The organism is Clostridium sp., from assembly GCF_036660475.1.
GTDB lineage: Bacteria > Bacillota > Clostridia > Clostridiales > Clostridiaceae > Clostridium_J.
On the sequence record NZ_JAVXAO010000003.1, the window covers coordinates 57,672 to 288,357 of the forward strand.

At 30.3% G+C, this 230,686-nt stretch carries 204 protein-coding genes and 3 riboswitches (2 of these 207 only partly in view); of the genes, 67 read left to right on the top strand and 137 right to left on the bottom strand.

Annotated elements, in window-relative coordinates; translation table 11 throughout:
* Positions 1-266, bottom strand: partial view of a [Fe-Fe] hydrogenase large subunit C-terminal domain-containing protein gene (locus RSA29_RS05825; protein WP_332660194.1) — the start only. 1,441 nt of this gene lie to the left of the window's left edge; 266 of the gene's 1,707 nt are visible here — the first part of the coding sequence; it begins with the start codon at positions 264-266; the stop codon falls past the left edge of the window.
* A complete protein-coding gene (locus RSA29_RS05830; protein WP_332660192.1) occupies positions 266-508 on the bottom strand; it encodes a (2Fe-2S) ferredoxin domain-containing protein in 243 nt (80 codons plus the stop codon). Before RSA29_RS05830 ends, RSA29_RS05825 begins: the two co-directional genes overlap by 1 nt.
* Before the next feature lie 126 nt (positions 509-634).
* Between RSA29_RS05830 and yfcE the strand changes: the two genes are divergently transcribed.
* Positions 635-1,180: a phosphodiesterase gene (gene yfcE, locus RSA29_RS05835; protein WP_332660190.1), complete on the top strand. Its 546-nt coding sequence runs from the start codon at positions 635-637 to the stop codon at positions 1,178-1,180.
* 66 nt (positions 1,181-1,246) lie between these two features.
* Here yfcE and RSA29_RS05840 read toward each other — a convergent pair whose 3' ends face one another.
* On the bottom strand, positions 1,247-1,432 hold the full coding sequence (locus RSA29_RS05840; RefSeq protein WP_332660188.1) for a hypothetical protein: 186 nt from the start codon (positions 1,430-1,432) through the stop codon (positions 1,247-1,249).
* Positions 1,433-1,638: 206 nt separating this feature from the next.
* Positions 1,639-1,812: riboswitch (cobalamin riboswitch) on the top strand.
* A gap of 200 nt (positions 1,813-2,012) precedes the next feature.
* Between RSA29_RS05840 and RSA29_RS05845 the strand changes: the two genes are divergently transcribed.
* The 11 genes from RSA29_RS05845 (at position 2,013) to RSA29_RS05895 (ending at position 14,331) form a co-directional block, all read left to right on the top strand.
* The gene (locus RSA29_RS05845; RefSeq protein ID WP_332660186.1) at positions 2,013-3,509 is read left to right on the top strand and encodes a cobyric acid synthase; all 1,497 of its coding nucleotides are present in this window, start codon (positions 2,013-2,015) and stop codon (positions 3,507-3,509) included.
* 16 nt (positions 3,510-3,525) lie between these two features.
* The gene (gene cbiB / locus RSA29_RS05850) at positions 3,526-4,485 is read left to right on the top strand and encodes an adenosylcobinamide-phosphate synthase CbiB (RefSeq protein WP_332660293.1); all 960 of its coding nucleotides are present in this window, start codon (positions 3,526-3,528) and stop codon (positions 4,483-4,485) included.
* A gap of 54 nt (positions 4,486-4,539) precedes the next feature.
* Entirely contained in the window at positions 4,540-5,718 is a 1,179-nt protein-coding gene (locus RSA29_RS05855) for a histidinol-phosphate transaminase (protein ID WP_346944383.1), read from the top strand.
* Between the two features lie 21 nt (positions 5,719-5,739).
* Complete coding sequence (locus RSA29_RS05860; protein ID WP_332660182.1) at positions 5,740-6,375, top strand: NAD(P)-dependent oxidoreductase; 636 nt, start codon at positions 5,740-5,742, stop codon at positions 6,373-6,375.
* Positions 6,376-6,413: 38 nt separating this feature from the next.
* The gene (gene hemC, locus RSA29_RS05865) at positions 6,414-7,286 is read left to right on the top strand and encodes a hydroxymethylbilane synthase (protein ID WP_332660180.1); all 873 of its coding nucleotides are present in this window, start codon (positions 6,414-6,416) and stop codon (positions 7,284-7,286) included.
* Between the two features lie 21 nt (positions 7,287-7,307).
* A complete protein-coding gene (cobA, locus tag RSA29_RS05870; protein WP_332660178.1) occupies positions 7,308-8,762 on the top strand; it encodes a uroporphyrinogen-III C-methyltransferase in 1,455 nt (484 codons plus the stop codon).
* A gap of 114 nt (positions 8,763-8,876) precedes the next feature.
* A complete protein-coding gene (gene hemB, locus RSA29_RS05875; protein ID WP_332660176.1) occupies positions 8,877-9,842 on the top strand; it encodes a porphobilinogen synthase in 966 nt (321 codons plus the stop codon).
* Between the two features lie 278 nt (positions 9,843-10,120).
* Positions 10,121-11,899 carry an aminopeptidase P family protein gene (locus RSA29_RS05880; RefSeq protein ID WP_332660174.1) on the top strand — a complete coding sequence of 593 codons (1,779 nt, stop codon included), beginning with the start codon at positions 10,121-10,123 and terminating at the stop codon, positions 11,897-11,899.
* A 371-nt stretch (positions 11,900-12,270) separates the two neighbouring features.
* Entirely contained in the window at positions 12,271-12,702 is a 432-nt protein-coding gene (locus tag RSA29_RS05885; RefSeq protein ID WP_332660172.1) for an NfeD family protein, read from the top strand.
* Positions 12,703-13,644, top strand: a complete 942-nt coding sequence (locus RSA29_RS05890; RefSeq protein ID WP_332660170.1) for an SPFH domain-containing protein — start codon at positions 12,703-12,705, stop codon at positions 13,642-13,644. It begins immediately after the preceding gene.
* A 216-nt stretch (positions 13,645-13,860) separates the two neighbouring features.
* Positions 13,861-14,331, top strand: coding sequence for a hypothetical protein (locus tag RSA29_RS05895; RefSeq protein ID WP_332660168.1), 471 nt, complete (start codon positions 13,861-13,863; stop codon positions 14,329-14,331).
* A gap of 71 nt (positions 14,332-14,402) precedes the next feature.
* On the opposite strand, the gene asnB is transcribed toward RSA29_RS05895, so the two are convergent.
* Positions 14,403-16,268, bottom strand: a complete 1,866-nt coding sequence (gene asnB, locus RSA29_RS05900) for an asparagine synthase (glutamine-hydrolyzing) (protein WP_332660166.1) — start codon at positions 16,266-16,268, stop codon at positions 14,403-14,405.
* A gap of 315 nt (positions 16,269-16,583) precedes the next feature.
* On the opposite strand from asnB, the gene RSA29_RS05905 reads away from it, so the two are divergent.
* From RSA29_RS05905 to RSA29_RS05935, 7 genes are all read left to right on the top strand, one after another.
* Positions 16,584-17,150: a hypothetical protein gene (locus RSA29_RS05905; RefSeq protein WP_332660164.1), complete on the top strand. Its 567-nt coding sequence runs from the start codon at positions 16,584-16,586 to the stop codon at positions 17,148-17,150.
* Positions 17,151-17,809: 659 nt separating this feature from the next.
* Positions 17,810-17,980, top strand: a complete 171-nt coding sequence (locus RSA29_RS05910) for a hypothetical protein (protein WP_332660162.1) — start codon at positions 17,810-17,812, stop codon at positions 17,978-17,980.
* Between the two features lie 261 nt (positions 17,981-18,241).
* Entirely contained in the window at positions 18,242-19,567 is a 1,326-nt protein-coding gene (gene miaB, locus RSA29_RS05915; RefSeq protein WP_332660160.1) for a tRNA (N6-isopentenyl adenosine(37)-C2)-methylthiotransferase MiaB, read from the top strand.
* A 66-nt stretch (positions 19,568-19,633) separates the two neighbouring features.
* On the top strand, positions 19,634-22,240 hold the full coding sequence (gene mutS / locus RSA29_RS05920) for a DNA mismatch repair protein MutS (RefSeq protein ID WP_332660158.1): 2,607 nt from the start codon (positions 19,634-19,636) through the stop codon (positions 22,238-22,240).
* A gap of 19 nt (positions 22,241-22,259) precedes the next feature.
* Positions 22,260-24,104 (top strand): DNA mismatch repair endonuclease MutL, encoded by a 1,845-nt coding sequence (gene mutL, locus RSA29_RS05925; RefSeq protein ID WP_332660156.1) that lies wholly within the window; start codon positions 22,260-22,262, stop codon positions 24,102-24,104.
* Between the two features lie 23 nt (positions 24,105-24,127).
* Complete coding sequence (miaA, locus tag RSA29_RS05930; RefSeq protein WP_332660154.1) at positions 24,128-25,069, top strand: tRNA (adenosine(37)-N6)-dimethylallyltransferase MiaA; 942 nt, start codon at positions 24,128-24,130, stop codon at positions 25,067-25,069.
* A 123-nt stretch (positions 25,070-25,192) separates the two neighbouring features.
* Complete coding sequence (locus tag RSA29_RS05935; protein WP_332660152.1) at positions 25,193-26,473, top strand: methionine gamma-lyase family protein; 1,281 nt, start codon at positions 25,193-25,195, stop codon at positions 26,471-26,473.
* 29 nt (positions 26,474-26,502) lie between these two features.
* Here the strand turns inward: RSA29_RS05935 and lexA are convergent, their stop codons facing one another.
* Positions 26,503-27,111, bottom strand: a complete 609-nt coding sequence (lexA, locus tag RSA29_RS05940; protein ID WP_332660150.1) for a transcriptional repressor LexA — start codon at positions 27,109-27,111, stop codon at positions 26,503-26,505.
* A gap of 117 nt (positions 27,112-27,228) precedes the next feature.
* Here lexA and RSA29_RS05945 point away from each other — a divergent pair, with 117 nt between their 5' ends.
* From RSA29_RS05945 to RSA29_RS05960, 4 genes are all read left to right on the top strand, one after another.
* On the top strand, positions 27,229-28,473 hold the full coding sequence (locus RSA29_RS05945) for a DEAD/DEAH box helicase (RefSeq protein WP_332660291.1): 1,245 nt from the start codon (positions 27,229-27,231) through the stop codon (positions 28,471-28,473).
* Positions 28,474-28,542: 69 nt separating this feature from the next.
* Positions 28,543-29,133, top strand: a complete 591-nt coding sequence (locus RSA29_RS05950) for a protein kinase (protein WP_332660148.1) — start codon at positions 28,543-28,545, stop codon at positions 29,131-29,133.
* Positions 29,134-29,283: 150 nt separating this feature from the next.
* Entirely contained in the window at positions 29,284-29,955 is a 672-nt protein-coding gene (locus tag RSA29_RS05955) for a peptidylprolyl isomerase (protein WP_332660146.1), read from the top strand.
* A 309-nt stretch (positions 29,956-30,264) separates the two neighbouring features.
* Positions 30,265-31,128, top strand: coding sequence for a hypothetical protein (locus tag RSA29_RS05960; RefSeq protein WP_332660144.1), 864 nt, complete (start codon positions 30,265-30,267; stop codon positions 31,126-31,128).
* 78 nt (positions 31,129-31,206) lie between these two features.
* On the opposite strand, the gene RSA29_RS05965 is transcribed toward RSA29_RS05960, so the two are convergent.
* The 3 genes from RSA29_RS05965 to RSA29_RS05975 all read right to left on the bottom strand — a co-directional run bounded on the left by RSA29_RS05965 (position 31,207) and on the right by RSA29_RS05975 (position 32,798).
* Complete coding sequence (locus RSA29_RS05965) at positions 31,207-31,650, bottom strand: MarR family transcriptional regulator (RefSeq protein WP_332660142.1); 444 nt, start codon at positions 31,648-31,650, stop codon at positions 31,207-31,209.
* 174 nt (positions 31,651-31,824) lie between these two features.
* Positions 31,825-32,073, bottom strand: coding sequence for an AbrB/MazE/SpoVT family DNA-binding domain-containing protein (locus RSA29_RS05970; protein ID WP_332660140.1), 249 nt, complete (start codon positions 32,071-32,073; stop codon positions 31,825-31,827).
* A 233-nt stretch (positions 32,074-32,306) separates the two neighbouring features.
* Entirely contained in the window at positions 32,307-32,798 is a 492-nt protein-coding gene (locus RSA29_RS05975; RefSeq protein WP_332660138.1) for a YajQ family cyclic di-GMP-binding protein, read from the bottom strand.
* Between the two features lie 182 nt (positions 32,799-32,980).
* Between RSA29_RS05975 and RSA29_RS05980 the strand changes: the two genes are divergently transcribed.
* On the top strand, positions 32,981-33,415 hold the full coding sequence (locus RSA29_RS05980; protein ID WP_332660136.1) for a hypothetical protein: 435 nt from the start codon (positions 32,981-32,983) through the stop codon (positions 33,413-33,415).
* Positions 33,416-33,552: 137 nt separating this feature from the next.
* Here the strand turns inward: RSA29_RS05980 and RSA29_RS05985 are convergent, their stop codons facing one another.
* Both RSA29_RS05985 and purB read right to left on the bottom strand, forming a co-directional pair.
* Positions 33,553-34,551 (bottom strand): tyrosine recombinase XerC, encoded by a 999-nt coding sequence (locus tag RSA29_RS05985; RefSeq protein WP_332660134.1) that lies wholly within the window; start codon positions 34,549-34,551, stop codon positions 33,553-33,555.
* Positions 34,552-34,707: 156 nt separating this feature from the next.
* Complete coding sequence (gene purB, locus RSA29_RS05990) at positions 34,708-36,138, bottom strand: adenylosuccinate lyase (protein ID WP_332660132.1); 1,431 nt, start codon at positions 36,136-36,138, stop codon at positions 34,708-34,710.
* Between the two features lie 209 nt (positions 36,139-36,347).
* Between purB and RSA29_RS05995 the strand changes: the two genes are divergently transcribed.
* On the top strand, positions 36,348-36,554 hold the full coding sequence (locus RSA29_RS05995; protein WP_332660131.1) for a DUF378 domain-containing protein: 207 nt from the start codon (positions 36,348-36,350) through the stop codon (positions 36,552-36,554).
* Positions 36,555-36,698: 144 nt separating this feature from the next.
* On the opposite strand, the gene RSA29_RS06000 is transcribed toward RSA29_RS05995, so the two are convergent.
* The 13 genes from RSA29_RS06000 to RSA29_RS06060 form a co-directional block, all read right to left on the bottom strand.
* Positions 36,699-37,358, bottom strand: coding sequence for a V-type ATP synthase subunit D (locus RSA29_RS06000; RefSeq protein WP_332660129.1), 660 nt, complete (start codon positions 37,356-37,358; stop codon positions 36,699-36,701).
* 3 nt (positions 37,359-37,361) lie between these two features.
* Positions 37,362-38,744 (bottom strand): V-type ATP synthase subunit B, encoded by a 1,383-nt coding sequence (locus RSA29_RS06005; protein ID WP_332660127.1) that lies wholly within the window; start codon positions 38,742-38,744, stop codon positions 37,362-37,364.
* Positions 38,737-40,512 carry a V-type ATP synthase subunit A gene (locus tag RSA29_RS06010; protein WP_332660125.1) on the bottom strand — a complete coding sequence of 592 codons (1,776 nt, stop codon included), beginning with the start codon at positions 40,510-40,512 and terminating at the stop codon, positions 38,737-38,739. Before RSA29_RS06010 ends, RSA29_RS06005 begins: the two co-directional genes overlap by 8 nt.
* A 17-nt stretch (positions 40,513-40,529) precedes the next feature.
* Entirely contained in the window at positions 40,530-40,847 is a 318-nt protein-coding gene (locus RSA29_RS06015) for a V-type ATP synthase subunit F (protein ID WP_332660123.1), read from the bottom strand.
* Complete coding sequence (locus RSA29_RS06020; RefSeq protein ID WP_332660121.1) at positions 40,831-41,832, bottom strand: V-type ATP synthase subunit C; 1,002 nt, start codon at positions 41,830-41,832, stop codon at positions 40,831-40,833. The genes RSA29_RS06015 and RSA29_RS06020 overlap by 17 nt, the downstream gene beginning before the upstream one ends.
* 12 nt (positions 41,833-41,844) lie before the next feature.
* Positions 41,845-42,450 carry a V-type ATP synthase subunit E family protein gene (locus tag RSA29_RS06025; protein WP_332660119.1) on the bottom strand — a complete coding sequence of 202 codons (606 nt, stop codon included), beginning with the start codon at positions 42,448-42,450 and terminating at the stop codon, positions 41,845-41,847.
* A 17-nt stretch (positions 42,451-42,467) separates the two neighbouring features.
* Complete coding sequence (locus tag RSA29_RS06030) at positions 42,468-42,941, bottom strand: V-type ATP synthase subunit K (protein ID WP_332660117.1); 474 nt, start codon at positions 42,939-42,941, stop codon at positions 42,468-42,470.
* Between the two features lie 23 nt (positions 42,942-42,964).
* A complete protein-coding gene (locus RSA29_RS06035; protein WP_332660115.1) occupies positions 42,965-44,926 on the bottom strand; it encodes a V-type ATP synthase subunit I in 1,962 nt (653 codons plus the stop codon).
* Entirely contained in the window at positions 44,913-45,239 is a 327-nt protein-coding gene (locus RSA29_RS06040) for an ATPase (RefSeq protein WP_332660113.1), read from the bottom strand. Before RSA29_RS06040 ends, RSA29_RS06035 begins: the two co-directional genes overlap by 14 nt.
* Before the next feature lie 251 nt (positions 45,240-45,490).
* The gene (locus tag RSA29_RS06045; RefSeq protein ID WP_332660111.1) at positions 45,491-47,209 is read right to left on the bottom strand and encodes a DUF4080 domain-containing protein; all 1,719 of its coding nucleotides are present in this window, start codon (positions 47,207-47,209) and stop codon (positions 45,491-45,493) included.
* Between the two features lie 5 nt (positions 47,210-47,214).
* The gene (locus RSA29_RS06050) at positions 47,215-47,718 is read right to left on the bottom strand and encodes a hypothetical protein (RefSeq protein ID WP_332660109.1); all 504 of its coding nucleotides are present in this window, start codon (positions 47,716-47,718) and stop codon (positions 47,215-47,217) included.
* A gap of 118 nt (positions 47,719-47,836) precedes the next feature.
* Positions 47,837-48,556, bottom strand: coding sequence for a zinc dependent phospholipase C family protein (locus RSA29_RS06055; protein ID WP_332660107.1), 720 nt, complete (start codon positions 48,554-48,556; stop codon positions 47,837-47,839).
* Positions 48,557-48,789: 233 nt separating this feature from the next.
* Entirely contained in the window at positions 48,790-49,059 is a 270-nt protein-coding gene (locus RSA29_RS06060) for a hypothetical protein (protein ID WP_346944384.1), read from the bottom strand.
* Between the two features lie 571 nt (positions 49,060-49,630).
* On the opposite strand from RSA29_RS06060, the gene spoVB reads away from it, so the two are divergent.
* The gene (spoVB, locus tag RSA29_RS06065) at positions 49,631-51,133 is read left to right on the top strand and encodes a stage V sporulation protein B (protein ID WP_346942665.1); all 1,503 of its coding nucleotides are present in this window, start codon (positions 49,631-49,633) and stop codon (positions 51,131-51,133) included.
* Between the two features lie 32 nt (positions 51,134-51,165).
* On the opposite strand, the gene RSA29_RS06070 is transcribed toward spoVB, so the two are convergent.
* The 4 genes from RSA29_RS06070 to RSA29_RS06085 form a co-directional block, all read right to left on the bottom strand.
* On the bottom strand, positions 51,166-52,791 hold the full coding sequence (locus RSA29_RS06070; protein WP_346942664.1) for a polysaccharide biosynthesis protein: 1,626 nt from the start codon (positions 52,789-52,791) through the stop codon (positions 51,166-51,168).
* Positions 52,792-52,820: 29 nt separating this feature from the next.
* Positions 52,821-53,777 carry an RluA family pseudouridine synthase gene (locus tag RSA29_RS06075; protein ID WP_346942663.1) on the bottom strand — a complete coding sequence of 319 codons (957 nt, stop codon included), beginning with the start codon at positions 53,775-53,777 and terminating at the stop codon, positions 52,821-52,823.
* Positions 53,778-53,797: 20 nt separating this feature from the next.
* Positions 53,798-54,985 (bottom strand): M20 family metallopeptidase, encoded by a 1,188-nt coding sequence (locus RSA29_RS06080; protein ID WP_346942662.1) that lies wholly within the window; start codon positions 54,983-54,985, stop codon positions 53,798-53,800.
* A 171-nt stretch (positions 54,986-55,156) separates the two neighbouring features.
* Positions 55,157-57,175, bottom strand: a complete 2,019-nt coding sequence (locus RSA29_RS06085) for an ATP-dependent helicase (RefSeq protein WP_346942661.1) — start codon at positions 57,173-57,175, stop codon at positions 55,157-55,159.
* A gap of 169 nt (positions 57,176-57,344) precedes the next feature.
* On the opposite strand from RSA29_RS06085, the gene RSA29_RS06090 reads away from it, so the two are divergent.
* A complete protein-coding gene (locus RSA29_RS06090; RefSeq protein ID WP_346942660.1) occupies positions 57,345-58,823 on the top strand; it encodes a nicotinate phosphoribosyltransferase in 1,479 nt (492 codons plus the stop codon).
* A gap of 98 nt (positions 58,824-58,921) precedes the next feature.
* Complete coding sequence (locus RSA29_RS06095) at positions 58,922-59,239, top strand: hypothetical protein (RefSeq protein WP_346942659.1); 318 nt, start codon at positions 58,922-58,924, stop codon at positions 59,237-59,239.
* 79 nt (positions 59,240-59,318) lie between these two features.
* Here the strand turns inward: RSA29_RS06095 and RSA29_RS06100 are convergent, their stop codons facing one another.
* From RSA29_RS06100 to RSA29_RS06110, 3 genes are all read right to left on the bottom strand, one after another.
* Positions 59,319-59,531: a hypothetical protein gene (locus tag RSA29_RS06100; RefSeq protein WP_346931464.1), complete on the bottom strand. Its 213-nt coding sequence runs from the start codon at positions 59,529-59,531 to the stop codon at positions 59,319-59,321.
* A gap of 194 nt (positions 59,532-59,725) precedes the next feature.
* On the bottom strand, positions 59,726-60,316 hold the full coding sequence (locus RSA29_RS06105) for a hypothetical protein (protein ID WP_346942658.1): 591 nt from the start codon (positions 60,314-60,316) through the stop codon (positions 59,726-59,728).
* A gap of 58 nt (positions 60,317-60,374) precedes the next feature.
* Positions 60,375-60,995, bottom strand: coding sequence for a CoA pyrophosphatase (locus tag RSA29_RS06110; RefSeq protein ID WP_346942657.1), 621 nt, complete (start codon positions 60,993-60,995; stop codon positions 60,375-60,377).
* A 147-nt stretch (positions 60,996-61,142) separates the two neighbouring features.
* Here RSA29_RS06110 and RSA29_RS06115 point away from each other — a divergent pair, with 147 nt between their 5' ends.
* The gene (locus RSA29_RS06115) at positions 61,143-62,402 is read left to right on the top strand and encodes a D-alanyl-D-alanine carboxypeptidase family protein (RefSeq protein ID WP_346942656.1); all 1,260 of its coding nucleotides are present in this window, start codon (positions 61,143-61,145) and stop codon (positions 62,400-62,402) included.
* A 155-nt stretch (positions 62,403-62,557) separates the two neighbouring features.
* On the opposite strand, the gene RSA29_RS06120 is transcribed toward RSA29_RS06115, so the two are convergent.
* The 4 genes from RSA29_RS06120 to RSA29_RS06135 all read right to left on the bottom strand — a co-directional run bounded on the left by RSA29_RS06120 (position 62,558) and on the right by RSA29_RS06135 (position 67,793).
* Positions 62,558-63,274 carry a hypothetical protein gene (locus tag RSA29_RS06120; protein ID WP_346942655.1) on the bottom strand — a complete coding sequence of 239 codons (717 nt, stop codon included), beginning with the start codon at positions 63,272-63,274 and terminating at the stop codon, positions 62,558-62,560.
* Positions 63,275-63,415: 141 nt separating this feature from the next.
* Positions 63,416-65,662, bottom strand: a complete 2,247-nt coding sequence (locus RSA29_RS06125) for a VIT and VWA domain-containing protein (protein ID WP_346942654.1) — start codon at positions 65,660-65,662, stop codon at positions 63,416-63,418.
* A gap of 109 nt (positions 65,663-65,771) precedes the next feature.
* Positions 65,772-66,713, bottom strand: coding sequence for a dipeptidase (locus tag RSA29_RS06130; RefSeq protein ID WP_346942653.1), 942 nt, complete (start codon positions 66,711-66,713; stop codon positions 65,772-65,774).
* Between the two features lie 87 nt (positions 66,714-66,800).
* Positions 66,801-67,793, bottom strand: a complete 993-nt coding sequence (locus RSA29_RS06135; protein ID WP_346942652.1) for a WG repeat-containing protein — start codon at positions 67,791-67,793, stop codon at positions 66,801-66,803.
* Between the two features lie 257 nt (positions 67,794-68,050).
* Between RSA29_RS06135 and RSA29_RS06140 the strand changes: the two genes are divergently transcribed.
* Entirely contained in the window at positions 68,051-69,268 is a 1,218-nt protein-coding gene (locus RSA29_RS06140) for a 6-phosphofructokinase (RefSeq protein ID WP_346942651.1), read from the top strand.
* A 130-nt stretch (positions 69,269-69,398) separates the two neighbouring features.
* Here the strand turns inward: RSA29_RS06140 and RSA29_RS06145 are convergent, their stop codons facing one another.
* From RSA29_RS06145 to RSA29_RS06210, 14 genes are all read right to left on the bottom strand, one after another.
* Complete coding sequence (locus RSA29_RS06145) at positions 69,399-69,779, bottom strand: type II secretion system protein (protein ID WP_346942650.1); 381 nt, start codon at positions 69,777-69,779, stop codon at positions 69,399-69,401.
* A gap of 193 nt (positions 69,780-69,972) precedes the next feature.
* Positions 69,973-72,054, bottom strand: coding sequence for a tetratricopeptide repeat protein (locus tag RSA29_RS06150; RefSeq protein WP_346942649.1), 2,082 nt, complete (start codon positions 72,052-72,054; stop codon positions 69,973-69,975).
* Positions 72,055-72,235: 181 nt separating this feature from the next.
* Positions 72,236-73,480: a phosphoribosylamine--glycine ligase gene (purD, locus tag RSA29_RS06155; RefSeq protein ID WP_346942648.1), complete on the bottom strand. Its 1,245-nt coding sequence runs from the start codon at positions 73,478-73,480 to the stop codon at positions 72,236-72,238.
* A 22-nt stretch (positions 73,481-73,502) separates the two neighbouring features.
* A complete protein-coding gene (gene purH / locus RSA29_RS06160; protein WP_346942647.1) occupies positions 73,503-75,020 on the bottom strand; it encodes a bifunctional phosphoribosylaminoimidazolecarboxamide formyltransferase/IMP cyclohydrolase in 1,518 nt (505 codons plus the stop codon).
* Between the two features lie 6 nt (positions 75,021-75,026).
* Positions 75,027-75,641, bottom strand: a complete 615-nt coding sequence (gene purN / locus RSA29_RS06165) for a phosphoribosylglycinamide formyltransferase (RefSeq protein WP_346942646.1) — start codon at positions 75,639-75,641, stop codon at positions 75,027-75,029.
* The gene (purM, locus tag RSA29_RS06170) at positions 75,629-76,627 is read right to left on the bottom strand and encodes a phosphoribosylformylglycinamidine cyclo-ligase (RefSeq protein ID WP_346942645.1); all 999 of its coding nucleotides are present in this window, start codon (positions 76,625-76,627) and stop codon (positions 75,629-75,631) included. Before purM ends, purN begins: the two co-directional genes overlap by 13 nt.
* Before the next feature lie 16 nt (positions 76,628-76,643).
* Entirely contained in the window at positions 76,644-78,068 is a 1,425-nt protein-coding gene (purF, locus tag RSA29_RS06175; protein WP_346942644.1) for an amidophosphoribosyltransferase, read from the bottom strand.
* 42 nt (positions 78,069-78,110) lie between these two features.
* On the bottom strand, positions 78,111-78,812 hold the full coding sequence (purC, locus tag RSA29_RS06180) for a phosphoribosylaminoimidazolesuccinocarboxamide synthase (protein ID WP_346942643.1): 702 nt from the start codon (positions 78,810-78,812) through the stop codon (positions 78,111-78,113).
* Entirely contained in the window at positions 78,812-79,291 is a 480-nt protein-coding gene (gene purE, locus RSA29_RS06185; RefSeq protein WP_346942642.1) for a 5-(carboxyamino)imidazole ribonucleotide mutase, read from the bottom strand. The genes purC and purE overlap by 1 nt, the downstream gene beginning before the upstream one ends.
* Positions 79,292-79,401: 110 nt before the next feature.
* Positions 79,402-83,175: a phosphoribosylformylglycinamidine synthase gene (locus tag RSA29_RS06190; protein WP_346942641.1), complete on the bottom strand. Its 3,774-nt coding sequence runs from the start codon at positions 83,173-83,175 to the stop codon at positions 79,402-79,404.
* Positions 83,176-83,630: 455 nt separating this feature from the next.
* On the bottom strand, positions 83,631-84,581 hold the full coding sequence (locus RSA29_RS06195; RefSeq protein ID WP_346931445.1) for an ROK family protein: 951 nt from the start codon (positions 84,579-84,581) through the stop codon (positions 83,631-83,633).
* Between the two features lie 23 nt (positions 84,582-84,604).
* Positions 84,605-85,363, bottom strand: a complete 759-nt coding sequence (locus tag RSA29_RS06200) for a YdcF family protein (RefSeq protein ID WP_346942640.1) — start codon at positions 85,361-85,363, stop codon at positions 84,605-84,607.
* A gap of 17 nt (positions 85,364-85,380) precedes the next feature.
* A complete protein-coding gene (locus RSA29_RS06205) occupies positions 85,381-85,854 on the bottom strand; it encodes a VanZ family protein (RefSeq protein WP_346942639.1) in 474 nt (157 codons plus the stop codon).
* A gap of 57 nt (positions 85,855-85,911) precedes the next feature.
* Positions 85,912-87,309: a Sapep family Mn(2+)-dependent dipeptidase gene (locus RSA29_RS06210; protein WP_346942638.1), complete on the bottom strand. Its 1,398-nt coding sequence runs from the start codon at positions 87,307-87,309 to the stop codon at positions 85,912-85,914.
* 323 nt (positions 87,310-87,632) lie between these two features.
* Between RSA29_RS06210 and RSA29_RS06215 the strand changes: the two genes are divergently transcribed.
* From RSA29_RS06215 to RSA29_RS06230, 4 genes are all read left to right on the top strand, one after another.
* Positions 87,633-88,868, top strand: coding sequence for an aminopeptidase (locus RSA29_RS06215; protein ID WP_346942637.1), 1,236 nt, complete (start codon positions 87,633-87,635; stop codon positions 88,866-88,868).
* Between the two features lie 444 nt (positions 88,869-89,312).
* Positions 89,313-90,020 (top strand): response regulator transcription factor, encoded by a 708-nt coding sequence (locus RSA29_RS06220; RefSeq protein WP_346931440.1) that lies wholly within the window; start codon positions 89,313-89,315, stop codon positions 90,018-90,020.
* Positions 90,021-90,045: 25 nt separating this feature from the next.
* Complete coding sequence (locus tag RSA29_RS06225) at positions 90,046-91,863, top strand: HAMP domain-containing sensor histidine kinase (RefSeq protein WP_346942636.1); 1,818 nt, start codon at positions 90,046-90,048, stop codon at positions 91,861-91,863.
* Between the two features lie 304 nt (positions 91,864-92,167).
* The gene (locus RSA29_RS06230; RefSeq protein ID WP_346942635.1) at positions 92,168-93,565 is read left to right on the top strand and encodes an amino acid permease; all 1,398 of its coding nucleotides are present in this window, start codon (positions 92,168-92,170) and stop codon (positions 93,563-93,565) included.
* A gap of 209 nt (positions 93,566-93,774) precedes the next feature.
* Here the strand turns inward: RSA29_RS06230 and RSA29_RS06235 are convergent, their stop codons facing one another.
* From RSA29_RS06235 to RSA29_RS06265, 7 genes are all read right to left on the bottom strand, one after another.
* Positions 93,775-95,022, bottom strand: coding sequence for an amidohydrolase family protein (locus RSA29_RS06235; RefSeq protein WP_346942634.1), 1,248 nt, complete (start codon positions 95,020-95,022; stop codon positions 93,775-93,777).
* 256 nt (positions 95,023-95,278) lie between these two features.
* Positions 95,279-97,090 carry an ABC transporter ATP-binding protein gene (locus RSA29_RS06240; protein WP_346942633.1) on the bottom strand — a complete coding sequence of 604 codons (1,812 nt, stop codon included), beginning with the start codon at positions 97,088-97,090 and terminating at the stop codon, positions 95,279-95,281.
* A complete protein-coding gene (locus RSA29_RS06245) occupies positions 97,044-98,789 on the bottom strand; it encodes an ABC transporter ATP-binding protein (protein ID WP_346942632.1) in 1,746 nt (581 codons plus the stop codon). Before RSA29_RS06245 ends, RSA29_RS06240 begins: the two co-directional genes overlap by 47 nt.
* 213 nt (positions 98,790-99,002) lie before the next feature.
* Positions 99,003-99,206, bottom strand: a complete 204-nt coding sequence (locus RSA29_RS06250) for a heavy metal-associated domain-containing protein (protein ID WP_346931433.1) — start codon at positions 99,204-99,206, stop codon at positions 99,003-99,005.
* 141 nt (positions 99,207-99,347) lie between these two features.
* Positions 99,348-100,214 (bottom strand): SDR family oxidoreductase, encoded by an 867-nt coding sequence (locus tag RSA29_RS06255; RefSeq protein ID WP_346942631.1) that lies wholly within the window; start codon positions 100,212-100,214, stop codon positions 99,348-99,350.
* Between the two features lie 260 nt (positions 100,215-100,474).
* A complete protein-coding gene (locus RSA29_RS06260) occupies positions 100,475-101,377 on the bottom strand; it encodes a cation diffusion facilitator family transporter (protein ID WP_346942630.1) in 903 nt (300 codons plus the stop codon).
* Positions 101,378-101,721: 344 nt separating this feature from the next.
* On the bottom strand, positions 101,722-102,735 hold the full coding sequence (locus RSA29_RS06265; RefSeq protein ID WP_346942629.1) for a low specificity L-threonine aldolase: 1,014 nt from the start codon (positions 102,733-102,735) through the stop codon (positions 101,722-101,724).
* Positions 102,736-103,090: 355 nt separating this feature from the next.
* Between RSA29_RS06265 and RSA29_RS06270 the strand changes: the two genes are divergently transcribed.
* The 3 genes from RSA29_RS06270 (at position 103,091) to RSA29_RS06280 (ending at position 106,633) form a co-directional block, all read left to right on the top strand.
* The gene (locus RSA29_RS06270; protein ID WP_346942628.1) at positions 103,091-103,717 is read left to right on the top strand and encodes a TrkA C-terminal domain-containing protein; all 627 of its coding nucleotides are present in this window, start codon (positions 103,091-103,093) and stop codon (positions 103,715-103,717) included.
* A gap of 212 nt (positions 103,718-103,929) precedes the next feature.
* Positions 103,930-105,060: an ABC transporter ATP-binding protein gene (locus tag RSA29_RS06275; protein WP_346942627.1), complete on the top strand. Its 1,131-nt coding sequence runs from the start codon at positions 103,930-103,932 to the stop codon at positions 105,058-105,060.
* A 1-nt stretch (position 105,061) separates the two neighbouring features.
* Positions 105,062-106,633: a glycine betaine ABC transporter substrate-binding protein gene (locus RSA29_RS06280; protein WP_346942626.1), complete on the top strand. Its 1,572-nt coding sequence runs from the start codon at positions 105,062-105,064 to the stop codon at positions 106,631-106,633.
* Between the two features lie 92 nt (positions 106,634-106,725).
* Here RSA29_RS06280 and RSA29_RS06285 read toward each other — a convergent pair whose 3' ends face one another.
* Positions 106,726-108,054 (bottom strand): alpha-glucosidase/alpha-galactosidase, encoded by a 1,329-nt coding sequence (locus RSA29_RS06285; RefSeq protein ID WP_346942625.1) that lies wholly within the window; start codon positions 108,052-108,054, stop codon positions 106,726-106,728.
* A 165-nt stretch (positions 108,055-108,219) separates the two neighbouring features.
* Between RSA29_RS06285 and RSA29_RS06290 the strand changes: the two genes are divergently transcribed.
* Complete coding sequence (locus RSA29_RS06290) at positions 108,220-109,083, top strand: AraC family transcriptional regulator (RefSeq protein ID WP_346942624.1); 864 nt, start codon at positions 108,220-108,222, stop codon at positions 109,081-109,083.
* A 516-nt stretch (positions 109,084-109,599) separates the two neighbouring features.
* Here the strand turns inward: RSA29_RS06290 and RSA29_RS06295 are convergent.
* Positions 109,600-110,148, bottom strand: a complete 549-nt coding sequence (locus RSA29_RS06295; RefSeq protein WP_346942623.1) for a flavodoxin family protein — start codon at positions 110,146-110,148, stop codon at positions 109,600-109,602.
* Positions 110,149-110,423: 275 nt separating this feature from the next.
* On the opposite strand from RSA29_RS06295, the gene RSA29_RS06300 reads away from it, so the two are divergent.
* A complete protein-coding gene (locus RSA29_RS06300; protein ID WP_346942622.1) occupies positions 110,424-110,957 on the top strand; it encodes a 2'-5' RNA ligase family protein in 534 nt (177 codons plus the stop codon).
* A gap of 21 nt (positions 110,958-110,978) precedes the next feature.
* On the opposite strand, the gene RSA29_RS06305 is transcribed toward RSA29_RS06300, so the two are convergent.
* The gene (locus tag RSA29_RS06305) at positions 110,979-111,887 is read right to left on the bottom strand and encodes an AraC family transcriptional regulator (protein ID WP_346944385.1); all 909 of its coding nucleotides are present in this window, start codon (positions 111,885-111,887) and stop codon (positions 110,979-110,981) included.
* 277 nt (positions 111,888-112,164) lie between these two features.
* On the opposite strand from RSA29_RS06305, the gene RSA29_RS06310 reads away from it, so the two are divergent.
* The 5 genes from RSA29_RS06310 to alr all read left to right on the top strand — a co-directional run bounded on the left by RSA29_RS06310 (position 112,165) and on the right by alr (position 118,866).
* Positions 112,165-113,616 carry a UDP-N-acetylmuramoyl-L-alanyl-D-glutamate--2,6-diaminopimelate ligase gene (locus RSA29_RS06310; protein WP_346942621.1) on the top strand — a complete coding sequence of 484 codons (1,452 nt, stop codon included), beginning with the start codon at positions 112,165-112,167 and terminating at the stop codon, positions 113,614-113,616.
* Positions 113,617-113,661: 45 nt separating this feature from the next.
* A complete protein-coding gene (locus tag RSA29_RS06315; protein ID WP_346942620.1) occupies positions 113,662-114,885 on the top strand; it encodes a dicarboxylate/amino acid:cation symporter in 1,224 nt (407 codons plus the stop codon).
* Between the two features lie 367 nt (positions 114,886-115,252).
* Positions 115,253-116,146: a D-alanine--D-alanine ligase gene (locus RSA29_RS06320; protein WP_346942619.1), complete on the top strand. Its 894-nt coding sequence runs from the start codon at positions 115,253-115,255 to the stop codon at positions 116,144-116,146.
* A 68-nt stretch (positions 116,147-116,214) separates the two neighbouring features.
* Positions 116,215-117,666 (top strand): PLP-dependent aminotransferase family protein, encoded by a 1,452-nt coding sequence (locus tag RSA29_RS06325; protein WP_346942618.1) that lies wholly within the window; start codon positions 116,215-116,217, stop codon positions 117,664-117,666.
* A gap of 39 nt (positions 117,667-117,705) precedes the next feature.
* Positions 117,706-118,866, top strand: coding sequence for an alanine racemase (gene alr, locus RSA29_RS06330; RefSeq protein ID WP_346942617.1), 1,161 nt, complete (start codon positions 117,706-117,708; stop codon positions 118,864-118,866).
* Positions 118,867-118,938: 72 nt separating this feature from the next.
* Here alr and RSA29_RS06335 read toward each other — a convergent pair whose 3' ends face one another.
* The 8 genes from RSA29_RS06335 to RSA29_RS06370 form a co-directional block, all read right to left on the bottom strand.
* Positions 118,939-119,106 (bottom strand): hypothetical protein, encoded by a 168-nt coding sequence (locus tag RSA29_RS06335; RefSeq protein WP_346942616.1) that lies wholly within the window; start codon positions 119,104-119,106, stop codon positions 118,939-118,941.
* Positions 119,107-119,246: 140 nt separating this feature from the next.
* Complete coding sequence (locus tag RSA29_RS06340; RefSeq protein ID WP_346942615.1) at positions 119,247-119,903, bottom strand: CpXC domain-containing protein; 657 nt, start codon at positions 119,901-119,903, stop codon at positions 119,247-119,249.
* A 210-nt stretch (positions 119,904-120,113) separates the two neighbouring features.
* The gene (locus RSA29_RS06345; RefSeq protein WP_346942614.1) at positions 120,114-121,034 is read right to left on the bottom strand and encodes an alpha/beta hydrolase; all 921 of its coding nucleotides are present in this window, start codon (positions 121,032-121,034) and stop codon (positions 120,114-120,116) included.
* Positions 121,035-121,044: 10 nt separating this feature from the next.
* Positions 121,045-121,716 carry a DUF6320 domain-containing protein gene (locus tag RSA29_RS06350; protein ID WP_346942613.1) on the bottom strand — a complete coding sequence of 224 codons (672 nt, stop codon included), beginning with the start codon at positions 121,714-121,716 and terminating at the stop codon, positions 121,045-121,047.
* Positions 121,703-122,989 (bottom strand): hypothetical protein, encoded by a 1,287-nt coding sequence (locus RSA29_RS06355; protein WP_346942612.1) that lies wholly within the window; start codon positions 122,987-122,989, stop codon positions 121,703-121,705. The genes RSA29_RS06350 and RSA29_RS06355 overlap by 14 nt, the downstream gene beginning before the upstream one ends.
* A 497-nt stretch (positions 122,990-123,486) precedes the next feature.
* Positions 123,487-125,157 (bottom strand): ribonuclease J, encoded by a 1,671-nt coding sequence (locus RSA29_RS06360; protein WP_346942611.1) that lies wholly within the window; start codon positions 125,155-125,157, stop codon positions 123,487-123,489.
* Between the two features lie 249 nt (positions 125,158-125,406).
* Positions 125,407-126,777 (bottom strand): DEAD/DEAH box helicase, encoded by a 1,371-nt coding sequence (locus tag RSA29_RS06365; protein WP_346942610.1) that lies wholly within the window; start codon positions 126,775-126,777, stop codon positions 125,407-125,409.
* Positions 126,778-127,071: 294 nt separating this feature from the next.
* A complete protein-coding gene (locus RSA29_RS06370; RefSeq protein WP_346931411.1) occupies positions 127,072-127,227 on the bottom strand; it encodes a zinc-ribbon domain-containing protein in 156 nt (51 codons plus the stop codon).
* Between the two features lie 362 nt (positions 127,228-127,589).
* Between RSA29_RS06370 and RSA29_RS06375 the strand changes: the two genes are divergently transcribed.
* The gene (locus tag RSA29_RS06375; RefSeq protein ID WP_346942609.1) at positions 127,590-129,674 is read left to right on the top strand and encodes an SPFH domain-containing protein; all 2,085 of its coding nucleotides are present in this window, start codon (positions 127,590-127,592) and stop codon (positions 129,672-129,674) included.
* A 74-nt stretch (positions 129,675-129,748) separates the two neighbouring features.
* Here RSA29_RS06375 and RSA29_RS06380 read toward each other — a convergent pair whose 3' ends face one another.
* The 8 genes from RSA29_RS06380 to RSA29_RS06415 form a co-directional block, all read right to left on the bottom strand.
* Positions 129,749-130,891, bottom strand: coding sequence for a toxic anion resistance protein (locus RSA29_RS06380; RefSeq protein WP_346942608.1), 1,143 nt, complete (start codon positions 130,889-130,891; stop codon positions 129,749-129,751).
* 26 nt (positions 130,892-130,917) lie between these two features.
* A complete protein-coding gene (locus RSA29_RS06385) occupies positions 130,918-132,138 on the bottom strand; it encodes a 5-bromo-4-chloroindolyl phosphate hydrolysis family protein (protein WP_346942607.1) in 1,221 nt (406 codons plus the stop codon).
* Positions 132,139-132,547: 409 nt separating this feature from the next.
* Positions 132,548-133,342, bottom strand: coding sequence for a hypothetical protein (locus tag RSA29_RS06390; protein ID WP_346942606.1), 795 nt, complete (start codon positions 133,340-133,342; stop codon positions 132,548-132,550).
* Positions 133,339-133,896, bottom strand: a complete 558-nt coding sequence (locus RSA29_RS06395) for a zf-HC2 domain-containing protein (protein ID WP_346942605.1) — start codon at positions 133,894-133,896, stop codon at positions 133,339-133,341. Before RSA29_RS06395 ends, RSA29_RS06390 begins: the two co-directional genes overlap by 4 nt.
* Positions 133,896-134,384 carry a sigma-70 family RNA polymerase sigma factor gene (locus tag RSA29_RS06400; protein WP_346942604.1) on the bottom strand — a complete coding sequence of 163 codons (489 nt, stop codon included), beginning with the start codon at positions 134,382-134,384 and terminating at the stop codon, positions 133,896-133,898. Before RSA29_RS06400 ends, RSA29_RS06395 begins: the two co-directional genes overlap by 1 nt.
* Before the next feature lie 221 nt (positions 134,385-134,605).
* On the bottom strand, positions 134,606-136,054 hold the full coding sequence (locus RSA29_RS06405; protein WP_346942603.1) for a DEAD/DEAH box helicase: 1,449 nt from the start codon (positions 136,052-136,054) through the stop codon (positions 134,606-134,608).
* A gap of 57 nt (positions 136,055-136,111) precedes the next feature.
* Positions 136,112-136,981, bottom strand: coding sequence for a HAMP domain-containing sensor histidine kinase (locus RSA29_RS06410; RefSeq protein WP_346942602.1), 870 nt, complete (start codon positions 136,979-136,981; stop codon positions 136,112-136,114).
* A 166-nt stretch (positions 136,982-137,147) separates the two neighbouring features.
* On the bottom strand, positions 137,148-137,855 hold the full coding sequence (locus RSA29_RS06415) for a response regulator transcription factor (RefSeq protein WP_346942601.1): 708 nt from the start codon (positions 137,853-137,855) through the stop codon (positions 137,148-137,150).
* Positions 137,856-138,070: 215 nt separating this feature from the next.
* Between RSA29_RS06415 and RSA29_RS06420 the strand changes: the two genes are divergently transcribed.
* The 4 genes from RSA29_RS06420 to RSA29_RS06435 all read left to right on the top strand — a co-directional run bounded on the left by RSA29_RS06420 (position 138,071) and on the right by RSA29_RS06435 (position 141,628).
* Positions 138,071-139,333: an MFS transporter gene (locus RSA29_RS06420; protein WP_346942600.1), complete on the top strand. Its 1,263-nt coding sequence runs from the start codon at positions 138,071-138,073 to the stop codon at positions 139,331-139,333.
* A 127-nt stretch (positions 139,334-139,460) separates the two neighbouring features.
* Positions 139,461-140,249: an SDR family NAD(P)-dependent oxidoreductase gene (locus tag RSA29_RS06425; RefSeq protein ID WP_346942599.1), complete on the top strand. Its 789-nt coding sequence runs from the start codon at positions 139,461-139,463 to the stop codon at positions 140,247-140,249.
* A gap of 49 nt (positions 140,250-140,298) precedes the next feature.
* Positions 140,299-141,084, top strand: a complete 786-nt coding sequence (locus tag RSA29_RS06430) for an SDR family NAD(P)-dependent oxidoreductase (protein ID WP_346931396.1) — start codon at positions 140,299-140,301, stop codon at positions 141,082-141,084.
* A 148-nt stretch (positions 141,085-141,232) separates the two neighbouring features.
* Positions 141,233-141,628 carry a (deoxy)nucleoside triphosphate pyrophosphohydrolase gene (locus tag RSA29_RS06435; protein WP_346942598.1) on the top strand — a complete coding sequence of 132 codons (396 nt, stop codon included), beginning with the start codon at positions 141,233-141,235 and terminating at the stop codon, positions 141,626-141,628.
* A 143-nt stretch (positions 141,629-141,771) separates the two neighbouring features.
* Here the strand turns inward: RSA29_RS06435 and RSA29_RS06440 are convergent, their stop codons facing one another.
* The 4 genes from RSA29_RS06440 to RSA29_RS06455 all read right to left on the bottom strand — a co-directional run bounded on the left by RSA29_RS06440 (position 141,772) and on the right by RSA29_RS06455 (position 146,839).
* The gene (locus tag RSA29_RS06440; RefSeq protein WP_346942597.1) at positions 141,772-142,602 is read right to left on the bottom strand and encodes an SDR family oxidoreductase; all 831 of its coding nucleotides are present in this window, start codon (positions 142,600-142,602) and stop codon (positions 141,772-141,774) included.
* 113 nt (positions 142,603-142,715) lie between these two features.
* The gene (locus RSA29_RS06445) at positions 142,716-145,685 is read right to left on the bottom strand and encodes a DEAD/DEAH box helicase (RefSeq protein ID WP_346942596.1); all 2,970 of its coding nucleotides are present in this window, start codon (positions 145,683-145,685) and stop codon (positions 142,716-142,718) included.
* Between the two features lie 158 nt (positions 145,686-145,843).
* A complete protein-coding gene (locus tag RSA29_RS06450; protein ID WP_346942595.1) occupies positions 145,844-146,281 on the bottom strand; it encodes a globin domain-containing protein in 438 nt (145 codons plus the stop codon).
* Positions 146,282-146,479: 198 nt separating this feature from the next.
* Positions 146,480-146,839 (bottom strand): YbaN family protein, encoded by a 360-nt coding sequence (locus RSA29_RS06455; RefSeq protein WP_346942594.1) that lies wholly within the window; start codon positions 146,837-146,839, stop codon positions 146,480-146,482.
* A gap of 126 nt (positions 146,840-146,965) precedes the next feature.
* Here RSA29_RS06455 and RSA29_RS06460 point away from each other — a divergent pair, with 126 nt between their 5' ends.
* Positions 146,966-147,361, top strand: coding sequence for an Rrf2 family transcriptional regulator (locus RSA29_RS06460; protein WP_346942593.1), 396 nt, complete (start codon positions 146,966-146,968; stop codon positions 147,359-147,361).
* A gap of 233 nt (positions 147,362-147,594) precedes the next feature.
* Positions 147,595-149,388, top strand: coding sequence for a peptidoglycan-binding protein (locus RSA29_RS06465; RefSeq protein ID WP_346942592.1), 1,794 nt, complete (start codon positions 147,595-147,597; stop codon positions 149,386-149,388).
* A 649-nt stretch (positions 149,389-150,037) separates the two neighbouring features.
* On the opposite strand, the gene RSA29_RS06470 is transcribed toward RSA29_RS06465, so the two are convergent.
* From RSA29_RS06470 to RSA29_RS06520, 11 genes are all read right to left on the bottom strand, one after another.
* Complete coding sequence (locus RSA29_RS06470; RefSeq protein WP_346942590.1) at positions 150,038-152,383, bottom strand: restriction endonuclease; 2,346 nt, start codon at positions 152,381-152,383, stop codon at positions 150,038-150,040.
* 236 nt (positions 152,384-152,619) lie between these two features.
* The gene (locus RSA29_RS06475; RefSeq protein ID WP_346942589.1) at positions 152,620-152,943 is read right to left on the bottom strand and encodes a hypothetical protein; all 324 of its coding nucleotides are present in this window, start codon (positions 152,941-152,943) and stop codon (positions 152,620-152,622) included.
* Between the two features lie 163 nt (positions 152,944-153,106).
* Positions 153,107-154,843 (bottom strand): anti-phage-associated helicase HerA, encoded by a 1,737-nt coding sequence (herA, locus tag RSA29_RS06480; RefSeq protein WP_346942588.1) that lies wholly within the window; start codon positions 154,841-154,843, stop codon positions 153,107-153,109.
* 1 nt (position 154,844) lies between these two features.
* The gene (locus RSA29_RS06485) at positions 154,845-156,056 is read right to left on the bottom strand and encodes a DUF4297 family anti-phage-associated protein (protein WP_346942587.1); all 1,212 of its coding nucleotides are present in this window, start codon (positions 156,054-156,056) and stop codon (positions 154,845-154,847) included.
* 893 nt (positions 156,057-156,949) lie between these two features.
* Positions 156,950-157,459 (bottom strand): DnaB-like helicase C-terminal domain-containing protein, encoded by a 510-nt coding sequence (locus tag RSA29_RS06490; protein WP_346942586.1) that lies wholly within the window; start codon positions 157,457-157,459, stop codon positions 156,950-156,952.
* A 2-nt stretch (positions 157,460-157,461) separates the two neighbouring features.
* The gene (locus tag RSA29_RS06495) at positions 157,462-157,893 is read right to left on the bottom strand and encodes a GNAT family N-acetyltransferase (RefSeq protein WP_346942585.1); all 432 of its coding nucleotides are present in this window, start codon (positions 157,891-157,893) and stop codon (positions 157,462-157,464) included.
* Between the two features lie 310 nt (positions 157,894-158,203).
* Positions 158,204-158,629 carry a GNAT family N-acetyltransferase gene (locus tag RSA29_RS06500; RefSeq protein WP_346942584.1) on the bottom strand — a complete coding sequence of 142 codons (426 nt, stop codon included), beginning with the start codon at positions 158,627-158,629 and terminating at the stop codon, positions 158,204-158,206.
* Positions 158,630-159,201: 572 nt separating this feature from the next.
* Positions 159,202-160,518 carry a replicative DNA helicase gene (gene dnaB, locus RSA29_RS06505; RefSeq protein ID WP_346942583.1) on the bottom strand — a complete coding sequence of 439 codons (1,317 nt, stop codon included), beginning with the start codon at positions 160,516-160,518 and terminating at the stop codon, positions 159,202-159,204.
* Between the two features lies 1 nt (position 160,519).
* Positions 160,520-161,470 carry a conserved phage C-terminal domain-containing protein gene (locus RSA29_RS06510; protein WP_346942582.1) on the bottom strand — a complete coding sequence of 317 codons (951 nt, stop codon included), beginning with the start codon at positions 161,468-161,470 and terminating at the stop codon, positions 160,520-160,522.
* Between the two features lie 898 nt (positions 161,471-162,368).
* Positions 162,369-162,584, bottom strand: a complete 216-nt coding sequence (locus tag RSA29_RS06515) for a hypothetical protein (RefSeq protein WP_346942581.1) — start codon at positions 162,582-162,584, stop codon at positions 162,369-162,371.
* A 78-nt stretch (positions 162,585-162,662) separates the two neighbouring features.
* Positions 162,663-163,247 (bottom strand): PD-(D/E)XK nuclease family transposase, encoded by a 585-nt coding sequence (locus tag RSA29_RS06520; protein ID WP_346942580.1) that lies wholly within the window; start codon positions 163,245-163,247, stop codon positions 162,663-162,665.
* Between the two features lie 242 nt (positions 163,248-163,489).
* Between RSA29_RS06520 and RSA29_RS06525 the strand changes: the two genes are divergently transcribed.
* Positions 163,490-164,623 carry an aldo/keto reductase gene (locus RSA29_RS06525; RefSeq protein ID WP_346942579.1) on the top strand — a complete coding sequence of 378 codons (1,134 nt, stop codon included), beginning with the start codon at positions 163,490-163,492 and terminating at the stop codon, positions 164,621-164,623.
* Between the two features lie 97 nt (positions 164,624-164,720).
* Here RSA29_RS06525 and iadA read toward each other — a convergent pair whose 3' ends face one another.
* Both iadA and RSA29_RS06535 read right to left on the bottom strand, forming a co-directional pair.
* On the bottom strand, positions 164,721-165,890 hold the full coding sequence (gene iadA / locus RSA29_RS06530) for a beta-aspartyl-peptidase (protein WP_346942578.1): 1,170 nt from the start codon (positions 165,888-165,890) through the stop codon (positions 164,721-164,723).
* Between the two features lie 94 nt (positions 165,891-165,984).
* On the bottom strand, positions 165,985-167,214 hold the full coding sequence (locus tag RSA29_RS06535) for a helix-turn-helix domain-containing protein (RefSeq protein WP_346942577.1): 1,230 nt from the start codon (positions 167,212-167,214) through the stop codon (positions 165,985-165,987).
* Between the two features lie 253 nt (positions 167,215-167,467).
* Here RSA29_RS06535 and RSA29_RS06540 point away from each other — a divergent pair, with 253 nt between their 5' ends.
* Together RSA29_RS06540 and RSA29_RS06545 are read left to right on the top strand one after the other, a co-directional pair.
* Positions 167,468-168,214 (top strand): SDR family NAD(P)-dependent oxidoreductase, encoded by a 747-nt coding sequence (locus tag RSA29_RS06540; protein ID WP_346942576.1) that lies wholly within the window; start codon positions 167,468-167,470, stop codon positions 168,212-168,214.
* Positions 168,215-168,233: 19 nt separating this feature from the next.
* Positions 168,234-169,181 carry a 2-keto-3-deoxygluconate permease gene (locus tag RSA29_RS06545; RefSeq protein WP_346942575.1) on the top strand — a complete coding sequence of 316 codons (948 nt, stop codon included), beginning with the start codon at positions 168,234-168,236 and terminating at the stop codon, positions 169,179-169,181.
* A gap of 180 nt (positions 169,182-169,361) precedes the next feature.
* Here the strand turns inward: RSA29_RS06545 and RSA29_RS06550 are convergent, their stop codons facing one another.
* The 18 genes from RSA29_RS06550 to RSA29_RS06635 form a co-directional block, all read right to left on the bottom strand.
* Positions 169,362-169,745 carry a hypothetical protein gene (locus tag RSA29_RS06550; protein WP_346942574.1) on the bottom strand — a complete coding sequence of 128 codons (384 nt, stop codon included), beginning with the start codon at positions 169,743-169,745 and terminating at the stop codon, positions 169,362-169,364.
* Between the two features lie 251 nt (positions 169,746-169,996).
* Positions 169,997-170,212, bottom strand: a complete 216-nt coding sequence (locus tag RSA29_RS06555; protein WP_346942573.1) for a DUF2785 domain-containing protein — start codon at positions 170,210-170,212, stop codon at positions 169,997-169,999.
* 3 nt (positions 170,213-170,215) lie between these two features.
* Positions 170,216-171,394, bottom strand: a complete 1,179-nt coding sequence (locus tag RSA29_RS06560; RefSeq protein WP_346942572.1) for an aspartate aminotransferase family protein — start codon at positions 171,392-171,394, stop codon at positions 170,216-170,218.
* 74 nt (positions 171,395-171,468) lie between these two features.
* The gene (gene dnaN, locus RSA29_RS06565) at positions 171,469-172,563 is read right to left on the bottom strand and encodes a DNA polymerase III subunit beta (protein ID WP_346942571.1); all 1,095 of its coding nucleotides are present in this window, start codon (positions 172,561-172,563) and stop codon (positions 171,469-171,471) included.
* A 325-nt stretch (positions 172,564-172,888) separates the two neighbouring features.
* On the bottom strand, positions 172,889-173,305 hold the full coding sequence (gene mscL, locus RSA29_RS06570) for a large-conductance mechanosensitive channel protein MscL (protein WP_346942570.1): 417 nt from the start codon (positions 173,303-173,305) through the stop codon (positions 172,889-172,891).
* Between the two features lie 382 nt (positions 173,306-173,687).
* Entirely contained in the window at positions 173,688-174,515 is an 828-nt protein-coding gene (locus RSA29_RS06575; protein ID WP_346944386.1) for a metallophosphoesterase, read from the bottom strand.
* A 214-nt stretch (positions 174,516-174,729) separates the two neighbouring features.
* Positions 174,730-175,374 carry a pyroglutamyl-peptidase I gene (gene pcp / locus RSA29_RS06580; protein ID WP_346942568.1) on the bottom strand — a complete coding sequence of 215 codons (645 nt, stop codon included), beginning with the start codon at positions 175,372-175,374 and terminating at the stop codon, positions 174,730-174,732.
* A gap of 111 nt (positions 175,375-175,485) precedes the next feature.
* Positions 175,486-176,430, bottom strand: coding sequence for a DUF979 domain-containing protein (locus tag RSA29_RS06585; protein WP_346942567.1), 945 nt, complete (start codon positions 176,428-176,430; stop codon positions 175,486-175,488).
* A gap of 19 nt (positions 176,431-176,449) precedes the next feature.
* Positions 176,450-177,139 (bottom strand): DUF969 domain-containing protein, encoded by a 690-nt coding sequence (locus tag RSA29_RS06590; RefSeq protein ID WP_346942566.1) that lies wholly within the window; start codon positions 177,137-177,139, stop codon positions 176,450-176,452.
* A 291-nt stretch (positions 177,140-177,430) separates the two neighbouring features.
* On the bottom strand, positions 177,431-178,486 hold the full coding sequence (locus RSA29_RS06595) for a spermidine/putrescine ABC transporter substrate-binding protein (protein WP_346942565.1): 1,056 nt from the start codon (positions 178,484-178,486) through the stop codon (positions 177,431-177,433).
* A gap of 164 nt (positions 178,487-178,650) precedes the next feature.
* Positions 178,651-180,108 (bottom strand): protein adenylyltransferase SelO, encoded by a 1,458-nt coding sequence (locus tag RSA29_RS06600; protein WP_346942564.1) that lies wholly within the window; start codon positions 180,106-180,108, stop codon positions 178,651-178,653.
* Between the two features lie 304 nt (positions 180,109-180,412).
* Complete coding sequence (locus RSA29_RS06605) at positions 180,413-182,350, bottom strand: Xaa-Pro dipeptidyl-peptidase (RefSeq protein ID WP_346942563.1); 1,938 nt, start codon at positions 182,348-182,350, stop codon at positions 180,413-180,415.
* Between the two features lie 32 nt (positions 182,351-182,382).
* A complete protein-coding gene (locus RSA29_RS06610; RefSeq protein WP_346942562.1) occupies positions 182,383-183,642 on the bottom strand; it encodes an MFS transporter in 1,260 nt (419 codons plus the stop codon).
* 25 nt (positions 183,643-183,667) lie between these two features.
* The gene (locus RSA29_RS06615) at positions 183,668-185,197 is read right to left on the bottom strand and encodes a carboxypeptidase M32 (RefSeq protein WP_346942561.1); all 1,530 of its coding nucleotides are present in this window, start codon (positions 185,195-185,197) and stop codon (positions 183,668-183,670) included.
* The gene (locus tag RSA29_RS06620; RefSeq protein WP_346942560.1) at positions 185,190-186,539 is read right to left on the bottom strand and encodes an MFS transporter; all 1,350 of its coding nucleotides are present in this window, start codon (positions 186,537-186,539) and stop codon (positions 185,190-185,192) included. The genes RSA29_RS06615 and RSA29_RS06620 overlap by 8 nt, the downstream gene beginning before the upstream one ends.
* Before the next feature lie 31 nt (positions 186,540-186,570).
* Positions 186,571-187,152 carry a LuxR C-terminal-related transcriptional regulator gene (locus RSA29_RS06625; RefSeq protein WP_346942559.1) on the bottom strand — a complete coding sequence of 194 codons (582 nt, stop codon included), beginning with the start codon at positions 187,150-187,152 and terminating at the stop codon, positions 186,571-186,573.
* A gap of 548 nt (positions 187,153-187,700) precedes the next feature.
* Entirely contained in the window at positions 187,701-188,849 is a 1,149-nt protein-coding gene (gene fliB / locus RSA29_RS06630; RefSeq protein ID WP_346942558.1) for a flagellin lysine-N-methylase, read from the bottom strand.
* A 179-nt stretch (positions 188,850-189,028) separates the two neighbouring features.
* A complete protein-coding gene (locus RSA29_RS06635) occupies positions 189,029-189,700 on the bottom strand; it encodes a hypothetical protein (protein ID WP_346942557.1) in 672 nt (223 codons plus the stop codon).
* A gap of 389 nt (positions 189,701-190,089) precedes the next feature.
* On the opposite strand from RSA29_RS06635, the gene RSA29_RS06640 reads away from it, so the two are divergent.
* Entirely contained in the window at positions 190,090-190,737 is a 648-nt protein-coding gene (locus tag RSA29_RS06640) for an HAD family hydrolase (protein ID WP_346942556.1), read from the top strand.
* Positions 190,738-190,904: 167 nt separating this feature from the next.
* Here RSA29_RS06640 and RSA29_RS06645 read toward each other — a convergent pair whose 3' ends face one another.
* The 3 genes from RSA29_RS06645 to RSA29_RS06655 are packed head-to-tail and all read right to left on the bottom strand — an operon-like array spanning position 190,905 to position 193,375.
* A complete protein-coding gene (locus RSA29_RS06645; protein ID WP_346942555.1) occupies positions 190,905-191,939 on the bottom strand; it encodes a P1 family peptidase in 1,035 nt (344 codons plus the stop codon).
* 24 nt (positions 191,940-191,963) lie between these two features.
* Complete coding sequence (locus RSA29_RS06650; protein ID WP_346942554.1) at positions 191,964-192,797, bottom strand: tyrosine-protein phosphatase; 834 nt, start codon at positions 192,795-192,797, stop codon at positions 191,964-191,966.
* 14 nt (positions 192,798-192,811) lie between these two features.
* Entirely contained in the window at positions 192,812-193,375 is a 564-nt protein-coding gene (locus RSA29_RS06655; RefSeq protein ID WP_346944387.1) for a peptidylprolyl isomerase, read from the bottom strand.
* 320 nt (positions 193,376-193,695) lie between these two features.
* Here RSA29_RS06655 and RSA29_RS06660 point away from each other — a divergent pair, with 320 nt between their 5' ends.
* Positions 193,696-194,154, top strand: coding sequence for a MarR family transcriptional regulator (locus RSA29_RS06660; RefSeq protein ID WP_346934379.1), 459 nt, complete (start codon positions 193,696-193,698; stop codon positions 194,152-194,154).
* Positions 194,155-194,171: 17 nt separating this feature from the next.
* Positions 194,172-195,020, top strand: a complete 849-nt coding sequence (locus RSA29_RS06665; protein WP_346942552.1) for a DegV family protein — start codon at positions 194,172-194,174, stop codon at positions 195,018-195,020.
* Between the two features lie 150 nt (positions 195,021-195,170).
* On the opposite strand, the gene RSA29_RS06670 is transcribed toward RSA29_RS06665, so the two are convergent.
* Entirely contained in the window at positions 195,171-196,496 is a 1,326-nt protein-coding gene (locus RSA29_RS06670; protein WP_346942551.1) for an MATE family efflux transporter, read from the bottom strand.
* A gap of 115 nt (positions 196,497-196,611) precedes the next feature.
* On the opposite strand from RSA29_RS06670, the gene RSA29_RS06675 reads away from it, so the two are divergent.
* On the top strand, positions 196,612-197,439 hold the full coding sequence (locus RSA29_RS06675; protein ID WP_346942550.1) for a MerR family transcriptional regulator: 828 nt from the start codon (positions 196,612-196,614) through the stop codon (positions 197,437-197,439).
* A gap of 52 nt (positions 197,440-197,491) precedes the next feature.
* Here RSA29_RS06675 and RSA29_RS06680 read toward each other — a convergent pair whose 3' ends face one another.
* The 4 genes from RSA29_RS06680 to RSA29_RS06695 form a co-directional block, all read right to left on the bottom strand.
* Positions 197,492-198,424, bottom strand: coding sequence for a hypothetical protein (locus tag RSA29_RS06680; RefSeq protein WP_346942549.1), 933 nt, complete (start codon positions 198,422-198,424; stop codon positions 197,492-197,494).
* 417 nt (positions 198,425-198,841) lie between these two features.
* Entirely contained in the window at positions 198,842-199,624 is a 783-nt protein-coding gene (locus tag RSA29_RS06685; protein ID WP_346933485.1) for an ABC-2 family transporter protein, read from the bottom strand.
* A gap of 3 nt (positions 199,625-199,627) precedes the next feature.
* A complete protein-coding gene (locus RSA29_RS06690; protein ID WP_346942548.1) occupies positions 199,628-200,431 on the bottom strand; it encodes an ABC-2 family transporter protein in 804 nt (267 codons plus the stop codon).
* Positions 200,428-201,402, bottom strand: a complete 975-nt coding sequence (locus RSA29_RS06695; RefSeq protein ID WP_346942547.1) for an ABC transporter ATP-binding protein — start codon at positions 201,400-201,402, stop codon at positions 200,428-200,430. The genes RSA29_RS06690 and RSA29_RS06695 overlap by 4 nt, the downstream gene beginning before the upstream one ends.
* A 271-nt stretch (positions 201,403-201,673) precedes the next feature.
* On the opposite strand from RSA29_RS06695, the gene crtI reads away from it, so the two are divergent.
* The gene (gene crtI / locus RSA29_RS06700) at positions 201,674-203,161 is read left to right on the top strand and encodes a phytoene desaturase family protein (RefSeq protein ID WP_346942546.1); all 1,488 of its coding nucleotides are present in this window, start codon (positions 201,674-201,676) and stop codon (positions 203,159-203,161) included.
* Between the two features lie 185 nt (positions 203,162-203,346).
* Here the strand turns inward: crtI and RSA29_RS06705 are convergent, their stop codons facing one another.
* From RSA29_RS06705 to RSA29_RS06735, 7 genes are all read right to left on the bottom strand, one after another.
* Complete coding sequence (locus RSA29_RS06705; protein ID WP_346942545.1) at positions 203,347-204,741, bottom strand: amino acid permease; 1,395 nt, start codon at positions 204,739-204,741, stop codon at positions 203,347-203,349.
* Positions 204,742-204,996: 255 nt separating this feature from the next.
* Positions 204,997-205,494, bottom strand: a complete 498-nt coding sequence (locus RSA29_RS06710; protein ID WP_346942544.1) for a hypothetical protein — start codon at positions 205,492-205,494, stop codon at positions 204,997-204,999.
* Positions 205,473-206,999, bottom strand: a complete 1,527-nt coding sequence (locus RSA29_RS06715; RefSeq protein WP_346942543.1) for a potassium transporter TrkG — start codon at positions 206,997-206,999, stop codon at positions 205,473-205,475. Before RSA29_RS06715 ends, RSA29_RS06710 begins: the two co-directional genes overlap by 22 nt.
* A gap of 85 nt (positions 207,000-207,084) precedes the next feature.
* Complete coding sequence (locus RSA29_RS06720) at positions 207,085-207,774, bottom strand: TrkA family potassium uptake protein (RefSeq protein ID WP_346942542.1); 690 nt, start codon at positions 207,772-207,774, stop codon at positions 207,085-207,087.
* On the bottom strand, positions 207,759-208,166 hold the full coding sequence (locus RSA29_RS06725; protein ID WP_346942541.1) for a TrkA family potassium uptake protein: 408 nt from the start codon (positions 208,164-208,166) through the stop codon (positions 207,759-207,761). Before RSA29_RS06725 ends, RSA29_RS06720 begins: the two co-directional genes overlap by 16 nt.
* Position 208,167: 1 nt before the next feature.
* Complete coding sequence (locus RSA29_RS06730; RefSeq protein ID WP_346942540.1) at positions 208,168-208,533, bottom strand: NAD-binding protein; 366 nt, start codon at positions 208,531-208,533, stop codon at positions 208,168-208,170.
* 1 nt (position 208,534) lies between these two features.
* On the bottom strand, positions 208,535-208,915 hold the full coding sequence (locus tag RSA29_RS06735; RefSeq protein WP_346942539.1) for an NAD-binding protein: 381 nt from the start codon (positions 208,913-208,915) through the stop codon (positions 208,535-208,537).
* 193 nt (positions 208,916-209,108) lie between these two features.
* Between RSA29_RS06735 and RSA29_RS06740 the strand changes: the two genes are divergently transcribed.
* Together RSA29_RS06740 and RSA29_RS06745 are read left to right on the top strand one after the other, a co-directional pair.
* Positions 209,109-210,938 carry an ATP-binding protein gene (locus RSA29_RS06740; RefSeq protein WP_346942538.1) on the top strand — a complete coding sequence of 610 codons (1,830 nt, stop codon included), beginning with the start codon at positions 209,109-209,111 and terminating at the stop codon, positions 210,936-210,938.
* A gap of 9 nt (positions 210,939-210,947) precedes the next feature.
* A complete protein-coding gene (locus RSA29_RS06745) occupies positions 210,948-211,523 on the top strand; it encodes a response regulator (RefSeq protein ID WP_346942537.1) in 576 nt (191 codons plus the stop codon).
* Positions 211,524-211,788: 265 nt separating this feature from the next.
* Here RSA29_RS06745 and RSA29_RS06750 read toward each other — a convergent pair whose 3' ends face one another.
* Together RSA29_RS06750 and RSA29_RS06755 are read right to left on the bottom strand one after the other, a co-directional pair.
* A complete protein-coding gene (locus RSA29_RS06750; protein WP_346942536.1) occupies positions 211,789-213,165 on the bottom strand; it encodes a bifunctional UDP-sugar hydrolase/5'-nucleotidase in 1,377 nt (458 codons plus the stop codon).
* A 121-nt stretch (positions 213,166-213,286) separates the two neighbouring features.
* On the bottom strand, positions 213,287-213,697 hold the full coding sequence (locus RSA29_RS06755) for a DUF3842 family protein (protein WP_346942535.1): 411 nt from the start codon (positions 213,695-213,697) through the stop codon (positions 213,287-213,289).
* Between the two features lie 321 nt (positions 213,698-214,018).
* Here RSA29_RS06755 and RSA29_RS06760 point away from each other — a divergent pair, with 321 nt between their 5' ends.
* Positions 214,019-215,353, top strand: a complete 1,335-nt coding sequence (locus RSA29_RS06760) for a CoA-disulfide reductase (protein WP_346942534.1) — start codon at positions 214,019-214,021, stop codon at positions 215,351-215,353.
* Between the two features lie 222 nt (positions 215,354-215,575).
* Here the strand turns inward: RSA29_RS06760 and tenA are convergent, their stop codons facing one another.
* The 5 genes from tenA to RSA29_RS06785 form a co-directional block, all read right to left on the bottom strand.
* The gene (gene tenA, locus RSA29_RS06765; RefSeq protein ID WP_346942533.1) at positions 215,576-216,232 is read right to left on the bottom strand and encodes a thiaminase II; all 657 of its coding nucleotides are present in this window, start codon (positions 216,230-216,232) and stop codon (positions 215,576-215,578) included.
* Complete coding sequence (locus RSA29_RS06770) at positions 216,204-216,830, bottom strand: energy-coupled thiamine transporter ThiT (protein ID WP_346942532.1); 627 nt, start codon at positions 216,828-216,830, stop codon at positions 216,204-216,206. Before RSA29_RS06770 ends, tenA begins: the two co-directional genes overlap by 29 nt.
* A gap of 229 nt (positions 216,831-217,059) precedes the next feature.
* Positions 217,060-217,170: riboswitch (TPP riboswitch) on the bottom strand.
* Positions 217,171-217,374: 204 nt separating this feature from the next.
* Positions 217,375-218,016 carry an SIMPL domain-containing protein gene (locus tag RSA29_RS06775; protein WP_346942531.1) on the bottom strand — a complete coding sequence of 214 codons (642 nt, stop codon included), beginning with the start codon at positions 218,014-218,016 and terminating at the stop codon, positions 217,375-217,377.
* A 389-nt stretch (positions 218,017-218,405) separates the two neighbouring features.
* Complete coding sequence (locus RSA29_RS06780; protein WP_346942530.1) at positions 218,406-219,707, bottom strand: NCS2 family permease; 1,302 nt, start codon at positions 219,705-219,707, stop codon at positions 218,406-218,408.
* Between the two features lie 57 nt (positions 219,708-219,764).
* Positions 219,765-219,866: riboswitch (purine riboswitch) on the bottom strand.
* A gap of 281 nt (positions 219,867-220,147) precedes the next feature.
* Positions 220,148-221,452, bottom strand: coding sequence for a Na+/H+ antiporter NhaC family protein (locus tag RSA29_RS06785; RefSeq protein ID WP_346942529.1), 1,305 nt, complete (start codon positions 221,450-221,452; stop codon positions 220,148-220,150).
* A 347-nt stretch (positions 221,453-221,799) separates the two neighbouring features.
* Here RSA29_RS06785 and RSA29_RS06790 point away from each other — a divergent pair, with 347 nt between their 5' ends.
* Complete coding sequence (locus RSA29_RS06790; protein ID WP_346942528.1) at positions 221,800-222,378, top strand: chromate transporter; 579 nt, start codon at positions 221,800-221,802, stop codon at positions 222,376-222,378.
* 2 nt (positions 222,379-222,380) lie between these two features.
* A complete protein-coding gene (locus RSA29_RS06795; RefSeq protein WP_346942527.1) occupies positions 222,381-222,941 on the top strand; it encodes a chromate transporter in 561 nt (186 codons plus the stop codon).
* A gap of 2 nt (positions 222,942-222,943) precedes the next feature.
* On the opposite strand, the gene RSA29_RS06800 is transcribed toward RSA29_RS06795, so the two are convergent.
* Complete coding sequence (locus tag RSA29_RS06800; protein WP_346942526.1) at positions 222,944-223,822, bottom strand: LysR substrate-binding domain-containing protein; 879 nt, start codon at positions 223,820-223,822, stop codon at positions 222,944-222,946.
* 67 nt (positions 223,823-223,889) lie between these two features.
* Positions 223,890-224,162 (bottom strand): hypothetical protein, encoded by a 273-nt coding sequence (locus RSA29_RS06805; RefSeq protein ID WP_346933509.1) that lies wholly within the window; start codon positions 224,160-224,162, stop codon positions 223,890-223,892.
* A 234-nt stretch (positions 224,163-224,396) separates the two neighbouring features.
* Between RSA29_RS06805 and RSA29_RS06810 the strand changes: the two genes are divergently transcribed.
* Positions 224,397-225,797 (top strand): putative DNA modification/repair radical SAM protein, encoded by a 1,401-nt coding sequence (locus RSA29_RS06810; protein ID WP_346942525.1) that lies wholly within the window; start codon positions 224,397-224,399, stop codon positions 225,795-225,797.
* An 89-nt stretch (positions 225,798-225,886) separates the two neighbouring features.
* Complete coding sequence (locus RSA29_RS06815) at positions 225,887-226,627, top strand: TIGR03915 family putative DNA repair protein (RefSeq protein WP_346942524.1); 741 nt, start codon at positions 225,887-225,889, stop codon at positions 226,625-226,627.
* Between the two features lie 195 nt (positions 226,628-226,822).
* Here RSA29_RS06815 and RSA29_RS06820 read toward each other — a convergent pair whose 3' ends face one another.
* Positions 226,823-228,013, bottom strand: coding sequence for a BRCT domain-containing protein (locus RSA29_RS06820; protein ID WP_346942523.1), 1,191 nt, complete (start codon positions 228,011-228,013; stop codon positions 226,823-226,825).
* A 267-nt stretch (positions 228,014-228,280) separates the two neighbouring features.
* Between RSA29_RS06820 and RSA29_RS06825 the strand changes: the two genes are divergently transcribed.
* Positions 228,281-228,697: a hypothetical protein gene (locus tag RSA29_RS06825; RefSeq protein WP_346933513.1), complete on the top strand. Its 417-nt coding sequence runs from the start codon at positions 228,281-228,283 to the stop codon at positions 228,695-228,697.
* A 183-nt stretch (positions 228,698-228,880) separates the two neighbouring features.
* Here RSA29_RS06825 and RSA29_RS06830 read toward each other — a convergent pair whose 3' ends face one another.
* From RSA29_RS06830 to RSA29_RS06840, 3 genes are all read right to left on the bottom strand, one after another.
* Complete coding sequence (locus tag RSA29_RS06830; protein WP_346942522.1) at positions 228,881-229,570, bottom strand: hydrolase; 690 nt, start codon at positions 229,568-229,570, stop codon at positions 228,881-228,883.
* 153 nt (positions 229,571-229,723) lie between these two features.
* The gene (locus RSA29_RS06835) at positions 229,724-230,359 is read right to left on the bottom strand and encodes a response regulator transcription factor (protein ID WP_346942521.1); all 636 of its coding nucleotides are present in this window, start codon (positions 230,357-230,359) and stop codon (positions 229,724-229,726) included.
* Between the two features lie 146 nt (positions 230,360-230,505).
* A protein-coding gene (locus RSA29_RS06840) for a histidine kinase (RefSeq protein ID WP_346942520.1) crosses the window boundary here: on the bottom strand, positions 230,506-230,686 show its 3' portion. Its footprint extends 890 nt past the window's final position; only the last 181 of its 1,071 coding nucleotides appear in the window; its start codon lies off the right edge, out of view; its stop codon occupies positions 230,506-230,508.

Consider the following 230,686-nt stretch of genomic DNA (forward strand, 5'->3'; position numbering starts at 1 on the left):
GGTTCTGTAAATATACCTCTAAATGCTGGTGCTAATTGAGCTACAACCGGCCTATTTTGCTTTAGTGCCAATTTTACCTGTTCAATATCAGAGAGTACATGTCGTGCATTCTGTGGGCAGACGACTAAACAATGACCACATGAAATGCATCTATCTTCTTGTATTTTAGCTTGATCATTTAATACCTCAATAGCTTTTACTGTACAAGTACGTACACATTTATAGCAATTTTTACAATTGGCTGAAGAAAAGTTCATTACTTGCATTATCTCACCCTCCTTAGAATAACTTCCTCAAAGAAATCATTTACATTTGTTTCATTAACAGAATGGAGAACATCATCAACAAGTATAGAAACTGAGCTAGTACAATGTCCAAGGCAAAATGCAGCTTTTAATTCTATTTCACTATCTAAATTGTTTAATTCAATTAATCTCTTTATCTCATTTATTACACTATGAGATCCTTTTACGTAACAAGCACTACCTACACATACTTTTATAATCAAAATATCGCCTCCTTAGCAGTATATATAAATTATAGAACTATAGGAAAATACAGTCAATGAAATGTTTATATATTTGACAATGGCATAGAAGTAAGGTAAATATAGAATTGTATAAGGAGGTGTCATATGAAATCAATATTTATTTCTGATATTCATGGTTCATTAAAATACGCTAAAAAAGCAATGGATATTTTTGATCGAGAAAAAGGTGTAAACCTTATAATCTTAGGAGATATTCTTTATCATGGCCCAAGAAATCCATTACCAGAAGAATATAATCCACAAGAGGTAGCAAATCTATTGAATATTTATAGTGACAAGATAATCGCAGTTAGAGGGAATTGCGATTCAGAGGTAGACCAGATGCTTCTAGATTTTCATTGTATGGGTGATTACGCAATTGTATTGAAAGATAATAAAAAACTATTCCTAACTCATGGACATATTTTTAACGAAGATAATATGCCTAATTTATGTGCTGGCGATATAGTAGTACATGGACATACTCATATTCCTATGTCAAAATTTAAACATGGTATTAAAATAATTAATCCAGGGTCTATCTCATATCCTAAAGATGGAAATCCTCACACTTATGGAGTTTTAGAAAATGAAAGTTTCATTATAAAAAACATAGATGGAGAAATTGTTAAAGAAATTTCCATAATATGATTTTTAAACCTTACTTATTATTGCTATATTCAATAGGAAAGTGCGTATTAAATAATACGCACTTTCCTATTGAATTTCTACTATTTTGTTAATTATACTACTCTCTATTAAGTTGCTTTTACTAATTCCATTTCTAAAGTATCTAATTTGTTTGTACTTAATATTTTTCATATCGAAATCTAGCACATCAATTCTGTCACCTTTATAAATTTCAGGTTCTTTTTTTCCTTTTAAGAATATATGTAATTCCAAATTTACACCTCCATGTGCATTAAGATTTATATATCACATTATATATCATATAATATACTTATACTAACTATATATTTAGTGTAGTATATTATATCAGACAATTAAGTAATTGAAGCGTAAATTACACATGTTGAAAATCACTAATATCATCTGAATAATTAGTATTATGTTGACTTATTCATCTGAAACTCTTATAATTAGGATGAAAATTAAATAGTATTTTAGGTGCTTTTTTAAAAGTGAAAAGGGAATATGGTTAAAATCCATAGCAGCCCCCGCTACTGTAAATGATGACGAACCTCGTGACCACTCTTTTTAGGGGAAGGTGAGGGTAGAATGACGCATAAGCCAGGAGACCTGCCTAAATAGAAGCTTTCGGAGGGAATGAGCTATTTTAGTGAGTAAGTTAATATGTTATGGTTTATAAACAAAAGGGGTTAATGCAAACTTTTGTTAAATATAGTCATATATTTATGATGTTGTTTTACTAAAATGGAATTTTGTTAATTTAAACAAGGAGGCTTTATATCCTTGTTTTTTATTTTTTTGTTTTAATAATTAGGAAAGAAGGTATAATTAAATGGCTAAAATTATGGTTCAAGGCACAGCATCCTCAGTTGGTAAAAGTATTCTAGTAACAGCGCTTTGCAGAATTTTCAAACAAGATGGATACTCAGTATGTCCATATAAATCTCAGAATATGTCCTTAAATTCATACATTACACTTGATGGAAAAGAAATGGGTAGGGCCCAAGTGTTGCAAGCTTATGCAGCTGGGCTAGAACCAGAGGTATTTATGAACCCAATACTCTTAAAACCCACTACAGATAAAAACTGCCAAATCATTTTAAATGGAGAAGTATATGGATATTCAAATGCACGAGAGTATCATAATTTGAAGGTTCAGTTTAAAGAACAGTTGAAATCTTCTTTTGAAGAGATAGAAAAACGATTTGATATAATTGTTTTAGAGGGTGCAGGAAGTCCGGCTGAAATAAATTTAAGAGCCAATGATATTGTTAACATGGGGATGGCAGAGCTTATAGATGCACCTGTATTACTTGTAGGTGATATTGATAAAGGTGGAGTTTTTGCTTCGCTTCTAGGAACTATAATGCTTCTAAGTGACGATGAAAAGAAAAGAGTTAAAGGAACTATCATAAATAAGTTCAGAGGTGATATTTCTTTACTCAAACCCGGATTAGATAGTTTAGAAGAATTAACAAATAAGGATTGTTTAGGTGTAGTCCCATATTTCAAATTAGAATTAGAAGATGAAGATGGAGCAGTTGATTTAAATAAGAATGTAACTGATAAGATAGATGTTGCAGTTATAAAATTACCACATATATCAAACTTTACTGATTTAGATGCATTAGCAATAGAGCCAGATGTTTCTGTAAGGTATGTAGAAACTATAAATGAATTTAAAAACCCTGATTTATTAATAATACCAGGAACAAAAAATACTTTAGGAGACTTAGAATTCTTAAGAAATTCCGGGTTATTTGATGTTATTAAAGAATATGGGACTACTGGTAAAATAATAGGTATCTGTGGCGGATATCAAATTTTAGGTAGCAGACTAGAGGATCCATATGAAGTAGAAACTACGTTTAAATCTATGGAAGGCTTAAATTTACTTCCAATTAAAACGGTTTTTGAGAAAAAGAAGGTTACAACTAGAGTTCATGGAATTATTGAAAAAGGTATTATAGGTAATGAGCAACCATTAAATATTTATGGATATGAAATTCATATGGGAAAAACTGAATTATTAAATGAAGGTAAAGATTTAATAACAATCACTTGTAGCAACAATGAGAAAGCTTGTCATTTAGATGGCATAGTAAATAATCAAGGAAATGTTATAGGTACTTATATTCATGGAATATTTGATGGAGTTGAGTTTAGACAGCATATAGTAAATGATATTAGAAAATCCAAAGGCATTCAAGAAAAAGAGTCTGAAACCTATGAACATATGAGAGATAAAGAATTAGACAAACTTGCGGATTTAGTACGCTCATCTCTTGATATGAAAAAGATTTATGCGATGATGGGATTAAGTAAGTAGTGGAGATATTATTATGATTAATTTCAATATAAAAGCAAATATATTATGTGTACTTTTAGCTGTAATTCTCGACTTTATATTGGGTGATCCTCGGTGGTTACCACATCCAATTATATATATAGGAAAACTTATAGGCAGTATGGATAGACGACTCCGTGTAATGTTTGAAAATAATAACAATTTAAAATGGGCATCATTATTTATGGTGTTTGTAGTGTGTATAACCACTTATATGATTCCATATATCTTATTGAATTTTGCAATTATAAATAAGGTAGTATTTCTTACAGTTAATACTTTAATCATATGGACAACACTAGCTGCAAAGAGTTTACATGGAGCTGGTATAGAAGTATATAATTCACTTCTTAAAGATGACATAATCGATAGTAGAGTTAAACTTTCGTATATTGTGGGCAGAGATACTAACTCACTAACTAAAGATGAAATAATTCGTGCAGATGTTGAAACAATTGCAGAAAATACATCTGATGGAATTATTGCACCTATTCTTTATGCGATAGTTGGTGGCGCACCTTTAGCGATGATGTATAAAGGAATTAATACAATGGATTCAATGGTAGGATATTTAAATGAAAAATATAAAAATATAGGTTTTTTCCCTGCAAACATTGATGATATATTTAATTTTATACCAGCAAGGATAACTGGTTTATTAATGTGTGTTACATCTTGGACAGTTGGTGGAAATATTGTACAAACATTTAAAATTATGATTAGAGATAGAAAAAATCATAAGAGTCCCAATTGCGCTTATCCAGAAGGTGCTACAGCGGGCGCATTATATATACAACTAGGTGGGACTAATTCATATTTTGGTGAAACTGTAAGTAAACCTACAATAGGTGATATGATAGTCACATTAGAAAATAAGCACATTAAACAATCTATTGTACTTATGTATAGTAGTGAAATATTATTAGTATTGTTGAGTTTATTGTTTCTAGTGTTTTAAAGAAGAAGCTAAATCTATGATTTAAACCTTCTAAGATTACTCAAGGACAATAATATGAGAAGAACTTTCTTCTATAATAATACTGAAAGGTGGCATAAAATTATTTTGAAGCACGGCGGAGACATATATAGTCATGGGACTTTAGTTGGAAAAACCATTTTAGATTTCAGTTCAAATGTAAATCCAACCCCTATATCGGAAGATTTTAAATTAAATATATCAGAAGCATTAGAAATTTTACCACTGTATCCTGATATAAAATATAGAACATTAAAAAATAATATCATAAAGTATTTAGAAAAAAGCGAGGAATATTTTACGTTAGATTCATTAAATTTAAATAGCACATATATAAATAATCTTTCAACTAATAATATTATAGTTGGAAATGGTGCTGCTGAAGTTTTAGATTTAGCAATCAATTCAATAAACTCAATAACAATTGTAGTTCCTTCTTTTGTTGAATACGAAGATTTCTCCAATAAATATAATTTGAAAATTAACTTCTCGCATTTGAATGAATTTATGGAATACAATTATGATGATATTTATGAAAAAATACAGGTTAGCGACGGATTAATTCTTGGAAATCCTAATAATCCTAATGGGTGTATTATAGATCATAAAGCATTTAATAAGATATTGGATTACTGTGAATGTAATAATAAATTAATAATTATAGATGAGGCATTTATTGAATTCGTTCTTAATAATAATCAAAGTATGATAAAGTATGTGACTGATTATAGCTGTTTGGTAATTGTCCGTGCAATTACTAAATTTTTTTCAATGGCTGGAGTAAGGTTTGGGTATGCAGTAACTAAAAACTCTTCTTTACTAGCATTTGTGAATAAAAATCAAAATCCATGGTCTGTAAATTGTTTTGCTGAAATTGCCGTTAAATATGCAATGTTTGATATTGCTTTTATTAGCGCATCAATCAAATGGCTAAAATCAGAGCGAGAATTTTTGTATGAAGCCCTTAAGAATATAGATTTTATAGATACTATCTTCTTAAGCCACGGTAACTATTACCTATGCAAGTTAAAATGCATAAATAGTGACAAATTATCAGAATTACTTATGTCAAAGGAGATATTAATACGAAATTGTAGTAACTATACTGGGCTTGATAATAATTTTATACGTATAGCAATAAAAGACAGGATAAAAAATCAAGTTTTAATTACCGCATTGAAAGATATAAGTACTATAATTAAATCAAATAATTAACAAGATAGGATAGGATGGTATATGGATAACTTTAATAATTCTATATTCATTTCATTAAACGGTAGTAATACAATGGTCTTAATTTTAGGTGGTGGCAATGCTGCATTAATAAAAGCTACAACACTCCTTAAAAGAGAATTTATAGTACATTGCATATCGAAGAAATTTATCACAAAAATTCAAGAGTTATCTTATCATAATCCAAATTTAACTTTGAGTTATGACAAATTTACTGAAGAATTATTAGATAATTATCATTTAGTTATACTTTGCACAAATGATGAGGTATTCAATGAACAAATTAGATTCCTCTGTAATGAAAAGAAAAAGATTTTTATTGATACAACGTTGCCTGAAGAATCAAGAGCAATACTTTGTGCTACAAGAGAAACTAAAAATATAGGCATTGGCATAAGAATAAATGGAAAAAACCCAAAATCATCTGTATTTCTATGTAATAAAGGTAAAGAGTACTATGAAGCTTTTGATAGTTATGTGGAGTTTACGACACGAATTAGAAAAAATATAATTAATACAGATAAAAAAAGTGAAATTTTAGATTTTATAAATTCAAATGATTTTTTGTTTTTCTTTAATCAGGGTGTTTCAGGTGTAATATTAGAATTATTTTATCCTGATATTTTTAAAATAAAATAGATAATTAAAAGAGTTTATAAATGAATGGAGGAATAAATTTGAGTTTAAAATTAGCCACAAGAAAAAGCAAGCTTGCCCAAGTACAAACTGATTATACAATGAATCTTATAGCGACCCTTCATAATGTAAAGTGTGAAAAAGTTCTTACCGATACTATAGGTGATCAAAGATTAGATGTTACGTTAGATAAAATAGGTGGAAAGGGTGTATTTATAAAGGAACTTGAGAAACTTATGCTAGAACATAAAGCTGATTGTGGAGTTCATAGCATGAAAGATGTTCCATACGAGCTTCCAGAAGGGTTTAGTATTGCAGCAATGCCAATAAGAGAAGATGTTCGTGATGCCTTTGTATCTATGAATGGAGTATCATTTTCAAATTTACCTATGGGCGCTAAAATTGGAACTAGTAGTAAAAGAAGAAGTGAACAATTACTTCTTTTAAGACCTGATCTTAATATCGTACCAGTAAGAGGAAATGTCCAAACTAGAATTAAAAAAATTCAAGATGAAAACTTGGATGGAATAATATTGGCCGCAGCAGGACTTAAAAGATTGGGAATGGAAGAAATTATAACTAATTACTTTAATACGAATGAAATTGTACCTGCAATTGCACAAGGTGCTTTAGGCATAGAGATATATAAAAACTGTGAATATGAAGATATGCTAAGATCATTAGATAATTACGAAGTTAGAATATGTGTAGAAGCTGAGAGAAGCTTTATGACCGAATTAAAAGGAGATTGTCATTCTACAATAGGAGCTTATGCTACAATTGATAATGACATTATGAGTATTACTGGTATCTATGACGTTAATGGTGTTTTAGTTAAAGATACTGTGGTTGGGAATAAAGAAGATTACATGAATTTAGGAAAAAAATTATCTCAAAATATATTAAATAAGTAGATGTTTTATTAGGAGGAGAATATGGGAAGAGTTTATCTAATTGGAGGGGGTCCAGGTGCCCCAGACTTAATAACGTTAAGAGCAATAAATGTTTTAAAGAATTGTACTGCAATTTTATATGATAGATTATCCGGAGAAGAAATACTAAAGTATGTTAATAAGGATGCAAAGCTATTTTATTGTGGTAAAGAACCAGGGTGTCATTATAAAACCCAAGAAGAAATTAATGAAACCTTAGTTAATCTTGCAAAAGAGGGCCACACAGTTGGAAGAATAAAAGGTGGAGATCCATATATATTTGGTCGTGGTGGTGAAGAAGCCTTAGAACTTCTAAAAGAAAATATAGAATTTGAGGTTGTTCCAGGTATAACATCTCCTATTTCAGCTTTAAATTATGGAGGAATTCCAGTAACCCATAGAAAAATAGCTCAAAGTTTTCATGTATTCACAGGAAAAAGTGCTGCTGGTTTAAATTTAGATTTTGATACAATAGCAAAATTAACTGGAACACTTATCTTTATGATGAGTTATGAGCAATTAGGTGCAATAACTGAAGGACTTATTAGCTCTGGTTTAAATGAAACTACTCCAGTAGCTGTAGTTATGAATGGCACTACAGCTAAACAAAAAAAAGCAGTTGGAACATTAAAGGATATAACAGTTATTGCAAAGGAAAGAAACATTTCAAATCCTGCTATTATAGTAGTTGGTCAAGTTGTACAGTTTAATAATCAATTAAACTGGTTCGAAAAATTACCCCTATTTGGACGAAATATTTGTATCACAAGAAGTAAAGCTCAAAGTGAAGAAATATATAATAAATTAAGAGAACTTGGCGCAACGGTAACGGAAATAAATTCAATAGATATAAAAGCTACACCTGAAAATATAATAAGTGTAGAAAATAAGCTTCATGAATATAAATATATATTACTAACAAGTGTTAATGGAGTTAATATGCTGTTTAATGCTTTACAACATAATAAAATTGACATAAGAAAAATAAGTGGTGATTTCATATCCATAGGAGATGCTACAACTAAGGCTCTTGAAGAAAGAGGTATAATACCAATATTAACAGCTGATGAATTTACTGGTGAAGGTTTATTTAAAGTAGTTAAACCACTAGTTTCTAATGAGGATAAAATACTACTTCCAAGATCTAAAAAAGGAAGACTCTACTTAGTGGATGAACTTAGAAAACTTGGGGCTGAAGTAGATGATGTTGCAGTTTATGATACAACAATTGGAGAAAATCACAATGTAAATTCATTTGAAAATTGTGATACTGTAATCTTTACCAGCCCTACAACGGTTGAAAATATGATAGCTTTAGTTGGAATAGATGAAATCAAGAAAAAGTTAATTACATCTATAGGACCTATTACATCAAAAGTTCTTGCAAGTAAAGGCCTTATTTATACTGAATGTAGTAAGCCTGGAATAGATGGAATTATAAAAAACCTTATTGGTTAATTATATTACAATAATTTAAGTATAGAAAGAAAGGCAGGTGTGTCACAAACTTTACATTTTAATATGGATGTTATTTTAAAATGGTAACGACTAAAGTAAAGGATTGTGTTTATAATGTTTAAAAGATATAGAAGGCTAAGAGAAACAAGTGCTATAAGAGATATGGTGCGTGAAACTGTTTTAAATCCAAATGATTTTATATATCCTATTTTTGTAGTTGAGGGTGAAAATATAAAACAAGAAATATCATCCCTTAAGGGAAATTATCATTGGTCAATAGATAGATTACCCGAGGTAATTAAAGAAGTGCAGGATACAGGGGTTAAGGGAATTATTTTATTTGGACTACCTGAAGAAAAAGATGAGATTGCTACCTCTGCGTTTCATCATGATGGAATTGTTCAAAGGGCTATAAAAAAGGTTAAAGAAGTAGCAAAAGACTTATTTGTTATTACTGATGTATGTATGTGCCAATACACATCTCATGGACATTGCGGCATTATAAAAAACCAAAGAGTTGAAAACGATGAGACAATAAAATATATGGCTAAAATTGCATTATCTCATGTAATTGCAGGTGCAGATATGGTTGCACCATCAGATATGATGGATGGAAGAGTTAAAGCAATAAGAGATTTACTAGATGAAAATGGATATTGCCATATTTCAATTATGAGTTATAGTGCTAAATATAGCTCGGCTTTGTATGGTCCATTTAGAGCTGCTGCTAACTCAGCACCACAATTTGGAGATAGAAGTACTTATCAAATGGATCCTGCTAATGGAAAGGAATCAATGCGTGAGATTGCTGCTGATATTGAAGAGGGAGCAGACATAGTAATGGTTAAACCGGCAATGCTATACTTAGATGTAATCAAAGAGGCTAGCATGACATTTAACATGCCTATAGCAGCATATAGTGTTAGTGGTGAATATGCATTGATTAAGAATGCTGGAGAAAATGGGCTTATAGATGAAAAAAGAACTGCCTTAGAAATGTTAACATCAATAAAAAGAGCTGGTGCAAAAATGATAATTACCTATTATGCATTAGAAGCAAGCAGATGGATTAAGGAGTAATAAATTTATAACAGTTATATAGACATATAATCAAATGGCCATTCAAATAATTGAAATCATCTGTAAAAGATATATTTTAATTATTTGAATGGTTTTTATATTTATATATTAATAATTAGCATTAAAAAGTTATTTTACCAAAAGTCTAGTGTGTATTTTTACAAAAATGAATTTAAGTATATATATATTCATACTAGTAAAATATAATTGTTGAAGAACTTAAAATAAGTAGGTATAATAAGGGTGTATATAAATTTAATATAAATAGGGGGATAAAAATGAATGTTATAGAAAAAATTGAAGGTCTTAGAAGTAGCATGAAGGAAAATGGAATAAACGCTTATATTATTCCAAGTTTTGACTCTCATCAAAGTGAATATGTATCTGAATATTTTAAAGCAAGAGCATGGATTTCTGGATTCACTGGTTCTGCTGGTACAGTGGTTGTAACCCTTGATAGGGCAATACTTTGGACAGATGGACGTTATTACATTCAAGCAGAAAGACAGATAGAAGGAACGGGAATTGAATTATATAAAATGGGTCAAATAAATGTTCCAACTTACATTGAATTCTTAAAAGAAGAATTAAACAACGGGGATGTAGTTGGATTTGATGGTGCTGTCCTTCCAGTAAATACATTGAAATTAATGGAAGAAGCCTTTAAAACTAAATGTATTAACATTAATTCGGAAAAAGATTTAATTTTACCACTTTGGAGTGACAGGCCTGAAATGCCTAAATCTAAGGTTTTCCTTTATGATATTAAGTTTGCAGGCAAATCAGCAATTGAAAAAATTGATTTAGTAAGAACAAAGATGAAAGAGACCGGATCATCTTATTATATTTTAAGTTCACTAGATGATATTGCATGGACTCTAAATATTAGAGGTAGCGATGTATCTAATAATCCAGTAACTATTTCATATCTGCTAATTGGAATGGATTATTCAGAACTATTTATAGATAGTATAAAGGTCACTCCAGAAATAATTTCTTCATTAGAACAGGTTTCAGTAAAAGTAAATGATTATAATAAAGTTTTTGATAGATTGAAGGAACTTAAAAATAGTTCTATAATATTTGACCCGAATAAAACAAATGTTAAAATATTAAACTCTATCGATAAAACTATGAATAAAGTAGAGAAAAGAAACTTAACAACAGACTTAAAAGCAATAAAAAATGATGTGGAAATAGCCAACTTTAGAAATTGTACAATCAGAGATGGTGTTGCAATGGTGAAGTTCATAAAATATATAAAGGAAAACATAGGCAAAGAAACTATAACTGAGACTTCTGCTACAGAGGTACTAACTAAACTTAGACAAGAACAAGAATATTTTGTTGAACCTAGTTTTACAACAATAGCCGGATATAAAGATCATGCAGCTATGATGCATTATAGTGCGTCACCTGAAACCGAATACACATTAAAACCAGAGGGCTTATTTCTTGTAGATTCAGGTGGTCAGTATTATGATGGCACTACAGATATAACTAGAACAATAGTACTAGGAAAATTATCCGCAGAAGAAAAAAAAGATTTCACTTTAGTATTAAAAGGTAATTTAGATCTTACAATGTTGAAATTTTTATATGGTGCAACTGGTTCTAATTTAGATATAGTTGCAAGAATGCCTCTTTGGAATGAAGGCATAGACTACAAGTGTGGAACTGGTCATGGAGTTGGATTTTTCTTAAATATTCATGAAGGTCCACAAGGATTCTCACAAGTTCCATCAAATATAAGACTAGAAGCAGGTATGAATTTGACGAATGAACCTGGAATATATAAAGAAGGTAAACATGGTATAAGAATAGAAAATTTATTATTTGTTGTAAAAGATGAACTAACAGAATATGGTGGTCAATTTATGAAATTTGAAGTTGCTACATTCTGTCCGATAGATTTAGAAGGAATAGTTGTCGAAATGTTGTCCGCAGAGGAAAGAAATTTTTTAAATCAATATCATAAAGAAGTTTATATTCTTTTATCACCTTATCTAAATGAAAATGAAAGAATATTTTTAAAACATGAAACTAGAGCTATCTGATTATTATAAATAAACGAATGTCCTCCTAAATAAATATTAGGAGGACATTTATTTATTTTTGTATAGAAATAGAAATCCTTTATATTTCACCTTCTTAGTTATACAAATTGAAATCATAGTTATTAAATTCAAAGCATTTTTACTATTCCAGAGAGTATTATTAATAACATTCCTATTAAAATATAATTTATCTTATAATTATGATATTCCATGTATTCATACCTCCAAAATATAAAATGTATGACTATAATATATATACGTATAAATGTGCTAAAAAATACTACTAAATTGTTTTAATAAAAAATTAAAAGATTTACTAATATGTGGTATAATTAATATATTAATTATACACTTATAGGAGGTGGTATTAATTGGATTTGAATTGGATTTGGTTTGGATTACTTATTTTTGTAATTGTGATTGACGTAACAACCAGTAGCTTTACTTTTTCTTGGTTAGGTTTAGGTTTTATACCTGCTTTCATAGCTGGGTACTTTGTTAACTTTACTATTCAAGTGTGGATTGCTTTAATTATTGGTACTATGGCAATAATATTTGGATTAAGATTTTCTAAAAAATATGTTAATGTAAATTTACCAATTGAAAAGCCTTTAGTTGGCAACTATGAAAATAGAGAATTTACATCTGATGTTAATCTAAGTAGTAATAAAGAGTGTAGAATTAAAGTTAAAGAAGTTTATTGGACTGCTAGAAATGTAGGAGATGACATAGGGATTGGAGATACATTCAAAGTATTAAAAATTGAAAACAATAAATTAATAATAAAAAGGGGAGATGTTTAAATGCAATTAGTTATTGGTATTTTAGTAATATTATTTGTCATATTGATAATATTAATTTCATCGGTTAAAGTAGTCAATACGGGATCAAATTATGTATTAGAAAGATTTGGACAGTTTTATAAGATATTAGAGCCAGGTTGGCACCTAACAATTCCTTTCGTTGACTTTGTACGAAGAAAGGTTTCTGTCAAACAACAAATACTTGATATTCCACCACAAAATGTTATAACTAAAGATAATGTTAATATTTCAGTTGATAATGTTATATTTTATCAGGTTTTAAATGCTAAAGATGCAGTTTATAATATAGAAAATTATGTTCAAGGTATAATGTATTCAACAATAACAAATATGAGAAACATATTAGGTGATATGAGTTTAGACGAGGCTTTAGCAGGCAGAGATATGATTAACTCTAAACTACTACAAATAGTAGATAATGTTACAGATGCATATGGAATAAAACTATTATCTGTAGAGATTAAAAATATAGTCCCACCTACTGAAATTCAAGAAGCAATGGAAAAACAAATGAAAGCAGAGAGAAGCAAGAGAGCCGCTATACTTAATGCTGAAGGGGAACGACAAAGTGCAATATCTATTGCGGAAGGCCAAAAACAATCTAAAATACTTCATGCTGAAGCCGAAAAAGAAGCAAATATTAGGAGAGCTGAAGGCCTTAGAGAATCTCAACTTTTAGAAGCAGAAGGTAAAGCTAAAGCAATTGATATAATTTCAACAGCAGAGGCTCTAGCGATAGAAAAAGTTAATAAATCAATTATAGATTCCGGAACAAATTCAACAGTTGTAGCACTTAAACAAGTTGAAGCATTAAAAGAGCTTTCAATGAATCCAGCTAATAAATTAATACTTCCTATGGAGAGCTTATCTTCTTTGGGTAGTATAGCTGCCATATCAGAAGTGTTAAAAATGAATAAATAATGAAATGCCTATTAAGTTCATACTTAGTAGGCATTTTATTATATTTTATATAATCTTTGAATTGTTATGATGCACAAAATCTATTGTAAAACATCGTTAAATAACATATACTCATATTTATAATGGAAAATATATTATACAATAGATCTTAAAAATAATTTTTAATATTTAATATTTATTGTATGTACTAGAAACATTAAAGGTAGGTAATAAGTTATGAAAAAATTACAAGTTGATCTTGAATTACTATTAGAATTAAGCTTAACAGAAACTAGGGGAGATGGTGAATGCTATATCAACCTTAATAATGGTGAACTGTCATATATACCTCAAGGCATTATTGAGGCTTTAGAGGATGAATCTAAGTTTAGTTGCCTTGAAAGTTGGGAGATAGAACTTGCACATGAGGCTCAAGATATAGTTATGAATTATGATGACAAATATTTATATATTCCTCTTATAGAAGATAACGTACTTATATCCTCTATGAAACAATTCTTAGAAACGCTTGCGGATGATATTAGAACCAAAATTATAGCGGACGTAGATTGGAGTAATTCATTTTTGACTTTTAATAAATCATTAGTTAATAATAATAAATTGGATGATTTTTATATTTTTAGAGATGAATTTTTGTATAATTATTTAGTAAAATGGTTAGAAAATAATAATATTACAATTGTATAAATGTAAGTTTTTTATACAATTGTAATTGTAAAAGAGATAGAACTCCCTATGGAATTCTATCTCTTTATATTTTATGTTAAGAAAGGAGCTTCTTTCTCTATATATATTTTATACCATATTAAGAATATAAGTATTGTCCAAATTTTTCTACTTAAATCAAATGGTCCTGTTCTATGGTCTTCAAGCATTTTAATTGCAGCCTGTTTATTTATATATTCATCTGCATTACTATCTTTTATTATGTTCATAGCCCAATCATATAATTCATCTTTAAGCCAAAGTCTTATTGGTACTGGATAACCAAGTTTCTTCCTATCCATTGCAGTTAAGAATGGTAATTCTGACTTAAATGCTTCTCTTAATAAGTACTTAGTAACATGGCCATTAATTTTTTCATCTGGCGTAAGTTTAGATGCAACTCTAAATACTTCCTTATCAAGGAATGGTACTCTAAGTTCTAAAGAATGTGCCATAGTCATTCTATCCGCTTTAACTAATATATCCCCAGTAAGCCATGTATTAAAATCTACAAATTGCATTTGCGTTATAGGATCATAATTAGATGCCCTATCATATATGTCATTCATAGCACTTTTAATAGTATATTTTGATTCAAACTTATTAAGCACATTAGGTTTTTCAAGATCTGTGAAAATATTTGCATTTCCAACATATCTTTCTCTCATTGGAGTGCAACCTCTTTCAATAAAACTTTTACCTTTTGTACCCTGTGGAACAAAAGATGCACCTGATTTTAGAGCTTTCTTTAAGAATCCTGGTACATAATCAAACATCTTTAAAGAATTTGGCTCATGATATATTGTATAACCACCAAACACTTCATCTGCACCTTCACCAGACAATATTACAGTAACGTGTTTAGCCGCTTCTTTAGCAATAAAATAAAGTGGAATTGCAGCAGGATCTGCTACTGGTTCATCCATATGCCATATAATTTTTGGTAATTCATTGGCAAATTCCTCATGAGAAATCATAGTGTTAATATTCTCTAGCCCCAATTTATCAGCAGTTTCTCTTGCTAAATCAATTTCACTGTATCCATTTCTATCAAAACCTATAGTAAATGTCTTTAAATCTGGCATATGTTTTTTAGCTAAAGCAGTTACTACTGTTGAGTCTATTCCTCCTGATAAAAACGAAGCTATTGGAACCTCTGATTGCATATGAAGTCTTACAGAATCCTCCATTACATTACGGATTTCTTCCATTTTTTCATCTTTTGATCCAGGTGTTGGATTAAATTTTATTGTATAATAGCAATTAATCTCATGTTTCTCACCTAATACTTTTTTTATTGTATGCCCTGGTTTTAAAACTTTAACATCTTTGAGCAAAGTTTTTGGTTCAGGAACAAACTGAAATGTAAGATAGTCATGAAGTGCTCCATTATCAATTTCAGTACATGAACTATTGGGATTTGCATGAAAACTTTTTAACTCAGATGCAACATAAAGACCACTCTCATTTTCTATATAGTAAAAAGGTTTAATACCAAAAGGGTCTCTTGCGCCTAAAATGGTATTTTTCTTTTTATCCCAAATTATAAATGAAAACATACCTCTAAGTTTTTCTACAAACTTATCACCTAAATGAGTATAAAGTGTAGCAATAACTTCAACTTCTGAATTAGTAGTAAAGTTATATCCTTCTTTTATAAGTTCATCTCGCAAATAAATATAATTATAAATTTCGCCATTAAATACAATCTCTAATTCATTATTAAATGAATATGGTTGAATGCCATTCTCCAAATCCAAAATACTTAGCCTTTTAAATCCTAAATAAACATTTTCATCCATATACTCACCATCTTGAGTTGGCCCTCTATGTTCAATAGTTCTTCTCATGTCACGAAGAACTTCCTTGCTTTCCTCTAAAATTGTAGAGTTACTAAAAAACGTTACAAATCCGCACATTGCTAATCCTCCTTAGTGTCAATATATATATAAGTAATATTTTACAGTATCTATAAATTATAATCAATATATCAGTAGTTGATTATAATTTATAGATGCTAACATTTTTATTTATATCACATAGTATAGCATATTTCTACATTAAAAGTTATATAACTTGGATAAGTTTTGAAATAATTAGATGTCCACTAATTTTATGTAAAAAAATGTATATTTTTAACGCAAAATATTATATGGTAATTAAAGGTAATTTTACATAAAAATCGAATAATATCATTTGTAAATAAATGTTAAATTTAATCAAGGAGAGATTATATGGATAATTTATATGGTAAAAATATATGCTTTTATTACTATGGTGAGGATCATTTAGTAATGAATTTGTATAAATATGTTAAGCAACAAGTTCAATCTAATACCTGTGTATATTTGTATGTAGATAATAGTATTACAAATTTGCTTCTAAGCAATCTAAATGAAGATGAAAAAGATATGGTAAAGTCAATCGATATTCCTGATTTAATTGCAAATAATAAATTAGAAAATGTAGAAATTTTATCATTACCCGCAAAAATGGCTAACATAAAGCTGAAATCTATAAAAAACGGATTTTTAGGAATTAATTTTATATTTGATAGTTCTAAGTTATTAAAATCATCCTACTCTGACAATTTTTCAGAATTTCTTAAGGATTTATCTTATACATGTGAAGAATTTCAAATTAATATGCTAACTTGCTATGATTTTCTTGAGTATATTAACAGAGGAAAATATGTAAATGAAACTATTATGAAAATGTCATATGATTATCATGATTACCGTATGTTTGGAAATGATATTATTCCAATTGAAAATTTCAATGTAAATAGTAATCTCGCATAAATTATTAAAATTTATTAAAAATAAGAAGCTGATATATTGACACTATTAGTTGCTATGATATTATATAAATATATTGTGCTATTAATATAATATTTATGGGATAAATATCTTATTATTTTCACATAGTATAGGTATAGTCAATAAATTGATAATAAGAAACGAGGTAAATCATATGGCAATAGTTAAAATAAGTGAAAAAGCTACTGTTGAATTTTTACAATTTCTGAAAGATAATGAAGTTACATCAGATACAGTAAGAATACATTTTGCAGGTATGGGATGAGGCGGCCCAACTTTTAATCTAGTTTTAGATGACAAAAAAGATACTGATAATACAGAAGTTGTAGAAAACTTAACTTTCTTAGTAGATAAATCAGTTACAGACCAATTTGGCGCTCTTACAATTCTTTGTGGAGAAGAAAATGGTAGAGGTGGTTTCTCTATAGAACCTGAAAACACACCTGATGGTGGAGGTTGTTCAAGTTGCAGTAGTTGTGGTTAATATCCATAGTTAAACTTTAATACAATGGTTTAGTTATTAAATTAACTAAACCATTGTATTTTTATATTGTGTTTATTCCTATATATTATTTTTTAAATGTATAAAATATATTTTATTGATTAAACTAAGTCTGATGAATCAACTAGGAGGTAATATCATGGCAAAGGCAGGAATGAAACGACCAGGTATAACTGAATCTCATGGTACTGAGAGTAATAAACATAATCATTTCCCTAAAAATCAAACCCATCCAGTACCTGAATTGCAAGGTAAGGCTAAAACGTCAGATAAAAAAGCTAAGCCTATTAGTTATGATGATAAGTGGTAGTTAATTTATTAAAGTATATGTTGTAAAAAAGGGTTAATATCGTGAAAACGGTATTAACCCTTTTTTACAGCATATAAAACTATTTTATAACTTAATTATTTAAAGGTAGCCTCATTAAAATAATTAAGTTAATATTAGAGTATAACAGGAGTTTAAATTAACGGAATGCTACAACCATATTTATTTAATTAATTTAATATGGTATAATATTAAATTGTTAATTAATATATTACCTATCTTTTAATAAAGGAGATTTGCTCAATGAATAAAAATTTAAAATACTATATAGAAACATGGGGATGCCAAATGAATGAAGAGGATTCGGAGAAGTTGTCTGGTGGATTAAAGCCACTTGGACATACTAGAACTACTTCTAAAGAAGAGGCTGATATAATAATATTTAATACTTGTTGTGTTAGAGAAAATGCTGAGCAAAAAGTTGATGGAAATCTTGGTGCTTTAAAAAAAATGAAGAAAGATAATCCTAAAAAAGTAATTGCTGTAACAGGGTGTATGATGCAACAAGATGGTATGGCTGAAAAGATTATTACTAAATTTCCTTTTGTAGATATTATCATTGGAACTCATAACGCATATAAATTTACTGAATATCTAGGTCGTGTTTTAGGTGGGGAAAGACCTATCGTAGAGATATGGGATAAAGAAGCGGATATAATTGAAGGGGCAATTATCGATAGAGCCAGTACAATAAAAGGATTTGTAACTATAATGTATGGATGCAACAACTTCTGTACTTACTGCATTGTACCTCATGTTAGAGGTCGTGAACGAAGCAGAAATTCTAGTGAAATTATTAAAGAAATTGAATCCATGGTTAAAGACGGATATAGAGAGATTACCCTTCTTGGACAAAATGTAAATTCATACGGCAAAGGATTAGAAGAGGATATTAACTTCGCAGAGCTTCTAAGAAAAATAAATACAATAGATGGATTAGACAGGGTAAGGTTTATGACATCACACCCAAAAGATTTAAGTGATGAAGTCATTGATGCAATTGCAGCCGGTGAAAAACTGTGTGAATCTATACACCTTCCTGTACAATCAGGATCTTCGAGAATATTAAAAAAGATGAACAGACATTATGATAGAGATCAATATGTAGAATTGGTTAAAAAAATTAAAGATAGAATTCCTAATGTAACTCTAACCACTGATATAATTATAGGTTTTCCTGGTGAAACAGAAGAGGATTTCCTTGATACACTAAGTCTAGTTAAAGAAGTAGAGTACGATTCTGCATTTACTTATCTGTATTCAAAACGAAATGGAACACCAGCTGATATGATGTTTGACCAGATAGATGAAAAAATAAAAAAGGATAGGTTTAACCGATTAATTAAGGCTGTAAATGAAATTTGTGCTAAAAAGAATAAGATTTATGATGGCCGCATAGTTGAAGTTTTAGTAGAGGGTGAAAGTAAAAATGATGATACTAAACTGTCAGGCAGAACTAGAACTAGTAAACTTGTTAACTTTACAGGAAGCAGATCAAACATAGGGAAATTAGTCAATGTTAAAATTACTAAGGCAAATTCCTTCTCTCTAATTGGAGAAGAGGTATAAAAGCGACAATGTCGCTTTTTTTCAAATAACTTAACTTATAGCTTAACTTAAAGGAGAGATATAAAAATGGCATTAACTCCAATGATGCAACAATACTTTCAAATTAAAGATAGATACAAAGAATGTATTTTATTTTTCAGACTGGGTGACTTTTATGAAATGTTTTTTGATGATGCAAAAACAGCTTCAAAGGAACTAGAACTTACGTTGACAGGTAGAGACTGTGGGCTTGATGAAAGAGCCCCAATGTGCGGCATTCCATATCATGCAGCTAAAAACTATATAGGGTCGCTTATATCTAAGGGGTTTAAGGTAGCTATATGTGAACAAGTTGAAGATGTTTCTGCAGCGAAAGGTATTGTTAAACGTGATGTAGTTAAGGTATATACCCCAGGCACATATACTGAAGACTCTTACTTAGATGATAATCAAAATAGTTATACCGCAAGTATATATGTTGAAGATAATATTATATCATTGGCATTCTGTGATATTTCTACAGGTGAATTTTATACTACAGAATGTAATTATAATACTAACCTAATTATCGATGAAATTTGCAAATTTAATCCACGTGAAATAGTAATTTCAGAAGAATTAAGTGATGAACTTTTACAGGAACTTAATAATAGAAGCACATTTTACATATCACATTTTTCAAATTCCAACTTTAATGTAGATACTTTAGATCTTGAGAACCAATTTTTAAATTTTAAGAATACTGGATTATCAGATACAACTATTAAAGTTTGTAATGGATTAGTTAGATATATAAAAGAAACCCAAAAAAATTCATTAGCCCACATAAGCAATATAGAACTATATAATATATCTACGTATATGACTATTGATATTAATTCAAGAAAAAATCTAGAGTTAGTAGAAAATTTGCGAGATAAAGGTAAAAAGGGAACTTTATTATCTGTAATTGATAAAACAAATACTTCCATGGGAGGTAGACGTATTAGAAAATGGATTGAAGAGCCATTAATAATAGAAAAAGATATCATAAACAGACAAAGTGCTATATCAGAATTTGTAAATGATTTAATTGTATTGGAAGATTTGAAAGAGGCACTAAAAAGTATTTATGATATTGAAAGACTTGTAGGCAAAATAAGTTCTACAGCAATAAACGCTAGAGAACTTGTAGCACTAAAAAATTCTTTGTCTAAGATTCCAGGGGTTAGAGCTATAATTTCGCAACTTAAGAGTCCTTTGATGGTACATATATATAACAATATAGATGAACTAAGTGATATCCATGAATTCTTAGAAAAAGCTATAATGGATGAGCCTTCAATTTCGGTAAAAGAAGGTAATATAATTAAAAGTGGATATAATAATATAGTTGATGAATTAAGAGAAAGTAAAACCAATGGGAAACGATGGCTTGCTAACTTAGAAAGTCAGGAAAGAGTTTCTACTGGTATAAAATCTTTGAAAATATCTTATAATAAAGTTTTTGGATATTTTATAGAAATTACAAAGTCAAACTTAGCTCTAGTTCCTGATGGAAGATATATTAGAAAACAGACCTTATCTAATGCTGAAAGATATATAACCCCTGAACTTAAAGAGGTTGAAGATAAAATTCTAGGTGCTGAAGAAAAGCTAATAGCGTTAGAATATACTATATTTACAGAGATTAGAGAAAAACTAGAATCTAATATTAATAGAATGAAATTAACTGCTAAATTAATATCAGAAATTGACTGTATATGGTCATTAGCCACGGTTGCAAAGAATAATAATTATGTTAAACCATCTATTAATAACAATGGTGTAATCACAATAGCTGATGGACGACATCCTGTTGTAGAAACCCTTACCAAATCAAATACATTTATATCTAATGATACAGATCTTGATTTAGATCACAATAGACTTATGTTAATCACAGGACCTAATATGGCTGGTAAGTCAACATATATGAGGCAAGTAGCCTTAATTACGTTAATGGCTCAAATTGGATCATTTGTACCAGCTAAAGAAGCTAACATTTCAATTTGTGATAAAATATTCACTCGTATTGGAGCTTCTGATGATTTAGCTGGTGGTAAAAGTACATTCATGGTTGAGATGTGGGAAGTGTCTAACATTTTAAAGAATGCTACTAGTAAAAGTTTAGTCCTTCTAGATGAAGTTGGTAGAGGTACCAGTACTTACGACGGACTTAGCATCGCCTGGTCAGTAATTGAGTATATATGCAAAATTTCAAATATTAAATGCAAAACCCTATTTGCCACACATTATCATGAATTAACTAAATTAGAGGGTGAAATACCAGGTGTAAAAAACTATTCTATTTCTGCTAAAAAAGTTGATAATAATATAATATTTTTACGTAAAATTATACGTGGTGGTGCAGATGAATCTTATGGTATAGAAGTTGCTAAATTAGCTGGATTGCCTAAAGCTGTCATATCTAGAGCAAGAGAGATACTTCATACATTAGAAGCGAATTCATCTACCATAGAACATCCTACTAAGGTAATGGAGTTGCCAATGCCAACTGCAGAGCGAGAAGTAAGTTTAACCCAAATAGGGTTTGATGATATTGAAATACAGAACTTAGTTGAAGAAATAAAATCTATAGATGTTCTAAATTTAACACTTATGGATGGATTCAACAAACTTTATGAAATAATAGGCAAGGCAAAAAAAATATAATAATTAAGGTAGGTGTACTATGAGAAGAATTAATCTATTATCTGAAAACACTGCCAATCAAATAGCCGCTGGAGAGGTTGTTGAAAGGGCTAGTTCTGTGGTTAAAGAATTAGTTGAAAATAGCCTAGATGCCAATAGCAATAATATTAATATTGAAATCGAAGAAAGTGGTAATAAACTAATTAGAATAATAGATGATGGTAGTGGTATTCATCCTGATGATATTTCCAAAGCCTTTTTACCTCATGGAACTAGTAAAATTTCTAGCATAGATGACATATATGGGATACAGTCATTTGGGTTCAGAGGGGAAGCACTTGCAAGTATAGCTTCAGTATCAAAAGTTAAACTTAAGTCTAGAACATCAGATTACGATATTGGTAAAGAAATATCAATAGAAGGTGGCAATGTTATTTATGAAAATGAGATTGGATGTAATCTAGGAACAGAGATTGAAATTAATGATCTTTTTTTCAATACACCAGCAAGACAAAAATTTTTGAAATCACCGCAGAGAGAAAAATCTATTATTAATGATTTAGTTTTAAAATTAGCCCTTGGGAGTTATAATACATCTATTACATTAATTAATGATGGAAAACAGACACTTAAAACTTTCGGAGAAAGTGAACTTAATAAAACAATTAGGATACTATATGGAAAAGAAGTTTATGATAATATTATACCAATAGAGAATCACAGTGATATATTGTCTGTACACGGATATATAGGGAAAGAAAGTATAAGCAGGGGAAGTAGAAATAGACAAAGTATATTTGTAAACAAGAGACTTATTAAAAGTTCATTAATAACTGCTGCAGTTGAAAATGCATTTAAATCTTTTATAATGGTCAATAAGTTTCCATTTTTCACTATATATATAGATATATTCCCTGAATTTATTGACCCTAATGTACATCCATCAAAGGCAGAAATTAAATTTTTGGAAGAACGAGTATTATTTAAGACTGTATTTGATGGTGTACATAATGCTTTAAAGGAAAGCTTAAAGAAAAATTTTGTTATCAATGAAGCTATTGATGCTAAACCTATAGTTTTAGAGACTTCACAAGTAAAAGAGCATCATTATTCATCTACGCAATTAGGATATATGAATAATGATGAATCTTTAAAAAACCATGAGCCTGCATTATATATTAAAGATTCCATAATAGATTTTTCTTCAAATGCGGATAGTAAGATATATAACAAAGAATGTTTTAATGATAATAATTATATATCAAATAAAACTATATATTCAGAGTATAATCAAGAGATTTTGCCTAAGTTTCCAAAGATAAAGCTTATTGGACAGTGCTTCAACAGTTATGTTATTGGAGAATATTTAGATGAAATTTATCTAATTGATCAACATGCTGCCCATGAAAAGATTTTATTTGAGAAATACAGGAAAAACATAGGGAATCTTACAGTTGCAAGTCAAATCTTAGCTATACCAGCAATTATACCTCTCACATTCGAAGAGTATGCTATATATAAGGATAATGAATGTATTTTTAAATCCGCTGGATTTATAGTAGAAGACTTTGGTGAAAACGATGTTCTAGTAAGAGAGGTTCCATTATTTTTAGGTAAACCTCATATCAATAATCTATTCCACGATATTATTGATAACATAAGGACTATGGGAAGTGGTCTTACTGTAGATGTAAAGTATAATAAAATTGCATCACTTGCTTGCAAAGCTGCAGTAAAGGCAAACGATAAGCTGTCTGATATAGAAATCTTATCTCTATTAGATGAGTTACGGTTTATAGATGAACCTTTTACCTGTCCACATGGAAGACCTACAATAATTAAATACTCATTAAAAGAAATCGAAAAAAGTTTTAAAAGAATCTAACATTTAGAAGAAGGGGTTACAACATGAATGACTTATTTATACTAGCTGGTCCTACCGGCATTGGTAAAACGGATATATCTATAAATATTGCTAAAAAATTAAATGGAGAAATTATATCAGCAGATTCAATGCAGATATATAAAAAGATGGATATTGGTTCAGCTAAGATAGGCTTAGAAGATATGAAAGGAATTGAACATCACCTTTTAGACCTTTTAGACCCTTCAGAAAATTTTAGTGTTGCAGAATATAGCAATATTGCTAAAAATAACATTGAAGAAATATGGTCAAGAAATCATCTCCCAATGGTTGTCGGCGGAACTGGACTTTATATTAATTCATTAATTTATAATTATAGCTTTGCTGAAACCAGTAAAGATGAAATTTATCGTAGCGAACTAGAAGCTGTAGCTTTAGATAAAGGCGTAGAATACGTGCATAACCTGCTTAAGCCCATAGATGAAGTTAGTTATAATAAGTTATATCCAAATGATCTTAAAAGGGTTATTAGAGCTCTAGAAGTGTATAAAGTAACTGGAGTTCCACTATCTGAAGCTACTAAAAATGATGATATATATAATATTCCTTACAATGTTAATTACTACGTTTTAAATATGGATAGATCAAAGTTATATGAAAGAATTAATAAAAGAGTAGATATTATGATAGAAAAGGGACTTCTAAATGAAGTTATTAAGTTATCAGAAGGTGGATATACTAAAGATATGCAATCAATGAAGGGCATAGGTTATAAAGAATTACTAGAATATTTACAAGGTGATATTTCATTAGATAAAGCGATTGAAAATATAAAGCAGTTTAGCCGGAACTATGCCAAAAGACAACTTACATGGTTTAGGAAAGATCCTAGAGTTATTTGGATTAATAAAGATAATTTTATAGATGACAATGAAATAGCCGAGTTTATAGTTAATGATTTTAAAGAAAAACATTCATTACGCTAATCTCCTTTGAATTATAATCTTATTTTTATACTATCATAGCAGTTGAATAGTATGTTCTATTTGCTTAATATCTACAGCTATGATAGTATTATTATGTTATTTTGTATTTAAGGAGAGAGTTTTATGATAGATATAACTAAAGAGTTTTTAATAAATAACTTTAAGATAAATGAAGATGTTTTTAAAGTTTCAGAGCAGGCAATAGAAGACATACAAGAACAGTTTCTAATAATGGATAATATTCGTGAATATAACCAACTTAAAGTTTTAAATGCACTACAAGCAGAAAGAGTAAGTGATATGCATTTTACTAATTCAAGTGGATATGGATATGGAGATATCGGAAGAGATACTTTAGATAAAGTTTTTGCAAGAATCTTCAACACCGAAGCTGCATTGGTGCGACCACACTTTGTAAATGGAACTCATGCAATTGGGTGTGCTTTATTTGGAAATCTTCGTCCAGGAGATACGATGCTTAGTGTTTGTGGGTCTCCTTACGATACTTTACATAATATAATAGGCATAACAAAAGATACAAATATCGGTTCTTTAAAAGAGTACGGTGTAAATTACAAACAACTAGAACTTACTAAAGATGGAAAAGTTGATATATCTAAAATGCAACAGGTGTTGAGAGAAGATAAAACTATTAAAATGGTACATATCCAAAGATCTACAGGATATGGATGGAGAAATGCATTATTAGTTGAAGAAATACAAATTATAATAGACGCAGTTAAAGAAATTAGTACTGCTATATGTTTTGTAGATAATTGTTATGGGGAATTTATTGATACCATTGAACCAACCGATGTAGGTGCAGATTTAATTGCAGGATCACTAATAAAAAACATAGGTGGTGGAATCGCTCCAACTGGCGGATATATTGCTGGTAAAGAACTATTTGTGACTCAAGCTGCCTATAGATTAACTATTCCTGGAATAGGCGGGGAATGTGGTTCTACTTTCGGGGTAATGAGGAGCTTATATCAAGGGTTATTTTTAGCACCGCATGTAGCTGTAGAAGCTGTTAAAACAGCAATTTTTTGTTCAAGGATAATGGATTTATTGGGATTCGATGTTCTACCTAAGTATGACACTAAGAGAAGTGATATTATACAAGCTATAAAATTTAATGATAAAGATAAGCTAATCAACTTTTGCAAGGGCATACAAGCTGGATCTCCAATTGACTCATTTGTAGAATGTGAACCATGGGCTATGCCTGGGTATGAGGATGAAGTGATTATGGCTGCTGGGGCCTTTATTCAAGGCTCATCTATAGAGTTATCTGCAGATGCACCAATTAGAGAACCATACATTGCATACCTTCAAGGTGGATTAACTTTTGACCATGGTAAAACTGGAGTTTTGATTGCAATTTCAAAAATATTATCATAAAAAAAAATTAAGAAGCTATAATTAGCTTCTTAATATTTTCTATAAATTCCTGATAGTTTACCTAATACCTTACAGTCATCTACAATGATTGGTTCCATAGTAGAATTTTCAGGTTGTAGTCTAATGTATCCATCTTCTTTGAAAAACCTTTTTATAGTAGCTTCATTTCCTATTAGTGCTACTATAATATCTCCATTTATAGCAACTGAAGTTTTCTCTATTATAGCTAGATCTTTATCATGTATACCAGCTTCAATCATACTATCACCTTGTACCTTGAGTATGAATAATTCATTAGTGCTTTTTATAAAGTCTAGAGGTATTGTTAAATAATCTTCTATACTTTCTTCTGCAAGAATTGGTATACCGGCTGTAACTTTCCCCACAATAGGAATGTCAATCATTTCTTTTCTCTTATGTGGTTCTTGTAATAATTCAATAGCTCTCGGTTTTGTAGGGTCACGTCTTATTAATCCCTTTTTTTCAAGCCTAGTAAGGTGGCCGTGAACCGTAGATGTTGAACTTAGATTTACAGCTTCACATATTTCTCTAACTGAAGGTGGATAGCCTTTAGCATTAACTTGATTCTTTATAAATTCATAAATCTCAGATTGTTTACTACTTTTAATGTCAATCATCAAAACACCTCTCAATCTAGATAATTATACCATATAGAATGTCAAATATCAAACCTCTGTTCTGCTATTTGACTTAATTACTTATTAATTTTTATATAATTTAAAATTGGAGATGAAATTATGAAAAACTTTCAAGAACTAGGAATCAATTGCAATATAATTAATTCATTAAAGCAATTAAATATAATTATGCCAACTAGAATACAAGAAATGTCCATAGAAAAAATTACCCAAAACTTAGATATAATGATGCAAAGTGAAACTGGAAGTGGTAAAACTCTAGCTTATCTGCTACCTTTAATTGAAAAAATTAACTATGATAAACGTGAAAATCAATTCATAGTATTAGTACCAACTCACGAGTTAGCATTACAAGTAAATGACGTATTAAGTAATTTAGCTGAAAAATCTAGTCTTAATATTAAATCAATCGTTATTATGGGTGACGTGAATATAAAAAGACAAGTTGAAAAACTAAAAGATAAACCTCAATTTGTGATTGGTTCACCAGGAAGAATATTGGAACTTATTAAGCTAAAGAAAATTTCTGCACATGCTGTAAAAACTATAGTAATAGATGAATGTGATAAATTACTTGATAGAAACAATTATGAAGTTGTAAAAGATGTTATTAAAACAACATTAAAAGATAGGCAACTACTAATGACCTCTGCGACTCTCACAGAAGAAACTATTACAATTGGTAAAGAGATTATGAAATCTCCCGAAATAGTTAAATGTAATGAAGATATAACCATAAACCCAAATATTACACACCTCTACATAGTATGTGACAAACGGGATAAAATTTTAACTATTAGGAAGCTTATGGCAAGTATAGAACCTCGAAAGGCTATAGCATTTATAAATAAAACAGATGAAATACAAATCCTTACATCTAAACTTCAATTTCACGGTTTAAATGTTGATGGTATACATGGTAGCTTTATGAAAAATGAAAGACAGAAGGCTATGAATGATTTTAAATCTGAGAAAATAAACCTTTTAGTATCTTCAGATTTATCAGCTAGAGGGCTTGATATTCCAGGAGTTACTCATATATTCAATATAGACTTACCGGAAGATATAAATACATATCTTCATAGAAGTGGTAGAACTGCTCGTGGTGAAAATAAAGGAACTGTAATTTCAATAGTTTCACCTGATGAGATTATTCAAATTAAAAACTTCAGCAACAAGTTCAATTTTACTATTACCGAAAAAACCTTATCCTACGGGAGATTAGATGATGTTATGGGGGTTATTAAAACTCCAAGGAAAAACATTACATCTTCTAATAATAAAAATAACTTAAAAAGTAATTTTAAAAAAAATTCTAGTTCTAACAAAAATAAAAAGTAATATTAAAACTAATATAGTAAATTCATCTAGCATATAATTTATTACAGTTCTATTTATTTAGGAGGAATTATGTCTAGACACTTTACAAATCAAATTTACTTCAGTGACGAAATAGAAGATATAATAAGGTCTTCAGAATTTTTAGGTAAAGGCAATAATGGTGTTGTATATAAAATTAATCCAACTACAATTATAAAATTATTTAATGACAAAATTGTTTGTAGGACCGAATATGAAATACTTAAAGCCTCTAGTGTATGTAAATCTTTCCCTAATGTTTTTAGTTATGGTGATTATTTTATTGTAAGAGAATTTGTTGATGGTGTGCGTATGGATAAATACTTAAATCATAACCCTCTAAATAAAATATTAGTTAAAAACATAGTGAATTTAATAGAAGATTTTAAAATGTTGAATTATACGAAACTTGATATTCGTTGTAAGGATCTTTATGTTCAATCCGACTTCACTATCAAGGTAATTGATCCTAAAGATAATTTTGATAGATATATGCCTTATCCTCAACATCTAATGAAAGGGATATATAAAAGAAATAGCTTAGGTGAGTTTTTCTATTATTTATACTCTATAGATATAAACCTTTACGAGTCATGGACTGAAAAATTCAAATATTATTTACAACATAATGAAATTGTATAATATAAAACATCTAGGCCTATACCGGTTTAGATGTTTTATTTATGTTAATATTTATTAAACTAGTATGAACATAATAAAATAATTCTTCAATTATTTAGCGCTAAATGGTACACTTACAAAGTAAAACATATAAAAGGGGATTGATAAAATATGAAAAAGAAGTTAATTATAAGTTTATTTATTCTATCGTTTATGTCAATGATTTTAGTTGGCTGCAAAACACAAACTAAAGAACCTACCAATACACCTGAGGATAATAAAAACTTATATTTATCCAAGGAAACTGAAAAAAAACCAACAGATCAAAATCCTGTTGTTAAAATCCAACTAGAAGATGACAGTATTATTAAAATAGAATTGTACCCTGATATTGCTCCTAATACTGTAAGGAACTTCATCACTCTTGCAAATGATAAATTCTATGATGGATTAATATTTCACAGAGTAATACCTGGATTTATGATACAAGGTGGTGATCCCGCAGGTAATGGAAGTGGAGGACCTGACTATTCAATTTATGGCGAGTTTTCGAAAAACAATTTTGAGAATAGTATCCTGCACGAAAGAGGGGTAATATCTATGGCTAGAGCTAAAGATAAAAACTCAGGTGGGTCTCAATTTTTTATCATGCATGAAGATTCACCACATTTAGATGGTGATTATGCTGGATTTGGAAAAGTAATTGAAGGTATTGATATAGTGGACAAAATTGCAGCTTCAGAAACTAAAAGTGATAAACCTTTAACTGATATTAAGATTAAAACTATTACAGTGGACACTTTTGGAGTTAAATACAACGCCCCAACAAAATATACAAAATAATAAAGCCATTAATATAGGTCCGATAGTTTCATAACTATCGGACCTATATCTGTTTATATACACCTTTATGTTGCTCACTCTTTTCGGCTTATAAAAATCTATTTGTAAACATCAAATTATAGCAATAATATTAGTATATATTTTACCATTCAATATAATGTTAGTTATATTGAATAGTTTGAACTGGGTTGTTGTTATTTATATAAGTATACACTCTGTATACTTATATAAACCATTTGTATACAGCGGTTATCTGTGGTATACTTAGTATTGTAATATACATATTTAAATTATAAGGAGATTTTAAAAATGGATTCAATTTTAAGTGTAAGAATAAATGAGGGTTTAAAAGAAAAGTTTTTAAAACTAGCAGAAGAACAGGGAGTAAACAATAAAGAATTTATGGATGTTATCATTAAGGCTTACGAACTGAATAAGGCATCTTGCGATGTGGACTACATTAAAAATGATGTAGAGGAGCTTCAAATTATAACAAAGCGAATATTAGATATATATGTAAATGTTATAGATAAAAACAAACTCAAATCACTAGAACTAACAAATAACTTTAAAAATACATTGAACGAAGAACAAACAGCCTTGAAAAACTTAAAGGATGGTAATGATAAAACATTAGTAGAATTAAATGATATTAAGTTAAAAAATAAGAATCTTGAGGAAAAATTAACCGAATATACACGATTGGTAACTAAATCAAAAGAAACATTAAATGAGTACAAAGATCTCAATACAATGCTTAAGGATAAAAATGAAGAATTAATGAAATACAAAAGTGAGTCAGAGGACCTTAAGTTATTAAACGAAAAAATTAAAGAAGATCTAACCGAATCCATTAAAGCATCCCAAAATTACTCAAATCAATTACAAAGTGAACGTATTGATAATTCTTCAGTGAGGAAGCAATTAGAAGAAATAGCTATATACTATGAAAAAAAATTAAAAGAGCAGTCTGATGATTTTAATAAAAAATTATCATTAAGAGAACATGAATTTAAACTATTTGAACAAAAGAAGTTAATTGAAAAAGATGAGGAGTATAGAGAGAGAATCTGGGCCTTAAAATCTCAATTCGAAGATAGGGTAACCACCTTGATATCAGAGAAGGAAACTTTATTGTCAAAATTTCCTACTATATATACTCAAAAAGAATAACAAAAGCTTTAATACAATTTATTTTGTATTAAAGCTTTTGTTATTCTTCTAAATAATTAACTACAGTAAGCAATATACCTACTTACCTTCAGTATAGGCCTTTTGAAGAATATCTAAATATTGTGTAAAGTTATTTTTATCTTCCTCCGGCACTTCTTTTAGCGCATGATCCAAAAATTTACATCTTTCAATCAAAACCGCTTCTAGAATTTGATTTCCTTTTTCTAATGACTTGATTCTTACTATTCGTCTATCTTTAGAATCTCTAATTCTCTTAACAAGTTCCTTACTCTCCATCCTATCAACCAAGTCTGTAATCGTGCTTGGAGCCTGATACAATTTATTGCTAAGCTCGCTAATAGTTACCTCGCTGTGGTTTATAATTATTTGCAAAGCTTCGAATTGAGCTGGTGTAATATCATAATCTTCAAGTATAGTTCTACCTTTTTTCTTTATATAAAAACAAACTCTCCTTAGCAATTGTTCTATTTTTTCTATTTGTATATCTTTATGAAGTTTCAAAAAATCACTCCTTAACTAAAATATAAATGTCACAATTTATCAATTATATACCTTATTATATTCTTTTTTTTGCATATGGTCAATTAATTACAATATTATGTTAATGTTAGTCATAAAAAAAACCTTAAATTATCATATTCACATACAATAACTTAAGGCATCTACTGATTTTTATTATTCTTTAATTTTAGCTATTGTGTCTAAGCACTCTTCACAAATATTTTTACCTTTGTAATTAGTAACATTTCTAGCATTTCCACAGAACAAACATGCTGGTTCATATTTTTTTAATATTATTTGATCTCCATCTACATATATCTCCAAAGCGTCCTTTATTTCTATATCTAATGTTCTTCTTAATTCTATTGGGATTACAATTCTCCCTAGTTCATCTACTTTTCTTACTATACCTGTTGATTTCATGATATTTCCTCCTAAAGTTTATTATTAAATTTTCTTAAGTATTAAAGTAATTTATATATCTAATTTATTATATATAACATACATTATTAAATTATCCAATTAGAATTAAATTATACATTAATAGTTAATGTATATTTATTATAACTTATTTTTACTCAAATTCATAGTAATTTTTTAATTTATTTATAATTTTTTAAGATAAAAGTGATATTTCATACTTTTTTATCGCAAAATTACCTATAATTCGAGAATTGTATAGCAATACCATAATCTTTAGATTTTAGGAGTTGCATTGTTAATTGTAAATCATCCTTATCCTTACCAGATACTCTTAATTGATTATCCATAATTTGCGCTTGAACTTTTGTATTGCTTGATTTTATATCTGCAACCATGGATTTAGCTTTATCGATAGCAATTCCTTTTATTAACTTGCACGTAACCTTAACAGTTCCTAAAGAGCCATTATCTACCTTACCTATATCAATAGCCTTAGTTGGTACACCTCTTTTAACAAACTTTGATTTAAGTACATCAATTACACTATTTAACTTATATTCACTGTCAGATATAATCTTAATTTCATCTTTCACTAGAGTTATCTCTGTTTTTGTACCTTTAAAATCATACCGTTGTTTAATTTCTTTTATAGCCTGATTAATAGCATTATCAACCTCCTGCATATCAATTTCTGATACTACATCAAACGAATACGAACTTGCCATATTAAAACCTCCAAAAAAAATTTTATGTAAAAAATATATAAATATATAATAATTTATATATACTATATTGTCTACATAAAATTATAGTCAATACTATATTTTATTATTTTATTGAAGTTTCTAGTTGATTTTGATACAATAATTCAATAACTTAAAGAGTAATAAAAAAGGTAGTGATAAATATGAAAGAATGTATTTTTGAAGCACAAAAGCCATGTACTAATTGCGGAGAATGTAATCTCTGCGAATATAATAAAGAGAAGATTTGTAACAATTGTAGTAAATGTTTAGAATTAGAAGGATATGATGTTAAAGAAGTAAAAATAGATGAAGTTTTTGATAAAGACATAAATAATGAAATTGAAATTAGCATCGAAGATTTTAGTGATTTTGATTTAAGTGATGAAGATGATCTTGAGGATGATCTTGAGGATGATTTTCAAGAAGATGCTGACATAATAGATGATATGCCTTATATTGACGTAATGGATAATGAAGAAAACTGGACTTATTTAGATGATGTTGAAGGTATGGGTGAACTTTTAGAAGATATTGCATCTACAGATGAGTTAGAAGAAAAATTTCCTGGACTTTATGTTTACAAAAAACACTCTTAAAAATACTTATTTTAACTATATTTAATTTTAAGAATATGCCACACTAATAAATAATTTTATATTAGTGAATACAGGAAATGACTGCTGCTTATTTATAATATCAGCAGTCATTTAATTAATGTAACCATCCATATAGTTTATTCATCGCCAAGGGGATTAGAGTTAACTGCCTTCCTTATCGTTTCATCATCTACATGTACGTAAATTTGTGTAGTACTAACATTTTCATGTCCTAAGATTTCTTGTAGAGTCTTCACATCAACTCCACCATGTTTATGAAGTAACGTTGCTGACGTATGCCTTAGCTTATGTGGAGTATACTTATCCTTGTCTAGTCCTGCCAACCCTACATATTTTTTAACAACCCTCTCTACAGTCCTCTTATTTATCCTTCTATACTTACCACTTATGAATAAAGCATCCCTATCATCAAAATACACTTTATCTATTAATTCATTTCTCACAACTAAGTACTTATTTATAGATTTTATAGAGGCTTTATTAAGATAAATTGTTCTTTCTTTATTTCCTTTTCCTATAACCGTAAGAGTATCACCTTTAATATTAGTAATATTTATGCTACAAAGTTCCGAAAGACGTACACCACAGTTAAGAAATAGGGTAATGATACATAAATCACGGAAAGAGTGTTTTTCTCTATTATTAGCCGCTAATAATAGATCTTTACTTTCCTCAAGTGTCAAATAGATAGGGGATCGCTTACCGATTTTAGGACTCTCTAAATCAAGGGTTGGATCCTGAATTATTATTTTTGCTTTAGAACATAAGTAGTGAAAAAATGACTTTAAAGATGCTACTTTTCTAGCTTTTGCATAGGTACCATTGCATCTCATATTTTCTAAGTAGGAGAGATATGCATAAAAATCCACTAATTGTAAATCATTAAGATGTTTAGCCGAAATATCCACAATGGGAATATCTTCAAAAGAAAGTTCAAACGAAAGAGAAACTTCCTTACACTGGAGCTTTAAGTATTTAAAAAACAAACTTAAATCATAACTGTATGCGGCAATAGTATTACTAGATGCGCCACGAACAGAAGATAAATAACTTAAATAATCTTTTAAGATTTTCGGAAGAGAATCATCGTACATGTAATTTGATTTTAAATTCATAAAATTACTTCCCCCTTTATAAATCAATGTTCAATGTCGCGAAACTTACATTTCACGACATTATATATTCTACAAAACTTACTAAAATCCTTTAATTATTTTAATGAAAATTAAAAGCAGACGTAATCGTCACGTCTGCTTTTAGTATCCATGCTTTTATACGTTTATTTCTACGGCTTCCCCTAGTTTATCTTTATTCATCTCAAGTATAGGATTTATATACTCATCAATAAAATCAACTACCTGACCACTAGCTCTTCCAGTAAACTTACTTGGGTCTATTATTGAAAGAATTTCATCTTTCGACAATCCAAAAGATTCATCAGCTAATATTCTTTCAATTAAGTCATTCTTCTCTCCAAATTCTTTTACCTGTTTTGCCGCTTCTAATGAATGAAGTCTTATCTTCTCATGAAGTTCTTGTCTATCGCCCCCACGCTTAACAGCTTCCATCATAATATTTTCCGTTGCCATAAATGGCAGCTCACTGTTTACATGAGATGCTATTACTTTCTCATATACGACCATATTAGACGTTATATTAATGTATAGGTCTAGTACTCCATCCAACGCTAAAAATGCTTCTGCAATGGATATACGCTTATTTGCTGAATCATCTAAAGTTCTTTCAAACCATTGTGTTGCAGCCGTAATTGCCGGATTCAGAGAATCTACAATTATATACCTAGCAAGAGCACTAATTCTTTCACTTCTCATAGGATTTCTCTTATATGCCATAGCAGAAGATCCAATTTGATTTTTTTCAAATGGTTCCTCCATCTCTTTCATATTTTGAAGAAGTCTCATATCGTTGCTGAATTTATAAGCACTTTGAGCTATTTCAGACAGTGTGTTCAATATTATAGAATCAAGTTTTCTTGAATAAGTTTGGCCTGTAACTGGATATGCTTTTGAAAATCCCATCTTTTCACATACTATTTTATCTAATTTCTTAACTTTTTCCTCATCATTGTTAAATAATGACATAAAACTAGCTTGAGTTCCAGTAGTACCTTTTACTCCTCTAAACTTCATACTAGCTATAACGAAATCTATATTTTCTAAATCCATTAGTAATTCTTGCATCCAAAGTGTGGCTCTCTTTCCCACTGTAGTAAGTTGAGCCGGTTGTAAGTGAGTAAATCCTAATGTAGGTAAATCCTTATACTTCATAGCGAACTCACCCAATTGATTTAATACATTTATTATTTTTTTCCTTATTAAGTGCATAGCCTCACGCATTACTAATAAATCTGTATTATCTCCTACATAACAACTCGTAGCACCTAAATGTATTATCCCCTTAGCTAATGGAGCTGCAACGCCATATGTGTAAACATGACTCATTACATCATGTCTAACTTCTTTCTCTCGTCTCGCAGCTAAATCATAATCTATATTTTCTATATTATCTCGCAACTGTTTTAACTGATCATCTGTAATATTTAACCCTAATTCTTGTTCGCCTTCTGCTAAAGCTACCCAAAGTTTTCTCCAAGTTTTAAATTTCATTTCATCAGAGAATAAATAGCTCATCTCTTTTGATGCATATCTAGTATTAAGTGGTGAATTATATGTATTTCTCATAATAGCCTCCCGTACAAAAATATTTTTTTTCCATTATCATTCCGAATTATAACATACTTTATAAGTAAAAGTCTATTTAAAATTCGTGTTATTATAAACTGTTCTATGGTATTACTGTTCTATTTTAACCTAATATTTCATATATTTATACTACAATTCTATATAAACATGTTGTTTTATAGTAATTCATTTATCTAGGGGGGATTTATATGTGTAAAATAAGTTTAATAGACAAAATATCATTTCTACTAATAATAATAGGAGCGCTTAATTGGGGTATCTTTGGATTATTCAATTTTGATTTAATTCATTTCGTATTTGGATTCTCAGATATTTTAGCTAGATCACTATACATTTTGGTAGGACTTGCGGGCGTAAATATAATAAAATTTTTATATTGTTTAAACAAGAAGTAAGGAATTATAATCATAAGTAGATTTAAATAATTTTATTATGATATCCATTTATTATTTATTGTTTACATTAAACTTTCTTGAAATATCTTAAATGAAAAAATGACTGCTGACATTGTAATATCGTCTGCAGTCATTTTTTACTTATTATTGCGCTTCTTGAATCTCTTGTGCTTTTTCCATCATATCCTTTACTTTCATAAGTCGACTTAAAGCTCCTCTTTCATTTTCATCAAGTTTCATCTTAATATATTTAATAGTCTCTTGAAGTTGAGGAATTGTCATATACTCTAATGCATTAACTCTTCGTCTTGTTTTTTCAATTTCATCCGCCATAAGTTGGCAAGTTTTCTCTACTTCAGCAAGTTCTAAAAGTTTAGGTAGAATTAGATATAGTTTTTCAATTGAGTTATCTAATTCAGATGATGTACTATAAAATCCATAAGGATAAATACTCCCCGAATCTCCTTCAAGTTTCCTTACAAATTTCATCACTGGAACGTTAACACTCATTATATTTTTCTCAGATAGTTCTAGTGATATACTCTCCTTTGGAAAAGAAATAGCTTCTTCTAGAAATTCAGGTGATATCGATGCAGACGCCATAAGAAAATCTTTAAATGTGCCTTGTAAGCTCTCTTCAACCTCTGAACGCAGCTTATTATTGTACTTTATAAGTTCTATAAATCTTCGCATTAGCTCATCCTGCTTATCCTTTAGAAGTTTATGGCCCCTAGTTGCTGTTGCCAATCTTTTTTTTAGTTTTGATAGCTCCATTCTAGTAGGATTCACATTTAATCTTGCCATATACTACTCCTCATCTCTCTTTGGCATATATTTTTCAAGATATTCATCCCTAATTCTCTTAAGTTCAGTTGTAGGAAGTATCTTTAGAAGCTTCCATCCAAGTGATAGCGTTTCTTCAATGCTCCTATTAGTATTGAATCCCTGAGACACATATTGACTTTCAAAAGCCTCTGCAAATTTAGCATATTTTTTATCTGCATCTGAAAGTGCAGACTCACCTAAAATTGCTGATAGTTCTTTTGCTTGTTTACCTTGAGCATATGCTGAAAATAATTGGTTCATTGTATCTGCATGATCTTCTCTTGTTTTACCTTTACCTATCCCCTTATCCTTAAGTCTTGAAAGTGAAGGTAATACATCTATAGGTGGCATTATTCCTTTTTGGTATAGTTCCCTTGAAAGTATAATCTGTCCTTCTGTAATATATCCTGTAAGGTCAGGAATAGGATGTGTTTTATCATCCTCTGGCATTGTAAGGATAGGTATTTGAGTTATAGAACCTTCTCTACCCTTTAATCTTCCTGCTCTCTCATATAATGTTGATAAGTCAGTATATAAGTATCCTGGATATCCACGTCTACCTGGCACTTCTTTTCTTGCTGCTGATACTTCTCTTAATGCTTCTGCATAGTTTGTTATATCAGTCATTATAACAAGCACATGCATACCTCGTTCATAAGCTAAATATTCAGCGGTAGTTAGCGCCATCCTTGGCGTAGCAATTCTCTCTATCGCAGGATCTGAAGCTAAATTCATAAATAATACCGATTTATCTATTGCACCAGTCTTTTTAAATTCATCTACAAAAAATTGTGCTTCCTCAAAAGTTATACCTATTGCAGCAAACACAACTGCAAATTTAGAATCTGAATTTAATACCTGAGATTGACGTGCTATTTGAGCTGCTAATTGAGCATGAGGAAGACCTGATCCTGAAAAAACAGGTAATTTTTGTCCTCTTACTAAAGTGTTAAGTCCATCAATTGCAGATATTCCTGTTTGAATAAATTCAGACGGATAATCCCTTGATACTGGATTTATAGGCTCACCATTTATATCCACTCTTTTCTCTGCAATTATGTTAGGGCCATTGTCATTTGGATGTCCCATACCGTCAAAAATTCTACCAAGCATATCTTCAGATACACCAAGTTCAAGTGGTCTTCCTAGAAATTTAGCCTTCGTACCTTTTAAATTAATACCTGAAGAACCTTCAAAGAGTTGTACCATAGCCTTAGATCCATTAACTTCTAAAACCTTTCCTCTTCTTTTCTCACCAGTTTGTAATTCAATTTCAACTAATTCATCATATTTTACGCCTTCAACGCCTTCAACAACCATTAAAGGCCCCACAACCTCTGTAACAGTTCTATACTCCTTAAGCATTCAGAACACCTCCTTCGCTAATTAACTTATTTACCTCTACTTGCAATTCATCAGCGATCTCACTAATAGCGTTCATATTGTCTTCGGATATATATTTGCTTCTAGCAATTCTATCCCTAACTTTTAAGCCTAAAATTTTATCTAAATACACACCAGAACTTAATGCACGCTCTGCTTCTTTTTTAAATAAAAGAATTAATTTTAGCATCTTATGCTGTTTGTTAAGTGAAGCGTATGTATCAACTTCATGGAAAGCATTTTGTTGCAAATAATCTTCACGTAAAGATTTTGCTACCTCAAGCTTTAGCCTATCTCTTTCTGATAATGCATCTATACCAACTAACCTAACAATCTCATCAAGTCCAGCTTCTTCTTGCAGCAATGTCATCGCGTCTATTCTTAAGCTAGACCAATCTGGTGCAACTTCATCGTCCATCCACTCACCAATACTATCTAAATATAGAGAATATGAATTTAGCCAATTTATTGATGGGAAATGACGTTTATATGCAAGTTGTGCATCAAGTCCCCAGAAAACCTTAACTATTCTTAGCGTTGACTGAGTAACTGGTTCTGATAAATCTCCCCCTGGTGGTGATACAGCTCCAATTGCAGTAACTGCACCTTGTCTTCCATCTTTACCTAGACATATAACCTTACCTGCTCTTTCATAGTAATCAGCTAGTCTTGATCCTAGATAAGCTGGATAACCTTCATCACCCGGCATTTCTTCAAGTCTTCCCGACATTTCTCTAAGTGCTTCTGCCCATCTTGAAGTAGAGTCAGCCATAATTGAAACTGAATAACCCATATCTCTAAAATACTCTGCTATTGTTATCCCCGTATAAATACAAGCTTCACGAGCAGCAACTGGCATATTGGATGTATTAGCTATAAGTACCGTTCTCTTCATTAGACTTTCGCCAGTCTTTGGATCTTTTAATTCTGGAAATTCATTTAAAACATCAGTCATTTCGTTACCGCGTTCACCACACCCAACATAAACAACAATCTCTGTATCTCCCCATTTAGCTATTTGATGTTGAACTACTGTTTTTCCAGCTCCAAATGGTCCTGGAACTGCTGCAGCTCCACCTTTTGCTACTGGAAAAAATGTATCAATAACTCTTTGTCCCGTAACCATTGGTTCTATAGGCTTAAGTTTGCTTGTATAAGGTCTACCTTTTCTAGCTGGCCATTTCTGCATCATAGTTAGAGATTTAATACCTTTCTCAGTTTCTACATCACAGATAATATCTTCAATTGTAAAGTTACCAGCCTTGATATCTTTAATCATTCCTTTAACTCCATATGGAACCATTATCTTATGTAATACTACAGGTGTTTCTTGTACTGTTCCAATTATATCTCCAGCCTCTACAGCCGCTCCAACTTTTACTATCGGATTAAAGTCCCATTTTCTAACTCTATCTAGAGACTTAACTGCAATTCCCTTTTTTAGAAATGGAGAATTTGCAGCCTTCTGTAGTGCATTAAGTGGTCTTTGGATTCCATCAAACATTGATTCAATTAATCCAGGTCCTAGTTCAATACTTAGTGGCTCTCCTGTTGTAACAACTGGATCTCCTGGACCAATACCAGATGTTTCTTCATACACCTGAATTGAAGCCTTATCTCCTCTCATCTCGATAATTTCACCAATCAGGCCTTTTACACCGACCTTTACAACGTCAAATATATTTGCATCATCCATGTCCTTAGCAACAACTAATGGACCGGAAACTTTAACAATAATACCATTCTTCAAGCTTCTTACCTACCCTTCTATAAGATATTTACCCCTACAGCCTTTTCTACATTATCACTAATTCTTTGTTTACCAATATTTAATGTACCTTGATTACTAGGTATTAAAATAATTGCTGGTATAATTTTTTTGTTATACCTTTGAATAGTGTCTTCTAAGTGCTGTGCCAATTGCTCAGTTAAAAATATTACAGCATAATTTTCAAAAGCCATTTTATCAACAATTTTTCTAGCTTCCTCAGTTTCTATTGTTGGAAAAACGTCGATCCCTAATGCTTTAAATGCTAAAACGGAATCTCTATCTCCAACTACACCTATTTTATGCATACAGTTCACGCAACCTTCCCCTAATAACTTCAGTGCTTACCTTATTAATTTTACCTACCATTATAATTCGAATTATTTTTATTTCTGTTTCTTTTGCAATTATATAGGCAATAATAGGTTCAGGTCCAAAATTCACACGTTTAGCACCTCTTATATATTCCATTAAATAATTATCATATAGTACATCTAAAGATGCAATATTCCCAGTGGATGTATATTCATCTAAGATAAAGTTTAACACTTTTGAATAAGAAATTCTTCTTATTTTACTGATAAATGACTCTAACGAATTATTAAGTCCATCTATGAATAACTTATTTTCAATGATTCCCCCAGATATCAATACACTTTCTAAAAATCTTCCATCTTTATTCTGTCTTTTAACTCTAAGCATAGTTTTTATATTAGTTATATCTATAGATTGCTTTACATACTCAGTTATAAAATCAACACCAAGTTGTTTTGCTCTTTGCAACATATCTTTAAACATGAATTTATCTAGGACAGTATCTATCTTTTGAGGATCACTGTAAGCATTAAATTCTTCATTTACGCTCATAATCGCCTCTCTGAAATTATTATCTAGTAATTTCAGTTCATCAGATAATATAGCAGTCTTAAAATCTGATACTGGTATTGTTCCAATTGGAATTAAAATATTACTTAAATCTATTCCCATAGCTTTAGCTTTCATCAGCACCTTTATATTATGGTAATCATACCGTAAACTCATGATATCTATAACTTCTTTTGTTGGTGATATTTTATATAAATCAGTATAAACGTTAACAAGCTCTTCTTTGAGAACTTTCTCGTAATTATAAGCTGAATCTATATTGTTTATTAACATTCCATATACTGTTTCCTGTAATACTTTGAAAACATCTTCTGGAGTTTCACTATCTAACAGTCTTTCTATTCTATTCTTGTCAAGGAGTCTCGTTTCAATAACCCTTAATCGAGCTACAGCATGGGTAAAGTCCATTCTATCCATTTAAATACCTCCTTACTTTTCTGAAAACAATATTTTACCGACCTCATATTCTAACTCATACCGAAGCGAATCTACTAATTCATTAAAGGAATTATTAATTTCAATTCCATTTTTAGATATTATAAATCCACCATCAATAACATAATTTTTATTAGAAAATGATACAAGCCCTAACTTCTTAGAATTCAAAAGGTCCATGTTTAATCTTTCCAAAAAATCTTTTGGCAATTTAACTCTATCTAATTCATTCATAATTATCTCTTCATCACCGTCAATATCTAATGATATTATAGCTGCATGCATAAAATGAGTAAATTTTGCCGAATCCATATCTTTTAACTTTTGTTTTGAAATTTCAAAAACTTTCCCAATAATTTGTTGCTTAGCCTTTAATTTATTATTTCTTACTTCAAGTTCAGATTTAGATATAACCCTATCTCTCGCCGATTTACTTTCAAGTGTTGCTCTTTCTAAAATAGAAGAAGCTCTTTTCGTAGCTTCTTCTATTTTATTACCAATTAATTTATCTGCTTTAATACTAGCTTCATTTAAAATTTCAATTTTCTTAACTTCTGCATCATTTATAATTTTAGAAGTAAGATTATCTAAATTAGACATACTTTTCACTTCCTTAATTAAAAGTTATTATTCATTACTAATAATAGAGACATTACGAAACCTAATAATGCATAAGTTTCAACCATTACAGTTAAAATAATACCTTTTGTATTATGTTCAGGCCTCTTAGCCAGTATTTGTATCGCTGCTGCTGCTGTTCTAGCTTGTGCTATTGCTGATTTCCATCCAGCAAGTGCAATAGGAAGACATGCTGCAAATAAATAAAAGCCAGATGCTAAAGACATCTCAGGAGTTAATTGAAGTGATACTAAAAGTGCTATAACAAATCCATATAGACCTTGTGTACCTGGAAGTAATTCAAGAATTAAAGCTTTACCAAATTTATCTGGTTCTTCTGCCAAAAGTCCTGTAGCTGCTTCACCAACCATTCCAACCCCTCTTGCTGATCCTATTCCTGGTAAAGCTGCTGCAAGGGCAACCCCTATTGCTCCTATAACTATTCCACCGTATAGTTCTAAAAATTCCATCATAATATTATTCCTCCTAATTTTATCTATTTTAATATTTTAAAGTACTTAGAATTGTATTTTAAAGGTTGGAAAGCACTCCCTCCACCCTCATAAAACTTACCGAAATATTCAAGGTATTGCAATCTACTTGTATGAACATATGAGCCAAGTGCATTAATAAACAAATTAAACATGTGTCCAAAAACAAATATTATTACGCCGAATATTACAGTTGCCCAAGATGTAGAAACCATATCTACCATAATATTGAAAGCATAACCTATGAATCCAGTTGCAAGTCCTAACGCTGCAAGTCTTGTATATGATACTAAATCTCCTACATAGGAAGTTATTCCATATAAAGAGTAAAATCCTTGACCTAGCTTTCCACCAATTGACTTCTCTTTACGTCCATGAGTAAGTACAATTCCTACCATACCTACAATCGTTGCATACTTTGCAATGTTGATTCCCATTGAAGTAATTCCTAATGATTCTGAATATCCAAATCCACCTAACGCCCAAATAATAGCTCCAGTAAGAGTTAAGTACCATAATCCTACATCTAAAATAGCACCTATAGCATCCTTATCCCTTATTTGCATATATGCCTTTATTCCAAGTCCAACATATATTTGTATTAGCCCCATAACTACAGATACAATCATAAGTAAACTTACATTATCTGCTGGATTCATCCAAAGTGGCTTTATACCAAGAAAATCTCCAAAGTAACTTCCATAAAGAACTCCCCAAAACATTGTTGATATACTTAATAAAAAGAACATTTTCACTGATTTTCTCATATCTTCATCTAGATTAAATTTAGTAAGTGCAATTAATGTACCAACAAAAATTATAAATCCATATCCTGCATCTGATAGCATCATTCCAAAGAAAAAAATATAAAATGGTGCAAATAAAGGGGTTGGATCTATTTCTTTATATTTAGGCACACTATACATAGATGTGATTGCTTCAAAAGACTCAAATACCGTATTGTTTTCAAGCTTTACCGGAACATCTTCACCATCTGCATCTTCAATCTCAATATAATAATTTTCACCTAATGTATCCTTAAGAGCTTCTTCTAATTTTTCATTTAGTTCCGATGGATAATACCCTTCTATTGCAATAATACTTTTGCTTCTTAAAAAATTCTCTGTAGCCTTTAATCTTGAAAGTAAACAACTATAAAATTCATAAACAGCTTTGTACTCTTCAATTTGTTCTATATGTAATTTTAGATTTTCTACAATAGAATTATTTTCTGATGTTATAGAAGCTATTAAGTTATTATACTCTTTGATAGTCTCAATCGGGGTTCTTTTGCAATTAATGTCAACTTTACAAAAATTATACAGCTTTAGAAACTGTTCAGTATCTGACAAATTATCTGTTTGAATCAGTATAATTACATACTCATTCTTGCTGGTAACACTTATACTCTCAATATAAAAATTTGGAGTTATCGCTTCAAGCTTAATCTTAATTTCATCTATAGCACCAATAGCTAGTTCACCTAATATAACTTTTGTAGACTTCAATCCTATTAAGCTTCCTGGTGATATATCTAAATTAATCCAAGGTTCTAATTCTAATATATTGTTTTTCAAGTTAATGATATCGTTATTATTTTTATTTATGCTATCATTATTTTTCTTAATTTCATTATAAACTTCATTCCAATTAGATGATTTAGTAATACTTTCTAATATATCATAAGTATAATTTTTTTTGCCGTCCTTTAAATTTCGTAACATACTAGGTTTATCACTAAAAGCAGTCAAAATATCAATAATAAACTTAACCTTTGATATTTCTTCTTGAATTTCAGCAATCTCTTTAGTCGAATCATCTTTTCTCAATTCATTAAGTTCTATAATATCGCTTTTATTTAGGTTTATAAATTGTACATTTTCAAAAGATTGTAATTGCTCAAGTAGCAGGTGCTTTCGCTCTTCAAGCGTTAAGAGCATAAATTTATTCATTTTAACTATTGCCATCGAACTTCACTATCCTCTCAATTACTAAATTAACAGCCAAATCAACTTTCGGTTGAGATGTATTTAATATTTGATTCATCTCCTGTTCACCCTTAATAATAGTTGGTTTTGAATCTTCTTCACCTTGAATAAGAGCATCATCCTTCATTTTTTTCGCTTTTAACATAGCCTCATCGATAATTTTTTCATATTCTGTATTCGCCTTAATTTGAGCATCACTAAGAATAATTTTACTATCTTCCACCGCTTTTTCAATTATATTATGCGCAGTCGCTTCAGCTTGTTGTATTTTATTAATTGCTTCTAGTGCCAAAATATCACCACCTTTAAATATTAAATTAATAATCAATCATAAATCAACTACTTTACAGGTATACACCTTAAATTGGCAACATACTCACTAAGAGGTATTGCATATCATATAATATAGGATTAAATAATGCTTACTCCGAAGTATTAACACTTATTATATCAAATTAAATAATTTGTTCAATATCATTTACGTAAATATATTATTATTAATAAAATATACTTTTTAATATAACAAATACTTTACTTGACTTTTTAAAAAATACCAACTTGATCATTCTTAATGAATATTTTACTTCTCATAGGATTTGCTATAAATGCTATATACATACTAGATTTTTCTACTGTATTGCTGTCAATAAATTTCTTCAAGTCATAATTAACCTTAAACACACTTATTTTATTTGTATTTTCTATATAATTGTTATCAATAACAATTTGTTTTATTCGTCTTTCATCGCTCTTTATAGTATCTACTTTCAAAAAGTCAGGTACCCATTTAGTATTATTGTATGAAAAATATTCATACCTAATTACATCCATCAACAGCTCTTCATCCCCTCCTCGAATGAATTTATTGAACTCAACAAATATATAATAATAATCAACTGCCGATATATTTCTTTTGAAATACCCTTTCCCATCAAAAAACTTTGACAGTTCATAATAAAATTCAAATACATCTTTAAACTTATCACTCTTAACAAAAAAATTGAGGATGTTATAGAATTTTCCACTATTAAGATACTTATCTACCATGTGTTCTATTTTCTTTAAAATTATTAACTCCTCATAACTGATATCTTTAGTCTTTAATATTTCATATGGTGGGTATGGAGAATATACCATTCCCCATTTTTCGCTTTCTTCTCGCATTTGTGAACCTTTCAAAAGTTTTAAAAATCCTAGTTGAAGCTCTTCGGGACTTATTTCATACACTTCATTAAATGATTTTCTAAATGAATTAAAATTTTCACCAGGTAGACCAGCAATAAGATCTAGATGCTGTTTTATATTACTTAACTTATTTAGTTCTAACACTTTTTCTTTAATTATTGAAAACTTAATTGTTCTATTTATATTGTTTAATATCTCATTATTGGTAGTTTGAACCCCTACTTCAAATTGAAACATTCCATATGGAGCTTTACTTAATATATTAAATGACTCACTACTAAATAAATCTGCTGATACTTCAAAGTGAAAACAAGTTTCACTTCCATTTTCAATTAAATAATTCCAAATTGTATTAGCAAAAATTTTATTGCAATTAAATGTTCTATCAACAAACTTAACTAACTTAACTTTTTTGTCTATAAAGAATTGTAGTTCAGTTAAGACTCTATTTAACTCTAAGAATCTTACCCCATGTGTCGTTGATGATAAGCAATATTTACAGTTAAATGGGCATCCCCTCGATCCTTCGTAGTATACTATTTTATTTTCAAGATTATCATCTATATCATAAGGGAATGCTATATTATTCATATTCATTAGTGGTCGCTTACCACCATAGTTAATATTCCCTTCAATCTTAGCGTACAATCCTTTTATAGGATTATACTTAATAGCATTACCACTTATCTCTTTATTTATTTTAAAATTAATTAATTCTCTATAAGTTTCTTCTCCTTCTCCTTCAATAATAAATTCCCCAATATTATTTTCTAGAAACTCTACTGGGTTAAATGAAATCTCTGGACCGCCATATATAATTTCAATTTGTGAATCTATAAGTTTTATAAGCGTTGCTACTTTTTTAACAAATTCTATATTCCAGATATAACATGAAAACCCTATAACATCAGGTTTTTTATAGAGTATTTCCTCCACAACACGTTCTTCCCTATCATTAATTGAAAATTCAATAGTATCACATTGATACTCCAAGTCTGCCGTGTACGATTTTAAATACCTAACTGCTAAATTGCTGTGTATATATTTTGAATTTACTGCAACTAAAATTACTTTCATTATTTTTAACAACCTTTCTTTCTACCAATAATCTTAATAGCACCATTTGATGAAATACTTTCTATTATATCAAAATGCATATTTAAATCATTTATAATTTTTTCTGTTGTGCTATCACTAAATATGTTATATGAGTTAATTTTTATTTTTTTTAATTTCTTATCTGGTAATAAAATTTCTATATTTATCTTAGCGGTGTTAAATCTCTTTTTTTGTATATCATATATATACACATATCCATTCTTTCTAATTTTGTTATAAATATTGCTAAAAAGTTCCTTTCTCAATTTACTAGATTTAATCTTATTCAAAGAAAAAAACAATATACAACTATCATAATATTCCTCTACTTGGGCTTTTTCAAACAATTTGTTTTCAATATAATCAACTTCAATATAGCTATCATAATATTTATTTGCATGATATATTACACCATCATTGCCATAAGTTATATCCAAAACATTTCCTCTGAAAACCTCTTTCTCTAAAGTTAAAAATACATTTCCCATAATACACCTCTCATAAACTGTTTCATTAATTATTCTCCTAAAGTTTTCAAATACCTTCATTAAATATATCTGTAGAGAATTATTTATTGAATAGAAATATGCAAGTGATTAATTTAACTTAAAATAAATTATCTTCATTGTAAGTAGATTTTATAATTTTATAAAAATCCACTAATAGACCTGCTGTTGTCCTACATGCTTGAAGCAATATAACTTCCGATATCTGGTCAAATCGTTGCTGTTTAATCTTTATATCTTCAAATCTTCTTTCAGTTGCAACCGCAAATTTAGAGTTTTTTATAACATAATCTTCAATATTATTATACCTTATAATATATTCACTTGTATTTATAGAATATCCATTTAAAACTTTATCAATTATAAAATTTTCTAGCGGTTTGTGCCCTTTTAAATTTTTCATTGCATGTGCTGGAACTGTAGAATCTTGAACTAAATGACATGCTGCACCTAATAAAAACATAGCTTTATCAATATCTAAACTTGCACCATAAAAAATAGCAGATTTATAATATTTAATACACTCTTCTTTTGCATTTGAAAATCCATATAACCCCATCCCCTTTTCATGATGATAAAAATGATTTGTACTTTTCAAATCCGCATCAGCCCATTTCACCCCTTTATTTAAATCAGTAATATGTTTTGAAAAATATTTATATTCATCAAAATATCCATCTTGTTTTAAAAGCTTAAGTGCCTCTTTATTTATAAATTTATGTACTATACAATCTGTTTTTTTAATCCTTTTCTTTATTGGATTTGCGACTCTTATTATTGCCGTCATTGTTTTACTATACGTTCTCTCTATTTTTTTCATGCAAACACCTTCTTTTCCCTTGTCTTGTTATTAATTCCTAATATTAATCTTATCCATTAATATTATACTCTATTATAATATTATTATCTAACATACCATTCTTAATTTGAGTCAAGTAAAAGTTGGCAAACCTTTTTCCTTGAAATATACCAGTGCAAAATTGCTTTTTAAATCTACGCTTTGCCCGTTTAGGGCGCAGCTCACCCGTAGTTTAGCAACTAATTTTTCAATTATTAAAATCCTAAATTACTAAATATTCTATTCCTTATTAGGTTTCTTATAGTATTTCTTCCTTCGGTTGTGGCGCAGCCATCGTAAGGCATATTCCCTTGTTTTGTCTTATATACCTTACTTTTCTTCAAATGTCTATCTACAGCCTCAGGATGCAGAACTATTATCTCTTCAAATTGTTTTAATAATTGATCAGAGGCTATATTTCTATACGTATTATCTATAATAGATTCTATGTTATTGTTAGTATTTTCAGTAAGTATCTTAGACATATGCTCCGCACCTTTCAAGCAAAAATTTGTATGCTTTCCTTCCATCATCCATTACAAATTCATAGATTCTTCTATCAAATTCCACATTTCACATAATAGCTTTAATACTTGTATGTTTAATACCTTTATTTCTTAACTCCTTAGTATCTCTATTTTCCATTAACCTACGGTCTAAGCGCTCTAGCACTTCTTTCATAGTGTCACATGCCACATGCAGACAGTTTTATAAATTTTTTCTTCAATATCCTTGAAAGTTATTCCATTTTCTAATAAACTTATATTATCCAAAATAATTACCTCCTAATGTTTTCTTGACAATTATATTATAAGGTATATTTTGGATAATGGGGAGATACATTTGTATCTCCTTTGTTTTTTTTGCAATATTTGCCTACTAAAATTATACTCTAACATTCTTATCCTCAAATATCGTACATTTAAATATAGTATACGTACACTATATCTATATAACTCAAATTAAGTCTTGCTTTATAGTTTATTAAAATAGATAGACTAGAATATTTTTATATATTACTTCATATGTATACTATATAAACGGGAGGTAATCAAAATGAAGAAAGATACTTTTTATAGAGATACTCTAGTTCTAACTCTCTCTAATCTCGCCATGGGTGTATTGAGATTTATGTTTTCAATTATTCTATCAAGACAACTTGGACCAGAAGGTGTTGGTCTTTACGGATTAATTATGCCAATATACGATTTATTTTGTTGTCTTGTATGTGGTGGAATAATAGCAGCAATTTCAAAGGAAACCTCTGCTTGCATCGGTACAGAAAGATATGAGGATTTAGATAAAACAGTTAATGCGTCCTTAGTTTTTATTATACTTTGGTCAATTTTTATATCAGGCATAATGTTTATATTAACTCCAATAATTTGCAACTATATAATCAAAGATCCTAGAGCTATTAAGTCTTTATGGATAGGATCACCAGCTATAATATTTATAGCAATCTCATGCGTATATAAAGGGTATTTCTATGGAATATCCGAAGTTATTACCCCGTCAGTTATAGATATATTGGAAAAAGCAGTTAGAATGATTTTATTAGTATCAATTATATACTATTTTTCACTTATAACTATTGAAAATACTGTAGCAGCTACCTATTTTTCATTTACTGTTGGAGAAATAATAAGTTTTTTGTTTCTATACATATTTTATAAACGAAGCAAGAAAAAAATACCTTATACAAATAGTACCCGCCCGGAAAATAGTGCTCAATTACTATTTAATATATTGATAGTAGCATTACCTCTAGCTATAAATGGATTTTTAACTACTGCACTTCAAAGCATAGCTACACTATTAGTTCCACGTAGGCTCGTCGCCGCTGGATTTAGTTATATAGGATCATTAGAATTAATCGGTAAATTTAATGGCATGGCATTAGCAATCGTTTATTTTCCTCTTGTTATAGTCATGTCACTATCAACGGTAATCATACCTGACATATCAAGAAAAATTAGTCAAAATGATTTTACAAATATAGAATCTAGAGTAAATGAAGTAATAAAAATATGTTTTATGCTCGGAATTTCAACAATAATAGTATGTTTTACATGTCCAGATTTGTTAGGCAAACTTTTCTTTAATAGAAATGACTTAAGTGAATTAATAAAACTAGCTTCTATCTCTGCACCTTTTATGTATTGTCATTTCTGTACCTATAGTATTTTAAATGGTATAGGTAAACAAAAAGTTATCCTTGTCGGATCTATTATTACTGCCCTCATAGAGTTGGTGTTACTGTTCATTTTAATTGGCATTCCAAGCATTAACATTTATGGGTTTGGAATCTCTTTAATCATAACTTCTATAATTGGACTTTTAATTAATCTATATTATATAAATAAAGTAATACCCCTTACTTTTCAATTCGGTGAATTTATAATAATTGCATTAGTTTCTACATTAATATTTATTATATCGACAGTATTAAATTCTACTATACCAATTACCTTTATGATTGAAAAATCTATAAGTATAATTGCCGTTTCCTTTTCACTCTTTTTCATATCAATTACGTTAGTAAGGAAAAGCTCATAAAAATAAGAACCACAAATATGTGGTTCTTATTTCTATCTTAACTTATTATAGATTTTAACAGGAATAAATTTTACTAATCTATTAGGTAAAGCCCTTAAATCAGATTTATTAACCCCGCCTATAGACACAAGTATTAATGAATATGAAAAAGCTGCAATAGCTATTGTTATTAGAGTCGCGATAAAATTTAATATATATCCGCTTAATATAAATCCTAAAATTACAGTTATACCTCTATATGATATAACTGTTATAATACCCATAAAAACACCAGAGATCATTGGTTTAAACCCAACTGGCATTAATTTAATTTTCATCCCTAAAGATTTATTTATCTTATACTGAAATAACATTACCATTATCAAATAGCACACAGCATTCCCAAATATAGCACCTAATATGCCTATATTGTTGATAGCTACAAGTATATAATTAACAAAAATCTTAGCTATTATGCCTATAACTGAGTATACTGTTACTAATGTTACTTTTCCCATACCTTGTAAAATTGAAGTTTGCACCAAACTTATTGCATATAATATTAATACCCAAGAACCCCAAATTAAAAGAGGCGATACCTCTATATCATATCCTAAAATCTTTACAATAGGCATTGATAATACCCCAAGTCCTATTGCACATGGAATAGCTATCATAAATGTAACTCTATATGCAGATTTAATATTAAACCTTAAGCTTTTCTTATCACTCAATGCATTAACTCTAGAGATAGCAGGTAGTAATGATATAGCTAACGCTCCAATCATAGCCATAGGTATTGAAATAAGAGTATTGTATAAAGACAAATATCCCCATTGCAGCTCTACATTACTTTGACTTAATCCAGTATATAAAAGCCTTGCTTTTACAGTCTTCAGATCTACAAGTGTACCGGAACTTTGAAGCGCTGATCCCACTGTTATAGGTATCGCATACTTTAAAATAGATTTTACAATAGATGAATTACTTAACCTAGTTACCCCAGGATCATTTTTTTTATGTATAATCCCTTGTCTATTTCTACTATATATCCAAATAAAATATAGCGATGCTCCGAGTGCACCTACTACGGTTCCAATAGTTCCTCCTGCTGCACCAAATGGATTCCCTAATCCAACTAGAAGATATGCACATATTAGGCTAAATATAATATTAAGAGTCTGCTCCCCTACTAAGGCTACTGCCGTTGGTGTCATATTCCCAGTGCCTTGAAAATATCCTTTATAGGCACACATTAATGATGTTAAAAATATTCCAGGAGCTAACCATTTCATAGATAATGTTGATTCCACACTATTAAATAAACTACTTAAAGGTGTTGCAAATACAAACATAAATATAGATAAAATTAAGCCTACTATAATTAACATAAACCTTGAAGCCTTAAAGGTTTTTATAGAATCCTTATAATTCCCTTGTGCCTCAAGTTCTGATACTAGTTTTGCAATAGCTACAGGAATACCCGCATTAGCTATAGTATATATATATGTGAAAATAGTATATGATGAATAATATATTCCATACCCCTCTGTCCCTAGTATATATCTTAGTAATGGGGTGTATAGCACTGATAATACTTTCACTGACATCATGGCTATTGTCATCACCATAAACCCCTTAGCTACAGAGTTCTGAGTTAACTCAGTTCTGTCACCCATAGTACCCCTCCATTTAAATCCAATAAATTTTAAAACTTAAATACATCATTTTTAATTTTCTTTAATGCCGGTGGTAAAGACTCCGCAATAGTTTTATTTTTCATATATTCAAGTTCATCTGAATTAGATTTGAATATAACCTTATATGCATATAAAAATTGATAATCTAACCCATATCTATTAATAAAGAAGCTATTAAGTTTTTTATCACCATACTTTAAATCACCTATTATAGGATTGCCTAGTTCTGCTAAATGTGCTCTTAATTGATGACTTCTTCCTGTTAGTAGATTTATTTCTATAAGTGAAAATGTACCACAGCTTTGTATATTCTTAACTTCCATTGCAATCTTTTTACTGTTAGGTACCTCTTTTTGATATACTTTGGATATATTTGCATCTTCATTTTTTAGTATATACCCAGTATAAACGCCATCCTTAATCCTACCTTGAACTAAAGACATATAGTACTTTTCAATACTTCTCTCTCTTATAGCCTCATTAAGAACCTTTAAATATTTAAAATTCTTTCCAAACATAACTATTCCTGATGTATTTCTATCTAGTCTATTGCACGATGCAGGTGTAAATGTTATTTCCTTTTCTGGTTCATAATCGCCCTTATCATATAAATATGATAGAACATAATCAGTTAGAGTACTTTCTCCATTTTTAGTATCACTATGCACTAAAAGATTTGGCCATTTTTCTACCATTAGTATATTTTCATCCTCATAAGTTATTTTCAACATACTATTTTCTATACGATTGAATGGTTTCTTTTCCCCATTACTCTTAATATATCTAATTTCTATGTTATCACCATGTTCTAAAACATATTGTTCCTTGATTTTTTTTCCATTAACTCTTATGTCACCTTTTCTAAAACTTTTATAAATTGCACTCAGTGGAACATCCTTTAATAATTTTCTGAGAAACTTGTCACACCTTTGCCCTGCTTCATTAGATCCTATTTCTATATTCATATTTTCCTCCATTTTATCTCTTATTGTATTTTATTTAAATAATTTATAGCCATTGTACAGTGGGCTGCAACTCCTACTTGTAAACATTTTTCATCAATGTCAAATAAACTACTATGAATTGGATGAATTATTCCTTTTTGCCTATTTCCACACCCCAGTTGATAAAACATCGCCGGTATTTCTAAAGCAAAATATGCGAAACTTTCAACTCCCATGGTAGGTTCATGTAATATTTTCACTTTATCATCACCTAATAAAGTGTTCATTTCTTTTTGAAAAACATCAAATATGTTATCATCATTGTAAAGACATGGATAACTTTCATCTACTGAAATTTCACATCTCCCCCTCAAACTTTGAACCTGTAGTTCAACCATTTGTACTAATCTTGATTTTATATACTCTCTCTCAGCTAGATTCATAGTTCTTATTATTCCTGTTACTGTAACTTTGTCTGGAATTACGTTTGATGCAGTTCCACCCTTAATTGTTCCTATAGTTATAACTGCTGGAGATGTAGGACTAGTTTCTCTACTCACTATGCTTTGTAGTGAATTAATAACTTGGCAAGCAATTATTATTGGGTCTACTCCTTTGTGAGGACTAGCACCATGAGTCCCTTTTCCAAATATGGTTATTTTAAATGGATTTGATGCTGCGTATGCAACTCCACGCTTAATTCCTATCGTTCCAACATCTAAACTTTCATCTACATGACAACCTATTATTGCATCTACATGTGGGTTATTTAATACTCCTTCTTCTAACATAACTTTAGCCCCACCTGATGTTTCTTCAGCTGGTTCAAAAATCAACTTCACATTTCCCTTAATTTCTTTTTTATGTCTATTTAATAATTTAGCAGCACCTAAAACCATAGTCATATGAGCATCGTGACCACATCCATGCATTTTTCCAATTGTTTTTGATGAGTATTCTCGTTCTGTTTTCTCTTCTATAGGTAGCGCATCCATGTCACATCTTATTGCAATAGTATTATCTCTTTTATCTTCAGCTTCTCCATAAATATTAGCTACTATACCAGTTTTAGCACAACTATAAAACTCGATTTTCTCATCCTTCAAAAACTTTTTTATAATTTCAGAAGTTTTGTATAAATCAAAATCTAATTCTGGATTCTCATGAAAATTTCTTCTAATCTGAATTAGTTCTTTACTTATTTCTTCAGCCTCACAGATAAAATTCATTATATTCCTCCTAATTAAATATAGCCTTTTTTAAATTGTATAAAAAAATAATAGACATAAAGTCTATTATATACCAAACTATAATGTTACCTCTACCAATTATAATATAACAGAACTCTTTACATTTCAATACAGAAGCTTCAATTATGTGCTTTGATAACTAATTTATAATCATACATCTACAATTAATGATATAAGACCATTATTAATAAGTACTGTGAAATCAAACTTCCGCTCTGTTTCCTGAAATAAAATACTTATACTAGTTTTATCCATGCTTTTTATAATTCCATCACCGTAAAATTTATGTAAAACTTTCATACCTACTTTGAATTCTGTACTACCTAATATTTCAGATTCTAAATTACATTCAGTTAAAAATCGTGATTTGTTTCTTTTCTCTCCCCTTATAAATTCAGGAGCTACAAATATTAAATTATTAATTGCTCTCGTTGCACCTACATAAAATAATCTTCGCTCTTCTTCTAAATCATTATTATTATAAGGAATAAACCCATCTACAGTATTAATAATAAACACTGTATCAAATTCCATACCCTTAACCCCATGAATTGTACTTAATATAACCCCTTCTTTTCTCTCCTTAGACTGTTTTATTGCTTTTTCAGTTTCTTCCTCAACCTTTGATACATGCTCTAAGAAACTAGCTATAGTCTTGAATCCTTTTACACTATCTTTAAATTCATTTAGTACATTTTCCAAATCCTCTATAGATAAACTGTATTTCTTTCCATACTCAACTAAATATTTATGATACATTAGATCTCCTATTATAAAATCTACTGATGTTTGTAATGACATTTTATTCAAGCTACCTATGTCGCACTCCAATTTATCTAATAATCTAAGCTGAAAAACAGGAACGCTCTCTATTTTTTTCAACTTAATAAACGGATTATTTAAACTTATATCTTTTTTTACTATATCCAAACTATTCTTACTGATATATCTATAAGGTTTATTTATTATTCTTGTGAAATATTCAAAATTAAAAGGATATATACTTAACTTCAAATACGCTAATATGTCCTGACAGATAAAGTGTGAAAAAAAGTTATATTGTTTATCCAATAATGTAAATGGTATATTCCTCCTTATGAAGTTATCGATTATACTTCTACTTTCCATATTTGTTCTATAAATCACTGCAAAGTCACTAAATTCCTTCGATGAACTTTCCTTTATCTTTAAAATATAATCACTAATAAATGCTCCTTGAAGCGTTTCATCTCTTACACCTTGAAATTTAATTATGCCGTTATCTTTTTTATTAGCAATAATAGTTTTAGGATTTCTAATCAAATTGTTTTTTATTGATTTCATAGATAAATCCACTATATTTTTTTTAGATCTATAGTTAGTTGATAAATATAATATTTTACCCTCAGAAAATTTTTCCGAAAACTTCACCATATACGAAGGATTAGCACCTCTGAAACTGTAGATACATTGATCTTCATCACCAACTACGAATAAATTATTATCGCCTTTTAGAAGTTTAAGTATTTCTATTTGAACATCATCACTATCTTGGAATTCATCTACCAAAATATGTTTAAACTGGTTTTTATAATAATCTAGTATACGTGAATTTTTACAAAACAGCTCCTTGCACATTACTTGTAAATCCTCAAAATCCAGAAGCTCCCTTTCTTTCTTATACGCTTCATAAAAATTAAAACAATTTTTTAATATATCTTCATCTATAGAAATATTGCCTTCTTTTATGTAAATACCTTTACACTTATATATAGACAAAGCGTTTGTATACTCTTTTATTCGATCATCACTTACCTCTTCAACATATGTTGTAAGAAAGTTCTTAATAACCTTATAACTTTCCCAACTTTCTATAATATTTATGCTCCCATAATAAGATTTTAAAATTTTATAGCAAAGGCCATGAAATGTTCCGAAAAATGGACTAACTGTATTATTAGTCATTTTCATGAATCTCTTTTTCATATTATTTGCTGCCGCCTTTGTAAAGGTTATTACAATAATATTTTTGGGCAAAACTTTTTTCATATATATTAAATCATATACTCTATTAACAATTACAACTGTTTTTCCACTTCCAGGACCTGCACTTACTAATATATTTTCGTGTGTACATGTAATAGCCTTTATCTGTTCTTCACTTAAATCATCAAATTTATTTTCATTCATAATACAAATCTTTCCTCTTCACATTATTAATTTATTAATATTACCATAATATTTGCACTTATACTATAGAAATCAAACTATCGATGTGTTACGATATACAAGGTATAAATGTTAAAACTTATCTATAATTTATAGAATTTTATGATTTATATAAGTGAGGAGAACTAAAATGAGTACAATAACTAGATTTGATATAAAAAGTCAACGAAATCTTACAATGTTAGTTGATTTTTATGAACTTACTATGGCTAATGGATATCTAAACAATAACGTTGAAGATACTATAGCTTATTTTGACATGTTTTTCAGAAAAATACCTGATGGTGGTGGGTATTGTGTAATGGCTGGGGTTCAACAATTGATTGAATACTTAACTAATCTTAAATTCACTAAAGATGATATTGATTATTTAAAAGAAAAAAATCTATTCAGTGATAATTTTCTTAATTATCTAGAGAATTTCAAGTTTTGTTGTGATGTATGGGCAATACCTGAGGGTACGCCAGTATTCCCTAGTGAACCGTTAATTACTGTACGCGGACCAGTAATGCAAGCACAATTTATTGAAACTATGATTCTTCTAACAATTAATCATCAAACATTAATTGCTACAAAAGCCGCTAGAATATGTGAGGCTGCAAGTGGTAGACCTGTTATGGAATTTGGTTCTAGAAGAGCACAAGGATATGATGGAGCATTATACGGAGCCAGAGCTGCAATTATAGGTGGATGTAATTCAACCGCATGTACAATGGCTGATGAACTATTTAATGTACCAGTTACAGGTACTATGGCTCACTCATGGATTCAATTATTTGATAATGAATATGAAGCCTTTGTAGCTTGGGCAAAAACTTACCCTGATAATACAGTACTTTTAGTTGATACCTATAATGTATTAAAATCTGGTATTCCTAATGCAATTAAAGTCTTCAATGAAATCCTAAAACCACTTGGTAAAAGACCTAAGGCAATTAGAATTGATAGTGGTGATATAGCATACCTTTCCAACGAAGTTAGAAAAATGTTAGATGTAGCTGGCTATGAAGACGTTAAAATAACTATCTCTAACTCTCTTGATGAGTTTATTATAAAGGCAGTTTTAGATAATGGTGCTAAAATCGATAGCTTTGGAGTTGGTGAAAGATTAATAACAGCAAAAAGCGAACCTGTTTTTGGTGGAGTCTATAAATTAGTGGCAATAGAAAAAGATAGTAGTATAGTTGCTAAAATTAAAATCAGTGAGAACGTTGAAAAAATAACTAATCCTGGTTTCAAATCACTCTATAGAGTTTATGATAAAAGTACTGATATGGCAATTGCCGATTTAATAGCATTACACGGGGAATGTTTTGATTATACTAAACCATTAGAACTGTTTGATCCTAATTATACTTGGAAGAAAAAAAAGCTTACAAATTACAGAATTGAAGAACTTATGGTTAAGATATTTGATAATGGTCTTTGTATATATGATAGTCCATCTGTAATGGATATAAAAGAATTTAGCGTCAAGGAACGAGCAAAGCTATGGTCCGAAATACGAAGATTGCAAAATCCTCATAAATATTATGTTGATTTATCAAAGGATTTATGGAATCTAAAAGAATCTTTATTACATGAATACTCTTCAATGTATGAAGAATAATAATAATATCTTATTTATGAAGGGTATGATGATTATTGATTAATAACCTTAAACTAAAAATTTCAAATGATGCATTTTCTTTTTTAGAAAATTTACTCATGTTTCATAATGAATATGATTGTGTATCACTAAGTGAAAACACTTCATCAAATTGCTGCAAATCTCCAAACATTGATATTATTCTAGATAATGCTATAAATAATGATATAACTGAAAATATTAATGGATTAAAAATTTGTCATAGTATTAACCTTGAAAAAAACTTTAAAGAAATTACTATTGTATTAAAAGATAACATACTGTATTTAAAATCTATACCCACCTCATTAAACAACTTATCTAAATCTTTAAATTGCAGTAGTTGTTCGAAATGCTCTGGATGCAAATGTAAAACTCATGAAAATCCTCAGTCATAACAATGACTGAGGATTTTCAATATAAGATATTATTTTGCTATATTCACAAATTAAAGTTTATTTTGTAATAGTACTTAATTTACAAATAATTTTCACTATAAATCATGGATAAAGAAGCCTCTTTTTCATCCTTGTAAAAATCGTATTCATAAATATTACGTTTCCTCTTACCTTTTGATTTAAGCTCTGTAAATGGGCACTTATTATCATTTTCAGTCCAATTATAAAGAGCACAATCCTTTGAACATTCTATATTTTCATCATATGTTGACAAAAACACGCACTTAGACATACGCAACACCCCCATAAACATTACTACTTAATACCATAAATTATAAATTATAAATTTATCAAAATAAAGTATTTTTAATGTATTACCGGGTTATTTTGTGAAAATTAAGATAATTATATATGTTTTTAAATAACACTCAACACTACTTAAAAATCACATTAAAATAAAATTTAATTTTTGCTAATGATAGTATATCATTTTAGAAAAATTACACTTATGTCACTTTTAACATTTTCTTGTCTTAAAAAACTTTTATTTAAAGTTTCTTCCAATGTTGTGAATTCACTATTAGTGCAACTAACCTTCATTTCTAATGCTTTTATCATTAATAATATTTCATCCAAAATGTTATTTTCTTCAACATATTCCAAGTTTTTAGCATGAATTATTAATATTATTTTTTTATTCTTACAACCATATTTAAATAAATTATCGCAAAAATAATCCGTTCTATCTAAACAGTCGCCTTTAAGCAGTTGATTGCCCCCACATAAATAAAGATTTATTGCTGTTTTCCTATGATTTTCAACATTTAGATTTAGTTCATTACAATTAGTACTATGTATAACAGTACCACCCTTTTCCATAATAGCCTTATCTAAGCTTAAATTCATAAGTTCTAAAGAATTATCAACTTTAACCACGGTTCCAATTTTAATATGATACATAATGAAATTTCTAACCTCTTCCCTAGAACTTACACATATACTATGAATCCCTATTTCTTGGAGGATTGTCATAGCATTTTGTATTAATAATACCTTAGGATTTCTACTATCACACATATTATAACCTCCCAATGCAACTTAACGTTACTATTTTATCTTTATATAATTATATGATTTACTCTATACCTTTTATGATATCTATAAAAGATTTTATTATATGTGCTGTAAATCCCCATATAACATAATTATTCCATTTATAAAAATATTCTTCCAGTATACCTTTTGAAAACTTATAATCTTTCCCTTTATTTATTAAATGAAAAGGAAAATTCTCTTGATTAATAGGCCCTATTTCCATTTTGTACAACATCGGCTCTGTTTCTATAAAAAAATTTATTGGAACTTTAAAAATATGATCAACCTCACTTGTATTAAATTCTATTGTTTCTACATTTATTTTCGATACAAATGGATATATGTTCATTCCATATGGAGATGTAAAATAATCCATTGCCCCTATAACTTCTATATCATTCTCACTTAAATTCATCTCTTCCATTGTTTCTCTCAATGCGGTATCCATGTAAGTCTCGTTTTTCTCTACCTTTCCTCCAGGTAAACAAACATCTCCAGGCTGATGATTCATCTTTTTTGATCTTACTTGGAAAACTATATACATCTCATCATTAATTACTTCTAAAAGTATCATTACTGCCGCTTCTTTAATTTTTTGTATGGATCTTATTTCCCTCTCATTAAATATAGTTGAAATATTTTTCATATTGATATTTTTCATATAACTATCACTCCTACTAATATCTATATATATAATATCATAAAAATATAACATATTCTCGATTTCTCCTTGTTGAAAAATATACTAAATGTTATACTTAATTAGAATTTAAAAAGATTAAAAATATAACAAATGGAGAGATGACTTGTGAAAAAAAGAATTTTAGCATCATTTGTATTTTTTACTTTAGTAATTACTTCCACTTTCTCAAGTACAGTATTAGCCAACTCTGTTCCTGACATCATTGGAACTTCAGCTATTATTATGGACTTAGAAACAAATGAAATAATTTACTCTAAAAATATAGATGAAAAGAAACAACCCGCTAGTATAACTAAGTTAATGACAGCACTTTTATTGGCTGAAAACAAATCAAGAACAGATATGTTAACATATCCTAAAGAGGCTTTAAAAGAAGCTGAATATTCTTATGGTCTTAATGTACATCCTGTTACCCCTGGTGATACATTTACTGGTAAAGATACTATGGATATATTATTACTTTATTCTGGAAATGATATTGCCTATATGGTTGCTGAAAACATTGGTGGTAATCAGGAAAACTTCATGAAAATGATGAATGTAAAAGCTAAAGAATTAGGTATGAATAACACTAATTTTGTAAATCCAAATGGACTTGATGATAACACTGATGATCACTATACTACAGCATATGATTTAACTATACTTTTAAATGCTATATATGATAATGAGTGGATTAGAGAAACTATTGCAAAAGAAAAATCTGAAGTGAAGTCTTCAAATGGGCCCTCAGCAATAATAGAAAATAGAAATAAGTTAATTGGAAAAGATGGAAACATTGGTGGTAAAACAGGATACACTGATAAGTCTGGGAGATGCTTAGCCTCTATATATCAAAGAGATGGACACTCTCTTGCCATTGTTGTATTAGATTCAGAATATGATTTTCCAAAGGACACTCAAGTGTTTGAAGATACTACAGCACTTTCTAATTATGGATTTAGTGCTGAACGAGAAATATTTAAAGATAAATCAACACCTATCACCGAGATCACTCTGGAATATAACATATTACCATTAATAGGTCCAAAAAAAGTTATTAAAATACCAGCAACTATTCATGAAGATATATCAATATATAATTCAGAATTAACTCCTGAATTAAACTATACTATAAATGATATATCAGTTTGGTCATTAAGTACTAATAAATCTATTGGTAAAGCTAATGTATCTATTAAAGGATATACAAAAGAATATGATGTTTATTCAAGTGTCTCAAATTTTGATATACTTAAAAGTAATATACTATATTACCTATTAGCTATATTTGTAATAATTTTAGTTCTGTTTATTATATTTGCAACTATATCTAAAATAAAAAATAAACGTTCTAAAAGTAGAAAAAGAAGAATTTATAGATAATAAAAAGGCATAAGAACTATAAAGTAGTTCTTATGCCTTTTTACATGTTTTTTGTAAGTTTTATTTTAAGCAAGTAAATTAATTTTTTGATATGTATATACTTTCAATTATGACAATCATTATTATGTTAATATATCCATACTGTACCACTTAATCTACTTATTAATAAGTAGATTAAGTGGTACATACCATTTGGTATAATTGCTTTCATAAATGTCCTCACCGTTTTTAACCATAACAGTAGCGCGTTTGTTAATATTTTTAATCACACCTTCATATTTCTTGTTTTTATATATAAAATTAACTATTTGCCCCTTTTTAAAATAATTTTCACTAATTATTTTGGAAGAATCTTTTAATATTTCATGATAACTACTTTTATGCTTGAAAATATCATATGCAATAATCTTAAATATATCCCCTCTACAATTTGAATTTCCATATATACTAAACTCTAACACGTGACATATTTCATGCTCTAATATAAGCATAAGTGCATCTATAACATCTTTACCCTCTATACCACATATCACCTTATTTTTATTATCACTTATAAATTTTTCTAAAATTCTCATACTTATACGTATTTCGTACCTTTGTATATTAGATATTTTGTTAAAAATTGTCTTTCCACCACTCGATGTCATCCTATTTGACAAAGAAATCTTAATATTACTGTCAATTAAATTGCTTAAATTATCTTTAAATATATAGTTATCATATAATTTAAGTAAAACCAATATATTATGGATAGTTATATTATTAATATCATTCATTTTAATAACTTTACATCCATGACAATATAAATTTTTAATAATTGACCTTAATCTTATGATTTCTTCATCTGAATTTCCATAACGATTCATAAACATTCCTACCCCTTATTTTATTACACAAGTTCTATACTTATAATCACCCCTGCTATAAATATAATTTATATTTATTTGTAATTTAATTATTTTCAACTAATAAGTACCATAGAATCACACAAATTGAATTCTATGGTACCCACACTATCTTATTGCATTGTATATAAGACTATCTAATTGGTTATTAAATTTATTTCTTTCAATGTCATCAAAAATTTCATTTTCTATTGTTGCGACGTCAATATTCTTTTCTTCTAATTTAAGCTCTAACTCCTTTAACCCATCAACAATTTGAATTTTCTTATTATCTTTAAATGTTAATTTAGGAATTAACGCCTTAATAGTAAAATATGATAATTTTAAAACTTCACCATCAATAAAATCTTTATAGTTTAACAAAACGTACATAGCTGCTTTCATCAATAAATTCTTATACATATCAACATTTTCACTTTGCATAGTAAATGCTAATATACTCTTGGCAGTATATTTAAACTTGTCTAACTGATTATCATCTACAGATTTTGCAAAAGCACCACTGGCTAGCTGCTGAGTAGCAAGAATTCGCAAAAATTCTCCTTTGTTCACATTTTCAACATTTAAATTATTTATCTCTAAATCATCTAAACTTTGTCTATAATATAATTTTGCAGGGGCTGTTTTAACATCACTTTTCTCAAACGCTATGTTAACAGGTAAGAATTTTCTCATTACAACGCCGAGTACTGGTTCATATATCTCTTCAATTAGGATAAATGAAGTTTCATCGCTAACAATTCCAATATCCGTCGAAAGTTCAACTATCTTATTTTTCATGGCATCATAAACGTCTCCACGCTCATAGACCACTCTATTTTCTAATGATTCAATCCTTTTTTTATACCAAACTTTCTCAATTAAATTAGCATTAATTTCCAAGTCGAGTTTTGTCAAAACCACTCTTCTTTGAATCCTACGTTTTCCAACCATCCCACTTAATGTTACAATACCCTCAATGTTACCATGTATCTTTGCAAATATTGAGAATGGCTCCATATCATACATATATTCAATAGTTCTTGGATAGGTTTTTTCAACCTGTATATTGCCCCAATCAAGATTAATATCGGTAATTTGCAACCCTCTGATTCTATTAAATTGATTTAAAACAACGTCTTCAATTCTACTATATCTATTAATAAATGCAGATTTACCATAAGTAAGCCTTGCAATTTTATTAATAAAATACGTATTTACTGAAGTATCAATTCCAAATGGAAATATTCTACTTTCCTTACAAACCCCTTCTACGTAAGCCAATATTTCTTTTTCATCATCCACAATGTCGTCCGTAAATAATATTATAGTATTTGATTCACCTCGCTCCTCTTTTTCAAAGGCGTACTTAATACCATCAAATATTACTGCATCATATTCACATTTAAGATCATCAATCCATTTTGATGCTATTTTTAAACTATCCTCACCAAACTTAACTTCACCTTCACTTGAGAAATATTTTAACGAATCTCCCATTGCAACAATATTAAAAGTGTCACCTTCATTTAAATTTCTAAGACATAAGTGAAGTGCCGTCTTTGCTTCATTTATCTTATCCCCAATCATTGATTCTGATATATCTAGTAAGAAAATGTAATTCCCAGTTTTTTCTTCAACATCTTCTTCTATATCTGGTAAAAATCTAAGATATACTATTCCACTATCATCACTATAATTTTCATAGATTATTCCACTAGTTTCATTTAATATTTCCTCTTCTAAATAAATAATCATATCATTATCCAGGTTTTGCTTATTATCTAAGGTTATTTTATATAGGTTATTGTTACCTTCTTCCACTTTTATTTTATGAGTATTACAATATACCTTACTTTTTTCAAAAGCTTCGACTAGCAGAGTTAACGATAGATTATAATCATAATGATTTACATAGTCACCTGGATTTAATGGTAATACAACTTTAGGTATAACTAGTTTTAGCCTTGACATCTCATACACCAATTCTTCTATATAAGAAATTTTAATAATTACTGTTTCACCTTTTAAAATTGTCCCAATTGACATTTTGAGATTCTCTTTATCTAATTCCTCAAGTGTAAGTTTATTTTCACCGTCATCTATAATATTTGCATAAATTTTTTCTATTTCACATTTATCTTCTACTTTACCTTTTATAAGCCTTCCACCTATATTTACCTCAAATCCTGATATTACTGCAGTATCAGGTATAGGGAATGTATAAATCCCCTTTACGTCTTCTTCCCCTGTATTTTCATATACATGACTAATGGTAAATTCTACAAATTCTCCACAAACATTTCCTTCAATATCTACTTTTTTCAGTATAATTTCTCCATGCGAAAGACTATTATCTAATTTTTCATACTCCATGTTATCCACCCTTCTCATATATAATACAACTAATACTTAGATTTTATCAGAAAATTCATTTAATATCTCTATATATATAAATTAAAAATAAACTTATTAATTTGTTTTACTATAAAACATCTTTTATAATCCTTAATGCATTCTTATACAAAACTTTATCTATTTGACTTTCAACTAATCCCAACTTCTTTAGTCCAATAATAATTTTGTTAATTTCACCCATATTGCTAATTTCAAGATTTTCTCTATTTATACCATCAAAGTCACTACCTATAGCTATACTGTCAATCCCTCCAACATTGTAAATATGTTTTATATGTTTTATCATACTATCAACATCACTAACCTTACCTGCTTCGTTCAAAAATGACTTTTCAAAGTTTATTCCCATAATTCCGCCCTTATTACTAATAACTTTTATCATTTCATCCGTTAGATTCCTAGGATGATTGCATATTGCTCTACTATTTGAATGTGATGCTACAAATGGATATTTACTGTATTTAGCTACATCATAAAATCCCCCGTCCGATAAATGAGAAACATCAATTATCATACCTAAGTTATTCATTTCATTTATAACTTCTAACCCGAATGGTTTTAGCCCTTTATTCATAAATTCCTTTTTACAATTTGGGTAACCGATAGCATTCTCATAGTTCCAAGTTAATGTCATAAGTCTAACCCCTAATTCGTGGAAGTTTCTAAGATTTTTTATTGAACCTTCTATTGCTTCTCCTTCTTCAATAGTTAAAAACGCGGAAATTTTTTCTTCTTCTTTATTACCCATTAATTCTTCATAAGTTCTTGCAATGTATATGCTATGGCTATTTTTCTCAATCTGTTCATAAAACTTGTTTAACATATCCATCGCTCTGTTAAATGGATTTTTATGCTCATTCAAATCAATAAACAAAGCAAAAAACTGCGCTAATGAATCTCCCGCTTTTAATTTTTCTAAATCTATAGCTAAATTATTTTTGCTTAATTCCAAATCCTTATTGTCCGAAATATGATAAATTGTGTCACAATGCAAATCAATTATGCTCATATTGTTCCCCCTAATCTTTACTTAATACTATTGTTATATCGTTGTACAAATTATTAATATTAAATTTAGTTTAATAACTATTCTATGTTATATAATAAATTCACCATGTCTATTTATATATCCTTCTTTGTCACCTAATATAACTTTACATGTTCCGTACTGAAAATTTTCTACCTCATCAAATTTTGGTTCTATCACTATATCTCCCTGCAAATCTAAAAACCCCCATTTATTATCTATTTCAATTGAAAATAATCCTTCATTATAATCAAACACATTTTCATACTCTATAGGTATTACTACATTACCTAACTTATCAATAAACCCATACTTATCATTTATTGAAACTGCTGCATAATCTGTATTAAAGCTATCTGCCCAACTAAATTGTGGTGTTATTATAAAGTCACCTTTGACATTTATATACCCCCATAGGTCTTCAATAGAAACTGCAGCAGTATTATTTAAAAACTCAGTAGTAAAATCGAAATCGCCTTTAATTCTTACCTTAAATTTTTCATCTACGTAAACATTGTTGCCATTTAGCCCTACCGCAGCTAACCCCTCGCTGAAGTTATTAGCATATTCATATATAAATCCACTTATACATTTACCTTCCTTATTGATATATCCATACTTATTATCTTGCATAACTATTGCAACACCATTTTCTTCAAACTCATTTACTTCTTCATACTTTGGTGAAATCACTATTTTCCCTTCTTTATTTATATACCCCCACTTTCCTAAAATCTTTACTGCCGCTAACCCTTCAGTAAACCCTTTGCCATCTTCAAATCTTATAGGAATAATCTCAATGCCCTGAGAATCTATATATCCGTACTTATGGTTTAATTCTACTAGTGCTCTATCTTCGCTAAAATAATTAATGTCATCATAATTAGGCTTTATAATATACTCTCCTTCTTTATCAATAAATCCACATAACCCCTCTACTTCCACAAACCCCATATTATTTTCAAACTCATCCGCAAAATCAAATTTAAAAGGTATAATTACTGAACCATTCTCATCTATATAACCATATTTATTATTCATTTCAATTGGATACATTTTCATATTTTTTCCTCCTTTATTTTCAAAACCTATGAATATTATACCATTTTAAGAATTAAAAAGTCATTTAATAGTTATGATTTTTTAATTAAACTTATCTTTTGTTTTTAAAATTGAATCAACTATTATTTATCCTATTTATATCATTAGTATTTATCTATATTAATTGTTATGAATAATAAATTGTATTATAATAGAAAAGAACATGATAAATTGTGTGGTAATTACTACAGAAGATATATATAAGGAGTGTTAAGTATATGAAAAATTGTATAGTAGCTCAATCTGGAGGTCCTACTTCAGTAATAAATGCAAGTGCCATGGGAGTATTTAAGGCAAATAAAGAATTTCATTATTATTATAATGTATATGCCGGAATAAATGGTATCGAAGGAATATTGAATGAAAACATCGTTAATCTTTCTCAAATGGACAGTGATTTTATAGACAGGTTAATATATACGCCCTCATCTGGTCTTGGTTCATGTAGATACAAATTGAAATCCTATGAAGACAATAAAGAAGAATACCTTAAGCTTTTTGACATTTTTAAGAAATATGAGATTGAAGCCTTCTTCTATATAGGTGGAAATGATTCCATGGATACCGTTCATAAACTAAGTAACTATGCTAATGAACATAATCTTTCTGTTAAATTCTTTGGAGTTCCTAAAACAATAGATAATGATCTTCCAATAATGGATCATACTCCCGGATTTGGTAGTGCTGCTAAGTTAATATCTACCATAGCCTTAGAAAACAAATTAGACTCAAGCGTTTATAACACTAAAAATGTTTTCATAATCGAAACTATGGGCCGTGATACAGGCTGGCTAGCTGCTAGTTCATGTATTGCAACTTTAAATGGTGAATCAGTTGTTGACTTTATATACTTACCTGAAGTTCCATTTAATACTGATAATTTCCTAGTGGATATCTCGAAAAAACTAGAAGAGAAAAATTCAGTTGTTATCACTGTCTCTGAGGGAATTAGAACTGAAGATGGTACATTCCTAGGAGAACTTGGTAATACCGGTTTTGATAAATTTGGCCATGCTCAGCTAGGTGGTGTATGTGGATATATCAAAAATCTCCTTACTAGTAATGGATTATGTAAAAAAGTAAGATGTCTTGAGCTTTCTACAATGCAACGTTGCGCTATGCACTTCGCGTCACAGACTGATATTGATGAGGCTTACAACTGTGGATTTACGGCTCTAAAATACTCTGTAAATGGAGAAAGTGGTAACATGATTGGTATTAAACGTGTTTCCAATAATCCTTACAAATCAGAACCATTTGTTGTTCATACTTCAAAGGTTGCAAACTCTATAAAATATTTCCCCAAAGAGTGGATTAATGCAGAAGGAAATAACGTAACTAAAGAAGCCTATGAATACGCTCAGCCACTAATAATGGGTGAGCCAAAAATCCAATATGAAAATGGTCTTCCGAAATATGCTTTCTTACTGAAGTAAGATGATTTAATTTAAAGTTCGAAAAGAGTTTTCAAATAATATTAAAATTATTATTTGAAAACTCTTTTTAATATCTATAAATCAAATTATATATGATTAACAGAAACCCTATCTATGAATTTTCAGTTTATTATTTTGTGTAATTGGGATAAAACTCTTTATCATTAATTTTTACGGTAACCCTGTTACCGGCTATAGATGCTGAAAAAGTATCACTTGATATTGATTGTGGCTTCGGAGGAATTCCATCAAAATAAATTTTTACTATATCACTACTTTGATCTATTGTTAATGTAGTACCTACCGATTTGCCTTCTAATATCTCCGTCTTCACAGCCATAGCTATAGACTTAGCATTAGCTTTATCAGCGCTAACCTTTGCGTCCTCAATCTTGGCTAGGAACGTAGGGGCTGTTATAAAAGCTAATACTGATATAATCCCCATCACTACTATAAGCTCCATTAATGTAAATCCTTTTCTATTTTTATTTCTTAATTTTTCTTTTTCCATAAGTTCACCCCTTTATTTTTCAATCAAAGTTAATATATTACATATAGCATCTTGCCCTTATTATTAAAATAAATACTCAGTTTGTAAAATATTTATTTCCTTTTATCTATTTTGCATAAAACCCTTATAAATAAAAATGTACTGAAGCAAAATTTAGAATTCTACTTCAGCACATTAATAGTTTTTCATATTTTCAGTTATTACATCCTAGTATTTCATTACATTTTTCTCTAAGCGCAAAAGCTTCATCATAATGATCATCAATTACAATAGCTTCCTCTACACTTTTTAATGCCTCTTCATATTTATTATTTTTAAAGTATATTTTAGCTCTTAGTAAATAATACCGCTCATCATCTGCCATTTCTATAGCATTATCTATAAAGGTGATAGCTTTATTATATTGGAATTCTACAATTCCGTAAAAATAATAGGCTATAATACAATGTATTTTATCTTGTCTTTGATATAAATTAAATATTCCCATTAAAAAACTAAGTATTTCTTTTCTTGAAAGAAAAGTTTTCCTCACTGTTCCACGGTCCATGTCTTTATAAGACATTTTGAATAAATAATCCACAGCCTCGGTGTATTGATATTTCCTAATATATACACATACCATATTCAGATTCATATATAAATCATTTGGAGCTAATTCGATTGCATGTTCCATATAGCTTAAAGCTTGATCATATTCACCAATTTCAAAATGAGTCCTTGCTAACAAATTAAAATATTTACCATTATCATTTTTTAGACTAATAGCTTTATTTAAATTATATATAACTTCAGAATATGCAAAACAGTCTAATCTATGAACACCACTTATATCCTTCAATGATGTTTTAGAACTATTTAATAGTCTAAGTATAAGTACTATAGCTCTTCCCTTTCTGTAATATCCGTGGGCACAATTTTTTTTAACCGCAATAAGGCTGTCATATATATTTATGGCCTTATTATAATTTTCAATAATCATATATATAGACTGGTTTTTTAAAATGTTTTCATATTTTTGCCCAATTTCAAGAGATAAACCCTCTAGTTGCTCATACCAAAATTCATCATCTAAAGATAAATTAATTGCACGTTTACAATTATGAAGTAGTTGACCACATTGGTCATCCAACGTTAAAAATTCATTCTTAATTACGCATTCCGTTTCATACTTTAGAAAATCTGATAATTTTTCCTTATAGTAAGTGTAACTATCCTTATATTTATTTTCAACATCATGCAATGTCTTTATTAAACATTCATAACTTTTAACTTTTATGTCATAATCACAATCATCTTTTTCTATTGTTCTATTTAATATGTTAATCCCTTCATCATAGCGATTAAGTTTCATATATATAAACCCTTTATGATATAAATACCCATAATAATCTTTATTTTTAAGTTTAATAACCTCATCTAAAACCTCTAATATAACATCAACATCATTGCTCAGAGATGTTCTATCAACAACTTGATTTACAAGTTCTTGAACTTTATTATCAATATAGATCTTGTTAATGTAACCCTTGTCTTCATATTCACAATTATTCTCTATTTTATATAAACTCTTGTATATATTAACCATCTGTATAAAACAGTTATTATCTATTAAAACATATTTCCCAGCATCTAAAAGTTCTAAATAATTTATATCAACATATTCTGTACTAAAGTGATAATGATCATTTTCCTCTTCCTTGGAAATTAATTCAAATAATTTCATATAGCTTTTATAAAGATTATAATAATCTCCACTATTTATAAACTCTTTAATTTCTGTACTATAAGTAGATTTTAATATTCCAGAAATTCTAGCAACATTCTCACCAAAAATTTCAACTTCTCCATAACTACTATAAGTATTTAGTGCATATTTAAGTCCCTTGTAGTAGGTTTCAAAACATAATTCTAACCTACCAAGCTTTTCTAAAATCTTTCCTTTGTGGTTATATATATACTCATCTACATTAAGTCCAAACGATAATTCTATATATTTCAAAGATTTTTCATAATCTTCAATATTGTAATAAGCAAACGATAACAAATCGTATACCTCATCCGTATTTTTAAACCCAACAGCCTTCTCTAAAGATATAATCGCTTCATTAATTTTGTGAGTTTTTAATAACATTTTACCTTTTAATATATAGTAATCATACCCTTTATCACAATTCACACTATCTCCAAGTTTCAACAATATTTTTTCCGCACTCTCTATTGTTATATTCTTATAACTATCATATTTCTCATCTATATTAAATTTATTATAATCCATAAATCCTCCCATGTAAGTCTACCTTAACTAATCTTATATAGATTTTACCATAACCACCAGTAAATCTAAATTAATAAATAATTAAATTTTCTAGTACTATATATTTTGTGTCGGTTTACTTCCAATAAAAAAATACTAAGAGACAGATTTCATATATCTGCTTAGTATTTTTTAAATAATTTTACTTTCCAATATCTTTTCTATAATACATTCCATTAAATTCAACCTGAGCTATTCCACTATATGCTTTACCCATTGCTTCTTCTAAGCTATCCCCAATTGATGTAACTCCAAGAACTCTTCCACCACTTGTTATAATTTTACCATTAGCTTCTTCTGCTCCAGCAACAAATATTTTTTCACTACAGCTTTCTATTCCTGTTATTACCTCACCTTTTTTATATTTGCTAGGGTAACCTTCAGATGCTCCTATTACACAACAAGCTGTTCTATTTTTAAATACAACTTTACTATCTTTTAGTTTTCCAGCTATTGCAGCCTCTATTAAATCTAGTAAAGAACTTTCCATAAGTGGCAACACAACTTGAGTTTCTGGATCTCCCATTCTAACATTATATTCTAAAAGATATACGCCTTTTTCATTTATCATTAACCCAAAGAATATAATACCTGTATAATCTAAATTTTCTTCTTTAATCCCTTTAAGTGTAGGTTCTAATATATCATTTTTAAATGCCTCTAATACTTTTTCATTACAATAAGGATTTGGTGCTACTGTTCCCATTCCACCGGTATTAGGCCCTTTATTATCTTCAAATATAGTTTTATGATCCTTCGAAGATATAAATGGAATAATTGTATTACCATCTGTAATACTTAGTATAGAAGCTTCTACTCCTTGCAAAAATTCCTCTATTATAATTTCTTTCCCAGCTCCCGAGAATGTATCTTTTATCATGAATTCATTTATAGCAGATATAGCTTCTATTTTATTCACTGCAATTATAACACCCTTACCAGCTGCAAGTCCATCAGCTTTTATTACTATTGGATACTCTGAAGTTTCAACATATTTTAAAGCCTCTTCTGAACTATTAAAAGCTGAATAAGCCGCTGTTTTAACTCCATGTCGCCTCATGAACTCTTTTGCAACAGTCTTACTGCCCTCTAAGTTTGCAGCTTTTTTACTTGGCCCGAATATTTTTAAATTGTGACTTTTGAACAAATCTACTATTCCATTACAAAGATATACTTCAGGTCCCACAACTGTTAAATCTATTGAATTATTTAATGCAAATTTTAAAAGTTCATCATTGTCTATTATATTTACATTTTCACATTTCTTCTCCATAAATGTTCCACCATTTCCTGGTGCACAATATATTTTAGAGACTTTTTCACTTTCACTAAGCTTCCACGCTATAGCATGCTCTCTTCCACCATTTCCTACAACTAATATTTTCATACAATCACCTCTATTATTAAAATTAGTGTTTAAAATGTCTCATGCCTGTTAATACCATAGGTATTCCATATTCATTGCAAGCCTTAATACTATCTTCATCCTTAATAGATCCACCTGGCTGAATTATTCCCTTAATATTATATTCATTTGCAGTGTCTACAGAATCTCTAAATGGGAAGAATCCATCAGATGCAAGTATTACTCCATCTCCAGCTCTATCTATAGCTTGTGCTGTAGCCCAAATTCTATTAACCTGTCCACCGGCAATACCTTTAGCCATTTTATTTTTTACTACTACAATGGCATTAGATTTTACATATTTACAAACCTTCATTCCAAATATCATGTCTTCCATATGCTCTTTTGAAGGCTCTAGGTCTGTAACTACCTTTAACTCGTTATAAAGCTCTCTATCTACATCTTGAACTAATATACCACCATCTACGGACATTACTTCTACTTTATCACTTGGTTTTTCACTACACTTTATTACTCTTAAATTTTTCTTTGTTTTAAGTGCTTCTAACGCTTCTTCATCAAAATCAGGAGCAATTACAATTTCTAAGAAGGTTTTTTTCATCTCTTCTGCTGCTTCTACTGTAACTGTAGTGTTCAATGCTACAATACCACCGAAGATTGAAATATTATCACATTCATAGGCTTTTACATATGCATCTACCGCTGAATTGCCAACTGCAACACCACACGGAGTATTATGCTTTAATGCACAACATGTTATCTCTTTAAACTCATTTACAACTTTCCAAGCTATATCCATATCTTTTATATTATTATAAGAAAGAGCTTTCCCATTCAATATTTCAATATTATTAAGCATTCCTTTTTTATTTGTATTTACATACACTTTAGCCTGTTGATGTGGATTTTCTCCATATCTTAAATCATCCATTTTTTTAAATGATAGAGATAAATACTTATTTGAAGTATTCTCTTCTTTTTCTATGTTATCTACCAAATATTCACAGATAGCACTATCATATGCATTTGTAAGGTTGAATACCTTCATGGCAAGATATTTTCGAGTTTCAAACGAAACATTTCCAACAGCTTTGATCTCTTCCATAACTATTTTATAATCATCTGAATCACTTATAACCACAACATCTTTAAAATTTTTAGCTGCACTTCTAAGCATTGTAGGTCCACCAATATCTATGAATTCTACAGTATCTTCAAAACTTAAACCTTCTCTTGCCTTTTCAAAGAATGGATATAGGTTAACACAAACTAAGTCTATTGTTTCTATACTTCTTTCCTTCAAGGTATTCATATGTTCTTTATTATCTCTAATAGCAAGTATACCACCATGAACTATAGGGTGAAGCGTCTTCACTCTTCCATCTAACATCTCTGGTGCATTGGTAACCTCTGCTACTTCCCTAACTTCTATGTTGTTTTGTCTTAATAGATTATAAGTTCCCCCAGTAGATATTATATCTACGCCTTGTTCTTTTAGGAATTTGGTAAACTCTACAATCCCACATTTATCATAAACACTTATTAAAGCTCTTTTTATCATAAAATTCTACTCCTTTATAGTAACTTTTCTATCTTCAATAACAACCTTATTGTCACTTATAAGTTTTATAGCTAGTGGAAGAGCCTTGTGCTCTTCTAATAGTACTTTTTGCTGTAATACTTCTGGTGTATCTTTACTATGAACTTTAACTGTATTTTGAAGAATTATAGCTCCCGTATCCATATTTTCATCTACAAAATGTACAGTGCATCCACTAACCTTCACACCATACCTAATCGCTTCCTTATGAACATTCAGACCGTACATACCTTTACCACAAAAACTTGGTATTAAAGCAGGATGAATGTTTATTATTTTATCTTTAAATCCATCTATTAAAGGCGATGACACAATTGATAAGTATCCAGCAAGTACTATCAAATCTACTTTACCCTTCAAGATATCATATAATTTATTACTTAAATCTTTTTTATAAATCTTTTTATCAAATGCTAAAGTTTCTATATTATGTGCCTTCGCTCTCTCTAATGCGTAGACACCTTCCTTATCACTTATAACATACTTTATAGCTACATCTTTTAAATATCCATTTTCAATACTGTCTATAATGGACTGGAGATTAGTTCCACCACCAGAAACTAATACTGCTATATTAAGCAAACTCCTCCACCCCCAACTTGTACTTTTCCTATTTCATAGGCATCTTCTCCAAGGGCTTTAAGTTCTCTTATTATATCTTCTTTAATAGAATTATCTACTGCAAGTACCATACCTATACCCATATTAAATGTGTTAAACATATGATATTCATCCACCCCTTGCTCAATTAAATATGAGAATATAGCTGGTCTCGGAAATGAACTCTTATATATTTCTGCAGTGAAATTTTCTTTAAACATTCTTGGAATATTTTCATAGAATCCCCCTCCAGTTATATGAGCCATACCATTTATTTCGAATTTCTCCATAAGTGCTAATACTGGTTTAACATATATTTTAGTTGGTTCTAGGAGAATTTCACCTAAAGTTCGTCCTTCTAAAACCTCATCATAATCCTTTACAATCTTCCTCACAAGGGAATATCCATTACTATGAACTCCTGAAGATGCTATACCTATAAGTGCATCTCCCTCTTTAATTTTACTTCCATCTATAATCTTATCTTCATCTACAATTCCTACAGCAAATCCAGCTAAATCATAATCTCCTAAGTTATACATTCCAGGCATTTCAGCAGTTTCTCCTCCAATAAGAGATGCATAACTTTGCATACAACCTTCACTAACACCCTTAACAATATCACTAGCTATAGTTGAATCTAATTTACCACAAGCTATATAATCCAAGAAAAACAACGGTTTTGCACCATGACATAAAATATCATTTACACACATAGCTACACAGTCAATACCTACTGTGTCAAATTTATTAAGCTTAATTGCAACTTCAATTTTTGTTCCAACTCCATCAGTTCCTGAAACAAGTACAGGTTTCTCATATCCTGATGGTAGTCTTACCATACCTGCAAAACTGCCTATACCATTTAAAACTGATGATGTTAAGGTTCTAGCAGTATACTCCTTCATAAGTTTTACCGCTTTATAACCCTCTTCTATATTAACTCCTGCATCTTTATATGTAATCATATTATATCACTCCTTATTATAGTTTTACTGGTGCTGAAATTGGATACTCTCCATCAAAACAGCCACAACAGAATCCATGATCTTTTCCAAGACATTCTAGTAAATTATCCTTAGATAGATATACCAAACTATCTGCACCTATCGCTACTCCAACTTCGCTCGCAGTCATCTTATCACCAATTAGTTCACTTCTATATGGTGTATCAATGCCATAATAACAAGGATAAAGAACTGTAGGAGAACATACTCTAAAGTGTACCTCAGCAGCCCCAGCTTCCTTGAGCATTGCCACAAGCCTTTTACTTGTAGTTCCACGAACTATTGAATCATCAATTAAAACTACCTTTTTACCTATTACATTTTCTCTTATAACATTAAGTTTAACATTTACCGAAGCTTCTCTCTCTTCTTGAGTTGGTGCAATAAATGTCCTTCCAATATATTTATTCTTTATAAGTGCCATATCTATAGGTATCCCTGAAGCTTTTGCATACCCCATTGCTGCAGACATTCCTGAGTCAGGTACCCCAACCACTATATCTGCATCTACTGGTGCCACTTCATAAAGCTTCATCCCCGCCTTATATCTTGAATTATTAACACTAATTCCATCTATGACACTGTCAGGTCTTGCAAAATATATATATTCAAAAGAACACGTAGCTAACTTAGATTTTTCTCCAAACTTTATAGATCTAATTCCATCATCATTAATAACCACAACTTCACCAGGTTCTACATCTCTTACAAATTCAGCTCCTGTTGCATTTAATGCACAACTTTCTGATGATACAACATAACTATCATTTACTTTACCAATACATAGAGGTCTAATTCCATATGGATCTCTAATTGCAATCAATTCATTCTCTGTTAGAATAACCATTGCAAAAGATCCCTTTATAACCTGTATCGCATCAATTACACTCTGAAGTATCCCCTTCTTCGCTCCTCTTGATATAAGGTTTAGTATTACCTCTGTGTCTATAGATGTTTGGAATATACAGCCTGATTCTTCTAAAATTTCTCGTATAACCTCTGAATTTGTTAAATTTCCATTATGGGCTATTGCAATGTTACCCAGTTTAAACTTTCCAAGAATCGGCTGTGCATTTTTTATAGAACTATCTCCGGCAGTTGAATATCTAACATGTCCAATGGCACTATATCCTTTAAGAGCATCTAATGAATTGTTATTAAATATTTCAGATACAAGACCCATATCCTTCTCACAATACATTTCCTTACCATCAAATGTTGCGATTCCTGCACTTTCTTGCCCTCTATGTTGAAGGGCATAAAGACCATAATATGATCTTTTTGCCACATTTAATTTATCACCTTTACTGTATATTCCATAAACTCCACATTCATCATGAAATTTATCATCATCATAACATTCATACCCATCATAACAAGAAGCTTTAAATTTAAAATCCATTATTTTATTCCCCCTAAAATATACAGCCTTCAATATTTACTGCTATCTAATTCTTTCTAGTACCTTTGTATATCCTTCTACTAAATCACCAAGCTCTCTTCTAAATCTATCTTTATCTAATTTTTCACCTGTTTTCAAATCCCATAATCTACATGTATCTGGTGAGACCTCATCTGCAAGAATTATTTCTCCATTGATTTTCCCAAATTCTAATTTAAAATCTATTAATTTAATATCTTGCTTTAAGAAAAATTCTTTAAGTATATCATTAATTTCAGCAGCTTGCGCATATATATAATTTAATTCATCAAAAGTTGCAAGTCCAAGGGCAACTGCATGATAATCATTCATTAGTGGGTCTCCTAATGCATCCTCTTTATAGCTAATTTCAAGTACAGTTGTTTTGAGTTCTCTTCCCTCTTCAACCCCATATCTTTTAGCCATACTTCCAGCTGCAACATTCCTTACTATTACTTCTAATGGAATTATTTGAACTTTTTTACATATCTGCTCTCTATCGCTTATCTTTTTAACAAAGTGTGTTTTTACACCTTTTTCATTTAACATTTCAAATATTATAGAACTAATTGTGTTATTAAGTATTCCTTTCGATGATATAGATGCTTTTTTTTCACCATTGAAAGCAGTTGCATCATCCTTATAATATACTAAAACCTCATCAGCCTTTTCAGTACTAAATATTCTCTTTGCTTTTCCCTCATAAATAAAATTTTTCATATCCATTATAATTTTACCCCCGCTTCATTTTCTTTTATAAAACTCTCTTTCATAACTTCCCTATATCTATTTAATTTACTTTTAATCTCAGGATATTTTATTGAAAGCATTTGTACTGCCATCATTCCACCATTATAACTATTATTTATACCTACAGTAGCTACCGATATTCCTTTAGGCATTTGTACTATTGAGTATAGTGCATCTAATCCATTTAGTGCAGCATTAATTGGCACTCCTATTACTGGTATAGTCGTTTTTGAAGCTATAACACCAGGAAGGTGAGCTGCAAGTCCTGCCCCTGCTATAATTACTTCACATCCCTCTTCTTCTAATCTCTTTAATGTTTCAACTAATTTCTCAGGGACTCTATGTGCAGATAATACAAATCCTTCAAAAGGAACCTCAAACTCCCTAAGACATTTAGCTGCACCCTTCATTACCTCTGTATCAGATTTACTCCCAAATATAATTGCTACTTTCATTTAAAATACCTCCAATTTTTATATTATTTACTAGTCTTTTACCAGAGGTTTATTTATATACACACCCTTCTTGTTAATATTAACGGTGTGTATCCCCCTGATAAATAATTTTATTTAAAATATTTAACTCCATTTTCAAATATCTTCATATCATGTTGACCTAGAACATTTTTGATAACTCCTGAACCTATCCTTTCACTATGGGCCATCTTCCCAAATATTCTTCCATCTTTACTTGTAATACCTTCAACCGCATAAACAGCTCCATTTGGATTAAAGTTTATGTCATAAGTTGGATTACCACTATCATCTACATACTGTGTGGCTATTTGACCATTTTCAAACAATGCTCTTATAACCTTCTCACTTGCAACAAATCTTCCTTCCCCATGAGATATTGGCACCTTATAAACATCTCCAATATTTGATCCACTGAGCCATGGTGACTTATTTGAAACTATTTTAGTATTTACCATCATACTTTGGTGACTTCCTATTAAATTGTGGGTTAGTGTAGGACTCTCCTCATCTATATCCCTTATTTCACCATACGGTACAAGCCCTAGTTTTATTAATGCTTGAAATCCATTGCAAATTCCTAACATTAACCCGTCTCTATTATTTAAAAGTTCCATAACTGAAGATTTAATTTTTTCATTTCTAAAGATAGCATTTATAAACTTACCTGATCCATCTGGCTCATCTCCGGCTGAAAATCCTCCAGGTAGCATTATTATCTGTGAATCTTTAATTTTTTGCTCCATAATCAAAATTGATTCTTTTATATGTTCTGGTGATAAGTTATTAAATATTATAGTATCTACTTCCGCTCCAGAATTTACAAATACTTTTTCTGAATCATATTCACAGTTAGTTCCCGGAAATATTGGGATAAGCACTTTAGGTTTAGGAATTTTTATCATTGGTGATATTTTTATATTATCTTTATTATTTATTTCACTACTTAATATTTGATTTTTCATTTCAAGATGCTTAAGTTCATCCTCTTTATAATTTTTATTAAAAATTTCTTCAATTTGATTTTCATAAATTTTCGCTAAATCCCTTAGATAAAGTTTCTCATCCCCCTTGCTTATTACTTTTTCATCTATAGTTGTTCCTATTTTAATAACATTTTCACTATCAATTTTCAGCTCTTTAGCTACTTCTAAAATTACACATCCATAACTAAAACTTTGTAATTTTTCCATGGACATTTCATTATCTATTCTTAATCCTATGTTGTTTCCAAAACACATTTTTGAAAGAGTTTCTATTGCCCCACCATAGTTTACTGTTCCACTAGATAAAACTTGTCCTGATTTTATTAAGTCATTTATTGTTTTATAGTTTAATCTTAACTCTTCAAAGCTAGGTACAAATTCGTCATTCATTGGGGTGTTTAACAATATAACTTTACTATCTGAATACTTGAATTCATTACTAACCGTAGTTTCTGTGTTTCCTGTTGTTACAGCAAAACTTATTAATGTTGGTGGTACTTTTAATTCTTTAAATGTACCAGACATACTGTCTTTCCCACCAATTGCAGCAATTTCTAAGTTATGTTGAGCATAAAGTCCACCAAGCAATGCTGAAAAGGGTTTACCCCACTTCTTAGGATCTTCACCAAGCTTTTCAAAATATTCTTGAAATGAAAGATAAATTCCATTCAAATCTCCACCTAAAGCTATTAACTTTGTAACACTCTCAATTACTGCATACATAGCGCCATGAAATGGACTCCATGTTGCAAGTTTTGAATTAAATCCATGAGCCATAATCGCAGTAGTTGTTGTTTCTCCATTTTCAACAGGAATTTTAAATACCATACCATCAGTCTGTGTTCTTTGAGTTTTTCCTCCATAAGGCATAAGTACTGTATTCCCACCAATAGTTGAATCAAAAATATTCATAAGCCCTTTTTGTGAACTTACATTTAAATCTTTAAGCACTGATTCAAATCCATCTTTTAATGTTGTATATACCATTCTATTATTAAAATAGTTATCCTCTACCTTTGGTGCTTCTATAAATACTTCTCCATAAGTTTTTGCTCCATTTGTATCTAAGAATGCTCTAGAGAGATTAACTATCTCTTTTCCTCTCCATTTCATCTTCATAGACTTTTCTTCTGTCACCCTCGCTACAACTGAAGCTTCTAGATTTTCTTCTTCACATAAACTTATAAACTTATCTGCATTCTTCTCTTCAACTACCACAGCCATTCTCTCTTGTGATTCCGATATTGCTATTTCCGTGCCATCTAATCCTTCATACTTCTTCTTAACCGCATCTAAATTTATCTCTAATCCATCTGCAAGTTCTCCTATTGCTACAGAAACACCTCCAGCCCCAAAATCATTGCACCTTTTTATTAATGTTGTAACTTGTTTTTTTCTAAATAACCTTTGTATTTTTCTTTCTGTTGGTGCATTTCCCTTTTGAACTTCAGAACTACAATTATCGATTGATTTTTCTGTATGCTCCTTTGAGGAACCAGATGCTCCACCAATTCCGTCTCTACCAGTTCTTCCACCAAGTAAAATAACTACATCTCCAGGTAGTGGTGTTTCTCTAATAACATTCTCAATGGGTGCTGCCCCAAGAACTGCTCCTACTTCCATTCTCTTTGCGACATACCCTTCATCATATATCTCTCTAACATATCCAGTAGCAAGACCAATTTGATTTCCGTAACTACTGTATCCTCTTGCTGCTTCCTTAGTAATTTTTCTTTGAGGAAGTTTTCCTGATAAAGTTTCATCCATAGCTCTTCTTGGGTCTCCAGATCCAGTAATCCTCATAGCTCCAAACACATAACTTCTTCCTGATAAAGGATCCCTTATAGCTCCTCCAAGACAGGTTGATGCTCCTCCAAATGGTTCAATTTCTGTAGGATGATTGTGAGTTTCATTTTTAAACATTAGAAGATATTTTTCAGATTTTTTATCTACCTCCACATCTATTACTATGCTACATGCATTTATTTCCTCAGATTCATCCAGTTTTAAAAGCTTACCATCATTTCTTAATTTCTTCATACCTATTACTGCCATATCCATTAAAGTCATAGGTCTTTCTTCATTTTTATAAACTTCTTTTCTATAATCTTGGTATATAACAAAACTTTTTTTTATACAATCTATGTATCCACCATCTTCAAAATTAACTTTAGTTAATACTCTCTGAAATGTAGTATGCCTGCAGTGGTCTGACCAATAAGTATCAAGTACTTTAATTTCAGTTATTGTAGGATTTTTACCATTATTTTTAAAATAGTCTCTTATTAAAATGATATCTTCAATATTAAGCGATAATGATTTTTTTTCCAAAAACATTTGTAATTCATCATTACCCATATCAATAAACCCATTAATTACTTCTACATCTTTAGATTCTAATTGTGGTTGTACAATAGCTGTTTTCTTCTCTAAAGAACATTCTTTTGAATCTACTGAATTTATATAATAAGCCTTTATTTTTTTAAAATCCTCTTCTGTAATATTTCCATATATAGCAACTACTCTTCCTGTTTTAACTACAGGTGCCTTTTTCTCTGTAATAAGTTCAATGCATTGGGCCGCCGAATCCGCTCTTTGATCATATTGCCCTTCAAGATATTCAACTAAAAAATAGTCACTTCCATCAAGTTCAATATTCTCTTCATATATATCATCTGTATTTTTTTCACTTAATACAGTGTATTTAATTTTTTCAAGCTCATCAGAACTAATTCCATCAATATCATATTTATTTATAATCCTTATTTTTTCAATATTTTCTGTACCCAATAAATTTTTAAATTCTCTTAATAATTCTCGTGCTTCTTTATTAAATTTAGATTTTTTCTCAACGTAAACGGTGAATATTTTCCCCATCATACACGACCCCCTTAAACTAAATACGAATATTATTATATTTAATCAATTAATCATTCGTCTATATTACTATCATAATACATTTTACGTTAAAAATAAAGAAATATTGTAAATTTAATATCTTTTTCACAAATAAACTATATTGTATGTAAATTCATATTAATTGTGCTGTACTTATAGATTTTCCATGAACACTTCTTATTTATTATAATTACAAAACACCACATTACTTTTTTCTTTACTGACAAACTCAAAATTAATCACTACTAACCACATTACTCAATGTTTGTAGTACAATAAAATCATTTATGCCTTTAAATAATGTTGTGAATCGGATTTTGCTCAATAAAAATACTCCATCTATAAAAAAAGTTAAATCATAAAATAATATGATTTAACTTTTTTTAAAACAGAGTTATTATAACCCTTTTCAATTTTCTTGTCCGTAAATATTTATATTATTTTTGATGCTTACACAAATTTGCTGCACCTATAATCCCACCATCATTTCCAATATTTGATAACACAACTCGTCCTATTTCAACACTCTTATAATATTTTTCTTCTATAAGTTGTTTTTTTATTTTCGAAAGCAAAAAATCTCCCGCTGCCGAAAGGCCTCCACCAATTACAAAAATCTCTGGATCTATAACCGATATAACATTAACTATGCCAATGCATAAATACTTTACCATTCTATCAACCACTTTACATGCTAAATCATCACCTTTTTTTGCCGCTTCAAATATACTCCTTCCATCAATTTTGCTTATATCACCACCGGCATGCTCTAAAATAGATGAATTTACACCTTCCTCAAGTAGCTTTATCGAGTAATTAATAATAGCTGTAGATGAACAAAATGTCTCTAAACATCCATTCCTCCCACAATTGCAATCGTGATAATTTTCTCCAACTACCATATGGCCAACTTCAGCTCCAATACCATTAGCTCCATCATATACATTCCCATTAATAATTATTCCTGCCCCAACCCCTGTTCCTAATGTTAGCAATATCCCTGAAGTAACTCCTTGCATTGCACCAACCGCTAATTCAGCTACTCCTGCTACTGTAGCATCATTACCAACAAATACTGGAATATTTAGTGCATCCTCCATTTCACCTTTAATATCAATATTTTTCCATTTAAGATTTACACAATCAATTATTTTTCCACTTTTAGGATCTATTATACCCGGAATCCCTATACCAATGCCCTTAATTTCATTTTTTTTAATATTTGCAATATCTATACTTTTATAAATTAATCCTATCATATTTCTAATTATTTCAGTATACCCTATCTCTTTTCTTGTTGGAATTTCATCTTTATAAATTAAATCGTTGTTGCTATCTACAATCCCTATTCCTATATTTGTACCGCCTAAGTCTATTCCAATATACATTTCCCTAATCCCCCTTTTAGCAATTATTTTATATACCTAAAAAGTATTTCCTTAATTACTGCAAAACTCTCTCTAACATAAAAATTTAATGCCGTTATTTTCCCCGTAGGTGCGTTAACACAATGGATTTCCAAACCCTCGCCTTCACCAATATATTTAGCTCTAAACATATGAAAATTATTTGTTATTAACGTTACACTTATGTCTTTAGCTAAATTACCTGGGCTTTCTTCATCTATTTTTAATTCCAGTCCTTTTTGCATAATCTCTTTAGAAAACTTAAAATTTTCATATGTATTAGTGGATCTATCCTCCATTATTATATTGTCATCATCAACTCCATTTTCAACTAAATATGTTTTCATTGCCAATGCCTCAGTTATAGTTTCACCATTCCCCATACCACCACTAACTATAATAGGTATATTCGTAAACTCCTTATTAAATTCTATCGCTTTGTCCAATCTTAATTTTAAAGATCTAGATACCTTGTCTCCATTTATTCCTGCACCTAAAACTAACACATAATTAGTTTTAGTTTTATCGTTTACTCTTCCAGTATATATAATCATAACCTCTAAAACCATAAATATAACCAAGCCTAAAATCATAATAGCAATTAATAGTTTTCCAATGCTAGTATGAATCAACTTATATCTAATCATCCAATACATTATTAAACTTCCAATTGATAGAAAAAGCCAAAATTCTGCAAATGCCATATTGAATGTAACTATCTTTAATGTTATATAATAAATTAATGAAAAACTACCTAGCACCATAATTAAATTGTATAATTTTAACTCTTTGATTTTAACACCCCATTTATCTTCCTATTTTTATAATTGAAAATATAGTATGAAATTATAAAGGTTAGGGACCCACTAAAATCTATAATAACATCTCTCACCTCTGAACTTCTTCCATTAATGTACCCTTGAAGAAATTCATCGCTTATAGCCACTAAAATACACATTAATAGGATAAACGAGAAATCATTTACTCTACCCTTATAAGCCAAATACGTCACTGTAATTAAATAGCTTAAAATAAAATATTCAGTTAAATGAGCTCCTTTTCTAACTATAACTGTTAAAGCTTCTTCTTGAACATCTGTAGTATTAAATCTTATCGATATAAAATTAACCACTTTAGAACTTTTCTCAGATGATTCTACTGCCGATTGCCCTGACATATAGTAAATAAAACCAATCCATAAAATAGTTATAATTAATAATACATATTTCTTTTTTATAAAATCTCCACCTTTCACATACGAATTATTTTAAATTATATTTAAAATATTAATAAGTTACTGCAAATTCTTTTGCTATTTTAATAATTCATACATTGCCGTAGCATATATATCTGTAATCTTCATAAGAGAATTAATACTAATATGTTCATCACACGCTTCAAAGTATTCCTGATCCCCTGGAAATCTAGGCCCAAAAGATACAGTGTTCCCCAACGATCTTGCATAGGTTTTTTCTGATATACAATATTCCCTAGATATTTTGTCGCCAGTTACAGATTTATAAGCCTTCATTAACTTCTTCACTAAAAAACTATCTCTTGAAAATGAAATTGATCTAATATGACTGATATTTTTCACCTTTAATTCTGAATACTTAAATCCACTTTTGATAAGTTGAAAAACATCGCTATATATATAAGAAATTGGATACGTTATGTTAACTTTAATATTTACTTCATCATTATTTAAATTAATTAAACCTACATTAAATGTAAGTTTACCCGAATCTTCATCTTGAATACTACAACCAATATTTTCACCGTAATAAGACGTTGAAATTAATCTATGATATTCACTTATAAACTCTTTTTTATCTATAAAATCTTGAAATATAAAAAGAAATTCTATACTGTAAGAAATAGCATTAACTCCTTTTTCAGGTGTGTGCCCCTGAGATTGTTTACCGATAAACTCTATAGCCATCAATTTATTTTGCGTGAATATATTATATTCAATATTGTTATCTTCTGAAAATGCCTTTAATTCCATCTCAATTTTTTCTCTAAATCCTTCAGTACAACTTAATATAAGCGTTGATTTCGATGGCACTATTTTCGAATCATCACCACCAACAATCTGGACGATATTAATTGGAGCATCAACCTTGCTTTTAAAAACCATATTAAGATCTATATCTATAATTCCTTTTTCACCATACACTACAGGAAATACACCATCAGGAGTAAATCCTATATCTGATATAATTCCATACTCTTTATAATAATCAATACTTTTACCACCAGTTTCCTTGTCTGTTCCAATAATCAATCTTATCTTCTTTCCTTGTGGAATTAACTTTTCTTCTTCTAGCAATTTCATAGCATAAAGACATGCTATTAATTGTCCTTTACCACTAACCGCACCTTTACCATAAATATTATCATTCCTTACTTCACATCTAAAAGGATCAGTTGTACATTTATTATCTTCAGCCGTTACATCCACATGACATAGTATACTTACTATATAATCTCCATCACCTGCATCTATTTGACCACAATATCCACAAAAAATTTGGTTCTTTAATCCCCAAGAATCACCCTTATCCATTACATACTTTAGACCCCTATAAACATCTTCTCCAAATGGCATATTAGGTTTTTTATCACCTTCGATTGTTCTAATATCCATTAATTCAATTAAATCACTTATGATGTTTTCCTTGTAACTTTCGATATGTTGCTTAAACATTTTTTACTCTAGATCGTTAACACATATTTATTGTTATCGCCTAAAGCTCACCTCCTTATAATTATTAATATTAAATCAACTTATATCACAACAGCTATTTATCATATTCTTATCATACAGCTTACATATAACTTTAACTTATATGAGAACAACTTCCATAATTAGTTATATCATAAATATTGCACATATGAAATACCACTATACCACCTTAGAAAATATTTGATAAATTATATAGAATTATAAACATCTACAATATATAATTAAGTTATTACTTTAAATTGCTATAATTACATGAATATTATTAAAAAGAAGGTAGGTATTAAATGGAAATTAATAATGAACTTTTAAAAAAATATGCTAATTTAAGTGTATCCATAGGTGTAAATGTTCAACCTGAACAAATTCTCGTTATAAAATCACCTGTAGAATGCTATAATTTCACAAGATTAATTGTTGAAGAGGCCTATAAGATTGGTGCTAAAGAAGTTGTTGTTCACTGGAATGATGAGGAATGTGGTAAGCTTAAATACCTTAATTCCCCAATGGAAGTATTTGAATCTTATCCAGATTGGTTAAAAGACTCTATGCTTTTCTATGCCGAAAAAAATGCTTGCTTTCTAAGTATTAGTGCATCTAATCCAGAATTGTTAAAAGATGTAGATCCAAAGAAAATCTCTGTAGCTCAAAAAACTGCTAGCCTTTCTACAAGAAGTTTTAGCGAAAGATTAATGAGCAATAAAAATGCTTGGTCTATAATAGCACTTCCAACCAAGTCCTGGGCAACTAAAGTGTTCCCAAAATTAAGTGAAGCTGAAGCTGTAAATGAACTATGGTCGCACATATTTAAAATAGTAAGAGTGGATAGTGATGATCATGTTAAAGCTTGGGAATTTCACAAAAGCAATCTAGTAGAAAAAATTAAATACTTAAACAATAAAAATTTTAAGTCCCTTCAATATAAAAATTCAATAGGCACAGATTTAACTTTGGAATTAGTTGAAAATCATCTATGGATAGGCGGTGCAGAATACACGCCTAGTGGAGTAGAATTTATTGCAAATATGCCAACAGAAGAAATTTTCTCTATGCCTAAAAAGACTGGTGTAAATGGAAAAGTAGTTAGCTCAAAACCCCTTAACTATGGTGGTAATCTAATTAACAACTTCTCTCTAATTTTTAAAGATGGAAGAGTTGTAGAATTTGAAGCTGAAACTGGGTATGAATCCTTAAAAACTTTAATTGAAACTGATGAAGGTTCCCATTACTTAGGTGAAGTTGCCTTAGTTCCATCTGATTCCCCTATATCAAATTCAGGAATTATATTCTTCAATACTCTATATGACGAAAATGCATCTTGTCATTTTGCTTTAGGTAAAGCTTATAATTTATGCTTAGACGGTGGAGTTGAGATGACTAGCGAAGAAATATTAGCTGCAGGTGGTAATGACTCTCTAACTCATGTTGACTTTATGTTAGGAACATCTGACCTATCAATAATAGGTATAGGATTTGATGATTCTCAAACACCTATATTTATAAATGGGAATTGGGCATTTTAGCATTGTTAATAATAAAATGCAAACTCTAACTTATAATTAATCTATTTAAACTTTTATTATAAATTGATTCTAATATTTAACGGAGTTTAACTTAAGATGAATACCTCACTCCAGCTGAATATTAGAATAGGCTATGGTCGTATCCATTGTTATCCTCAACTTAAATAAGGTGAGGATGTTACAACGGCTATAAATCATCTTAAATATAAAAGGTATGAAATATAAGGATTTAATCTTATATTTCATGCCTTTTTATATGTATTTCACTATAAAAATTATGTTTAATTTTTAAGATAGTTAGTATATCTATAGTTGTTCCTATTAATTTATTATAATTAGTAATAAATTTTTAATATATTTTTTGCAGATATGATGTAATATATTAGTTGAATGATATTTAATCAATATATTAAATTAAATATAACAAAGGTGGTGTTAAATTACATGTCTAATTTTAACATATTAGTTGTTGATGATGAAATTGAAATCTGCAATGCTATAGAGATATATTTAAAACGTGAAAGCTTGAACGTGTATACAGCCTATGATGGTATTGAAGCTTTAGAAATTCTAGAAGAACAAAAAATTCATTTAATTCTTTTAGATATTATGATGCCTCGTCTCGACGGCCTTAAAACTTGCTTGAAAATTAGAGAAAATTTAAATATACCCATAATAATTTTATCAGCAAAATCTGAAAATATTGACAAAATTATAGGATTAAATAATGGTGCTGATGATTATATAACCAAACCATTTAATCATTTAGAGCTTATAGCAAGAGTAAAGTCACAACTTAGACGTTATGATAAACCTCTCGATATTGAAAATGTTAATCTTAAAGATAAAATTATAATTAAAGATTTAATTATTGATACAACTTTAAAATCTGTAGTTCTTCGTGGCGAACCAATAAAATTTACAGCCACTGAATATGGAATACTTTTGCTTCTAGCATCAAATATTGGCAGGATATTTTCAATAAAGGAAATTTACGAAAAAGTATGGAAGACCCCCTTCTATCACAGCGAAAATACAGTAACTGTACATATTCGGAGAATGAGAGAAAAAATTGAAATTAACTCAAGAGATCCCGAATATATCAAGGTAGTGTGGGGAATTGGGTACAAATTAGAAACACCTAATAATTAAAATATGAAGGTGGTGTGCAAAATTGATGACAACTTTTAAAACTTTACTTAGCAAATGGTTTAGAAACTCTACTGAATTTTTAATTATTATAGAATTTTTAATTATCTTCATAATATCTATAACGGTATTGCCTAGCTTTATATATCTAACTTTTTCAGATTATGATAATTATACTAATAACCGTAGTGTTCGTAGTACTGCCTTATTCAATGAAAATAAATTTAAAAATGAAATGCTCCAAAATAATACTATTGAATTTAGAGAACGCCTTCTAAGCTTTACCGATGGTTTTTCTAAAATAATTCACTGTGAAAATGACGAAAACGCCGAATTACTTCAAAGTAGTTTGGTAAACTCTCTTTCTGAAGACGTAGGAGTTCTATTGCTTGATAAGGTAAATAATCGATGGTTTTCCAATAGAGATTGGTTTAATGACTATCCTTTTAATCAGTTACCACCAGATGAAGCTTTACTAAAACTATCTACCGAAGATGATGTGTTTTTATATAGCTCTAATGACTTATCTCACTACACATCCCCATATGGTTATTATAACGGTGCTTACACTCCAGCTATGAACAATTTAGAAGAAATCTATTTTATACGTGGAACACAGTATAGTTATTTCGCAAAAAATATAAGACATAAGCTATACTTGTCAATCCCATTCATAAGTATATTTACACTACTTATTACAAAACATATTTTTTTAATAAAAAGTTTTTCCTTAAAACATTATACTAATAAATTTAAAAATGTTTTATTAATAAGGACCATTAAAGCTGTAAATATACTATTTATAAACATAAAATATATCTTTAAAAATCTATTTTATGATTTAACCTTAATAAGTTTATTAATATTTTGGGTAATATATCTACCTTTATACAGTATGTTTTCTTCTACAACACAATATTTAAATTTTAATAGTAATATAATTGTGATAGCTTCATTCCTAATTATAATTACAAATGTTTGTGTACGTTATTTGGAAAGTATAAATGGACGAAAAAAATTAATTAAATATGTTCATAAACTAGAAGGTGGCGATATGGATATAGACCTAAGCTTATCAAATTTAGGCAACATTTCAGATTTAGCCTTTGAAATTGATAAATTAAAAGTTAACTATAAAAGCAAGGTAGAAAATGCTCTTAAAAGTGAGAGATTTAAAACAGAGCTTATTACTAATGTATCTCATGATTTAAAAACCCCACTAACCTCAATAATAAACTATGTAGATATTCTTAAGGATGAAAATTTAAGTAAAGATGAGATTAAAGACTATGTAGCCATCTTAGATAATAAATCTAATAAACTTAAAAATCTCGTTGAAGATTTATTTGAAATATCAAAGATGAGTTCTGGCCAGATTAATTTAAGCAAAAGTGAACTAGATATTGTAGAACTCATTCATCAAAGTCTGGGTGAACTTAGCTTTCTTGGTGAAGCTAATCATCTTAAATTTAAGGTCATTGGAGATAAATCCTGTAATATTGAAGTAGATGGTTCGAGAATGTCTAGAGTAATGGACAATTTAATATGTAATGCAATTAAATACTCCCTTGAAAACTCTAGGGTTTATTTACAGGTTTCCTCCGTTGGCGAATATTGTGAAATAGTAGTTAAAAATATTTCTAAATATGACTTAGATTTTAATGAAGAAGAAATTTTAGAAAGATTTGTACGTGGAGATAAATCCAGAGGATCTAACATTGAAGGCTCTGGTCTTGGTCTAGCTATTGCGAGTACAATAATTGAACTCCATGGTGGGACTTTAAAGATAAACTGCGATGGTGATTTATTTAAAGTAATAATCAAACTTCCACTTTCTAATAAATAAAACTTTTAGATTTAGACTTAATATTAAATGTGCAAATTAAGAACTTAGTTTATCATACTATGTTTTCTTAATTTGCACATTTGTTTATATATTTTTAATATAATATCTTCTCAATTCTATATTGATTTGTTACTTAAATTCATCTAAACTATAAACTCAAGTATATAGTTTAGATGTATAAATATAACCTGATAAAGTTCTTATATACTTATAAATAAGTATATAAGAACTAAGCTTTTAACATAACATATAATTAACATACTAGTCTATCTAACAGTATTGACATAAACCAAGGAGGAAATTAATGAGTGATAACAACAATCTTTTAAAAGATGAGATAAAATTAAAACGTGAGCTTGGTCTTGGTGCTGCAACTGCAATCGTAATTGGAAATATAATAGGATCAGGTATATTTATGGCACCATCAAGTTTTGCAAGGGTTACAAATCCTAAAACCGCTATAATCGCTTGGATTATAACTGCTATAGGTTCTCTACTGATAGCCCTAAGTTTTGCTAATCTCGGTTCGAAGATACCCAAAACTGGAGGTCCTATAATTTATACAAGGGCTGCCTTTGGCGATTTTGCCGGTTTCCTAATAGCATGGTCTTTTTGGATTGGTTCTTGGGTTGGAAATGCAGCTATAATTACAGCATTTATGAGTTATTTTACATACTTTTTCCCTATTTCCACTAACCCATTGCTTGCATTCTTAATCTCCTCTGCAGTTCTATGGACACTTACTGCTATTAACATATTTGGAGTAAAGCATGCTGGTAAAATTAGTATTGTTTCAACAGTTTTAAAAATCGGAGTTCTTGTTGTATTTATTGTAATTGCCGCACTAAACTTTGATCCAACTTATTTGAATACTGTTTCTAGTCCGGAAGTGTCAGGCCTATCAACTTTACCCGCAGCCATAGCTATAGCCCTTTGGTCATTCATAGGTCTTGAAAGTGCTACTGTAGCCGGTGGAGAAATTAAAAATCCTGAAAAGAATATTAAGAAAAGTACCATCTATGGGATAATTATAGTATCTGTAATATATATTCTTATGAGCGTAGTTGCTATGGGTGCTATGAATCAGGTAGATTTAGCAAATTCTCAAGCACCACTTTCCGACATAATTAATGCAGCAACCGGCGGAACCTGGGGTGGAACATTTATAGCCATTGGGGCTTTAATCTCTACCCTTGGAGCTACCTCTGGATGGTTACTTACCACTGCAAGAGGTGCCATGGGCGCAGCAGAAGATGGACTATTCCCAGAAGCAATGAAACGTATTAATCCTAAATATAACACACCTGTTGTAGCATTAGTTGTAAGCGGAATATGTACTAATCTACTTCTAATTATGAACTATGTAGGTAGTTTACAAGGTGCCTTCGACTTTATGATATTACTTGCAACCTTAGCGTTTTTACCTGCTTACTCATTCTGCTCAGCAGCAGAAATAGTTCTTTTATTCAAAGGTGGAAAAGATTTCAATATATTTAGATTCTTAAAATATTCATTTTTCTCCCTACTTGCCTTTGGATATTCTATTTACGCAATATATGGTACAGGTTCAGAATGTGTTATGTATGGATTCATTTTAATGCTCCTTGGAATTCCTATATATGTTTATATGATGTTGCAAAAGAATAAAGATAATAAATCTGTAGATAATTTAAGAAAAGCTGTAGGTATCGATAATAAATAATTTTTTAAATACCTAATATGCGCTTCCCTATATATAAACCCATTGAAATTTTTATGCAGATTAAAAGGTTAGTTAATTAACTAACCTTTTAATCTGCATAGTTCATATGTCTCGAATTAACCACTTTACATACGCAGCTTTAATTTATACCAATTATAGTCATCAATATAAACTTGAGTATTAATTCATTATATATTTTTTTCTCTAAGTTATTTGGTTGTAGTATTCTTTATAAATGTACCTTCCTTCATTATAATATTCATCTTATCACTATCTACATTATGAATATCCTCCAAAGGATTTCCTTCTAATACAATAATATCTGCAAACTTGCCAGTTTCAAGAGTACCCGTTATATTATCTATTTTGAGCATTTCTGCACCATTTTTAGTTGCAGCTAGTATTACCTCCATATTGGTAAGTCCAGCCTTATTTAGAGTATACATCTCTGTTATTGCATACTTTCCATAAGGTGTTAGGCTACTACAAAATGAATCTGAACCAACCGTAATCCTTATACCTCTATCATTGGCATTTCTTAAATTACTAGTTATACGATTCAATTCCCTCTCCGCAGTTGTACTTCCCTCAAATTCATCATGAATTTTTCTATAAGGTGGCTCATACACAGTAAACCACTCATAAAAGAACTGTAGAGTTGGGCAAAAGGTTATATCTTTTTCTTTCATAATTTCAAGACACTCTTCATTTAGTTCTTGACCGTGGATTATTGCAGATACACCTGCCTTGCAAGAATTAAGTGCACCTTCATAGCCCTCTGCATGTGACCACACAGGCAATCCCACCATGTTACATTCATCAACAACCGCTTGAATTTCTTCCATGCAATAATGAGATGCAGCCTTTGCATCATGCCTCCATATCCCCCCACCTGTAGACCAAATTTTAATAGCATCTGGATTTTCACGAACTCGCCTTCTAATAGCCTTGCGAAGCTCCCATGGTCCATCTACTCTTTCAGCCCAAGGGTGGGAATCTTCATTATAACTTAAAGGCAGCTTATGAGAATCTCCATGTCCTGACGTTCTACAAAACCCTAATCCCGTTGTAACTATACGAGGTCCTGGTATAACACCCTCTTCTATCATATCCCTTAAATGTATTCCTGAACGTGAAATCTCCCCCACTGAAGTTAACCCATGTTCTAATGCTTCCCTTGCTTGTGCGACTGATACAATAGTTTTCTGAATTACTGGTTCGAGAACCCATTCTGTATCACTATCAGTTCTATTCCCACTAAAGTGAAGATGTGAATCAATAAGTCCTGGCATAATTGTTTTACCTTGAATATCTATAAGTTCACAATCCCCTTCTATTTCCTTTATACCTCCAGCATAAGCAATCCTCTTTCCTTCAATAATTACCAATGAATTTTCTATAGGCTCACCGCCTGTCCCATCTATTAAAAATCCACCTATAAACCCAAGTTTATTCACAATAACATCCCTCCATAATTCACCATTTAATATATTATATATTCTTATCCCTATATAAATCTTCAACCACAAAATATTAGCTATATATTTACAGCCTAGGTTTATGTTTATATTAATGAATATATTAAAATTATACTTCATGCATGTAAATTTTGCATTAATTTATGAAGAACATAATTAAATATAATAAACATCTATAAAATTAAACAATATTGATTAATTCTATAGATGTTTCCTACTTATTTCACTATACCTCTTACAACTCTATATACCCATTAAAAGATTTACTTTCAACTACTAAATTTTTATAATACCCACCTAAATCCATAAGTTTGCTATGATTTCCCGTTTCCACAATCTCACCATGTTTTAAAACTATTATATTATCCGCATTTCTTATTGTGGAAAGTCTATGGGCTATAACTAAAGTAGTTCTATCCTTTGATGCATTTTCTATAGCTTTCTGAATCAATAACTCAGTTTTGGTATCTATATTTGAAGTTGCTTCATCTAACACTAAAATTGTTGGACTATGAGCTAAAGCTCTAGCAAAAGAAAATAATTGCTTTTCACCCGCTGAGAATGTACTTCCTCTTTCCATCACTGGCTCGCTGAGTCCCTGTGGCATAGAGTTTACAAGCTCATCTGCACATGAGTCTTTGACTGCTTCCTCTACAACTTCACTATCTATTTTATCGTTCAAAGTAATATTATTTTCTATATTTCCTGAAAATAAGAATACATCCTGTAAAACCACCGCCATATTTTTCCTTAAATCTCTAAGTCGTACATCATCAATGTTTATTCCATCAATTAATATTTCCCCCTTTTGAACCTTGTAAAACCCACTAATTAAACTTATAATAGTTGTTTTTCCAGCTCCTGTTTCTCCTACAAATGCAACTGTCTCACCTTTATTTACTTGAAAACTTACATCCTTCAGAACCCAATCTTTATCATTATATGAAAACCAAACATTTTTAAATTCTATATGTCCATGTATATTATCTAAATGAATTCCAGAGTCCAGATCTTCCAGTATTTCTTCTTGATCTATTAATTCGAAAATTCTATCTGAAGAAACCAAAGCCGATTGTATCGTAGTATAGTTATCAGCCAAATCTGCAATAGGATTAAAAAACTGCTTAATATAGGTTGTAAATGCATAAAGCACGCCTATTTCCAATGTGTTATTAGATATAGCACCCATTGCATACCATATTAAAAGTGCCACTGCTAAACTTTGAAAAACATCAGCAGATGGTCTTAAAATACTATTGAGCCACACTTGGAAAGATGTAGTTTTAAAGTATTTTTCATTTAATTCTTTAAACTCTTTATTTTTTACGTTTTCACCATTAAATATTTGTATAATCTTCATACCTGAAATATTTTCTGCCATAAATCCATTTATTCTTCCAATTAAGTTTTTCATATTTTTAAAATTATCTTTTATTTTCTTCTTTAAAATGAAAATTATTAAAAACATCAAAGGAACTACACAGAATGATATAAGTGCTAGTTTCACATTTAAAGCTACCATTGCATAGACTATACCAATTAGCAAAAAAACATCTTTAAAAAGACTTATTAATACATTTGTATACATCTCACTTAATGCTTCAACGTCATTAGTCGCCCTTGTTATTAGTCTACCTGAGGACATCTTATCCAAGTAAGCTAGGGGCAAATATTGTATTATTTTAAATACTCTGGACCTTATTCCTCTCATAATACCCTGTCCAACTTTATTAATTATATTAGCTTGAGCGATAGCAAATACTCCACCTAACGCAACAACAACAAAGTATAATATCCCTAATGATGTTATTGAGTATAATCCACTTTGTACATTCCTACCTACTAAAAAATCATCAATAACAACTTTTAAAATATATGGCTTTAAAAGTTGTGCTCCATTTACTAGCAACACACAAACTATTGCCACCAAAATCATTTTACTATATGGGACAGCTAATTTAAGTAATCGCCATAAACTCTTTGATTTATTAATTGATTGCTTAGATTCCACTTTTTCTATCTTTACATTGTTCTTGGTAGATTTCATAATACACACCCCCTTTTTTAATCAATTTTTCATGAGTTCCCTCTTCTTTTATTTTCCCATTATCTAACACAATAATCTGATCTGCATCCTTAATTGAAGATATTTTATGAGAAATTATAATAGTAGATTTATCAACTCTAAGGTTTTTAAAATTCTTCAGTATTTGCTCCTCTGTAATAGTGTCTACAGCTGATAGTGAATCATCCAAAATAAGTACTCCTGGATTTTTAATGATAGCTCTAGCTATTGAAATTCTTTGTTTTTGACCGCCTGAAAGATTAACTCCCCGCTCTCCCAAAACTGTATCAAATCCCTTATCAAGTTCTGTAATACTATTATATATACAACTCTCTTTAGTTACAGCCTCTACCTGTTCTATTGAGTAATCTTCATTAAAGAATGTTATATTATCTTTTACCGATGCTGAAAACAAGAAATTGTCTTGAGGTACATATCCAAATCCGTCTCGTAATGATTCTAATTTATAACTATTAATATCAACACCATCAATTATTATTTCTCCTTGATTTACATTGTAAAGCCTTAAAATCAAGCTAGCTAGAGTAGTCTTACCCGACCCAGTTTTTCCAATTATACCCAAAGTTTTCCCTTTACCTATTGTAACACTAATTCCATCTAAAGCTTTTTCACTTGATCCTGGATAATAAAAATCTAAATCTTTAATTTTAATTTCACCCTTAATTTCTGAGTTAATCATTTCATCACCATTAATTACATCTGGTTTTACTTTAAATATTTCATTAAGCCGTTTATATGATGCTATCCCTTTTTCAATAACATTTACAATACGTCCTATAGAAATAACTGGAGCCATTATCAGCGTTAAATATGTGTTAAATGCAATAAAATCTCCTAATGTTATAGTTCCATCTATAACCATATTGCCGCCAATAATTAAATTACATATAAAGCTTATACTAAAACAAATTTCAATTATAGGTGTTAGTATAGATGAAATTCTAACCATATCTAAGTTAGCCTTCATCATTTCATCATTGAGTTCTTCAAAATTCTTTACCTCTTCATCTTCTTGAACATAAGCTTTTATTACTCTAATTCCATATATATTTTCTTGAACTCTATCTGATATAGAAGCAAAATATTCTTGAACCTTTTTAAATCTCTTCTGAACCTGTTTTCCTATCATAAGTATAACTATTACTATTATTGGTATAGGTGCAAGGCACATCACTGTAAGTCTCCAATCAATAGTATTAATCATAGAATAAATTGCAACAACACTTACTGTAACACCATTAATACTCATAGCCGTCGCTGGTCCAAATGCCATTCTAACTGCATTAATATCATTGATAGCATAGGCTATAAGGTTTCCGGTTTTCCTTCTATTATAAAATTCAGGTGACATTAATTGTAGGTGATGAAACAACTTCTCTCTTATAACACACTCAAGCTTCCTTCCACTGCCTATAATTAGATTTCTCCAAATATAAGCTGTTACAAATGTACCTACTGAAATTAGTAACATATATACAATATTTCTTCTTACATCTCCACTATTAAAGTTTGCTACTTCTAAAATATCAATGGTTTCTCCCAATATTTTTGGAAAAAGAGTTTGAATATAAGCTGCTACTAATAGAAATATTACCCCCATAATATATGAAATCTTATGCTCTATAAAAAATTCTAATATTATGTTTTTCTTCTTGACCATAACTATCCCTCCACCTTGACTTTATAATATAACCATTATTTCGTTATGCTAATTATTAGCTATACTATCTATTATATTCTCAAATTACAAATATTACTATAGCAATATTTTCTAATTATATTTACAAATATATCTCTATATATAGATTTAACTTCATATAAAAAGAAGATTTCAATAACAACTGAAATCTTCCTTTTATAACCTAATACAAAACTATTCTACAGAATATCCAGTATTACAAATGCAATTCTTGATTGATTCGTTATCTGCTGGCTGATTATATTTCACCTCTACCGTTCCCCTTGCTACATCAACACAAACTTTTTGAACACCTTCAATTTTTTCTAAAGAATTATTCAATTTTGTTCTACTTTCTGAATTTACAAGACCTGAAACATTATAGTGTACTGTTTCCATTTTGTTACCTCCTTAAATAATAAATAATATCAATTTCAGTTATATAAGATGAACATTTGCATAATTCTCATCTTATATAACTACTTCTAAATTATTATCCTTTATTCGTGTGATTTTTATCCATCGAAAATTATAGGAATTTTAACTCGTTATAAATTGACCTCCATTTACATGAATTGTTTCTCCTGTTATAAATGAAGCTCCACTTCCAGCTAAAAAAACATAACTTTCTGCAACTTCTACTGGCTGACCTGCCCTTTTATATAAAGTGTTACCGCCAAAACTAGCCACCTTTTCGCCTTGAAAACTAGCTGGAATTAGCGGCGTCCAAATTGGTCCAGGTGCCACCGCATTTACTCTTATGCCCTGTGGTGCTAAGCTTTTAGCAAGAGCTCTAGTAAGCGTAGTTAATGCTCCTTTCGTACAGGAGTAATCTATTAATGTTTCATTTCCTTCATATGCCGTAATAGATGTTGTATAAATAATAGAATCTCCCCTCTTCATATGTCCTAATACTTCTTTAGTTAAGTAAAACGCTCCAAAGAAATTTGTATCGAAGGTTTTAATTAATTGTTCTTTAGTTATCTCCGTAATTGTCTTACACTCATGTTGTTCTGCTGCATTGGAAACAAATATATTTATCACCCCATATTTTTGAATGATAGTTTCCACTGATTTCTCACAAAAATTTTCATCACCTATATCTCCAGAAATTAGCAAACATTCTCCACCATTTTTTTCAATCAAATCTCTAGTAAAGTTTGCATCCTCATGCTCATTAAGATAAATAATACATACTTTTGCTCCCTCTTTAGCATATAAAATAGATACTGCCCTACCAATCCCACTATCTCCACCAGTTATCACCGCTATTTTCCCTTTTAATCTTTCTGAAGCCTTGTGATATTCTTCTATCTCGAAAATAGGCTTAGGTTCCATTTCACTTTCTATACCTGGTTGTATGTTTTGATGTTGAGCTTTAAACCCTGTTGGAAAATTATAGTTCATACTAACACCCCTATATCAAATTTATGAATATAATTTACCCAATAGTTTATTATTATTATTCATCTAAATATATTTTGATTTCTAAAATAGTTATATATTTTAGGCAACTGCTGAAATTTAATTTTAATATTCGCTAAACTAAATATGCAATTAAGGCATCTGATATAAAAATTTCTGTTAACAGAAAAAAGACGTTAATTAAATAACGTCTCTTACAAAATTCATATTATTCTGTTTAATCATTCACTTTAATCTTTTTATCATACTACCCATTTACGATTTCCAGTAAAAGATACATTTAACCATTTATCATATTCAATATGCTTTGTTCTCTTATCTATTTTCTCTCTTACGGCATCCATTTCTTTTAGGTTTTCCATTTTAGTCTTATCATTAAACACAAAATCAATTTCAATTCTTAAAGAAGTTCCTGTCTTACTTACCCTTGTTATTGAATCTTCAAAATTATATTCTCTCTCTATACTTTTAACAATTTTATTTATATCATCGTTAATTTCGTCATTAGCTTTAACAAGTATTATTTCCTTAAATGATTTAATTAGCGTAGTTATAGGAACTTTCAAAAATATAAGTGAAGTTATTATAACCATTACCGGATCCACATATTTGCTTAAATAACTTATGCTAGTATTCTCTATAGCTAATACAATTATAAATCCTATAAAAACTCCAACACTTATCAATGTATCCATTAACCATTGGCTGCTTTCTGCTTTAAGTATATCTGAGTTAAGCTTTTTACCAGTTTTTTTCATATACAGATAAACTCCTGTGCATCCTATAATTGATATTACAGTATATACTATTGCAAAACCTGTATCTACAGGATTTCCTCCAACAAGTATAGTTTGAAATGAGTTTGATAAGGATATTAAACACATTACTATAAGTGCTATTGATTTAAACGCCACTACTATTGGACCTAATGTTTCTTTTCCAAATGGAAAATTTATTTTATCTTTTTTCTCCATGAAACCACATATATATATTGACATCATAGATAGGAATAAACTTATCAATGAATATATCCCATCAAATCTTATCATTTCAGAATCTATAAATAGTCCCCAGCCTATCCCTATAAGAGCAAAAAACAATCCGCCTAATGCTGATAACTTTAATAATTTACTTTCTGTTTTCATTTTACACCTCTACTAAATCTTATTACTATATTATAATAATACAACAATTTAGCTAATTTCCTAACTGACTTTATTGCTGTATATTACTAACAACTATGTTGTTTTGCATTTATAGAATTTATGCAAATAACATAATAGTACCTAAATTTAGTGTTATTAATGCAAAACAGGGTAAAAAACTAAAATATATTAATTTTTTTACCCTATTTATCTTATATATTTTTCAACACTTATTAAAATATGGATTTAATGTGATAATATATATTCTCAGTATAATTTACTTATAATTATACTGATTTTTTATTTTCTTAATGTAGTTTTAATGTAAATAGTTAAATCTACGCCTATAAATCACCAATAAATTCTAGAACCATATCTTTATTTGTAGCCCAAGATGTTACAAGACGAATAGCAGAGTTATCTGAATTAATCTTTTCCCAAACATAAAATAAATACTTCTCTTCTAGTTTTTTAATCAAATCATTTGGTAATATAGGAAATATTTGATTAGTTGGTGAGTCAATCATAAATTTATATCCTGCCTTAGTAATACCTTCCTTAAGTATATCTGCCATATCATTTGCATGATGTGCTAGTTCAAAGTATAAATCATCTTTAAAAAGCTCCATAAACTGCACCCCTAAGATTCTACCCTTTGCAAATAATCCACCCTTTTGCTTAATATGGTATCTAAATTCTCCTTTAAGAGAATCTCTGCAAATTACTAATGCCTCTCCCATTAAAGCTCCGCCTTTAGTTCCTCCAATATAGAATGCATCCACAAGTTCAGCTAATTCATGAATCTTTATATCATTTTCCTTAGAGCATAGTGCAGACCCGAGTCTTGCGCCATCTACATACAAAAATAAATTGTTCTTTCTACAAACCTTATTTATTTCTTCAAGTTCTCTTTTCTTATATATGGTTCCTATCTCTGTAGGATTAGATATATAAACTAGTTTAGGCTTTACCATATGCTCATCTGTATGTCCATCTACCACGGTTTTAATATGCTCTGCAGTTAATTTACCATCCTTTACTTCAACTGAAATAACTTTATGTCCTGTAGCTTCAATTGCTCCAGTCTCATGAACTAAAACATGTCCACTACAAGGCGCAATAACTGCTTCATGTGGTCTCAAAAAAGCTGAGATTGAAGTAAGATTAGTTTGAGTTCCACCTACGAACAAATGAACATCTACATCTTCTCGTTTTATCTTTTCTTTTATAAATTTAATTGCATTTTCTGTATAACAATCATCACCATATCCATCTGTCTGCTCCAAATTTGATTCTATAAGAGCATTTAATATTCTTGGATGTGCTCCCTCGCTATAGTCATTTTTAAAACTGTACATGTTAAACCCTCCATCTTAAGTTTTATTTTTACCTAATATAAGAACAAGTTAATATTTGTTTTTTCACAATCAATTATAACATCAATTCCAATTCTTTTTAAATATGCTAATCAAAATTTTCAGTAATTATACTCCAATATATAATAACTGATTTCTTTACCTTAGATACCTTTCCATATATAATTCAAAAGGAATAATTATATATGCTTTAATTGTGCAATCAAAATTGCTATGATATACTAAAATCAATATAAAATGGACACAATAAATCTTTCTTGCCCTGTTGTGATTTATAAAATTTACTGTGTTTACTTATAATATTATATGACTTTATAAATGTTAAGGAATGATTAAAATGGACAAAAAAAGTAAAATTACAAGCCCAAGATACCAGCAGATTGCTGCTGATATAGCATCAAAAATTGCAACGGGTCATTATAAATTAGGTGAAAAAATCTACGCTAGATCAATGTTAGCAAGCCAATATGGAGTATCATCTGAAACATCTCGACGTGCAATTTGCATTTTATCTGATCTTGATATTGTAGATACAACTAAGGGTAGCGGCGTTGTTATTAAATCTTGTGAAAATGCAATAAAATTCATTAAACAATATAATGACGTGCAAACAGTTAATGACCTGAAATTGCAACTTCTAAACAGTATTGAACGACAAACTAAGGAAAACTTATATTTCAAAGAAAGACTAGTTGAACTTATTGATAAAACCGATAGATTAAAATATACAAATCCCTTTGTCCCCTTTGAAATATCCATAAATAATACATGCCTCTACATAGGAAGAAGTCTTTCTGAGATACATTTTTGGCAAAATACTACGGCAACTGTGGTTGCAATCAAGCGCGAAGAAGGTCTAATTATGTCGCCAGGTCCTCACGCAATTTTATTAGATGATGATGTTCTATATTTTGTTGGATATGAACTTTGCTATGACAGAGTTTTAAACTTTTTATATCCATAAATGTCCACTAATTTAAAATCAATAAACACGGTAAGCAAGTATATCTACTGGATATTTGTTTACCGTGTTTTTGCTTTTATTTTTATAATATTATTTGAAAAATAAGCTAATTATCCACACTCATTCTTAATAAATCAGTCATAAATTTTTGACATAAGTAACAACCTTGTGTTACGATTAGATTGTTACTTTAGTTAAAAGGAGGTTTTTTTTTGATACAATTTAAAAATATAACAAAATCATTCAAATCACGTACTATTTTAAATAATATTTCTTTCACAATTGAAAAAGGTGATTTAGTGGCTATTATCGGTGCTAGTGGATGTGGAAAAACAACGACACTAAAAATGATTAACCAACTAATTAAACCTACATCAGGTGAAATCTTAATAAATGGGAAAAATATTATAGATACAGATGTAATACAGTTAAGACGTGGAATGGGCTATGTTATTCAACAAACAGGTTTGTTCCCTCATATGACAATTCGAGAAAACATTGAAATTATTCCAAGGATTGAAAAAAATAATGTAATAGATATTGAGAATAAGACAAATGAGTTAATGGATATGGTTGGTATGAATCCTGAAGAATACTTAGATAGATACCCCACAGAACTAAGTGGAGGTCAACAACAAAGAATAGGTGTTGCTAGAGCCTTTGCAACCAATCCCGAAATTATTTTAATGGATGAACCATTTAGTGCCCTTGATCCAATTACAAGGATTCAACTTCAAGATGAACTTGTAAATTTACATTCGCAATTCAAGAAAACTATTGTTTTTGTAACTCATGACATGGATGAAGCAATAAAAATTGCTGATAAAATATGTATCATGAATGAAGGTGAAATTCTCCAATATGACACACCTGAAAATATTCTTAAAAATCCTTGCAACGATTTTGTAAGTGAATTTGTAGGTAAAAATAGAATTTGGACCTCACCTGAATTTATAAAAGCAAAAGATATCATGATTGAAGATCCTATTAAATGTTCACCAAGCTTATCGCTTCTTAAATGTTTAGAAAAAATGCGTTCTTCTAAAGTTGATAGTTTAATGGTTACTGATAAGTCTAATCATCTTTTAGGAATTGTTAAAGCAAAACAAATACAAGTAAAATCAGATAGAAGTATTCCTGTAGAAGAAATTATGAATACTGAATTTTTACATGCATTCCCTGATGATACAATTGTTGATGTCCTTGCTATTGTAGATAACAACGAAGTATCTAATATTCCAATTATAGATCAAGACCGTATCTTACGTGGGCTTATAACTAAAAGTAGCTTAGTTACAACACTAAGTCAACAATTCTTAGATACAGAGGAGGAGATTATATAATATGGATTTTTTAAATTATTTAATACAAAATCAAGATCAAATTTTCACTCTATTATTTGAGCATATAAAGCTTACAACCTTATCTGTAGGTTTATCTATTTTAATAGGTGTTCCTCTTGGAATACTAATTAGTTATATTAAAAAACTTCATAAACCAGTACTTGGGATAGCCAATATTGTACAAGCAATTCCAAGTATGGCACTGTTAGGATTTGCAATTCCATTTTTAGGAATAGGAACTAAGCCAGCTATTGTCATGGTAGTGCTTTACTCATTGTTGCCTATTATAAAAAATACTTACACTGGGATTCAAAATATTAATCCACAAATGCTAGAAGCAGCAAGAGGTATTGGGTTAACTAAATCTCAGATATTAACCAAAATTCAAATCCCACTTGCATTACCTGTTATTATGGCAGGTGTAAGAATATCTGCTGTTACAGCTGTAGGCCTTATGACTATGGCTGCATTTATTGGTGGCGGTGGACTAGGATTCCTTGTATTCTCTGGAATTAGAACAGTAAGTAATTATCAAATTTTAGCAGGGGCCATCCCAGCTTGTTTACTTGCACTATTTGTAGATTTTCTTGTTGGAACAGTGGAAAATTTAGTAACTCCAATTAGTTTACAATCAAACAATAAAGATTTAAAGTCAAAAAAAGTTCAGAGAAAAACACAAAAAATCACTCTTGGCATTACCGCAATTGGACTTGTTATTATATTTGCTATAACAGGAATTGGTAATACTAATACAAATAAAGATACCATTGTTATCGGTAGTAAAGATTTTACTGAACAAGAAATTTTATGTCATTTACTGTCTGAAGCAATTGAATCTAATACAGATATCTCTGTTGAGCGTAAACCTGCTCTTGGAGGAACCCAAATTTGTTTATCCGCTTTAAAATCTGATGAAATAGATATGTATGTTGAGTATAGCGGTACAGCCTATGGCGATATTTTAAAACACCCTGCTATATCTGATATTGAAGAAGTATACAATACTGTTAAGAGTGACTTTAAGGAACAATTCAATATAGATGTATTATCTCAATTTGGATTCAATAACACTTATGCGTTGGCTGTAACAAAAGATATAGCTTCACAATACAATTTGAAAACCATAAGTGATCTTTCAAAGGTAGCTAATGAGTTTACTATCTCTCCATCCTTAGAATTTATAAATAGAGCCGATGGTCTCGTAGGTCTTACAGACGTTTACAATTTTAATTTCAAAAATACAATTGCAATTGATGGTAGCCATAAGTACACAGCTCTAGTTAACAACGAAAGTCAAGTAGTAGATGCCTTTGCCACAGATGCACTTATTGAAAAATTTGATTTAGTTATTTTAGAGGATGATAAACACTTCTTCCCACCATACTATGCTATACCAGTTATTAATAGTGATACTATGGAAAAATATCCTGAAATCTTACCTATTCTAGATAATCTAGGATCAATTTTAAATGATAAAATAATGAGTGAATTAAATTATAAAGTTGATGAATTAAGAGAAAGTCCACAAGATGTGGCAAAAGAATTTTTAACCCAAAATGGTATAATTAAATAATAGCAAGGGGCATAGAAAGAATTTCTTTCTATGCCCCTTGCTATTACAATTCTAAATTTAATTCTATAGTTTGAAATACTAATAAACTATTCTTATTTCTGCTGATATTCTGCCATATATTCGCCATGAGCATCAATTAATTCATCACACATTGCTACAATATCATCAATAGAAAGTTCAGCAGCAGTATGTGGGTCTAGCATAGCAGCCTGATATATATGCTCTCTTTTCTTAGTAATCGCAGCTTGAATGGTTAGTAGCTGTGTATTGATATTAGTCATGTTCATTGCCGCTAGTTGAGGTGGTAACTTACCAACATGGCATGGAGTAACTCCCATTGAATCTACTAAGCACGGTACTTCAACACATGCATCTGCTGGTAGATTATCAATCAACCCTGTATTCATTACATTTCCACCAATTTTACAAGGAACATTAGTAACTATTGCTTCCATGATATATGATGCATATTCTGTAGAACGTTTATGAGTTATTTTACCATCCCTAAGAATGCTGTTTTTCTCATCTTCCCATCCTTTGATTTGCTCTATGCAACGCCTTGGATATTCATCTAGTGGAATGTTGAATTTATCTATAAGCTCTGGATATTTACTTTTGATAAATAGTGGATTGTATTCCGCATTATGTTCACTAGATTCAGTGCAGTAATATCCTAAGTGTTTTATATATTCATAACGAACCATATCGTCATGTTTTTCATTTGCATTTTTTTCAGCTGCTTTTTTTCTAATTTCTGGATATAAGTCGTTACCATCTTTATCGTAGATTTCAAGCAACCATCCCATATGGTTAATACCGGCAATTAGTTCTTTCCTACCTTCAAGCTTATCTTCCATATCCAATCCTTTTAGCAGATACTTGGAACATACTTGTACACTATGACATAACCCAACAGTTTTAATTTTAGTATATCTTTGCATATATCCAGTAAGCATTGCCATAGGATTTGTGTAATTTAAAAACCAAGCATCTGGACATACTTCTTCCATATCTCTTGCAAAATCTCGCATAACCGGAATTGTTCTAAGCCCTCTCATAATGCCGCCTATTCCCAACGTATCCGCGATAGTTTGACGAAGACCATATTTTTTAGGAATCTCAAAATCAATAATTGTACATGGATCATAAAGACCTACTTGGATAGCATTAACAACAAATTTTGCACCTCTCAATGCTTCTTTACGATTTTCAACACCTAAATATGTTTTAATAATAGATCGATTTTCATTAACATTATTGTTAATTGCCTTCAATATAATCTCTGATTCTTCTAAACGTTTTGCATCAATATCATATAATGCAATTTCGCAGTTACATAGAGATGGTGTACACATACAATCTCCCAATACATTTCTTGCAAATATTGTGCTTCCAGCACCCATAAACGTAATTTTAAGCATAATAACTCCCCTTTTTAATTGATTTAGTTGAACATTCCCCATTTCATCTTATATTTTTATTATAATTGTTTTTTCTATAAATACTATTTCACCTTGTTTCAAATCATTGTCATTATGTTGAATACTTGTCCATTTATGGTACAATTTAAATATATTTATTTTCTTATGAAAGGACTTGTTTTTATGATAAATACCATTGAATATTTAGTTGATAGCCCATTGTATGTAAGTAGTTCTCTAACATTATATCAATGTGGATGGGAAAACTGCTGCCCTAGTCACGATTTTGGACCAGCAATCCGTCCCCACTACCTATTTCACTATATACTCAGTGGAAAAGGTAAATTTTATGCCCATGGACAGTGGCATGACCTTACAGAGAAACAAGGCTTCTTAATTTGTCCTGGAGATTCAACCTACTACATTGCCGATGAAAAAGACCCATGGGATTACTGCTGGTTTGGATTCGATGGGTATGAAACTAAAAACATATTAACTCATTGTAATATTTCTAAGGAAAATCCTATTTTTACTGATAATAGTCAGGGTATGCTGAAACAGGAACTGCTGAAACTAATTGAAGTTTTTGAAAGCCATCATTTCAATGAATATGAAGCTATGGGACAACTATACCTGGTATTTTCTAAAATGCAACAATCTAAGAAAGAGTATCTTAAGACTTATGATAAAGGCTATTCAGACAAAGCCGTAGACTTCATACAGCATAACTATAGCTATGATATAAAAATAGCTGATATTGCAAAGCATATAGGTATAGATCGTACATATCTTTATAAAATCTTTATGCAACTTCACAATATCTCTCCCCAACAATATCTAATTCAATTTCGACTTCATGTTGCCTGTAAACTCTTAGAAAGTTCTAATATTAATATTACGGAAATAGCCTATTCTTCTGGCTTTAAAGATACACCTGCATTTTATAAACACTTTAAACGTCATTATGGCATTACACCATCTAAATACAAATCTAGTTTTATATCAAGTGATTCTTACATTCAGATATAGTTTTCTTAAGGGGTATCCTCACTCAAGCTGAATTTTAGAAAAACTTATCTATGATCATACCCACCGTTATCCCAGACTTAGACATCTGAAAATAAGTAATAAGTCAAAGATGCAAATGATATTTTGAGTTAGGTACGGAAGCATGTTCCTCAAATAACATCCACACCCAATGATCCTACTTACGACGTATAGCTGAAAATAGCCGTGGATACTGACTTGTTTAGAATATACCATAATAAAATTCAGGTATTACAAGGACTAGACATAAGCCAAATTTCTTATAAACCTTTTAAATTAAAATGGACTGCCTCATTTTGAGACAGTCCATTTTAAAGTTTTAATATTTTTACATTTTTACATTTTTTTATATTTTCTAAATTTTGAATTTTCTATTCTACCATTTTCAGATTTTAAAGTTTATCCTCTATTCTTAAATAGTATAAAGCCCTATTAATTTTGTTATAAAATATAGTCTAACCTATAATAAACTCAATAAATTCTAATTACATATAGATATTAAATCTGTAATCCAATAATTCTAGCTTCTTTAAGACCTTTAGCACTTTTAATATCACCCTTGTCACTAACTCCACCAACTAAAAGTCTGCCTTTATCTTCCCATTTCATGAATTTTATCATATTAGCTTCATAGTATGAAGTTATTTGCTTAAATGTATCCTCATCATTATCTGCAGCTGTCACAAGTAAGACACATGACTTCTTAATTTTCTTCCCTTCCAATGAACTCCCCATAGCATAAAATCTATCAATGACAGCTTTCATTTGGGAAGTGAAATTCCAATAATATAAAGGTGATGCAAAGACAATTATATTTGCTTTTTTATAAGCGTCATAAACCTTATTCATATCATCCTTTTGAATGCACTGTCCATCCTTATTACACTTATCACAGCCAAGACACCCATTTATCTTGTTCTGCCCAAGATGAATCTTTGTAACTGTATTTCCACCCTCAATTGCCCCTTCAATAAATTCATCTGCTAATATATCCGTGTTGCCTTTAATCCTAGGACTCCCAACCAACACTAGAATATTATTTCCCATATTATATTCCCCCTTATATAATTTTTGTAAATTAATATTATTATACAACTCAAACCCATTAATCACTAATATTTTTTTGAAATTTTGTCCAATATTTTCATTTAATTGATTTCACTTAGTCTACAGTTTAAATCTCTAATTAATTAAACAGCAATTTATAGTGTTTCTTTATATAACTATATAAAGTATAATAAAAATATAATTTAATTTGTGAACTTATATGTCATATAAATAAATAAATTTAATTATTAAGTAGAATTATAGGAGGTATCTTTATGTATGCAGTAGAATTTTTTTTCAATGAAGAAGTTGATTTATATATAAGAAGTATTTGGAAAGCTTTAAGTGATGCAAATATTGATTCAAGTTTAAATAATATTGAAGAAATTAGCCCTCATATAACCTTAGCAGTGTACCAAAATATTAATGAGGAAGCTTTTATTGAGAAGTTTAAAGCTTTCAAATCTAATTTTAAGCCTATTAACACTAGCTTTGATATACTTGGAACCTTTCCTACCACTGGTATTTGCCTTATAAAACCAACAGTTACAGAAGAATTACTAAAATTTCATGGCAAATATCATGAACAGTTTAAATCTTTTAATGAAACTGCAAGTCCATACTATTTACCAAACCGTTGGTCTCCCCATTGTACCTTAGCAATAAACTTAAGTAATGATAATCTTAAAAAAGTATTTAGTTTTGCACTAGATAAATTCAAACCTCTAAATGTTACATTAAATGATGTAGGACTTATTAAAATCTGCTCTAATAACGATAACTGTGAACGCAGTGTTAGATTAGATTAATAACTTTCATAAAATTTCTTACTAAGCGTTCATGATAAATTCCCTAGGTGGTTTATTAAACGTCTTTTTAAATACGCGAAGAAAACTAGAGTAATCATTAAAACCACATTGTAGTGCTGCCTTAGTAACTTGCTCTCCACCTTTTATAAGATCCCTTGCCATTATTAATCTTTTCTGAACCACATAGTTATGCAGTGTGTAGCCTGTTTCCTTCTTAAATTTATGCATAAGGTAATACTTGCTGATATAGAACTTTTCTGACAGAACCTCTATAGAAAGTTCATTACCTAGATTACTATTTATATAGTTTAAAACTTCTTCAATTCGTTTATCATATCTAAGTGAATCTTTATCTGTTATATACATATTGCCAAGGTGAACTCTATTTAAATACACCATTAACTGTACAAAATAGGAATTGCTTAAAAGCTTGTTCCCAAAATCTGTAGAAGCTAGTGATTCCTCTAATGATCCTATTATTAACTTTAACGCATTTTGAAACCTAGCTTCAAGTCTAACTAGATTGAAGCTTTTTTCATTAGCTAATTTAAAACAAGTTGAAAGGTCACACCCATCATAACTATGTTTACTTATGAAATCATAATTAGCCCAAATAACTATCCTCTCATAAACTTCTGAAGAATCAATAATAGGCCTATGAACATCATGATTATTTACCAGCAATATATCCCATGGCTTTAGGTAGTAAGCCTTTCCCTCAATTAAATATGTTACCTTTCCTGACAAAAATATTATAATTTTATTAAAGTCATGATAATGAAACTCAAACTCTTGATTTTTCTTATCCTTTATGTGAAATAGTTGAAAATCTTCATTAAGATATCCTAATTGACTACTAGATTTATCTTCATTTATATACTCAAGTTCACTATTTAGATTATCCAATTTCACACCCTCTCCTTTCTCCATCAAATCATGCTTACTTTCATAATTTAAATTCGCACTATTTAAATTATTTATCTTATTCTTAAGATTTAAATTCACCATATATATTTTAGTAATGATGTTATTATATCCATAACACCACAAAATCACTTTACATATTATGTATTTATAATAAAGCACTTTTAACAATATATCAAGCAATAAATACACTATTTATTGCAAATTATTTGCGTATAATGGATATATAAAGATTAATTGTAGCTAAGATTATAAATTTTCAGTGATTATTGGAGGAATAGATATGAAACTATATAAATTATTAAATCACATTAATTATATTTTGTTAAATGGATATGTAAATACAGAAGTTGAAAGCATCTCTTATGATTCTAGACTAGTAAAACCCAACTCTCTATTTATATGTATAAATGGAACTAATGTAGACGGTCATGATTTTATAGATGAGGCTATAGAAAGGGGTGCTACTGTCGTAGTTATTGAGAAGAACATTCCCCATAAATATAAGGATGTCGTAGTTGTAAAAGTGGAAGATACTAAAATAGCTATAGCAAGTATATCAAATTTATTTTATAAGGAAATCTCTAATAAAATTGAATTAGTTGGAATAACAGGTACCAATGGCAAAACTACAATTGCTCATTATATTAAGGATATGTTAGAGGCTTATGGAAAAAAAGTAGGTGTAATTGGTACCTTAGGTTATGAACTTAAAGACAAAAAAATAAAAATTAAAAAGACAACACCTACCACTCCAGAAGCATTGGAACTACAAGCTGCATTTAAAGAATTTATAGATAAAGGTGCTGACAGCATAGTTATGGAGGTTACTTCTTCTGCACTCGCCAAGCATCGAGTAGATTTTTGTGATTTCAACATTGGTGTATTTACAAACCTATCCCAAGATCACCTTGATGAACATGGAACCATGGAAATCTATAAACATGAAAAGATGAAGTTATTTCATAAATGTAAGCTGGGAATTATCAATATAGATGACGAAGTATCATCTGAAATAATAAACGATGCCCCCTGTAAAATTCTAACCTATGGAATCGATAAACAAGCTGATATAAAAGCTACACAACTTCTGTATAACCATGATTCTGTAACTTTTAGAATTAATTTTAAAAATATAAATAATAATGTTACAGTTAATATTCCTGGTAAATTCACAGTTTATAATGTTTTGGCAGCAATATCAACCTGCTATGGTTTGGGCCTAGACATGGAAGAAATTATAAAATTAATACCTAATATTAACCCCGTACCAGGCAGAATTGAAATGGTAAAAAACAAGTTGAATAAAAATGTCATAGTGGATTATGCTCATACTCCTGATTCATTAGAGAAATTATTAAAAATGTCTAGGGACATAACTGAAGGAACAGTAATCCTTATCTTTGGCTGTGGTGGTGATAGAGATCCATCTAAAAGAGCAATAATGGGAAAAATAGCAGGTTGTTTTGCAGATTATTGCATAATAACTTCTGATAATCCTAGAACTGAAAATCCTAGTCTAATCATTAATCATATTGAAGAAGGCATTAAACAGACAAAAACTCCATATGAAAAAATTCAAGGCAGAAAGTTTGCCATAGCAAGAGGCTTAGAACTATTGAGGGATACTGATCTATTAATTATAGCTGGAAAAGGTCATGAAAAGTATCAAATCATAGGTAAAAGAAAAATACATTTTGATGACATAGAAACTGTTATGGAAATCTTGAACTAAATTCAATTAATCTATATCATATAATCACTTAAGGAGGATTTAAAAATGAAATTTTTAAAAAACTATAAGTCATCATTAATATTATTATTTGCAACTATACTAGGTGGATGCATAGGTCTTATTATGGGTGAAAAAGCAAGTATACTCGCCCCCCTTGGCGATATATTCTTAAATTTAATATTTACCATATTAATACCCCTTGTATTCTTTAATATCTCTTCTGCCATTGCAAATCTTGGTAGTTCACAAAAACTTAGTAGAATCCTTACTGTATCTATAATAGTTTTTGCAATAACCGCTATAATTTCTGGAATAATAGGAGTTGTTAGTTTTAAACTATTTGACCCAACTAGTGGATTAAACTTATCTATATTTACTGACTTATCCACTGGCAGTGAAATACAAGCTGGGAAAGACATCAGCATATTAGGTAAGATAGTATCAAGTATTTCAGTTGGAAACTTTTCAGATTTATTATCAAGAAGTAATTTGCTTGCATTAATAATATTCTCTATTCTTATAGGCTTTGCTACAATGCTCTCTAAAGAAGATGGAAAGCCATTTTTATCATTTTTAAACAGCGGTGCAGCAGTAACTATGAAGGTTATTAATATAATTATGTTCTATGCACCTATTGGAATTGCTGCATACTTTGCCAATGTAGTTGGACAGTTAGGTGGCCAAATATTAAATGGATATGCCAAAGTCTTTATACTATACCTAGGGGTTTCAATAATATACTTCACTTTGTTTTTCACCCTATATGCCTATATATCTGGGAAATCAAAAGGTGTTAAGCTATTTTGGAATAATGCTACTACACCATCAATAACCGCTATATCAACCTGTTCAAGCGCTGCTTGTATCCCAGTTAATATCGCTGCAGCTAAAAGAATGGGTGTTTCTGATACACTAGCTAAAATAATTATGCCTTTAGGAGTTAACATCCATAAAGATGGTTCTGTTATCGGTGGAATATTTAAGATAATGTTTCTATTTTCACTCTTTGGCAAAGACATGGACAGCATCGGGTCTCTTCTCGTTATATTAGGTAGTGGATTGTTAATTGGAGCTGTGGTGGGTGCTGTACCAGGTGGAGGGGCCATAGGTGAAATGCTAATCTTAAGTCTATTTGGATTCCCACCCGAAGCTTTAGCTATAATGCTAGTAATTGCGACCATAATAGACGCACCCGCTACTCTACTAAATTCAGTTGGAAACACTGTTTGTACAATGGTAATATCTAAGTTTACAGAAAAAAGTGCCTAGATTAATTCTAGGCACTTTTACTCGTTATACCATAGCTATTCTAGTTCATTTAACCTGTAGGTAATATTTTAAAGCATCGTTGGTAATGACTTCATATTACCTGCGCTAAACCAATTTGTAACCTCAATTTGCTAAAGCCTTAATACTTCAAAAATCTAAAATAATACATAACGCTAATAATACAAACCACCCTCACTTTAATTCCTTACATTACTGGTACTTTCATTCTGCTCATATTGTAATAGAATATATTATAGATATAATTTATCTAACCTCACTAAAAAAATATGGTTTCCAGCGGGTTAGACATTCGATAAATCAAGTATTGTGTGATGATACACACCAAGTATTTAAAGGAGAGATAAAGATGAAAGTTGGAGTATTAATGGGTGGAACATCTTCTGAAAGAGATGTATCACTTCAATCTGGTGCAGAAATAATCAAAAACTTAGACAAAAATAAATATAATGTTATACCATTAATTATAGATTCAAAAAAGGAAATTATAGATAAAACTGTAGGTTTAGATTTTGCTTTCTTAGCTTTACATGGCGAATTTGGAGAAGATGGTTCAATTCAAAGTATATTAGAAAGCCTTGAAATACCCTATTCAGGAAGTAATCCATTAACTAGTGCCCTATGCATGAATAAGAAGCAAACTAAAAGAATTTTAAAAGCTGAAAACATTAATATCGCTAGTGGTGTCAGTATATATATAAATGACTCAATAGATTTAAATAACATTGAGAAAATAAAATACCCCATGATAGTTAAACCTAATAATGGCGGATCAAGTATCGGTATATCTTTAGTTTATACTAGAGCTGAGTTAAATGCTGCTATTAAAGAAGCTTATAAATATAGTGATGAAGTACTCATTGAAGAATACTTAAATGGATATGAATATACTGTTCCTATTTTAAATGGAGAGGCATTACCTATTCTTTCAATTTCTCATCAGGGAAAATTCTTTGATTATAAATGTAAGTATTCAGATATTAATACTGAAGAAAAGGTTGCAACACTCCCTAAAGAACTCCATAGAGAAATAAGACAAATAGGTGAAGAGTGCTATCGGATCTTTGATTGTAAAGCTTATGTAAGAGTTGATATAATAGTATACAACGGAAAACCTTATGTACTTGAGTTAAATACCTTACCAGGAATGACTAAAAACTCCCTATTTCCTAAAAGTGCACAGGCTGCAAACATTAGTTATTCAGAATTACTTGATAAAATTATTGAGTACTCATTAAAATAATGACAAATAGTAATTACTAATGATAATATTAAGCTTATAGCACATACGCAAATGGGTGGTGATTAACATTGATATTTTCTAATCTTATTATAAACAATGAAGAACCAATTTATATACAAATAGAGCGACATATTACTCTAGGAATAAAAAGAGGCGAATTAAAAAAGAACAGTAAACTTCCTTCTACAAGAGAATCTAGCAAACTTCTAGGCATAAGTAGAAATTCTGTTATTTCTGCCTATGAGGATTTAGAAAGTAAAGGAATAATAATTACAAAGCCAGGTATTGGCACATTTATTTTAATGGAGTACGAAACCCAGTGTCAAGAATACAATGTTGACTTTCTGTCAAAAGTTAATGATTATGGCTCTACACTTCATAATCTGGATATTATAAAAAGTGAACCTGCCTATAAAGAAGGAATGATATCATTCAAGTCTATTTCACCTGAAAACGGCCTCTTCAATCTTGATGATTTTAAAAGATCACTTTTAGATGCATGGGCATATGAAGGTTCCAATCTTCTAAACTATGGATACGCTAAAGGATATCAGCCACTAATCGATTACTTCTTTCAGTATATGGAAGAAAAAAACGTAAATACTGTAGGTAAAGATATTTTAATAACTAATGGTTTCACTGAAGCCTTTGATATAATTATCAGCTGTTTAACAACTCCCGGAGATGTTATTCTATGCGAGAAGCCAACCCATAACACTGCATTAAAGATTATGAAATCTCATGGTCTTAGTATTATACAGATTAACATGGATAAAGAAGGTCTAAACCTAACTGAACTTAATAATGCATTAGAACGCTACAATCCTAAGTTTGGCTATTTAATTCCATCCTACAATAATCCCACAGGTATAGTAACTAAAACACAGAGAAGAAGAGAAATATATAGTCTCTTCAAAAAATACTCTGTACCTATAATTGAAGATGGCTTTAATGAAGAATTACTCTACTCTAGCTCACCTATCGATCCCATAGCTTCACTTTGCGGTAAAGGCAATGGGGTTATATACGTAGGAAGTCTTTCAAAGATATTATTCCCTGGTCTTCGAATTGGTTGGATTCTTGGTGACGAAAAACTAATAGATGTTTTAGAAAGTGCAAAAAGAGGAAGAACTATTCACTCTTCATTCTTAGACCAAAGTGCATTCTACTACTATTTAAAAAGTGGTGCCTTTAACCGATATTTAAAGAATGTAAGAAAATACTATAGAGATAAATACAACCTAGTTATGGATATGGTTGAGAAATATATTACCTATGAATCTGTAACCGGCGAAGGTGGGCTTCATATATTTATAAAACTCAAGAATAACCTAAATGCAAGAAAACTTTTAGACCTATGCTATGAAGATAATGTACTATTCATGGCTGGTGATATTTTCTATGAAAACAATAAACAAATAGATACTTTTAGAATTGGCTTTGGGAGAGTAAGTGATGAGGATATAGAAAAAGGTATTAAAATAATCGGTAAGAATATAAAATTGCTCAGCGAAGTATAAACTTAATTAAACTAATGAAAGAAATTATGAGGTATAAAATTGGAAAAGATAATGAGACCTGTATGGGCTGAAATAGATTTGGATGCAATAGCATACAATACACAAAGTATAAAAAATTTAATTAAAGACAAAGAATTAATAGCAATTGTAAAAGCTGATTGCTATGGTCATGGTGCTATAGACGTAGTCCCAACCCTTCTTGAAAATGGCGCTTCAATCCTTGGTGTAGCAATGATCAGTGAAGCACTTGAACTTAGAAGAAATAATATTAATGCACCTATACTAGTACTTGGGTATACACCTATAGAGCTAGGTGAGAATTTAATAAATAATAATATAGAACAAACAGTTTATGATTTAGAATATGCAAAACAATTATCTGAACTAGCCTTAACGCTGAATAAAAAGGTGAAAATTCATATTGCTATAGATACTGGTATGGGCAGAATAGGATTTCTTCCTAATAAAAATACTATAAAAGAAGTATGTGAAATATGTTCCTTAGAAGGTTTAGAACCCATTGGAATCTTCTCTCACTTTGCTACTTCAGATGAAGAAGATAAATCCTATTCTAATGAGCAACTTCTAAAATTCACAACTCTTATTAAGGATTTAAAATCTCTTGGAATAGATATTTCTTTAAAGCACTTTTCAAATAGTGGAGCAATTATTGATATGCCTGAAACTTACTTAAATGCAGTAAGACCTGGAATTCTACTGTATGGATATTATCCTTCTAATGAAGTTAATAAGGGTAATATCTCACTTAAACCAGCTCTAACATTAAAGGGGAAAATAGCCCATGTAAAGGAATTAGATGAAGATATGTACATTAGCTATGGTAAAACCTTTAAAACCGAAAAGAAAACCACTATAGCAACTCTCCCAATTGGTTATGGGGATGGCTATTCTAGGCTACTTGGCAATGGCGCTAAAGTAATTATAAATGGAAAGTTTGCTAATGTAGTCGGTAGAATTTGCATGGATCAATGCATGATTGATGTTACAGATGTAGGTGTTGTTAAGACCGGGGATGAAGTAATAATTTTAGGTGAAGTAGGAAATTTAAGATTAAATGCAGATGATTTAGCAGAAACCTTAGGTACAATTAACTATGAGATACTTTGTATGCTTAAGCATAGAATTCCTAGGGTATATATTAAAAATGGAGCTATAATCAATGTTAGAAATTATATTTAATAAAGTACATTAAATAAGATAGGCCCCTAATGGACCTATCTTATTATTTTAACATGTTAGCATTTTAAATAATTAACCCCATAATTCATAACATTCATTACAGAGTTTTCTCTCATTCACAGAAGTTCTATTAGCACACCTTATGCACTCTTGGTTACCAACTTCATAAAAATCCATTTCATCTTCTAAATTTTCATCTGATAACCCTTCTGGACCTACATATCCAAATACACTACCCATATTACATTCCTCCTTAGTTATAATTTACTTAGTTACAAATTATTACGTTTTAGTTTTAAAGCTTAATAATCTATAAATCTTTATCATTATAATTACCAAAGAATAGTTGTTTTATGCAATTGAAGTAAACGTCTTAAACTTTAATTTAGAAATTTATTAATCCAATTCTTATCAATTACTTCAAAGCTATTACTTCTTTTCATTGACACTTCAATACCATAACGTTTTTTAAGTGATTCATACAATCCCATATTAAATTCACAAGACAGTGCATTTCCTTCCATATCTAAACATACAAAAATATTTTCATCGTAATTTTCATCCTTATCAAAGTATATATTTGATAAGATAAATTCAGGTTTTTTTTCCTCTATATCAGAAACATAGAATACTTTGCTCATTTCTACAATAGTATCTTGAAGATTTTCATCAAATATCTTGATTTTTTCTCTAAGGTCATTAGCTGTTTTTACAACCCTTAATACATAATCTGCTCCAAATTTAGAAGTAAAGTTGTTAGATAACTCCTCTAACCTGCTCATTAATTTTTCTTCATTTTCATCATAATTTGGTAATAAATATATAAGTATTTTTTTATCCATATCATGATACATACAATCTGTTAATAGGTGAGTTATTTCTCCGCATTCAGGACAGCAGTGGTTAAATAACTTCTGTGAAAGTATATCTTCCTTTGCACCCTTATCTACTGCTACATTAACACTATCCCATATGCTTACTTCAAACTTAGCTGAACATTTAGGACAAGTTATTTTCCCACTCTTTTTAATTGACATTACGCATTCCCCCCAGTGTATATCAAACATATTCCCAAAATAACTATTGAATTTATGATCTATTTAGCGAATACTATACCATTAAAATCTCTTGTATTCCAGCAAATATGCCCTAAATCTTTTACTTAGCATTTTATTTCATATGTCTTGTTAAAGTAGTTTCCCAATTACACATAATATTCAACGCATCAACCTAAATATCCTTTTATTTTATTTTTTAAATATATCTTTTCTAATAAAATTACTTACCTCATTCCAAGCATCCTTACTTTCAGGAATCATGTCCCCTACCATCTGAAATACATGGAACATCCCTTCATAGACTGATAGTTTTACGTTTCCATTTTGTGCATTGGCCCTTTCTGCAACTGTCAGTGTATCACTTAATAACACCTCATGAGTCCCCACTTGCATTAACATAGGTGGAAACCCATTAAAATCTCCATATACCGGAGAGATATATGGATTATAAGGATCTTCATTTCCAATATATGTTGAATTGTACAACATATTATTTGTAGAACGTCCAAATAGTGGATCTATATCAAAATTGTCTGTGTAACTTGCACCACTATTAGTTAAATCCGTCCAAGGAGACATAAGAACTACTCCTGCTGGCAGTGACATAAAATTATCTCTTAAATATAGACATAATGCTAATGCTAATCCGCCTCCTGCTGAATCACCTACTACTATTAAATTTTCTAAATTATATTTCTGCTTTTCTACAAGCCATTTATATGCAACTATAGCATCATTTAGAGCCGCTGGATATGGATTTTCTGGAGCTACTCTATAATCTATGGTTAGTACATCTCCACCTTCCATGATTTCTGAGTAATTTATAGCAAACCTTCTATATACATTTTTCATTGGTCCAATATATCCGCCTCCATGAAGCTGTAAAACTATTTTTCCATTCGATGCACCTTCCGGCTTTAAATACTCCATTTCGAAATTTTCCATCTCTATCTTTTCATAGGAATATCCACTAGGGCATTTCCATGATGGCTCTATTGGATGTTTTCTAAATTTACCCGTCTGAATCGGTTCACCTAAAGAAGTCTCTATTACATTCCCAATAAATTCACGGACTAAATTCCCCCTAATACTAGTCTTTCTATTCTTCATATATTCTCTCCTAAGTATAGAACCTTCTAATCAGTTCATTTTTTACACTTCTATCCCCAAAAACTATGGTTCCAACTAGGATAATAATTGAAATTCCACTTGTTAGACTAGCTAAAAGCGGCTGACTAATTAATCCTACCCAAAATAAAATTAATGGAATAAAGCTAAATATAGTTATAGCAATCTGATACATAAAATAGCTCTGCCAGTTCATTGGATTTACAATCATAAGTAGTACAATAGCTAAATTTGCAAACATTATAATTCCAGGTATTGCATAATTTACTGACCAACCTCTATACCCAATCACATTATCAATAACAACTAATAAGATACCTGCACCTATTGTTTGCACTAAAATTTTAGAAGCCAAATTTGCATTATTCATTATAGAATATGTAACTGTAATTCCAAAATAAATAATACCAACTACTGCAATTATTGACCATACAACTCCTGTATAGGTAATATAATTTATAAATCCTAACCCTGCTGCAACGAGGATAAGAATAAATACAAATATTTTTTTTATGGTATTAAATTTATTTATATCGAAATATATCACTGGATACATACTGTCTACTTTATCCTCAACTTCATCCACCTCTAATAGTCCTATGCATAAAGGACAAGTATGAGTTTCATCTAATATATTCACATTGCATCTTTTACATTTTTTCATTTAATACACCATTACTTTCTATATCTACAGGAATACCTTCTTTTGCTAAAGCACGAAAGAAAGCTCTTTGTAAATATGTATCTGCTAAAACCGTTGTAAAATTGACTATTAACTTATCTTTATATGAACATACCCCACACTTCATTTTCTGCTTTTTAGAAACACCTATTAAAAAATGAAAATTCTCTATGTCCGCTTCAAACTCGGGAAGAACAGTAATCTTGCCTAAATTTGATAAGGTTGTGGTATTTGCTTTGCTAATTTTGCTATAAATAAATTGTAATGCAATATATTTGAATGCTAGTGGAACAAATCGTATCATTAATTTTTTCTCATTAGAAACATTGTATGAAATAGTCTCTTGTAGCTTTTCCTTGGTTATACTATCATCCATTTGCGTACTTACAAGGGAAATTATTTCATCAAAAGTATGTTCCTCTCCATCTGATAAAAATTCAATAGCAGTTACTGCAAAAAAGTTCATCGTAGTTGTAGATTCAAAGAATGACCTTAAATTTACAGGTAGATTAATTGAAATTGGATTAGGGTTTTCTTGCTTATTTAAGTACTCTTCATAAATACACCATATAAGTAGCGCTACTAGGTATTTTGTAATACTTACACCCTTCTCCTTGCAAACTTTTTTAAGTATAGGTATGTCAATATATCCATGAATAACACTAACTGCATCTAAATATACTACAGAGCCCTTTAACTGATATGCCTTTTTTGTACCATAGGTTTTTTTAGGCATTTTTTTATAATTCTTAAGATAGCTATCTTCCACATTAAGAATACAATCTCTACTTGGTCTTTTATATACTTCTTCCCCTGGATTTTCTAATTTTACTAGATTTAAATAATGATAGGTAAGCTCCTTTAAAAAATTAAGTGCTCCCATTCCATCTGTAATTGCATGGAAAACCTCTAAGTTAATTCTCTTTTTGTAGTAAGAAACACGAAATAAAAATTGCTGATTACTATTTGGATCTATATATTTACACGGATATGTGGCTTCATTCTCTATTATTGGAACCTTTTTATTTGTTTCAAAATAGTACCAGAAAAATCCTCTTCTTAACCTTACATTAAACCCATCAAACCAAGGTAGTATATCCTGTAATGCCTTTTGTAAAACCTCCGGTATAATCTCTTGTTTTAATGTAGCCGATACTCGGAAAACATTGCTGAGCTTCTCACTAGCTATAACTGGGAATATTTTTGCAGTATTGTCGAGTCCTCGCCACTTTGTATGTTGATTTTTTCTATTCATTTTATTCACTCTTTCTTTGCTCCGTCTTATTAGTCATCTTTTGAAAATAAATAGGTCAATATGTTCGACTATTTGACTTCTTATTTATTTTCAGATGCCTTATTAAAGAACACTTCCTTATTATAACAAAGTAACCTTACTTTTTCATTACTTTACTTTTTGAAAATGATTTTTAAATTTTGTTCTACTATAGAAATCTTAAAATATGGTTATGTTTCATTTCATTGTTGAAGTTATTCTCAACACCTTATTTAAAACCTAATAAAATAATTTCAGTAGAATTTTAAGTTAATAATTGCGCTGAAATTCGCACTTTCCCTAGGAGGCTCAAACCCTGTCACCTCTAAGCTTTGAACCCTCTAAGAACATAAAAACATAAAAACATAAAAACATTGTAATTCCCGTAATTTATTTTAACTTTTATATATTAAAATTTTTATGCTTTCCTATACGTTAAAAAAGCACACCCTTAAAAGCATGCTTAAATTTAATATAAACTAAACCTCTACAATTATTGGTATTATGGTAGGTCTTCTTTTAGTTTGTTCATACAAAAATTTCTCTAGAGATCTCTTCACATTTAATTTTAGTACATACCACTCTACAATCTTATTTTCAAGAGAATTAGTAATTTCTCTTCTTGCTATCTCCTTTGACTTATTAATCATTTCTTCAGCATCTTTATCCTTAGCATAGACAAACCCTCTTGTTATAATATCCGGTCCAGCTATTATACTATATGTTTCCTTATCAATTGCTATTACTACTGTAACCATACCATCCTGTGCTAGGTATCTTCTATCCCTAAGCACTATATTTCCGACATCACCAACTCCAATACCATCTACAAATACCCTACCTGTACGTACCTTTCCACTTACCTTTGCTTCTTCATCTGAAAGTTGTAAAACATCTCCAGTACCCATTATAAATATATTCTTTTCATTCATTCCTAGTCCAACTGCTAAATCCTTATGATGTTTTAAATGTCTAAACTCTCCATGGATCGGCATAAAATATTTTGGGTGTACTAAAGCATGTATTAGCTTTAATTCCTCTTGGCATGCATGACCAGACACATGAACATCTTCTAGTGCCTTATAAATAACATCAGCACCTCTTTTATAAAGTTCATTAATAACCTTACCTATAAGCTTGTCATTTCCTGGAATAGGTGAAGCAGATATAATTACTAAATCCTCTTGTTCCAACTTTATTTTTCTATGAGTTGAAAAAGCTATTCTTGCTAATGCCGCCATAGGTTCTCCCTGGCTCCCTGTGGTTATTATAGTTATCTCTTCATTCTTATAATTCACCATATCGTCTACACTTATAATTGTACCCTCTGGTATGTGTAGATATCCAAGCTCCATGGCCACCTTGGATATATTTTCCATACTTCTACCGCTAAAAACAACCTTTCTTTTATAATAGATTGATGCATTAGCTATTTGTTGCATCCTATGTATATTAGATGCAAATGTAGCAACTATCACTCTTCCCTTAGCTGTTGAAAATATCTTATTTAACGTTTGACCTATGGATTTTTCTGATACACTATGACCCTGTCTTTCCACATTTGTACTATCAGCCATTAATAGTAATATGCCCTCTCTACCTAATGTTGAAATCCTTTCTAAATCCATTGTAAGTCCATCAATAGGCGTATAATCAACCTTAAAATCTCCTGTATGTAATATAACTCCCACTGGAGTGTGGATTGCAATAGAACATGAATCAGCTATACTATGAGTGTTTCTTATAAATTCCACCTTAATATTTTCTAATTCAACTACTTCTCCAGCTTCCACCGTGTTTAGAGTACATTCTTTATATATAGAATGTTCCCTAAGTTTATTCTCTAATATCCCTAGTGTCAGTCTAGTGCCATAAACAGGTACATTTAATTGCTTTAAAATATATGGTAATGAACCAATATGATCTTCATGTCCATGTGTTAGAAAAAAACCTTTTACCTTTTCTTTATTTTCTATTAAATATGCTATATCAGGAATTATTAAATCCACTCCATACATCTCTTCATCTGGAAATGCAATTCCACAATCTATAACAATAATTTCTTCACCATATTCAAAAGCTGTAATATTTTTCCCAATTTCGCCTAATCCACCTAGCGCTATTACTTTAACACACATTTTTTCTTCCATAAAATCCCTTCCTTTTGAACTCAGATTTCTATTTAAGTATCTAAACATAAATAACAAATCAAAGATAATGACTTATTTATTTTTTGAAGATGTCTTAACTATCTATATTTACTTATTATGTGTTATAGATTAATTAAAATACATAATATATAAAGTATTCATAAACCAAACGCACTAAAGGAACCACTTTTATTAAAAGTGGTTCCCTTAAAATTACATACTATTTATTTTTAAATGTCTAATCACTTATTATTTGCTTTTGGGTCTACCTTGGCTACTTCTTTGACTTTTACCTTTTCCACTGCCACTGCCATAACCCCAACTTTTGTTACTCTTCTTAACTTCAGTACCATTTTGGTTTATCTTCTTAGGTAGTCCAGATTTTCCTTCTCCTTGAGTATTACCATTGCTACTTCTTCCCGAATTTCTACCTCTTCCGGTATTTGATTTAGTTTTTTCAGGAATAGTAAAGATTACAGCAGGATACGGATTTTCTTCCATAGTAGGTATTTTCTTTCCTATAAGCTTCTCTATATCTTTTAAATTAGTTCTCTCTTCAATATCACAGAATGAATATGCAGTTCCACTATATCCAGCTCTTCCAGTACGTCCAATTCTATGAACATAAGTCTCAGGTATATCTGGGAAGTCATAATTGATTACATATGATAACTCATCTACATCAATTCCCCTTGCAGCAATATCTGTAGCTACTAGTACTCTTATTTTTCCATCCTTAAAATTCTTAAGGGCTAGTTGTCTAGCATTTTGAGATTTATTACCATGGATAGCCTTAGCTTCAACCCCTGCATTTACAAGATTTCCTGTAATCTTATCAGCTCCATGCTTTGTTCTTGAGAATACCAATACAGATGTAATTGTATCATCTTTTAGAAGTTCAATAAGTAAATCCTTCTTATTCTTCTTGTCTACAAAATATACACCTTGAGTAATAGTTTCTGTAGTAGATGAAACTGGTGTAACCTCTATTTTTACAGGATTTCTAAGGATTGAGTTAACTAAATTTGAAATTTCTCTTGGCATTGTAGCAGAGAATAACATATTTTGTCTCTCACTTGGCATCCTTGCAATTATCTTTTTAACATCATTAATCATACCCATATCAAGCATACGATCTGCCTCATCAAGTACAAAATATTTAACATGACTTAAATCCACAAGTTTTTGGTTTATTAAATCAAGTAATCTTCCTGGAGTTGCAACTAATACATCAATTCCGTCATGTAAAGCCTTAGCCTGTGATCCTTGTGATACTCCACCGAAAATAACTGTATTTCTCATATTCATATAGCAAGAGTATGATGTGAAGCTTTCTCCAATTTGTATTGCAAGCTCTCTAGTTGGTGCTAAAACTAAGGCACTTATCTTTCTAGTTCCTTTTGTAGCCTTATTATTATCCTTGTCATTATATATATTTTGTAGTACTGGCACTGCAAAGGCAGCTGTTTTACCTGTCCCTGTTTGTGCACATCCTAGTAAATCTTTTCCCTCAAGTATTGATGGAATGGCTTTCTCTTGTATCGGTGTAGGAGTCTTATACCCTTCATCCTTCAAAGCCTTTTGTATTGGTTTAATTATATCTAAATTTTCAAATATCATATTTTCTCCTTTTTTGGTCATTATCCTTTAATGCCTAATGTTTATTTTATTGTAAATTATATAGGTTTTCTCACTAAATATCATGATTTTCACAAAAATGACTTTTAATGTAGAACTATCTATACAAATGATTTTTATTCTATTTCTTATATTATAAAAGTTCTATTTCATAATGATAATTGTTTAATCATTTCTTAATTATACATTATGAGAGTAACTACTATTAACTAAAGAAAAAGCTATTTTGAAATGATATAAAATCCTTTCAAAACAGCTCTTTAATGAAAATATTAATTATCTTCTGTTATTTTGTTGTTTCTTAGCTCTTCTGCAATCCATACATCTTGTAGGCTCGTTATCGAATCCTTTTTCTTTGTAGAATTCTTGCTCACCAGTTGTAAATATGAAATCTTGTCCGCAGTCTCTGCATGATATTGTTTTATCTGTCATGTTGTTTTCCTCCTTAAAATTAAAGATTATATTTGATTAATTACTCTCTAATTAGGAGAAGTTCTTTATCTATATTAAATCTTTATCTTTTTTTTATTTTGTATCAGACGTTCATCTGAACTACTTACTTAGTATAACACATCTATATATTAATGCAAGCATTTTTTTAATTTTTTTTAATTTTTTTTAATTTATTTTAATTTTTTTAATTTTTGTTAAATGTTAAATTTTAAACAAAGATTAAAAACCCAATGAATTTCAGTTCTAACCAATTTTTACTACAATATATATATAAGATAATCGCAAATATACATTCAACCAATTGTTCTATGTTCATCAATTAAATTAATGGAGGTTAGAATATGTTATTACAGGCAGGTCTAATTAAAATTGTCCTTGAAGTCTTAGGCGGGATACTTGGGTTATGGTTTTTGCTATGGCTTTTAGGCTTCAGAATCATTCCAAATGATAAAATTGCTATAGTTGAAAAATGGTGGTCTACAAAAGGATCTCTAAAAGAACAAATTATCGCACTACATGGAGAAGCTGGATATCAACCTAATGTTCTAAGAGGTGGTATTCATTTCAAGACACCTTTGATGTACAAGACTCATATTGTTCCATTAGTAACAGTACCTCAAGGTAAAATTGCTTATGTATTTGCTAGAGATGGTAAGTCCTTAGAACCAGCTCAAACCTTAGGTAGAATAATACCTGAAGCAAATAACTTTCAAAATGTTGGAGAATTTTTAAATAATGGTGGTCAAAAAGGTCCTCAAAGAGGAATTATAAGAGAGGGTACTTATGCATTTAACTTAGCTATATTTGTGATTATTACTGAAAATAGAATATACAGTCTTAAATCTGGAGATAAAGGCGAACAAGAATCTTTAGGTAGAATGGCAAAACTCATTACAGAACGTAATGGATTTGTTCCAGTTATTATAGAAGGTTCCGCTGACCAGGTTGGGATTGTGACAACTCATGACGGCCCTTCTTTACCTTCAGATAATATTATTTGTCCAACTGTAGGTGACAATCCATCTGATGTGAACTATCATAACAACTTCCAAGACATAGATGCATTTTTAAACGCTGGTGGATTTAGAGGAAGACAATATCAAGTACTTTCCGATGGTAGTTATCACATTAACCGCTTATTCGCTTCAATAGAACTACTTCCAAAGACAATAATTCCAATTGGATACTTAGGAGTTGTTGTAAGTTACACTGGAGATAAGGGTGAAGATTCCTCCGGTAGTGATTATAAACATGGTGAACTTGTTAAAAAGGGATGCCGAGGAGTATGGAGTGAAGGCTTAATGCCTGGAAAATATGCTTTCAATACCTATAGTGGTTCTATTATAAAGGTTCCAACAACTAACGTAATATTAAAATGGATTTCTAATCAAACTGGCAATCATCGCTTAGATGATAATCTTTCAGAAGTTGCAATCATTACTAAGGATGCATTTGAACCATTATTGCCACTTTCTGTAGTATTCCATATTGATTATAAAAAAGCTCCACTTGTAATTCAACGCTTTGGGGATATTAAAATGCTAGTAGAACAAACCCTTGATCCAATGATATCCGCATACTTTAAAAATATTGGTAACTCCCGTACTTTACTAGATATTATCCACTTTAGGACAGAAATTCAAAACCTAAGTACTCAGGAGATGAAGGAGAAATTTAATCATTATAACTTAGAGTTAGAAGAAGTGTTAATAGGAACTCCTAGAGGTTCTGACAATGACAATGCTATAGAGACTATCTTAACTCAATTAAGAAGTAGACAGGTTGCTAAGGAGCAACTAGAAACTTACGACACTCAACAAAAGGCAGCTGAAAAAGAAAAAGAACTTAGAGCTGCTGAAGCTATAGCTAAACAGCAAACAGTATTAACTGAATCTGATATCAATATCAGAATCCAAGAAAACCAAGGTAAGGCCGAACTACAAAAGGCCCGCCAAGACGCTGAGAAGATTCAAAAGCTAGCAGAAGCTGAAGCATATAAAGTAAAACAACAATCTGAAGCTGATGCCTTCCGTGTTAAAGTAATTGCAGAAGCAGATGCGGATAAGGAAGCAAGAGTTGGTATTTCCAAGGCTATTGCTGCCAAAGAACAAGTTAATGCTTATGGAGGTCCTCAATACAAAGTTATAACTGATGTAATGTCTTCCTTTGCAAATGCAATTAAAGAAGGAAAAATTGATATTGTTCCTAAGACAATTGTTAATTCAGGTGGTGAGGGTTCAACATCAAATGCCTTTGAATCTCTAATAATGCTACTCCTAAGTGAAAAATTAACAAATACAAATTATGATTCGAATTCTATTTCAAGTGAAGAAGTGGAAAAGCTAAAAAAAGAGTTATTAAGTAACCTTTCTTTTAACTCCGGTGCTCCAATAATTAAAGAAGCTGAAATAGTAAATAAAGTTTAATTTTAAAACACATAAAACCAGAGTGGAATTTAACAAAATTCCACTCTGGTTTTTAACTTTTATTATATTCTGTTCTAGCCTCTCATATTAAGAAGCTTATTTTTTAAAGCCTCTTCAATATGGTTTAATTCTGCCTCAGCTTCCTTACGTTTTTGTTTTCCCTCTACTTGTATACGAATTACTTCATCAAGCGTTGAAATTAAAGATTCATTTGTTATACGCAATGTTTCAATGTCAACAATTCCTCTTTCAGATTCCTTAGCAGTCTCAATCGTGGACATTTTCAAGGTTTCTGCATTCTTGCGAAGAAGTTCATTTGTCATATCCGTTACTTCATGTTGAACCTTAGCCGCTTGGCTAGAATGAGCAACCCCAAGAGCTAATACCATCTGACTCTTCCATAGTGGGATAGTATTGACAATTGTAGATTGGATTTTCTCAGACATCAAGGTATCATTATTCTGAACAAGACGTATCTGAGGTGCCATCTGAATTGAAATCATTCGTGTCAATTCTAAATCATGGATTTTCTTGTCAAATCTATTGCATAAAGAAGCAAAATCATTAGCCATCTGTGCATCTTCTGGAAGTCCACTGAGTTGTGCTTTTTCTAATAAAATTGGAAGTTCTACCTCTTCTAATTGTTTAAGCTTTTTCTTACCAGCTAAAATATACATTAAAAGTTCTTTGAAATATACCTTATTTAATTCATACATCTTATCAAGCATGGCCACATCTTTTAAAAGTTGTATTTGATGACTTTCTAAAACGCTACAAATGTTATTTATATTTCCTTCAACTTTATTATATTTTGTCTTCATAGTGGTGAGCTTATTAGCATTTTTCTTAAAAAATCCTAAGAACCCTGATTTTTCTTCTGTGGCATCAAAATTCTTCAATTCTGATACTACATTTGAAAGCATATCCCCTATTTCTCCTAAATCCTTAGTCTTTACATTGCCTAGAGCCGTTTCAGAAAAATCCGCGATTTTCTTCTGTGCTCCTACTCCATATTGAAGAATCATATTAGAATTATTTATATCAATTTTACTTGCAAATTCATTCACCATATTTTTTTCTTCTTGAGTTAAATAACTCTCATCTACTACTGGTACCTCTTCTTTTTTCTTTTCTTCAACAATAGGTGCACTTCCCTGAAAAGGTTCAAAGGTCAATGACGGTGCAATATTTGAACTATCCTTTACTTCATTACTCATTATTTTTCCTCCTCCTATTTACATTGCTATTTACTTTGCTTTTTAAAATCACTTTCTGTTAACCCTTCCTGTGATAGCATTGTTTCTAACACCGAAATATCAGAAGATATATCAAAGGCTACATCTTGAAATAACTTATCTAATAGATTTTCAAAGGCAACATTTATGGTATCTAATATATCCTGTATTTCTTGTTTTGCTGTGATAATATTCTCCCCTTGAATAGGCTGAGCATCTAGCTCTTTATAGCCATTTACAAGCTTTAATGTAATTGGAAGATAATATTTCATAAACTTATTAATCTCAGGAAGTTTTTGTGGATGCTTCTCTACATAATTAAATATTTTACTAGTAATATCCTCTAATCTATATAACTTCCTTGAAATTTCTTCCCCTGGTATTGCATCATTTGCTACTTTAATTTGCATAATACAATTCTTACCCTCATTAATTACATTCCTTAACTCTTTCATTGCTGGATCTTTTATATTCTCAGCTGCTTTTTCTTCCTCTTGTCGTTTTAATTCCTCTTGTTTACGAAGTTCTAAAGCCTTCTTTGACATTAAATATTGTTCATAAACTTCATAATTTAACATAAGACAAGTTTCCTGATCATCTATATGTGCCTGTGGAAACATTCCTAGTTTAATCATTTTCTTTAAATCCTTAACAACAAATTTTGATGGCTGATTACTATGTGTAGCTAATTCATTAATAAAGCAATAGCTTCTACCACGTAGCCCTTTAACATACTTTTTAAAACGATTTACACGTTTTTTAAGGTTGATACCTCTTGCCATGGTAAAAATGCTAGAACCAAAAATCATAAGGAAAATTCCTACACTAATACTATTTACTATTGAATATTTGCCTAAAATAAAGTCTATAAGCCCATAAACAAGTAAAAGAATGGCTGAAACTCCCATTCCTAGTGACCCAAACACAATAAATAGTACGCCGGAAACATGTCCCTTTGGCTTTTTAGAAATCATCCCATTACTGTAATTCACACTTCTATTAACTGGGTTCCTTGGTGTTTCCCATTGTTGTTCTTCTCTATTATAATTATAATCTCTTTCCTGTGATTGATTACTACCACCCTTAAAATTTCTCCAAACTCCATCTAAGGTACTTCCAGCTATATCACTAATCTCTCTTTTTAGCCTGGTAAAGTCCCTAGAATTTATTGCATCTTCAACGGTATACTTAATTTGATCACCTAAATCAAAAAAATCTTTCTTACTCATATTTCCTCCTCAAAATTATTCCTTACCCTACTGCTAATCCTAATTATCTATTTAATTTAATATACTTAATATATTTATATGTTGAGATAATTATATCGTACAATGATGAAAATAACAATTTGTAACATATATTTCCTTTGAATTTTACTTATATATTTTTTCACTCCTTGAAATCCTACTACTTTTATTATGTCCCCATTATTAAAAAAATTTTGCCCTACTGCTACACACCTTTCTATATTTTCTTTTATATTTGAGCTTTTTAATAAAAAATATTGAATTATTAATCATAAAAAAGAACCACCATCTCTAGTGATTCTTTTTAGAATTTTTTACACCTCATGGTGTTTTCAAAATTTTTATCAATGTACTATACATTTTCTTTCATATTTAATTAATAGATAAATTCTTACTTAATGAAAATACTGATTCTTTTTTCAACTTGTGTTTTTTCTTTATCTTTGTCTTTATCCGCAATCTCATCAGCGGCTTTATTTGCATAAGATTCCTGTAATAGAGTTTCAAGGTTTCCACTTTCAATTTCTTCTACACTTACATTATTAATCGTAGCTAAACAATACCCATTATCATCTTCACTATAAATATTGTAATACACAGTATTATATCCATTATCCTTTAATATTTTATGAGTGGACTCAAAAATCCTTGAAAAATTAGTAAAAGATCTATCCTCTCCATTTACATTTATAGATATAGTAAATGGTACTTTTGATGATTTCTCAAACGGCATATCCAGTTTAATAATATTATAGCTTTTATCAGAATTCTCATTTTTAAATTCTGCTCTTGCTTTTTGTACACCTTCGACTTTTGAAAGTAATGGATTGACTTCATTAGTAGCTGACTCTTCAAGACGAATATGAGTATTAAACAGGCCTAAAACATAACTCTTATAATCATCCCTTTGTACACTTCCATTAGCCCAATAGATATAAAATCGTGTATCAATACTTGTTTTTGAAGTCGCATATGCACTGTAATTGTTACTTTTAAAACTATATTTTGGATTTTCGATTTCTAAATGTAAATTAGGATACACTTTTTCCACATATTCTTTAATATCTTTCTCTGCAATCATTGATGAAATAGGATTCCCTATAACAGAGTTTGCAAGAAATAAAATTACTCCAATTAATATTATACCTGTAATTCCTGCAATAATTTTTAAAGCTTTTTTCTTCATTTTGTTACCTCCTTTCTAAATGCAAATTTAAATAGCGCCGCAATGATTACACCTAATATTGAAAGTGCTGAGTATATTCCTGCTAAAAATACTGGTGTATAAATCGCCCAAAGAGCAAATCCAGATGCAAATGCACCATCAAGGCTAAATAATATAAATTGCCATATATACGCAGCCACAAATATTACTCCAGATACTAAATACCATTTTTTATTAAATATCAAATAACTTAATGCTCCTATGGTTGGCATTATTATTAAATTGTAAAACATACCCATACTATTTGAAACAATAATTCCTACAATTATACCTATAGTAAGCAAACCACATCCAATATAAATAATACTTTTCCTAATTGCTTTAATTATTTTTTCATCATCTGTCTTAAATTTTTCTCCATGATTTTCACTATTAAATTCTGTTTTACAACTTTCACAACTTTTTACATGTTCATTTACTAATGTTGTACTATCATCACTTGCCACATTGTCAAGAACAAGAGGAATTAAGTCAAGACACACATCACAAGAAATATTTATATCTTCTATTTTCATTACACCAAACCCTCCGCTTCTAAAATTGTTTTAATCCATTTTTTCGTCCTAAAGTCAATTACTCTTGCTGAATTTTCAGATATACATAGCTTTAATCCTATATCATAATAGGAAAACCCATCTATTCGCATATTAACCACACTTTGAATTCTATCATCTTTAGATTTTAGCAGTTCATAAATCCTATCTATAGCCTGCTTTTGGATAAAATGCTCCTCAATGTCATGGGTTAAATATATAGCTAAAAGTTCATCGTATTGCACTGTGTCCTTTGATTTCCTTAAATTTTGTAACCACATATTTCGTGCAATTCCAAAAATCCAAGTTTTAATGCTTGATTTTCCCTTGTAATTTGGCAATGATCTTATAGCATGTAAAAATGTTTCCGACAACAAATCTTCTGAAAGTGTAGAATTATGAGTTAAACTCAAGAGATAATAGAAGGTATCTTCCTTATATTTTTCATATAAATCCTCAATTTTTATCATTTGAATCCCCCTTTCAATCAATTAGTCACCAAAATACCAATTTTGTTACAATCGTTTTTAAATAATTTTACTATGATTTACAACAAGACAAATAATTACCATGACTTACACCGCATCATATGACCTGATTTTAACATTTCAGGATTTATTATTCAATTCTGCACAAAAAAATACCGCAAACAAATTAAATTGCTTACGGTAGCATTTCACGCTATTTTACTTTATTGTTCCTCAACCTTCGTAACTCTACGTGGTCTTCCTTTTATATTCTTAGTTTGTAATTCCTTAAGAACCATCTCACCTTTATTGTTTAATACTTCTACAAAGGTCGATACATCAAGGACACTTATAACTCCGATATCATCGGCAGTCATGCCATCTATACTGCAAAGAGTCCCTACTATATCAACAGCTCTCATCTTAGTTTTTTTACCAGCGTTAATATGTAGCTTTAGTATCTCTTCACTAAGACATGCACCCTTCTCTTCCTTAACCTCAGCTTTTTCTGCTAATTTCTTTTCAAAATCATCCTTTAACTCTGTAACCAGCTTCTTGCTTGGAACTTTCTTGAAAGTAAGATCCTTACCTGTATATGAATTAATCTCAGATATACGTCTCTCATCGGAGCTCATTACAAAGGTAATTGCTCTACCCTCTTTACCCGCACGTCCTGTTCTTCCTATTCTATGAACATAGTTTTCTCTTAAAATAGGTACATCATAATTTATTACATGAGAGATACTATCTATATCTATACCTCTAGCCGCCACATCTGTAGCTATTAGATATCTAAAATATCCTTTTTTAAAGTTAGTCATAACTCTTATTCTATCATCCTGCTCCATGCCTCCATGTATTTTATCACATGGATATTTAAGCTTCGAAAGTTCACGATAAAGTGTTTCTACTTTAACTTGTGTGTTGCAGAAAATTATACAGCTATCTGGGTTTTCTATTGTTGTTATATCCTTTAGCAGATTTAATTTCCCTGTTTCTTCTACGTTGTAACAATCTTGTACTATTTTATCTACTGTTAAAGTTTTTGATTCAATCTCTATCTTAACAGGTTCTTTCATGTATTTTTTAGATAAAGCATCTATATCCGCTGGTAGCGTTGCCGAAAATAGCATTGTTACACGGTCTTTTGGCAGACTTTTTATTATTTCTTCTATCTGCTCTACAAACCCCATACTAAGCATTTCATCTGCTTCATCTATTACAAGGTACTTTATATTATCTGTAACAAAATTACCTTCTTTAATATGATCTATTGTTCTACCTGGAGTTCCAACTACTATATGTGTCTTTTGCTTTAGTTCTTTTCGTTGAAGCCCAAAGGAAGACTTTCCATAAAGTGCTGGCACTTTTATTCTTTTAAATCTACCTATATTAAATACATCTTCCTTAACTTGAATCGCAAGCTCTCTAGTTGGTGTAAGTATTAAGGCTTGTGGCTTATTTTCTTCCCAATCAACTAATTCACATAATGGAATTGCAAAAGTTGCTGTTTTACCACTTCCAGTTTGTGATTTAACAAGTACATCTTTATTTTCTAAAGCAACTGGTATAACTTGCTCCTGTACCTTTGTTGGATTTTTATAATTTAAAATACTAAGAGATTTTAGTATTTCCTCACTTAGTTTATAATCTTTAAAATTTGCTTTCGTCATTTAAGCTCCTCTTTCTTCCTGTCATTATAGTAGTTTTCATTATACCACAGCATGTAACTAAACGCTTAGCTTTATATCAAAGCAAGCACCCTTCTTCAAATTATACGCTGAAATTTCCCCACCAAGGTAATGTATAGATGATTGTGCAATAGATAATCCAAGTCCCAAATTACCCTTTTCACCTTTATAAAATCTAGTAAATAAATGCTCAATGTCCTCTTCACAGATTCCATCCCCGTCATCTTCAATATGTATTAGGATATAACCATGAATTAATTCAAATCTTATCGTAATATTTTTCTTAGCATATCTAAGTGCATTAGATAAAACATTAATCACAGCTTCGGATAGTAATCTTTCATCTGTTTCTATATGAATATCTTTATTACCGTATATTGATATAGTTTTGTTAGTTTTAAATGCAAGTCCTCTTAGTTTATTTGCAAACCTGTTTAATGTGGAATACACATTAATACTTTGAAAGTCTATTTTTGCATTTTGAGAATCTAGCTCTGATAGCTTCAACATGCTTTTAACAATACCACTTAAATGTATACTCTCCTCAATTATTATTTCTATTGGTTCATTAATATCCTCAAAGACATTGTGCTTTATCCCTTCCGCATATCCTTGAATTGACATCAAAGGAGTTCTAAGTTCATGTGAAGCATTTGCCATTGTTATCTTTTGAGAAGTATGATAATCAAAAAGCCTTTTGGCTAGCTTATGTATACTAATATTCAAGTGTTGTATTTCTTCACAATCAAAACTATTTATCTTCTCTGTCTTATATGTACTCTCTGCTAATTTCTTTGCGTCATTTGAAAGAAATAAAATAGATTTTGCCACAGAATTACAAAGCTTTAACACCAAGAAAGTGAAAAAAACAATGGAGCATAATAATACAAGCAATATAAAAATATTCATTGTAAATAGCTCCTTACTTGATATTGCTATATTTTCGTAGTTTCCTAATATGTACTTTATAATTAGGTTGAATATACCCAATATAATAAGTGAAAAAATTAATATATAGATTAACAATGGCTTAAGTATTTTATATTTAATTGGATGGGTTTTTAAATCATTTATATTATTTCTCATTATTATTATCCTCAAATATTCTAAACCCAAAGCCTCTTATTGTTTTAATCCAGGTCTTTGAATTATAATCAGTTAGCTTTTTTCTAAGCCTCTTAACAGTATCATCTGTAGCACGAGTATCTATTTCATTAGTTCTAAAATCCCATACTTTTCTAAGGAGTTCATCTCTACTTATAGCCCTATCTTTATTCTCAATGAGGTAAATCATCAAGGAAAGCTCATTCTTCGTAAAATTTATATCAATATCATTTACCTTAGCACTATACTGATTTTTATTTATAACAATATCTCCAAAGAATATAATATTACGGTTTGGCTGAATTTCAGTGTCTAGCTCTATTCTCCTAAATATAGATTTTATTCTTGCTAAAAGTTCAATTGGAGAAAATGGCTTTGTCAAATAATCATCACAGCCTAAATTGATTCCAGTAACCTTATCCAAATCACTATCCTTAGCCGAAACTATTATTATAGGAACAGAACTTATATTTCTTAGAATTGAACATATAGACAGGCCATCCATTCCAGGCATCATTATGTCTAATATGACCAAATCACAGGGCTCAGCATAAAACTCATTTAATAATAAATTACCAGTAGAAAAGGTTTTAACCCTAAAACCATCCTTTATTAAAAAAGACTTTATTAAATTACATATATTCTTCTCATCATCTGCTATATAAATAAGTTTATCCAAAAAATCACCTCTTAACTTTACTATTGCAGTATCTCTCACCTATTTTTCTTATGCATCTTTTTAAAATATATCATATTTCATATGAAATAACCATAAAGTAGGACCTTCATTAACTTTGCCACAGTTTTGCCACAATGGTACCTTTGAAATGACTTGATACAAGTCTTACAATTAAAACATAGTCTTACTTAATTAATTAAACGGAGGTAAAGAGCATGGAAAAGAAAAATTCATTTTATGGTTGGAAGATCGCCGCTGGTTCATTTTTGATCTTAGCGATGCCTTTTGCAATTATATTTTTATCACATTCAATATTTCTTAAACCTGTAACTGCAGCTTTAGGATTTACAGCAACTCAATTTTCATTAGTTTTCACTATTGTTGCAATCGCTACAGCAATAATGTCGCCAATTATGGGAAAGGTCATAAGGAAACATGATGTTAGATATATTATGGCCATATGTGGAGCAGTAGTTTCATTATCCTTTGGGGCTTTTGGTTTAGCTACTAAATTGTGGCAATTCTATATACTATCTGCAATACTTGGGGTGTTTGCTACAGGTATAACACAAATTCCAGTATCTTATATTATTACTAATTGGTTTCCTTCAGAGAAAAAGGGACTTGCTACAGGTATCGCCTTCTCAGGTGGTAACTTAGGAGCATTTTGTACAATATTAATAATTTCAAACTTAATGCCTAAAATAGGCTATGAAAAATGCTACTTCATTTTAGGAGCAGTTATGTTTGTTGTAACTGTATCAATTTCTTTATTTGTTATCAAAGGGAAGCCATCAGATATTGGACAACTTCCATATGGTAGTAAAGAAACACAAACGACTTATAATAAGTCAAAATCAAAATCTGAAGAACTTACAGGTTATACATTTAAAGAAGCAAAATCTTCATCAGTATTCTGGGTATTTATTGTAGCAATCGTGCTACTTGGAGTAGTTTTTGCAGGGGTTCAAATGCATATTCCAAGCTATATGGAAAGTGTAGGCCATAGTGCAGCCTTCGCATCAACAGTGACATCTCTAGTTTCAATTATGGGAATCCTTAGTAACATATTAATTGGAATGTTACTTGAAAAAGCTGGTCTTAAAAAAGGAATGACTTTAATAGGAACATTTATGGTTATATCAGTAATTTGCTTATTACTTGGTAAAACTGTAGCTTTTGCAATAGCTTTTGCAATAATATTTGGAGCATTTATAGCAATTGCAGCTATGGGACCATCCTACTTAACCAGTGAAATATTCGGTAAAAAAGATTACGGAACAATACTTGGGGTAGTAATTATGTTCTTCCAGTTTGGGGGCGCAGTTGGACCTACTTTATCAGGGTTTATATATGACACTACTGGAGCATACAAAATAACTTGGATGATATTTATAGGATTATTAATAGTTACTTTTACAACTTTCTTAGTAGCTATAAATCTTGCAAATAAGAAAAAAGCTGAAGAACAAATTTAAAGTTTGGATATGTTTTAACTAATGTTGATAAGGACTTCAGATAATATTGAAGTCCAATCTGAACAATATATTAAAACATAGCCAAAAATATAAATTCAAAAAATATATTAAATAGGAGGAATTAATTATGAACTTTAGAGAAAAATATGGACAATGGGGAATTGTATTAGGTGCTACTGAGGGAATTGGAAAGGCTAATGCCTTTGAACTTGCTAGAAGAGGTATGGATGTAATATTAGTTGGAAGAAGAAAGGAAGCTTTAGAAGTCCTTGCACAAGAGATTAATGCTGAAACTGGTAAAGAGATCAGAGTTTTACCACAAGACCTTTCAGAATATGATGCAGCTGAAAAATTAATTGAAGCTACTAAGGACTTAGATATGGGCTTAATTAACTATGTAGCTTGCTTACATACTATGGGCCAATATAACAAGGTAGATTATTCAAAATATGAGCAGATGTATAGAGTTAATATAAGAACCTTCTCAAAATTACTACATCATTTTACTGGATTATTCAAAGAAAGAAATAGAGGAGCTTTTGTAACTATTGGATCATTATCAGGTTGGACTTCTCTACCATTCTGTGCAGAATATGCAGCTCAAAAGTCATATATGATGGCATTAACAGAGGGTGTTGCTTATGAGTGTAAAAATACCAATGTTGATATACTACTAATGACAGCTGGTTCTACAATAACACCTACTTGGTTAAAAAACAAACCAGCTAATGAAGATACTGTAGCTGCTGCAATGTATCCAGAAGATGTTGCAAAAGAAGGCTTAGATCAATTAGGTGTTAAATTATCTTACCTAGTTGGAGAAAGAAACAGAAAAAATCATCAAAGAAGAATATCTGAACATGACAGAGATGAAATTATAGAAGAATTAGGTAAAATGTTTACTCATATGGCTTAGAGTCTTCAAAAAATAATATGATTAAAATAAATTAACGAGGTGAATATATATGAAATTAAAAAACAAAGTAGCATTAGTAACTGCTGCAACAAAAGGTATCGGACTTGCTAGTGCAGAAAAGCTAGCTGAAAATGGAGCTATAGTATATATTGGAGCAAGAAATGAAGATTTAGCTAATGAAGTTATAAAGAGTATTTCAGAAAAAGGTGGAATTGCTAAATATGTATACTTTAATGCAAGAGAAGCTGAAACCTACACTGCAATGGTGGAAGAAGTAATTAAAAATGAAGGCAAAATAGATATATTGGTAAATAACTATGGTGGTCATGATGTTAAAACTGATAAAACAATTTTAGATACTAAAGGCGAAGATTACTTTGAAACAGTAGTAAGCAACCTACAAAGCGTATTCTTAACAAGCCAAAGTGCTATTAAGAGCATGATGAAAACTGGTGGCGGAAGCATAATTAACATATCTACAATCGGTTCTGCAGTACCAGATTTATCAGGTATAGCTTACTGTACATCAAAGGCAGCAATAAACTCACTAACTCAAAACATAGCTGCTCAAAGTGCTAAGTTTAACGTAAGATGCAATGCAATATTACCAGGATTCATTGCAACAAAAGCAGCTTTAGAAAATATGAGCCAAGAATTCTTAGACACATTCTTAAAACAAGTTCCAATGAATCGTCCTGGAAAGCCAGATGACATTGCTAATGCAGTACTATTCTTTGCATCAGATGACTCATCATACTTAACTGGTGAAATCATGGAAGTTGCAGGAGCATTCGGGAAGTTTACCCCTATGTATGGAGATTTCGTTAAGAGATAACAAATATCACAAGCCACAATAACTGTGGCTTGTTTTTTTGGGTTTATCCTAATTAAGTCTTAATAACCTCACCATCTTGAACCCCTTAATTTACCGTGTTATACTTCTTATTAAAGAACAATTAAAATCTTTCTTTCAAGGAGTACATATGAAAACAATAGAAGTAGTTGCAGCAATTATAAAAGATAATGATAAAATATTAGCTACCCGCCGTGGATATGGTGAATTCATAGATATGTGGGAATTTCCTGGTGGAAAGGTTGAACCTGGTGAAACTCATGATGAAGCCCTTTGCCGTGAAATCAAGGAAGAATTAGAGCTGAATATTAATATTGATGAGTTTTTAGTTACCGTTGAATATGATTATCCTAATTTTCATCTTACAATGCACTGTTTTATTAGTACAATAGCCGGTGGTACATTACAGTTAAATGAGCATAATGATGCTAGGTGGATTACCTCAGATGAATTAGACGACCTTAATTGGTTGCCAGCTGATATTTTAGTTATAGAAAGCCTTAAAAATCTTTACATAAAGAAATGATACTCCAACTGAAGTATCATTTTTTTATTTAGCTATATTATTTTTTATTAATCTATATTATATAGTTATTGTAATCATGCTAGTTTGTAAACATCGTCCCCTAACATGTTGAGTTGTGTAGCTAAGACAACCACACATAATCCTTAATATGCTGTATAGCCACCATCACTCATAATTATAGAACCTGTTATATGATTTGCCTCATCACTTGCTATGTACAGAATAGTAGCTGTTTGTTCCTCTGATGTGGCTGAACGCTTTTGTAATGTTTCAGTTTTTCCACCTATCATAGTTTCAGACTTTGCTTCTTCTAAAGATTTACCTGCTGCCATAGCTGCTCCAATCTTAGCTTTTACTTCAATTGAACTTCTATCATTTAATGGAGTTGATGTTCCTGCTGGTGATACTGAATTACAACGTATATTAAACATTGCTAAATCATTTGCTACTGCCTTAGTTAAACCATTAAGACCATGTTTAGACGCTACATAGGCACTTGATCTATAAAAACCTGTACTTCCTGCTATTGACGATACATTTACTATTGAACCGCCTTTTTTATGATTTATCATATTCTTAGCTGCTTCTCTGCAACAATAAAAAGCTGAATTTAAATTTGTATTAATGACATTTAACCATTCTTCTGTAGCTAATTCATCTATTCTTTCCCCATGTCCTACAATACCAGCATTATTAATAACAACATGAATTTCTCCTAATTTATCAGTTACAGTATTAAATAATTTAGTAACATCACTTTCCTTGCTAACATCAGCTGCAATGAACATAGCTGAGCCACCGTTTTCAGTTATTTCATTAAGTATAGCTTGGCCTCTTTCTTCATTACGACCTACTATAACTACATTTCCGCCTTCTTTTGCCGCTCTAATACAAACTGATTTCCCTATACCAGATGTTCCCCCGGTGACAATTATATTTTGCCCTTCAAATCTTCCTTCAAAATAATCTCTCATTTAACTTACCCCCTGATTGATATTTATTTGATAATTTAAATTTATCACAATTTTCATATTATTTCAATAATGCAACCTTTAATTTAGTCAGATAAAGTGTAATCTTAAGCTATCTAAGAAGTAATATATTCATAAATATCTTCTCGAACTGGAGTATAAAGATTATATTTAATCTCCACTGCATTCTTATTAGTATTTTTCATGATAATAGGATGTGGTTTGCCTACTGCTCCAATTTTCCCTAGATAGTAGAACTCTTTTGAGGCTTTGTCATCCTTATTCTTTCTAACAAACAAGCTCATTTCAACCCCATCTTTCTCTGCGTTATAGGCTTGCAGAACATCATCTGAGGTCTCTGTTCTACCTGATTTAGATATGGCAATTAGTTGTGAAGAGGATTCAAACCTATCTTCGTAATTAGTTGAATCACTAATGCCTTCTGATTTCTCATAGTTAATAAACACTGGATAGGTTTTTGTCTTTTTATCAAACTTATATCCACCAATATTTAGAGCTACTTCGCCCTTTTCCCATTCTAATAATCTACATACATCATCATAGGTATACTTTTGGTATAACTGAAAACTTGTCCCCATATAGCGGTGACCATAAAGCTTCTTGTTTCTCTCTATGCCAAATTCAACTAGTTCCTCAACTATAGCTTTAAAGGTAGGATTTTCTAAGTTCTTTTTAAATACATGTGATGTTTTATAATCAGTTCCATTACTTTCAAGGAAAACACAGTTTTTATACTTATCTTTTCCGCTTCCCGTTGGAAATTGATTTGTAAGTACATTAACAACGGATACTTCTGTAATGTCTTTAGGGATAATTTCATACTGGTCTTTTAAAATAGTATTTAACCTTGTGATTAAATCATATTCATGGAGCATTGCACATTTAATCATTTCCAATTCATGGATTCTCTTTCCTGATGCCAGCTTCTTCGAAATAAATTCAACAAACTCTTCTTGAATAGGACTAAGTTTTACTGAGTATTCCTTATCATATTTTGTTAAAAACTTATAATATGATCCTAAGGACTTATTATCAAAAATTCTTATAACATCAATAGAGTCATGTAAGTCAAAGTCTTTTAATCTTGGTATTCTTCCTAGCTTTTGCTTTAAATTATTATAACTCTCCTTAATAAGCCTAACATCATTGAAGTTAGCACTATCAATAGAATCAAAAATACGTTTCTTAGAAACCTCATCAAAGTTAATAGTAGAACATCCTGGAATAACTCTCGTTCCTTCCATAATGTACTTTCTAATATTGTCCTTATTATAGGTATTGTCCCCTGAAAGTGCTATTGGAATTAAAAAGTTCTTTTCATAATTACCAATAAAATCAATGATAACAACAAACTCTTTATCTTCACATTTTCTAAGTCCACGTCCTAGCTGCTGAACAAAAATTATAGAAGACTCCGTTGGTCTAAGCATTACAATTTGATTTACCTTTGGAATATCTACACCTTCATTAAAAATATCAACTGTGAAGATATAATCTAAGGAATCCTCTACTTCATCCTGCTCTAAACGATTAATTGCATCCTCTCTCTGCTGTTGCGTATTCTCTCCTGTGAGAGCCAAGGTTTTATATCCACGTTCATTGAATTTAGAAGATAGCTCCCTTGCTTCTTTTTTATCACTACAAAATACTAATCCATGTACTCTATCTCCAGAATAACCATAGAATTTAATTTTACTAATTATATGATTAACTCTTTCATCTGCCACTAAATATTTAAATTCTTCATTACTGTTTAACTCATTACCTTGAACTAATATATCTGTAATTCCAAAGTAATGAAAAGGACATAGCAAATCTTCTTCTAATGCCTGTTGCAGACGAATTTCATATGCCACATTATGGTCAAACATCTTAAAGATGTCAAAGTCATCTGTTCTCTCAGGTGTAGCTGTCATTCCTAGTAAAAACTTAGGCTGAAAATAATCAACTATCTTCTGATAACTACTTGCCCCTGCTTTATGAACTTCATCTATGATAATATAATCAAACTCTTTTTTATCAAAGCTATGTAATATATTGTCCTTAACCATCATCTGCATGGTAGAAAACACAAAGTCCTTATTCATATCCTTTGAATGACCAGAAACAATTCCCATAGTTCTAGTATCACCAAAAACATTCTTATAGCTTTCTAAAGCTTGTTTTGCAATTTGCTCCCTATGAACAATAAATAAAGCTCTATTGGGATTATAATTTCTTAAATCGAAGGCAGATAAATAGGTCTTCCCCGTACCCGTGGCTGAAATCAACAAGGCTTTATCCTTACCCTCTGCTCTTATATTATCCAAGGCCTCAATTGCAGAAACCTGCATCTTATTTGGCTTTAATTTATATTGAGCAATTCTTGGAACTCTACTTTGCTTAGCATTCTCCCTTTGCTGCTTATATATCTTCTCATAGGTCTCAATCCACTTAACGTCTAAGCTATCAGCATCCTTCCACATAGTGTTAAACTCATGAAGTACACTCATGGTTAAAGAACCTTCTTCTAAAGAAGATACCTTCACATTCCACTCTTTATTCTTAGTTAAAGCAGTTTGGGTTAGATTAGAACTACCAACAATAAGCTTATAATGGTCATCATGACTAAAAATATAACCCTTTGTATGAAAGTTCTCTTTAGAATACACCTTCAACTCAATATTAGAAAACTCCAAAAGCTTCTTAAGTGCCTTTGGTTCACTAAAATTAAGGTAATCAGTAGTTAATATCTTCCCTTTAATACCTCTCTCCTCTAAGGATTTCAGATTCTCCAAAAGTGGAGTTATACCACCAGTTGTAATAAAAGCCACAGACATAATAAATTCATTACACTTAGATAACTCCTTTACAATATCACTTAAAACTTTATTTCCTTTATTATGATCATTTATAAGTAACTGCGGACGTAATGCTAGGTTAGAATCTATACCATGATTTATTAACCCTGTTTTAGAAGCGCCTAAAATATCATCCGCTATCTTACCATCTATATTAGAACCAATTTCAATTGATTTATGCTGTACCGTAAAATTAACAACTTGCGACTCTACGCCTTGTTTCAAAATTGAATCCCCCCTGACATGTTGGATTGTATAAATAGATCTTACCATTGTTAAGATTGATATACAAATTTTAGGGTTGGAATGGTGCGTGCTATATTTAATTCATAAAAAATGTCATGCTCACAATCCTTGTGAGCATGACAAAACTTACCTATTATTTATTTTCTTGATGCATAAATTTCTTTTTCAACCTCTATAAACACTTTAGCAATTTCGCCATAAGCTTTACCCCATGCATCAATAATATCCTCTGTTGCTGCATCTCCTAAAACCTCTTTAATTGCTCCTAAAAGATTAGCTCCAACTATGGGATAATGCTCTTCTTTAATTTGAACATCACAATGTTTTTCACCTATTCTCTTAACTGCTGGTAATAAAGCACCTAGGTTGTCTATGTTTTGAGCTGCTGCTAACACAGTCATAGCTAATGCTTTGGGCTGCTCTCCTGAAGCTTGTCTATCCATATTGAATAATGATTTAACCTCCGGATTGTTTTCGAACATATTTTTATAGAAAGTTTTTGTTATTTCTAATCCATGCTCCTTTAATACAGGTACTGTGCTTTTAACTATTTCAATTGTTTTTTGATCTAACATATAATATCTCTCCTTTAGCCTTCTTTTGCAAATTTGTAATCTCTATTCTTCTTTTGCAAGTTTATAATTTATATTCTTTAGTTTTCTTTTGTGACTCTATAACTTTTATTGTTTAATAATTATTATCACTTGTTGTATTTAATATAACACAGGATTTTTAAATGTGCAAGTAGTATACACATTATTTTTCAAAAGAAATTATGTGGTCTTAATTTGGAAAATAAAATAGTAGTATAGGTATATATATGTAGCTACAATAATTAGCTTTAACCAACTTTCTAGTATTACTAAAGGAACTAGGAGCATTGTTGATGCAAACACTAAAAGAAACACCTTACGCTTTAATGGTAATGTTCTTGACTCAACAAATTCTCTAGCATACTTTTGGTATATGCTTGTTTCAACAAGCCACCTATTAAATCTTGGAGAGCTCTTACCATAAAAATAACAGGATGCCATAAGCAAAGGTGTCGTTGGAACTACAGGTAAAACTATACCTATAACTCCTAACATTAAAGTAAAATTACCAAATATAAAAAATATATATTTATTCATCATTGTATCCTCCTTAATTCATAGCACTAATTTATCATAAAACATAAAATGTGTAAACAAAATATACATTTAATATCTCTGTATTTTTTGCTACAATATAATAAATTAAAATATTAAAGGAGAATTGTTATGCAAATATCTAAATTTACAGATTATGCTTTTAGAGCCTTAATATATTTAGCTAGAAATAGAGAAGACCTTGCTACTGTTGATAAACTTGCTGAGCACTTAGAAGTATCAGAACATCATATGAAGAAAGTTATACATAAGCTCGCTAAAACAGAATATATAATATCAACAAAAGGCAGAAATGGCGGATTAAAACTAGGTGTAGAGCCAAATGAAATAAATCTTGGAAAAGTATTAATAGTAACTGAAGAAAATTTAAGCTTAGTTGAATGTATGGATAACCCCAAACTTTGTCCACTAATGACAAGTGGTTGTAAGCTTAAAGGAATAATTTCTAACTCATTGCAAATCTTTATTGATGAATTGTCTAAATACACCTTAGAAGATATACTATAAATGGTCTCTCCATTCCCTGTGAAGCATAGAATGGAGAGATATCCACAGCTATCAGCTCTGTAATATCTGCAGGAATGTATGAGATATCTTCTCTGATTTATAAAAGTACTTGCCAAAGCAAAAGGTGCTGCAAATTATATTGCAACACCTTTTGACTTTATTAGAAAACTTAATATCACTAATTTTAAATTTATCTATATAATAATATAAGATGAATATAAAAGGAGAAATTTATGGCAATTGGTACATTAAAATTTCAACTCTTTATTGGTAATCGTTCATTACCCGTTAGAGATGCAGAAATAATTATAATAGATAACGAAACTGCAACCCCTTTAATAGAAGGTCCCTTATCCTTAGATGAAAATGGCACTAGTAGTGAGATAAAATTATATACCTATGAAAAAGCACTTTCTCAAGACCCTAATGAAACTATGCCACCTTACAGAACCTATGATGCAATTATAGCTAGTAACTCATTTAAAAATATCCTAATCAAAAACATCCCAATATTTGATGGACTTACTTCTCTTCAACAAATTCCAATGATACCTAAAACTAGAACTATTACAGATAGTGAAGATATTGTAATTCCTCCAAATGGCTTATTATATAGCGTTAAACCTATTAAAAATTCAATTCTCCCAAAACCTAATAAGATTACCCCAAAGATTTTATCTGAGACTGTTATTCCTAAAAATATTACAGTACATTTAGGTTCACCAACCTCCAATGCTCAAAATGTTACAGTCTTGTTTACAGACTACATCAAAAATGTTGCTTCAAGCGAAATATACCCAACATGGCCTGTAGCTGCTATTCATTCAAATATTATTGCCCAAATTTCCTTTACTTTAAATAGAATTTTTACTGAATGGTATAGAAGCAGAGGTTATAATTTTGACATAACAAACTCAACTGCATATGATCATTTTTTTGTAGTTGGAAGGAATATCTTTGACAATATAAGCGAAATAGTTGATGATATTTTTGATGATTATATAGCAAAGGCTGATTTTTTAGAGCCACTTCTTGCACAATACTGTAACGGAACAACTGTAACCTGTGATGGACTTTCACAATGGGGTACAGTTACTGCTGCAAATTCAGGTCTAACCACATTTGAAATACTTCAAAAATACTATGGATATGATATTGAATCTAGAAGTGCAAAAATAATTGAAGGCGTACCCGAGTCTTATCCGGGAATTCCACTAAAGTTAGGAAGTTCTTCTGATGATGTTAAAATAATACAGGACCAATTAAATAGAGTAGGTAAAAACTACCCCGCTATCCCTAATATAAATCCTGTGGATGGAAAGTTTAATAAAATAACCGAAGATGCTATTAAGGTATTTCAACGTGTATTTAACTTAACTCCTGATGGCATTGTTGGAAAGTCTACCTGGTATAAAATTTCTCAAATATATGTGGGCGTAAAAAAACTTGGAGAGCTTCAATCTGAAGGAGAAGTCTTACCTATACCACCATCTCCACCATCCTATATTTTAAAACTTGGGTCAACTGGTGATGGAGTAAAGCTTGCTCAATTTTTCTTAGCTTGTATTGCTGTATTTTATGATGCTATTCCGCCTATAAAAATTACTGGAGTATTTGATAAAGAAACAGAAAATGCTGTTAAGGCATTCCAAGCCTTCTTTGGTTTAACTTCGGATGGAATAGTAGGTAAAATAACTTGGAATAAGCTTTATGACGTGTATAAAACTGTTGAACCATTTATCCTAACCGCATCTGGACAAATACCAAAGTGGCCAGGATATATTATTAGAGAAGGATCCCGTGGTGATAATGTTAAAACTATTCAAAATTGGCTAAAAACCATTTCAAAAAAATACACTAAGATACCTAGTGTAGATGTGGATGGTATCTTTGGTCCAAAAACAAAGTCAGCTGTTATTTCCTTTCAAAATTTATTTGGACTAACTCCCGATGGATTAGTTGGAATACTAACTTGGAATAAGCTTTTTGAGATTTATGCTGAAGTAATTAAAGAAGGATTAGCATAAAATAAAGAAATTTATACATCCATCTATTATTTATTTTATAATATTATTCTATTTAACAATATTCTAACACTAAACCTGATCCGTAAAAAACAACGGGTCAGGTTTCTGTTTCTTTGTATTTATATACATATCTATGGCTCCAGATATTAAACTTATAATCTAGAACTCCTATACACAAAATATTAGCAAATAAACTTTATATCTGAATACATTTATTCTCCATAAACCAATTACTATAAAACAAAAATCCCCATTAATTTTTAATCTTGGTTCATGAATATAATAACAATTCTTTATTGAATGTATATACTTTCCTTTAGCAAGTGCTTGCCCTGGCAATTACTCCCTCCCATATGGGTTTTTGCTCCAACCTGAGTTTACTAAACTGGTTGAGATTGCTTAATTAATGCACATCCTGCTGGGGTAATGGCAAAAGGCCTTTGAACTTGAGCTTGCTATTTATTAAACTATTTCAGCTCTTGAAGAACTGCCATTATTAGCCTAATTGGCATATAAATAATTCTAATAAAACAAATTTCAAAGTCCATAAATAACTGTACACCATATGAAGCTGGCAGTGACTTGGAGGACAGCTACTTTTCATTTAATCTAACAATTATTCAGTATAATACTTTTACAGCACTGTAACTCATCGTTCAAATATAGCTTCAATTTCAGAAATACATAATCCAGCTGAACTACTATAGCCATGTTCTTCGTAATCTGAGTCTCCAGGCTCAAGATAAGAATCAATAACACTTTCAATGCCATCCGTATTGACACTGTCATATATTCTCATATTTTCATATTTGTAAATGTTTTTATCTAATTTAGATAATTTTTCTTGTATTTCTTTTTCAATGTCTTCCTCTGCCAATTTCCTTAATACCCGAACTACCTCATCCTTATCATAATCCATCTCTTCATGATCTTCATAGTACCAAGTTTTCATACTTTTATTAATTAAATCGTTAATATCATAACTATCGCAGTAATCGGAAATATCTATATTTTCTACAAACCACAGTATCGCATCATTTATCAATTCTTTGCACAATGGCTTTAACCATGAAACCTCTATACTGTTTTTTTCATAACACTTACTTAATATATTTACTGAATAAATTAACTCTTCTAAATCTAAATTCATCAATAAATTGTAAATATAATCTTGTTTTAAAATAAATTTACGGATTGAATAATACGAATATAAATCTTCATCAAACAAGTGTCCTATAATATCAAAATGAGATAGCCAATCATTTTTCGAAAAGCAGCAACAATAGGCATTATTTAAATAATCAAAAACTATCTGTTCATACCGTATATCTTTTATATTATATTCACAAATATGTGCTGCAACAAAATATATTTTTTCTTTTTCAGTGGTAAAGTCAATCTCATTTATTTTACCACTAACGACAAGTTCAAAATGTATATTGGACAACTCATCTTTTGAATAGCAACGTTCTAACTGTTTATAATTAGATATTGATTTACGAATTTCATTTACTTCTAACTTATTATTGGCAAAAATCAATTTCAAATAATCGTTCACAGAAGGATTTATCACCCCAATATGCATTTTCCCTTTGTTGTCAATAACATTTATAATAGACTGATTTAATCGTGATACTATTGATTCATAATTGTCTATTGTATAATCAACATTTTTCATTTGTGATAATCGGCTATTAAAACACTTTTTTAATACTCCGCATTCTACATTAGTATCAGTTAAAGAGTATAATGTAGATAAAAAAGCTCTATCAACATCTTGAAGTCGCCTATCAAATTCATTTTTCCATATGTCATTTGGATTTGATAAATTTTCAAGTATATAATCAAAATATGCAGCAGGCGTTACTTTTGAATAGTTAGTAGCATATGTTATATGCTCAATTATTCTTGGCGTGTAATTGTTATGCTGAATGATTTTTAAATAATTCTTATTTTGTTTTATAGTGTTGTAGTATTCTTTTGGAATACATCTATAAATTAAATGATTATAAAAAATTTTTGCCTTCTCTAACTGAGTTATTTCGTTCATATTTATTGTAAAACTTCTTATTTTCTTTTCGCGAAAAAAAATATTGAAATCTATAGAACGTTCTTTTGCTTCATTTAAAATAGTAATTCTTGAATTTAAAATAAGCTTTTTAGTTTTTGATAATTTTACGTACTTTATTAAAGAAAGTAATTCATTTTCTTGAGTATGCTTCATATTAAAATAATGTTGGCCTAAACAGTCATCCAATAGTATTATTTCTTTGCATTCTTTTTCACTTGAAAGTGATTTTTTTATATCAGAAATATCACCATTGGTAGTGTATCTTACTCTATATCCTTGTGTAGCATAATATAAAACTAACATTTTTGACGTAATTGTTTTACCTACACCTGGTCCACCTGTTATCATAAGTAACCCATTCTTGTCTAAATATTCGATACATTGTTCGTAAATATTAGTTTGAACAAAAAATTTGCTATCTTCATCTATATCACTAAGAAGTGATTCACAATCAACAAATATATCTTGATTGAAAATCTCATCTAAAATATTTGATGCATAGAGCCATAATTTGTAGTGTTTCCTTACAACGTCTGAGTTTTCTGACTTTTGTAAAAAATCATCTATTTCTCTTAAAGTAATAATATTTTTATCGTTCTCCATAAAATCAGAAAACATATCATATATTTCTGTAATATTCGCATCTGTTAGCATCATGCCACAGCATATATGGTATTGATTAGGTTTCCATTTGTTAACATTTTTAATTTCATTTTTTAGTGTAGTGCGTAAATTAGGAAACTTACTTCCAATATAATGTTTTGCTTGTACAATAATGTTATGAGTACATGTATTGTCAGTTAAATCAATACCACCATCTCTGCCTTTGGCAAATAATCGCAACGTTGTTGATAACTTTTTTTCCATTACATCTTTACATAGCTCTTCAAATTCAACATCATTTAAATTTGTATAATTAAACATTTTACCACCTTTTTACATTCTTAAAGATGCATACCTTTACATATTTTTTATTTATTTGGTCATATATTCAAGTTTATATTATATGTATAATTTAAAGTTAAGTTTTTATATTTTTTATGAGCAAACTTATTTACTTCACTCTTTTGTAAACTCTGCCATGGGTATAAAATTTGGAAATTCATCATTTACTAAGCTGCTATTCCAATGTAACCTTATTCTTGGAATAATTTTCATCTCTACGATAATGTCGAAAGACCCTTGGGACTTGAGTTTGCTACGTACTCTAATTCTAAGAAGAAACAATTAGCAAACAAATGATGCCAATTTTCATAACACCTTATATCTACAGACCATATATCGATAAACTCATAATATTCAATACTTTTCAAATCGTAATAAAGCATTGAATCATAATGCTTTTCTTTCTGTTTATTGTTACACTTTCTAGTATGCCATTCTGTTTCAAAAATAACTATACCGCCAAACAAATCACCTAAAACTGTGCTTATGAGATTGGTATTTACAAACAAACTTTTAAATAAATGAAAAAACCTATACATAAAAATTACTTCCAAGTCAATGTTAACCTTTGTAATACCATTATATATATATTTTTAAAATAATTATATTTTCCAATTTCATGTATAATTAAAGACTAATTTCAAAATTAAATTTATTAAAAAAATCTTCTCCATATCAATATCAAGTACAGATTATAACCAACTATTTATACCATTCATTTTCTATTTCCGTAATATCGACATCCTTCCATTTATCTTTCCATAACTCCCAATATGGGATATCGTTTGAAGATGGAGGATTAGCACATGGATCTATTTGTACTATTGAAGGTATACTAACTGATTCTCCAATAAGTAAAGCTTCTCCCGCTTTTAATGAAGGCATTTTATCTATTAATCCCCCCATTGTATCAGGTAATAACTTTTTCACATATCCTTGGTCATTGGGGTTTGTAAGTCTCATTGCAAGAAAGTTACTACATTGCGAAAAAATAGTTTCTGATATTTCAGAAGGTCTTTGACTTGCTAATAATAGTGTAACTCCATATTTTCGTCCTTCCTTTGCAATTCTTTCTATAGACTTCTTAGAAGCTCTAAATCTAACAAGTTCACTATTGGGTACATATTTATGTGCTTCTTCATATACAAGTAAAATAGGTGCATCATTATTTATTTTTTCTATTTCACTTTTTCTACATCTTATTTTTTTATAGTAATACCCATATTCAAATATTATTCTTGATATTAACGAAACTGTTATACTTAGCACTTCAAACGGTACCCCACTAAGATCTATTATCGTTACATTTGTTTCTTTATTATTTTCATAACCCAATAATTTTTTTAATGTTTCTTCAAATGATATCCTCTTAGACGCTTCTCCCAAAAGAAAGTCAAATCTTTTATCACTAATTTTATTTTCTAGTCTATTTAAAAAATTAATTAGTTTACCATTTAAACTCCCCGTTGCTGATGTTCCTTTACAAATTAATTTTTCCTTAAATAACTTGTTCATATTATCTTCATTAAAAATAAATGTATTTCCTTCAGAATCTTCCCATGAAATATCATTATCCTTACTTTTTTTTTCATTATTTCTATTTTCTATATATTGCAATACTTCTTTCAAATCAAAGAATAGTGGTGAATCAAAGTGAATTTTTTCTTTATCTGTTTGACTTCCGGTAAATTTCAATTTACGATTATTTACTATCGCTTCTTTGAAAACATTCCTTTGATTATGATCATTTGCATCTGTATCTAAAAATAATTCTTCTAACTCTTCGCTATTTAATAGCCAATAAGGTAATACAAGACTACTATTTGTAGTATCTAAAAAATTTGCATTCGGAAATGCAGCCTTATATTCTGAATGTATGTCAAAAATTATAACATGTGAATTATTCAAGGCAAAATCCCCATTTTTTTCACTGGTTGCCTTTTGTATAATTGTTGCTAATGAATGTGATTTTCCTGACCCCGTTGAGCCTACTATAGCTATGTGTTTATTAAAAAACTTGTTTCCATTTACAGGAACTTTTATTTTATTATTAGCTGATAAAGTTGAAAAAACAAATTTTTCTTTTTCATCTAATGAATTCTCATAAATCTTTCTAATTTCTTCTTCACTAGCAGGCTCTACTTTTTTAGGCGGAATAGCTAAAGAATCACCACCACGTATAAATTTGTTATTTTTTATTAATCCCAATGGATTTGCTTCTATAAGATATTTTCTCTTTCCACTGTCATTAACTTCTATAGAAAAATTTTCTATAATACCTATAAGAATCGAATTTTCGTTATCAGCTATTCTTAAATAAGAACCTACTTTCAATGACTCATCAGCTATTTTAAAGTCCTCTAAATTGTCTACTGATATTTTAATTCTATTTGGATAAACAGATATAACTTCTGCATTAATTTTTTCTATTTCACACATTCTAAATAACCTCCTTTACATATTTAAAATTCTTTACTTGAATTTTAACACTTTTTATACTTTTATTTTCTATATTCACATATGGATTTTTCATATAAAATTGAAATACCTCTCTAGTCTTACTTACTTCATTTAACGTAAGATGTAAATATTCTAACTCATCCAATATTTTTATCCTAATACCATTTTCGAATTTAGCTGTTTGGACTATTGATTTCATTGAGAATAAGGCTCCATTGTAATCGAAACCATCTATAAATTTAAAACCCTCATTATATAACTCTCTTTTAATTTCCAATAATTCATTTATATCTATATTGTGTATATATATATATGGGCAATATGGGCTCGTCTGCCTTTTTGATATATTAGTCCACTTCTTTGAAATTAAAAATATCAAATTTTTCAGTTCCGATCTTTTATAATTAGCCTCATCAACTTCAATTAAAAAAAATCTCTCAAATGGAGATATATTTAATGATGTGAAATATTCTTTTCTTATAGTTGCAAAATACTCCTTTTCGCCTCTATATGCTAAAAACCATTCATTAAATAGTAACTGTTTATTATTTATAAGTTTTATAAACTCTTTTTTTGTTATCACTCTTTCAGAAATATCTAATTTAGTAGCAATATCTTTTATTACTTTAAGTGCACTATTATAATAAAAATGTTCTGCTGTAAACTCTGAACAATCAAATTTTTCCTTTAATAAATCAATAATCTGTTCTACCTGACCTTCATAGCTTATTGCATTAATATTTATAGTAAGTTTAGAAATAAAATCATCTAAATCTTGATCATTAAGACCTAGCTCATCATGATAGATATGCCTTACCTTATCTTTAGTATATGTTAAAAAATATTTCTTTAGTGAATCTTTGTTTATTGGTAATCCAAGTTTATCTTGTCCAGAACTATAAAATCCATATAAATAATAATTTACACTGGATTTATTTCCATCTTTCACTTCCTTATAATGATTTAGCATTAGTCTAATCGGCTTTGCGATTACAGAATGGTTATATTCTGTTTTTGAATAATATTTACATTGTATAGCTGTTTCTTCTGTCGCTGTACTTATATCTACATCTTCCACACCCTCAACTGTAATAAACTCGTCTTCATTATTTAAATTTAGTAATTTATATATAGCATAGTCAAATTGATAAAAGTATCCTATAATTGTATCAATTGCAGTTCTTTCTCTCATATTTCTCTCCTAACCTATATTGAGCAAACTCATTCATTTCACTTTTTGTAAGTTCCCAGAGGTATAAAATTTGGAAGTTCATCCCACGCTAAATTGCAGTACCAATGCTAATTATACTATTTAACTCCATAATATTCTAAATATTATTTTTACCATCTCTTCCTTTAATACTGCTAATTTGCTCCTTATTTTTAAAATCCTCATCTTCCGTGTTAAAATTATAAAAACTGATAAAGTGCATAAATTTAAATATTACAAGGCATCTTTGTGCTATATACATTATAAGAACACTAAAAACAAGAAAAAGTTATTTTCATGTTTTCTTTTAAGAAATAATAATTTCAGTATCTACTCTTATTCTAGGATAATGCACTTTCATTATACTACAATTTTTATCATTATATACTAATTTTGCCTATAATATTTATTTTGATTTTATCTATGATTTAAATTGCTTCTTCATCTCAATCACTGCCTAACAAAAAAAGACAGCAAAGTTTTATTACAAAATTTCAATATCTTTATTAATTATTTGACCTCTTTTTTTGTTAATAACTTCAGTCTTATCTCCTTCATCAACTCCCATGAGGCCAATTATTTTTCATAAACAACTTACCATAAAACAAAAATCCCCATTGATTTTTTAATTTCAATGAGGATTTATAAATATTCTACTTTTAAATATCAAGTTCTATTATAATGATAGAATGGTCTGAAACTTTCTTTAATCTTAGTTGATCAATATAATTGCAATCCTTATTAGATGTATATACTTTCCTTAAACAAAAGCATGGTCTATTCTAAACCCAGTATTCGTATTACTAAACCAAGTATATTCTCTTTTATCTTTGTGAAAGTGTCTCCAAATATCAGTGTAGTTATAATTAACCTTCTTACACAATCCCAACAACTCTCTGATATTTCCCTATCCATCCCAAGTTTATGCTTCTTGTTTCACCGTTTCTATTTTTCCCTAGGATAATTTCCATAATTTCAGTTTCATTATCTTTGTTTTCTTCCCTAAGTTCCCTATCATAATATTCTTCCCTATATGGGAATATCACCATGTCTGCATCTTGCTCTATGGAGCCTGATTCCCTTAGATCTGATAGCATTGGTCTTGAATCCTTTCTACTTTCCGCTGCTCTACACTCTAATGTTTTTGCCCTAACCACTGCCTCCTTAAATGCATACTGAGCAATATTTAAAGCAAGAGCAGTTTTCCCCATGGAAGGTCTTCCAGCTATAATAACTAAATCCCCACGCTGTAACCCTGAAGTCACCTTATCTAGCTCCCTATAGTCTGTGGTTATGCCTTGAATTTCCTTGTCTCCAACATATCTTGCTTCAATTTCTCTCATGGTTTCCTGGAGCACATCTATAATAGGTTCCATATCACCCATGTCTATACTGATATAGGATTTATGAACGAAACACACTTACATAGTTTATATACCACCGCATAGAATTCGCTTACTTTTTCAAATCCCAATTTTTTATACATTTCTTTTGCTGTATCTTCCTCATCTGCACTGAGATATATCACTTCTACTTTCTTTAAAAGAGCTATGTCTATCACATATTTTAAGATGGTAGTACCTATTCCACGACGCTGATACTCTGGGGACACTGTGAAATCTTCTATTTTAGCTAGACCATTATATAAAAATAATTGGCAACTTCCCACTGGGATTTTATCATAATAACAAATATATGTATCCACTGGAATTTCTGACAAAGATGCCTGCCCCATGCTTATGGCTCTACGCTGGCAAAAATCTTCTTTCAAAGTCTCACTGTCTTGAATTAAATCTAGTGATACCAAATCTTCAACCATAGAATAATCTGTAATTTTACGAATGGTATACCCTTCTAATGTATTTCTCTATTTATAGACTCTTTTACCATTACGGATATAGTTATACAAATTTAGTCAAAAATGCCGTAAACAACATTAGTTTGTTTACGGCATATAAGCATCATCATATAATTCAACCTCATTCACTTAGCTCCTTCGTAAGTTCCCATAAGGTGTAAAATTTGAAAATCCCTAATTTGATAAGCTATGTTCCAATGTTAATAATATGAGAAATTTTAAGAGAATTCTTAAAATGTATTTCCCTAACTCACATTTTAAGAAATGAAAACTATATATTTTTTTTCATGGAATATTGTTTATGTCCTAAAGGGCAATCATCTAATACCCCAAAAACTTCATATCCATATTTAAGATAAAAATCTTTTGCTTGAAAATCAAAAGTAACTAAATGAATTAATTTACATCCCCTTTGTTTTGCCTCTTTTTCCACTTCATTTAAGAGTGTCAACCCATAACCTTTTTTTCGAAACTCCTCTTTAACCCATAAAACATCTATATACAGGCAATTCCAACAATATAATACACTATTTATTCCTGCTACTATATCTCCATTTGACTCTTTTATAACTTTGTTAATTGGAGAAAACGATGGCTCTTGCGTAAAAGGAACTCTAGATGAATTATATTTATCTATCTCATTTTCGACTAAACCTACTTCCTCTCTTGTGCTTTCATTAATAATAAAATTTTCCATATTTATTTCCCCCATTCAATCTATAATCTTTAATTCTTCACATTATATAAAATATTAATATAATTTTGGTAACTATTCAGCTACTCTTAGGTAAAATCAAAATTATTTTCACCTAAATAAGTATTTTTCAAAGCTAACTACGCCTTCATGAAGTATTATAACACTATTTATTCATTAAATGTATAACATTTAATATTTTGTAATATTATTGAATTACCTTCTTCAATAAATCAATTTAATCCTATTTATATAAAAATACCTTGAGCACTTACTAGACAATAGCTTGTTATAAACCTATTCAATATTAGCTATAACAATATCCGGTTTTACAGGAAAATGGAATTATAATGAAAAAGAATATAAGAAATTTATGTATATATCTAAATGATTTTTTCCTTATTCTAATTGAGTGATAATGTACCAAATTTCTTAATACATTATGATATAAGAGGAGCAAAAGTCCTCTTATATTTTTATTACTACCTTATCAACATTTATCTTAAACAAAGCCTAATATTTTTATAGTTTCCTAAATCTACTGACTTTGTATCTCTACCTAGATATTTTATATCTTACCCAATCCCAACAACTCTCTGATACTTTCCTATCCATCCCAAGTTTACGCTTCTTGTTTCACCGTTTCTATTTTTCCCTATGATAATTTCCATAATTTCAGTTTCATTATCTTTGTTTTCTTCCCTAAGTTCCCTATCATAATATTCTTCCCTATATGGGAATATCACCATGTCTGCATCTTGCTCTATGGAGCCTGATTCCCTTAGATCTGATAGCATTGGTCTTGAATCCTTTCTGCTTTCCGCTGCTCTTGAAAGCTGTGCCAGTGCTACGATTGTGATATCGAGAGATTTTGCCATCCTTTTTAATTCCCTTGATATCTTTGCAACTTCTTGTTCTCTGCTACTGCTTCCTCCAGTGGATTCTATTAGCTGAAGATAATCTATAATTATCACATCTAACCCTGCTTTACGCTTTAATGATTTTGCTCTTCCTCTTATAGCTGCCATTGTTGTAGAGGTATCATCTATATAGATTTTCCGCTTTGATAGCCCTGCAGATGCCACCATAAGTTTTTCAATATCAGTTTCTGTTAGATTTCCATTTTTAATATTATTAAGGGGAATTAAGCATTTAGCTGCTAGCATCCTATTTATAAGTTGTTGCTTTGGCATTTCTAAGGAGAATATTCCTACCATTGCTTCCTTAGATGCATACTGAGCAATGTTTAAAGCAAGGGCAGTTTTCCCCATGGAAGGTCTTCCAGCTATAATAACTAAGTCTCCACGTTGTAACCCTGAAGTTACCTTATCTAGTTCTCCATAGCCTGTGGTTATACCTTGAATGTCCTTCTTCCCAACATATCTTGCTTCAATTTCGCTCATGGTTTCCTGGAGCACATCCATAATCGGTTCCATCTCACCCATATCTACACTGCTATATGATTTATGAATATTATCCTCTAGCCCTTCTAGTACCTGATCTATCAAGGATTCCTTATGACTATCATCAATGGCCTTCATACATGATTTTATGATACGTCTCCTAGTAGCTTTATCTATTATGATTTCACTATAACTCCTTATGTTATCTAAATAAGATGCAGCTCCAGACAGTTCTGTTAAATAGGTAAGTCCATTACACTTCTCAAAGACTCCTCCAGATTTTAGCTCCTCACTGAGGGTGATTATATCTATTTCAATATCTCTAATTCTAAGGTTTAAAATTCCTCTATAAATTAATTTATGATTATTATAATAGAAATCTTCTACGGTCAGAAGGTCCTCTATTTCATGAATTTTATTCTTATCGTTAATTAGAACCCCTAAAACTACTTGCTCTGCCTCCATGCTATGTGGCATAATCATATCCATTTCACATATCCTCCCTTAAAACTATATTCCGTAATTTTTCTTTTAACGATGCTTTATCTACCCCACTCGTCATGACAACATTTCCTCGTTTAAATCCATTCCCCTGTACTTCCTTACCTTGATTTAGATAGGTTTCGAACTTACCAGCAAAAAGTGTTGTTGGAGCTAAGTATTCCTGAAATTTAGTGCCTGTCCATCTTATCTTCATATTGTCTATAACATTTCTAAAATCATCCATTGTGAAACCCTCTTGGAACTTTGCCTTAATTAGCCTAAGAGTTACCTTAGTATCACTTCTAAACTTCTTTCCAGTCTGCAAATTCAAGTACTCAATTATCTCAAAAGCCTTTTTCTTTAGAAAAACAGGGTTATTAATATTTATAATAGAGGGATCTTTAGTAGAGGGATTATTTGTTGTAGACTCACACTGATACCCCTGTAGGTTCTCCTCTCTACACTGAATGTTCTCATCTACACTATAGGAATCTACATCTACACTGTTAAGCTTATAACCTGCCCTATAGGAATCTTTATCCGCACTCTTTTGACTCTTCTCTTCAGCTAAATTATCGTAACTACAAGACTCTTTTAACCTACCACCGTTATCATCATCTAGATTTACCCCACTAGTTATCAGCTCTGTATACTTCTCTCCTATGCCAAAATATGAATAGGTCCCACCTTCTCTTATAACCTGATGTGTAAGAACTCCTGCATCTCTTAATTTAAAAAATCTAGATTGAACAGTGCATTTCTTAATATTTAGTATAGGTAACTCCTTCAAAACTCCATCATAACGAATCCAATAGTATGCTTGTCCATCTACAATCTTAATCCTCATTCCCTTAGCTTCTTTGAAATCAACAAAATATCTAAGGATAATGGCATCCAAAATATCAAGACCTAACTGAACTAACTTCTCTTGTCTAAACCCCATAATTGTGTATTTCATAATTATCTCTCCTTCTATCACTTTATTTAAAATAACTCTTAGTAATCACTTCATTATGATTACCCTCACAATAATATATATGTGATTATGAAATTTTTTTACAGCTATTTCCTCATTGATTTTAAAAATTTTCAATTTTATTTTGCAATTTAAAATAAGGCTACATTTTAAATCCTAGTTCACCTTCTTATGAACACAAATTTAAAACATAACCTAACGCACCTTTTAAAAACAAACAACAAGTCAGCATCTTCAACTTGCTATTTATTTTAAGATTTCTAATAAATTTCTTCAAACTTTTAATTAAAATTTACGCTAAAATCAACATTTTCCCTAGGAGGCTCAAACCCAGTGGGATCTAAGCGTTGAACCCCCTAAGAACATAAAAACATAAAAACATAAAAACATTGAGATTCAGTGATTTTTAGTAATGTTTTTAATGAAAGTTCTTACGCCTAAGAATTTATTATGAAATAAAAAACCCCCATTGAATTTTTAATTTCAATGAGGATTTTTGCTAAGGTTTATTTTATTATAATTTTACTATAACTTTTTTAATACTTATATTTTTTCAACACTTATCTTTCTTTAATTTATTATAAATACTTTATATCTCCTGTATTCCTAACTTCCTAGCTTCTTAACTTCCTAACTTCCTGGTCACTCAATCCATTGATATTACTAATGTTAAGCCTCCTAGAGCATTTTGTGGTTATATATGCTTTTAACTAGTGTTTCCCCTTGATAATATGGCTCTCTATATTTATTTTTGATTTTATATTTTTAAGTTAGGCTTTGTTTAAGAGCGTTATTGAAATTTAATTACAATCTCCATAGTTATTTCTATATCTACTTTTTATCTTTATTAGATACATGATAAAATATCATATAAGATAGGCTATAACTCATTATAATCCTTCAATACATTCCCAATTAAATATCCTTTTATCTCTCTAATACATTCTTCCCTTTTACGGCTTAGTTGTCCCCATTTTTTATCGCCTTCGTAAACATATATTCGCATTTCAATCTTTAATATAATTTGAATTATGAATATAGAAAGAAGGAGTAAGTAACTCTTAATTGAGATACTTACTCCTTCTAATTTAATCACTCTGTAATATCTCTATTTTATGAAAAAAGGATTCACAGGTTAGTGGCGCCTTGAATCCTTTTAAAATTATTTATTATATTACAGGTATCTATTTAACTCCTCAACACTTTCTAAATCAAAAATATATTCAGATATTTTATTTGTAATCTCTATAGGTGCGTTAAAAATTCTTGAAATATACTCATCTGAAATATTGTTAAATTTCCTCTTGAGCTGACAAATTAATACTTCCTTTACTTGTTGTTCTATGGCCTTGGCTTGTTGCTCTGCTTCTTTAACTTGATCTTCTGCCACTTTTAGCTTTTCTTCAATCAACTTCATCTTATGCTCTGCATACTTTTTCTTGGACATCTCATCCATAAGATATTTTTCACGTGCTAAGTATTGTTGGTATTCTGCTTCATCTGCACTTAACTTATTCATAATTGCCATAGCTTCACCTATTTCCTCCTTCTTTTTTGATAGTTTTTCAATGATGTCAATATTTCCTGATGGACTACACTCACGTAAAAACACAACCCATTCCTCTAAATCATTAAGATTATCAATATCATCTTTGAAATTAAATTTATTTAATTCTACATAATGTATTTCTAAATCCTCAATAAATAGAAAGTTATCCTCTCTTTCCTTATAATTATTAACTAATAAATCACTTCTCAAACATATGTTCTTATTTTTTATTATTTTACATAAAGCATCTTTAAAAAAATAAATAACAAGTCAGTATTTAAGTCTTACTCTCTAAAAAATATATTCTGATTTTTACATCCTTCTTATTATGTCTATTCCATCATAACTTCTTATTTTTAAAAATTCTCATTATTATTGCCCCTAGATGTTCATTGTAGTATTATGGTATTAAATACATTTTAAGGTGAATTATCAAATAGGGGGAATAATTAATGTTTAAAAGAAATTTTAAAGATACAGATTTAGAAATATCTTTATTAGGTCTTGGCTGTATGAGATTACCACTGGTAGAAGGCAGCACCACTGATATTGATTACATAAAAGCTGAAGAAATTGTAGACTATGCCTACTCCAATGGCATAAATTATTTTGATACTGCTTATCCATATCATGGCGGACAATCAGAAAAATTTGTTGGTCAGGCTCTCAAGAAATATCCTCGTGGATCTTTTAACTTAGTTACTAAGCTTCCTATATGGATAATCAAAGAAGAAGCGGATTTAGAGAGAATTTTTAATGAACAACTAGCTAACTGTCAAACTGATTATTTTGATTTTTATCTTTGTCATGCCATAGATGCAGCTAAATTTAAAACCATCAAAGACTTAAATATTTATGAATTTCTTTGCAAGAAAAAAGCCGAAGGAAAGATTCGTTACATAGGATTTTCCTTCCACGATGTTCCATCAGTTCTTGAAGAGATTGCTGATGCTTATCCGTGGGATTTTGCACAAATCCAACTTAACTATCTTGATTGGGAATTATATAAATCAAAGGAGCAATATGAAATTCTTGCTGAAAGAGAAATTCCTTGCATAATCATGGAGCCAGTTCGTGGAGGTGCCCTTGCAAATCCTTGCGAGAAATCCAATGAAATTTTCAAGGCTGCTCGTCCAGATATGAGTATAGCTTCATGGGCAATTCGTTATGCTGCCACCCTTCCAAATGTTCTTACTGTGTTAAGTGGTATGTCAAACATGGAGCAAATTCAAGATAACGTAGCAACTATGTCCAATTTTGAACCTTTAACTGTAGAAGATTATAAAGTAGTTGATGCTGCCCTTGATGCCTATAAGAAAAATAACACTATTCCTTGTACTGGTTGTCGTTATTGCATGGATTGTCCTATAGGTGTTGATATTCCTGAAGTTTTCAAAATCTATAATGACTACGCCATAAGCAAATATAAGGGAGTATTTAAAAAGCAATACCTAAGTCTTCCGGAAATGGCAAGAGCTCATAATTGTATTAGTTGCGGAGCTTGTATGAATCAATGTCCTCAAAGCTTTGATATTCCTGAAAAAATGAAAATCATAGCAGATTTTGCTTCATCTATAATTGAATAAAACCCAATAAAAAAAGTGCCACTTGGCACTTTTTTACTTGTAAGTTAAGTAGAGCTTTCCCTTTCCAGCTCCTTTTTCTTCGTTCTTTCCCCATGACCTATTCAAAGCTCCCTTTAACTATAATCTCGCCATTTTCCATCATCATTCTGCCTTTAGCAATTACACTATGGATATTTAATTCTTTATCCATTAACACAATATCTGCATCACTATGAACATCTATATAACCTTTTACAGGATAAATACCTAAAACTTTAGCAACATTTGATGTTATTACCTTCAAGGCTGTTGATATATTCAAGCCTTCTTCCTTTATCATATCCTTCAATTCTAAATGAAGTGTATTTAAGCTTGAAGCACCTAATTTTATAATATTACCCCTATCGTCATATTCTGAAGTACTTCCATTACCATCTGAACTCATTGTGATATTTTCAATAGGAACATTATTTTTTATACATTCTGCAACTGCCTTACTTGACTTCACTCCCCTTGTGTCATTCGCTGAGGCTGCAGTGCCAGCTGTTAGATCAATTGATCCACCTATCTTTGCAAATTCCATGGCTTGTTCAAATAAAGCTCTATTTCTATTGACGTGAGTTGGACAGAAATGTTTTACAGGTATATCTGTGTCCTTTACTATTTTCATTACCATATCAAGTCTTTCTTTAGCATCACCTATATGCATAATTACTAATCCTGCCTTATTGCTAAGCATTCCTGCCACTCTTGCATCTGAGGCTAATCTTATAAGCTCTTGTTCAGTTATATGAGATGAACGATGATCTGAAAGTGCCATCTTAACACCAATAACCTTATCTATGAACATAATATCTCTCTTCACACTTCCCGTTAAAGTTACACTGGGAATTTCATAGGAACCTGTATGAATATATGTAGAAATCCCTTCAGTTTCAAGGCCTTTAGCCTTTGCAATTAATGATTCTACTTGTCTTGTACAGCCATCAGTGCCTAATAAACCAACTACAGTTGTAATACCTGCTTCAATTACCTTAGATAGCATAACCTCAGGAGTACGGCTATGAAAACCTGCTTCTCCACCTCCACCGATTATATGAACATGCTGATCAATAAATCCTGGAACTACAATTTTCCCCTCTCCATCAATCACTTCAATGTCTAATATGGAATTAGATGTATCAATATTTTCAGCAATCTTAACTATTTTATCTCCAACTATTAGTATATCCTTTACTCCCAAATATTCTGGAGAATATACTTTACCACCCTTAATAAGTTTATTCATTTTCGTCACCACTCTACCTTATAATGTATTTTTTTATTAACATTGTCATAATTCTCCGAATCCCAAAGATTCCGATATAATATGTAAGCTATGCTCAATCAATTCCACATTTAGAGCTCCACACCTTCACAATGTGACAAGACATCAGTAATTGGTTTAGCATAGTGTAATCATCTAAATCAATTTCAAATAATTCTTTTATCTTTTGGATTCTATAATTAATGGTATTACGATGAAGATACAAATAAGATGAAGTGATTTTTATACTATGATTTGCATTAAGATAAACATGAAGTGTATTTAAGTAATCTGTGCCATATGTTTTATCATATTCATATAGCTTCCATACTTTCTGATTACAAAAATAAATTAAATCATCTTTGGAAATTTGTTGCAATAAATCATAGGATTTAACCTCCTCATAAAATACATAATTCAAAGAATCATTAAGCAGATTACTTTTATTCTCATATGCTTTAATCGCCTGGGTTTCGTAACGCTTAAATTCAAATAAATCATGAAATAAATCACTTATTCCTAATGTGAGTTTTTTACTCTTTAAATATTTATCTAATTTTTTTTCACAGTTAAAGTCAGTATAAGAATGATGCTTTACATCAATCAAAATAATCAATATTTTCCCCATGATAATGATAGTACCACTTGGGAAAAATGATAATAATTCCTGTTTAAAATAATCTTCATCTGCATTGTAAGACAAAAAATTGATAAGATCTGAGCATACTACTCTATACTGTGATTTAATATTTAGCTCACTAAGCTGAACATGATCAACAAAGTGTAATCTGTTTACATAATTACTGATTGTCAATTCCATTAATATATCTTCATTTCGAGTGTGTTTGCTATGGGGAATATTTTTTTGCTGAATGAATATTTCCTTCGCAAAAATTTGACTGGCAAAATAATAGCAATCTTCATCTATATCATCAAATGTGCCGTTAACCTCTGTTACATTCATGTATCCCATAAACTGTGAATTAATAATAAGTTTATAAAATCGTCTACGCAAATTATTAATCTTATTTACAGTCAAACATTCATATTTCCTATTTTCATCTTTAATATTATTCCAATTATTTAAAGTAGCTGCAAATTCAAGGGTTATATATCCCCTCTTTACAGCATTATTCCAAGTAATATCTTCAACTTGAATCAATTTTGAATGCGCAATTATATTATAAGCATTATTGATTATAACAACAGGATTATTTAAATATTGGGATGCTTTTTCTGTTATTTTATCGAAATCCTCTCCACAAAGAACTGATTGCATCAATGCTTCTCGTAATTCTTCTCTCATATGTCCTCCTCAATTGTTACCCTCATTACCATTGTGCTAATAGCACAATTAGGTATGTTATTTCTATGCTATATTAACATTTTATTAATTCAAAATCAATGTTACAATTTTAACATACTAAAGAAAAGGCGTATTTACCTAGTTATTACTTGATTAATAAACTATAAAGCTATCTGTTTATAGCATAACTTGATGTTTTTTGTTATGTTCATGTAGCATAAATTAAATTAAAAGCTGGAAGGGGAAATTAAAAATGTTTGATTTTACTGGGAAAACAATACTTGTTACAGGAGGTGCTCAAGGAATCGGAAAAGAAACTGCTAAAGGAATTATCCTAGGCGGTGGACATGCTGTCATTTTAGATATTAACGAAGAAGTTGGTAATGCTACAAAAATAGAATTAGGCAACGCTTCATTTTATAGAATCGACCTTGGAAACAGTGAAAACATTAGAACTGTAATGGCTACTATATTAAAGGATTTTCAACGTGTTGACGGACTTATAAATGTTGGTGGAATAATTTCTAAAGCACCATTCCAAGAAATAAGCGATGCAGAATGGGAAAGAACTTTAAAAATTAATTTAACAGGCACATTTACAACATGTTCAGCGATCTACCCATACTTCATAGAGAAAAAAGGTGGTAGAATCGTTAACGTTTCATCTGTAGCTGGGAAAATCGGTGGTGGTTTACTTGGAACAGCTGCATATGCTTCTTCTAAAGCTGGTGTTAATGGTTTAACAAAAGCAATTGCTAAAGAAGGTGGAAAATATGGAATTAGCTGTAATGCTGTATGTCCATCATTTACTAATACTAGCATGACAAAGAGTGTAGCTGAAGATGCAGAAAAGAATGCAAAAATAATTTCAATGATTCCACTAGGAAGAGCTGCTGAACCAGTTGAAATTGCACAAATGATTTTATTCTTTGCCTCAGATGCAGCAAGTTTCGTAAATGGCGAAATTGGTGACTGTGATGGTGGAATTGTTTTAGATTAACAGGAAGTAGGTTATTTATATGAAAAAAAATAAATTTAGTTATAAAAGATTCCCTGGAGATACTATTGTAGTTCCAATGATCATTGGTGTTATTTTAAAGTCAGTTATACCTAAAGCTCTTGAAATTGGTGGATTCTTTACTAATGTTGTTCATGGTACTGGAGCCTTAGTTGGAGTATTTTTATTCTTCCTTGGAGCAAGTATAGATATTAAGAGCACCCCAAAGGCAATTAAAAAAGGTTCTGTAATTATAATCACTAAGATTGCTGTATCAATTGCCCTTGGTCTAGGTGTAGCCTTCTTCTTTAAGGATAACTTCTTAGGCCTATCATCTTTAGCAATTATCGGTGGTATTTCAGTTGCTAATAATGCGCTATATTCAGGTATTGTTGCTGAATACGGAGATGACTCTGACAAAGGTGCTGTTGCAATTACATCATTAAGTGTAGGTCCCACAGTTACCATGATTGCACTGAGCTATGCTGGTCTAGCAAGTATTTCAATTTGGCCAATAATCGGCTCAATATTACCACTTATTCTAGGCTTAATCCTTGGTAGTTGTTCTCCATGGCTAAAGAAGAACCTTAGTGCTGGTGTAACTCCAAGTATAATTGTTGTTGGTTTTGCACTTGGTTGCGGAATGTCTATACAGCAATTATTCAAAGGTGGCTTATCAGGTATTTTACTAGGACTTATTACTGTAGTTGTTGTTGGAATTATAACTATTGTTGCTGATAAAATAACTGGTGGATCTGGTATTGCCGGTGCTGCTATATCTAGTACCGCTGCAAGCGCAGTAGCAAACCCAGCAGCTTTAGCCGCTGTAGATCCTACTTATGCATTAATTGCTCCTATAGCTACTGCTCAAGTAGCTCCATCAGTTATTATAACTGCATTCTTAACTCCAATGCTTACAAGCTATATTACTAAACGCAATAAAAAAAGCGCCATAAAAAAACACGCTTAAGAATATAGCATAATCATTAATAAAACAATATTAAAATGCACACTGGAGACTAGTAAATTAACCTCTACTCTCTGGTGTGTATTTTATATCTTCTAACTAATATTTTAGTATGCCGATTACTTATTATGGATTCACCCTAACTTCACTAAACTTCCTTAAAAGAAATATCCTCACTCCATCCTATTTGTAAAATATAGCTGATATTAAAAAGTTAGAACCATATTTTTCGTTTTCGATTATTCCCTTATCTCCCCACGTGCCAAAGTTAGCTTCAACTGCTAATGGTCGCAAATCACCATAAACTGAGAATACCCCTTTTGACCAAATCTTTTTATATCCATGGTTTTTAATTATTTTCTTTACATCCTTAATGTTTTTATTAGCTTTCTTGTTAACAATAAAAATTTCTCTAGATGCTTTGAAAAACCTTTTGTAAAATAATCTACTATCACAATAATGTGCAAATAGTAGGCAATTAACGTCTCCACTTATTTTTATATTTCCCTTAAGAATAACATCATATTTATCTGATATTTTATATGCTTCATCTATTAAATCATTCATAATATACTCCTATCTCCTCAATAATTGTTGTATTTATTATCTGCCTTATTCCTATTTTTACTCTTATATAATTTTTACTATTTGTTACTCATAAGTGAAAATTCTACCATAAGCTTTTCAATATCCGCTTACCTACTAACTAAGTCTCCACACTGTAACACTGAAATAAAAAACTCCCCATTGAATTTTAATTTCAATGAGGAGTTATGCTAAAGTTTATTTTACTATGATTTTCTTTATTAAGTCTTGTGCTAGTTTCTAATCTCTAAAAAAAGGTGGTAAGTTATCCATCCCTTGCCTTTTACATATCCCCTTAAATCCTTTTCATTTCTAAAATATCTCATTACTTCCTCATAAACATGTAATACTTCTGACTCATTTAAAAATTCTTCTTCCACCTTATTATTAACACTAATAATAGCCTCAACTCCACAAAATAAATGTTCTTCACTTAAACATAATTTCACAATTTATTTCTTTAAGGTTACTAAAATAGCTTTTAAAGCCACAATAAAACTATCAATTTTTTCCATCGTTATAGTAAGAGGACAATATGTTCTTATTACTCTTTCATTGACTTTAACCCCTGCTATAAAACCCCGTTGAAACAGACTTCTATCTATTTCCCTCATGAACTCAATTGAAATCTCCTTAGATAATTCAATACATATCAAGAGTCCACAACCTCTTATTTCTGAAATTATAGGGATTTCTTGTTGTAACTTTCTATAACTTTCTAAGAAATATGTCCCCATATTAACTACATTGCACAATAAATCGAGCTTTTCTATTTTATTCAAAACTTCATATGCAACTCTACAGCCCATTGGGTCATTTTGATGAGACTGTGCAAAATGAAAATCAGTTTTTTCTACCTCCGCTATAATACTTTCTTTAATTATTACTGCACTTACAGGATAACCGTTTCCCATACCTTTTCCTGTGGCTATAATCTGTGGCTTGAGATTATAATTCATGTACCCAAACCATTTTCCTGTTCTCCCAATACCACAGGTTACTTCATCTACAACTATTACAACATCATTTTCCTTTGCTAACTGACTAATTGCAGTAACTAAATTCCTCGGGGGTAATTTCACTAGTCCTGAACTATTTCCAGCTTCAAACACAAATACTCCAATATTGGAAAAATCAATTTCATCTGATATTTCCTCGTAATACTCCTCAACACTTTTTGAGTGATGATAATCCCAGGAGATAGTTTCCCATTGACTTTCCTTTTGTTCCATACATTGTCCATATGCTGCCAAGTATTGTCCTGTTAAGCAAACGCATTTTTTATTTCTCCTAATAGCTCGTGCTAACTGGACACCATACTCTACAGCTTCACTTCCAGAGGTCAAAAATACGCACTTTCCATAATCTATATCTGCTATTTTTAGTAATTTCTGGGCACATTTTTCCCCAATTAGGTGATTGTATTTATATCCAACATGGATAATCTCATCAATCTGACGGTGCATAGCTGCTGAAACATCAGGATCATTATGTCCCAATGGCAAAGTCCATACCCCGGCTTCCAAATCAAGATATTTGTTACCCCTACTATCATATACATAACATCCACTACCTTTAATAACTTCTTCATTATATATAGGATATCCCGTGCTGTTGAATAAATAACTCATAATGCTCCTCCCCTTTAATTTACCTTCAACTTAAGTCGATTTTCTCATATTTTCATGTAATATTATCCCTTGAATTATATTCTAATCGGGGATATTAAGTGAATTTGTTTTTCATCATTTTTATTTTTTATAAAACACACTGAATAGTTATTAGTGAACCTCATCTCAATTTCATCCTCATCTAATGCATTAATAGCTTCTATAATATATCTTGAGTTAAATTTAATTTCTATAGGGAACCCATTACATGTTATATCAATTTCACTTCTACTTGTGCCTAATAGAGAGTTAGACGTTATTATCATAGTACTTTCCTGTATATCTAGTATAACAGTACTTACATTGCCTTCCTTTCCAATAATTGATGCGGATTCCAATCCATTAAGAAGAGATTGTCTATTAATTATTATGGTTAATGAATTCTCGTTAGGTATATATGCCTCATAATTTTGTAAATTACCATGTATCAAAGTTGATATAATTTTAGTTTGTCCACATCTAACCAAAATATGATTATCAGTAAATGTAATATCAGCTAGTCCATCTGTCCAATCTAAAGTTTTTTCTATTTCATTTAAAGCCTTAGAAGGTATTCTTGCACTAAAATTCATATCAGTTTCAATTGGATTAAAAAAGAATGCAGCCCTAAAACCATCTAATGCTACCATATTGAAACTATCTTTTTTAAAATCAACTAATACTCCTGAAAATATTGTTTTAAAGGATTCTTCGCCAGACGCAAAACATGTGTTTTTAATCATCTCTTTTAACATCTTTTGAGATATTGAAAACATGTTTTTCCCTTGGACATATGGAACTTCTGGGAAATCCTCTTGATTGCTATAATGAATATTAGCTATATTTCTTTTGCAGCTTATCTCTATATATTGATTATTCATCTTATTCACATTAATAACTTCATCTGGAAACTTTCTTATTATTTCTCCAAATATTTTAGAATCAACTATCATGGTACCTTCTTCATGGACATCGGCTTGAACAGTTGTTTCAATACATAGATTTTTTTCTCCACCAGTTAAAATAATTTCTTCTCCTTTTGCTTTTATCAAAACACTGTTTGCCAGATTAACACCTAATCTAACCCCAGATATTCGCTGTGTAGTCCTTAGTGCATCAAGAAAAGTATTTTTCTCTATAGTAAATTTCATTTTAAACCCTCCGTTTATAATTAAAATCAAATTGTTATATATTATTATCACTGATTTCTCATTATACATTTTAACACTATTTTCTACTTATTTGTATTTTAATTAATAATTTGTTATATTATTGAATTGACTATTTTAAATAAAGCAATTTATTTTTATTAATTTAAACACCCCTATAAATTAAAATTCATCTATCCATCAAAATCTATTTCTAAAGCTAGAATTTAAAAATCCCCATTGAATTTTAATTTCAATGAGGATCTATATATAAATTTATTTTATTATATTCTTTTATATCATTATCTTATATCTCTTTAATTGTTACCTATTTTACATTCTCCTTAAGTAAATCTCTAATTTCCGTTAACAAAACAGTATTCGCAGGCTGTTGTTGTTCTTCTTGTTCCTTTTTCTGAAGCTTCATTCTTTGTTCTAATTTACTTATGATTTTAACTGTAATAAAAATTGATAATGCTATAATTAAAAAATCCACTACATTTTGAAAGAAAAGTCCAATATTAAGAGTTACAGCTGCTTTTGCCCCAATAGGTTCAACCAACTCAATCTTAAATTCTGCAAAATTTATTCCACCAGTAAAAAAACCTATTATAGGCATAATTATATCTGTTACCAACGAAGATACTATTTTATTAAATGCACCTCCAATAACCACACCTACCGCAAGATTAAAAACATTTCCCTTTAACGCAAAATCCTTAAATTCTGATAAAAACTTTTTCATATTACCACTCCTTTGTAAAACCTACCTCAATACATTTTAGTCTCTATTATGTAATATCTTATATTCATGGTTTTGTAAAGTGCTTAACATAAGTTTTTCTGAGTTCTCCTTTGCTATGGACCCCTAACTACAATATCTGATTCACCTAAAACAACATTAGTTAGTTCAATAATTTTAGTTAATTAGTACTATTAAGCTACCAGACTTATAGAAACTCATATCTTATATATAAGGTTACATTAGCTTCTAATCTCTGTACAATAATGAAAGCACACATATCAATAGACATGAGTGCTTTATCCTTGCAATTACTTCTTCCTTAATATTTTTATCTCGACTAGAATTTGCGAATTTGCTTGGCAACTTCCTTCAATAAAGCTTACTACCTTATGGTCACAGAATAAGTTGAAACAGTTTTTCCTGAAAGGTCTTTATAGTCGAAGATAACCGTTGTACCATCAGTTCCTTTTGTCATATTTATAAGCATCCCATAGGCTCCGTTATTCCCTTGATTCATGGCACCCATATTTGCATAAGTAAATTTAATAGGAACTTCTGGAGAAGATTTTGAGCATTGTATTGTATCACCTGAGATTTTAACTTTACCATAGTTTGTATCGTGTACGGTATGATTATGCCCCCAAAGGAATATTACGTTACTATAATTATTAAGTAGAGTAACTAGTTCTGGTGCATTTTCCGTTGTTCTTTTTCCAAAATAATGAATAGGGCAATGAGAAACAATAAAAACTGGTGTGGATGAATTTATGGAATCCAAAGATGACTTAATATTATCCATGTCCGTAGTTGTAAATGTTTTACTTGATGAATCCATTACATATACAGCATAATCGCTATTGTTGACAACTAATCCAGAATCATATTTTCCGCCCTTACTAGATTCATGATTGCCCTTTGTTAGTATTGATGGAGTTCCCTTATATTGGCTGCTTACAGCATCAGTGCAGGCCTTTGCATCTTTTGGACCCACGTAGTCACCACCGAAAATCATATTATCAAGTGATGTTGTACTATTTTCCAAATTAGATAGCCAGGTCTTCACATTTGAGATATTTCCATGAATATCTGAGGTAGTTCCAATGTACTTGGTAGTACTTACAGTATCTGCATAACCTATTGTTGACGAATAAAAGCTCACCATTAATATTAGTCCAACAATGAATGATACTATCTTGCTAATTTTTTTCATTTTCATATATTAACACTCTCCTTCGTTATAGTGTTAATAAAGAACCAAATATTATGCATGGATTTTATATTAGGCATCTGAAAATAAATAGCAAGTTGAACATGCTGACTTATTTATTTTTTGAAGATGACTTAATATACAATTTATAATGGCTCACCTATAGATTCCATATTAAAAATAAATGTATTTATAAACATAACAGTTTATCCACAATCTAATGTGTTGCTCCACCTACTTCAGAAATATCCATTAAATTCTCTATTGTTGCTTCTATTGCAAATTTCAATCCTTTGCTTATCATAGAAATTGGCATTGATGGAGTTGTCGGTGGCATTTCTAATACCTGTGAAGTATCAAATGGTACATGAATAAAGCCGCCTCGAATTGTTGGATACTTTTTATCTATTAAGTATAGTAAAGAATACATTACGTCATTACATACATATGTCCCAGCTGTATATGATACAGATGCTGGAATATTATTTTCTTTAAGTTTTTTTACAATAGCCTTTACAGGAAGTTTTGTGAAATAAGCATTTTCTCCATCCTTATAAATTACTTCATCAACTGGCTGATTGCCTTTATTATCAGCAATTCTAGCATCCTTAAAATTAATTCCTATAAATTCTGGAGTTATTCCTGCCCTACCGCCTGCCTGCCCAACACATATAACTATATCCGGATTATTATCTTCAATAGCTTCATCCACTTTTTTAGCCCCTGCCCCAAATACTGTTGAAATTTCAAGTTTAATAATTTCTGCTTCACATATATTATCTGGCAACATTTTCACAGCTTCATATGCAGGGTTTATAGTTGACCCTCCGAAAGGATCAAAGCCAGTAATCAAAACCTTCATATTAAACATCCTTTCTTTTTCACAATTTATTTAAAGTGATGTATCCGTCTTAAATAAATTCCACTTTATATTGCTTCATTAATATAATTCTTTAATACAAAATATTTTTCTTTACTTAAAAAGCATCATATAACAGATTTGGAATGCTAACATAAACACTCCTACAAAAATCTGTTTCTTAATTACTCCATAGTTATCCTTCATTTCAAGAATTGCTACCGGTACAATATTAAAGTTAGCTGCCATCGGAGTCATTAAAGTTCCACAGTACCCACAAGTTAGAGCTAAACTTCCTATAATTACTGGATTTACTCCATACTGTAATGCGAATGGTGCACCAATACCAACTGTCATAACTGTTATAGCTGCAAAAGCATTACCCATTATCATAGTGAATATAGCCATTCCAATTGCAAATACAATAATACCAATATTAACATTACCAGCCGGAATAACTTTTCCAACGATTTGAGCAATAACATCACCCACTCCTGCTGACGTGAAGATTGCGCCTAAAGAAGCAAGAAGCATTGGAAGCATACTTAAAGGTCCAACCATATCTAATAATCTTCTTGAGTCGTTTAAAAATACATTTGGTTTATTTTCAGAAGAATATATTCTAAGAATTATTGCTGCCACGATAACTCCTAATCCTACTCCAAGAAGAGCACTTAATTTTGTGAACAAAGCAAATCCTAATGCAAAACATCCTATACAAAGAGCTGGTATGAAAATCTTAAGACCAATTTTCTCTGCTTTAGCCTTTGTTTCTTCTGCTGTTGGAATATTACTTATACCTGGTTTAACTCGTTTAATAATCGCTGGAGCAGCCATTAAAATTACAAGAAATCCACTAACCATAGGTGGTAACCATCTACCAAATATAAAGATTATACCTAACGAACACCAAAAGATTGCAGTTCCAATTTTTGCAGGATTCTTTTTATCTCTTAAATTTATAATACCTGTGTTCATTGAAATTAACCCAATTACTATATATAGTACTTCTAACAACTTTATACCAATTGTAATTTCAGGATTCATGAAAAATTCCATACTTATTCTCTCCTCTCTATTATAATGATTTAGAAATGCTCTTTGGATATGATTTCATTAACTTCCTGTCAGCAATATAGTAATAAATAATAGCTACTACAGTTGCAGTTACTGCAACAGGAATTTGAACTCTTGCTAAATCAATGAGTTCTACTTTGTATCCTAACGGAGCTAATGTTGATTGAACTAAAAGCATACCAGAACCACCTACAAATAATACTTGTCCGAAGAACCATGTGATATTCTCCATCCCTGCTGCCATACCCTTAATTTGTTCTACATGCTCTTCGCTTGGCTGTTGTCCATTAGCTTCTACTGCACCCGTTGCCATAGGAATAATGATTGGACGAACAAATCCAGCAACTCCACCAAATCCAACGTTAAAAGCAGCAAAGACAACTCTCATAATACCGTAAGTTCCGATTACTACACCTGCCGTAGCATTTTTAACTTTACCAATTAATTTGGCTGCCGACTCCTTAAGTCCATTCCTTTCTAAAGTACCTGTAACAAGCATAACGATTATGAATATACACATACTTCTATTAGCAACAAAACTCTTCCCAAAAGTAGTTAAAAGACCCTCTACGCCTAACCCACCTGTGACTGCTGTCACTACTGCTGCAGTGATGATGATTGTAATAGAATCCATCTTCAATGCAAATCCCACAATAACGATAAGAATACCTAATAATTTGATAAGTTCCATGTTTTCTCCCCCTAAAAATATATTTATGAAGCTACCTTTAAAGGCAACTACCATACACATAAAATCTATATTTTTACAAATAAAGTCTTTGTTAAATTTACTAAGTTATCTTATAAATATTCAATTTTATACAGATTATTACTTGATTTAAGTAATATTTAAAGTAATTTATTCATATTTTCATTACAATTACTTATTCAGCAATAACTTGTGACAAAATTAAAAAATCCCAATTGAATTTTTAATTTCAATTGGGATTTACATGGAACTTTATTCTATTGTATTACTATTTTACTTCTCGGATTTAATATTTATCCATGCATCATCGTATAATCTTTTAACATCACTAGATAAATCAACATAGATTTCACATCTATCCATTATTTCTTTAGGCATGTATGCATTAGGATTATTTCTAATTTCCTCTGGCTGTTCTAATCTTGCTTCTCTGTTTGGAGTTGTATATCCTATTTCATCAGCTATTCTTAATGCGCTTTCCTTACCACTTACAAAGTTTATGAACTTTTCAGCTCCTTCAACATTTTCAGCATTATAAGATACACTCAAGCTATCAATCCAGAAGTTTGCACCTTCCTTAGGTACTATATAAACTAAATTCGGATATTCATCTTGAAGATTTAACCCTTCTCCAGACCAAATCATATTTATATCTGATTCCCCTGCTGGAATCATTGTAGTTCCATTATCTACACCATATATTGGATTTACTAATTTTCTTTGATTTAATAGTAATTCCTTGGCTTCTTCAATTTCTGTTGGATTAGTTGTATTTAAAGAATATCCAAGCTTCTTTAAAGCTGCTCCAAGTGTATCTCTATAAGTATCAAACATAAATATTTTATCTTTATACTTTTCATCCCATAGTATATCCCAACTATCTACTTCTTCTGTTACTACATCCTTATTGTAAACAAGTCCTACTGTTCCAAACATATAAGGGACTGAATACTTATTACCTGGATCTATTTCTAGATTTAAATACTGTTCATCCATTTGAGATATATTAGGTATACTATCTTTGTTTAGTTCCTTAACAAGATTTTTTTCAATCATTCTTGGCATTAAAGCATCTGATACTAAAATAACATCGTACTTTGCTCCACCACTACTAACCTTTTGGTACATGGTCTCCATATCATCAAAAGTTTCAATATTAACTTTTATACCATATTCCTTCTCAAACTCTTTTATAGTCTCTTTATCTATATTTTCTCCATAGTTAAAAAAGCTTATTTCTCCAGAATAATTATTGCCACACCCTACAAAGAATGCCACCATTATTATCATACAAATTGATAAACTTAATGATTTTAATAATACTTTCATATCGCACCTCTTCCATATATTACCTTTGCTTTTAACATTCTTTTGGATTATATCACTTTTTTAAGTTTATGTCTAACTATATAATAATAATTATTACTAAACAATAATTTCCAAATCACTTAATACTGTCTCCCATAGATACGTTGTGGATTTTCTCCTATAAATTAAGTTCCGCAAAAGGTTCTATATCCACCCTTATCTCCTTTCGGTAACTTAGCATATTCCTCTTGCGCCTTGGAATATTCATAAGGATTTTTAAGTACTTCCATTAGTCTATCCATAACACTATAGTCCCCTTTATTTGTAGCATAATCTAAAGCTTCTTCGACTCTGTGGTTACGTGGAATCACTGCTGGATTGTTATTTTTCATAAGTACTTTTACATCTTCTTTCGATTTATCTTGTCTTTTTAATCTTTGCTTCCATAACTCAAGCCACTTATCAAACTCCTCTTTTCCAACCATCTCCGTATCTTCTTCTCTTCCGATGGTTAGCGCTCTAAAGGTATTTGTAAAATCTGCTCCGTATTTTTTCATAGTACTTAAGAGTCCTTCAATTAAATACTTATCTTCTGCCTCTTCATTAAATAACCCAAGCTTTTCTCTCATTCCTAAAAACCAACTATCCTCATAAATCTTAGAAAACTCCGAAATAGCAGCTTGTGCTAGTTTAATAGCTTCCTTTTGATCCTCATGTAATAGTGGTAGTAATGTTTCAGCCAATCTTGCAAGATTCCATACTCCAATATTAGGCTGGTTACCATAGGCATAGCGTCCATTGGTATCAATTGAGCTAAATACCGTGGCTGGGTCATAGGTGTCCATAAATGCACAAGGTCCATAATCAATAGTTTCTCCACTAATTGTCATATTATCAGTATTCATAACTCCATGGATAAAGCCAACTAACTGCCATTTTGAAATAAGTTCTGCCTGGCTTTTTATTACTTCTTTAAGTAGGTAAAGATATTTGTTATCTGCTTTTAATCCATCCTTAAAATGTCTTTCTAAAGTATAATCAGCCAATGCTTTAACATCTTCAATGTCTCCCCATTTTGAAGCATACTGAAAAGTTCCAACACGAATATGACTTGATGCAATACGAGTTAGCACAGCTCCTTGCAACATTTTCTCTCTAAATATAGTTTCACCAGTTGTAACTACCGCTAAACTACGAGTACTTGGAATTCCTAATCCATTCATAGCTTCACTTATTATGTACTCCCTAAGCATTGATCCAAGTGATGCTTTTCCATCACCACCTCGTGAATATGGTGTTTTACCTGATCCTTTAAGCTCTATATCTACCCTATGTCCTCTAGGTGTTATCTGCTCACCAATGAGCACCGCTCTACCATCACCCAGCATTGTAAAATGTCCAAATTGATGACCTCCATAAGCTTTTGCAATAGGTATTCCTCCTTCTGGAATCTTATTTCCCGAAAGTATCTCTACCCCATATGAGCTTTCTAACTCCTTAACATTTAACCCTAATTCTTCTATCAATGAATAATTTAGGACAACTAATTCTGGTGATGGAACATGACTTGGTTTCTGCTCCCTATAAAATATATTAGGAAGTCCCATATAACTATTTTCTAAATTAAAACTCTTTTCTTTCATTCTTTCTTTTTAGTGAGATAGTGTATTATAAGTTATCAAGAGTTATTTTTTCTCTCACTAAATCCTCCCTTCTTTCTTACTAATATTCTACATGATTAATTTGCCCAATGATTTATTTTTTTATTTCTCCCACAATTATACTATTAACTTCATATGATATTTTGGTTTTCTTTCTATAATAGAATACCCCTTTATAGAAACAGTTTTACTATTTTAACTGTTTACTATAAAGGGGCATATCACGATAGATAAAATCTACTACTGTGCTTTCTTCTACAATAAGTTTGAAATATAACCTTAAATATTAATCCACAAATGGAATTTCCACATCTATAGATTTACTCTTAACCCTAACTTCTGTTTTAATAAAAGGTCTTTGTGTTGCTTGAGTATCTGTTCCATATAGGATAACTCCAAGTCTATGTCCAGGTTTCACAGTATAGTCCATAGGAATCATTTTAAATGAATAATCATAGAAGGTTCCTATCTCTACTTCTTCTTTATTCCAAACACACTTTCTATTTTGTGCATTCATCCAACCTCTAGAAATCACTCTATACTTTGAAGGTGTTTCTTCGAAGGCAAATTTTTTCACATCAGATTTTGGTGTATTTAAACCCCAAGTTATGCCATCTTTTTCAGCAACTTCTTGAGATACTAGCATACGATTATCTTCACCATAATCTACTAGCATGGCACTTAGTATTGCTGTCTCTTTATCAATTGCAGCACTAAATGATACTTGTATTTCACCGCTTATTCTGGCTTCTGACTCTAGCTCCTCACCTATGTATTTTATGAAATGACCATTTTCTATAGAATCACTCATTACTAGCTCATCTAGCCACTGATTTAAATTCTTCTTTTCTCTGTCATAAACAGTAGCAGACAAATCATCTACAAAGCTAACAATCTCTTCTACTTCTTCTATGTCAAATTTCTTTAACTCATTTTTTTCAGCTGGCCAATTAGTTGAGCTAAGCCATTTATCTTGGTCAACATTACTTTGAACTAACACATTTGGAACTTCCTCCATAACACCATTTTCAATGTCATAAAGCCAATAATCTAACCACATATGCATAATGCTATTGAAGTTACCACTCTGTAAATCATGAATATATATGTGATCACCTTGATGGAGCATCATTTTTCTTGGTGCATCAAACTTTTCAAGAGCCTTCCATAAAGGTATACACTGATTAGTCATAACGTTCCAATCATTTAATCCATGAATAATGAAAGTGGATGCCTTAATTTTATCTGCTAGGTTTAAATAATTTCTTTCATCCCAAAACTTATTATAATTTCCACTTTGACGATCTTCTTTTTCTACAAGATTACTTAGAACGTCTTCATAGGCTTCCTTTACCTTTGGATAATCTTCATCCAAACTTCTGCTAAGGCAATACTTTGCAAGAATATCAAGGTCATCCCCTTGCCAATCTATAGCTGGAGAATTTAGTCCATTATAACGGTAATATTCATACCAATTTGATATTGCCGCCTCCGGAATAATCGTTTTTAATCCATCAACCCCTGTAGCTGCAACTGCAATACACATAGTTCCTAAATAAGACTTACCTGACATTGCAACATTACCTGTACACCACTCAGCCTTTATTTCAATATTATCTTCTCTATTTGTAAATGCTCTACATCTACCATTAAGCCAATCTATTACAGCCTTAAAAGCTTCCGTCTCTTCTACTGAGCCTGTAATAGTAAACCCTTCAGATCCTTTAGTTCCAAGACCTCCACAAAATACTGAAGCATAACCTCTAGTATTAAAATAGCTGTACCAATCAGAAACACAATCAAGGGGTATTTCCTCAGTGGGAGATGTACTTGCATATCCCGCTGTCTTTCTTATATTAGATTCCCTTACAACCTTCTTGCTTTCAAAATCATATGTAACATCTTCTCTTGAAATATTTTGCTGTTTAAAAACTTCTAGATCTTTATCCACATTATGAGGTACATACCAATCTTCATTACATGTCATCATATATGGATTTGCAACATAAATGGCAGGAATTCTCATTCCAGCTAGAGTTTCTTTCGGCCTACGGATATACACCGCAATTAAATCAAGTTTCCCATCACCATCTGTATCCACCGGAGTTTCAACGAACACCTTTTCAAAAATACATTCCTTATAATCGAATATAGGTTGAGTTTTGTTGTCTTCAATTAAAATACTATTGATTTCTTTTTCTAATATTTCTTTTCCCTTTATCATGCGCTTTCTGACTCCTCCTTGATTATGCTGTCCTATGCTTGTTTTTTATTTTTAAGATATCTTTTCCAAACTAATACAACCCCTGCTCCGATTAATAACATTACAATTAAGAATCCAAAGTAATATCTAAATCCAGTTACCCCTGGGTATCCATCTATTAAAATACCTGCAAGTAGTGAACAGAATATTTCTGGAAGATATCCAACTGTTGATATTATACCTGCCGCTGTTCCTGAATATTGCTCTGGAATATCACCTTCGCTCATCATAGCCCAAGTTAAAGCATAATTAACATTGTAGAAGAAATAAATTACTAAGAATAAAATTGTAAATACTATTATTGAACTTGTTGATAATGGCAAGAATAAAATCGCAAGTGTTCCTGCTGCCATTGCAAGGAATGATACTAGAAGTAAATTACCAGTTCCAACTTTATCTGCAATATATCCTCCACCTACATTTGAAATAGGAGAAATGAATCTTTTTACCGCTGCTAAAGTTGCACCAAGGGTAACTGTCATTCCTAAAACACCTGTTGCATATGGTGTGAAATAGTATAATGATAATGTAAATACATAGTTACAGAAAGTTACAATTGCAATAATCCATATTGCAGGTAAACGTAAAACTTTGCCTATCTCTTTAAATGACATTCTTTCACTTTCACCAATATTTTCATCATTCATCTTCCACCATACAAGTAAACCACTTACAATTGTTAGTATAGAATAGAAAATAATAACACATTTCATTCCATTTGCATCATCAAGCTTCTTAGCACCAATCTGGAATACAATAACTGCAAGAGGTGCCATAACTGCCGCTGCAACTCCTCTTCCACCTTCAAACCAACCAAAAGCCTTACCTTGGTCCTCTGCATCAGATAACACACGCACTGCCTTAACACAAGCAGGCCAGAATGCAAATAAAGATGTGAATCCCCAGAAAGCATATAAGCAAGCAAGTGCTGCAAAGCTAAGTGGAAGTAAGTGTAAAAAACCACCTAATCCCGTACCTATAAGAGATATAGTAAGAAGTTTTCTAATTGAAAAACGGTCAGCCAAGTAGCCACCAAACAAGTATGAAACCATACCAAAAATTCCAAAAATACTACCAAATACACCCATCTGTGTGTTTGTTAAATTATAAGCCTCTAGATATGCATCATAGTAATCATATCTAAAGTATGGCAATCCATAAATAATTGCCCCTCCCGCTGCTACAAGTAAGATTACAATAAAATTTTTAGACATCTTATCGCCTAGTCCAAGTTTTGCAAATAATTTTTCCACTTTAGTATCTCCCCCTAATTTAAGTTTAGTTATTTAACTCATAAACTTCGAAATATTTGTTTCGAAGGTAGTTAATGTAATATTTTGAGTCCAACTGTTCTCCTGTCACTTTTTCTATTAATTCAGTTGGTGAATAGATTGCACCGTGGCTATGAACATTTTCTGAAAGCCACTTATGAATTATATCTAATTTCCCATTGACTAATAGTTCCTCTATAGATCCTACTTGATCTTCTATAGACGCCATAAACTGTGCTGAAATGATATTAGCCATAAAGTAACTCGGAAAGAATCCGAAATAACCTGCTGCCCAATGAATATCTTGAAGTACTCCCTCATCATCACTCTTGGGTTCAACGCCTAGATATTCCTTATATTTCTTATTCCATATTGCCGGTAAATCAGCCACCTGAATCTTATTATTGATAAGATCCTTCTCTACTTCATAGCGGATGATTATATGTAGTATATATGTAAGTTCATCTGCATCATTACGAATAAGTGATGGTTGAACTTTATTTATTGACTTATAAAATTTTTCCATAGGTATAGCTTTCATCTCTGGACAGGTTTCTTGAAGTTGTGCATAAAAATGTTTCCAGAATCCATGGCTTCTACCAATAATATTTTCATATAACCTAGCTTCTGCCTCTTCTACACCAAAGGATGAAACCTCCGCTAGCATTGTTCCCATCAGGTTCTTATCAATATCTTGTTCATAAAGACCTTTTCCACCCTCATGCAATGTATTGAATATCCCTACTTTTATGTCTTTTTCATTATAAGCGGTAATAATTCTTACATCATTTGGAGAGTTTGCTAATGTTGTAGGATGGATACCTTCATCAAAACGCCCTGCTGAAAAATCAAATCCTATTTCCTCTAACAATTTTTCAGATAATTCCTTTTGAGTTGCTTTTGATATATTTATATCTTTATTAAATAAACTATCCTCTATATTTTTCCCATCTGTTTTTATTTTCCCTAGAAGGTCAATTACAAAATCTCTCAGTTCCGTAGCCATTCTATCTATTTGTCCTACAGTGGCCCCGTCTTCATAATATCCCATAAGGGCATCATAAGGATTTTCATCATATCCCCAGCACTCTGCAAAAGATTTAAATGCTTCTACAATTTTTTCAAGATGAGGAGCGAATATATTAAAATCTTTTTGAGTCTTCGCCTTTTCCCACTCACCCTCTGCCTTAGCTATAAGTGTGATATACTGGGTATATTCTTTTGCCGGAATACTACTTACATAACTATAATTTCTTTTAATACGCTTTATCATGGAATCAACGTATTTTTCATTTTCCTTTTTACCTTCGAAATAATTCACATAGGTTCTAAGTTTCTTATCAGAAAATAACTTATATAATTCCCCACCTAAATAAGACATAACTTCACTTCTATATCCAATGCCCTTTTCAGGCATATTGGTAATCTTGTCCCAATACACTAAAGAATTCAATGTATATTTTAAGTACTCTATTTTTCTTACCATTTCTTTAAACTCTACTAACTTAGTTTCATAGATTTTGTTACCTTTAGTCATCTTTTATATCCCCTTTCTTATCCGTAGTTCTATTATATTTCCATAGTCCTAGTAACAATAAACTACAAGCGATAATATATATGACTGCCGCAATGTAATAAGCTGTTCTATAACCCTCTTGTGTCAAAAACAATATTCTACCTGTAAATAGTCCACTAGCTATACTTGCAAGACCAGCTACAAAATTTAGAGCAGATGCATATGCAGGACGATGTTCAGCCTTCACAAGCTCCATGGATAAAGAACTATCCACTGGACTACTTAAATTCATTAGTCCTGATCTAATAAATAATGCAACTCCCACTACAGGAACTGTATAACTACCAAATTTATCTCCATTTGCAATAAGTAACATAAATGGTATTGAAATCAGGGATACACCACCAAGAGTAACAATTTGCCCAAACTTTTTAACTACAATTGGAGTAAATAGCATAAATACCGCTATTGCCAAATACGATAAAGATACTAACTGTGAAGAAGTAACTCTGTCTATATGAAGATTTCTATTTAAAAATACTGTAAAGTATGAAATAAACAAACCCATTCCAAAGGAAATCATTGCCCAATATGCCATGTAAATCATAGAATCTCTACTAAGAACAGCTTTAAATATATCCTTTGTTTTCTCCATAATAGGCTTCTTACTCTCATTTTCTACAAAACAATAATCACTTTTACTTTCTCTAATTAAAAGCACTGGAAGTATTGCCAATATAGAAATTACCGCCGTTATTAAAAGAACATCTTTATTTCCCTGTAGATAAGCATTTTTCATGGCTGGAGCCATATCTGCAACATATTCAGTTAACACCTTAGCACTTGCATAGGTCTCTCCTGACCTTAGTGAAAACATCTTAACAGTAATTGCTCCCCCTAAAAATGTAGTTAAAAAATATCCTATATAACCCATATAATATGTTCTTGTATACCAACTTATTTTATTGTCAGAATTTGTATATGCAGCTATGTACGGTGAAAGTATTACATAATGTAGTTGTATCCCAACTAAAGCTAGTAAAGTTGTAATATAGAAAATAGTCGGTGAATTCAACGTGGTTACAGACATCATTGCTGCTGAACATGCTACAGAGGAAAATAGAAGCATTTTTTTGTAACCTATCTTTGGTATAAAAATAAGAACAAAGGCACTAATAAATGTTGCATATCCATAAAATGCCCAAAATGAAGTTGCTACCGGCAACGAAACCTCTTGAAGGTAATTTATGTAAGTATCGTAAATTATGCCACTTACTAGATTACTTACGACAAAGCTAATAATAAACATGGATATATTCCACGTATTTCTATTTATCTTTTTAAATCTTGCACGTATACTCATAATTTTCTCCTTTTAAAACTGCATCCCTTTATTACTTATATCTACACTGTGTAAAAAATGGATGAAGAGAATTTAATGAAAAAACATCTTCCTTTGCTGGTTCTAATAATTCTATGCTATCAATATTATTGTTAATTTTTTTACTTTCACTTGAATTATTTTCATTCTCAACTATGTCCATCAATGCAAGGAATATTTTTGCCTCACGTTTCATCTTTTGAAGGTTAAATTTGTGTGTTCTTACAGTAGCAGGACTTATGCCCATGTCCTCACCAATATCCTTTACATCTTTACGCTTATACATGCTGATAAGAATATTTTTCTGCACATCTGATAGTCCACTTATTTGTTTATCCAATGAAATTAAACTTTGAAAAGAACTCCCATGTTCATCTTCAATATGTTCTATAACAGCCCTCTCCGCAGTTACCATTCTATCTCTGCTTGAATAAATCAAACCCTCTTCAAAGTGTTCTCCACAGAAAATACAATTATATCCTCCATTGTTTTCTTGTTTTACATATCCTCTTTCTAATTCTTCGATGTATATATCTTTAAAATTTTTACCACTATCCATATATTCTGACATTTGTTTGTCCTTTTTATCTTCCATACTTCTCCTCCTAATTCAATAACATTATTTTTTATCTATAATCAATATTAAAATACTATGTCCATATTCCGCATTATAAATTTAATAAGCAATTCCTCAATATTTTATAAATGCATGTTTTGTTTACCAATCTCCAATATTTTATTTTATAAACATAGGTTTTGTTTACCAATAAGTAAATGTTATCATAAAACATTTACGATTTCAATATGTTTTTAATTTTCTAACTATATTCAATTTTTAAATTCAATTTCTAAAACTTTAAAATAAAACCAAGATTGTTTTTGTCTCCTACAAATTATCTCCCATTTCTATATTTATAATTACTTCAGTTAACCTTAATACTAATGAATGTACCCACATTTCAATGGTTAAAATAGATGCACATTACATCATCGCAAAAGGCTCTGAATAATTTAATATTCAAAGCCTTTCATTATTACATATATTATCTATATAAACATTCTTCAAAGTTAGCACATATTAATTGTTATTTATGTAATCCACTTTCATTATTTCGCTATATTTAGCTAGATTTAGCTTATTTATTAAAACAATGTTATAAAGCACAAATATTCTATTTCAAGAATTTCCTCACCGAAACCATCTTTTAAAAATTCTATAACCGCTTCTGTATTGTTGCCAATAATTCTTGAAAAAGCTACAATGTAATCTTTTATGTCTGAACTCTCTATTTCTTCACTTTCATTCATAACATATTTTAAAAACACAGCATGTCTTACCAATAAATATTCTAATGCAATCATTTGAAAAGCAATAGTTAGCTCCTCCATATCGCTACTTACACAACTGCCTAAAACCTTAGATACAATGCAATTTTCAACTAGTTGATTATGCCCTTCAAACAAACTTTTGTAAACCTGCCATTTGGATGAAAGCATTTCAATTTCAACATCTTCTGCAAAGTCGTAAATATCTTTTAGTAGAGTCTCTAAAATAGAAACCTCCTTATAATCCTGTATGATATCTAAAAACAGATTATTAATTTCTATAGCTGAATCTTCTAATGTTAACTCTACTTCTTCATACATATCTATAAGTCCTTGCATATACTCTATACTTTCATAATTATCCAGTTCCTCCATTAAGGTATCTTTTTCAAATTCCTCATTTTCCATAATAGTTAGTAGCATTTGAAAACTAATAATCAGTTTATGGTCTAATGAAATTTTTTCCTGTTGCATAATATTAACTAAAACTTCCCTGGTTTTAAGCTCTAATAAATGATTTTTTAACTTAGTTTCATTTTCTGAAGTCATATTTATTTTTCCAGTTATTCTACTTATAAGTTCTACCACTTCAGGACATGCACATGATAATGAAAGTTCCTTTTTATCTTCAAAGATATTTTCTATCCTAGGAAACATATGACAAGTTGATGATAAATACTCTTCACCATGGCTTTTTACTATGTAGCATAACCCACCCTTATCCAGAAAAGGACATGGTTCCTTGGTTTCCTTATTTATAAAATACAACCTTTCACTTCCACATTTTTTCATTTTTACATTACTTAAAATATAATCAGATTTATCACTTTTTTGCTTCCATTTATTATAGGTATTAGCATCTATACTAACATCCCATCCATCACAACATGTAAACATACATTTATCAGCTATGCACCTGAACTCATCATAATTTGAAACTTTTAAAATATCCATCACTTTATTCATATATTAACCTCAACTTCTTATAATTTTAGCTTTACCACTAATTATTATAATAGAATTCTTTAAGTTTAGCATATTAATTTTTTCGAATATTAAAAAACTGAAAAATAAGGCCTTGACTACACTGCTATATCAGGTTAAATATTTCTCATACTTTACCATGGTGTGTATTATAGATATGTTTATCTGCTCATGTCTATAATAGCATTAATTTTCAATCCATTCTCTTCCATTAAAATATCATTCAAAATTATACCTTTAAAGTTTTCCTTATATATTACTACATTCCCTTTATTAAAATCTATTTTCAAGTCGCCGTCTTTAGGAAACCAATCTGCAATAAAACTATTTAATGTTAAATTAACTATCCAATCTGCAATTTTCAAATCTAAAAGTTTTACTTGATTTATGTTTAGTTCTAGATCTTTGTTTTCATTTAATCTTGGGCTTATATTTAATTCAATTGGTGTTTTTATATTTTCTGTAACTTTGTAGTTAACATAAATACTTACAAGATCTTTATTTATATCAATTTTTAAATCTTCCATTTTATCATTTTTAGTATGATTCAAAAAGTAGTCTATGCCACTTTTTATGGATTCTGTTGGCGCAAATATTTCCCCCTTGAATCCGATAGGGTCATTTATTACTTCTATAGTATTCGCTTTTACACCTGCTATAGAGCTTAAAAAATTCAACATATTACTTCTTTCATTATTGCTTCCTTTGTTTACAATTTCATTATTGGTAGCCTCACTATAATTATTTTTAGGTTTGTTAATATATATACCTCCAAAAATAATTAATAACCCACTAATGAAAGCTATTAAAATAATCACTCTTCTTTTCTTCATAATTATCTCCATTCTCTTATATTTCCATTGTTCCATGAACATTAAGATTGGTAAGTTCTTATACCACATAGTTAAAATTTTTGTTTCTTTTTTATATTAGTTCTACTAGGATTATTTTGCAAATAATAATATTATCTTTTTAAGCTTGCTAAATACAGTGTCTTGCATGGAATACATTATATGCTTGATTTTATAAAGTATTTGAAATTATATTATAAGTTCCTCCTTTCAATCTTTTTTCAAAATTTAATCTCTAGTACTATTAGTTTCCTTTTCATATAGTTTTTTTATCACAATGCATACTGTTTACATTAATAATTTTAATTTATGTTATAATTAATAGGATTTATATAAAATATTACTATATATAAGAAGGAGATTATTTTATAATGAAAAAATACATATTATTTGACCTTGATGGAACAATTATAGACCCGAAGATTGGAATTACCACTTCAGTTGCTTATGCTTTAAACAAGTTCGGTATTGAAGTTGAAAATTTGGACAACCTATGCAAATTTATAGGTCCTCCACTTAAGGATTCCTTTATGGATTTTTACAATTTTACTGAAGAGGATGCCGAAAAAGCAATTTTATATTATAGAGAACGCTTTGAAAGTAAAGGGCTATATGAAAATTTTGTTTATGAAAATTTTGAAGAGTTACTTATTAGTTTAAAAAATCAGAATAAAATTCTTCTTGTTGCAACCTCTAAGCCAACAATTTTTGCTGAAAAAATACTTGAAAATTTCAACCTGAGAAAATACTTTGATTTTGTTGGTGGAAGCAATTTAGATGGCACAAGATCTAATAAAGTTGATGTTATTTTACATGTCTTAAATGAAAATTCAATAACCGACCTTTCCTCTGCCATAATGATTGGGGATAGAATGCACGATATCGTAGGTGCAAAAAAAGCAGGTATAGAATCTGTTGGTGTTCTTTATGGATATGGTGATTATGATGAGCATTCAGCTAGTGGTGCTGATTATATAGTTAAAGATATTGAAGAATTATCAACCTTACTTTGCTCTTAATTTTAAAAAAGTAAAAAGTCATAGCATATCATGAAAAGATTTTGCTTTGACTTTTCCCATTTAGTTGTGTTTTAAATTACTGCTAATTAGGGCTTCAATGTTATGTTATCTAAGTATTATTTCATAATCAACATTATTCTAAACTATAGCTTTTTATGCAACTAAACTTATTCAAGTAGCCCCATGTATTCACACAAAGATTTAGCAGTTCTACCATTTATTCCTGTAGTTGTTTTTCCGTGTAGCATTGAACTTATTACTGCTTCTTCCGTGGCTTCCACTACTGCTTTAAATATACTATCTATTCTATCCTCATGAATAATTTTCATATGTACAATATCTTTTTCCTTATAATGATTTACCCTATTTGCCGTCGTAAATGCAAATACAATATCTCCACTTCCATTTCCATAATAGGAACCTGTTCGAGCAAGACCTGCTGGAACTCTCTTACATAGTCTTTTAAGCTGTCTTTCATTTAATGGTATATCTGTGGCAATTACAGTTATAATAGATCCCTTATCTTCACTACTTTCTATATCAAAGTTTTTTTCTCCTAGGTTTGTACCATTAACTATTAGCCCCTCTAAGCTTCCAAAATTAGATAATACCAGTACACCTAAAGTATATTCTTTACTATCTAATTCAACAATTCTTGAAGAAGTACCTATTCCACCTTTTAGTCCAAAACACCTCATACCTGTTCCTGCACCTACTGCTCCTTCTTCACAAATATCCGAAGCCTTTTCTAAAGCTTCAAAAACATGTTCTTCTTTCACATGTAAACCTCTTATATCATTTAACCATCCATCATTACATTCACATACAACTGAATTAACTGTACCTGTTGATGTACCTATATCTTCATTCTCTTTTAATATATGCTTTACTAATGCTGTAGTACAGGTCCCAACACTTAATGTATTAGTCATGACTATCGGAGTTTCAATTGTTCCTAACTCATCAATCTGCACTAGTCCTACACTTTTTCCAAAACCATTTATAACATAAGTTGCAGCAACAACTTTTTCTTTAAATATATTCCCACCATGAGGTAAAATTGCAGTTACCCCAGTCTTTACATCTCCATTATCAAGGGTTACATGACCTATCTTTACTCCAGCCACATCTGTAATAGAATTTTTCTCTCCTTTTTTTATCTTACCCATTTTAATTGGATATATATTTGTATCTATTCCCACACTAGCCCCTCCCTCCATGAATTCCTACACCAAATATCTTTCCTTCAACTCTTTTCTTTCTTGTGCTGAAACACCTATTGCCTTTTCAAAATAATTATCCCAGGTTCCATAGAGTTCCTTTACCTTATCAAAATACGTATTTAATAATTCTGCATTAACTTCTAGCATAGAACGAATAAGATTTAAGAATACCTCTTCAGTGGTATACTTTTTCAACATCTCAATCATAATATCATTTTCTGCCTTTCTATACACGTTGGATAGAAGGTAATCTTCCATAACAGTCTCCTCACTTGCGCCTAAACTTAAAAGTATAAGGGCCGCTGCAACACCTGTTCTATCTTTACCCGCTGAGCAGTGAAAAGCAATTGGCTTTTCTGGATACATTTTTATTAGGTCAAATAAAGCTTTAAAAGAGTTACTATGCTCTGCCATAGTTTTATAGCATTCCTTTAAATACTCCATAGGATTCGGTACTTCCCTTTTGTTTTGCAACATATCAATAACGGCTGATTTCATGTCCATATTTCCACCAAATTGATTTGCTAGATTATTAGGATCGTCCATGGTAACAATTCCTGAGTAATGATAATATTCACATTCAGGTGGCACAATATCAGGTTCTTTCTCCTTTTCCGCCTTTGAACGCAAATCCACTATAATTTTCAAGTTTTGCTCTTTTAAAATAGCAAAATCACTTTCGTCTAAGTTAGAAAGTCCTGCACAACGATAAAACTGCTTAGGCTTTACAACCTTCCCTTCTCCACATGGACAACCGCCCAAATCCCTAAAATTAGTTATGTGTGGTACATTTATTACTCTTAAAACATCACCAACACCATTCATATTTTTCTCCATATATACTCTCCTTCTCAATCAGCTATACCTATTATTATTGGCTCATCATATTTTTCTCCAAAGGTTTCAATTGATATTCTTTCAATTATTTCAGGTATTATAGGTTCATTTACTACAACACCTTCTACGCCTATATCCACAGATTTTGTTTCTACTGATACTATACGCTGAACTTCTTCAAAACCTTCTACGATTTTGCCGAATCCAGTATATTTTCCATCTAACTTTTTACCAGCCTCATCACTTAATGTAATAAAGAAACAACTCCCCGCTGCCATTTTTTCTCCATCTCCACCTAATGCTACTACGCCTTTTTCAATTTTTAAGTTATTATTTATTCCATTCTCTCTAAATTCACCATTAAGTGCTACATTACACTTTGGGTCCCTTCCAAAGGAATCATAGGTTGGCTGTAGCACAAAATTCGGAGCAATTCTCTTAATTTCTCTATTATCAAATAACCCTTTTTGTGCTAGATCTATAAAGCAATTTACTGCATTTGGAGCTTCCTTTGGCATAAGCTCTATGACTATTTTATTTCCATTCTTCATTGTCATTATTGCTATTGGATTTTTCATCTTTATCATGTGCCCCCTTTAAACTGTATGTATTTAAATATTTTAACTCTTATGTAATAAAAAGTCCACATTTTGAATTTGCTATTAGGATTAATAATTAAGTGGTACTATCAATTACCTTTTTTCTGAATCACCTCCCCACCCAATATAGCCTTAAAATTTAAATAATTGAAATTGAATAGAGGTATTCTAAAATTACATATCAAAAATCTAGCTAGCAAAATATTTTACTTTGAACTTCAAAGCATATTTACATTTTGAGAAGAATATTATATAATGAAACTACTTTGAACTTCAAAGCATTATGGAGGTATGTATATATGACAATTTATGAAGATCAATTAAATGACTTTTTTATAAATATATTTAATGATATTCTTCGCCTTGAGGAAGAATCTTTAGCAAAGGGACATTTTGAGAATCTTTCTGTTAATGAGATGCATGTTATTGAAGCAGTATGTGATGGAGAAAGTAATTGCTCCAACACTATGAAATCCTTGTCTAATAAACTTATGATAACTGCAAGTAGCTTAACTATCTCAGTAAAGACCTTGGAGCAAAAGGGATATCTTACTCGTGAAAAAGATACGGAAGATAAACGAAAGGTTCTTGTAGTTTCAACTAAAATAGCAAAGGATGCCTATGACCATCACAAAGAGTTTCATAGAAACTTAATTGCCAGTGTTTCTGAAACTTTAAATGAAGTAGAACTTGCAGCATTAACCCTTGCCCTTGGAACACTACACAGATTTTTTATAACACTAAAAAAACATAACTAAATATATTGGAGGAAATTATGAGCATTAGAATAATAACAGATTCAACATCAGATATAACACAAGATTTGGCTAATGATAAAAACATTGCTGTTGTGCCACTATGTGTGCGTTTTGACCAGGAGGAATTTAAGGATGGGGTTACTTTATCTAGCGAAGATTTTTACTCAAAACTTGAAGTCACCAAAAATCTTCCTACTACAAGTCAACCATCTCCCGATGAGTTTCTTAAGCATTTTAACTCCGCCAAAGAAGCTGGAGATGAAGTTATTGTAATAACTCTATCAAGTAGTTTAAGCGGAACATATCAAAGTGCGATGATTGCAAAGACTATGTGTGAATATGACAAAATTTATTTAGTGGATAGTCAAACTGTAACCTTAGCATTAAAACTTTTAGTTGAATATGCCTTAATTTTAAGAGATACCGGAACCTCCTTTGAGGATATGATAACATCTTTAGAAAAAGCTAAAACTAGAATAAAACTTTTTGCAGTAGTAGGTACTCTTGAATATTTAAAGAAAGGTGGAAGACTTTCTTCAACAGCTGCCCTTGCTGGAACTCTACTTGGTATAAAACCAATCATTCAAATAGAATCTGGCGCTGTTACTATGGCCGCAAAGGCACGTGGTACTAATAGTGCCTATGGTAAAATTGTCTCCCTTATTGAAGAAAATGGTGGCATTGATATGTCAATGCCTTATACCCTTGGATATAGTGGTACTTCCAATTCACTTGAAACCTTCAAGCCTTTCATTGAAAAAGCTTTTGATCTTTCTAACTCAAAAATTAGTATCATAGGTTGCACAGTTGGTGTCCATGCAGGTCCTGGAGCTTGCGGAATTGCTTATTTTACTTCAACAAAATAGAATTTACTTCACTATGCAATATGAATTGATTCTTATATTGTAAAAAGATGTATATAATTTGTTTTCACTCAAATTATATACATCCTTTAAATTTCACCATTTTTTAATCTATGAAATTTCAATATAATAAGCTATATTAACTATATACTATTATATCGCAGTACCACCTTTAACTTTCAACAAGTAATAACAAACACCTGCTGTTAAAAACTCTGCAAATGGCACAACCATCAATATTCCATTAATTTCAAATACTCTTGGTAAAATTAATATTCCTATTAGAATAAATACCAATCCACGACTTAAAGCTATAATTACCGATTCTTTAGCTAGTCCTATTGATGTAAAATACCCCGAGCTTAATATATTAAACCCACTAATCAAATAACCAAAAGCAAATATCTTTGCCCCTACCGTTGCCAGCTGTATGATTGCTTCATTGTCCCTTACGAATAAGCTTACTAAATTTTGACCCCCAAATAACAACACTATAAAAATAATTACTCCAATTAATAATGCAACTATATAAGAAAACTTCATTACCCCTTTAACTCTTTTGAAATTTTTTGCTCCATAACTATAGCTAACAACTGCTCCTATTCCATCTGAAATTCCAAACATAATGTATGTAGCAAATAAATTAACATAACTTACAATAGTAAATGCTGCAACACCTATTTCACCCGAAGTCTTCATAAATGCCATATTGAATACATATGCAGTAATTGCTGCTGCAATTGAAGCCATCCCCTCTGATGCTCCATTTGCAATAACTGGAATTATTGTGGACTTATCATATTTACCAACAAAAATATTTATGGTGTTTTTTCTATCAAGATGTGGCCATATCACATAAAATAAGGCCGTTGGCTCTGCAAGACCTGTCGCTATGGCTGTCCCAAGCACACCCAAGTTCATATATTTAACTAAAATTATATTTAAAAATATATTTGTGATTAAACTTAATATCATTCCCTTAAAATACAAATCTGGTTTTTCAAGTAATCTATTTGTAAATGCAAATTGATACATTAAAAACATTGGCACTAAAAATATTGACATTGTTTTTATATATATTGATGTATCTTTAACTAAAATTTCACTAGCACCTAAAACTAATGCAATTTCCTTACTAAAGAAAAATCCTGCTATAGTTAAAATACTTGCTACAATAACCAATAAAATAAGTGATGTCCTATATATGTTTTGTGTTTTGACCTTATCCTTTTCGCCTAAACTCCTCCCCATATAGCTTAATGACCCAATCACTATCACCATTGCACTTGCAACGATTATCTGAGTAAATGGCTGTGCTATATTTACACTGGCCATAGCATTTTCTCCAACAAAATTACCTACAAATAATCCATCTATAATGCTTTGTGTCCCCACTATTAACATTGCTATAATTGCCGGTATTGAATACATAACAAACAGCTTTGGTATCTTTTCTGTTCCTAAAATATTATCTTTCATCTGTAAATTTCCCTTCCAAAGTTCATTTCAACTTTCTTTTATATTGACTATTTTAACCTCCATAATATACAATAAGGTATCTGGTTACCGTATAGTCAAGAAAGGATTTTTAAAAATGGATAAAAATTTTCAAAACTACTTTACTACTGGAGAATTTGCAAAACTTTGTAACGTAAAAAAACAGACTTTATTCCATTATGATGATATAGGCATTTTTTCTCCTGAAATTAAAACAGATAATGGTTATAGATATTATTCATTTCCTCAATTGGAAACCTTCAATGTTATTTCTATTTTGAAAGAACTAGATATGCCTCTGAATTCTATTAAAAGTTATTTAGATAACCGTAGTCCTTCTGAACTTATTTCTTTACTTGAAAAACAAAAAATTGTTATTGAGTCTAAAATCAATCAATTAAACCAAATGAATCACTTAATTGAACGTAAAATTCATATAACCAAATGTGCTTGTAATATTAATGTAAATGAAATATCTTTAAAGTTTTTACCTACCACCTATTTAGTGAAGACCAATGCCCAAAATATGGATAAAGAAAAAAACATAGCTGTTTCCTTAGCTCATCATATAAAACATTGTAAAGAAAATAATATTTATAGTCCCTATACTACCGGTGGAATGCTGAGCCTTGATAATATTATAAATAAAACATATTCTAACTATGTATGTTTTTATACCCAATTAGATGATAATGAATATGAAAATTATAATTTTATAAAAGAACAGGGATTGTATTTAATTGCTTATCATGAAGGTGGATACTACACAATTGAAAATACCTATGATAAGATTCTTAAATTTCTATCTGATAATAACCTTAGTGTTAAAAGTTATTTCTATGAAGATGTGTTACTTGATGATCTTTCAGTAAAAGGCTATGAGAATTATGTTTTGAAAATTTCTTTTAGAGTTGAAAAAAACTAAAGGAGTCCCCATCACTATATATTAGTGCTAGAACTCTCCTTTTTTTTGTGTATTACAGTTGTTCTACAAAAGTATCATATTCTCTTCTCTTATTTAATATACTCACCCTTAAGTCTTCTCTTTCATTACTTAATTTATTTAATATATCTTCTACTCTTTGCCTTAAAGCTACTATATTATTTAAGGCATCATTAATCTTGTTTTGTACTGAAAAATCTGTAAAGATATTATCGAAGAATAAATCAAAGGCCATTGTGGTTGATGAGAAGGAGATACTTTCAATGCTAACATCTCCAAGTTCTTTATTAAACCTTCTAAGTAAGTTGGAAACCTTTCTAAAATGCTCCTCAGCCTCATTAATTTTACCATGTTTTGCCATAGATGAAATTAAATCTCCTCCAGCTATATCCCATATTCCCCAACTCTTAGCACCTTCTAATGATTTTTCTGCTGACTTTACTTCCCATAATAAGTTTCTTCCGATAGCGTCAGCTTCTTCTATTTCTTTTTCTGCTCTTAATATTTCGTCTATTTCACATTCTAATTCTGCTAATCTAATTCTTTCATCAGCCTTGCCCTGAGCTTTAATTATACTTAACTTTTTATTTAATAAAACCCTATACTCACTTTCACAATCTTTTAAAATGTCCAATCTATCTTGTATATTAATAATATTTTCCCCTAACAAAGCTATCTTGGCACTTTGGTCATCATATTTAATTTTTGCCATTAAATATTCATGCTCTTCTTTTTCCAATTTCTCATCTTTATTTTTCATTACTGTGGCTATTAAGTTAGCTAATGAAAGTTTTTCTAACTTTTCCACATCTCTATGTTCTTTTTTAAGATTTGACTTCAATTCCTTCAATTCCTTTTCATCTGCTTCTAATTGAATCTTCATCTTGCTAAGCTTACCTTCTAAAACATGTTTTGATGCCAAATTTTCTTTAACCTTATTTATTTGACTATTTATATCTTTTAACACTATCCCTACCCCCAAATAATAACTTTAACTAATAATATTATACCATTTTAATGTACTCATTATGGAAATAAAGTGTTTATTGTTTGTATTCTAAATCAACGTTGATACGGAATTCATATTATCTATTTTAAAATACAATTATGTTTTATTTCATTGTCCAAATTTTTTTCCACATCTAATTTTAAACATAATAAAATAATTTTTTTACAATTCTCAGTTAAAAACACCACTGAAATCAGTGTTTTCTCTAGAGGCCTCAAACCCTGTTACTCCTAAGCGTTGAACCCCCTAAGAACATAAAAACATAAAAACATAAAAACATTGTAATTCCAATAGAAAATTTTTATACTTTCATATACATAAAAAAGCATTATAAACCTAGCTTTTTAACTAAATTTATAATGCCTTATAATTATTTTATGATCCTGTAGACTTATAGTGCCTTACTCCAATTCTCCATAAAATATAGGCTGGCACAAGAAAAAACATTGCACAAATTGGTGATATCATATATAACACCTTATTTGTTTCTACTCTATCTATTAAATAAAGGAAAGGATAATAATTTACAAAGGCTAGTGGAACTATAAAAGTAAAAAACTTTAAAACCCAATCCTTATAAATATTCAATGGATACTGAGCTATTTCTCTACCTCCATCTGTGAAAATATTCATAAATTCTAGGCCCTCTATAGTAAAGAAACATATTGCAGCATATATCATGAATAATCCAAAAAATAAGCATACTCCCCCTATTATCATAAGGGTTAGTGTTAATATTTTCCCTATTGTCCATTGTACTCCACATGTATTTATTCCATATATAAAGATAGCCATAGCTTGAAGTAGTCTTCCTACTCTTGAAAACTCAATTTTGCTTCCTAGAACTTGTATAATTTCATTTTGTGGTCTTACCATTATTCTATCAAACTCTCCATTTGATATTATTACAGAAAACCTATCAAATCCACGTCCAAAACATTCTGCTAGGGCAAAGGACATAAATATAGTACTAAAGCATAATAAAACCTCATTAAAGCTATAGCCCTCAATACTTCCAAATCTATCAAATAAAAAGTACATGGATAAAAATGAAAATATAGTTGTCATACCCTGGCCTATAGCCGTTAAGAAAAAAGAGGTTTTATATTCCATAGCTGACCTTAGGTGAATTGAAAAATACTTTAAATATAACCTCATAATTTATCCCCCTTGCACCGTTACTTTTTTTATTGCTTTACTCATGGCAACTCTACCAATTGCAATTAATACTACCGCCCAAAATACTTGAAGCATTATTGATATTACTGCTTCCTTAGGTGAAATGCCACCAGTGTATATTCTAAAGGGTGTATTCTGCATTGCTGCAAAGGGTGTAAGATAAATATATTTAGTTAAATATTCAGGAAGTAATGGTAATGGAATAAGTCCACCGGAAAAGAAATCTGCTATCATAACCATTGTCAGCCTAATTCCCATCGGTGATATAGTATAAAATGTGAATATATAAATAAGCATACAATATGAGATAACTACTATGGCTCCAACAACCATTGATATTAAAAACAATATGAATGAATATGCTGTAGCTGGACCACTAAATCTATATGTCCCTGGTAAAAATGATGCAATTATAAGTATAGGAAAGCACCTTAGTAAGGTTTTAGATATTCTAGTAGCACAACTTTTTGCAAACCACATATTATAAAGATTTAAAGGTCTACAAACCTCATAAGCCACATTACCACTTGAAATCAATTCGAATATTTCATTATCTAGAAACCAAGTCATGAATAATGCTAAAAAACTTTGTTGTAGCCATATATATGTTGAAAGTTCTGAAATTCCCATAGGTATTGCCGCTGGATTACTTCTATAAAAACTATGATACAACATTATATACATGAATCCCCAAGCCAGTTGTGTTGCTACACCTGCATAGGCCGCTGTTCTATATTGAAGTCCATTTATAAGTCTTATCTTAAAAAAACTCCAGTATGCCCTCATATTTTAAACTCCTTATAAAGTCCAATTACTACATCCTCTACAGTTGTGGAGCTCACTTGAATATCATTTACATTTACCTTTGATGACAAATATGAAATCCCCTCTGAAACAGAAATCATCGATGTATCTACTTCAATAACTGCTCTTCCATTGTATTTTTCAGCAATTGTAAGACCTCTACATACCTGATCTAACTCTCCGTAATAATCAAGACTTATGGTTCTTTCTTTATTGAATCTTTCTTTTAAATCATCTAACTTACCATCTAAAAGAACTCTTCCTTTACCAATTAGAATTATTCTTTTTGTTAACGCTTCTATGTCTTGAGTGTCGTGGGTTGTAAGAATAACCGTTGTTTTTCTTTCTCTGTTAATGTCTTTTATAAATTCTCTTACTGCAATTTTAGATATGGAATCTAGTCCTATGGTAGGTTCATCGAGGAATAAAATTTTAGGGTTATGGATTAATGAGGCTGCTATCTCACATCTCATTCTTTGACCTAAGCTTAGCTGACGTGTTGGAGTTTTAATTATATCTCCAATATTAAGTAGGTCTACAAGGTCTTTAATATTTTTCTTATATTGATTCTGTGGTACTTTGTAAATATCTTTTATAAGTTCAAAGGAATCTACTACAGGCACGTCCCACCAAAGCTGAGATCTTTGACCAAAAACTACCCCTATATCCTTTACATGATTTATCCTATCTTCCCATGGAGTTCTTCCATTAATAATGCAAGCTCCACTATCAGGATTTAAAATGCCACTCATAATCTTTATAGTAGTGCTCTTACCCGCCCCATTAGGTCCAATATAGCCTACCATTTCTCCTTCAGCAATGTTAAATGACACATTACTAAGGGCATGTACTAATTCATACTTTCTATTAAATAATGACTTTACCGCTTCTCCAAATCCTGGTTCTCTTTTAAAAACCTTAAAAGTTTTAGATACGTTTTTAACTTCTATCAATAAATAATACCTCCTAAATAAATTAGGTGAAATGCTTATATATTATACCATATTGTTACATTAAATAAAACTATTCTATATACTGTATTTTTACTCCAAATATTCTTATTTTTTTATAAAAATTTTGTAATTTAGATTTTTTCACATTTATATGGCAACAATAGTGGTTATGAATAACATTACATTATTAAAAATAAAATACTAACTAGTCATTTTATTCAACGCTACTAACATAATTTATGAAACTTACTAATAAAAGGACGTGTGATTTATGAAAAAAGCTATTATAGTTGGAGCTGGTATTGGAGGCCTTTGTACTGCTCTAAGATTGCTCGGTAAGGGTTACTCTGTAACTGTATTTGAAAAGGAACCTACTTTAGGGGGAAAAGTTAATATTAAAAATAGTAAAGGTGCTAAATTTGACTTAACAGCCTCCATACTTATGACCCCTGATATATATACAGAAATCTTTCAGTCCCTTGGAAAAGACTACAGGGATTATATAGATTTGATAAATCTTGATCCCATATATAAAGTGTATTATCCTGATGGAAACACCTATGAGTTTTATAGCGATTTAAGGAAGATGGTAAATGTTCTAGAATCTATGGATAAAGGATTATCAGTAGAATATCTAGATTTTCTTTATACCTCCTACAAAAAATATTTTCTTAGCAACGAATACTTTTTAAATAAACCCATGGTGAGCAAAAAAGATTTTCTTGCTATAAAAAACATAAATAAACTCCTTGAAATAAATCCTATCTCTACGGTGGATAAATATATTTCAAGTAAAATAAATAATGAAAAACTAAGAGAATATTTAATCTTTCAAGCTATGTATATAGGTATTAATCCTTTTGAAAATTCTAATTTGTATACATTGATACCTGCAATATCTCATATTTATGGACTGTGGTATATAAAAGGAGGCCTTTATAACTATATTATAGCCCTTGAAAAATTAATATATGAACTTGGTGGAACCATTGAAGTTGGTAAAGAAGTAACTGAAATAATTGTGGACAATAATACGGCAAAAGGAGTGGTTATAGATTCTGTGAATTATACTTCTGACATAGTCGTTTGTAATGCTGACTTTCCTTATGCCATTAAAAGTCTCTTTAAAAACCCTATGGATGAAAGTTTATACACCACTAAAAATGTAGATGATAAGTCTTATTCCTGTTCTGTATTTATTATTTACCTTGGACTTAAGAAAAAATATGAAGGATTAAAAGTTCATAATATTTATGTAAGTAAAGATTTCAAAGAAAGTATAGAAGATCCCTTTAATGGAAACCTACCTAAATCCCCCTCCATATATTTATACTGTCCAAGTGCTGAAGATGATAGTATAAGCGGAGAATATAAGCAAATTCTAAATGTAGTTGTGAGAGTTCCAAACCTATCATATACAGAAATTAATTGGAGTGAGGAAACCATTTTAGAATTTAGAGATATAATAATTAAACAAATTAAATCTATAGATACCTTCAGTGACCTAGAAGAAAATATAGTATATGAGGATTATTTAACACCAAAAGACCTAATGGAAAATTATAATTCTTATAATGGGACTGCCTTTGGCCTAAGTCACAAATTAAGTGAAACCACATATTTCAGACCTCACATTAAATCAAAGAATATCAAAGGATTATATTATATTGGCTCATCTACACACCCTGGAAATGGTGTTTCAGTTATAATTCATGGAAGCAAACTTGTGGAGTCACAGATTAATGCCGATGATTTTTAAATATATACATTACCAATGTGTACTTAATTATAATCAATTGTTAAATTATTATCGTTACTTGTTCAATATGTATCCTTAATATATATTTCTAAATCAACAAAAATCCCATGGAATTGGCTATCCATGGGATTTACTTTATTTCTACTTATTAATCTTTAATTCTATATTATAGAGACTATATTTTATTATAACTCTATACCTGCATCTTTTCTTAACTTATCTACACTTTTATCCCCTTTATTCTTCTGAAGCATCATATATACATATATTGGTATTCCAACAAGCATTAATATGAATCCATACATTACTACCTCAGCACCTGTACCGTAAATTGCATAGATTGAATATGCAAAAGCAAGGATTGAGAAGAATGAATTTTTTAAGAAATTTATAAAGTTGAAATCCTTAGTTCCCTTGAATAGCAATACGATTTCAGCTGCTGCTGAGAAACTGTATGCTGGTAAGAAAGATAATGTTGCAAGTAATATCATAAAGTCAAATGCATCTCTAAGACTGCCTACATAGTTCATTATTAATAGTATATTAACACATATACTACTTATAACAATAGCTACTACAGGAGTATTGTACTTTGGACTTATACGTTTAAATACTGCAGGGAATAATCCATCTTCCGCTGCTCCAACAGCACTTCTAGCAGTAGTTAAAAACCATCCGCAAGTTGCTCCTAATGTTGATATTATAGCACCTGCTGCTATAAATGTTCCTCCCCATGTTCCGCCTGTTACTTTATTTATAATCTCAGCAAGTGGCGCATCTGAACCTGCAAGAGCACTTTGATCCATAGCTCCCATTGAAGCAACACTCATTACAATGTATATTGCTGCAACTATAAGTATTCCATATATAGTACTTTTTCTAATATTCTTTTCTGGATTCTTTATTTCTCCACCAGCTAATGTAGCACTTTCAAGCCCTACGAATGCCCATAATGCTATAGCTATAGCTGCAGGCAATGTACCCATACCACTAACCTCTGGACTTGAAATTGTTTTCATATAGCTTGGATCAAAGTTTAATCCAGCAATTACTATAAATACTACAAGTACAGCAACCTTCATCACTGTTGAAACAACTCCAATTTTACCTACATATTTTACTCCTACTATATTAATAAAAGTAAATATCCAAACCACTGCTGAACATATTAAAAATGCAGCTAACGGACTGTTTGCAGCTGGAACAAAATATGTGAAGTAACTCATAAATGCTGTAATTATTGCTGCATTTCCTACCCAAGCCCCAATCCAGAATGACCATGCAATTAAAAACCCTGCAAAATCACCAAAAGCAGCTCTAGTATAAACGATTGGCCCCCCTGTCTTAGGCATTTTTGTTCCTAAGTTTGCAAAGCTTAAAGCAATAAGCAACGATCCAATCGAAGTTAGAATCCATGCTATTATGGCAACCTTTGGATTAGTTACCCTTGCAAAACTTGCAGGAGACATAAAGATTCCTGACCCAATTACGTTTCCAACAACTATTGCAGTAGCGGCTCCAAGCCCAAGTTCTCTTTTAAGTTCTCCTTCTGTTTTTAAAGTATTATTTTTATTCCCCATTTTTATCCTCCCCCAAAATTAATTTTCCCCACATTAGAAAACCCACTATATATTTAGTGGTAGTAACTATTCATTACCTTGTTTAAGTTTAAAATATATCAATGTAAATATCAATACTTTTTTTGTAATATATTTATATATTTTGTAACATTGTTTGTTAAATATACAAATATACAAATAAATACTGTAATAAGCATTTATTTGAAATTAAACAAACACTTATTACATCTTTATGAAATATATTATTACTAATTTTTATGATTTTTTAAGTATTCTATAAACCTTGGTTAGCCCATATACAACAATAGGTGTTAATATAACAATAAGATTAATCTTATATTTATCAATCTCATGTTCTCTTTCATGCCCCTTTGAAACTATCTGTATTACTTCACTATGAATATCCATATCTCCACCATGTTCCTTACATGCCCTATTAAAGATACCTATGATTTTTACAGTATTTCCAACATTATGATAATCACCATAATATTCAATGGATTCTCCATCAGTAGTTTTCAAATATATTCCCATTGCAGAGGTGCCATCATTTATATTTACAAAGGAATTCTCACCTCGCTCTAAAAGTTCACCTATGGCTTCACCCTTAACATTTACAATTTTAGAGTCATATTCACGACCATTATCAATAAGTTCAGTAACAGGAGTTATAACTTCACTAGCTAACACAGTTAATGACGAAAAAATTGCCATAATAATTGTAAATAATATTATTTTTCGTATCTTACGCATAACTTTTTAATTCCTCCTATAAAGTATCCTATTAATGCAAATATAGAAACAAACTCTAATCTACCTAAATACATAACAATTATATAACAAACCTTTAATGGATCTGGCATTGTTATAGCTGTTACTCCAATAGATAATCCAACATTTCCTGCCACTGAAGCTGCTTCAAAGGCTGATTCTATAAGTGAGTATCCATAATATGTTCCTAAGAGTGTAGCAACACCAAACATAGTAATATAGCAAAGTATTATAAGCATTGATGATTTTACTAAAGCATCATCTAAAACTATCTCTTTTATATGGTGAATCTTTGTAGTTAAAAGTTTTTTATCGGAACTAAGAGTTCTTTTTATGTCCGCAATTATACCCTTAAAAACAATTCCCATTCTTAACCCTTTAAATCCACCAGCTGTTGAACATGCACTTCCTCCTATAAGCATTGCAATTGTCATAATCAAAATTGCAAAATCTCCCCACTCAAATAAAAGTTGCCTAGCATACAGGTTACCAAATCCAGTAGTTGTATGTGCAGATAGAAGCTGATATGCGCCCTTTCTAAATAAAGAAACTGCATCTCCATATACCCCTGTCCTTGACAAGTACATAACTAATAATGCTGTAAGAACAAAGGATGTTATAAAGAAACTTTGTGCCTCTATATTCTTAAACATTTCCTTTTTCTTACCCTTTATAACTGCGAAATGAAGACCAAAATTTAATGAACCTATAGTAAAGAATATCATTGTAACTACTTCATACGAAAAACTATGATAGTACAATATATTTTGAGACATTGGGGCAAATCCACCTGTACTCCAACTTGATGCAAATATAAATAATCCATGCATAAATGAATTGGACGGAGTTAACCCTATCAGTATGCCGTTAATTGTAAGCATAACAGTACCAATTATTAAATATATCATGCTAATTTTCCAAATAGCCTTTGTAGTTCCTTTAATGTTAGGTAAAAGACCAATATCCTTTCCTTCACCTACATACATCTTATATCCACCTGAAAAATTCTTAATTAGTATTGATAATGCTAATACAACCATACCCTGTCCACCTACAAAGGTTAATATATGTCTCCACATATTAACTCCATAAGACATATGATCTAAATCCTGCATAAGAAATACCCCAGTTGTAGTGAACCCACTCATTACATCAAAACATGCATCTAAATAGGATTTTGCATGTCCACTGAATATAAATGGAAGGGCACATATAAGCATTAAAAGTAACCAAGAATATGATGCAATAATAAGCCCATGTTTCCACTCTATTTTAGTATTTTCCTTTTCACTTTTCCCTGAAAGAATAAGCGAAAATGCAATAGATAGCCCAATAAATAAAGCTAGAATAAAATCTACTAAGGAACTCCATTCCTTATAAAATACAGTTACAATAATAGGTATAATCATTAATGTAACTGTTCCCAGTGTAATAATTCCAGCATAATAGTTTATAACTTTAAAGTCCTTTAAATATTTTCCACTCATTTTATCACCTTATCACCTTAAAAAGCTTAAAAGAAAAATTACTGCTATATAGCCACATGTAACTAGTATTTCAAATAATATCCCTTTAAAATAATCCGAATATTTTACCATCATTAACATCTCCATAAATAAATTTCCTTAGTGTATGAGATTCACTAATATTTGTTATTAAAACCACAGTATCCTCTTCTAAAATTTTAGTATACCCTCTAGGATATATAACCTCATTACCTCTTAAGATTGAAGCAATTATACAATCCTTTGGTAAAGTTAAACTGCTTATATCTACATTTTTCCAACAAGAATTTTTGCCAATATACGCTTCAATTATTACCATTTCTCCTCTATCTAAGGTCTTCACAATCTTAAAATCATCATCTACAAGTTCATTTTCAATCAATGTTGAAATAACTTCTGTACTACAAACAGTAGATTTTATTCCAAGCTTGTTAAATAATTGCCTATTCTTAGGATTATTAATTCTTGCAATAGCACTTTTAATCGAAAAATTAAGTTTAGCCACTTGACAAATAATCAAATTTTCCTCATCTTTACCTGTAACTGCTGCAATAATCGTATTAGGCCCTTCAATTGCTTCAGATAAATCTTCTAAATTTGAACCATCACCACATATTACATCTATATCTAGTTCATTAGATATTTTTTCACATATATCATAATCCTTTTCTATTAATGTTATAGAACATCCAATGTCTAAAAGATTCTTTATTAAATAATACCCAACCTTACCTCCACCAATTACAATTGCTCGCATTTTATGTCCTCCTTTAAGTCCCTAATGGCTAAGTTTATGGGATTTATAGTTTTTATTCCTAATGAATCATATATATGTGATCTATCCTCATCGTATACTCGTCCAATTACAGTAGGAACCTTATAAATATTTTGTGCTATCTCACATGCAACAATATTTATATTATCATTTTGAGTCATTGCAAGTAGCGTATCCGCATCCTTAATTCCTGCCTCTTCTAATAAATCAATATCTATTTCAACTCCATTTAATACTGTTCCATTAAATCCTGATCCTAGCTTGTCTGTCTTTCCTTTATTTCGATCAATTACGCATATATCATGAGATGTTTCTGCTAAATCTTTAGCAAGTCTACTCCCCATCTTTCCACAACCAATAATTATTATGTGCATTTTAAATTACTCCTTTTTCTAGAAATCCATATAGTGTTTCTTTAGCATAACAATTAAAATCTATTAAATCTAAAACTCCAATTGAGGTGAAAACATTCCTATTGTTGGAATTATTAATAGATGTAATAACTTCTTTTGTATTATAGATTGTTTTACAAAGCTTTGACATATAAAAATTAAATTGATCCTCCGGTGTAAGAATTACTACTGCATCTGCCCTTTTAAGCAGATAGTTATTGAATATATCTGTATACAATGGTGAAAACTCCTTTGGTGAAATTACATTGGAAAAATCTATATTCAATTTTTCTAAATACTCTTTATATACATTAATAAATTTATTTTCACTAATAACAACAACAAACAAATCAGTTTACCCCCTTACCCATTAACTTAAAGAAATCTTCAAGGTAGAAATTTTCCTTACCATGATTAGATAACTTTTCTAGTGCTCTAGAATTATACACAACTTGTACATTATCTAAAGATTTTAAAGTTTCTTCTATCATTAGATTTAAATAATCATCCTTTGTTACTATAAATACATTTAATAACATTGATTTAGATGATTTTTCTAGTACTTGCTTCATATCATATATATCCACTTGATAATAATAAAGATTGTTGTTTTTTATTTGAATCTCCTCTGGAGATTTATTGTCAATTAAAAATACAACCTTTTCCTGTGAAATAAGAGAATTAATTAAGTTGATACTTGAATTGTTGTATCCTATAATTAAGTTATACATTTTGCCACCTTCTTAATAAATTTTACTACTGACTAAGTTTAGTCCCATTTACTATAAATATCAAAGGTGTTTAAAAGTACTATTTCAAATTATCCATGCTACAGAAATTCAAATTTTAAAATCAGCTTGTCAAATCTCATATTTACTATGAATTGCTAAGCTTTACTATAACAATTGAATTGGAGGGAACCCCATGATTAAAACTTTAAATGGAAAACTGTCACTTATTAATATAATTATAATTATTGCAATGACTTTGCTTGGATTAATTTCTGTTAGAAACTTAATTTCAATTTCAAATGATATAAATGGGCTTATAACTAATAATTATAAAAGTATTCAAGCTACTGAAAAAATGAAGGTGGCATTATCTGAACAACAATATGCCATGTTTAATTATTTATCCGATAATAAGTATGATGCCATAGAAATTTACTCTAAATATAGTGGGTTATTTCTAGATAATTATTACTTTGAAAAAAGTAATATAACTGAAAATGGTGAAATGGAGCATGTAAACAGTGTTTACACTTCCTACCTTGAATATAATCAGAAGTTTTTTAGCTTAACAGAACTTGTTCAAAGTAACCAAAAAGATGCAGCATATAATTTTTTCTTTAATGAAGTTAAGGTTACTTATGATGAAATCTTGGTAAATTTGGACAAAATAACTACACTTAACGAAAATATGATGATTAATTCCAAAACTAGAGTTGAAGACAAAACAAATTCAATAATCAATATAACAATACTACTAATAATAGTTTCAACTTTGATTTCATTCTTTTTATCAAAACATCTGCTCAAAAAAATATTAAATCCTTTAAATAACATTATTGATGCTATAAAGGATATAAAAACTAACTCTACATATAAACAACTTAAAGTAACTACTGGAGATGAACTTGGTGAACTAACAACCCAATTCAACTTAATGGCAAAACGAATTGAAAGTTTCGAAAAAAGTACACTAGGAAAAATCTTAAAGGAAAGAAATAATTCAAATTCAATATTGAAAAGTATAGATTCACCCATGGTGGTCATTGACAATGATTATAAAGTTACAATGATTAACCATAATTTCATTGAGACTTTTGATATTAGTGATGATAAACTTGAAGGTCGTTATCTAACTCACTTAGTTAACGATAGAAGTTTTTTTTCCATAATATATGATATAACTTTAAACAATTGTCAAGGTGATTTCTTAAATATAATTACTTTGAAAAATGAACATGGAGATGTACATTATTACAATATATCTATTAAAGAAATTAAGGAAGAAACTTCTCAGGTTGGTTATGTAATTTTACTAAAAGATGTAACTCATTTAAAAGAAGTAGAACAAATTAGCAAAGATTTCTTTGCAACAATTTCACATGAGTTTAAGACCCCATTAACCTCAATTATGATTGGTACAGGCCTCTTGGAAAGCAGTAAACTTGGGAATTTAAGTGAAGATCAACGAAAAATATTAACAGCTATTAAGGAAGATGGGGAGAGACTCAATTTACTTGTTTCAAATATGCTTCTGCTATCCAAAATTGAATCATCAAATGAAATTTATAAGAAGGAATACCATTCCATTGAAGACTTAGTAAAAACTTCAGTATCTAGTAATAAGGGTATTGCAGATTATAGCGGAATTATTCTTGAATATCATGTGGAGTCAAATGTAAACCCACTATCTTGTGATGGCGAAAAATTAGTATGGGTGATGAACAATTTAACAATAAATGCTATTAGACACTGTAAATATGGAGATTTAATTTCTATACGAGGCTTTATAAAGGATGATAAATTGAATATAACAGTAACCGATACCGGTGTTGGAATCTTAAAAGACAATACCGAAAGAATTTTTGATAAATATACCCAATTAACTAATAAAGATATAAAAAACAACTCTGGTCTTGGACTTTGGATATGTAAAGACATAATAAATGCTCATAATGGAGAAATATCCTGTGAAAGCGATTTAGGTGAAGGAGCAACCTTTACAATTACTATTCCATATAATTAGGAGGGTACTATGAAAAAAGCACTTGTAGTAGATGATACTAAAAATATACGAAAATTATTAAAGACATCCTTAGAGTTAAATGAATACCTTGTTACGGAAGCGCCAAATGGAATGGATGCAATAGAAATATTGTCTAGTGAAACCTTTGATTTAATCTTTTTAGATGTTAAGATGCCAACATTAAGTGGTACTGAGGTTTTAAAAAGAATTCGAGAAGATGGTATATTTTCTACTGTAGTAATTATGACAGCTTTTCCAACTGTAAAAAACGCTGTTGATTGTACAAAATTAGGTGCTGTTGAGTATTTACTTAAGCCCTTTACAATAGATAAAATTAATTCCCTAGTTCATAGATTAAATAGTGTTAATGAAGATACAAAAGCTCTTGAAAATATATTAAAAGGCGTTTCAAAATTAATGCAACTTAAAAAATATGAAGATTCAATCCTTCTATTAAATAAAGCACTCTCAATAGATGCAACTAACCCGAATGTATACAAAGCACTGGCCGAGTGTTATGAAGGCCTCGGTGATAATATTAATAGAGATAAATTTTTTAATTGCTATACTACCTTTAAACTCTAATGTAAGACTTTAATTAAATATTTTATCTTTAAATTATACTTTAACCTTATATTGATAAGTACTTAATGATATCTTAGTTAAACAATTTTGAAACCCTAATTTAAGTAACACTATTTTTTATGTTTTACAACATAACTTACTCCACCTAATACAGATTAGGTGGAGTTTTATATTGCTATATTAGTCAAACCGTGTAATTATCTTTTAAGTGCCGCTTAACCCCTTTGTTATTGTGTACTTGACATATGGTCCATTTTATATTGTGTTATATTTTTATCCATCTATCCTCAAAGCACATCTCAACAAATTCCCTTTTAGATAAATATTCCTTCAAAGTATCTCTCGTATACTCTGGATTATATCTTTCATTTTTATTGTTAGCTAAGGATGAATATCCTGTTCCCCTTTGCAAATAATCCGAGGTGGAAACCCTATATATCTTTTCATCCTCTAGCTCTCCATCTCCAAGTACTACTCTTATTATGTCTTTGCCATTATGCTCTATAATTGCTCCTGATACATGTAATCTTCCAAGGTACTTTCCTCTAAATCCTGATCCACTTCCACTCATCATACATACTTCAGCTTTAAGGGATTCTTTTAATGCTTCTTTTATATATTTTCCCTCAATCTCCATATATGTTGGATTAAGTGGAGATGGACATATTTCTAAAAGTTTTTTCATGGAAACATGACCTTTTTTTATTCCTCCATTTATTATTCCACTATTTATTATACTGAAATCGCAGTCTATTACATCTCTTAACCCGTCGGCAAGTAAGTTTGTTATAGGGTTCTCTTCTACTACATCATGCCATATATGCCTATCCACTTCATAAAGTGGTACACTAAGATTTTTAATAGCTATCTCCTTTTCAATATTTAGTTGAGTTATGATATTTTCATCAAATCCCATATTTTCAATATCTATGTTTTCACCGATGAAGCTTTTTATTTCATAGCCTTCAAATTCAATGTCAAGTACACCTAAATGAGTTCCATAGCAACCTGATTGATGGATTATAGTGTTATTTATTTTTTCTGCACCTTCCATAAGAATATGGCTATGTCCATTTATTATTATATCTAACCCTTCCATTGTCTCACTAAAATCTCTATCCTCTCTCATTCCAGCATGACTTAAAAGTATTGATATATCATATTTTCCTCTATTAGCTTCAAGTTCTTTTTCTATCTCTTCTTTTTGATTTGAAGCATGTAGATTGCTCAGTTCAAAGAATTCATTATAAACTGGTGTTATCCCAAATATTAAAAATCTAACTCCACCCCTAGCAATTATTATACTTCTTTTAATTCCCTTAATATTTTCATTACCATGCTTATATAAATTACATGAAAGAAACGGTACTGAAGTTGAATTTATCATTTCTTCTAAAAGCTCTATACCTGCAAATCCCTCATTATTTCCAACAGTAATTGCATCATATCCACCCTTTTCTAAAAGTCTCCCTCCTGCTTGTCCCTTTGTTCCTTGAAGTTCAATTCTCATAAAGTCATTAAAATCACCAGCATCTAAAACCAAAGTGTTTTCATCTCTAAGTTCATTTATCTTACTAACTATCTTTGCAAAATTCTCAAACCTACTATGAACATCATTTGTATGTAGTATCCTAATTTTCATTTTACATCTACTCCTTATGAAATATATATTTGTTCAAATTCCGGCTATATGATTAAATGTTTTATTTGCTTTTTTGCATTTTATTGTTACATGTAAAAGTCTATTGGTAATGTCAATTCTACTAATTTAAAATAAGCTTATCCACTTCTTCTACCACAAGTGCTATGTATTCAGATAATGTTAACTCTTGTACCCCGATAACAAAAGTATTGCACTTATTCATTGGAAGAAGTATTTTTCTTGCTTTACTCTCCCCAACGGCTTGAGCCATCAACGGCGTAACCTCTCCCATAAGTGAATTAGCAACAATAATTCCTATTGGTCCAATAATAATATCTGCATCTTTGCAATTGTACACAACTGGATTTTCACCTGTTGCCCCAAAGTCCGCCCCTACTCTTAGCATTGCTGCCGTTGCTATACTATTTGTCCCAAGTGCAATAAGTTTAATTCCCGGAAATGAAATCTTAAGTTGCTCTATAATATTTTTACCTATTCCTCCACCTTGACCATCTATAATTAATACTTTCATTGTATAAATCACCTCTTATTTAACTTATTAATGTATTTATTATAACACATTTTATTTATGCTCCATTTCTTATATGATATAATACGGATACAAAAGAATCATTATTCATTTACTGTAACTGCTCTTAATGTTAGTGGCTCCATGATAATTTGTCTTATTGTATATATAATGAGTTAAATATAATATATATGACAGTAAGGTCAGTCCCTAAATAGAATAATCATTTAATTAACCAGTACGATTAATAGGTTAGCCAAAATGCTAAACCTTTACTATTAATTATAAAAACTTATTATCAACCAATAAAAGGAGATTAAATTTATGAAAATTATAATAATAGGCGGAGTTGCAGCAGGTATGAGTGCAGCTGCAAAAGCTAACAGAATAAACAAAGATGCAGAAATAGTGGTTTATGAAAAAACAGATGTAATTTCTTGGGGTGCTTGCGGCCTTCCATATTATGTTGGAGATTTTTTTGACAAACCCTCGAAAATGATAGCTAGACCAATTGAAAAATTTAGAGAAACTGGATTAATTGTAAATATAAATCATGAGGTTTTAAGTATTAATATCCATAATAAAACTCTAACAGTTAAAGATTTAGAAAATGGCAGAGAATTTCAAGATACCTATGACAAGCTAATGATAGCCACTGGTGCAAGTTCAATAATTCCTCCAATAAAAAACGTTCAATTAGAAAATGTTTTTACTTTAAAAGATTTTAAAGATGGTATAACTTTAAAGAAATCAGCTATAGACGCAACTATTAAAGAGGTTGTTATTATTGGTGCTGGTTTTATCGGACTAGAGGTTGTAGAAGCTATGAAAAAGTTAGGCAAGAATGTAAAACTAATTCAGCTTGATCCAAGAGTTTTACCAGATTCATTTGATAAGGAAATTACTGATGTCATGGAAAAAGAACTTATTAACCACGGTATAGACCTTTGTGTTAGCGAAATGGTTAAAGAGTTTAAAGGTGAAGATAGAATTTCAGAAGTTATTACAAATAAAGGAACCTACAAATGTGATTTAGTAGTTATAGCTACTGGCGTAAGACCAAATACCGCATTTCTAAAGGAAACCGGAATAAATATGCTTGCTAATGGTGCTTTAATAATTAATGAATTTGGTGAAACTAGTATTAAAGATATTTATTCGGCTGGTGACTGTGCTTCAGTATATCATTCTGTAAGGGAAGAACAGGTATACATCCCGCTTGCTACAACTGCAAATAAGCTTGGAAGAATAGTAGGTGAAAACCTGGTAGGCAATAGAAGTAGCTTTCAAGGTACCTTAGGTTCTGCCGCAGTGAAAGTTATGGACTTAGAAGCAGCACGAACTGGCATATCCGAAAATGAGGCTATTAAAAATAATATTAACTACAAAACATTATTTATAAGTGATAAAAATCAAACAAACTACTATCCTGGTCAAGAGGATATCCACGTAAAGCTAATATATGATGCGAATACTAAAGTTATTTTAGGTGGTCAAATTATAGGTAAAAAAGGTGCCGTACTTAGAGTTGATGTTCTCGCTGCTGCCGTATTTATGAAGATGACTACAGAACAACTTGGAATGTTAGACCTTTGCTATGCTCCACCATTTTCGAGAACTTGGGATGTATTAAACGTAGCTGCTAATGTGGCAAAGTAAATTTTGATTTAAAAGACCTCTTCTTGAAAATTACAAGAAGAGGTCTTTTATACTGTTAAATCAGAGCTATAAATACTATTCTAACCATATTTATTATAATTGAATTAAATTTATATATCTATATATTTATATATTTATCTTTATATTTATTTGATTCCTTAAAACCCTATTAAGCGTTATATCCTAATTTTAACTTGTAAATTGTATATTCTTAGTGAAATTTTATATATTGTAAGACATGTCCCAAAACTTCATTTCACAAATACTAGCTTCTCTAAAAATTTCACTTAGTTTAGCCTTTTTATCCTCATCAAAGTCCTTACATAAATTATCTGTATATTTTGACCAAGTTATACAACTATCATAATAAGAATCTGATGCATAATCCTTTATGAAATCCCAATATTTATTTGTTTCTTCTATATTAGGAGTATTTTTAATAATTTCCTTTGCAATATAACAATAACTAAGCATACATGGAAGTGTTGCCATTAAAATTTCAGGGATACCATAGTTTTCAGCCTTATGTAGCATGAAATCTATATATGCTTTATTCTCTGGCTTTGGCTCTATATTTTCTATATCATCCTGTGTGATATTCCACTCTTTTAAATATTTTAGTCTTGTGTCTGTTTCATCTGCATTTACAAAGTCTAATATACTATAAAAATTTTGAATCTCTTTTAGCGTTTTAGACTTGTACATACCTAATGCATAAACTCTTGCAAACTCCCTTAAATATATACTATCCTGAACTATATAATTCTTAAATCGCTCTATATCTAAAGTACCCCCTTGTAACTCCTTTATAAATGGATGCTTCATGTAAGCTTCCCATATGTCCATTGAATTATCTACTGATGTTTTCATAAGTGACATTTTTATTTCCTCCTAAAGTTTTATTAAGATGTTTTATCGGTAAAATTGTGAGAATAATTATAGCAATAATCCCCTCAACCCCTTGACTTGAAAAATTGTAAGTTATTGAGTAAGCCCATGGTCCAATTCCTGCTGGTGCATACTGTGAAAAAAACAACACCCCCGAAAATGTATGAAATAAAACATTAAATATTACCGCAGTTGAAGATGCTATTATAATTTTGTATTTTTTATCACATCCTAATATCCCCGCAAATCCTAATACTGATAATGCTGGGAGATGCTCTACAAAAATTTGTAGTGGATGAATTGGAGCATATCCTGGAACTAATACAGTAGAAAGTATTCCTGTTAATAATCCACTTATTATTCCAAGTTGTGGACTATAAATCAATCCTAGCATCATTGTTGGTAAAATCCCCAAAAGTTCTATTGATGATCCCGTCGGCAATGGCATTCTTATGCATCTAAGTATTAACGCCATTGCAGATACAATTGATATTATACACATCTCCTTAGTAGTAAGTTTCACACCTTTTAGCATAAATAAACAAATGCCTAAGTAAATTATTACCATTGAATAAATTAAAACTTCCATTCTGCCACCTATCTTTCTTAAATTTTAATATCAAGAATGCTAACCTTTGAGTTTGTTTTTAAACCGAAACTCCTGTTCATATGTATTCAAATGAGTAATTTACATTTGCTAAAATATAAATTATGAAACCCCTTCCCAAATTCATTCGAATAACTAAGTTCAACTTGCCAAATATAAAATTTGGAGTTTCAATAAAAAAATATGGGACACACCAATTAGGTGCATCCCATTAAAATTTAATGTTAGTTCCCTCCGTTGGCATTATCCAAATCAGGTTATGGGTCAAAGCTACAATTCGCTTCCTCTCAGCCTGCTTGTGCAAGCTCCCCTATATTCAATTATCTTATTGATATCTTGATACTATCATAGCTTGTTTTTTTTGTCAATGATGGTATTTCATTAAATTAAAGTAATTAACTTACCAAACTCTATAGTAAAACTTATTTATTACTTTGATTAATAAGTTTTGGTTTAGTATCTTTACTCCATGCTTTTTTATAATAACTGAATTATCTCAACTGCCCTATGATTTGTAGTTTTCTATTTAACTTTCAAGTCTAAAAACTACATTAACAATTGTCTCTGTTTCTAAGGTTTCTGGTTGCAAGTCAATATTAGGGCTATCTGCGATTAAAAATAAGGCTCTATTCTTATAGATTGGTGTCTCCTCACCAGTATATTCCATATTAACTACCTTGCCTAGTCTTACCCCTGCAGTATCTGCCATAATTTTTGCCTTTACCTTTGCATCATTAATTGCATTTTTTAAAACAAGTTCCTTACCCTTATTGTCATCCTTTAGTTTGTATTGGATAGCGAGTTCTGGTGTTGCCTCACACTTAGATAGTACATCAAGAACTTTTCCTAGCACTATACTATTTTGTTCAAATTCAATCCTTATATTATTGGTAACTTCATATCCGATAAATACTTTTTTATAGTTATCCTCCATATCCTTTACATTTTCATACTTAGTGTTAACTCTAAAATCAGTAGTCTTTACATCTTCCTTATCGAATCCTACTTCTCTTAAACAATTCCTTAATTTATTTAAAGATATACCTGCCTCTTTCATAGCCTCCTCATAAGTAGGCTTTACTGTTGTAAGTACCATGTTTATTTCAATAGTATCTGGCAGTACTGACACCTTACCATGCCCATTAACCTTTATAGTTCTCTCATCCATATTTTATTTTTAGTGAAATTTTTTATTATATAATCACACTAAATCTATCCCCCTTCCCTTTTACAATCTAATAATAAAATTATATTATTAAACTTTATAATATAATTTTATTATTAACCCCTTTAAATAATACCTAATATGCAAATCCTATTCTTAAATATATAATTTAGAATTGTCGAAACAAGGCATAAAATCTTTAACAAAATTTAAAGATTGAAATGTATAAACTTAATTAAAAAATATGAATAAATGAAGTTTCTATGTTTTAGATAGTAAAAAAGTATGAATTAAAACTCATACTTTTTTACTGCTATTAAATTAAATATATTTCATATAATTCTAAACACCATCATATATCCTTTTAACCATACTATTAAGAATTCATACTTTTATATCATGAAGTAAGCTAAAAATAATACTCCCAATCCATACATAACCGGATGTACCTCTTTACATTTACCTTTGAATGCCATTAGTATTACATATGCTATAAATCCAAAGGCTATTCCTTCTCCTATACTATAAGTTAAAGGCATTAATATCATTATTAAAAAACCAGGAATTGCATATTCTACAGAGTTCCAATCTATTTCAGCTAGAGAACCACATAGTAATGATCCAACTATTACTAGTGCTGGGGCAGTTACCTGTGAAGTTATTACTGATAATAATGGTGAAAAGAATAGTGATACTAAAAATAATCCTGATACTATAACACTTGAAAATCCTGTTTTAGCTCCAACAGATATTCCTGATAAAGATTCCATGCATGATGTTGTATTTGTTGTTCCAAATATTGCTCCTACACAAGTAGCCACTGAATCTGCAAGCAGTGCCTTTGAACCATTCCTCACTGACCCATCTTCCTTCAACAACCCTACTTTAGATCCTACTGCTACTAGAGTTCCTGCAGTATCAAAAAAATCCATAAATAAGAAAGTAAATACAACCATAATCATTTGCGGAGTAAATACATCTTTTATATGTTTAATCGCTACTCCAAAAGTTGGTGCTACTGAAGGTGGTATTGAAATTACTGCTGTCGGTAAGTCAACTATTCCAAATATCATTCCACATATTACAGTTAATACTATCCCTAAAAATATTGCTATTTTTACTCCTCTCACCATTAATATAGCAATGATAGCTAGTCCAAATATTGAAAGTAAAACTGTTTTGTCTGTTAAATTGCCTAATGCAACAAATGTTGCTTCATCTGCAACAACAATTCCTGCATTTTTCAGCCCAATAAAAGCTATAAATAAACCTATTCCAGCAGTTACTGCAAATTTTAAATTGTTAGGTATGGCCTTTATAACCATCTCCCTTATCCCAGTAACTGAAATTGCTATAAAAATTAATCCTGATACTAAAACTCCTGCTAAAGCCACTTCCCAAGGTATATCCATTCCCATACAAACCCCAAAGGCAAAAAAAGCATTAAGTCCCATTCCTGGTGCTAAAACCATTGGGAATTTAGCAAATGCACCCATAATAAAAGTTCCTAGTGCTGCTGCTAAAGCTGTAGCAACAAACACACTGCCCTTTGGCATTCCTACTTGTGATAAAACATCTGGAATAACAAATAAAACGTATGCCATTGTTAAAAATGTAGTTATGCCACCTGCTATTTCTGTTTTAAAATCAGTCTTGTTTTCTGTGAATTGAAAATAATTTGAAATGAATTTCATATGCGTCTCCTCCTACGTTGCTTTGTAATCACTAGATATCGCATAGGAAAATAAATGAGTATAATTCCTCGTTATCGTAGTCAAATCATTTACGGCGATTTGGTAGAAACTGTTGATCCATAATATCAACGCTATACGATATTTCGATTACTTATTAAATTATGTTTAGTTGAATTAAACATTTGTTTGAATTATATATATAATAGTACACAATTAACAGTTTGTCTATATTTATTTTGAATTTTCGCTATTCTGCAAAAATATTATTATTTTCTTACAAGATATAACACACCTACAAACTTAGCTTTCACTTTAAAATAAGGTATGAATATAAATCCACACCTGATTTTTTTCATTATTATTTTATCTTACTGTATTTTACCTCACTTTGCTCCAAGCTTTTCCTAAATAATCTCTTACTTAATTCAATTGTTATATACCTATAATTTCTTCATAATTATTGCAATAAGTGCAATAATCCCTAAAATATAAGGATAGAATAAAAATTGCATAATTTCAAATGAACTTATTCCTGCTATTCCTGCTGCCATCAATAATTGTGCACCATAAGGAATTATACCTTGAACCACACATGAAAACATATCTAGTATACTGGCTAATTTTTTGGGTTCAATATTGTATTCATCTCCAACTTCCTTAGCTATTGGCCCTGCCATAACTATAGCCACTGTGTTATTGGCTGTACATACATCTACTATACTCACTAAAGCTGCTATACCAAGCTTAGCACCTCTTTCACCTTTGATTTTTGACTTAATTAGGTTAATTATAAAATCTATACCTCCATTAGCCTTTATAATTTCCACAGTACCCGCTACTAAAATAGTTATTACTATTAGCTCTCCCATATTTAGCATCCCTGTAGATATAGATGAGATAAATCCCCAAACATCGAAACTTCCGGTAACAACTCCAATTATTCCTGATATCAAAGTACCAAAAGTTAAAACTACCATTACATTTCCACCAGCTATAGCTCCTAATAAAACTAAAATATAAGGCAATATCTTTATCAAACTATAAGAATATTCGGTTTCTAAAGTAACAGTCCCACTACCACCTAAAATAAATAGTATGAAAGCACTAATTACAGCAGCTAGCAATGCAAACTTAAAATTGCATCTGAATTTATCCTTCATTTCGCAACCTTGAGTTTTAGCTGCTGCAATGGTTGTATCAGAAATCATTGATAGATTGTCCCCAAACATAGCACCACCAACTACTGCCGCAACTACTAATCCTATTGGTGTTCCAAGTTTCTCTGAAATTGATACAGCAACCGGAGTTAATGCTACTATAGTGCCTACTGAAGTTCCTATTGATATTGATATAAAGCACCCAATAACAAATATCCCTACTAACATAATATTAGCTGGCAGTATTGATAATCCTAAATTAACCGTAGAATCCACAGCTCCCATATCCTTAGCAACCTGTGCAAAAGATCCTGCTAATATAAATATAAGTATCATTAAAATAATATTTGTATTACCTGATCCCTTACAAAAAATATGTAATTTTTCTTCAAAAGTTTTTTTTGTATTCATAGCTAAAGCTACTACTGCCGCTATTAAGAATGCCACACTAACAGGCATGGCGTAAAAGTCCTTAGTAATAATTGAACTTACTAAATATACAAGCAAAAATACCCCTAAAGGTATTAATGCTATAGGATTACCTCTTTCTTTTAAATCTTTTTTCTTATCTTTAGTGTTTAATGACATATTACCCTCCATAGTTTTAATATTCGACTATTTTATGTGTTTAATTTTAATTTAATAGTCTTTATATATAATAATATATAAAATTAGTTTTGTGTTAAAATTTTTAGCCTTTATATATATTCCAATTGAATTTATACATTTGACTCTTTAAAAATCTATTTAGTGTTTTCACTTTAATTTCTCAAAGTTCTAAATACAAATTTATAATTTAAATATATATATAAGTAATCACCTATCACATTGATAGTTTATATATATTTTACAAATGGATATTATCCCCTTAGAATAAAAGAAGAGATAATAATCCCATATCAAATTGGGAAAATAAAGATAGGAGATTTAAATCTATGGAAAATACAGCAAAAAAAGATTCAAAAATATTATGGCAGCTTTTTAAATCAACCTTTGCCCTTAGCGCATTTACATTTGGTGGTGGATTCGTAATCGTATCACTAATGAAGAAAAAATTTGTAGAAGAATTACAATGGTTAGATGAGAGTGAGATGCTTGATATTACTGCTATTGCTCAATCATCACCGGGTCCAATCCCAATTAATGCATCTGTAATATTAGGATATAGGATGAATGGAATTTTAGGTTCTCTGGTTGCAGTTATTGGTACAGCCCTTCCACCACTAATCATTATTTCGATAATATCAATGTTTTATGAACAATTCAGGGAAAATAATATTGTAGCAATCGCTCTACAAGTAATGCGCGCAGGTGTTGCTGCAGTTATTTTTGATGTTGTTCTAAATTTGGCAAAAAATATAGTAAAAACCCGTAACCTACTGCATATAGCCATGATGTTTATTACCTTTGTAATGACTTATGTATTTGGTATTAGCGCAATGACTATTATTCTTATGTGTGCTGGTATTGGTGTTTGTAATCTCATTATCAACATTAGAAAGGATGGTAAATAGATATGATTTTCAGATTGTTTTTAAGTTTTATTAAAGTAGGATTATTTAGTGTTGGCGGTGGGTATGCGGCTATTCCTCTAATTCAAAACCAGATTGTAGATGTTCATCATTTAATGTCTATGGGTGAATTTGCAGATCTAATTACTATTGCAGAAATGACTCCTGGACCTATTTCTATTAACTCAGCTACATTTGTTGGTACCCGTCTAGCTGGTCTCCCTGGTGCTATTATTTGTACTATTGGGTGTGTTTTACCGGCTTTTATTATATGTCTTACCTTAGCTCACTTTTATTATAAGTATAGAAATTTCAAAGGTATCCAGACAGTTCTTGGTAGTTTAAGACCAGCAGTAGTTGCCCTAATTAGTTCTGCCGGTTTATCAATACTTACACTAGCACTATTTCAAGCAGAAAAATCTACAATAGTACTATCTAACTTTAGAATCATTGAATTTGGACTATTTATATCAGGAATCATTGCACTTCGTAAATTTAAAGCAAACCCTATCTTGGTAATTTTCGGTTCTGGGTTTATTGGTACACTTGCATATCTCATTTTTTAAAACTACAATTTAAGATTCTTACAAACTTTAATAAACTCTTTTATATAGTCAGATATAAATTTGTTTTTATGGTACACAAGACAAATATCTCGACTATTATTAATACCTTCAATAGGAATTATATTAAGTTTACCGCATCGAAGCTCATTTACAATCATAAGACTAGATAATATAGCCATACCTTGCCCAGCTATAACTGCATTCTTTATTGCCTCGGTGTTGGTACTACTCCACTTTATATTAACTGAAATTTCCTTCTCCTTTAAAAGCTGTTCAAAGATATTTCGGTCACGACTCCCCTGTTCACGGGCAATGACGTCTTGACCTTTCATTTCCTCAATATTGATTTTTTCTAATTTAGCAAATGGGTGACTACTCCCACAAACTAATACCAATTCATCTTGATAAATTGGTATTTTTATCATATCCGGACTAAATGTTTCTCCCTCTATAATTGCCAAATCTAAAGTACTTTCTAATAGCATATCCTCGATAGCCGTAGTATTATTTATGGTAACCTTTGTAGAAACACCTTCATTAACTTTCTCAAACTCTTCAATAATAGGACATAAAATACAAGTTCCAACAGTTACAGTGCTTCCAATACGAAGACATATATTCTCCCCTGAATTTTTAACGTCAATCTCCATTTCCTTGTATAAGTCTACAATATGCCGAGCATATTTAAGTAACCTTTCGCCACTCTCAGTTATATAAAGTTTTTTAGATAATCTCTCAAAGACTTTAATTCCATAGTAACTTTCAATATCAGCAATTGCTTGGCTAACAGAGGGTTGTGATATAAATAACTTTTCTGCAGCAAGTCTCATTTTTCCACAATCAACAACTGCTATAAAAATTTCTAAATGCCTTATGGTCATTGTAAATACCCCCCTTTTTTTAATAGAGCACCAAGAAATAAATTCTTAGTGCTTCATACCTATCTTACTATTCTGCTTGTTGTTCTATTTCTCTTTGTTTTTCTATGTGTTCTATTCCTTTTTGTTCAATTTTATAATTTCCTCTATCAACTTGCTTCTTTATAAAACCTTTTCTAAGTAAGTTTTCAACACATGATTTTAATGTTCTCACATCACCTTTACTTGTATCTCTTAAATCAACTGCAATTCTTATTTTTGTCATACTTTGTGGCGATGACTCTCTACATTCATACAGATAATTTAATATATCTTCTTTTATTTTAACTTCATCATATTTCATTTAAATCCTCCTCATAAGTACACTTTACATGTTATCTCATTATACTATATCTTATGGTAAATACAAATAATAATTATGTTAACCACCAAATAGTATATCTAAGCATATTATATAACTCATTATAGGTTACCTAAATTTAAATTTATATATGTAAGAGATTTTATTTTAATCTCCATTGACTACGAACATTTGTTCTGATATGATTGATACATAAATTATTTAGAAGGTGATTAAATGGAATTAAGTGAAAAATTAAGGATATTAAGTGGTGCTGCCAAATATGATGTATCTTGTTCCTCTTCTGGTTCAAATCGCAAAGCTGTTAAAGGTTCTTTAGGTTCGGGTGCTTCTAGTGGCATCTGCCATTCCTTCACCCCAGATGGAAGATGCATATCTTTACTTAAAATTTTACTTACAAATTATTGTATATATGATTGTGCTTATTGCATCAACAGAAGATCAAACGATGTTGAAAGGGCTGCCTTTACCGTAGATGAAGTTGTAAGCTTAACCATGAACTTTTATAGACGTAATTATATAGAAGGGTTGTTTTTAAGCTCTGCTGTAATACAAAATCCAAATCACACCATGGAAATGCTAACCGCTGTAGTGGAAAGCCTTCGAAATACACATAATTTCCATGGGTATATTCACCTTAAAGCAATTCCAGGAGCTGATGATTTTTTAATTCAAAAAGCCGGTAATCTTGTAGATAGAATGAGTGTAAATCTAGAGTTACCCTCTAATGAATCCCTTAAGCTTTTAGCCCCTGAAAAAAATAAAACTGATATATTTTCTCCAATGAACTCTATTAAAAATAATATTATAGTTAGCCAAGCTGAGCGTAAGGTTTCTAAAAATGCTCCTCTCTTTGTTCCTGGTGGGCAAAGTACCCAATTAATTGTTGGTGCAACTAAGGAAAGCGATCTTAACATATTAAACCTTAGCGAGAACCTTTATGATAACTTTTCTTTAAAAAGAGTTTATTACTCAGCTTATGTACCTGTAAATAGTGGTAAAAACCTTCCCAATCTTAAAACACCTCCAACACTTAGAGAACATAGACTTTACCAAGGTGATTGGCTCCTTCGTGTCTATGGTTTTAAAGCACAAGAATTGCTTAATGATAAAACCCCTAACTTCGATATTAACTTTGACCCCAAAACAAATTGGGCTCTAAATAATATTCATCTATTTCCTGTGGAGATTAATATAGCTCCCTACGAAACCTTGATTAGAATACCTGGTATTGGAATTCGTGGTGCAAAGAAAATTATGAGTGCAAGAAGAATAAGCTTTTTAGATTTTACTGATATGAAAAAGCTAGGAGTGGTTTTAAAGAGAGCCCAGTATTTTATAGTGTGTAAAGGCAAATACTATGGTTCTGTAGACTTAGATGAAGATAAGGTAAGATCTGTACTAAAACCTAAACTTGATTTAAATTATATTGATGATGGCAATGAACAACTTAGCTTATTTGATGCCTTAAATCTTAATAGCTCCTTGGATTATTTATCTGCCTCATCTACTACCAGACTTTTACTTAGCAACTCTGATACTGATACTGACTCTAACGCCTTAGATAAAACATTACTACTTAATGATAAAGGAACCTCCTTTACCGGGGAATTATAGTTAATGATTTAATAAAACTAATAAAAATTCAGAGAATAATTTCAATAATAAAATATAAAATCGTAAGTTTAACTTAGGAGAATGCAACCATGAAAGAATATTTATATGATGGGTCTTTTGAAGGACTTTTAACTACCATATTTTACTGTTACGGTTCTAAAGATGATACTACAATCACACGGATATCCAATTATATTCCTAGCCTAATTACAGATGCTATAGAAATATCATCTGAGGATGACAAATTTGATAGGGTATATTCTAGCATAAGAGATAAACTAAGCTATAATACCCTAAGAAACATCTACTATATTTATTTAAGTGACATATATAACTGTGAAGATATAATCTTCAAATACATTAAACTTTGTTACAAACATGGAGATAGTATAAATCAAGCTAAAAATAATGATTTAATTATTCTTGTTGATAAATACTGTAGAAAAGTTTCACTAGAGGGGCATAGATTCACAGGACTTGTGAGATTTAAAGAAATTGAACCGCTTACCTTCTATGCATGTATAGAACCTGACCATAACATTCTTCCCATAATATCTTCACATTTTGCTAGTAGATTCTCTGACCAAAACTTTATAATCCATGATATAAAAAGAGAAATTGCTATTGTTTATAATAAAAGTGAAAGCATTATATCCTCACTTTCTAAAGAGGAAGGAAAATTACTAGAATCTGCTTCCTGTGATGATAATTTTCAAGATTTATGGAAACAGTTTTATAAATCAGTTAATATTAAGGAACGTGAAAACCCCAAGCTAAGAAATAGAATGATGCCCTCCAGGTACTGGAAACATTTAACTGAAATAAACTAATATAAAGATTACCTTTCTAATAAATTAAGGGAACCGTATTAGCACAGTTCCCTTAATTTATATTGAATTATATATCTCTATATATTCTAATTTAATTTATGTAGTTAATCCTTTTAAAATCCATTAAGGATTTTCCCTTGATTTATTGCTTTAAATCCATAATCTTGCATTTTGATTGAATTTTATACTTATTATTTATTTCTTGTTTATTATATCAAAAAATCCTTCTTCTGAAATCATTGTTATTCCTAGCTCTTCAGCCTTAGCAATCTTACTTTTACCTGGTTCTGTCCCCATAACAATCAAGTCAGTTTTTTTACTTACACTACTAGCTATAACCGCTCCATAATGTATAGCCATCTCCATCATTTCACATCTACTTTTTGACATATCCCCTGTAAACACTAATTTTTTACTGTCAAATATGTTCTCTATAATGTTACCTTTTGCAGCCTCTAATCTTAATTTTTCTTCTGCACGCTTGTCCTTATCGACCTCATAGTTTCTTGTTTTTCCACCACCGCTATTAGCTGTAGCTGTCAAAACGCTCCATTTTTCTGGCTTTACAACCTTTAATAACTCTAGCAAATCAAGTACATCTTGCATAGCTGTATGAGTCTGATCTCCCTTTATATTATAATGCTTTAAAAGTTCTACTAGCTTATAACTATCTAGCTTTACCTTTGATTTAATAGTATTCATACTACAATAAAACTTTATACTATCATCTACCCAACCCCAATATGCTAAGAACTTCTTATCAAAACTAGCGTTGTGTGCAACTATTGGGTATTGATACTTTTCTATTAGCCTCTTAAATTGGTTCTTCAACTCACTATTTTCTTCTATAGCTTCAAGACCAGATCCATATCCGCTTTTATATTTTTCTTCATCATTAACAATAGCCAAGTGAATGCTATCTACCACTTTATAATCTTCTACAACTACAGCAGCCACTTCTCTTATTCCATCTTTAGCCATGAAACTATGTGGAGTTTCAATATCAACTATAATGAAATTTTCCTTCTTAGTTACTTTTTTATTGTCTTTCTTTCCTTCTTTCTTAGACCCTTTATCTAACTTAGGTAATTCTATCTTCAAAACCTCTTCACTCTGATCTAGATATCGTGAAAAGCTCTTATTTTGCATATCTACCAAATAGTCTGGATGTATACTATGTAGTTCTCCGCTTATATATAGAATTATTTCATTATCATCAACAAATCCAACTACATCACATTCTAAAGACTTATCTGCATAATCCCCTTTATAATATAATTGCTTCACTTCAACGGCTTTTGGAGATATTAACTTCCATTGTCTTAATTTTTCTATCTTATCCTCTATTGACTCAAATGTTATCCATTCTCTTCTAGGATTTATCATATTTATACCTCCCTATTAGCTCCATTAATTCTTGTTTACACTATTTATAATTTTACTTAAACCAACCTTAGTTTATCATATTTACGCCCTAAGTTCATCCTATTGTCCATATGCATTTTATTCTTTAAACTCACTCTTTCTTTATTTATAAAATATGATACAATATACTTTGTGTATTTATGACGTATGTTGCAATGATGTGCATATACTCATGATTGAAACTATTTTGACCGAAATAAATAAGAAAACTATTCAGGAGATGATTTTGTGACTATGAACCCAAAAACTTTATTGTTTATAGCTATTTTTACCTTGCCTCTAATTTTTACTGGGTGCTCCACCCATGGTAGCAGTAATGGTGGAAATTATAAGATATTAAATTCTAAAGATACTACTACTCCTAGCTCCATCGAGATGTCTTACTCTAACTTTGAAGGTTATAAATACAAAGTTCTAGATTTAAAAAAAGATGACAATTTGACAATAACTACAGATGTTAATACAGAATATGGTGATTTGAAAATTGCACTGATTTCTGAGGCAGAAGAAGAGATTTTTAAAATTGAATCATCTCTAGATGATATAACAAAGACTATCCAGATATCAGCTGACGGTAAATATAAGATTATGGTTCAAGGAACCCATAGTGGAAGTTATAAGGTTAATTGGGCAATTAGTCATTAGATTTCCTCCTTCTAATAATTTTACATACAGTGTATATTAAAGGATTTCATGAACATAATATTAATATCAAATAATATTAATTTATTTACACTCCTATTTTATAAAGTTAATACACACAAAAATAAGACCCCTCATGAAATGACTGGTCTTATTTTTGTGTGCACATTTAAAATCTACTTAATTTTATTCCTTAGTATCTAATTCGATTTCATATCTTTTTCTATGCTCAATCATTATTTCATTTAATATATCACTAGTGCTTTGAGGTGTATATGTTATAGCATTAGCCCCTGCAGCTATAGTTTTGCGTATACTTTCTTCCGTAGGGCCTCCTGTTGCTATAATTGGAACTTGTGGATACTTACTTCTTATAATTCTTACAATCTCTGCTGTTTCCTTACCACCAGATACATTTAATATGGTAGCCCCTGATGCAATTCTTCCATCAATATCATCATGTATGGATACAACTGTAACCAATATTGGCAAGTCTATTGTTTCTCTCATACCCCTAATTACTTTGTTTGCGATAGATGCATTAACTACCACTCCCATTGCACCTTTAAACTCAGCATCCAAAGCTAAGTTAATAACTCTTTTTCCAGTAGTAATAGAACCACCAACTCCACAAAATACAGGAATATCAGACGCTAATATTAACGCCTCAGTTATTATTGGTTGTGGAGTGAACGGATATACCGCAATAACTGCATCCGCATTAGTATTTCTTATTACTGCTACATCCGTTGTAAATACTAATGATTTAATCCTTTTCCCAAATATAATAATTCCACTTGCATCTCTGATAACTTTAGGCAATTCAATCATATGACTCCTCAACAGACCTTTAAATTCTGGCAAATATTTTTCCATAATACCTCTTCCTCCCAATCCCCTAAATTTATTTATATATTACAGATTGCTTGTCTATATATTCATAATACCTATCTAGTAATATATGATATTAAATCATATATTTTATATATTTTCAATGATTTATTTATGTTTTAAAATATATATTTAATGCTACCTATCCACTTGCATATTATTAAAATAAAATATGGCTAATTGGGTTCTATCTCTAATTCTTAACTTCTCTAAAATAATACTTACATAATTTCTAATTGTACCCTCACTTAAAAATAACTTTGAAGCTATCTCTTTATTCGAAAACCCTTTAGAAACTAATGTTATTATTTCAATTTCTTTATCTACTAAATTATATTTTGATAGATCCTTTTTATTAGAATTACCACTTAGTATATTGGGTAGTTTTGATACAATTTCTTCACCAAAAACACTTTGTCCAAGATCTACTGCTTTCAAAGCTTGGACAATGCCTTCGAAATGTTGTTTTAAGATATAACCTTTAGCTCCTATTTTTAAAGTAGTTATGATATACTCATCATCTTCAAATGTTGTTAGAAATACCACTTTTCCATCTTTATGAGATTTAAAAATCTCCTGAGCCGCTTCAAGACCTGTGATTCCATTCATACGAATATCCATAAGTAGTATGTCTGGCTCATATTTATCATAAAGTTTTATTGCCTCTTCTCCACTATATCCAAGTGCTACAACCTCAATATCGCTAGAAGTTTCAATTATAGTCTTTAGCGACGTTGCAATCAGCTTATCATCATCTACTATAATTATTTTCATATATCTAACCCTCCTTTGGCTAAAAATTTTCATCTTAGTGTTGTAATCTCAATATTATTTTCAATATTATTTTGTTATTTTATATAAATAAAGTGCATTCATAATATTAGTATTTTATTACTTTTCATAATCAATAACTATCAATATTAATAATTATCGCTTTTCATAAAAGATATAAACACTTTAAAACCATTCATATTATCAATATTTACAATGCCTTTGAATCCGTCTACACGCTTTCTAATATTTTCAAGCCCCATACCATTATCAATGTTCTTATTTTTCTTTGTTCCATTATCCATAATGATTACTTGATATAGCTTGGGG

What these genes read in the sequence shown, in the direction of transcription:
- yfcE (WP_332660190.1), top strand. Translation starts at nt 635, where the DNA reads ATGAAATCAATATTTATTTCTGATATTCATGGTTCATTAAAATACGCT.
- RSA29_RS05845 (WP_332660186.1), top strand. Translation starts at nt 2,013, where the DNA reads ATGGCTAAAATTATGGTTCAAGGCACAGCATCCTCAGTTGGTAAAAGT.
- RSA29_RS05855 (WP_346944383.1), top strand. Translation starts at nt 4,540, where the DNA reads ATGAGAAGAACTTTCTTCTATAATAATACTGAAAGGTGGCATAAAATT.
- RSA29_RS05860 (WP_332660182.1), top strand. Translation starts at nt 5,740, where the DNA reads ATGGATAACTTTAATAATTCTATATTCATTTCATTAAACGGTAGTAAT.
- cobA (WP_332660178.1), top strand. Translation starts at nt 7,308, where the DNA reads ATGGGAAGAGTTTATCTAATTGGAGGGGGTCCAGGTGCCCCAGACTTA.
- hemB (WP_332660176.1), top strand. Translation starts at nt 8,877, where the DNA reads ATGTTTAAAAGATATAGAAGGCTAAGAGAAACAAGTGCTATAAGAGAT.
- RSA29_RS05880 (WP_332660174.1), top strand. Translation starts at nt 10,121, where the DNA reads ATGAATGTTATAGAAAAAATTGAAGGTCTTAGAAGTAGCATGAAGGAA.
- RSA29_RS05890 (WP_332660170.1), top strand. Translation starts at nt 12,703, where the DNA reads ATGCAATTAGTTATTGGTATTTTAGTAATATTATTTGTCATATTGATA.
- RSA29_RS05895 (WP_332660168.1), top strand. Translation starts at nt 13,861, where the DNA reads ATGAAAAAATTACAAGTTGATCTTGAATTACTATTAGAATTAAGCTTA.
- asnB (WP_332660166.1), bottom strand. Translation starts at nt 16,268, where the DNA reads ATGTGCGGATTTGTAACGTTTTTTAGTAACTCTACAATTTTAGAGGAA.
- RSA29_RS05905 (WP_332660164.1), top strand. Translation starts at nt 16,584, where the DNA reads ATGGATAATTTATATGGTAAAAATATATGCTTTTATTACTATGGTGAG.
- RSA29_RS05910 (WP_332660162.1), top strand. Translation starts at nt 17,810, where the DNA reads ATGGCAAAGGCAGGAATGAAACGACCAGGTATAACTGAATCTCATGGT.
- miaB (WP_332660160.1), top strand. Translation starts at nt 18,242, where the DNA reads ATGAATAAAAATTTAAAATACTATATAGAAACATGGGGATGCCAAATG.
- mutS (WP_332660158.1), top strand. Translation starts at nt 19,634, where the DNA reads ATGGCATTAACTCCAATGATGCAACAATACTTTCAAATTAAAGATAGA.
- mutL (WP_332660156.1), top strand. Translation starts at nt 22,260, where the DNA reads ATGAGAAGAATTAATCTATTATCTGAAAACACTGCCAATCAAATAGCC.
- miaA (WP_332660154.1), top strand. Translation starts at nt 24,128, where the DNA reads ATGAATGACTTATTTATACTAGCTGGTCCTACCGGCATTGGTAAAACG.
- RSA29_RS05935 (WP_332660152.1), top strand. Translation starts at nt 25,193, where the DNA reads ATGATAGATATAACTAAAGAGTTTTTAATAAATAACTTTAAGATAAAT.
- lexA (WP_332660150.1), bottom strand. Translation starts at nt 27,111, where the DNA reads ATGATTGACATTAAAAGTAGTAAACAATCTGAGATTTATGAATTTATA.
- RSA29_RS05950 (WP_332660148.1), top strand. Translation starts at nt 28,543, where the DNA reads ATGTCTAGACACTTTACAAATCAAATTTACTTCAGTGACGAAATAGAA.
- RSA29_RS05955 (WP_332660146.1), top strand. Translation starts at nt 29,284, where the DNA reads ATGAAAAAGAAGTTAATTATAAGTTTATTTATTCTATCGTTTATGTCA.
- RSA29_RS05960 (WP_332660144.1), top strand. Translation starts at nt 30,265, where the DNA reads ATGGATTCAATTTTAAGTGTAAGAATAAATGAGGGTTTAAAAGAAAAG.
- RSA29_RS05970 (WP_332660140.1), bottom strand. Translation starts at nt 32,073, where the DNA reads ATGAAATCAACAGGTATAGTAAGAAAAGTAGATGAACTAGGGAGAATT.
- RSA29_RS05975 (WP_332660138.1), bottom strand. Translation starts at nt 32,798, where the DNA reads ATGGCAAGTTCGTATTCGTTTGATGTAGTATCAGAAATTGATATGCAG.
- RSA29_RS05980 (WP_332660136.1), top strand. Translation starts at nt 32,981, where the DNA reads ATGAAAGAATGTATTTTTGAAGCACAAAAGCCATGTACTAATTGCGGA.
- RSA29_RS05985 (WP_332660134.1), bottom strand. Translation starts at nt 34,551, where the DNA reads ATGAATTTAAAATCAAATTACATGTACGATGATTCTCTTCCGAAAATC.
- purB (WP_332660132.1), bottom strand. Translation starts at nt 36,138, where the DNA reads ATGAGAAATACATATAATTCACCACTTAATACTAGATATGCATCAAAA.
- RSA29_RS05995 (WP_332660131.1), top strand. Translation starts at nt 36,348, where the DNA reads ATGTGTAAAATAAGTTTAATAGACAAAATATCATTTCTACTAATAATA.
- RSA29_RS06000 (WP_332660129.1), bottom strand. Translation starts at nt 37,358, where the DNA reads ATGGCAAGATTAAATGTGAATCCTACTAGAATGGAGCTATCAAAACTA.
- RSA29_RS06005 (WP_332660127.1), bottom strand. Translation starts at nt 38,744, where the DNA reads ATGCTTAAGGAGTATAGAACTGTTACAGAGGTTGTGGGGCCTTTAATG.
- RSA29_RS06020 (WP_332660121.1), bottom strand. Translation starts at nt 41,832, where the DNA reads ATGGATAGAATGGACTTTACCCATGCTGTAGCTCGATTAAGGGTTATT.
- RSA29_RS06025 (WP_332660119.1), bottom strand. Translation starts at nt 42,450, where the DNA reads ATGTCTAATTTAGATAATCTTACTTCTAAAATTATAAATGATGCAGAA.
- RSA29_RS06030 (WP_332660117.1), bottom strand. Translation starts at nt 42,941, where the DNA reads ATGATGGAATTTTTAGAACTATACGGTGGAATAGTTATAGGAGCAATA.
- RSA29_RS06035 (WP_332660115.1), bottom strand. Translation starts at nt 44,926, where the DNA reads ATGGCAATAGTTAAAATGAATAAATTTATGCTCTTAACGCTTGAAGAG.
- RSA29_RS06045 (WP_332660111.1), bottom strand. Translation starts at nt 47,209, where the DNA reads ATGAAAGTAATTTTAGTTGCAGTAAATTCAAAATATATACACAGCAAT.
- RSA29_RS06050 (WP_332660109.1), bottom strand. Translation starts at nt 47,718, where the DNA reads ATGGGAAATGTATTTTTAACTTTAGAGAAAGAGGTTTTCAGAGGAAAT.
- RSA29_RS06055 (WP_332660107.1), bottom strand. Translation starts at nt 48,556, where the DNA reads ATGAAAAAAATAGAGAGAACGTATAGTAAAACAATGACGGCAATAATA.
- RSA29_RS06060 (WP_346944384.1), bottom strand. Translation starts at nt 49,059, where the DNA reads ATGTCTAAGATACTTACTGAAAATACTAACAATAACATAGAATCTATT.
- spoVB (WP_346942665.1), top strand. Translation starts at nt 49,631, where the DNA reads ATGAAGAAAGATACTTTTTATAGAGATACTCTAGTTCTAACTCTCTCT.
- RSA29_RS06070 (WP_346942664.1), bottom strand. Translation starts at nt 52,791, where the DNA reads ATGGGTGACAGAACTGAGTTAACTCAGAACTCTGTAGCTAAGGGGTTT.
- RSA29_RS06075 (WP_346942663.1), bottom strand. Translation starts at nt 53,777, where the DNA reads ATGAATATAGAAATAGGATCTAATGAAGCAGGGCAAAGGTGTGACAAG.
- RSA29_RS06080 (WP_346942662.1), bottom strand. Translation starts at nt 54,985, where the DNA reads ATGAATTTTATCTGTGAGGCTGAAGAAATAAGTAAAGAACTAATTCAG.
- RSA29_RS06085 (WP_346942661.1), bottom strand. Translation starts at nt 57,175, where the DNA reads ATGAATGAAAATAAATTTGATGATTTAAGTGAAGAACAGATAAAGGCT.
- RSA29_RS06090 (WP_346942660.1), top strand. Translation starts at nt 57,345, where the DNA reads ATGAGTACAATAACTAGATTTGATATAAAAAGTCAACGAAATCTTACA.
- RSA29_RS06095 (WP_346942659.1), top strand. Translation starts at nt 58,922, where the DNA reads ATGTTTCATAATGAATATGATTGTGTATCACTAAGTGAAAACACTTCA.
- RSA29_RS06100 (WP_346931464.1), bottom strand. Translation starts at nt 59,531, where the DNA reads ATGTCTAAGTGCGTGTTTTTGTCAACATATGATGAAAATATAGAATGT.
- RSA29_RS06105 (WP_346942658.1), bottom strand. Translation starts at nt 60,316, where the DNA reads ATGTGTGATAGTAGAAATCCTAAGGTATTATTAATACAAAATGCTATG.
- RSA29_RS06110 (WP_346942657.1), bottom strand. Translation starts at nt 60,995, where the DNA reads ATGAAAAATATCAATATGAAAAATATTTCAACTATATTTAATGAGAGG.
- RSA29_RS06120 (WP_346942655.1), bottom strand. Translation starts at nt 63,274, where the DNA reads ATGTTTATGAATCGTTATGGAAATTCAGATGAAGAAATCATAAGATTA.
- RSA29_RS06125 (WP_346942654.1), bottom strand. Translation starts at nt 65,662, where the DNA reads ATGGAGTATGAAAAATTAGATAATAGTCTTTCGCATGGAGAAATTATA.
- RSA29_RS06130 (WP_346942653.1), bottom strand. Translation starts at nt 66,713, where the DNA reads ATGAGCATAATTGATTTGCATTGTGACACAATTTATCATATTTCGGAC.
- RSA29_RS06135 (WP_346942652.1), bottom strand. Translation starts at nt 67,793, where the DNA reads ATGAAAATGTATCCAATTGAAATGAATAATAAATATGGTTATATAGAT.
- RSA29_RS06140 (WP_346942651.1), top strand. Translation starts at nt 68,051, where the DNA reads ATGAAAAATTGTATAGTAGCTCAATCTGGAGGTCCTACTTCAGTAATA.
- RSA29_RS06145 (WP_346942650.1), bottom strand. Translation starts at nt 69,779, where the DNA reads ATGGAAAAAGAAAAATTAAGAAATAAAAATAGAAAAGGATTTACATTA.
- RSA29_RS06150 (WP_346942649.1), bottom strand. Translation starts at nt 72,054, where the DNA reads ATGGATTATAATAAATTTAATATAGATGAGAAATATGATAGTTATAAG.
- purD (WP_346942648.1), bottom strand. Translation starts at nt 73,480, where the DNA reads ATGAAAATATTAGTTGTAGGAAATGGTGGAAGAGAGCATGCTATAGCG.
- purH (WP_346942647.1), bottom strand. Translation starts at nt 75,020, where the DNA reads ATGATAAAAAGAGCTTTAATAAGTGTTTATGATAAATGTGGGATTGTA.
- purM (WP_346942645.1), bottom strand. Translation starts at nt 76,627, where the DNA reads ATGATTACATATAAAGATGCAGGAGTTAATATAGAAGAGGGTTATAAA.
- purF (WP_346942644.1), bottom strand. Translation starts at nt 78,068, where the DNA reads ATGGATTTTAAATTTAAAGCTTCTTGTTATGATGGGTATGAATGTTAT.
- purC (WP_346942643.1), bottom strand. Translation starts at nt 78,812, where the DNA reads ATGGATATGAAAAATTTTATTTATGAGGGAAAAGCAAAGAGAATATTT.
- purE (WP_346942642.1), bottom strand. Translation starts at nt 79,291, where the DNA reads ATGAAAGTAGCAATTATATTTGGGAGTAAATCTGATACAGAGGTAATG.
- RSA29_RS06190 (WP_346942641.1), bottom strand. Translation starts at nt 83,175, where the DNA reads ATGATGGGGAAAATATTCACCGTTTACGTTGAGAAAAAATCTAAATTT.
- RSA29_RS06195 (WP_346931445.1), bottom strand. Translation starts at nt 84,581, where the DNA reads ATGTATATTGGAATAGACTTAGGCGGTACAAATATAGGAATAGGGATT.
- RSA29_RS06200 (WP_346942640.1), bottom strand. Translation starts at nt 85,363, where the DNA reads ATGGTGCTAGGTAGTTTTTCATTAATTTATTATATAACATTAAAGATA.
- RSA29_RS06210 (WP_346942638.1), bottom strand. Translation starts at nt 87,309, where the DNA reads ATGTTTAAGCAACATATCGAAAGTTACAAGGAAAACATCATAAGTGAT.
- RSA29_RS06215 (WP_346942637.1), top strand. Translation starts at nt 87,633, where the DNA reads ATGGAAATTAATAATGAACTTTTAAAAAAATATGCTAATTTAAGTGTA.
- RSA29_RS06220 (WP_346931440.1), top strand. Translation starts at nt 89,313, where the DNA reads ATGTCTAATTTTAACATATTAGTTGTTGATGATGAAATTGAAATCTGC.
- RSA29_RS06225 (WP_346942636.1), top strand. Translation starts at nt 90,046, where the DNA reads ATGACAACTTTTAAAACTTTACTTAGCAAATGGTTTAGAAACTCTACT.
- RSA29_RS06230 (WP_346942635.1), top strand. Translation starts at nt 92,168, where the DNA reads ATGAGTGATAACAACAATCTTTTAAAAGATGAGATAAAATTAAAACGT.
- RSA29_RS06240 (WP_346942633.1), bottom strand. Translation starts at nt 97,090, where the DNA reads ATGAAATCTACCAAGAACAATGTAAAGATAGAAAAAGTGGAATCTAAG.
- RSA29_RS06245 (WP_346942632.1), bottom strand. Translation starts at nt 98,789, where the DNA reads ATGGTCAAGAAGAAAAACATAATATTAGAATTTTTTATAGAGCATAAG.
- RSA29_RS06250 (WP_346931433.1), bottom strand. Translation starts at nt 99,206, where the DNA reads ATGGAAACAGTACACTATAATGTTTCAGGTCTTGTAAATTCAGAAAGT.
- RSA29_RS06255 (WP_346942631.1), bottom strand. Translation starts at nt 100,214, where the DNA reads ATGAACTATAATTTTCCAACAGGGTTTAAAGCTCAACATCAAAACATA.
- RSA29_RS06260 (WP_346942630.1), bottom strand. Translation starts at nt 101,377, where the DNA reads ATGAAAACAGAAAGTAAATTATTAAAGTTATCAGCATTAGGCGGATTG.
- RSA29_RS06265 (WP_346942629.1), bottom strand. Translation starts at nt 102,735, where the DNA reads ATGTACAGTTTTAAAAATGACTATAGCGAGGGAGCACATCCAAGAATA.
- RSA29_RS06270 (WP_346942628.1), top strand. Translation starts at nt 103,091, where the DNA reads ATGGACAAAAAAAGTAAAATTACAAGCCCAAGATACCAGCAGATTGCT.
- RSA29_RS06280 (WP_346942626.1), top strand. Translation starts at nt 105,062, where the DNA reads ATGGATTTTTTAAATTATTTAATACAAAATCAAGATCAAATTTTCACT.
- RSA29_RS06285 (WP_346942625.1), bottom strand. Translation starts at nt 108,054, where the DNA reads ATGCTTAAAATTACGTTTATGGGTGCTGGAAGCACAATATTTGCAAGA.
- RSA29_RS06290 (WP_346942624.1), top strand. Translation starts at nt 108,220, where the DNA reads ATGAAAGGACTTGTTTTTATGATAAATACCATTGAATATTTAGTTGAT.
- RSA29_RS06295 (WP_346942623.1), bottom strand. Translation starts at nt 110,148, where the DNA reads ATGGGAAATAATATTCTAGTGTTGGTTGGGAGTCCTAGGATTAAAGGC.
- RSA29_RS06300 (WP_346942622.1), top strand. Translation starts at nt 110,424, where the DNA reads ATGTATGCAGTAGAATTTTTTTTCAATGAAGAAGTTGATTTATATATA.
- RSA29_RS06305 (WP_346944385.1), bottom strand. Translation starts at nt 111,887, where the DNA reads ATGGAGAAAGGAGAGGGTGTGAAATTGGATAATCTAAATAGTGAACTT.
- RSA29_RS06310 (WP_346942621.1), top strand. Translation starts at nt 112,165, where the DNA reads ATGAAACTATATAAATTATTAAATCACATTAATTATATTTTGTTAAAT.
- RSA29_RS06315 (WP_346942620.1), top strand. Translation starts at nt 113,662, where the DNA reads ATGAAATTTTTAAAAAACTATAAGTCATCATTAATATTATTATTTGCA.
- RSA29_RS06320 (WP_346942619.1), top strand. Translation starts at nt 115,253, where the DNA reads ATGAAAGTTGGAGTATTAATGGGTGGAACATCTTCTGAAAGAGATGTA.
- RSA29_RS06335 (WP_346942616.1), bottom strand. Translation starts at nt 119,106, where the DNA reads ATGGGTAGTGTATTTGGATATGTAGGTCCAGAAGGGTTATCAGATGAA.
- RSA29_RS06340 (WP_346942615.1), bottom strand. Translation starts at nt 119,903, where the DNA reads ATGTCAATTAAAAAGAGTGGGAAAATAACTTGTCCTAAATGTTCAGCT.
- RSA29_RS06345 (WP_346942614.1), bottom strand. Translation starts at nt 121,034, where the DNA reads ATGAAGAATAGAAAGACTAGTATTAGGGGGAATTTAGTCCGTGAATTT.
- RSA29_RS06350 (WP_346942613.1), bottom strand. Translation starts at nt 121,716, where the DNA reads ATGAAAAAATGTAAAAGATGCAATGTGAATATATTAGATGAAACTCAT.
- RSA29_RS06355 (WP_346942612.1), bottom strand. Translation starts at nt 122,989, where the DNA reads ATGAATAGAAAAAATCAACATACAAAGTGGCGAGGACTCGACAATACT.
- RSA29_RS06360 (WP_346942611.1), bottom strand. Translation starts at nt 125,157, where the DNA reads ATGGAAGAAAAAATGTGTGTTAAAGTAATAGCGCTAGGTGGATTAGGC.
- RSA29_RS06365 (WP_346942610.1), bottom strand. Translation starts at nt 126,777, where the DNA reads ATGATATTTGAAAATTTAGATATAATTAAACCAATACAAAAGGCTTTG.
- RSA29_RS06370 (WP_346931411.1), bottom strand. Translation starts at nt 127,227, where the DNA reads ATGACAGATAAAACAATATCATGCAGAGACTGCGGACAAGATTTCATA.
- RSA29_RS06375 (WP_346942609.1), top strand. Translation starts at nt 127,590, where the DNA reads ATGTTATTACAGGCAGGTCTAATTAAAATTGTCCTTGAAGTCTTAGGC.
- RSA29_RS06380 (WP_346942608.1), bottom strand. Translation starts at nt 130,891, where the DNA reads ATGAGTAATGAAGTAAAGGATAGTTCAAATATTGCACCGTCATTGACC.
- RSA29_RS06385 (WP_346942607.1), bottom strand. Translation starts at nt 132,138, where the DNA reads ATGAGTAAGAAAGATTTTTTTGATTTAGGTGATCAAATTAAGTATACC.
- RSA29_RS06390 (WP_346942606.1), bottom strand. Translation starts at nt 133,342, where the DNA reads ATGAAGAAAAAAGCTTTAAAAATTATTGCAGGAATTACAGGTATAATA.
- RSA29_RS06395 (WP_346942605.1), bottom strand. Translation starts at nt 133,896, where the DNA reads ATGAAAATAGAAGATATAAATATTTCTTGTGATGTGTGTCTTGACTTA.
- RSA29_RS06400 (WP_346942604.1), bottom strand. Translation starts at nt 134,384, where the DNA reads ATGATAAAAATTGAGGATTTATATGAAAAATATAAGGAAGATACCTTC.
- RSA29_RS06405 (WP_346942603.1), bottom strand. Translation starts at nt 136,054, where the DNA reads ATGACGAAAGCAAATTTTAAAGATTATAAACTAAGTGAGGAAATACTA.
- RSA29_RS06410 (WP_346942602.1), bottom strand. Translation starts at nt 136,981, where the DNA reads ATGAATATTTTTATATTGCTTGTATTATTATGCTCCATTGTTTTTTTC.
- RSA29_RS06420 (WP_346942600.1), top strand. Translation starts at nt 138,071, where the DNA reads ATGGAAAAGAAAAATTCATTTTATGGTTGGAAGATCGCCGCTGGTTCA.
- RSA29_RS06425 (WP_346942599.1), top strand. Translation starts at nt 139,461, where the DNA reads ATGAACTTTAGAGAAAAATATGGACAATGGGGAATTGTATTAGGTGCT.
- RSA29_RS06430 (WP_346931396.1), top strand. Translation starts at nt 140,299, where the DNA reads ATGAAATTAAAAAACAAAGTAGCATTAGTAACTGCTGCAACAAAAGGT.
- RSA29_RS06435 (WP_346942598.1), top strand. Translation starts at nt 141,233, where the DNA reads ATGAAAACAATAGAAGTAGTTGCAGCAATTATAAAAGATAATGATAAA.
- RSA29_RS06440 (WP_346942597.1), bottom strand. Translation starts at nt 142,602, where the DNA reads ATGAGAGATTATTTTGAAGGAAGATTTGAAGGGCAAAATATAATTGTC.
- RSA29_RS06450 (WP_346942595.1), bottom strand. Translation starts at nt 146,281, where the DNA reads ATGTTAGATCAAAAAACAATTGAAATAGTTAAAAGCACAGTACCTGTA.
- RSA29_RS06455 (WP_346942594.1), bottom strand. Translation starts at nt 146,839, where the DNA reads ATGATGAATAAATATATATTTTTTATATTTGGTAATTTTACTTTAATG.
- RSA29_RS06460 (WP_346942593.1), top strand. Translation starts at nt 146,966, where the DNA reads ATGCAAATATCTAAATTTACAGATTATGCTTTTAGAGCCTTAATATAT.
- RSA29_RS06465 (WP_346942592.1), top strand. Translation starts at nt 147,595, where the DNA reads ATGGCAATTGGTACATTAAAATTTCAACTCTTTATTGGTAATCGTTCA.
- RSA29_RS06470 (WP_346942590.1), bottom strand. Translation starts at nt 152,383, where the DNA reads ATGTTTAATTATACAAATTTAAATGATGTTGAATTTGAAGAGCTATGT.
- RSA29_RS06475 (WP_346942589.1), bottom strand. Translation starts at nt 152,943, where the DNA reads ATGTATAGGTTTTTTCATTTATTTAAAAGTTTGTTTGTAAATACCAAT.
- herA (WP_346942588.1), bottom strand. Translation starts at nt 154,843, where the DNA reads ATGTGTGAAATAGAAAAAATTAATGCAGAAGTTATATCTGTTTATCCA.
- RSA29_RS06485 (WP_346942587.1), bottom strand. Translation starts at nt 156,056, where the DNA reads ATGAGAGAAAGAACTGCAATTGATACAATTATAGGATACTTTTATCAA.
- RSA29_RS06490 (WP_346942586.1), bottom strand. Translation starts at nt 157,459, where the DNA reads ATGGGTGATATGGAACCTATTATAGATGTGCTCCAGGAAACCATGAGA.
- RSA29_RS06495 (WP_346942585.1), bottom strand. Translation starts at nt 157,893, where the DNA reads ATGGTTGAAGATTTGGTATCACTAGATTTAATTCAAGACAGTGAGACT.
- RSA29_RS06500 (WP_346942584.1), bottom strand. Translation starts at nt 158,629, where the DNA reads ATGGAAAATTTTATTATTAATGAAAGCACAAGAGAGGAAGTAGGTTTA.
- dnaB (WP_346942583.1), bottom strand. Translation starts at nt 160,518, where the DNA reads ATGGATATGATTATGCCACATAGCATGGAGGCAGAGCAAGTAGTTTTA.
- RSA29_RS06510 (WP_346942582.1), bottom strand. Translation starts at nt 161,470, where the DNA reads ATGAAATACACAATTATGGGGTTTAGACAAGAGAAGTTAGTTCAGTTA.
- RSA29_RS06525 (WP_346942579.1), top strand. Translation starts at nt 163,490, where the DNA reads ATGTTTAAAAGAAATTTTAAAGATACAGATTTAGAAATATCTTTATTA.
- iadA (WP_346942578.1), bottom strand. Translation starts at nt 165,890, where the DNA reads ATGAATAAACTTATTAAGGGTGGTAAAGTATATTCTCCAGAATATTTG.
- RSA29_RS06535 (WP_346942577.1), bottom strand. Translation starts at nt 167,214, where the DNA reads ATGAGAGAAGAATTACGAGAAGCATTGATGCAATCAGTTCTTTGTGGA.
- RSA29_RS06540 (WP_346942576.1), top strand. Translation starts at nt 167,468, where the DNA reads ATGTTTGATTTTACTGGGAAAACAATACTTGTTACAGGAGGTGCTCAA.
- RSA29_RS06545 (WP_346942575.1), top strand. Translation starts at nt 168,234, where the DNA reads ATGAAAAAAAATAAATTTAGTTATAAAAGATTCCCTGGAGATACTATT.
- RSA29_RS06550 (WP_346942574.1), bottom strand. Translation starts at nt 169,745, where the DNA reads ATGAATGATTTAATAGATGAAGCATATAAAATATCAGATAAATATGAT.
- RSA29_RS06560 (WP_346942572.1), bottom strand. Translation starts at nt 171,394, where the DNA reads ATGAGTTATTTATTCAACAGCACGGGATATCCTATATATAATGAAGAA.
- dnaN (WP_346942571.1), bottom strand. Translation starts at nt 172,563, where the DNA reads ATGAAATTTACTATAGAGAAAAATACTTTTCTTGATGCACTAAGGACT.
- mscL (WP_346942570.1), bottom strand. Translation starts at nt 173,305, where the DNA reads ATGAAAAAGTTTTTATCAGAATTTAAGGATTTTGCGTTAAAGGGAAAT.
- RSA29_RS06575 (WP_346944386.1), bottom strand. Translation starts at nt 174,515, where the DNA reads ATGAAAAAAATTAGCAAGATAGTATCATTCATTGTTGGACTAATATTA.
- pcp (WP_346942568.1), bottom strand. Translation starts at nt 175,374, where the DNA reads ATGAAGGTTTTGATTACTGGCTTTGATCCTTTCGGAGGGTCAACTATA.
- RSA29_RS06585 (WP_346942567.1), bottom strand. Translation starts at nt 176,430, where the DNA reads ATGGAATTTTTCATGAATCCTGAAATTACAATTGGTATAAAGTTGTTA.
- RSA29_RS06590 (WP_346942566.1), bottom strand. Translation starts at nt 177,139, where the DNA reads ATGGAACTTATCAAATTATTAGGTATTCTTATCGTTATTGTGGGATTT.
- RSA29_RS06595 (WP_346942565.1), bottom strand. Translation starts at nt 178,486, where the DNA reads ATGAAAGTATTATTAAAATCATTAAGTTTATCAATTTGTATGATAATA.
- RSA29_RS06600 (WP_346942564.1), bottom strand. Translation starts at nt 180,108, where the DNA reads ATGAAAGAAAAGAGTTTTAATTTAGAAAATAGTTATATGGGACTTCCT.
- RSA29_RS06605 (WP_346942563.1), bottom strand. Translation starts at nt 182,350, where the DNA reads ATGATAAAGGGAAAAGAAATATTAGAAAAAGAAATCAATAGTATTTTA.
- RSA29_RS06615 (WP_346942561.1), bottom strand. Translation starts at nt 185,197, where the DNA reads ATGACTAAAGGTAACAAAATCTATGAAACTAAGTTAGTAGAGTTTAAA.
- RSA29_RS06620 (WP_346942560.1), bottom strand. Translation starts at nt 186,539, where the DNA reads ATGAGTATACGTGCAAGATTTAAAAAGATAAATAGAAATACGTGGAAT.
- RSA29_RS06625 (WP_346942559.1), bottom strand. Translation starts at nt 187,152, where the DNA reads ATGGAAGATAAAAAGGACAAACAAATGTCAGAATATATGGATAGTGGT.
- fliB (WP_346942558.1), bottom strand. Translation starts at nt 188,849, where the DNA reads ATGAATAAAGTGATGGATATTTTAAAAGTTTCAAATTATGATGAGTTC.
- RSA29_RS06635 (WP_346942557.1), bottom strand. Translation starts at nt 189,700, where the DNA reads ATGAAGAAAAGAAGAGTGATTATTTTAATAGCTTTCATTAGTGGGTTA.
- RSA29_RS06640 (WP_346942556.1), top strand. Translation starts at nt 190,090, where the DNA reads ATGAAAAAATACATATTATTTGACCTTGATGGAACAATTATAGACCCG.
- RSA29_RS06650 (WP_346942554.1), bottom strand. Translation starts at nt 192,797, where the DNA reads ATGGAGAAAAATATGAATGGTGTTGGTGATGTTTTAAGAGTAATAAAT.
- RSA29_RS06655 (WP_346944387.1), bottom strand. Translation starts at nt 193,375, where the DNA reads ATGAAAAATCCAATAGCAATAATGACAATGAAGAATGGAAATAAAATA.
- RSA29_RS06660 (WP_346934379.1), top strand. Translation starts at nt 193,696, where the DNA reads ATGACAATTTATGAAGATCAATTAAATGACTTTTTTATAAATATATTT.
- RSA29_RS06665 (WP_346942552.1), top strand. Translation starts at nt 194,172, where the DNA reads ATGAGCATTAGAATAATAACAGATTCAACATCAGATATAACACAAGAT.
- RSA29_RS06670 (WP_346942551.1), bottom strand. Translation starts at nt 196,496, where the DNA reads ATGAAAGATAATATTTTAGGAACAGAAAAGATACCAAAGCTGTTTGTT.
- RSA29_RS06675 (WP_346942550.1), top strand. Translation starts at nt 196,612, where the DNA reads ATGGATAAAAATTTTCAAAACTACTTTACTACTGGAGAATTTGCAAAA.
- RSA29_RS06685 (WP_346933485.1), bottom strand. Translation starts at nt 199,624, where the DNA reads ATGAGGTTATATTTAAAGTATTTTTCAATTCACCTAAGGTCAGCTATG.
- RSA29_RS06690 (WP_346942548.1), bottom strand. Translation starts at nt 200,431, where the DNA reads ATGAGGGCATACTGGAGTTTTTTTAAGATAAGACTTATAAATGGACTT.
- crtI (WP_346942546.1), top strand. Translation starts at nt 201,674, where the DNA reads ATGAAAAAAGCTATTATAGTTGGAGCTGGTATTGGAGGCCTTTGTACT.
- RSA29_RS06705 (WP_346942545.1), bottom strand. Translation starts at nt 204,741, where the DNA reads ATGGGGAATAAAAATAATACTTTAAAAACAGAAGGAGAACTTAAAAGA.
- RSA29_RS06710 (WP_346942544.1), bottom strand. Translation starts at nt 205,494, where the DNA reads ATGCGTAAGATACGAAAAATAATATTATTTACAATTATTATGGCAATT.
- RSA29_RS06715 (WP_346942543.1), bottom strand. Translation starts at nt 206,999, where the DNA reads ATGAGTGGAAAATATTTAAAGGACTTTAAAGTTATAAACTATTATGCT.
- RSA29_RS06720 (WP_346942542.1), bottom strand. Translation starts at nt 207,774, where the DNA reads ATGCGAGCAATTGTAATTGGTGGAGGTAAGGTTGGGTATTATTTAATA.
- RSA29_RS06725 (WP_346942541.1), bottom strand. Translation starts at nt 208,166, where the DNA reads ATGCACATAATAATTATTGGTTGTGGAAAGATGGGGAGTAGACTTGCT.
- RSA29_RS06735 (WP_346942539.1), bottom strand. Translation starts at nt 208,915, where the DNA reads ATGTATAACTTAATTATAGGATACAACAATTCAAGTATCAACTTAATT.
- RSA29_RS06740 (WP_346942538.1), top strand. Translation starts at nt 209,109, where the DNA reads ATGATTAAAACTTTAAATGGAAAACTGTCACTTATTAATATAATTATA.
- RSA29_RS06745 (WP_346942537.1), top strand. Translation starts at nt 210,948, where the DNA reads ATGAAAAAAGCACTTGTAGTAGATGATACTAAAAATATACGAAAATTA.
- RSA29_RS06750 (WP_346942536.1), bottom strand. Translation starts at nt 213,165, where the DNA reads ATGAAAATTAGGATACTACATACAAATGATGTTCATAGTAGGTTTGAG.
- RSA29_RS06755 (WP_346942535.1), bottom strand. Translation starts at nt 213,697, where the DNA reads ATGAAAGTATTAATTATAGATGGTCAAGGTGGAGGAATAGGTAAAAAT.
- RSA29_RS06760 (WP_346942534.1), top strand. Translation starts at nt 214,019, where the DNA reads ATGAAAATTATAATAATAGGCGGAGTTGCAGCAGGTATGAGTGCAGCT.
- tenA (WP_346942533.1), bottom strand. Translation starts at nt 216,232, where the DNA reads ATGTCACTTATGAAAACATCAGTAGATAATTCAATGGACATATGGGAA.
- RSA29_RS06770 (WP_346942532.1), bottom strand. Translation starts at nt 216,830, where the DNA reads ATGGAAGTTTTAATTTATTCAATGGTAATAATTTACTTAGGCATTTGT.
- RSA29_RS06775 (WP_346942531.1), bottom strand. Translation starts at nt 218,016, where the DNA reads ATGGATGAGAGAACTATAAAGGTTAATGGGCATGGTAAGGTGTCAGTA.
- RSA29_RS06780 (WP_346942530.1), bottom strand. Translation starts at nt 219,707, where the DNA reads ATGAAATTCATTTCAAATTATTTTCAATTCACAGAAAACAAGACTGAT.
- RSA29_RS06785 (WP_346942529.1), bottom strand. Translation starts at nt 221,452, where the DNA reads ATGTCATTAAACACTAAAGATAAGAAAAAAGATTTAAAAGAAAGAGGT.
- RSA29_RS06790 (WP_346942528.1), top strand. Translation starts at nt 221,800, where the DNA reads ATGGAAAATACAGCAAAAAAAGATTCAAAAATATTATGGCAGCTTTTT.
- RSA29_RS06795 (WP_346942527.1), top strand. Translation starts at nt 222,381, where the DNA reads ATGATTTTCAGATTGTTTTTAAGTTTTATTAAAGTAGGATTATTTAGT.
- RSA29_RS06800 (WP_346942526.1), bottom strand. Translation starts at nt 223,822, where the DNA reads ATGACCATAAGGCATTTAGAAATTTTTATAGCAGTTGTTGATTGTGGA.
- RSA29_RS06805 (WP_346933509.1), bottom strand. Translation starts at nt 224,162, where the DNA reads ATGAAATATGATGAAGTTAAAATAAAAGAAGATATATTAAATTATCTG.
- RSA29_RS06810 (WP_346942525.1), top strand. Translation starts at nt 224,397, where the DNA reads ATGGAATTAAGTGAAAAATTAAGGATATTAAGTGGTGCTGCCAAATAT.
- RSA29_RS06815 (WP_346942524.1), top strand. Translation starts at nt 225,887, where the DNA reads ATGAAAGAATATTTATATGATGGGTCTTTTGAAGGACTTTTAACTACC.
- RSA29_RS06820 (WP_346942523.1), bottom strand. Translation starts at nt 228,013, where the DNA reads ATGATAAATCCTAGAAGAGAATGGATAACATTTGAGTCAATAGAGGAT.
- RSA29_RS06830 (WP_346942522.1), bottom strand. Translation starts at nt 229,570, where the DNA reads ATGGAAAAATATTTGCCAGAATTTAAAGGTCTGTTGAGGAGTCATATG.
- RSA29_RS06835 (WP_346942521.1), bottom strand. Translation starts at nt 230,359, where the DNA reads ATGAAAATAATTATAGTAGATGATGATAAGCTGATTGCAACGTCGCTA.